The organism is Xanthomonas sp. F14, from assembly GCF_014199865.1.
Map to the genome: position 1 here is coordinate 427,579 of NZ_JACHOM010000001.1, position 219,990 is coordinate 647,568.

194 protein-coding genes, 1 tRNA gene and 3 other RNA genes (1 of these 198 only partly in view) are annotated in these 219,990 nt (G+C 66.3%); 84 read left to right on the plus strand and 114 right to left on the minus strand.

Annotated elements, in window-relative coordinates:
• A protein-coding gene (locus GGR73_RS01870) for a DUF2789 domain-containing protein (RefSeq protein ID WP_016904102.1) crosses the window boundary here: on the minus strand, positions 1-109 show its 5' portion. Its footprint begins 146 nt before the window's first position; the window shows 109 of its 255 coding nt (coding positions 1-109); its start codon is at positions 107-109; its stop codon lies off the left edge, out of view.
• 131 nt (positions 110-240) lie between these two features.
• Here GGR73_RS01870 and GGR73_RS01875 point away from each other — a divergent pair, with 131 nt between their 5' ends.
• Positions 241-507, plus strand: a complete 267-nt coding sequence (locus tag GGR73_RS01875; RefSeq protein WP_024938007.1) for a DksA/TraR family C4-type zinc finger protein — start codon at positions 241-243, stop codon at positions 505-507.
• 157 nt (positions 508-664) lie between these two features.
• Here GGR73_RS01875 and GGR73_RS01880 read toward each other — a convergent pair whose 3' ends face one another.
• The 3 genes from GGR73_RS01880 to GGR73_RS01890 all read right to left on the minus strand — a co-directional run bounded on the left by GGR73_RS01880 (position 665) and on the right by GGR73_RS01890 (position 1,940).
• Positions 665-1,258, minus strand: a complete 594-nt coding sequence (locus tag GGR73_RS01880; protein ID WP_184455403.1) for a mechanosensitive ion channel domain-containing protein — start codon at positions 1,256-1,258, stop codon at positions 665-667.
• A 234-nt stretch (positions 1,259-1,492) separates the two neighbouring features.
• Positions 1,493-1,741 (minus strand): hypothetical protein, encoded by a 249-nt coding sequence (locus GGR73_RS01885; protein WP_184455405.1) that lies wholly within the window; start codon positions 1,739-1,741, stop codon positions 1,493-1,495.
• Between the two features lie 123 nt (positions 1,742-1,864).
• Positions 1,865-1,940, minus strand: a non-coding RNA gene (locus GGR73_RS01890) — sX9 sRNA.
• 130 nt (positions 1,941-2,070) lie between these two features.
• On the opposite strand from GGR73_RS01890, the gene GGR73_RS01895 reads away from it, so the two are divergent.
• The 3 genes from GGR73_RS01895 to GGR73_RS01905 are packed head-to-tail and all read left to right on the plus strand — an operon-like array spanning position 2,071 to position 4,096.
• Positions 2,071-2,658, plus strand: a complete 588-nt coding sequence (locus GGR73_RS01895) for a sigma-70 family RNA polymerase sigma factor (RefSeq protein ID WP_184455407.1) — start codon at positions 2,071-2,073, stop codon at positions 2,656-2,658.
• Positions 2,655-3,200, plus strand: coding sequence for a hypothetical protein (locus GGR73_RS01900; protein WP_184455409.1), 546 nt, complete (start codon positions 2,655-2,657; stop codon positions 3,198-3,200). The genes GGR73_RS01895 and GGR73_RS01900 overlap by 4 nt, the downstream gene beginning before the upstream one ends.
• Positions 3,201-3,211: 11 nt before the next feature.
• Positions 3,212-4,096, plus strand: a complete 885-nt coding sequence (locus GGR73_RS01905; protein ID WP_184455411.1) for a DUF4097 family beta strand repeat-containing protein — start codon at positions 3,212-3,214, stop codon at positions 4,094-4,096.
• Between the two features lie 86 nt (positions 4,097-4,182).
• Here the strand turns inward: GGR73_RS01905 and GGR73_RS01910 are convergent, their stop codons facing one another.
• From GGR73_RS01910 to GGR73_RS01925, 4 genes are all read right to left on the minus strand, one after another.
• The gene (locus GGR73_RS01910) at positions 4,183-4,368 is read right to left on the minus strand and encodes a hypothetical protein (protein ID WP_010366034.1); all 186 of its coding nucleotides are present in this window, start codon (positions 4,366-4,368) and stop codon (positions 4,183-4,185) included.
• 189 nt (positions 4,369-4,557) lie between these two features.
• On the minus strand, positions 4,558-5,934 hold the full coding sequence (locus tag GGR73_RS01915) for an Hsp70 family protein (protein ID WP_184455413.1): 1,377 nt from the start codon (positions 5,932-5,934) through the stop codon (positions 4,558-4,560).
• Positions 5,935-6,058: 124 nt separating this feature from the next.
• A complete protein-coding gene (locus GGR73_RS01920) occupies positions 6,059-6,532 on the minus strand; it encodes an FKBP-type peptidyl-prolyl cis-trans isomerase (protein WP_039511537.1) in 474 nt (157 codons plus the stop codon).
• Positions 6,533-6,813: 281 nt separating this feature from the next.
• Positions 6,814-7,866 (minus strand): cation diffusion facilitator family transporter, encoded by a 1,053-nt coding sequence (locus GGR73_RS01925; RefSeq protein ID WP_104591244.1) that lies wholly within the window; start codon positions 7,864-7,866, stop codon positions 6,814-6,816.
• Between the two features lie 97 nt (positions 7,867-7,963).
• Here GGR73_RS01925 and GGR73_RS01930 point away from each other — a divergent pair, with 97 nt between their 5' ends.
• The gene (locus GGR73_RS01930; RefSeq protein ID WP_039520205.1) at positions 7,964-8,299 is read left to right on the plus strand and encodes a zinc ribbon domain-containing protein YjdM; all 336 of its coding nucleotides are present in this window, start codon (positions 7,964-7,966) and stop codon (positions 8,297-8,299) included.
• Between the two features lie 117 nt (positions 8,300-8,416).
• Here the strand turns inward: GGR73_RS01930 and GGR73_RS01935 are convergent, their stop codons facing one another.
• From GGR73_RS01935 to GGR73_RS01950, 4 genes are all read right to left on the minus strand, one after another.
• Positions 8,417-9,205: a hypothetical protein gene (locus tag GGR73_RS01935; RefSeq protein WP_225874152.1), complete on the minus strand. Its 789-nt coding sequence runs from the start codon at positions 9,203-9,205 to the stop codon at positions 8,417-8,419.
• Between the two features lie 232 nt (positions 9,206-9,437).
• Positions 9,438-10,493: a L,D-transpeptidase gene (locus GGR73_RS01940; protein WP_126965731.1), complete on the minus strand. Its 1,056-nt coding sequence runs from the start codon at positions 10,491-10,493 to the stop codon at positions 9,438-9,440.
• Positions 10,494-10,871: 378 nt separating this feature from the next.
• Positions 10,872-10,947: non-coding RNA, sX9 sRNA (locus GGR73_RS01945), on the minus strand.
• 61 nt (positions 10,948-11,008) lie between these two features.
• Positions 11,009-12,103 carry an alkene reductase gene (locus tag GGR73_RS01950; RefSeq protein WP_054591645.1) on the minus strand — a complete coding sequence of 365 codons (1,095 nt, stop codon included), beginning with the start codon at positions 12,101-12,103 and terminating at the stop codon, positions 11,009-11,011.
• A 246-nt stretch (positions 12,104-12,349) separates the two neighbouring features.
• Between GGR73_RS01950 and GGR73_RS01955 the strand changes: the two genes are divergently transcribed.
• The 6 genes from GGR73_RS01955 to GGR73_RS01980 all read left to right on the plus strand — a co-directional run bounded on the left by GGR73_RS01955 (position 12,350) and on the right by GGR73_RS01980 (position 17,772).
• On the plus strand, positions 12,350-13,558 hold the full coding sequence (locus GGR73_RS01955; RefSeq protein ID WP_184455415.1) for an MFS transporter: 1,209 nt from the start codon (positions 12,350-12,352) through the stop codon (positions 13,556-13,558).
• A 567-nt stretch (positions 13,559-14,125) separates the two neighbouring features.
• Positions 14,126-14,581, plus strand: a complete 456-nt coding sequence (locus tag GGR73_RS01960) for a PA2169 family four-helix-bundle protein (RefSeq protein ID WP_024937995.1) — start codon at positions 14,126-14,128, stop codon at positions 14,579-14,581.
• A 256-nt stretch (positions 14,582-14,837) separates the two neighbouring features.
• Positions 14,838-15,440, plus strand: coding sequence for a 2'-5' RNA ligase family protein (locus GGR73_RS01965; protein ID WP_104552946.1), 603 nt, complete (start codon positions 14,838-14,840; stop codon positions 15,438-15,440).
• A gap of 35 nt (positions 15,441-15,475) precedes the next feature.
• Positions 15,476-16,084 (plus strand): HD domain-containing protein, encoded by a 609-nt coding sequence (locus tag GGR73_RS01970; protein ID WP_024937993.1) that lies wholly within the window; start codon positions 15,476-15,478, stop codon positions 16,082-16,084.
• 62 nt (positions 16,085-16,146) lie between these two features.
• Entirely contained in the window at positions 16,147-16,329 is a 183-nt protein-coding gene (locus GGR73_RS01975) for an oxidoreductase-like domain-containing protein (RefSeq protein WP_016903504.1), read from the plus strand.
• Positions 16,330-16,398: 69 nt separating this feature from the next.
• Positions 16,399-17,772, plus strand: coding sequence for a virulence factor family protein (locus tag GGR73_RS01980; protein WP_184455416.1), 1,374 nt, complete (start codon positions 16,399-16,401; stop codon positions 17,770-17,772).
• A gap of 1,012 nt (positions 17,773-18,784) precedes the next feature.
• Here GGR73_RS01980 and mprF read toward each other — a convergent pair.
• Positions 18,785-21,349, minus strand: a complete 2,565-nt coding sequence (mprF, locus tag GGR73_RS01985; protein WP_065031816.1) for a bifunctional lysylphosphatidylglycerol flippase/synthetase MprF — start codon at positions 21,347-21,349, stop codon at positions 18,785-18,787.
• Between the two features lie 261 nt (positions 21,350-21,610).
• Here mprF and GGR73_RS01990 point away from each other — a divergent pair, with 261 nt between their 5' ends.
• Positions 21,611-22,318, plus strand: a complete 708-nt coding sequence (locus GGR73_RS01990; protein ID WP_184455418.1) for a DUF998 domain-containing protein — start codon at positions 21,611-21,613, stop codon at positions 22,316-22,318.
• An 11-nt stretch (positions 22,319-22,329) separates the two neighbouring features.
• A complete protein-coding gene (locus GGR73_RS01995; RefSeq protein ID WP_016903508.1) occupies positions 22,330-22,677 on the plus strand; it encodes a RidA family protein in 348 nt (115 codons plus the stop codon).
• Between the two features lie 228 nt (positions 22,678-22,905).
• On the opposite strand, the gene GGR73_RS02000 is transcribed toward GGR73_RS01995, so the two are convergent.
• The 18 genes from GGR73_RS02000 to gloA2 all read right to left on the minus strand — a co-directional run bounded on the left by GGR73_RS02000 (position 22,906) and on the right by gloA2 (position 42,006).
• On the minus strand, positions 22,906-23,976 hold the full coding sequence (locus GGR73_RS02000) for an SAM-dependent methyltransferase (protein WP_184455420.1): 1,071 nt from the start codon (positions 23,974-23,976) through the stop codon (positions 22,906-22,908).
• 17 nt (positions 23,977-23,993) lie between these two features.
• Positions 23,994-24,776, minus strand: a complete 783-nt coding sequence (locus GGR73_RS02005; RefSeq protein WP_047124205.1) for a DUF1295 domain-containing protein — start codon at positions 24,774-24,776, stop codon at positions 23,994-23,996.
• Positions 24,773-25,318 (minus strand): DUF2878 domain-containing protein, encoded by a 546-nt coding sequence (locus GGR73_RS02010; RefSeq protein ID WP_126965738.1) that lies wholly within the window; start codon positions 25,316-25,318, stop codon positions 24,773-24,775. Before GGR73_RS02010 ends, GGR73_RS02005 begins: the two co-directional genes overlap by 4 nt.
• Positions 25,315-26,610 carry an SAM-dependent methyltransferase gene (locus GGR73_RS02015; RefSeq protein WP_184455422.1) on the minus strand — a complete coding sequence of 432 codons (1,296 nt, stop codon included), beginning with the start codon at positions 26,608-26,610 and terminating at the stop codon, positions 25,315-25,317. The genes GGR73_RS02010 and GGR73_RS02015 overlap by 4 nt, the downstream gene beginning before the upstream one ends.
• Complete coding sequence (locus GGR73_RS02020; protein ID WP_184456465.1) at positions 26,607-27,512, minus strand: DUF1365 domain-containing protein; 906 nt, start codon at positions 27,510-27,512, stop codon at positions 26,607-26,609. Before GGR73_RS02020 ends, GGR73_RS02015 begins: the two co-directional genes overlap by 4 nt.
• Positions 27,512-28,762 carry an FAD-dependent oxidoreductase gene (locus GGR73_RS02025; protein WP_184455424.1) on the minus strand — a complete coding sequence of 417 codons (1,251 nt, stop codon included), beginning with the start codon at positions 28,760-28,762 and terminating at the stop codon, positions 27,512-27,514. Before GGR73_RS02025 ends, GGR73_RS02020 begins: the two co-directional genes overlap by 1 nt.
• Positions 28,759-29,757 carry a fatty acid desaturase gene (locus tag GGR73_RS02030; protein WP_184455426.1) on the minus strand — a complete coding sequence of 333 codons (999 nt, stop codon included), beginning with the start codon at positions 29,755-29,757 and terminating at the stop codon, positions 28,759-28,761. Before GGR73_RS02030 ends, GGR73_RS02025 begins: the two co-directional genes overlap by 4 nt.
• Positions 29,758-29,980: 223 nt before the next feature.
• Positions 29,981-30,823, minus strand: a complete 843-nt coding sequence (locus GGR73_RS02035; RefSeq protein WP_184455428.1) for an anti-sigma factor domain-containing protein — start codon at positions 30,821-30,823, stop codon at positions 29,981-29,983.
• Positions 30,820-31,383: a sigma-70 family RNA polymerase sigma factor gene (locus GGR73_RS02040; RefSeq protein WP_024940529.1), complete on the minus strand. Its 564-nt coding sequence runs from the start codon at positions 31,381-31,383 to the stop codon at positions 30,820-30,822. Before GGR73_RS02040 ends, GGR73_RS02035 begins: the two co-directional genes overlap by 4 nt.
• 58 nt (positions 31,384-31,441) lie before the next feature.
• Complete coding sequence (locus GGR73_RS02045) at positions 31,442-31,810, minus strand: DUF4345 family protein (protein WP_024940530.1); 369 nt, start codon at positions 31,808-31,810, stop codon at positions 31,442-31,444.
• Between the two features lie 85 nt (positions 31,811-31,895).
• Positions 31,896-32,684 carry a hypothetical protein gene (locus tag GGR73_RS02050; protein WP_054591633.1) on the minus strand — a complete coding sequence of 263 codons (789 nt, stop codon included), beginning with the start codon at positions 32,682-32,684 and terminating at the stop codon, positions 31,896-31,898.
• 195 nt (positions 32,685-32,879) lie between these two features.
• Positions 32,880-33,311: an Rnf electron transport complex subunit RnfB gene (gene rnfB / locus GGR73_RS02055; RefSeq protein ID WP_049818222.1), complete on the minus strand. Its 432-nt coding sequence runs from the start codon at positions 33,309-33,311 to the stop codon at positions 32,880-32,882.
• A 1-nt stretch (position 33,312) separates the two neighbouring features.
• Positions 33,313-33,903, minus strand: coding sequence for an HAD family hydrolase (locus tag GGR73_RS02060; RefSeq protein ID WP_184455430.1), 591 nt, complete (start codon positions 33,901-33,903; stop codon positions 33,313-33,315).
• Between the two features lie 197 nt (positions 33,904-34,100).
• The gene (gene metG / locus GGR73_RS02065) at positions 34,101-36,188 is read right to left on the minus strand and encodes a methionine--tRNA ligase (RefSeq protein WP_184455432.1); all 2,088 of its coding nucleotides are present in this window, start codon (positions 36,186-36,188) and stop codon (positions 34,101-34,103) included.
• Between the two features lie 233 nt (positions 36,189-36,421).
• Positions 36,422-36,871 carry a DUF2147 domain-containing protein gene (locus tag GGR73_RS02070; protein WP_016904108.1) on the minus strand — a complete coding sequence of 150 codons (450 nt, stop codon included), beginning with the start codon at positions 36,869-36,871 and terminating at the stop codon, positions 36,422-36,424.
• Between the two features lie 105 nt (positions 36,872-36,976).
• A complete protein-coding gene (locus GGR73_RS02075; protein WP_184455434.1) occupies positions 36,977-40,567 on the minus strand; it encodes a M1 family aminopeptidase in 3,591 nt (1,196 codons plus the stop codon).
• Positions 40,568-40,579: 12 nt separating this feature from the next.
• Positions 40,580-41,473, minus strand: a complete 894-nt coding sequence (locus tag GGR73_RS02080) for an ABC transporter ATP-binding protein (protein ID WP_184455435.1) — start codon at positions 41,471-41,473, stop codon at positions 40,580-40,582.
• A gap of 143 nt (positions 41,474-41,616) precedes the next feature.
• Positions 41,617-42,006, minus strand: a complete 390-nt coding sequence (gene gloA2 / locus GGR73_RS02085) for an SMU1112c/YaeR family gloxylase I-like metalloprotein (RefSeq protein WP_024940636.1) — start codon at positions 42,004-42,006, stop codon at positions 41,617-41,619.
• 305 nt (positions 42,007-42,311) lie between these two features.
• Between gloA2 and mmuP the strand changes: the two genes are divergently transcribed.
• The gene (gene mmuP / locus GGR73_RS02090; RefSeq protein ID WP_184455437.1) at positions 42,312-43,709 is read left to right on the plus strand and encodes an S-methylmethionine permease; all 1,398 of its coding nucleotides are present in this window, start codon (positions 42,312-42,314) and stop codon (positions 43,707-43,709) included.
• Positions 43,706-44,668, plus strand: a complete 963-nt coding sequence (gene mmuM, locus GGR73_RS02095; RefSeq protein ID WP_184455439.1) for a homocysteine S-methyltransferase — start codon at positions 43,706-43,708, stop codon at positions 44,666-44,668. Before mmuP ends, mmuM begins: the two co-directional genes overlap by 4 nt.
• Before the next feature lie 6 nt (positions 44,669-44,674).
• Here the strand turns inward: mmuM and GGR73_RS02100 are convergent, their stop codons facing one another.
• Positions 44,675-46,615, minus strand: coding sequence for a DUF885 family protein (locus tag GGR73_RS02100; RefSeq protein WP_184455441.1), 1,941 nt, complete (start codon positions 46,613-46,615; stop codon positions 44,675-44,677).
• Between the two features lie 190 nt (positions 46,616-46,805).
• Between GGR73_RS02100 and GGR73_RS02105 the strand changes: the two genes are divergently transcribed.
• On the plus strand, positions 46,806-47,639 hold the full coding sequence (locus GGR73_RS02105) for an AraC family transcriptional regulator (protein WP_054591625.1): 834 nt from the start codon (positions 46,806-46,808) through the stop codon (positions 47,637-47,639).
• Here the strand turns inward: GGR73_RS02105 and GGR73_RS02110 are convergent.
• The 3 genes from GGR73_RS02110 to GGR73_RS02120 form a co-directional block, all read right to left on the minus strand.
• Entirely contained in the window at positions 47,603-48,205 is a 603-nt protein-coding gene (locus GGR73_RS02110; protein WP_065031803.1) for a LysE family translocator, read from the minus strand. The genes GGR73_RS02105 and GGR73_RS02110 overlap by 37 nt on opposite strands.
• 213 nt (positions 48,206-48,418) lie before the next feature.
• Positions 48,419-49,195, minus strand: a complete 777-nt coding sequence (locus GGR73_RS02115; RefSeq protein ID WP_024940642.1) for a queuosine precursor transporter — start codon at positions 49,193-49,195, stop codon at positions 48,419-48,421.
• A 4-nt stretch (positions 49,196-49,199) separates the two neighbouring features.
• A complete protein-coding gene (locus GGR73_RS02120; protein WP_024940643.1) occupies positions 49,200-49,874 on the minus strand; it encodes a DUF502 domain-containing protein in 675 nt (224 codons plus the stop codon).
• Between the two features lie 155 nt (positions 49,875-50,029).
• Here GGR73_RS02120 and GGR73_RS02125 point away from each other — a divergent pair, with 155 nt between their 5' ends.
• The gene (locus GGR73_RS02125) at positions 50,030-51,388 is read left to right on the plus strand and encodes a hypothetical protein (protein WP_184455443.1); all 1,359 of its coding nucleotides are present in this window, start codon (positions 50,030-50,032) and stop codon (positions 51,386-51,388) included.
• Between the two features lie 128 nt (positions 51,389-51,516).
• Here the strand turns inward: GGR73_RS02125 and GGR73_RS02130 are convergent, their stop codons facing one another.
• The gene (locus GGR73_RS02130) at positions 51,517-53,076 is read right to left on the minus strand and encodes an alginate export family protein (protein WP_184455445.1); all 1,560 of its coding nucleotides are present in this window, start codon (positions 53,074-53,076) and stop codon (positions 51,517-51,519) included.
• Between the two features lie 335 nt (positions 53,077-53,411).
• Between GGR73_RS02130 and GGR73_RS02135 the strand changes: the two genes are divergently transcribed.
• On the plus strand, positions 53,412-53,774 hold the full coding sequence (locus GGR73_RS02135) for a PadR family transcriptional regulator (RefSeq protein WP_016904272.1): 363 nt from the start codon (positions 53,412-53,414) through the stop codon (positions 53,772-53,774).
• Positions 53,771-54,682: a sensor domain-containing protein gene (locus GGR73_RS02140; protein ID WP_184455447.1), complete on the plus strand. Its 912-nt coding sequence runs from the start codon at positions 53,771-53,773 to the stop codon at positions 54,680-54,682. Before GGR73_RS02135 ends, GGR73_RS02140 begins: the two co-directional genes overlap by 4 nt.
• Positions 54,683-55,411: 729 nt before the next feature.
• On the opposite strand, the gene GGR73_RS20245 is transcribed toward GGR73_RS02140, so the two are convergent.
• From GGR73_RS20245 to GGR73_RS02150, 3 genes are all read right to left on the minus strand, one after another.
• Positions 55,412-55,534, minus strand: a complete 123-nt coding sequence (locus GGR73_RS20245; RefSeq protein ID WP_289812094.1) for a hypothetical protein — start codon at positions 55,532-55,534, stop codon at positions 55,412-55,414.
• A gap of 21 nt (positions 55,535-55,555) precedes the next feature.
• Entirely contained in the window at positions 55,556-56,863 is a 1,308-nt protein-coding gene (locus GGR73_RS02145) for a polyhydroxyalkanoate depolymerase (protein WP_065050133.1), read from the minus strand.
• Positions 56,864-57,164: 301 nt separating this feature from the next.
• Complete coding sequence (locus GGR73_RS02150) at positions 57,165-57,767, minus strand: methyltransferase (protein ID WP_167704363.1); 603 nt, start codon at positions 57,765-57,767, stop codon at positions 57,165-57,167.
• Positions 57,768-57,841: 74 nt separating this feature from the next.
• On the opposite strand from GGR73_RS02150, the gene GGR73_RS02155 reads away from it, so the two are divergent.
• A complete protein-coding gene (locus GGR73_RS02155; protein WP_016902407.1) occupies positions 57,842-58,288 on the plus strand; it encodes a CopD family protein in 447 nt (148 codons plus the stop codon).
• Between the two features lie 289 nt (positions 58,289-58,577).
• Here GGR73_RS02155 and GGR73_RS02160 read toward each other — a convergent pair whose 3' ends face one another.
• The 8 genes from GGR73_RS02160 to lpxD all read right to left on the minus strand — a co-directional run bounded on the left by GGR73_RS02160 (position 58,578) and on the right by lpxD (position 68,737).
• Positions 58,578-59,333, minus strand: a complete 756-nt coding sequence (locus tag GGR73_RS02160; protein WP_184455449.1) for a tetratricopeptide repeat protein — start codon at positions 59,331-59,333, stop codon at positions 58,578-58,580.
• An 85-nt stretch (positions 59,334-59,418) separates the two neighbouring features.
• Positions 59,419-60,378, minus strand: a complete 960-nt coding sequence (locus tag GGR73_RS02165) for an acetyl-CoA carboxylase carboxyltransferase subunit alpha (RefSeq protein WP_016902405.1) — start codon at positions 60,376-60,378, stop codon at positions 59,419-59,421.
• 181 nt (positions 60,379-60,559) lie between these two features.
• Positions 60,560-64,144, minus strand: coding sequence for a DNA polymerase III subunit alpha (gene dnaE / locus GGR73_RS02170; RefSeq protein WP_102256154.1), 3,585 nt, complete (start codon positions 64,142-64,144; stop codon positions 60,560-60,562).
• 288 nt (positions 64,145-64,432) lie between these two features.
• Positions 64,433-65,155 carry a ribonuclease HII gene (locus tag GGR73_RS02175; RefSeq protein ID WP_456362908.1) on the minus strand — a complete coding sequence of 241 codons (723 nt, stop codon included), beginning with the start codon at positions 65,153-65,155 and terminating at the stop codon, positions 64,433-64,435.
• Positions 65,152-66,423, minus strand: coding sequence for a lipid-A-disaccharide synthase (gene lpxB, locus GGR73_RS02180; RefSeq protein WP_065031796.1), 1,272 nt, complete (start codon positions 66,421-66,423; stop codon positions 65,152-65,154). The genes GGR73_RS02175 and lpxB overlap by 4 nt, the downstream gene beginning before the upstream one ends.
• Before the next feature lie 29 nt (positions 66,424-66,452).
• Positions 66,453-67,244 (minus strand): acyl-ACP--UDP-N-acetylglucosamine O-acyltransferase, encoded by a 792-nt coding sequence (gene lpxA, locus GGR73_RS02185; protein WP_024940381.1) that lies wholly within the window; start codon positions 67,242-67,244, stop codon positions 66,453-66,455.
• Between the two features lie 21 nt (positions 67,245-67,265).
• A complete protein-coding gene (fabZ, locus tag GGR73_RS02190) occupies positions 67,266-67,727 on the minus strand; it encodes a 3-hydroxyacyl-ACP dehydratase FabZ (protein ID WP_184455451.1) in 462 nt (153 codons plus the stop codon).
• The gene (gene lpxD / locus GGR73_RS02195; protein ID WP_046342162.1) at positions 67,724-68,737 is read right to left on the minus strand and encodes a UDP-3-O-(3-hydroxymyristoyl)glucosamine N-acyltransferase; all 1,014 of its coding nucleotides are present in this window, start codon (positions 68,735-68,737) and stop codon (positions 67,724-67,726) included. The genes fabZ and lpxD overlap by 4 nt, the downstream gene beginning before the upstream one ends.
• 128 nt (positions 68,738-68,865) lie before the next feature.
• On the opposite strand from lpxD, the gene GGR73_RS02200 reads away from it, so the two are divergent.
• The gene (locus tag GGR73_RS02200; RefSeq protein WP_046342163.1) at positions 68,866-69,060 is read left to right on the plus strand and encodes a hypothetical protein; all 195 of its coding nucleotides are present in this window, start codon (positions 68,866-68,868) and stop codon (positions 69,058-69,060) included.
• 71 nt (positions 69,061-69,131) lie between these two features.
• Here GGR73_RS02200 and bamA read toward each other — a convergent pair whose 3' ends face one another.
• From bamA to GGR73_RS02280, 16 genes are all read right to left on the minus strand, one after another.
• Positions 69,132-71,537 (minus strand): outer membrane protein assembly factor BamA, encoded by a 2,406-nt coding sequence (gene bamA / locus GGR73_RS02205; protein WP_184455453.1) that lies wholly within the window; start codon positions 71,535-71,537, stop codon positions 69,132-69,134.
• An 83-nt stretch (positions 71,538-71,620) separates the two neighbouring features.
• Positions 71,621-72,967, minus strand: coding sequence for an RIP metalloprotease RseP (gene rseP, locus GGR73_RS02210; RefSeq protein ID WP_039528268.1), 1,347 nt, complete (start codon positions 72,965-72,967; stop codon positions 71,621-71,623).
• Between the two features lie 26 nt (positions 72,968-72,993).
• Complete coding sequence (locus GGR73_RS02215; protein ID WP_184455455.1) at positions 72,994-74,184, minus strand: 1-deoxy-D-xylulose-5-phosphate reductoisomerase; 1,191 nt, start codon at positions 74,182-74,184, stop codon at positions 72,994-72,996.
• Between the two features lie 2 nt (positions 74,185-74,186).
• On the minus strand, positions 74,187-75,014 hold the full coding sequence (locus GGR73_RS02220; RefSeq protein ID WP_054591612.1) for a phosphatidate cytidylyltransferase: 828 nt from the start codon (positions 75,012-75,014) through the stop codon (positions 74,187-74,189).
• Complete coding sequence (gene uppS, locus GGR73_RS02225) at positions 75,011-75,772, minus strand: polyprenyl diphosphate synthase (protein ID WP_184455457.1); 762 nt, start codon at positions 75,770-75,772, stop codon at positions 75,011-75,013. Before uppS ends, GGR73_RS02220 begins: the two co-directional genes overlap by 4 nt.
• Positions 75,773-75,789: 17 nt before the next feature.
• Positions 75,790-76,347, minus strand: a complete 558-nt coding sequence (gene frr, locus GGR73_RS02230) for a ribosome recycling factor (RefSeq protein ID WP_016902392.1) — start codon at positions 76,345-76,347, stop codon at positions 75,790-75,792.
• Between the two features lie 197 nt (positions 76,348-76,544).
• Positions 76,545-77,267 (minus strand): UMP kinase, encoded by a 723-nt coding sequence (gene pyrH, locus GGR73_RS02235; protein WP_024940374.1) that lies wholly within the window; start codon positions 77,265-77,267, stop codon positions 76,545-76,547.
• A 106-nt stretch (positions 77,268-77,373) separates the two neighbouring features.
• Entirely contained in the window at positions 77,374-78,897 is a 1,524-nt protein-coding gene (locus GGR73_RS02240) for a sensor domain-containing diguanylate cyclase (RefSeq protein ID WP_054591610.1), read from the minus strand.
• Positions 78,898-79,180: 283 nt separating this feature from the next.
• On the minus strand, positions 79,181-80,059 hold the full coding sequence (gene tsf, locus GGR73_RS02245; RefSeq protein ID WP_016902389.1) for a translation elongation factor Ts: 879 nt from the start codon (positions 80,057-80,059) through the stop codon (positions 79,181-79,183).
• A 169-nt stretch (positions 80,060-80,228) separates the two neighbouring features.
• Entirely contained in the window at positions 80,229-81,050 is an 822-nt protein-coding gene (rpsB, locus tag GGR73_RS02250) for a 30S ribosomal protein S2 (protein WP_026064294.1), read from the minus strand.
• Positions 81,051-81,556: 506 nt separating this feature from the next.
• Positions 81,557-82,264, minus strand: a complete 708-nt coding sequence (locus GGR73_RS02255; RefSeq protein WP_184455458.1) for a fimbria/pilus periplasmic chaperone — start codon at positions 82,262-82,264, stop codon at positions 81,557-81,559.
• Positions 82,265-82,266: 2 nt separating this feature from the next.
• Positions 82,267-82,599, minus strand: a complete 333-nt coding sequence (locus GGR73_RS02260) for a hypothetical protein (RefSeq protein WP_184455460.1) — start codon at positions 82,597-82,599, stop codon at positions 82,267-82,269.
• Positions 82,600-82,647: 48 nt separating this feature from the next.
• Positions 82,648-83,682 carry a Csu type fimbrial protein gene (locus GGR73_RS02265; protein WP_184455461.1) on the minus strand — a complete coding sequence of 345 codons (1,035 nt, stop codon included), beginning with the start codon at positions 83,680-83,682 and terminating at the stop codon, positions 82,648-82,650.
• Positions 83,679-86,030, minus strand: a complete 2,352-nt coding sequence (locus GGR73_RS02270; RefSeq protein WP_179464814.1) for a fimbria/pilus outer membrane usher protein — start codon at positions 86,028-86,030, stop codon at positions 83,679-83,681. The genes GGR73_RS02265 and GGR73_RS02270 overlap by 4 nt, the downstream gene beginning before the upstream one ends.
• 16 nt (positions 86,031-86,046) lie before the next feature.
• Positions 86,047-86,817, minus strand: a complete 771-nt coding sequence (locus tag GGR73_RS02275; protein WP_184455463.1) for a fimbrial biogenesis chaperone — start codon at positions 86,815-86,817, stop codon at positions 86,047-86,049.
• Between the two features lie 8 nt (positions 86,818-86,825).
• Complete coding sequence (locus GGR73_RS02280) at positions 86,826-87,350, minus strand: Csu type fimbrial protein (RefSeq protein ID WP_039530071.1); 525 nt, start codon at positions 87,348-87,350, stop codon at positions 86,826-86,828.
• Positions 87,351-87,668: 318 nt separating this feature from the next.
• Between GGR73_RS02280 and map the strand changes: the two genes are divergently transcribed.
• The 7 genes from map (at position 87,669) to asnB (GGR73_RS02315) (ending at position 96,297) form a co-directional block, all read left to right on the plus strand.
• Complete coding sequence (gene map, locus GGR73_RS02285; protein ID WP_039520326.1) at positions 87,669-88,445, plus strand: type I methionyl aminopeptidase; 777 nt, start codon at positions 87,669-87,671, stop codon at positions 88,443-88,445.
• A complete protein-coding gene (locus GGR73_RS02290; RefSeq protein WP_184455465.1) occupies positions 88,442-91,051 on the plus strand; it encodes a [protein-PII] uridylyltransferase in 2,610 nt (869 codons plus the stop codon). Before map ends, GGR73_RS02290 begins: the two co-directional genes overlap by 4 nt.
• A gap of 22 nt (positions 91,052-91,073) precedes the next feature.
• Positions 91,074-92,240 (plus strand): 2,3,4,5-tetrahydropyridine-2,6-dicarboxylate N-succinyltransferase, encoded by a 1,167-nt coding sequence (dapD, locus tag GGR73_RS02295; protein WP_184455466.1) that lies wholly within the window; start codon positions 91,074-91,076, stop codon positions 92,238-92,240.
• Positions 92,237-92,710: a hypothetical protein gene (locus tag GGR73_RS02300; RefSeq protein WP_184455468.1), complete on the plus strand. Its 474-nt coding sequence runs from the start codon at positions 92,237-92,239 to the stop codon at positions 92,708-92,710. The genes dapD and GGR73_RS02300 overlap by 4 nt, the downstream gene beginning before the upstream one ends.
• Positions 92,707-93,063 carry an arsenate reductase gene (locus GGR73_RS02305; protein ID WP_184455470.1) on the plus strand — a complete coding sequence of 119 codons (357 nt, stop codon included), beginning with the start codon at positions 92,707-92,709 and terminating at the stop codon, positions 93,061-93,063. The genes GGR73_RS02300 and GGR73_RS02305 overlap by 4 nt, the downstream gene beginning before the upstream one ends.
• 111 nt (positions 93,064-93,174) lie before the next feature.
• Positions 93,175-94,308, plus strand: coding sequence for a succinyl-diaminopimelate desuccinylase (dapE, locus tag GGR73_RS02310; protein ID WP_184455472.1), 1,134 nt, complete (start codon positions 93,175-93,177; stop codon positions 94,306-94,308).
• 294 nt (positions 94,309-94,602) lie between these two features.
• Positions 94,603-96,297: an asparagine synthase B gene (gene asnB, locus GGR73_RS02315; protein ID WP_184455473.1), complete on the plus strand. Its 1,695-nt coding sequence runs from the start codon at positions 94,603-94,605 to the stop codon at positions 96,295-96,297.
• 68 nt (positions 96,298-96,365) lie between these two features.
• On the opposite strand, the gene hpaM is transcribed toward asnB (GGR73_RS02315), so the two are convergent.
• The 3 genes from hpaM to GGR73_RS02330 form a co-directional block, all read right to left on the minus strand.
• Positions 96,366-97,415: a type III secretion-associated outer membrane-bound protein HpaM gene (gene hpaM, locus GGR73_RS02320; protein ID WP_046342179.1), complete on the minus strand. Its 1,050-nt coding sequence runs from the start codon at positions 97,413-97,415 to the stop codon at positions 96,366-96,368.
• A 241-nt stretch (positions 97,416-97,656) separates the two neighbouring features.
• Entirely contained in the window at positions 97,657-99,801 is a 2,145-nt protein-coding gene (locus GGR73_RS02325; RefSeq protein WP_184455475.1) for a TonB-dependent receptor, read from the minus strand.
• 222 nt (positions 99,802-100,023) lie between these two features.
• The gene (locus GGR73_RS02330) at positions 100,024-102,420 is read right to left on the minus strand and encodes a penicillin acylase family protein (protein ID WP_184455477.1); all 2,397 of its coding nucleotides are present in this window, start codon (positions 102,418-102,420) and stop codon (positions 100,024-100,026) included.
• A gap of 146 nt (positions 102,421-102,566) precedes the next feature.
• Here GGR73_RS02330 and bfr point away from each other — a divergent pair, with 146 nt between their 5' ends.
• Positions 102,567-103,052 (plus strand): bacterioferritin, encoded by a 486-nt coding sequence (gene bfr, locus GGR73_RS02335; protein ID WP_024938901.1) that lies wholly within the window; start codon positions 102,567-102,569, stop codon positions 103,050-103,052.
• A gap of 278 nt (positions 103,053-103,330) precedes the next feature.
• On the opposite strand, the gene GGR73_RS02340 is transcribed toward bfr, so the two are convergent.
• From GGR73_RS02340 to GGR73_RS02350, 3 genes are all read right to left on the minus strand, one after another.
• The gene (locus tag GGR73_RS02340) at positions 103,331-103,987 is read right to left on the minus strand and encodes a thiopurine S-methyltransferase (protein WP_184455479.1); all 657 of its coding nucleotides are present in this window, start codon (positions 103,985-103,987) and stop codon (positions 103,331-103,333) included.
• A gap of 603 nt (positions 103,988-104,590) precedes the next feature.
• Entirely contained in the window at positions 104,591-106,834 is a 2,244-nt protein-coding gene (parC, locus tag GGR73_RS02345; RefSeq protein WP_184455481.1) for a DNA topoisomerase IV subunit A, read from the minus strand.
• A 60-nt stretch (positions 106,835-106,894) separates the two neighbouring features.
• Positions 106,895-107,746: an AraC family transcriptional regulator gene (locus tag GGR73_RS02350; protein WP_167708698.1), complete on the minus strand. Its 852-nt coding sequence runs from the start codon at positions 107,744-107,746 to the stop codon at positions 106,895-106,897.
• A gap of 123 nt (positions 107,747-107,869) precedes the next feature.
• Between GGR73_RS02350 and GGR73_RS02355 the strand changes: the two genes are divergently transcribed.
• Genes GGR73_RS02355 through GGR73_RS02370 form a run of 4 tightly spaced genes read left to right on the plus strand, consistent with a single transcriptional unit; the run spans position 107,870 to position 112,612 of the window.
• The gene (locus GGR73_RS02355; protein WP_016904051.1) at positions 107,870-108,310 is read left to right on the plus strand and encodes a MarR family winged helix-turn-helix transcriptional regulator; all 441 of its coding nucleotides are present in this window, start codon (positions 107,870-107,872) and stop codon (positions 108,308-108,310) included.
• A gap of 23 nt (positions 108,311-108,333) precedes the next feature.
• On the plus strand, positions 108,334-109,821 hold the full coding sequence (locus tag GGR73_RS02360) for an AdeC/AdeK/OprM family multidrug efflux complex outer membrane factor (protein ID WP_456362934.1): 1,488 nt from the start codon (positions 108,334-108,336) through the stop codon (positions 109,819-109,821).
• 10 nt (positions 109,822-109,831) lie between these two features.
• On the plus strand, positions 109,832-111,025 hold the full coding sequence (locus tag GGR73_RS02365; RefSeq protein ID WP_024938906.1) for an efflux RND transporter periplasmic adaptor subunit: 1,194 nt from the start codon (positions 109,832-109,834) through the stop codon (positions 111,023-111,025).
• Positions 111,026-111,031: 6 nt separating this feature from the next.
• Positions 111,032-112,612 (plus strand): DHA2 family efflux MFS transporter permease subunit, encoded by a 1,581-nt coding sequence (locus tag GGR73_RS02370; RefSeq protein ID WP_024938907.1) that lies wholly within the window; start codon positions 111,032-111,034, stop codon positions 112,610-112,612.
• 479 nt (positions 112,613-113,091) lie between these two features.
• On the opposite strand, the gene GGR73_RS02375 is transcribed toward GGR73_RS02370, so the two are convergent.
• The 4 genes from GGR73_RS02375 to GGR73_RS02390 all read right to left on the minus strand — a co-directional run bounded on the left by GGR73_RS02375 (position 113,092) and on the right by GGR73_RS02390 (position 118,522).
• On the minus strand, positions 113,092-113,964 hold the full coding sequence (locus GGR73_RS02375; protein WP_184455485.1) for a DUF2884 family protein: 873 nt from the start codon (positions 113,962-113,964) through the stop codon (positions 113,092-113,094).
• Positions 113,965-114,167: 203 nt separating this feature from the next.
• Positions 114,168-114,254, minus strand: a tRNA-Leu gene (locus GGR73_RS02380).
• Between the two features lie 142 nt (positions 114,255-114,396).
• A complete protein-coding gene (locus tag GGR73_RS02385; RefSeq protein WP_184455487.1) occupies positions 114,397-116,631 on the minus strand; it encodes a beta-glucosidase in 2,235 nt (744 codons plus the stop codon).
• A gap of 121 nt (positions 116,632-116,752) precedes the next feature.
• Entirely contained in the window at positions 116,753-118,522 is a 1,770-nt protein-coding gene (locus tag GGR73_RS02390; RefSeq protein WP_184455489.1) for a M14 family metallopeptidase, read from the minus strand.
• Positions 118,523-118,813: 291 nt separating this feature from the next.
• Between GGR73_RS02390 and GGR73_RS02395 the strand changes: the two genes are divergently transcribed.
• Both GGR73_RS02395 and GGR73_RS02400 read left to right on the plus strand, forming a co-directional pair.
• Positions 118,814-120,379 (plus strand): POT-type proton-dependent oligopeptide transporter, encoded by a 1,566-nt coding sequence (locus GGR73_RS02395; RefSeq protein ID WP_184455491.1) that lies wholly within the window; start codon positions 118,814-118,816, stop codon positions 120,377-120,379.
• Between the two features lie 7 nt (positions 120,380-120,386).
• The gene (locus tag GGR73_RS02400; RefSeq protein WP_046342189.1) at positions 120,387-120,995 is read left to right on the plus strand and encodes a rhomboid family intramembrane serine protease; all 609 of its coding nucleotides are present in this window, start codon (positions 120,387-120,389) and stop codon (positions 120,993-120,995) included.
• 143 nt (positions 120,996-121,138) lie between these two features.
• Here GGR73_RS02400 and GGR73_RS02405 read toward each other — a convergent pair whose 3' ends face one another.
• Positions 121,139-121,339, minus strand: coding sequence for a hypothetical protein (locus GGR73_RS02405; protein WP_046342190.1), 201 nt, complete (start codon positions 121,337-121,339; stop codon positions 121,139-121,141).
• Between the two features lie 216 nt (positions 121,340-121,555).
• Here GGR73_RS02405 and GGR73_RS02410 point away from each other — a divergent pair, with 216 nt between their 5' ends.
• The 3 genes from GGR73_RS02410 (at position 121,556) to GGR73_RS02420 (ending at position 123,301) form a co-directional block, all read left to right on the plus strand.
• Positions 121,556-121,840: a GNAT family N-acetyltransferase gene (locus tag GGR73_RS02410; RefSeq protein ID WP_024938914.1), complete on the plus strand. Its 285-nt coding sequence runs from the start codon at positions 121,556-121,558 to the stop codon at positions 121,838-121,840.
• Between the two features lie 48 nt (positions 121,841-121,888).
• Positions 121,889-122,734 carry a DUF3298 and DUF4163 domain-containing protein gene (locus GGR73_RS02415; protein WP_160954880.1) on the plus strand — a complete coding sequence of 282 codons (846 nt, stop codon included), beginning with the start codon at positions 121,889-121,891 and terminating at the stop codon, positions 122,732-122,734.
• 66 nt (positions 122,735-122,800) lie between these two features.
• Entirely contained in the window at positions 122,801-123,301 is a 501-nt protein-coding gene (locus GGR73_RS02420) for a MarR family winged helix-turn-helix transcriptional regulator (RefSeq protein WP_024938916.1), read from the plus strand.
• Positions 123,302-123,398: 97 nt separating this feature from the next.
• On the opposite strand, the gene GGR73_RS02425 is transcribed toward GGR73_RS02420, so the two are convergent.
• Entirely contained in the window at positions 123,399-125,597 is a 2,199-nt protein-coding gene (locus tag GGR73_RS02425; RefSeq protein WP_172837930.1) for a M3 family metallopeptidase, read from the minus strand.
• Positions 125,598-126,027: 430 nt separating this feature from the next.
• Here GGR73_RS02425 and GGR73_RS02430 point away from each other — a divergent pair, with 430 nt between their 5' ends.
• Positions 126,028-126,516 (plus strand): glutathione peroxidase, encoded by a 489-nt coding sequence (locus tag GGR73_RS02430; protein WP_184455493.1) that lies wholly within the window; start codon positions 126,028-126,030, stop codon positions 126,514-126,516.
• 131 nt (positions 126,517-126,647) lie between these two features.
• Here GGR73_RS02430 and GGR73_RS02435 read toward each other — a convergent pair whose 3' ends face one another.
• Complete coding sequence (locus GGR73_RS02435) at positions 126,648-127,427, minus strand: ferredoxin--NADP reductase (RefSeq protein ID WP_024938919.1); 780 nt, start codon at positions 127,425-127,427, stop codon at positions 126,648-126,650.
• A gap of 201 nt (positions 127,428-127,628) precedes the next feature.
• A complete protein-coding gene (locus GGR73_RS02440) occupies positions 127,629-129,509 on the minus strand; it encodes an ABC transporter ATP-binding protein (RefSeq protein ID WP_184379994.1) in 1,881 nt (626 codons plus the stop codon).
• Positions 129,510-129,760: 251 nt separating this feature from the next.
• Between GGR73_RS02440 and GGR73_RS02445 the strand changes: the two genes are divergently transcribed.
• The 3 genes from GGR73_RS02445 (at position 129,761) to GGR73_RS02455 (ending at position 133,002) form a co-directional block, all read left to right on the plus strand.
• A complete protein-coding gene (locus tag GGR73_RS02445; protein ID WP_039809645.1) occupies positions 129,761-131,278 on the plus strand; it encodes a fumarate hydratase in 1,518 nt (505 codons plus the stop codon).
• Between the two features lie 262 nt (positions 131,279-131,540).
• On the plus strand, positions 131,541-132,176 hold the full coding sequence (locus tag GGR73_RS02450; RefSeq protein WP_024938922.1) for a glutathione S-transferase family protein: 636 nt from the start codon (positions 131,541-131,543) through the stop codon (positions 132,174-132,176).
• A 187-nt stretch (positions 132,177-132,363) separates the two neighbouring features.
• The gene (locus GGR73_RS02455; RefSeq protein ID WP_180969661.1) at positions 132,364-133,002 is read left to right on the plus strand and encodes a carbonic anhydrase; all 639 of its coding nucleotides are present in this window, start codon (positions 132,364-132,366) and stop codon (positions 133,000-133,002) included.
• 337 nt (positions 133,003-133,339) lie between these two features.
• On the opposite strand, the gene GGR73_RS02460 is transcribed toward GGR73_RS02455, so the two are convergent.
• Both GGR73_RS02460 and GGR73_RS02465 read right to left on the minus strand, forming a co-directional pair.
• On the minus strand, positions 133,340-134,473 hold the full coding sequence (locus tag GGR73_RS02460; protein ID WP_016902704.1) for a phospholipase A: 1,134 nt from the start codon (positions 134,471-134,473) through the stop codon (positions 133,340-133,342).
• Between the two features lie 206 nt (positions 134,474-134,679).
• Positions 134,680-135,165 (minus strand): DUF456 domain-containing protein, encoded by a 486-nt coding sequence (locus GGR73_RS02465; protein WP_184455495.1) that lies wholly within the window; start codon positions 135,163-135,165, stop codon positions 134,680-134,682.
• A gap of 227 nt (positions 135,166-135,392) precedes the next feature.
• Here GGR73_RS02465 and GGR73_RS02470 point away from each other — a divergent pair, with 227 nt between their 5' ends.
• The gene (locus GGR73_RS02470; protein WP_184455497.1) at positions 135,393-135,608 is read left to right on the plus strand and encodes a cold-shock protein; all 216 of its coding nucleotides are present in this window, start codon (positions 135,393-135,395) and stop codon (positions 135,606-135,608) included.
• Positions 135,609-135,829: 221 nt separating this feature from the next.
• Here the strand turns inward: GGR73_RS02470 and GGR73_RS02475 are convergent, their stop codons facing one another.
• Together GGR73_RS02475 and GGR73_RS02480 are read right to left on the minus strand one after the other, a co-directional pair.
• On the minus strand, positions 135,830-136,312 hold the full coding sequence (locus GGR73_RS02475) for a glycine zipper 2TM domain-containing protein (protein WP_016902706.1): 483 nt from the start codon (positions 136,310-136,312) through the stop codon (positions 135,830-135,832).
• A 167-nt stretch (positions 136,313-136,479) separates the two neighbouring features.
• Positions 136,480-136,908 carry a cytochrome c gene (locus tag GGR73_RS02480; RefSeq protein WP_166771125.1) on the minus strand — a complete coding sequence of 143 codons (429 nt, stop codon included), beginning with the start codon at positions 136,906-136,908 and terminating at the stop codon, positions 136,480-136,482.
• 74 nt (positions 136,909-136,982) lie between these two features.
• Here GGR73_RS02480 and GGR73_RS02485 point away from each other — a divergent pair, with 74 nt between their 5' ends.
• Positions 136,983-137,813, plus strand: a complete 831-nt coding sequence (locus tag GGR73_RS02485; RefSeq protein WP_104570554.1) for a tRNA threonylcarbamoyladenosine dehydratase — start codon at positions 136,983-136,985, stop codon at positions 137,811-137,813.
• 40 nt (positions 137,814-137,853) lie between these two features.
• Here the strand turns inward: GGR73_RS02485 and GGR73_RS02490 are convergent, their stop codons facing one another.
• A complete protein-coding gene (locus tag GGR73_RS02490; protein WP_184455498.1) occupies positions 137,854-138,621 on the minus strand; it encodes a TatD family hydrolase in 768 nt (255 codons plus the stop codon).
• Complete coding sequence (locus GGR73_RS02495) at positions 138,621-138,836, minus strand: DUF6116 family protein (RefSeq protein ID WP_024938927.1); 216 nt, start codon at positions 138,834-138,836, stop codon at positions 138,621-138,623. The genes GGR73_RS02490 and GGR73_RS02495 overlap by 1 nt, the downstream gene beginning before the upstream one ends.
• A 145-nt stretch (positions 138,837-138,981) precedes the next feature.
• Here GGR73_RS02495 and GGR73_RS02500 point away from each other — a divergent pair, with 145 nt between their 5' ends.
• The 9 genes from GGR73_RS02500 to GGR73_RS02540 all read left to right on the plus strand — a co-directional run bounded on the left by GGR73_RS02500 (position 138,982) and on the right by GGR73_RS02540 (position 151,299).
• Complete coding sequence (locus tag GGR73_RS02500; RefSeq protein ID WP_006451921.1) at positions 138,982-139,773, plus strand: glycine zipper 2TM domain-containing protein; 792 nt, start codon at positions 138,982-138,984, stop codon at positions 139,771-139,773.
• Positions 139,774-139,932: 159 nt separating this feature from the next.
• Positions 139,933-141,108 carry an acyl-CoA dehydrogenase family protein gene (locus GGR73_RS02505; protein WP_184455500.1) on the plus strand — a complete coding sequence of 392 codons (1,176 nt, stop codon included), beginning with the start codon at positions 139,933-139,935 and terminating at the stop codon, positions 141,106-141,108.
• A 58-nt stretch (positions 141,109-141,166) separates the two neighbouring features.
• A complete protein-coding gene (locus GGR73_RS02510; RefSeq protein WP_184456467.1) occupies positions 141,167-143,737 on the plus strand; it encodes a DUF3857 domain-containing protein in 2,571 nt (856 codons plus the stop codon).
• A 134-nt stretch (positions 143,738-143,871) separates the two neighbouring features.
• Entirely contained in the window at positions 143,872-144,516 is a 645-nt protein-coding gene (locus tag GGR73_RS02515; protein WP_184455502.1) for a glutathione S-transferase family protein, read from the plus strand.
• Between the two features lie 31 nt (positions 144,517-144,547).
• On the plus strand, positions 144,548-146,488 hold the full coding sequence (asnB, locus tag GGR73_RS02520) for an asparagine synthase (glutamine-hydrolyzing) (protein WP_024938930.1): 1,941 nt from the start codon (positions 144,548-144,550) through the stop codon (positions 146,486-146,488).
• A 76-nt stretch (positions 146,489-146,564) separates the two neighbouring features.
• Positions 146,565-147,119: an NADPH-dependent FMN reductase gene (locus GGR73_RS02525; RefSeq protein WP_054591582.1), complete on the plus strand. Its 555-nt coding sequence runs from the start codon at positions 146,565-146,567 to the stop codon at positions 147,117-147,119.
• A 222-nt stretch (positions 147,120-147,341) separates the two neighbouring features.
• Entirely contained in the window at positions 147,342-148,772 is a 1,431-nt protein-coding gene (locus tag GGR73_RS02530; RefSeq protein WP_047130779.1) for a replicative DNA helicase, read from the plus strand.
• Positions 148,773-148,874: 102 nt separating this feature from the next.
• Entirely contained in the window at positions 148,875-150,293 is a 1,419-nt protein-coding gene (locus GGR73_RS02535; RefSeq protein ID WP_184455504.1) for a cryptochrome/photolyase family protein, read from the plus strand.
• Between the two features lie 280 nt (positions 150,294-150,573).
• Positions 150,574-151,299, plus strand: coding sequence for an OmpA family protein (locus GGR73_RS02540; protein WP_184455506.1), 726 nt, complete (start codon positions 150,574-150,576; stop codon positions 151,297-151,299).
• Positions 151,300-152,203: 904 nt separating this feature from the next.
• Here the strand turns inward: GGR73_RS02540 and GGR73_RS02545 are convergent.
• On the minus strand, positions 152,204-153,238 hold the full coding sequence (locus tag GGR73_RS02545; protein WP_054592674.1) for a LysR family transcriptional regulator: 1,035 nt from the start codon (positions 153,236-153,238) through the stop codon (positions 152,204-152,206).
• A 129-nt stretch (positions 153,239-153,367) separates the two neighbouring features.
• Between GGR73_RS02545 and GGR73_RS02550 the strand changes: the two genes are divergently transcribed.
• The 6 genes from GGR73_RS02550 (at position 153,368) to GGR73_RS02575 (ending at position 161,021) form a co-directional block, all read left to right on the plus strand.
• On the plus strand, positions 153,368-153,595 hold the full coding sequence (locus GGR73_RS02550) for a hypothetical protein (RefSeq protein ID WP_080960786.1): 228 nt from the start codon (positions 153,368-153,370) through the stop codon (positions 153,593-153,595).
• Positions 153,592-154,365 (plus strand): SDR family NAD(P)-dependent oxidoreductase, encoded by a 774-nt coding sequence (locus GGR73_RS02555; protein ID WP_046342206.1) that lies wholly within the window; start codon positions 153,592-153,594, stop codon positions 154,363-154,365. The genes GGR73_RS02550 and GGR73_RS02555 overlap by 4 nt, the downstream gene beginning before the upstream one ends.
• Positions 154,362-155,552, plus strand: coding sequence for an efflux RND transporter periplasmic adaptor subunit (locus GGR73_RS02560; protein WP_184455508.1), 1,191 nt, complete (start codon positions 154,362-154,364; stop codon positions 155,550-155,552). The genes GGR73_RS02555 and GGR73_RS02560 overlap by 4 nt, the downstream gene beginning before the upstream one ends.
• Positions 155,553-155,657: 105 nt before the next feature.
• Entirely contained in the window at positions 155,658-158,828 is a 3,171-nt protein-coding gene (locus GGR73_RS02565; RefSeq protein ID WP_184455510.1) for an efflux RND transporter permease subunit, read from the plus strand.
• 43 nt (positions 158,829-158,871) lie between these two features.
• Positions 158,872-159,603: an SDR family oxidoreductase gene (locus GGR73_RS02570; protein WP_016904913.1), complete on the plus strand. Its 732-nt coding sequence runs from the start codon at positions 158,872-158,874 to the stop codon at positions 159,601-159,603.
• Entirely contained in the window at positions 159,597-161,021 is a 1,425-nt protein-coding gene (locus tag GGR73_RS02575; protein WP_046342208.1) for an efflux transporter outer membrane subunit, read from the plus strand. Before GGR73_RS02570 ends, GGR73_RS02575 begins: the two co-directional genes overlap by 7 nt.
• A 136-nt stretch (positions 161,022-161,157) precedes the next feature.
• On the opposite strand, the gene GGR73_RS02580 is transcribed toward GGR73_RS02575, so the two are convergent.
• Positions 161,158-162,132, minus strand: a complete 975-nt coding sequence (locus tag GGR73_RS02580) for a GGDEF domain-containing protein (protein ID WP_046342209.1) — start codon at positions 162,130-162,132, stop codon at positions 161,158-161,160.
• Between the two features lie 94 nt (positions 162,133-162,226).
• On the opposite strand from GGR73_RS02580, the gene GGR73_RS02585 reads away from it, so the two are divergent.
• Positions 162,227-162,532, plus strand: a complete 306-nt coding sequence (locus tag GGR73_RS02585; RefSeq protein WP_046342210.1) for a hypothetical protein — start codon at positions 162,227-162,229, stop codon at positions 162,530-162,532.
• Between the two features lie 97 nt (positions 162,533-162,629).
• Here the strand turns inward: GGR73_RS02585 and GGR73_RS02590 are convergent, their stop codons facing one another.
• Positions 162,630-164,327: a GGDEF domain-containing protein gene (locus GGR73_RS02590; RefSeq protein ID WP_184455512.1), complete on the minus strand. Its 1,698-nt coding sequence runs from the start codon at positions 164,325-164,327 to the stop codon at positions 162,630-162,632.
• A 155-nt stretch (positions 164,328-164,482) separates the two neighbouring features.
• On the opposite strand from GGR73_RS02590, the gene GGR73_RS02595 reads away from it, so the two are divergent.
• Entirely contained in the window at positions 164,483-164,731 is a 249-nt protein-coding gene (locus GGR73_RS02595) for a hypothetical protein (RefSeq protein WP_065032450.1), read from the plus strand.
• Positions 164,732-164,838: 107 nt separating this feature from the next.
• On the plus strand, positions 164,839-165,009 hold the full coding sequence (locus GGR73_RS02600) for a hypothetical protein (RefSeq protein ID WP_166771132.1): 171 nt from the start codon (positions 164,839-164,841) through the stop codon (positions 165,007-165,009).
• A gap of 187 nt (positions 165,010-165,196) precedes the next feature.
• Here GGR73_RS02600 and ssrA read toward each other — a convergent pair.
• Positions 165,197-165,593: a transfer-messenger RNA gene (gene ssrA, locus GGR73_RS02605) on the minus strand.
• A gap of 133 nt (positions 165,594-165,726) precedes the next feature.
• Here ssrA and GGR73_RS02610 point away from each other — a divergent pair.
• Positions 165,727-168,183, plus strand: a complete 2,457-nt coding sequence (locus GGR73_RS02610; protein ID WP_184455514.1) for a S8 family peptidase — start codon at positions 165,727-165,729, stop codon at positions 168,181-168,183.
• 142 nt (positions 168,184-168,325) lie between these two features.
• Here the strand turns inward: GGR73_RS02610 and smpB are convergent, their stop codons facing one another.
• On the minus strand, positions 168,326-168,829 hold the full coding sequence (gene smpB, locus GGR73_RS02615) for an SsrA-binding protein SmpB (protein WP_006449452.1): 504 nt from the start codon (positions 168,827-168,829) through the stop codon (positions 168,326-168,328).
• Between the two features lie 60 nt (positions 168,830-168,889).
• Between smpB and GGR73_RS02620 the strand changes: the two genes are divergently transcribed.
• Both GGR73_RS02620 and GGR73_RS02625 read left to right on the plus strand, forming a co-directional pair.
• On the plus strand, positions 168,890-169,321 hold the full coding sequence (locus GGR73_RS02620) for a type II toxin-antitoxin system RatA family toxin (RefSeq protein WP_184455516.1): 432 nt from the start codon (positions 168,890-168,892) through the stop codon (positions 169,319-169,321).
• Positions 169,322-169,323: 2 nt separating this feature from the next.
• On the plus strand, positions 169,324-169,599 hold the full coding sequence (locus tag GGR73_RS02625; protein WP_016901566.1) for an RnfH family protein: 276 nt from the start codon (positions 169,324-169,326) through the stop codon (positions 169,597-169,599).
• A gap of 276 nt (positions 169,600-169,875) precedes the next feature.
• Here GGR73_RS02625 and GGR73_RS02630 read toward each other — a convergent pair whose 3' ends face one another.
• Entirely contained in the window at positions 169,876-170,271 is a 396-nt protein-coding gene (locus GGR73_RS02630; protein WP_039528130.1) for an outer membrane protein assembly factor BamE, read from the minus strand.
• 104 nt (positions 170,272-170,375) lie between these two features.
• Between GGR73_RS02630 and fur the strand changes: the two genes are divergently transcribed.
• Complete coding sequence (gene fur / locus GGR73_RS02635) at positions 170,376-170,786, plus strand: ferric iron uptake transcriptional regulator (protein ID WP_016901564.1); 411 nt, start codon at positions 170,376-170,378, stop codon at positions 170,784-170,786.
• Positions 170,787-170,898: 112 nt separating this feature from the next.
• Here fur and recN read toward each other — a convergent pair whose 3' ends face one another.
• Positions 170,899-172,563 (minus strand): DNA repair protein RecN, encoded by a 1,665-nt coding sequence (gene recN / locus GGR73_RS02640; RefSeq protein WP_039528123.1) that lies wholly within the window; start codon positions 172,561-172,563, stop codon positions 170,899-170,901.
• 116 nt (positions 172,564-172,679) lie between these two features.
• Here recN and hrcA point away from each other — a divergent pair, with 116 nt between their 5' ends.
• The 6 genes from hrcA to GGR73_RS02670 all read left to right on the plus strand — a co-directional run bounded on the left by hrcA (position 172,680) and on the right by GGR73_RS02670 (position 180,072).
• Positions 172,680-173,732, plus strand: a complete 1,053-nt coding sequence (hrcA, locus tag GGR73_RS02645) for a heat-inducible transcriptional repressor HrcA (RefSeq protein ID WP_024939315.1) — start codon at positions 172,680-172,682, stop codon at positions 173,730-173,732.
• 99 nt (positions 173,733-173,831) lie between these two features.
• The gene (gene grpE / locus GGR73_RS02650) at positions 173,832-174,350 is read left to right on the plus strand and encodes a nucleotide exchange factor GrpE (protein WP_010366360.1); all 519 of its coding nucleotides are present in this window, start codon (positions 173,832-173,834) and stop codon (positions 174,348-174,350) included.
• Positions 174,351-174,492: 142 nt separating this feature from the next.
• Positions 174,493-176,418, plus strand: a complete 1,926-nt coding sequence (dnaK, locus tag GGR73_RS02655) for a molecular chaperone DnaK (RefSeq protein ID WP_016901561.1) — start codon at positions 174,493-174,495, stop codon at positions 176,416-176,418.
• Between the two features lie 159 nt (positions 176,419-176,577).
• Positions 176,578-177,705 carry a molecular chaperone DnaJ gene (gene dnaJ, locus GGR73_RS02660; RefSeq protein ID WP_024939317.1) on the plus strand — a complete coding sequence of 376 codons (1,128 nt, stop codon included), beginning with the start codon at positions 176,578-176,580 and terminating at the stop codon, positions 177,703-177,705.
• Positions 177,706-178,039: 334 nt separating this feature from the next.
• Positions 178,040-178,948 (plus strand): pyridoxal kinase, encoded by a 909-nt coding sequence (pdxY, locus tag GGR73_RS02665; RefSeq protein WP_102580990.1) that lies wholly within the window; start codon positions 178,040-178,042, stop codon positions 178,946-178,948.
• Complete coding sequence (locus tag GGR73_RS02670) at positions 178,945-180,072, plus strand: prephenate dehydrogenase (protein ID WP_184455518.1); 1,128 nt, start codon at positions 178,945-178,947, stop codon at positions 180,070-180,072. The genes pdxY and GGR73_RS02670 overlap by 4 nt, the downstream gene beginning before the upstream one ends.
• 271 nt (positions 180,073-180,343) lie before the next feature.
• Here the strand turns inward: GGR73_RS02670 and GGR73_RS02675 are convergent, their stop codons facing one another.
• From GGR73_RS02675 to GGR73_RS02750, 16 genes are all read right to left on the minus strand, one after another.
• On the minus strand, positions 180,344-180,556 hold the full coding sequence (locus tag GGR73_RS02675; protein ID WP_184455520.1) for a hypothetical protein: 213 nt from the start codon (positions 180,554-180,556) through the stop codon (positions 180,344-180,346).
• Between the two features lie 152 nt (positions 180,557-180,708).
• The gene (locus GGR73_RS02680; RefSeq protein ID WP_184455522.1) at positions 180,709-182,112 is read right to left on the minus strand and encodes a TolC family protein; all 1,404 of its coding nucleotides are present in this window, start codon (positions 182,110-182,112) and stop codon (positions 180,709-180,711) included.
• Positions 182,109-183,194: an HlyD family secretion protein gene (locus GGR73_RS02685; RefSeq protein WP_024939322.1), complete on the minus strand. Its 1,086-nt coding sequence runs from the start codon at positions 183,192-183,194 to the stop codon at positions 182,109-182,111. The genes GGR73_RS02680 and GGR73_RS02685 overlap by 4 nt, the downstream gene beginning before the upstream one ends.
• Positions 183,178-184,866: an ATP-binding cassette domain-containing protein gene (locus tag GGR73_RS02690; protein WP_104543065.1), complete on the minus strand. Its 1,689-nt coding sequence runs from the start codon at positions 184,864-184,866 to the stop codon at positions 183,178-183,180. The genes GGR73_RS02685 and GGR73_RS02690 overlap by 17 nt, the downstream gene beginning before the upstream one ends.
• Positions 184,867-184,954: 88 nt before the next feature.
• A complete protein-coding gene (locus tag GGR73_RS02695; RefSeq protein WP_024939324.1) occupies positions 184,955-185,854 on the minus strand; it encodes a hydrogen peroxide-inducible genes activator in 900 nt (299 codons plus the stop codon).
• A 101-nt stretch (positions 185,855-185,955) separates the two neighbouring features.
• A complete protein-coding gene (locus GGR73_RS02700) occupies positions 185,956-187,725 on the minus strand; it encodes an ABC transporter transmembrane domain-containing protein (RefSeq protein ID WP_184455524.1) in 1,770 nt (589 codons plus the stop codon).
• Entirely contained in the window at positions 187,722-188,324 is a 603-nt protein-coding gene (locus tag GGR73_RS02705; RefSeq protein ID WP_166771143.1) for an IMPACT family protein, read from the minus strand. Before GGR73_RS02705 ends, GGR73_RS02700 begins: the two co-directional genes overlap by 4 nt.
• 382 nt (positions 188,325-188,706) lie before the next feature.
• Positions 188,707-189,300: an LOG family protein gene (locus tag GGR73_RS02710; RefSeq protein WP_016901548.1), complete on the minus strand. Its 594-nt coding sequence runs from the start codon at positions 189,298-189,300 to the stop codon at positions 188,707-188,709.
• A 216-nt stretch (positions 189,301-189,516) separates the two neighbouring features.
• A complete protein-coding gene (gene lpdA, locus GGR73_RS02715) occupies positions 189,517-190,959 on the minus strand; it encodes a dihydrolipoyl dehydrogenase (protein WP_184455526.1) in 1,443 nt (480 codons plus the stop codon).
• A 111-nt stretch (positions 190,960-191,070) separates the two neighbouring features.
• Positions 191,071-192,285 carry a dihydrolipoyllysine-residue succinyltransferase gene (gene sucB / locus GGR73_RS02720; protein ID WP_184455528.1) on the minus strand — a complete coding sequence of 405 codons (1,215 nt, stop codon included), beginning with the start codon at positions 192,283-192,285 and terminating at the stop codon, positions 191,071-191,073.
• Positions 192,286-192,327: 42 nt separating this feature from the next.
• Complete coding sequence (locus GGR73_RS02725; protein WP_049818127.1) at positions 192,328-195,156, minus strand: 2-oxoglutarate dehydrogenase E1 component; 2,829 nt, start codon at positions 195,154-195,156, stop codon at positions 192,328-192,330.
• A gap of 180 nt (positions 195,157-195,336) precedes the next feature.
• Positions 195,337-196,266, minus strand: coding sequence for a GNAT family N-acetyltransferase (locus GGR73_RS02730; RefSeq protein WP_024939331.1), 930 nt, complete (start codon positions 196,264-196,266; stop codon positions 195,337-195,339).
• Positions 196,263-197,753, minus strand: a complete 1,491-nt coding sequence (locus GGR73_RS02735) for a cupin domain-containing protein (RefSeq protein ID WP_184456469.1) — start codon at positions 197,751-197,753, stop codon at positions 196,263-196,265. Before GGR73_RS02735 ends, GGR73_RS02730 begins: the two co-directional genes overlap by 4 nt.
• Positions 197,754-197,945: 192 nt before the next feature.
• Positions 197,946-198,569: a DUF3060 domain-containing protein gene (locus GGR73_RS02740; protein WP_184455530.1), complete on the minus strand. Its 624-nt coding sequence runs from the start codon at positions 198,567-198,569 to the stop codon at positions 197,946-197,948.
• 58 nt (positions 198,570-198,627) lie between these two features.
• Positions 198,628-199,995 (minus strand): adenylosuccinate lyase, encoded by a 1,368-nt coding sequence (gene purB, locus GGR73_RS02745; RefSeq protein ID WP_184455531.1) that lies wholly within the window; start codon positions 199,993-199,995, stop codon positions 198,628-198,630.
• Between the two features lie 36 nt (positions 199,996-200,031).
• Entirely contained in the window at positions 200,032-201,354 is a 1,323-nt protein-coding gene (locus GGR73_RS02750) for a hemolysin family protein (protein WP_054591704.1), read from the minus strand.
• Between the two features lie 289 nt (positions 201,355-201,643).
• On the opposite strand from GGR73_RS02750, the gene GGR73_RS02755 reads away from it, so the two are divergent.
• On the plus strand, positions 201,644-203,050 hold the full coding sequence (locus GGR73_RS02755; protein WP_184455533.1) for a class II fumarate hydratase: 1,407 nt from the start codon (positions 201,644-201,646) through the stop codon (positions 203,048-203,050).
• A gap of 98 nt (positions 203,051-203,148) precedes the next feature.
• Here GGR73_RS02755 and GGR73_RS02760 read toward each other — a convergent pair whose 3' ends face one another.
• From GGR73_RS02760 to GGR73_RS02790, 7 genes are all read right to left on the minus strand, one after another.
• Positions 203,149-203,571 carry a hypothetical protein gene (locus tag GGR73_RS02760; protein ID WP_016901538.1) on the minus strand — a complete coding sequence of 141 codons (423 nt, stop codon included), beginning with the start codon at positions 203,569-203,571 and terminating at the stop codon, positions 203,149-203,151.
• A gap of 212 nt (positions 203,572-203,783) precedes the next feature.
• On the minus strand, positions 203,784-204,314 hold the full coding sequence (locus GGR73_RS02765) for a DUF2884 family protein (RefSeq protein ID WP_104589070.1): 531 nt from the start codon (positions 204,312-204,314) through the stop codon (positions 203,784-203,786).
• 34 nt (positions 204,315-204,348) lie between these two features.
• Positions 204,349-205,173, minus strand: a complete 825-nt coding sequence (locus GGR73_RS02770) for a DUF4097 family beta strand repeat-containing protein (RefSeq protein WP_039528077.1) — start codon at positions 205,171-205,173, stop codon at positions 204,349-204,351.
• Between the two features lie 10 nt (positions 205,174-205,183).
• On the minus strand, positions 205,184-206,170 hold the full coding sequence (locus GGR73_RS02775; RefSeq protein WP_167762780.1) for an ABC transporter permease: 987 nt from the start codon (positions 206,168-206,170) through the stop codon (positions 205,184-205,186).
• Entirely contained in the window at positions 206,167-207,042 is an 876-nt protein-coding gene (locus tag GGR73_RS02780; RefSeq protein WP_046342254.1) for an ABC transporter ATP-binding protein, read from the minus strand. Before GGR73_RS02780 ends, GGR73_RS02775 begins: the two co-directional genes overlap by 4 nt.
• On the minus strand, positions 207,039-207,401 hold the full coding sequence (locus tag GGR73_RS02785; RefSeq protein ID WP_003483692.1) for a GntR family transcriptional regulator: 363 nt from the start codon (positions 207,399-207,401) through the stop codon (positions 207,039-207,041). Before GGR73_RS02785 ends, GGR73_RS02780 begins: the two co-directional genes overlap by 4 nt.
• A gap of 2 nt (positions 207,402-207,403) precedes the next feature.
• Positions 207,404-207,652 (minus strand): hypothetical protein, encoded by a 249-nt coding sequence (locus GGR73_RS02790; RefSeq protein ID WP_024939341.1) that lies wholly within the window; start codon positions 207,650-207,652, stop codon positions 207,404-207,406.
• 134 nt (positions 207,653-207,786) lie between these two features.
• On the opposite strand from GGR73_RS02790, the gene GGR73_RS02795 reads away from it, so the two are divergent.
• From GGR73_RS02795 to GGR73_RS02820, 6 genes are all read left to right on the plus strand, one after another.
• Entirely contained in the window at positions 207,787-208,344 is a 558-nt protein-coding gene (locus tag GGR73_RS02795) for a glutathione peroxidase (protein WP_184455535.1), read from the plus strand.
• Positions 208,345-208,434: 90 nt separating this feature from the next.
• Complete coding sequence (locus GGR73_RS02800) at positions 208,435-209,406, plus strand: FKBP-type peptidyl-prolyl cis-trans isomerase (protein ID WP_184455537.1); 972 nt, start codon at positions 208,435-208,437, stop codon at positions 209,404-209,406.
• A gap of 24 nt (positions 209,407-209,430) precedes the next feature.
• Complete coding sequence (locus tag GGR73_RS02805; protein WP_024939343.1) at positions 209,431-210,780, plus strand: UDP-glucose dehydrogenase family protein; 1,350 nt, start codon at positions 209,431-209,433, stop codon at positions 210,778-210,780.
• Positions 210,773-211,009 carry a SlyX family protein gene (locus GGR73_RS02810; RefSeq protein ID WP_104562220.1) on the plus strand — a complete coding sequence of 79 codons (237 nt, stop codon included), beginning with the start codon at positions 210,773-210,775 and terminating at the stop codon, positions 211,007-211,009. The genes GGR73_RS02805 and GGR73_RS02810 overlap by 8 nt, the downstream gene beginning before the upstream one ends.
• A gap of 18 nt (positions 211,010-211,027) precedes the next feature.
• Positions 211,028-211,765 carry a DUF2058 domain-containing protein gene (locus GGR73_RS02815; RefSeq protein WP_323808440.1) on the plus strand — a complete coding sequence of 246 codons (738 nt, stop codon included), beginning with the start codon at positions 211,028-211,030 and terminating at the stop codon, positions 211,763-211,765.
• A 227-nt stretch (positions 211,766-211,992) separates the two neighbouring features.
• Positions 211,993-214,086, plus strand: a complete 2,094-nt coding sequence (locus GGR73_RS02820; RefSeq protein WP_184455539.1) for an acyltransferase family protein — start codon at positions 211,993-211,995, stop codon at positions 214,084-214,086.
• A gap of 52 nt (positions 214,087-214,138) precedes the next feature.
• On the opposite strand, the gene GGR73_RS20250 is transcribed toward GGR73_RS02820, so the two are convergent.
• Positions 214,139-214,345 (minus strand): hypothetical protein, encoded by a 207-nt coding sequence (locus tag GGR73_RS20250; RefSeq protein WP_228911720.1) that lies wholly within the window; start codon positions 214,343-214,345, stop codon positions 214,139-214,141.
• On the opposite strand from GGR73_RS20250, the gene GGR73_RS02825 reads away from it, so the two are divergent.
• The 5 genes from GGR73_RS02825 (at position 214,344) to GGR73_RS02845 (ending at position 219,856) form a co-directional block, all read left to right on the plus strand.
• A complete protein-coding gene (locus tag GGR73_RS02825; protein ID WP_228911719.1) occupies positions 214,344-215,066 on the plus strand; it encodes a transporter in 723 nt (240 codons plus the stop codon). The genes GGR73_RS20250 and GGR73_RS02825 overlap by 2 nt on opposite strands.
• A 108-nt stretch (positions 215,067-215,174) precedes the next feature.
• Positions 215,175-216,347: a LacI family DNA-binding transcriptional regulator gene (locus GGR73_RS02830; protein ID WP_184456471.1), complete on the plus strand. Its 1,173-nt coding sequence runs from the start codon at positions 215,175-215,177 to the stop codon at positions 216,345-216,347.
• A 13-nt stretch (positions 216,348-216,360) separates the two neighbouring features.
• Positions 216,361-217,671 carry an L-fucose:H+ symporter permease gene (gene fucP, locus GGR73_RS02835; protein ID WP_039812780.1) on the plus strand — a complete coding sequence of 437 codons (1,311 nt, stop codon included), beginning with the start codon at positions 216,361-216,363 and terminating at the stop codon, positions 217,669-217,671.
• A complete protein-coding gene (locus GGR73_RS02840) occupies positions 217,668-218,654 on the plus strand; it encodes a carbohydrate kinase family protein (RefSeq protein ID WP_065048867.1) in 987 nt (328 codons plus the stop codon). Before fucP ends, GGR73_RS02840 begins: the two co-directional genes overlap by 4 nt.
• The gene (locus GGR73_RS02845) at positions 218,651-219,856 is read left to right on the plus strand and encodes an AGE family epimerase/isomerase (protein WP_184455541.1); all 1,206 of its coding nucleotides are present in this window, start codon (positions 218,651-218,653) and stop codon (positions 219,854-219,856) included. Before GGR73_RS02840 ends, GGR73_RS02845 begins: the two co-directional genes overlap by 4 nt.
• Positions 219,857-219,990 lie beyond the last annotated feature (134 nt).

Here is a 219,990-nt window from a genome sequence, read left to right on the forward strand (position 1 = left end):
CGCCCGGCAGCGGAGAGTGTTCGTCGATGAAGCTGCGGATGCTGACCTCATCCGACGGCAGGCCCAACTGGGCGAATAATTCGGAGAACGGGTGGACGTGTTGTTCCATTGCGACTTCCTCGAAGAGTGCGAATGGGCGGATGCTAAAGCACCTGATTTGAGCGCGCTGTGCACGTCCGGCTTGGATTTGCCCGGGCGCATGCCCATATTTGAGTTCTGAGCAGACAAGCCGAGGCGAACATGGCGACCGGATGGGCAGGTGATGGGGCGGTGCAGGACCAGATCGATGCGACCGTCGAGGATGCGATCAAGCGCGCGCGGAGCCAGCTGCATCAGGGTCCGAGCCTGACTCACTGCGAGGAGTGCGATGCACCCATCCCTGAGGCGCGCCGCAAGGCAGTGCCGGGCGTGCACCTGTGCGTGAACTGTCAGCAGGCGCATGACCAGGAGCAGGCGGCGCAAGGCGGCTACAACCGTCGGGGCAGCAAGGACAGCCAGCTGCGTTGATTGCCACGCGGCTTCAGCGCAACCGGCAAACGACTGCGCTTGCCGCCAGGCGGCTGCGGCCATCGCTCTGGTCTACATGCGACATTCGCACGCCGTGTCCTTGCGACGCCCCGACAGAGTCACCGGATAACGGCTGATGACGTCTTGTCCACCGCGCTCAGTTGGCGTTGAAGTGGCTGGTCTCGCGCCAACGGCGCGTGGTGCGCTGGAAGAACAGGCTGTTGGGAACCTGCAGCACGCTGCCGACGTGGTCGCCGGTTTCTTCCAGGGTCGTGTAAATCACGTTGATGTCGATCACCCGGCCCTTCAGGCCCGGCTTGTCGCCGCCTTCCAGCAGTTCGATGTGGTCGTGCAGACGGAACGGGCGCGTGGTGATGATCAGGAAGGTGCAGAAGATATTGGACAGCACGCTCCACGCCGCGAAGAACGCCACCGCACCGACTGCCGCGAATCCGGTGAACGCGGTCCACAAGGTGCCGCTGGAGACGCCCAGCACGTTCAGTACCGTCAGCACCGCGGTGACGGAGATGACGAAGCTGCCCACGCGACGGATGCCGATCATCATTTCCGCCGGCAGGCTGTAGCGCGTACACAGGCGGCGCAGCACTTGCCGCAGCAGCAACCGAACCAGCGCGGCAACGGCGAGGATCAGCACGATCTGAACCGTCAGCACTGCCACGGTCAGCCACTGCGGATTCCAGTGCGGCAGCAGGCTACGGATCATGGTGGGCAAAGCGTCGGACGCGGACATCGGATCGTGCAGGTTCACAGAGAGCGCCCATTGTAACGGGGGCGTCATTGCGCAGCCGGTGCGCGGGGTGAACGCGCGCTCAGCGGCGGCGGCAGCGAGCTTGAGTCAAGGGTGCTGCGATGGATTGCGGTATCACAGCTGTGTGTGGCCGGGGGCGTTCGCTGCCATGCGCATCGATCAAGGCCAACACGGCGATACAGCAGCGACCGAAATTCATGATGACGCTGCAACCGGTCAACGCGTTGAACTGCGGCCATGCGCGGACAATGCGACAACACGCCGCCACAGCTGCTCGGCGCGGCGTACCGGCAACCAGTGCGCCGGTGAGTTCAGCTCGATGCATGACAGCCGCGTCGACGGCAGGTGCAGCAGGCAGGCCTGCAGGCGCGCAGGCGTCAGCGTGAGCTGCACTGCATCCATCGGCAGCGGGGCCGAGCACTGGGTGGAGCACAGGCTCAGCAGGATTCCGAGAACATGCGGCATGGCGACGTCCGATCAGGGGGCCTGCGCCTGGAGCGGCCAACGGCGGTGCTCCCGGCAAACGATGCGGCGCAGGATTGCGCCATCGCAGGCTTGGATGCGGCGAACGGCGAAAGGGTTTAGAACGGTAAAAAAGGAAGCGAGCAGTCGTCGGGTGGGTAAGGACGGCACGCTCTGAACCGAAGTGGCACGACGGGGCCATGCCGATTCCGACCACCGGCCGCGCCCGCCGGGCGGCGGCGCAGTAGGCTGGTCGGTCGCGACTGGAACCGTGCTCGAAAAAACCTGGGCGCGGTTTAAACCTTTGTGCTGCCCGGCGCATCGAAGTGGATATGCTCGACACCTCCATGCCCATCGATGTCTCAGCTTGTGACGGTCCGGCCGGACGCGATGACGCGGCGCTGGCGCGTGCCGCTGCAGGCGGCGATCGCACCGCCTACGAGGCCATCTACCGCCGTCATGCGCCGCGCCTGTATGCGGTGGTGTGGCGGCTATGCGGGGGTAATGCGGCACGTGCCGACGATGTGCTGCAGGAGACCTTCATTGCCGCGTGGAAGGCCTTGCCGCAATTCCGCTTCCAGAGCGCGCTGGGCACCTGGCTGCACCGGCTGGCCGTCAATATGGCCCTGATGGAGCTGCGTGCGCGTTCGCCTGCGGGCGATCAGATGGTGGACGATGCCGATGGCGAGATCCTCGCTGCCATTCCAGGTGTCGCAGCCTGCCAGGCCACCCAGATGGATCTGGAGCGCGCGCTGGAGACGCTGCCGCCGCGTGCACGCGCGGTACTGGTGTTGCACGACATCGAAGGCTGGAAACATCAGGAAATTGCCGACGAACTGCAGATGGCGGTCGGCAGTTCCAAGGCGCAACTGCATCGCGCGCGCGGCCTGCTGCGCGTGCGGCTGGGAGACATTGCATGAATCACGATCCGCTTGATCCGCACGCAACCGATGACGCCGCGTTGTCCGCGCGTCTGCGTGCGTTGCCGCAACAACGTCAGCCACCGGCACAGCTCTGGGAGCGCATCGCGCCCGCACTGACGCCGCACACCAACGTGGTTGCGCTGCAGCCGCGCCGCCAGCGTGCCTGGGCCTGGCCCGCGTTCGGTGTGGCGCTTGCTGCTGCGCTGGCCGTGGTGGCAATCGTGCCAGGGCTCGATCGCTCGACCCAGGCGCCAGCGCCAGCGTCGGCGCCAGCGTCGGCGCGCCCTGGCCTGGTGGCGCAGGCACAGGCAATGGCCGGGCAATACCAGCAGGCCATCGATGCAGTGCCGGTGCAGCAGGTGCCGGCCGATCTGCGCCCGGCGCTGGCCGAGCTGGACCAGAGTGCGCAGGCCATCCACCACGCCATCGCGCAGAGTCCGCGCTCTGCATTCCTGTTGTCGCAGCTGCAACGCACCTATGCCAAGCGCCTGCAGCTGACCCGTCTTGCCGCGCAGGGCGAGACGTCCTTTCCAAGCTGAGGAGCATGCCCATGCGTTACGCCCATCTATCCGTGTTGTTGCTGCTTGCGTTTTGCCCACTGCCGGCGGCAGCGCAGACCACCGTGAAGCAGAGCCATCCGCTGACGCGCGGCGGGCGCGTGGAGCTGGACAACATCGCCGGGCAGATCCGCGTGCGCGGCTGGGACCGCGACGACGTGGCGCTGACCGGCACCCTGGGCGAAGGGCAGCGCCTGGAGGTGGATGAAAGCCCGGACCGGCTGCAGTTCGAGGTGATCTACCCGCGTAACAACCGCAACAGCAGGGGGGCCCAACTGGAGCTGCGGGTTCCGCGCGCGGCGCTGCTGGAGGTGGAGGCGGTGAGTGCCTCGGTGGATGTCGATCAGGTCGATCTGGCGAGGTTGCAGCTCAAGTCGGTCAGCGGCAACGTGGTCGCAGCCGGACGCGCCAGGGAAGCGCAACTGGAAACCGTCAGCGGCGCACTGCGCAGCACGGTGGCCAGCGCACGGCTGAGCCTGGGCACGGTCAGCGGCCAGATCGATGCGCCGGCCGGCGCCAGCGGCGTAGTGTCGGTCGAGTCCGTTTCCGGCCAGATCCGGGTCGGCGCGGGGCAGGTATCGCAGCTGCGCGCCGAGAGCGTGTCCGGCGCAACGGCGCTGACGGTGACCGGTCTGGCGCCGGGCGGCAGCATCGCTGCGGAGAGCGTCAGTGGCACCATCAGCCTGGGTGTGCCGCGCAACGTGTCGGCAGCGCTGCAGGTGGAGGTGTTCAGCGGCGACATCCGTTCGGTGGCCGGGCAGGTGGAGCGGCCGGAGTACGGCCCGGGCAAGAGCCTGAGAACCCGGCTGGGGGCCGGCAATGGCGACATCAAGCTCGAGTCGCATTCCGGCTCGGTGCGCATCGATTACGGCAACTGAGCGGCTGCGCCAACTGTGGCCGGAAACGAACGTGCCACCTTGCGGTGGCACGTCGGTACAACGCTTCGGCTTGCGGGGGGTGACGCTTAGGCGATCTTGTCGCCATCGTTACGCGCAGGGCCGAAGTTGGTGGTGAGCACTTCGATCCGGCCGCCGGTCTTGCGGAACGCGGCGATGTCGGCAGCGATGCGCTCACGACTGAGCGGCTGCGACTTGCCTTCGCTGCGAGCGATGCTGGGCTGGGATTTCTGCTTGGTCGCGGGACGTGCCATGTGGCCTCCTGTAGCGGGGAAGTGCGATGACACCGCGTGCGGCTAGGGTGGCGCGCGCGGAAGCGGTGTCGAGAGGTGCGGTCGCGTTCGGTGCGCAATCGCGGCGGCACGGCAAGCGTGCCTTGCTGACAAGCCGGCTAAGCGGTATGCAGCAACCGTGCATTGTAACGGATGGGCGCCCGCGTTGCCTTAACCGTCCGACGGACGGGCCTGGCGGGCCGCCGCCCAGGCCAGACCCTGCACCACGCCGAAGGACGGATCGCCCTGCACCAGGCGCGATTGCGGGAACGCGGCAGCCACCGTGTCGCGGATATAGCCGGCACGCGACATGCCGCCGGTGAGGAACAGCGTGGCCGGCGGCGCATCCAGGTCGGCACGGACCTGCGCAAGCAAGTCTTCCAGTTCGCCCAGGTAGCTGGAAGCGGACGCAACCAGCGCGCTGGCCTGCACCTCTACTTCCAGCCCGCGTTCGATGAAGTCCAGCCCGGCCTGGTGCCGGTCGCGCTCGCTGAGCGCGATCTTGCAGGCTTCCACGCCGCGGTACAGGCGCGCGGTGTTGCCGGTGTCCTGCAGCGCCTGCAGGCGCTTGTCGAACGGGGCGGGGACGTCCTGGTACTTGTGCAGGCGGAATTCGCGCTGGCGGGTCATGTCCTGCACCATCGCCGCTTCCACGTAATGGTGGGTGGGCACGCGGGTGATGCCGCGGCCGAACAGCGGCATGTAGGCGGCCAGACTCAGCGCCAGATCGATATCGGTACCGCCGCGCGCGATGCCCCAGGCGCGGTGCACCTGCGGCGCGGCGCTGCCGCCGACGCTGGCATGGGCGATGTCGGTGGTGCCGCCGCCGATGTCCACCACCACGGTGTCGTGACGGCTGTCGTGGCTGACGTGGTAATGCATCGCGGCCGCTGCGGGTTCTTCGAGGAAATCCACGCTGTCGAAGCCGGCCGCGATGGCGGCGGTCTGCAGAATGTCCAGCGCCTGCGCGTTGCCGGCCTCGCCGATGGAACTGCGGAACTGCACTGGGCGGCCCAGCGTGGCGCTGCGGATGTTGATGTCGAACTGGCGCGAGGCGGTGAGCCGGATGTGTTCCAGCACATGCGTGGCGATGCCGGTGATGGTCTGGCGCGCACGCGGATGCAGGTTATAGCCCAGCATCGATTTGGGGCTCTGCACCAGGCTGCCTTCGCCTTCCAGGAAATACGCATCCAGCGCTTCGTCGCCGTAGACCGCGTTCTGCAGCAGGGCGGCGGAACTGCGCGGTTCGCGCACCTGCTCTTCCATCCACTGGCGGCGCACGATGCGGATCGCATCGCGGCGCAGGCTGTCGGTGCTGGACGTGCGGCCGGCCGCGGCGGCGTCGCGACGGCCGGAGTCGATCAGCCGCTCGACCTCGTATTCCAGCGCCGGAGTCAGGCTGAAATCGTCCGGGTCGCGCATGGTCTCGGGGAAATACACCGTGGTGCGGAACTGCAGGGCCTCGCCGAAGCGTACCGGTACCACCTGGCCATCGACGATCGCCGCAGCGGCGGAGTTGCTGGTACCGAAGTCGATGCCGAGTTTCATGCAAGCGGGCCTGTGAGCGGGCCGCGCACTTTACTACTTCTGCTGCCGGCGACGCCCATCGCGCTGCGTTCGGACGTCGCAGCAGCCGAACTGCCGCATGCCCGCAGGCACGCGGCACACCCAATCAGGCCGCGACGCTGGCGACCTGGCCTTCGTTCAGTTCTTCGGTGGTGGCTTCGCGCACCTCGATGACTTCGACCGCGAAATGCAGGGTCTGCCCGGCCAGCGGGTGGTTGCCGTCGACGGTGACCTGCTCCGGGCCCACCTCGGTGACGGTGACCAGCACCGGGCCCTGCTGGGTGCGCGCCTCGAACTGCACACCCGGCACGACCTCGACATCGGTCGGGAATGCCTCACGCGGTACCTGCTGGATCAACTGCTCATGGCGCGGGCCATAGCCCTGTTCGGGCACGACATCGGCAGTGAGTGTCTCGCCGACGCGCTTGCCGTCCAGCGCCTGTTCCAGGCCGGGCACGATGTTGCCGGCACCGTGCAGGTAGCTCAATGGCGCGTCCGGCGTCGAACGGTCCAGGACCTGGCCGCTGTCGTCGGAAAGGGTGTAATGAATGGTCGCAACGCGACCCTGGCTGATTTCCATCGGAAACCTCCATGACTTGTGATCGAGTGGGATGCGCCGGCTGACTCACGACGCCAAGAGGTGGTGCCCGCCTACCGTAGGCAATCGACCCGGATGATGCAACCGCAGCCGGGGCTGCGGTTAGGGCGAGGATCAGCTTGGTGGTGACGATGTCACCGCTGCGATGCAACTGCTTCCTACGCGATGCGTCGGTGCGTCGGTGCGAAGATGAGCCGATCGATGCGCGTCACGTGCGGCGTCTGGCCGCGTGGCGATGCACGCATTCCACGGCCTGCCGTGCACTAATCCTTCTCTGCTCCACGTTCGATCTGGGCGCGGCGCGCGTGCCAGGTTTCCGGCGTCTGCGGCTTGATGAACAGCGCGGTGAGCTCGGGATGCTGACGCTTGGCGGCCGCTTCGATGCGCCCGACGCAGGCTTCGATCTGTGGCGTGGTGCGGCTGTCTTCGAACTCGGCGCTCAACGCGGCGACCACCTGGTTCGGGCCCATCTGCATGGTCAGTACGCCGTTGGCGGCGCGCACATCCGGATCGCTGGCGGCAATGCGCAGTAGCGATTCGGTGACGTGCGCATGCGCGGGTTCGCCGATCAGCAGGCCCTTGGTTTCGCGCGCCAACAGGAAGGCGGTAAAGGCCAGCACGCAGGCGATGCCGATCGAGGCGATGCCATCGAGTTCGGGCATGTCCAGCAGCTGTGCGCCGGCCAGGCCCAGCACCGCCATGAACAGGCCGATCAAGGCGGCGCTGTCTTCGAGCAGCACGGTGAACGTGCTGGGGTCCTTGCTCTGCCGGAATGCCTGGAAATAGCCCATGCGGCCCTTCTTGGCGCGGAATTCGCGCAGCGCCACCACCCAGGAAATGCCTTCGAACACGATCGACACACCGAGCACGATGTAAGCGAGCAGATGGCTCTTGGCCGGCTCGGGATTGCGCAGATGCACGATGCCCTCGTACAGCGACACGCCTGCGCCCATCGCGAATACCAATAGCGCGACGATGAAACTCCAGAAGTACAGCTCACGCCCGTAGCCGAACGGATGGGTCGGCGAGGGGGCCTGCGCGGCGCGGCGCAAGCCGTACAGCAGCAACACTTCGTTGACGGTGTCCACCAGCGAGTGCACGCCTTCGCTGAGCATCGCCGAGCTGCCCGAAATGCCTGCGGCGATGAATTTTGCGATCGCGATGGCAAGGTTGCCGGCCAGCGCGACATAGACGACCAGATGCGAGCCGGTTTTCTTTGCCGCGCCCGGTTCGCCAGCCGTAGGCGCGGTGGATCCTGGCGCAGCGCCGGGGGCTTGGGGAAGCGATGGGTTGGGCACGTGCGACCTGCAGGGCATTCGACAAGCGCTGCACTATCGCGCTGGCGCCGTGCCGGAGACGTGATCGCGCGGCCGGGGCGCTACAATCCACGCCCGTTTTGAACCTAGGAATCGCATGTCTTCCGTTCCCGCCTGCCCGCAATGTGGCCTGGACAATACCTATGCCGATGGCGCGTTGCTGATTTGCGCAGACTGCGGCTTCGAGTGGAGCGCGGGCGAGTCCGCCGCGACTGCGACGGTGGTGCGCGACAGCAACGGCAACCTGCTGCAGGCCGGCGACACGGTGACCGTGATCAAGGACCTGAAGGTCAAGGGCTCGTCGATTCCGCTCAAGCAGGGCACGCTGATCCGCAACATCCGCCTGGTCGAGGACGATGCGGAGCACATCGAAGGCAATTCGGAAAAGATCAAGGGCCTGGTGCTGAAGACCTGTTTCCTGCGCAAGGCGTGAGCCGAGTGCGGAAGCAGCAACACCGCCCGCAGCGTGTGTAGGAGCGCGCTTGCGCGCGATGAGGCATGTTCGATAACGCTTCATCGCGCACAAGCGCGCTCCTGCGTTGCGGGTCGCTCAATCGCGCGGATACACCGCCGCCACCGTGCAACTCTGGCGCATCCGCGCGGCCAGGCCGCCACGCGTGGTGCTGAGGTCGCCCTGCTGGCCGGATCCGGCAGCCACGCCGGCAAGCGCCATTTCGTCGAGCACATCGACCTTGTCGCCGGGATTGCCGCAGATCGCATTCAGGCCCATGCCGGAGACGAAGCGGATCGGCGGCGCGCCGCTGAGTTCTCGGCAGCTGTCCATCAGTTCGACACGGTAGTGGCGATGCGTGCCGGGGTGACGTGGCGAGACTTCCACCACCAGGCCCTGGCCGTCTTCCGACCACGAACGCAGCATGCTGGGATTGAAGCAGTAGCTGGACGAACCGGCGAAATTGCGCCGGCGCGCTTCGCGCACGCTGACCCCATCCAGGGTCGGGATGCCGCTGTCGCGTTGCCGTGCCGCACTGGCGTATTCGCGCGCATTCAACGTGGCGATCTGGCTGACCGCGCAGTGCTGCTGGCCCGAGCGCACGTATGCCGGCGCACCGTTGCAGACCCAGCCGTGCGCCGCCAGCAGGCTCGCATCGGCTTGCGCGGCCAGTTGCGGGCAGTCCTGCGCCAGGCTGATGCGGAACAGCCGCCCGCCCTGTTCGGCCACTGCCAGCGTGCGCGGATCGGCTTGATGCAGCTCCGTCACCTTGCGCGCATCCAGGCACTCGGCGTTCGGTGCGGCAGGGCGCAGCGGCTCGGCCGCTGCGGTGGAGGACGCGTAACCGAATAGCGTGCTGCCGAGCAGAACCGCAGTGAGTAAACGCATCACGCACATCCTTGGCAATGAGGGATGTCCGCATCATCTGCCAAGCAGGTCGCGCTGACAATCGCAGCAACGCGCGTCGGGTCGCGGCGCTCAACAACACCGGGCGGGCCGCCAGCGCTCGGCACCGCCAGCGCATACGAGTGCATGCCGATGCCGGGCTGCACGCATGTGCGCGCGCAACCTCACGCGCGTCTTTCACTTTGCTGCCGCAATAACGCAGCGCAGCCTGCGCTCAGGGCGCCTCGGGCGGATCCGAATCCAGCACCTGCAACTTGCCGCCGGTGGTTTCGGGAAGGATGCGTTGGTCGGTGGCCACCAGCACCACACCAGGCGTCAGCAGCGGCAGCAGGCCGGCCAGGAATGCCGGCGGCACCTGCAGCCGCGCGATGGTGTCGGCATCCAGCGGCTGTCCTGCCGCGGCGCTGCTGCCGGGGATGCCGATGCGCATCCAGTTGGGCATGCGTTGACCGGGCAAGCCGGGCACTTCGCCAGGCAGGAAGCCCTGGCCGACGATGAACGCCTGAGTGCCCAGCGGCGCGGCGCCGGTCTGCGCGCGCAATGCCACTTGCGCGCGTCCGATTTCCACGCCGTTGCGATACACCACCAGTTGCTGATCGCTGCTGCTGACCAGCATCGAGATCGGGCCGGTGGGTGCCAGCGCCGGCTGCCATGCAAAGCTCTGGCCGTTGGGCAGCGGCAGCAATGCCCGCTGCGCACCGGTGGTCGGGTCGATCGGGCTGAGTGCACGGGGATGCACCACCGCGTCCGCATCCACGCCGGCCTGCGCGACCACCACCACCATGCCCATGTTGGAATTGTCGAACAGCAGCCGTGCGAATTCCGACGGCAGATGCACGCAGCCATGCGATTCCGGGTAACCGGGCAGGCCGCCTGCGTGCAGGGCCACGCCGTCCCAGGTCAGGCGTTGCTGATAGGGCATGGGCGCGGCGTTGTAGAGGTTGGAGCGGTGGTCCTTGTCCTTCTGCAGGATGGTGAACACACCGGTCGGTGTCTCGTGCCCGGGCTTGCCGGAGCTGATGGTGGAAACGCCGATCAGGATGCCGTTGCGATACGCATACGCGCGTTGCTCGGTGAGGCTGACGATCACCGCCATTGGCCCCCAGCCCTTGCTGACGCCGCCCCAGATCCATTCGCCCGGCTTGAGGTCGGCCGGCGCCGTTTCGGCAGGGCTGGACTGGCGCGCGCCCCAGAACGGCACCGCAAGCGCTGGCCCGCAGAACAGCAGCGTGCAAAAAACAATGGCAGTGAGCAGGGGCCGCATCGGGATTCCAGAGAGCAGTGTCGGCACGATCCTAGCGGGGCCGGGTGTACGCGTCATGTGGTCGCTACCGGGAGGGTTACGTTGCGAAGGCATCCGCGTTGCGAGGGGGCGTGCGGTGTACGCGTTTGCGTATTCGCCGAGCCTGGGGCGAACACACGCACAAGCGCCTGGCCTTGCGCGCCGGTTCAACGATTGACTTGGCAGATGCACGAGGACCGCCGCATTGCGCGGGCGATCGGGCAAGGGATGCGTATCGCGCTTGCACGAAATACCGGGCCGGCGACGTGCCCAGGTCCAACGTGCGCGTGCGGACCGGTCGATCCGATACGGCAGCTGCGCTCGCTTGATGCCGAGCGCAGCCGCTGTGTCGGCGAGACCTGGAGCGACTGACAAAATCTAACGATCAATCGTCAGGTGAGCGCGGACGGCGCGCAGCAACCGGAATGTACGCGTGGTACATCCCGATTCCGGACATCGGTCGCGCCTGCCTGGCGGTGAGCGCAGGCGTCTTGCAGCCGCGCTCAGTTCGGCAGGGCGGGGTAGTCGGTGTAGCCCTTGGCACCACCGCCGTACAGGGTGGCCTGGTCGAGCTCGGCCAACGGGGCGTTCTCGCGCAGGCGACGCACCAGATCCGGGTTGGCGATGAACGGCCGGCCAAAGGCGATCGCATCGGCGTAACCGCTGTGGATGGCGTGGTCGGACAGCGCCTTGTCGTAGCTGTTGTTGGCGATCCAGGCGCCGTCGAACTTTGCGCGCAGCGCGGCATAGTCGAAGGCGACGTTGTCGCGCGCACCGCCGGTTGCGCCTTCGATCACGTGCACGAAGGCCAGCCCGCCGATCAGGTTGAGACGCTCCACCGCACGTTCGAACAGCGGCTGCGGATCGGAGTCATGCATGCCGTACACCGGCGTGACCGGCGACAGCCGAACACCGGTGCGTTCGGCGCCGATCTCGTCGGCGATCGCCTGCACCACTTCGGTCAGCAGGCGGGTGCGATTTTCGATGTCGCCGCCGTACGCATCGGTGCGCTGGTTGGAGCCGTCACGCAGGAACTGGTCGAGCAGGTAGCCATTGGCCGCATGCACTTCCACGCCGTCGAAGCCGGCATCGATGGCGTTGCGCGCGGCGATGCGGTAGTCCTCGATCAGGGCGGGGATTTCGTCCAGCGCCAGCGCGCGCGGCTCGGAGACATCTTGGAAGCCGTCCTTGGTGTAGGTCTTGCCTTCGGCGCGGATGGCGCTGGGCGCCACCGGCGATTCGCCCGGCGGCAGCACGCTGGTGTGCGAGACGCGGCCCACATGCCACAGCTGCAGCACGATCTTGCCGCCACGGCGATGCACTTCATCGGTGACCGCACGCCAGCCCTGGACCTGCTCGGCGGTGTGAATGCCGGGCGTATCCAGGTAGCCCTGACCCAGCGGGCTGATCTGCGTGCCTTCGGCCACGATCAGGCCGGCACTGGCGCGTTGGCCGTAGTACTCGGCGGCGAGCGGCGAGGGCACCTGCCCGGCGACGGCGCGATTGCGCGTCAGCGGCGCCATGATCACGCGGTTGGCAAGATCCAGTGCGCCCAGGCGCACGGCGGAAAACAAAGGGGACTCGGTGGATTTGGACATCAGCAACCAATTGGGTGTGGATCACGCGCCAGGCGCGACACCGCGCCGATCGCGAGTGCCCCCTAGCGATGGTGGCGAAGCAGCGCCGATTCGAGCGATAGCGATAGGACACTGCGTCTCCTGGCGCGTCGAAAGCGGCCAGACTGTGACGTGCCGGGGCCTGGCGCTGAATCGCAGCAGACGCCGCGCTTCCGTCGATTGCTGCGTTGCACAATAATAAGCCGCCCCGTCATCCTGGAGTCGGGCATGTCCGATACCGATCTTTCAACGCCGCCCGTGTCACGGCGCGACTACGTGCTGATCCTGTTTGCGTTGGCGATGGGCGGCTTTGCGATCGGCATCAGCGAATTCTCCACCATGGGCCTGATGACCCAGATCGCGCAGGGCCTGCAGATCAGCGAGCCGCAGGTTGGCCACGTGATCAGCGCCTATGCGCTGGGTGTGGTGGTCGGTGCGCCGTTGCTGGCGATTATTGGCGCGCGCTGGCCGCGGCGCACCTTGTTGCTGCTGCTGATGGTGTTATACGCGCTGGGCAATCTGGCCAGCGCCTTGGCGCCGAGCTATCACACGATGTTGCTGTGCCGTTTCATCGCCGGCTTGCCGCATGGCGCGTACTTCGGCGTTGCTTCATTGGTGGCCGCGTCGATCAGCCCGCCCAACCAACGCGCCACTGCGGTGGGCCGGGTATTGCTGGGCCTGAGCATTGCCTTGCTGGTCGGCAATCCGTTGGCGACCTGGCTGGGTCAGATCGTGAGTTGGCGGTGGGCCTACGCGGCGGTGTCGGTGCTTGCGCTGTGCACGGTTGCGGCAGTGGCGGCGCGCCTGCCGCCCGCGCCGGACGAGCCGCGGCAACAGCCGCTGCGTGAGCTGCGCGCGTTCAATCAGCCGCAGGTATGGCTGGCCCTGGCGATCGGCGCGGTGGGTTTTTCCGGCATGTTCTGCGTCTTCAGTTATCTGGCGCCCACCCTGACCGCGGTGACCGGCGTGGAGCCGGCGCGGATCCCGCTGGCGATGGTGGCGTTCGGGGTCGGCGGCGTGCTCGGCAGCATCCTGGGCGGCTGGCTGTTCGACCGCATGCAGTTCCGCGCGGTGCCGGTATTGCTGGTGTGGTCGGTGGTGGTGATGCTGACCTTTCCGTTGGCTGCGCAGTCGGGCCTGTGGGTGTTTGTGTCCATCGTGGCGGTCGGCACCATGGGCGCACTGGCACCTGCGCTGCAGACGCGCCTGATGGATGTGGCCGCGGAGGCGCAGACCCTGGCAGCGGCGTCCAACCATGCCGCATTCAATACCGCCAATGCGCTGGGCCCGTGGCTGGGCGGTATGGCGATCACCGCCGGGTGGGGCTGGACCTCAACCGGCTACGTGGGCGCGGCCACTGCGCTGGGCGGCTTGCTGGTGTATGCGCTGGCGGTCTGGCAGGAGCGCCGCCAGCGCGCGTCGCTGGCAAGCTGCTGAGGCGCTGCCGGCCTGCACTGCCTGCTGCAGTTGGAGTGATGAGTGGCAGAGCTGGCAGATGGCGTGCTGGCCGCGACGTTGGTCACTGCAGGACGCAAGGCCATATCCACGGCCAACTCACGAGCGCACGTCGAGACTGCATGCTCCACTGCAAGCGGACCGTACAGCGCCATGACCGAACACACGCCACCGCCCCGGAAGCGCGGCAAGCCCAAGGGTAAATCCGCCTCCACGCCGCTGACCGCAAGCTAAAAAGCCGCTGCCAAGCAGCGCGCCGAGGAGGCCGGTCGCCCCTATCCCAACCTGGTCGACAATATGTGGGCGAGCCGGCAGCCAAGGTAGGTTTGACCTGCTCTTGGCATCGATGAATCGCCATTCATTGCCTGCATGATCGCGTGAGGACAATCACCACATCACTCACATGTCGATTATGTGTGTCCCGCCAAGCTAAGGCCGTACACAACGCCAAGGCATGCAATCAGCACATCGATTGCCTCATCCCCGAAAGCCAGCGCAGACGCATCCACCAACCGCGCAGCGCTGGCCTATCGCAACCAGGAGCGACACATGAGCATTCAGAGCAAGACCGAGCATAGCCTCAACGACCTCATCGCCATTTCCCGCGACGGCAAGGACTTCTACGAAGAAGCGGCTGCCAAGGTGGGCGATGCGGAACTTGCAACGCTGTTCCGCCGCATCGCCGGCGTGAAGTCCGACATCGTCAGCAATCTGAGCAGTGTGGTTGCATCGGTCGGTGGCAAGCCGGAAACCAGCGGCACCATGGTCGGCAGCATGCAGCAGTTCTACGGCAAGGTGCGCGCTACGCTGGGCGATACCAAGTACGGCTACGTTGCCGAGCTGGAAGAGTCCGAAGATCGCCTGTTGAAGGCGTTCGACGAAACCATCGCCGACCAGGATACCCCGGCCGCTGCGCGCGACGCCGCACTGCGTCTGTTGCCGGAAGTGCGCGCATGTCACGACGTGATGCGTAACCGCAAGCATGCGATGAAGAACGCCGCGTAAGCTGCGTGCGTGACCCAGGCGCATCCAGGTGATGCAGCTTGCGGAGTGAACCGATAAAGGCGGAAACGGGCAGCGCAAGCTGCCCGTTTCTTTTTGTGTCGCGAGTGGTCAATGCTGCGCGGTTGTTGTTCCACGCATTGCACGCGTTCCACGTTTTTGCATTGGCATTGAATGCGTGTCACGCATGCATCTGGTCTGCTAGTATCCGCCGCCCTTCTTCCCGGCAGGTCCGCGTACGCGGTCGTGGAATCAGCCCATGCAACAGCAGTTCCTGTACCTGTCCTCGGCCGAGGCGCAGTTGTCGCTCGGCCTCGGTGAGGAGAAGACCACCGAGCGCCTGTTCTTTGCGGTGATGGCCGATGCGGCCACCGGTCAACGCGCTGCGGCGATCGCCGATGGGCTGCTGCACAATGGTCATGTCGATGGCAAGCCGCTGGCGCGCGAGCGCTTGCATGTGACCCTGCATCATCTGGGCGATTACGCTGGCGGCTTGCCGCCTTCGCTGGTGAGCCGCGCCAGTCAGGCAGCCGAGCGCGTGGTGTTGGACGCGTTCGAAGTGGAGTTCGATCGGGTCGGCACCTTCGGCGGCCGGCGCTCGCAGCTGCCATGCGTGCTGCGTGGCGAAGACAAGGTGCGCGGGCTGTACGAACTGCAGGGCGCGCTGGGCCGGCAGCTGGCGCATGCGGGCATTGCCGGCGACGCGCAGTACACGCCGCATATGACGCTGCTGTATTGCAACCAGTCATTGCCGCAACGGCGCTGCGATGCGCTGGCGTGGACGGTGCGCGAGTTCGCGCTGGTGCGCAGCTTCCTGGGCCAGTCGCGTTACCAGATCGAAGGGCAGTGGGCGCTGCGCTGATGTGCAGGCAGATGCGTACGCGGTAGCCTGCGTGCATGGATGCCACCACCACACCACTGCCACTGCAGCCCGAGCACCTGGCCGCGCTCGAACAGGCCTATGCCACGCCACCGCGCGCCTATCACCACTTCGGCCATGTGCGTGCGCTGCTGCAGCACTACGCCGAGGTCGCCGCCGGGCCGGGTTGGCAGCAGCCGGTCGAGGTCTGGCTGGCGGTACTGTTTCACGATGCGGTGTATCAGCCCGGGCGCAGCGACAACGAGGCAGAATCCGCCAACTGGGCGGTGGACTGCATCCCGCGCTGGTGGCCGCAGGCATCGGTGGATCTGCAGCGCGTGCAGCGCCTGATTCTGCTCACCGCACGCCACGGACAACTGCAGCCGGCGGACGTGGACGCCGAAGCGGCGTTGTTCCTGGACTGCGACATGGCGATCCTGGCCGCACCGGCAGCGGTGTTCGATGCGTATGACGAGGGCATTGCCGCCGAATACCGTGGGCATGTCCCCAGCCTGCTGTTCCGGCTCAACCGCAGGCGCTTTCTGGCCGGCCTGCTCGAGCGTCCGCGCATCTTCCTGAGCGACTACTTCCATGCGCGCTGCGACGCTGCGGCGCGGGCCAATCTGCGCCGGCGACTGGGGCGCTGACCTGGCACGCTGCGCGCTGTGGTTCATCCAGGCGCAGCCATGGCGCACGCTACAATGCGCGCATGCACGACCGCGCAGCTTCCGATCACGATCCACGCCCGCAGCCGCCCGAGCCGCCTGCGCCCAACGAGTGCTGCGAAAGCGGTTGCCCGCTGTGCGTGCACGATCTTTACGCGGAAGACCTGGCGCGCTACCGGCAGGCCTTGGCCGCCTGGGAAGCGCGTCAGCGAGCACATGCGCGATAAGCGAAGCGCCGCGCTTCGCGTGGCCGCCTGGAACGATTATCTTTGAACCACTTTTCCCGATGGTGCGACATGCGACGACTTGAGATGTGGAGCGCGCTCTGCGGCGCGGCGGTGTTGACGCTATCGGGCATGGCGGCTGCGCAGACCACGCAGCCAGTGAGCCACGGCCGCTTCGAGCAGGTACCGGTGCTGATGCCCAAGGGCGAGCCGCAGCGCGTGGTGATCTGGCTGACTGGCACCGGCAACAACGTCAAGCGCCAGACCCAGGCAGAAAGCCTGCGCGCCGATGGCGCGATGGTGGCGATGGTGGATACCGCGCATCTTTACGCGGTGCTGCGCAAGGCCGGCGGTACCTGCGCGTTCTCGGTCGGCGATGTGGAAAATTTCTCGCGCTACGTGCAGGCCTTCTACCACATTCCCACCTACCGCCTGCCGCTGCTGGTCGGCGACGGCGAGGGGGCTGCGCTGGCCTATGCGATCGCGGCGCAAGCCAAACCGCATGTGCTGGCCGGCGTGCTGACCGACGGGCTCTGCCCGGCGACGGTGTCCGACCAGGCGATCTGTCAGCCGGGCGTGCGCCCGGGCAGCAGCACGCTGCTGCCGGTGCCGTTGCAGATTCCCTGGGTGCTTGCCGGCAGCCAGGACAAGCGTTGCCCGGCCGCGGCCGAAGACGGCTTCCTCAAGCAGGTGCCGCAGGCACGCACGTTCACGCGTTCGGCGCAGGGCGACATTCTGCCGGGCCTGCGCGCAGCGGCACGTTCGCTGGGCGAGCAGAAGGGCGTGGCACTGCCGCCACCGCCGGGCGGGCTGGAAGACCTGCCGGTGGTGCAGCTGCCGGCCAAGCCCGATGGCGACAGCGACGACGACACCTTCGTGATCTTCGTCTCCGGCGACGGTGGCTGGGCAGGTCTGGACGAAGAGGTGGCCGATGCGTTGGCCGCGCAGGGCATTCCGGTGGTCGGCCTGGATTCGCTGCGTTACTTCTGGACCGAGCGCACACCGCAGGGCTTTGCCACCGATCTGGATCGCATCGCGCGTTTCTATGCGCAGCGCTGGCAACGTCAGCGGGTAGTGCTGATCGGCTTCTCGCAGGGCGCGGACGTGTTGCCGGCCGCAATCAACAAGCTACCGGCGCAGACCAAGCAGAACCTGCGCATGACCGCGCTATTGTCGGTGGGCAAGCTGGCCGATTACGAATTCCATGTCAGCAACTGGCTGGGCTCGGACGATGAAGGCCTGCCGATCGCGCCGGAAGTGCAGCGTCTGCCCGCCGGCACCACCGTGTGCATCTACGGCCAGGACGATCAGGACGCGCTCTGCCCAAGCCTGCCGGCACAGGCCGCCAAGCGGGTCGCGCTGCCGGGTGATCACCACTTCAAGGGCGATTACGCGACCCTGGCCAAAGTGATCATGGAGCAGCTGCACGCGCTGTCGAAGCCGTAAGCGAGCGCGGCATGTCTGACCTGGTTCGGTCCAACTCCAGGCCGAACCAGGTCAACAACCCGGTCGTCACCGTTCGGTTTGGCCCCCCTGCAGCCCAGCAGGCACCTGCATTTCTTTCCGCAACCGACACCAACTGGTGGTGCTTGCGCGCGTGCCGGTGTGGGACCTTGAGCGGCATGGATGCCGCGCCAGAGCCTACACGGACATACTTGCGGCGTGTCCCACACCGGTACGCGTGCAAGCGCCGCAGCAGACCGAAGCATTCGCGCGTAAACGAAAGATGCTCTGCACAGATTGATCGGTGTGCGGAGCTGGTCGGCGGCGCGGCGCCGCATCCGGTGTCGGGACACGCCGTGAATCCATCCATGCAGGCTCGGTGGCGACATCCATGTCGCCACACGGTCCCGCCCCCGGACGCGGCACCACGCTCCCAGCGTTGCCACTGCTGATCGGCAAGCAATGCTTCAAGCACGTGTTGATGCCTGCGGACTTCGTGGCCGATGTAATCGGCAAGCCATCTACCTGCTGTCATGGCGCCAAAAAGTGGTGACGTTCCGAAGGATCTGCAGCGCCAACACGCCCTTCGCATTTCTTTCCGCAACCGACAACAACCGGTGGTGCTTGCGCGGGTGCCGGCGTGGGACCTTGAGCGGCATGGATGCCGCGCCAGAGCCTACATGGACGTACTTGCGGCGTGTCCCACGCCGGTACGCGTGCAAGCGCCCGCAGTAGACCGAAGCATTCGCGTGGGACCCCAGATGTCGTGCGCAAGATTGATCGGTGTGCGAAGTCGGTCGGCGGCGCGGCGCCGCATCCAGTGTCGGGACACGCCGTGAATCCATCCATGCAGGCTCGGTGGCAACATCCATGTCGCCACATGGTCACGCCCCCGGACGCGGCACCACGCGCCCAGCGTTGCCACTGCCGATCGGCAAGCAATGCCTTCAGGCACACGTGCAAGCGCCCGCAGCAGAGCGAGGCATTCGCGTAAAACCGCAGGTATCGAGCGGCCTTACTCCTGCCGGCCCGGATCCGCCGAGATCAATCGGGTGACATCCAGTAGTGCCGCCGGCAGATGCATGCCACCGGGCGCGACCAGATAGCGCGGGCGCCAGGTCGGGGCGAACTTCGACTTGAAGCGGCGCAGGCCGCTGAAGCCATAGAAACGCTCGCCATGACGTGCGACCAGGCTGGCGAAGCGATTCCAGCGGCCGGCCAGGCGATGCTCGGCCAGGCCCGACAGCGGTGCCATGCCCAGCGAGAAGCGCGTATAGCCATTGGCTTGCCCCCACAGGAACAGCTCGATGAACAGGAAATCCATCGTGCCCTTGGGTGCCTGCGCGCTGTGCCGCATCAGGTCCACCGACAGCTCGCCACCGGCCGGCGCCCACCACACATTGGCGAAGGCCACGATTTCGCCTTCCGCCTCGGCCACTGCCACCGGGAAGCGGCGCAGATAATCCGCATCGAAGCTGCCCAGCGAGAAGCCCTTCTCTTCGCCGGACTTTTCTTCCAGCCATTGCTCGGACACTTCGGACAGGCGCGGCAGTACTGCGTCCACCTGTTCGGGCTGCAGCATGCGGAAGGTCAGGCCGCCGCGCTTGCCGCGGTTCCAGGCCTGGCGCAGATCGGCGCGGTCGCGGCCTTCCAGGGTGAAGCCTTCCAGCGGCACGATCGCCTCTTCGCCCAGTTTGACCAGGGTCAGGCCCATGTCGAGATAGGTCTGCCAGTATTTTTCGCCGACCTGGTAGAACACCGGGCGCAGGCCCATATGGTCGGCCTCCTCGCGGAAGCGCCAGATCAGGGCGCGCGCGACCTCCGGTGGGCCGACCGGGTCGCCCATCGAGATCAGCGAGCCACCGTAACGCTGCATCATCACAAACCCGCGGCCCTGCTCGTCGAGCAGGAAGGCCTTGTCGCCGGTCAGCGCCAGACAGGCCTGGGTGTCGGTGCTGATGGCCAGGATCGGCGCCAGCGTCTGCAGGGTCTGCGCATCGGCGGACGGCATCGGGCGGCGGCCGCCACGCAGCAGGCGCGCCATGCCGAACACGATCACGCCCACGCACAGGATCAGCGCCGCGCGCAGCGCACGCGGTGCATTGGCCGAGGTGGCGAATTCCCACCACAGGTCGTTGCTGTATTCGACGTGGCTGTAGACGAAGAACAGCAGCCAGAACGTGGCCACCAGCACCAGGCCGAGGTTGCTCAGCCAGCGCCACGACCAGGCTTCGTCCAGTAGCGCGCCCTGGCGGTAGAACTCGCGGCGTGCCGCCCACAGCGCCACTGCGGCCAGTGCCGCCGACAACGACACCGAGATATGGCTGCCGCGCAACAGCGACAGCGGCGGCAGCAGGATGCACACGCCCAGCGCGAGCACCCAGGCCGCATGGCTGCGGCGTTGCAGGCCCTGGCCGATCAGCAGCAGCACCATGCCGCCCAGGCTGACCAGCAGATGCGAGGTTTCGATCAGCGGCAGCGGCGCCACTTCCTGGCGCGCGCGCGGAGTGGGCAAGGTGCCGTCGATGACCAGCGCGGCGCCCACCGCAAACACCGCCAACGCCAGGATCTGCGGCAACCACGGGCGCAAGGCCTTCCATACCGTGCGTGCGGTGCTGGCGCTGGCACGCACCGGTGCGCCCAGGCCGGAGGCTGCCGCCATCGCCACCGAGATCAGCAGCGGCACGATGTAGTAGGTGACCCGGTAGGCCAGCGCGGCGGCCAGCACCGCGGCGGGGGTGACATGCGGCAGCAGCTTGAGCAGGCTCCACTCGAACACGCCCAGGCCGGCCGGCACCGTGGAGATCAGCCCGGCGACCACCGCCACCAGCCAGATGCCGATAAACCCGAAGTAGCCGGTGCCTGGGTCCGGCGGCAGCAGCACGTAGAACGCGGCGGCCGCCAGGCCCAGCTCGACCACGCTCAGCGCGGTCACGCCCAGCACCGTGGTGCGGTCGGGCAGCCAGAAGCGATGACTGCGGATCCCGAATTCGCGGCCCTGTCTGCCGACCAGCCCCAGCATCGCGACGTAGCCGACCAGCAAGGCGATACCGGCGATGCGGATGCCTTCTGCGGTGATCGGCAAGGCACGTGCAGCCGCTTCCGGTTCCAGCAGCAGCGCCAGGCCAAGCAACACCCAGGCGCCGAAGACGAAGCCCAGCGTGCTCATCAGCACCACCTGGCCGATCTCGGCCAGGGTCAGCCCGACGCTGCCATAGCCGCGCAGGCGGACCGCGCCGCCGGTCAGGGCGGCAAAGCCCAGCGTCTGCCCCACCGCATGCGCCATGAAGGCGGTGATGCCCACGCGCGCCGGATGCAGCCGCTTGCCGGTGCGCTTGAGCCCGACCCAGTCAAAGCCCACCAGGCAGGCGTAGCTGCTCAAGCCCAGCAACAGGGTGAGCGCGATCTGGCCGGCACCCAGGGCGCGGAAGGCCTGGCGGATCTGCCGATAGCCATGGTCGGTGAATTGCCCCGACAGCGCGTGCAGCGCCATTGCCAGGATTGCCAGGCTGATGATCACCGGCAAGGCGCGGCGCCACCCGCTGGCCGGCGCTTGGGAAGACACGGAGGTATCCGTCATGAGGGAAACGGGATCTGCTGAAGGGGAAGAAGGGCACATGCACGGTGCGTGCCGCGCGGGCGGTTGCTCTGCATGGGACGGTCGGTGTCAAGGTACATGCAGGGTGATCGCACGGATGCCGAATGAGGTGAACGCAGGGTTCGGTCGCGCCGACAGGTGTCGGCTCAGGACGGCCGCGCGCATCATAGGGCATCGCCGCGCCCGCGTGCCGCAGGAGACCGACATGGACACGATGACCGTTGCAACACAGACAGGCTGCTGATGGAAGATCAACACAACAGCGGCACTGTGATGCCACCCAGGTCGGCCTGCCCGCCACGCTGGGCCGGGCAGGCCGGCGCAGTCGCCGCCTGCATGGGCCTGGCCTTCATCGCCTTGATCCTGCTGCTGCAATCGCTGCGCGGCGATCTGGACTGGATCGACGCACAGCTGAGCGCGTATCTGCACGGTGCCTACGGCCTGCTGCTGCGCACGGCGTATTGCGTGCTGGCTGCGGCGATGGCGTGGATGGCGCTGGGCCTGCATGCGGCACTTGCACCGCCCGCGCGCAGCCGCGCCGTGGTGGGGCTGTTCTGGGCGGCGGCGGTGGGCCTGTGCATGGTGTCGATCGGCGATAGCTGGATGCCGGAGCTGGCGCCCGACGCGGCCGTGGCAGTGCACCTGCTCTCGGCCGACATGACGTTTCTGTGCGTGATCGCGGCGGTATTGCTGCAGTCCTGGTACTTCCGCCGCGACCGGATGTGGCAACGCCACTTCGCCACCGCGTTCGGCCTGGGGCTGTGCGCATTTGCGGTGTTGCTGTTCCACGTCACGGTCACCGGCGCGCCGCTGGGCATCAGCCAGAAGAGCGCCATCGTGTTGATCGTGGCCTGGATGGTGCGGGTGGGGGCGTGGTTGGCGCAGCACGTGCGCGCCGGGGCTGCACGTTTGCCGCATTCGCGGGACAATGCCCGGGTCAATCAACCGTAGGAAGTCTGAAAATGCTGCAGCGATTCGATGCGGGTCCGCGGATGTCGGAAATGACCGTCCATGGCGGCGTGTGCTACCTGGCAGGCCAGATTGCCGAAGACACCAGCCAAGACATCACCGGGCAGACCCGCCAGGTGCTGGGCGAAATCGACAAGCTGCTCGCGCAGGCGGCCAGCGACAAGACCAAGATCCTGCGTGCGGAAATCTTCCTGGCCGACATCGCCGATTTCGACGGCATGAACAAGGCCTGGGACGAATGGGTGCCGCACGGCTTCACCCCGGCGCGGGCCACGGTCGAAGCCAGACTGGCGCGGCCGGAATGGAAGGTGGAAATCGTGATCACCGCTGCGGCGAGCTGATCGCAGCGCGGCGCGCGGCTCGATCGCGCGCCGACGTCGCGTCATCTGCGCGTATGCGCTCGAACATGCAGCGCAGCGTTGGTGGACGACAGCGGCGAAGAACCGCTCACACGTTTGCTTGGCAGGACCGCCAGCGCGCTTGTCGGCGCACCCCATGAGTGGAACGCCGACATGTCGCGCTTCACTCACGCGGGCCGCCTCGTCGTTTCGATGCGCGCGCGTGCGTAATCAGCGTTTGACGAAGCGGTAATGCGCCACGCTCCATTCGCGGCCCTGGTCGTAACCGAACAGCTCGGCGCAGGCCAGCCAGAACATCCGCCAGCGCTGCCACCAGCGCTGCGCATCGTCGCCATAGGTCTGCCGCAGTAGCGGCATGATCTGCTCGCGGTGGCGGTCCTGGTTTTCCAGCCAGGCGTTGGCGGTTTTTTCGTAATGCTCGCCCGATAGCACCCAGCGCTGTTCGATGACCACGTCCTGCTGGAAATGCAGCAGGGTATCGGCCGCCGGCATCAACCCGCCGGTGAAGAAATGCCGTCCCATCCAGTTGTCTTCGCCGGCCACTTCGAACGGGTAGGCCAGGTCGCGGTGGCAGAAGATATGCACGAACAGCTTGCCACCTGGCGCCAGCCAGCTGCCGACGCGCGCCAGCAGCTCGCGGTAGTTGCGCATGTGTTCGAACATCTCCACCGACACCACGCGGTCGAAGTTGCCCGGCGGCAGCGCCAGCGCGTTGACGTCGGCGGTGATGACTTGCACGTTGCTCAATCCGCGCACCCGGCATTGCTCCAGGATGTGCGCGCGCTGCGGACGCGAGTTGGACACCGCGGTGATGGTGGCGCCGGGATAGCGCTCGGCCATCCACAAGGTCAGCGAGCCCCAACCGCAGCCCAGCTCCAGAATGCGTTGGCCATCGGCCAGTTCGGCGCGCTCGCCGTACAGCGCCAGCATGCGTTCTTCGGCCGCATCCAGATCCGGCGTGGTGGCGTCCCAGTAGCAGCTGCTGTACTTGAGCCGGCGACCCAGGCACAGGGTGAAGAACTGCGGCGGCAATTCGTAGTGCTGGCGATTGGCGGCATCGGTTTCGATCGCGATGGCGCTGGCACGCAGGCTGTCGATGAAGGCGCGTTGGCGCTCGCCGCTGGCGTCGGCACCGCCGGTACGCTCATCGCGCAGACGTTGCGCACACAGCCGGCGGATGCCGTAACGCAGTGCGGCGTCGGGGAGCACGCCGGATTCCGCCAGCCGGGTGGCGAAGGATTCTTCGGGCAGCGAGGAGGGCGGGATGGTGACAGTGGACATACGACTCTCCAGGCTACTCAGGACGAAGGGGGAAGTGGGAAAAACGCGCTGGTGCTGCGCTGGTATTGCGCGTAGTCCTCACCACGCGAGCGCAGCGCCTGCTGCTCGGTGTAGGGAATGCCGGTAAAGCGATACAGGAATACGAACATCACCACCGGCCCGAGCGCAGCCAGGGCAAGCGGCCACGGCCCGGCACCGACGGCCAGCGCCAGATAGGCGAACCAGTGCACGAACTCGAAGAAGTAGTTGGGATGGCGCGAATACCGCCACAACCCGCTGCGGCAGGTGACGCCGCGATTGGCCGGGTTGGCCTTGTGCGCAGACAGCTGGCGGTCGGCCAGGGCTTCGCCACCGACCGCGATCAACCACACCGCAATCGCCAGCGTGCTCCACGCGCTCCAGGCCGGAGTCGGATTGCTGGCAGCGGCCAGAAACGGCACACAAAACAGCACCACGACCACCGCCTGCGCCAGGAAGAAGCCCAGGAATTTGCGTTGGTCGCCGTTCCAGTGCTCGCGCAGGGCGCGATAACGGCCATCTTCGTGCGGGTCGCCGAACACGCGCACGCCCAGATGCAACGCCAGGCGCGCGCCCCAGACACCGCCGAGCACGCCGACCAGCACGCGCGGCAGCAGCGCGCCATCGGACATCCACGCGCAATACGGCGCCGCCACCGCCAGGCACGCGGCCCACAGCACGTCGACCGGGCCGGCATTGCCGCTGCGGCGTTGCCACAGCCAGCCGACCACCATCACCACGCTCGCAAACACGCCCACATGCAGCAGCGGCCAGGCATTCATTGCAGTTCTCCCCTCAGGTGTTCAGGCGATGGTCGCGCGAGGCGGCGTGCATACAGCGACAACAGACCGCAGGCCACGCCCCAGCCGATGCCGACCGCGACCGCCGCATGCAGCTGCGGCGGCTGGAATTGCACCGCCTGCCAGCTGCGTTGCGCCAACCAGTACGAAAACGGCCCGAAGATCGCGCCCAGCAGCACCGCCAGCCACGGCCGCTGCATCACCGACGCCAGCGAATGATTGAGCGTGAGCGCAAAGCCCAGCCACAACGCCAGGATCCAGGCCGGCGCCAGCGAGGTGCCCGGCCACGGTGCGGCATAACGCACCCAGCCTGCGGCGGCCAGCGTGGTGTCCAGCAGCAAGCCCAGCGACAGCGCGGCGACCAGCAATTGCAGATCGCCCGGCGCACGCCGCGACGGCCACAGCTGATACAGCGCGAACAGCGCCAGCACCAGCAGGGTGGGCCAGATGCGCGCGTGCGCAGCGGCGCTGACGGCCACCAGCCACAGCACCTGCAGGCCCAGATAGTTGCCGAGCTGCTTCATGCGTCAACGGGAAGGCCGGGCACGAACTGCGGCGGGCGTGCGCCCGGCTTGCTCAGCCATAGATGCACATCGCCGATCGAGCGTTCCAGGAAACCGGCTTCGCAATAGGCCAGATAGAACTCCCACATGCGGATGAAACGCTCGTCGTAGCCGAGCGCGCGCACCTGCGGCAGCTGCGCCATGAAGCGCTGCCGCCAGGCGCGCAGCGTCAACGCGTAGCTCGGCCCGATGTCTTCCAGGTTGAACAGGCGCAGGTCGCTGGCGCGTGCGATTGCGCCGGTCATCGCCGCCACCGACGGAATGAAGCTGCCGGGGAAGATGTGCCGCTTGATGAAGTCCACCGAGCGCAACGCCTGCGCATAGCGATGGTCTTCGATGGTGATGGCCTGGATCAGCGCCTCGCCATCGTCGGCCAGCAGGCTGCCGACCTTGGCGAAATAGGTGTCCAGATATTGATGGCCGATCGCCTCGATCATCTCGATCGACACCACCCGGTCGTAGCGCCCGTCCAGATCGCGATAGTCGCGCAACAACACGGTGACCCGGTCGCTCAGGCCGGCCGCGGCGATGCGCTGGGTCGCCAGTTCGAACTGCTCGCGCGAGATGGTGGTGGTGGTGACGCGGCAGCCATGCTCGCGTGCGGCGTGCAGCGCAAAGCCACCCCAGCCGGTGCCGATTTCCACCACATGGTGTTGCGGGCCGAGCCGCAGTTTCTGGCAGATGCGTTCCAGCTTGCGCGTGGCTGCGCGCTCCAGTGCGGCCTCGCCCTGGGCTTCTTCGCCCTCGACGAAGATCGCCGAGGAATACATCAGGTTCTCGTCCAGGAACAGGCGGAACAACGGGTTGCCCAGATCGTAATGCGCGGCGATGTTGCGCCGGCTGCCGCTGCGGGTATTGCGTGCGAACGCATGCAGGCTGCGCATCGCCCAGCCGCCCAGCCGCGCGGTACCGGTCTCCATCGCATCCAGACGCTCGCGATTGCGCAGCAGCAGGCGCATCAATGCGACCAGATCGTCGCACTGCCATTGCCCGTCCATGTACGACTCGCCGGCACCGACGCTGCCGTTGAGCGCGGCCTGGCGATAGAAGCCGGGGTCGATGACGCGCAACTGCATCTGCAGCGCATCCGCACCAGTGGCGTTGCCGAGGGTGGTGACGCCATCGGCTTCGTGCAGCTGCAACTGTCCATCGTGCAGCTCGCCGAGCGTGGCCAGCAGGCGCTTGCGCAATAGGCGGTCCGTCCAGGAAGCCGCGCGCGGCGCAGCGGTGTCGGGCAGGGACGTGGCGTTCATCGGGGTTCTCGCACAGGCGGATGAGGGTGATCGTGGACGGGGTTGCCGCGCAGCCACAGGCGCAGGGCCTGCCAGTGGATGGCCAGCACTACCTGCACGCTCATCAAGGGGTAGGCCAGCAGCGTGCGCGCCAGGGTGCGTGCGTTGAGCGGCTGGCGCTGTAGGACCAGGGTGGCATCGAAGCGGCGCGCGCCGCGCTCGCTGCCTGCGCCACCGGCGTCAGGATGAGCGGCCGGCGTATCGCCGCCGGGTGTATCCAGCACCTGCATATGCACGCGCAATTGTGCATCCGGCACGCTGAAACGCCAGTCGTACTGATGCTGCATGCCCATGAACGGCGAGACGTGGAAGCGCTTGTCGAAGCGCCAGGCATGCACGTCGCGATGCGTGCGCGCCTGCGCGACCGGCAGCACGTAGGTGTGGCGCTGCTGCCAGGGCGTATTGGTGATTTCTGCAACGATCCAGCGCAGGCCACCGTGGCGATCGAAGCAGTAGTAGAAGCTGACCGGATTGAACACATGGCCGAAGTAGCGCAGATGCGTGAGCAGGCGGATCGCGCCATCGGGGCGCTCGCCGGTCTGGGTCTGCACGCAATCGCGCACGGCTTGGTCCAGAGGAACGTTTGGATCGCCGAGATAATCGCTGCGCCGGAACTGCGCCAGGTTGGCGCGCCCCACCGACCACAGCCAACGGCGGGCAAACACCGCATCGAGCTCGGACAGGTCCAGGTACATCAGGAACAGCCGGTAGCGGAACGCCAGCGCTCTGGGCGCAAACCGACGGTGCCGCACCCAGCCGGTGTAGATCGCGCTGCGCAGTGTGCCGGCCACGCTGCCGGCACCGCTGTCCTCGCCCGGAGGTAGCGGTACCGCATCGGGGCTGGCTTCGCGCAGCAGCTGCATCACCAGTCCACTCCCAGGCCACGGGCCACTTCCACGCCGCTGCGTAGGCCGTCTTCGTGAAAGCCGAAGCCCCATGCCGCGCCGGCAAACCAGGTGTGCTGCAGGCCCTGGATCTCGGCCTTGCGTGTCTGCGCGGCGAGCGCGGCGGCGTTCTGTACCGGGTGGCGGTAGCGCATGCGCCGCAGCACCTTGTCCGGAGCGATGTCGTGGTCGCGATTGAGACTGACGATGAACGGCTGCGGCGCTTTGATCGACTGCAGGGCGTTCATCCAGTAACTGACCGTGCACGGCGCCTGCGGGTCGGCCGGCACATGCGCATTCCACGCTGCCCAGGCGCGGCGGTCGCGCGGCAGCACGCTGGCGTCGGTGTGCAGGACGGTGTCGTTGTCCTGGTAGGTGATGCCGCCCAGGATCTGCTGCTCGGCCGCTGTGGCATCGCTGAGCAAGGCCAGGGCATCGTCGGCATGGCAGGCCAGCACCACGCTGTCGAAGTGCTCCTCGCCACGCAGGGAGCTGAGCACCACGCCGTTGGGCGCGCGCCGGATCGCATGCACCGGCGTGGACAGGCGCTCGAGCACCTGCCAGCGCCGACGCAGCGCACGGACGTAGCTGTTGGAGCCGCCGCGCACCACCTGCCATTGCGGACGCCCGCTGAGCTGCAGCATGTGGTGATTGGCCATGAAGCCGATCAGCTGGCCCATCGGGAATTCGAGGATGCGTTGCGAGGGCGATGACCACAACGCCGAGGCCATCGGCACCAGATGCTGGTCGCGAAACGCGTCCGAGTACCCATGCCGCTGCAGATACGCGCCCAGCGTGCTGAAGCGCTCCTCGCTGTGCAGCACCGCCGGTGCCTGCCGGTAGAAGCGGCGCAGGTCGGCCAACATGCCCCAGAAGCGCGGGCTGAACAGGTTGCTGCGCTGGCAGAACAGCCCGCCCAGGCTGCCGGCGTTGTATTCGAGCCCGCTGCGCGCATCGTGCACCGAGAAGCTCATGGTGGTCGGCTGCGCGGCCACGTCCAGCTCGGCGAACATGCGCGTGAGCAGCGGATAGTGCTGCGGGTTGAACACGATGAAGCCGCTGTCCACCGCATAGCGCTGGCCGTCCAGCTGGATGTCGTGTGTATGCGTATGCCCGCCCAGATAATCGGCGGCCTCGAACAAGGTGACCTCGTAGCGGCGCGACAACAGCCACGCTGCGCCCAGGCCGGCGATTCCGCTGCCGACCACGGCAATCCTGCCCTCGCTCATCGGCTCACCCGCTCGGCACGTTGGGTGAGCGATTTCGGCATCGGCTTGAGGTCCCACACCAGGCCCACCCACGACATCGCGGTGAGCCCGTACCAGGTGAAGTCGTACTCCCACCAGCGCAGACCCTGGCGCGCGGAGCCGGGAAAGAAGTGGTGGTTGTTGTGCCAGCCTTCGCCGAAGGTGAGCAATGCCAGCAGCCAGTTGTTGCGGCTGTCGTCGCGGGTGTCGAAGCGCCGGCTGCCGAAGCGGTGCGCCAGCGAATTGATGGTGAAGGTGGCATGGAACAAGGCCACGGTGGAGATCACAAAGCCCCACACCAGCAGCTGCGTACCGTTGGTCTTCAACGCGGGCGCGGCAACCGCCAGCCAGTCGCCGAGCAGGTACAGCCCGGTCGCCAGCAGCACCGGCATCACGATGTCGAAGCGGTCCAAAAAGCGCAGCTCGGCAAAGCGACGCAGGTCGGGGATGACCTCCCAATCGGTACGGAAGTTGCGCGGGGTCAGGAACCAGCCGGTGTGGCTCCACCAGAAGCCGTGCTGCGCCGGCGAATGCGGATCGCGGCCGGTGTCGGTATGGCGGTGATGGTTGCGATGATGCGCGGCCCACCACAGCGGCCCGCGCTGCACGCAGGTGGCGCCGATGGCCGCGAACAGGAACTGCAGCACGCGCGAGGTCTTGAACGCGCGGTGCGAGAAATAACGGTGATAGAACCCGGTCAGCGCGAACATGCGTAGCGCGTACAAGGCCACCGCCATGCCGACTGCGAACCAGGACGCACCGACCCAGAACACCGCCAGGCAGGCCAGGTGCAGCGCGATGAAGGGCAGGGCGCGCAGCCAGTCGATGCGGTCTGCGCGTGCCTCGTCCAGCGGCTCGTCGGTTTGCGAATCCACCCAACGACGCAGGCTGCCGGTGCGTGCTGCGAGCCACCCGAAACGGCGGGTGTCGGCAGGCTGCGGCGGCGCGGCATGTGGGTCAAAGCCAGTACTCGGCACGCGTGGTTCTCCGTGTGTAGTCGTGACCCTTTACGGACGCCGCCGGCAAACAGATGCACCAGCCGGTTTGATCGTCGCATGCGTGCGCGCGCTTGGCGTGCCGGTGCGAACGAATCGCGCAATTGCGCACACATTCAACGGCGCACGCCAGGGTTGAGGCGGATGAGGCTGTTGCTCGGAAGCCGCCTGCGACGTGGTCGCAGGCGGCGTCAGGCGCGCCGGATCAGGGCGCCATTGCCAGTGTGCTGATGCCGCCCTTGGCCACCACGGTCCCGGTGGCAATGCCGCCCGGTGCGCCGCCTGGCGGCTCCAGCGTGACGGCCAGGATGGCCTCGTTGCTGAGCATGGGCATCAGCTGATCGGGAATCTGCGCGCGGCGTGCCCGCTGGTCGTCGAAGGTACCCATCGAATGGGCCTTGCCGTCCGGCGTGATCAGCCACAGCTCGGGCACCTTGTCGGCGGTGGCGGTGCGATCCAGCGGCGTCACCGTGATGGTGTGCTTGTCGGCATCCATCAAGGCGACATAGCCCGGGCGGCCGTCTTCGGTGGCCAGCGTGGAGGTCATCGCGATGCCGGTCGCCGGTGCGGTGGTGGTTGCAGGCGGCGTCACCGGTGTCTGTACCACCGGGCCGGTGCCCGGCGGCGGCTGCATCGCTGCCGGCGGCGTGCGCAGGTTCAGCAGCGCCAGCACGCAGACCGCGGCAGTGGCCAGGCCAGCGGCGCTTGCCCAGCGCCAGAACCGCACACTGTTCCACACCGCTGGCTTTGGCGTGCCTGACGGTGGCGTTGCCGACGGGGTGGAGGCCACCGCATGCAACGGCGTATCGAAGCCCAGCGTCTGGCGAATGCGTGCCCAGACCTGGCCGGGCGGCGTCACCGTAGCGATCTCGTCCAGCAACGGCGCCAGATGTTCCTGCCACTGCGTCACCGCCTGGGCGAACTGGCCGTCGGTGGCGACGCGTTGTTCGGCAGCCAGGCGCTGGTCGGCACTGAGCAGGCCCAGCACGTATTCGCCGGCCAGCACGTCGCGCGGCGGTTCCTGGTCAATGGGAAAGGGCGTGCTCATCGTTCCAGACATGCCTTGAGTTTGGCCAGGCCGCGGCGGATCCAGCTCTTGACCGTGCCGATCGGTGTGTCGGTGCGCGCGGCGAGTTCTTCGTAGGTAATGCCATCGAAGAACGCGGTGCGGATCAATTCGCTGCGCGGCGGCTCCAGCTCGGCCAGGCAATGATCGATGCGGCGACGCGTGCTGGCGCGCTCGGTGCGCTCCAGCGGCGAGGCATCGCCGGCGCGCAGTTCGCCGGCATCGTCCAGCGCCACGTTGCGGCGTTGCGGCGCATTGGCGCGCAGATGGTCGATGGCCTTGTTGCGCGCGATCATCGCCAGCCAGGTGAGCCCGCGTGCACGGGCGGGATCGAACTGCCCGGCCTTGTGCCAGATCAGCGTGAACACGTCCTGCAGTACCTCTTCGGCTTCGGCACGTTGCGGGATCATGCGCAGGCAGACCCCGAACAGTTTCGGCGAGGTCTGCCGGTACAGCGCTTCGAAAGCATGCCGGTCGCCGCCCGCGGTTGCGGTCAGCAGTCGTCCGGTTTCATCGTCGTCGTGGCCAGGGATGGCACTCATGCGGTCGGGCGTTGTCTGAGGTGGGGGCGATGCTACCGGACTGTGCTGACGCTGTCCTTCACTTGCGCTGAAACCACAGCAGCACTGCCGCGAGCAGCAGCAGGATCTCGACGCCTGCCAATGCCACCGTGGGTGCGGAGACCGGCCACAGGCGCGCCAGCGAGACGCTGCGGAACAGCACGATCGGCACGTAGAACGCGAGTGCGACCAGCAGGCCGGTGCGCGGTTGATCGATCCAGGCGAAGTAGCCGAACAGGAACGCCATGCCCAGCTGCAGGCCGCCATAGATGACCAGGTATTCCGATTGCCCGGCCGGCGAGAGCTGGGTGTAACCCACGGCATTGGCGGTCTTGGCCGGCGAGAGCGTGCACCAGATTGCCAGGACGACGTAGAGCACTGCGTTGATCCAGAGGTAGGCCTTGGCCATGGCGATGATCCTGTATGGGGAAGAAGTGACCGGGCCGTTGTACGCAACCGCGTGTGGTCGAACGTGAAGATGGCAGGTGTCTGGTTCACGGGGCGCTGCAGCTCTTGGCCAGCGGCTGCTCGCGCGCCTGGCGCAGTTCATCGGCGCCGACGGCACGCGCAGCGGTGTCCGGGAAAACGATGCGTACGTGCGGATAGCGGCCACGCGCGTCGCGCAGGTTGCCCACGCCACGGAACTGCAGCAGACGCTTGTCGGCGATGGCATAACGCACTTCGAGCGAGGGCACCGCCGCGCCGTACCAGGCATCCAGGCTCAAGCGAAACCGCCGCTCGCCGCCGGTATCGCCGATACGCTCGACACGAAACGCCAACTGGCGTTGCAGGCTGGGCAGCACGAAGTCCACGCGTTGCGGCGCGCTGGCGAGCGCCTCCCAGTTGTTGCGCAGGTAGGCATCGAAGCCGGCATCGATCACGCGTGGGCCATCGTCGGCCGGCAGTGGCGTGCGCTGCTCGGCCTTGCCGGGCTCCTGCTGGAACATCTCGCGCACGCCGTTGCGTTGCCGCACGCCCTGGCGATAGCCGTCGCGGCCGTCGATCAGGCTGAAGTCGGGCGAGCTGCCGCCGCCATCGACCTGCTTGCGCGCGAACGGGCGCCCATCCGGGCAGCGATACAGCACCACGCGTCCGCCATCGTCGAGCAGCCAGTGCGACTCGCGATAGCGCAACGCGCCGCTGTCGCCATCGAAGGCATCGCCATCCACGCGAGTGACCGCAGCCGCACTCAGCGGCAGGCCGCCCAGCACCAGCAGCAACAACGGCGGAATCGGTCGGCAGACGGTGGCGAGCGCGGCAACGGCGGCGGCGAGTGGGCGCATCGGCGGATTCCTCGATGGGAGTGCCTACCAATACGAGCGCATCCGCAGCACGGATGCGCCGGACGCGTCAGGACGTTCCCGACAAACAGGGCGTCGTTGGCGGCCGGTGCCGTTGGTCAGGGATCGCGTCGCGGTGCGATGCGCGCAACGCTGGCAGGCGTTGCGTTTGACGCGGCATGCCGCCTCGCCAGCCACTCAGCTGCCTGGGTGCAGCGCGATGCAGTCCACCGGGCAGGCCGGCAGGCACAGCTCGCAACCGGTGCACAGCGCGGCGATCACCGTATGCATGTGCTTGGCGCCGCCGACGATGGCGTCCACCGGGCAGGCCTGGATGCATTTGGTGCAGCCGATGCAGTCGGCCTCCACGATCCAGGCCACCTGCGGCGGCGTGTGGCTGCCACGGCTGCGGTCGTACGGGCGTGCAGGACGCTGCAGCACGTGCGCCAACGCGCGTGCCCCGGCGTCGCCGCCGGGCGGGCAGTGATCGACATCGGCCTGGCCGTTGGCCATGGCGTGCGCATACGGGCGACAGCCGTCGTAGCCGCACTGGCCGCACTGGGTCTGCGGCAGCAGGCGGTCGAGGCGTTCGACCAGATCGGGCGATGAGGCGGGCGTTGCGATGTGCATGTCAGTGCAGCAGGTTGCCGCGATACCAGCGCTGCTGCGCCAGCGTCAGCATCGGCTTGTCCTCGCGGCTGTCGCCGTAGGCATGCACGCATGCGTAGTGCGACAGGTCGTAGCGCAGGCGGATCTGCGCAGCCTTGTGTGGGCCGTAATCGCCGTCTGCATAGCGCCCGCTCAGCACGCCGGCGTGGTGTTCCAGCTTGTTGCAGATCAACGACAGGCCATGCTGGGCGCACCACGGCTGCAGATACAGGTCCAGCGATGCCGACACCAGTACGACTTCATGCCCCTGTGCTTGATGCCAGTCGATGCGTCGCATCATCTCGGCGCGCACCATCCCGGGCAATGCGTTGCGTGCATGGTCAGCCCCATGGGCGGCCATCTCGTCCAGCGAGCGACCACTGAAGACCAGGCGCGTGACGCGCGCACGCAAGGCGTGTGCGGAGACCAGCCCGATCCGATAGCCGAACACCCAGGGACCGGCCTGCCATTTCGCCGTCGCCAGCTGTGCAGGCGTCGCCACCTTACGCAGGAAGCGCGCATAGCTGTCGCAGGTGGTGATGGTGTGGTCGAAGTCGAACAGGGCCAGGTGCATGGGGGCGGGGATTGGGGAGTTGGGAGTGGGGATTGGTTGGAAGCGTGGTGTCTGTTCCTTCTCCCACCGGGAGAAAGTGCCCCGCAGGGGCGGATGAGGGGTCGGGCCAGGCACGCGTGTCAGGTCTTCCTCAACAATCAGCTGTAGCTTCTACGATTCCCGATTCCCGATTCCCGATTCCCGCCCCCAATCCCGCCTCACCGCACCGGCATCCCCGGCTGCGCACCACCATCGGCGTCCAGCAGTGCCAGCGCGCCGCCGTCGAAGCCGGCCGACAGGATCATGCCTTCGCTGATGCCGAAGCGCATCTTGCGCGGGGCCAGGTTGGCGATGAACACCACGCTGCGGCCGACCAGCGCTTCCGGTTCGCTATAGCTGGCGCGGATGCCCGAGAAGATCTGGCGCTTGCCCAGTTCGCCGGCATCCAGTTCGAAGCGCAGCAGCTTGTCCGAGCCTTCCACGAATTCGCACACCAGCACCTTGCCGATGCGCAGGTCGAGCTTGGCGAAATCGTCGATGCCGATGAGGTTGGAAGTGGCGGTCGGGGATTGGGGATTGGCAACGGCCGCCGGCGTCGTCTCGGCCTTGGACGGGGCGGGCTTGGCGGTAGTGACAGCGGGTGCCGCAGGTGCGGCCATGGTGTCTTTTGAAGCGTCGGTCATGGCGTCGATCAGTTTGGGGTCGATACGGGTGAACAGGGCGGTGTAGGGCTGGATCACGTGGGCGGTCAGCGGGCGGGCGACGTCTTCCCAGCTGGTCATCGGTGCCGACAGGAAGGCTTCGGCCTCGGCACAGGTGCGCGGCAGGATCGGCTTGAGCGCGGCCACCAGAATCCGGAACAGGTTCAGGCCCTGCGTGCATACCGATTGCAGTTGCGCATCGGCGCCGTCCTGCTTGGCGATCACCCACGGCTTGGTGTCGTCGATGTACTTGTTGGCCTCGTCGGCCAGCGCCATGGTCTGGCGGATCGCGCTGGCCGCATCGTTGCGCTCGTAGGCCTCGCGGATCGGCGCCAGCGCGGCGACGAAGCGGTCGTATTGCGCCGGGTCGGGCAGGGCGTCGGCCAGCTTGCCGTCGAAGCGCTTGCCGATGAAGCCGGCGCAGCGGCTGGCCAGGTTGACGAACTTGCCGACCAAATCCGCATTCACCCGCGCGATGAAATCGCCCAGGTTGAGGTCCAGGTCGTCCACGCCGCCGGAAGACTTGGCCGCGAAGTAGTAGCGCAGCGCCTCCGGTTCCAGGCCCACGTCCAGGAAGGTCCGCGCCATCACGAAGGTGCCGCGCGACTTGGACATCTTGGCGCCGTCCACGGTGAGATAGCCGTTGACGTGCAGCCGGGTCGGTGCGCGATGGCCGGTGCCGTGCAGCACCGCCGGCCAGAACAGGCCGTGGAAATTGACGATGTCCTTGCCGATGAAGTGATGCAGCTCGGTCTGCGTGCCGGCCACCAGATGCGCATCGAAGTCTTCGCCCATCTGCGCGCACAGCGTCTTGAAGCTGCACAGGTAGCCGATCGGCGCGTCCAGCCACACGTAGAAATACTTGCCCGGCTGGCCGGGAATCTGGAAGCCGAAATACGGCGCATCGCGCGAGATGTCCCAGGCGCGCAGGCCGCCTTCGGTGTCCAGCCATTCCTTGAGCTTGGCCTTGACCCCGGGCAGCGCCACATCGCCGGCCAGCCACTCGCGCAAAAATCCGTCGAAATGGCCCACTTCGAAGAAGAAATGCTCCGAGTCGCGCAGTTCGGGCGTGGCGCCGGAGATCACCGACCTGGGCTCCTTCAGCTCGGTCGGCGCGTAGGTGGCGCCGCAGACCTCGCAGTTGTCGCCGTACTGGTCGGCGCTGCCGCAGTTGGGGCAGATGCCCTTGATGTAGCGATCCGGCAGGAACATGCCCTTGGCCGGGTCGTAGAACTGCGCCACCGAGCGACGGCTGATGTGGCCGGCGGCCTCCAGCTTTGTGTAGAACGCCTCGGTGAGCGCGCGATTGACCGGCGAATTGGTCGAATCGTAATGATCGAAGGTCACCCCGAATGCGGCGAAATCGCGCTCATGGCTGGCCTGAATGTTGGCGATGAAGGCTTCCGGGGTGACCCCGGCCTTCTCGGCGGCGAGCATGATCGGCGTGCCGTGGGTGTCGTCGGCGCAGACGAACCAGGTCTTGTCGCCGCGCAGCCGGCGCGCGCGCACCCAGATGTCGGCCTGGATATAGCCGACCAGATGGCCAAGATGCAGCGGCCCGTTGGCGTAGGGCAGGGCGGTGGTGACGAGTGCGGTGCGGGTCATGGCAGGCGTAATGCGGGGGACAGCCGATTATCGCATTAGTCGGGAGCCGGGATTGGGGCTGGGAATCGGGAATCGGGATTGGGGGATCGGTCAAAGCAGGGTCATGCAGCCGCGTTGTCGAGGCGCGCAGGTGTTTGGCCGCGCATGTAGCGTCAGGATGGACACGCACAAAAAAGGCGCCCTCACGGGCGCCTGCTCTTACCGATTCCCCAATCCCGATTCCCGATTCCCGGCTATTCGCGAATCCAGGTCTGGGTCCGGCCCAACGCCTCGATGCCCACATAGCCGCGCATCTGCAGCTTCTTGCCGCCATCGGTCAGGGTGACCTTGGCCTTGTAGGTCTTGCCCTTGGCCGGGTCGAGCACCGAGCCGCCGCTCCACACCGCGGTGCCGTCCGGCTTGAGGCCCCACAGGATGGTCATGCCCTTGATCGGCTTGCCCTTGAGCGCGCCATCGCACTTGTCGCAGGTCGGGTTGGGCCCGTGGTTGGACTGCAGGATGTCGACCACCTTGCCGCTCAGCGTGCCGTTGCCGAGCTGTTCGATCTGCACCACCGACTTGGGCTTGCCGGTCTCGTCGTCGATGGTCTTCCAGCGGCCCACCGGCGAATCGGCGGCCTGGGCCAGCAGCGAGGCAGCGGCCAGCGGCAGGGCCAGCATCAGGGTCTTGAAGGTCTTGCGCATGTGTCCCCTCCCAGGGATTGCTATGGCCGCCGTCGACGGCCTGACCGGAATGTATACCGTGGAGTATGGTGGCGGAAAGACGCGCTGCGGAATGCGTTCATTCGGCTACTGCAGCGTCACCTGCCTGCGGTTGTCCGCCGGCACGCGGTCGATCAGCTTGTTGTCCGGATCGAAGCCGGCTTCGACCGGCAGGCGGTCCACGGTCATGGTGAAACTGGGCGCGGCGCTGGTGACGTGCTGCCGTTGCAAGGCCAGCACCGGCGCCTGCGCATCCTTGCCGGCCGGAGCGCCGTAGATCGCCACTTCGATCCAGTCGTCCAGCGGCACTGCATGCTCCTTGCCCTTGCCATCGGCCTGCAGCTTGGCCGCCTGCGCTTGCACGGTCACCTCGAAGCGGCCATCGGGGCGTTTGCGTGCCTGCGCGCTGACCACGCGGTTGTCGTAGAAGGTGATCTTCTCGAACAGGTCGGTGATCAGGCCTTGCTGGTCCGGGCGTGCCTCGGCGCGAATGGCCTGCAGCAGCTCTGCCGAGGTGGTGTAGGGCGGTTGTTGAAACGCCTTGGCCGCCAGAAAGCGCTGCAATGCGCGATTGAGCGCCTGCTCACCGATGTCCTCGCGCAGCCGGTAGAACGCCAGCGAGCCCTTGCGGTAGTGGATGTATTGCTGGTCCTCCACCCGATACAGCGGCAACTCCTCGATGGTTTCGCCACCACGGCCTTCCAGGTAGCGATCCAGCTCGTAGCGGAGGAAACGGCGCATATGCGCGCGTCCGTACTCGCGCTCCATCACCATCAACGCCGAATACTGCGCCAGCGATTCGGACAGCAGGGTGGCGCCCTGCACGTTCGCACCGATCACCTGGTGCGCCCACCACTGGTGCGCCACTTCGTGCGCGGTGACATAGAACACGTAGTCGATGTCGTCCTTGTCGCGCAGGTCGGCGATGAAGCCGATCGACTCGGAGTAGGGAATGGTATTGGCGAACGACTGCGCAAACCGCGCGTAGCCGGGGAACTCGATGATGCGCACCTGATGATGCTGATACGGGCTGAAGTTGGCTTCGTAATAGGCCAGCGATTTCTGCACGCTCTCGATCATGCGCTGCACGTTGTACGGATGCTTGGGGTCGTAATAGATCTCGATCGGGATGTTCTTGTAACGCGCCTTGCGCACTTCCCAGCGTGCCGACAGGTAGGCGTAGAAATTGAGCATGGGGCGATCCATCACGTAGCGGAAGCAGCGCCTGCCATTGCGTTGGAATTCCTGTTGCAGATAGCCCGGCGCCAGCGCGATCTGGTCCGGCGCGGTGCAGACGGTGCTGGAGAAAGCGAGCCAGTCGGCATCGTTGCTGACGTAGGTGTTGGCGCGCGCGGCCTGGTCTTCGAGCTTGGGCATGCGGGTGGGTTCGCCCAGGCCGCGCTTGCGGCGCTCGTTGCGGTCGCTGATCTCTGCCTGCGTGTTGTAGCCGAACCAGGGCAGCCGGGTGGTGTTGAAGAAGCTGCCGTTGGCGACCAGTTCGGTTTGCGCCTGCTCGGCGGTGAGGCCGTGCGGATGCTGGTCCACGCGGAAGCGGAACACGCGCTCCTGCCCGGGTTGCAGCGGTGTCTGCAGGCGGTAGATGCGATAGCCGGCCGGGATATCGTGCGTGGTCAGCGTCTGCCCGCCCAGATCCACCTTGACCAGGCTGCGGTCGCCAGTGCGGCCCTGCATGCCGATGTGCACTTCGCTGATCGGTGTGGGGTGGGTGTTGCGCACCGTCCAGGTGGCATCGACCACGACCGACTGGGTTTCCGGATGCAGGTCGACGTGGTTGTCGACGGCGACGATGCGCGGCTGCGGCAGATCCTTGTACTTGCGGTAATCGCGCTCGTAGCGTGCCTGCAGGTCCAGCTGTTGTTCCGGCGACAGGAAGCTGTTGTAGACGTTGGTGTTCCAGTACAGCCAGCCGCCGATCGCCGCGAAGCCGAGCAGGGTGATCGCCAGGGCCGCACCGGTCGGGCTGTGCAGGCGCCGTAACGCCAGCCGCACGCGCTGGTGCAGGCCATGGCCCACGCCGCGCGGCCAGAACGCCGAGGACAGCAGCAGCAGTGCCAGCAGGAACACGCCCCAATAGCCCTGAAACCACAACTGGCCGGGCAGGAAGTGCCCGTAGCCGTTCATGTCCGAATACGGCGCGTTGGGCCAGCCGCCAAAGGTGTAGAGGTTCTGGGCGTAGTCGAGCATTGACAGCACCGATTGCCCGATCAACACCAGCATCAGCAGCGCATAACCGACGAACTTGTTGTTGCTCAGCACCTGCAGCGCCAGCGCCATGCCGCCCATCAGCACGTACAGCACCGAGCCCAGCGCCAGCGTCTTGAGATACAGCAGCGGCTCGATGCTGGTATAGCCACGGCCCAGCTGCAGCGCGATCGAGGTCAACGCACCGGCGGCCTGGAAGCTGGCGATCACCGCCAGCAAGGCGACGAACTTGCCGAGCAGCGGCACCCAATCGGGGACCGGCATCGCGTCGGTGATGCCGTCGATGCGGTTGCTGCGCTCCTTCCACACCAGCTCGCCGGCATAGAACAGCACCACGATGATCAGCAGAAAGCTGTAGCTGTTCTGCAGCGCCTCCAGCATCAACGAGGTCACCGGCAGCACGGCAGTGCCGTAATAGCGCGCTTTGAACAGCGCGGTCGGAATGAAGTTGGCCAGGCCCAGCATCAGCAGCACCACGAACGGCGCGCTGCGCAGCACGCCCAGCGTGTCGAAGCGGATCTGGCGTAGCAGTTGCCGCCATGCTGTGGCCGCGCCGAAGCGCGGGGTGACCGTCAGGCGTGTCGTGCTGACGCGCGCGCTGGCGGGAGGTGCATCAGCGGGCGTAACCGACGCCACACCATGGCGCCGCCGCGTCCCGCTGCGCTCGGTACGGAACAGCGCGAAGGTGGCGGCAAACAACACACCGCTCATGCCCAGCCACACCGCGCGATTGGCGAGCAGGTAGCCGGTCAGCGGCGGTAGCTGGTGGTTGCGCTGCTCCACCGACCAGTAGCGCAGCGTCTGCGATAGCGCGCGAATGCCGAGCGGGTCGGCCAGCGTGGCAATCCACACATTGTCCAGGTCGGCCATCAGCGCACGGCTCACGCCGTACAGCACGAAGAACACGATCACGCCGATGTAGACCCACAGGATGCTGCGCGTGGTCACCGCCAGCACCGACAGCAGCGCGGTGGTGAACAGCAGGTTGGGCAGCACCAGCACCAGCAGCGACCACAGATAGGGCAGCACCGCGACCGGCCCGAGCCGCGCCCGATCGATCCACGGCATGAACTGCGCGGCGAACATGCCCAGCGCGATCACCACATACATCAGCATGCCGGCGATCAGTGCAGCACCGATGCGGCCGAGCAGGTAGTCGCGCCGCCGTATCGGTGTGGAAAACACCAGCTCGGCAGTGCCCAGGTCAAAGTCGCGCAGCAGGGCATTGCTGACGAACAGGGTGATCACCAGCAGGCCAAGCAGGCTGAAAAGCCCCAGCAGCGTGGCGATCACCGTGGGCGCATTGCGCAGCACGTTGCCGATGCCGCCGCCGATCTGTACCGCATCGCTGGACAGCGCGGCAAACGCCAGCAACGCGTACAGCGCGGCCAGCAGCCACAGCAAGGGCGAGCGCAGTTGTTCGCGCAGCTCGAAGCGCAGGAACGCCATGATCATCGCCGCGCCCCGTCAGGCGGCCAGCGCTTGCTTGCGCAGGCGCTGGAAATAGACATCCTCAAGATCGGGAGCGACCTGTTCGAACCCCGGCTCCGGGCAGTCGGCACTGAACACGTGGATCACCGGGTGGCCGGCAATCAGGCGCGTGGACAGCACGGTGAAGCGTGCCTCGTAATCGGGCAATGCCTGCTTGCTGACCTGTTTGCGCCAGACCTGCTGATGCAGCATGTCGATTGCATCGGCGGGCCGCCCACTCAGCAGCACCTGGCCCTTGTTCATGATGGCCATCGTCGGACACAGGTCGGTGACGTCTTCGACGATATGGGTGGACAGGATCACCACCACGTTTTCGCCGATTTCGGCCAGCAGATTGAGAAAACGATTGCGCTCTTCCGGATCCAGCCCGGCGGTGGGCTCGTCGACGATGACCAGTTGCGGATTGCCCAGCAGCGCCTGCGCAATGCCGAAGCGCTGCCGCATGCCGCCGGAATAGGTGCCGAGCTTGCGCTTGCGCGCGTCCCACAGGTTGACCTGCTGCAATAGGCGCTCGACCACCTCCTTGCGTTGGCCGCGATCGGTGAGCCCCTTGAGCACGGCGAAGTGATCGAGCATGTCCAGCGCGCTCACCTTCGGGTACACCCCGAAATCCTGCGGCAGATAGCCCAGCCGGCGTCGCAATGCGTCCTTGTCGGCGAGTACGTCGATGCTGCTGCCATCGGCGTCGGTCAGGCTGACGCTACCCGAGTCGGGTTCCTGCAGCGTGGCCAGCGTGCGCATCAGCGACGACTTGCCGGCGCCGTTTGGCCCCAGCAAGCCGAACATGCCGCGCGGGATGTCGAGCGTGATGCCTCGCAGCGCATGCACGCCATTGGCGTAGGTCTTGGACAGCGCACGGATCTGCAGCATGGACGGTTCCTGTGTCCTGGGTGGCCTGATCTTCACGGCGTGACCGCAGTGCCGCATGCGCCGAAAGTCACAGAGACGATCGACTACGCCTGCTCGACATGACCGTGCGGCGGATGTGACCGAACCCGCAGGGGATGCTGCGCTCAACCCACTTCGTACAACTCCAGCGGCAGGTCATCCGGGTCGGCGAAGAAGGTGAAACGGCGGCCGGTGTACTCGTCGATGCGGATGTCTTCGGTGACCACGCCATGCGCAGTGAGATGCGCCACGGCCGCGTCCAGATCCTCGACACGGAAGGCGAGATGGCGCAGGCCGCGTGCTTCCGGGCGGCTGGGACGCAGCGGTGCGGCGGGAAACGAGAACAGCTCGATCTGGCCGCCATCGGGCAGTGCCAGGTCCAGCTTCCAGGAATCGCGCGCCTGCCGGTAATGCTCATCGAGCACGCGCAGGCCCAGGATGTCGCAGTAGAACCGTTTGGACACCGCGTAGTCGCCGGCGATGATCGCCACATGGTGGATGCCGGCAAGCTTCATGCTGCACCTCGCAAGCGCTGCGCGATCGGCTGCGACGCGCCCAGACTGTCGGCGAGCGCTGGTGCGTTGCGCGCAGCGGCGGTGCTATGCGGTGCGCGTGCGGGCACCACCGCGCTGGTCGAGCGAGACGTCTTCGCATGCATGGGTGGTTGCAGGGCGTGCGGCATGGCGACCTTCCAGGTGAACAGTACGCAAGCATACCCGCGGGCCGTTGCACGCTGGTGCACCGTCACAGCTTGCCATCGCATGGCTGTGCTCGCCTGGCTGCGCATGGCAGGATGCGTTGCCACCGATCAGACACGCCGATGCCCGAGCCGCCGTCCACCGCCGCACCGCAATTCCAGCGCAGCATGCAGGTGCGCCACCTGGTGATGTTGTCGCTGGGGGGCGTGATCGGCACCGGCCTGTTCTTCAATACCGGCTACATCATCGCCAGCACCGGCGCGCTCGGCACGGTGATCGCCTATCTGATCGGCGCGCTGGTGGTGTATCTGGTGATGCAGTGCCTGGGCGAGCTGGCGGTGGCGATGCCGCAGACCGGCGCCTTTCATGTGTATGCCGCGCGTTATATCGGCCCGGCCACCGGGTACGTGGTGGCGTGGTTGTACTGGCTGACCTGGACGGTGGCGCTGGGCTCGAGCCTGACTGCGGCGGCGTTCTGCATGCAGTACTGGTTCCCGCACACACCGGCATGGCCGTGGTGCCTGCTGTTCTGCGCGCTGATCTTCGGCCTGAACACGGTGTCGACGCGCTGGTTTGCCGAGGGCGAATTCTGGTTCTCGCTGATCAAGGTGATCACGATCGCGCTGTTCATCGTGCTTGGCGGCGCGGCGGTGATCGGCGTGCTGCCGTTGGCCGATGGGTCGCCGGCACCCGGATTGCGCCACCTGCGCGCCGACGGCTGGTTTGCGCAAGGCACGCTGCCGATCCTGATGACGATGGTGGCGGTGAACTTCGCCTTTTCCGGCACCGAGTTGATCGGCGTGGCCGCTGGCGAAACCGCGCAGCCGGCGCGTGCGATTCCGCTGGCGATCCGCACCACGCTGGTGCGGCTGGTGGTGTTGTTCGTCGGCACCGTGCTGGTACTGGCCGCGTTGCTGCCGGCCGAGCAGGCGGCGGTGGACACCAGCCCGTTCGTGCGCGCGTTCGAGTTGCTGGGCATCCCGTATGCGGCCGATGTCTTGAATGCGGTGATCCTGACGGCGATCCTGTCGGCGGCCAATTCCGGTCTGTATGCGGCCGCGCGCATGCTGTGGTCGCTGGCCAACGAGGGCACGCTGCCGGCGCGGCTCGCAGGCCTGACCCGGCGCGGCATCCCGTTGCCGGCCCTGGTACTGAGCATGTTGGGCGGCCTGTTGGCGCTGCTCACCGGCGTCTATGCGGCCGACACCGTGTTCGTGGCGATTTCGGCGGTGTCCGGCTTTGCGGTGGTGGTGGTGTGGCTGAGCATCTGCGCCTCGCACTACCGTTTCCGTCGCCAGTTGCTGCGCGATGGCATCGCGCCGGAGAGCCTGGCCTATCGCGCACCGTGGTATCCGTGGACGCCGCTGCTGGGCTTCGCACTCTGTCTGCTGGCCTGCATCGGCCTGGCATTCGATCCGCAGCAGCGCATTGCGCTGTGGTGCGGCATTCCGTTTGTGGCGCTGTGCTATGGCGCCTATGCATTCACCCAATGGCTTGCGAGCAGGAGGCAACCCGCATGACGATTCTTCCGCGCCAGCCGCGTGCCGGTGCGCCTTTCAGCCAGGCGCTGCAGCATGACGGCTATGTGCTGCTGGATGGCGCGCTCGCCACCGAACTGGAGCAGCGCGGTTGCGATCTCAACGATGCGCTGTGGTCGGCGCGCGTGCTGATGGAGCAGCCGGAGCTGATCTATCAGGTGCATCGCGACTATTTCGCTGCCGGCGCGCAGTGCGCCATCACCGCCAGCTACCAGGCCACGCCGCTGGGCTTTGCCGCGCGCGGGCTGGACCTGGCGCAATCGCAGGCGCTGATCGCACGCAGCGTGGCCCTGGCCGCACAGGCGCGTGCCGATCATCTGCAGGCGCAACCGCAGCACGCGCCGTTATGGGTGGCCGGGTCGGTCGGGCCGTACGGCGCCTACCTGGCCGATGGCTCGGAATACCGCGGCGATTACGCCCTGCCGCTGGCGCAACTGATGGACTTCCATCGCCCGCGCATCGTCGCGTTGGCCGAGGCGGGGGTGGATGTGCTGGCTTGCGAGACGCTGCCGTCGGCCAACGAGATCATCGCGCTGCGCCTGCTGCTGGAGGAGTTCCCGCAGCTGCACGCGTGGTTCTCGTTCACCCTGTGCGATGCGGCACATTTGAGCGATGGCACCGCGCTGGCGCAGGTCGTACCCGCGCTGGATGCGTGTGCGCAGGTGATCGCGGTGGGCATCAACTGCATTGCGCTGGAGCAGGTCACCGCCGCGTTGCAGACATTGTCCGCGCTGACGGCGCTGCCGCTGGTGGTGTACCCCAATTCCGGCGAGCACTACGATGCCGGCGCAAAACAGTGGCATGCCGGCAGCACGACCGCCTGCACCCTGGCCGACCAGCATGCGCAGTGGCTGGCGGCCGGTGCGCGGCTGATCGGCGGTTGCTGCCGCACCACACCGCGCGACATCGCCGCGCTGGCGCGTGCGCGGGTGGCGGGCTGAGCTGCCTCAGCCCTTCTGCGTGGCGATCCAGCGCTGGATCTTGTCCTGCAGGATATCCAGCGGCACCGAGCCGTCCTTGAGCACTTCGGTGTGGAAGGCGCGCACATCGAAGCGCGGGCCCAGTTCGCGTTGCGCCTGCTCGCGCAACTGCGCGATCTTCATCTCGCCGACCTTGTAGGCCAGCGCCTGGCCGGGGATGGCCATGTAGCGGTCCACCTCGGCCTCGGCATCGGTCCGGGTCATGGCCGAGTTGTTGAGCATGTAGTCGATCGCCTGGGTGCGGGTCCAGCCCTTGCTGTGCAGGCCGGTGTCGGTGACCAGGCGAATCGCACGCCACAACGCATTCTGCAGATAGCCGTAGTAGTTGTACGGGTCCTGGTACAGGCCCAGTTCGCGGCCCAGCGATTCGGCATACAGCCCCCAGCCCTCGATATAGGCGGTCTCGCCGCCCAGGCGGCGGAACTTGGGCAGGTCGGTCAGCTGCTGCTGCAGCCCGAGCTGGAAATGGTGGCCGGGGATGGCCTCGTGCAGATACAGGCTCTCGGTCTCCCAGGTCCGGCGCGTGTCCAGGTCGGAGGTGTTGACGTAGAACACGCCCGGTGTGCTGCCGTCGCCGCTGGGGCGCATGTACGAGCCGCTGGCGGCCGACTGCGCACGCTGCGGTTCCACCACGCGCACTTCCAGCGCCGGCATGCCCTGCACATTGAACAGGCGCGGCACCGCGGCCTGTACGCGTCCCTGCAGGCCGCGGTAATAGCCCAGCAGTTCGGTCTCGCTGCGGAACGCAAAGCGCCTGTCGGTCTGCATGAACTTGTAGAACTTGGGCAGGTTGCCGCGGAACCTGACCTGCTTGGCCAGCGTGGCGATCTCTGCCTGCAGGCGCGCGACCTCGCCCAGCCCGATCTGATGGATCTGCTCCGGGGTCAGCTCGGAGGTGGTGCTCTGGCGCACATCGTAGGCGTACCAGGCCGCGCCATTGGGCAGCGCGGCCAGGCCGTCGGTGTCGCGGCAGGCCGGCAGGTACTCGGTGGCGATGAAGCCGCGCAGTGCTCGGTACGCCGGCATGATCCGCACTTCGATCAGCCGCTTGTACTCGGCGGTGATGCGCTGCTTGTCGGCCTCGGGCATGTCTGCCGGCAGGTTGCGCACCGGACCCCAGAACAGGCTGTCTTCGGCATTGCGCGCGATGATCGCGTCCAGCTGCGGCAGCACCTTCTGCATCAATACCTTCGGCTGCACCACGCCAGCCTGCATGCCCGCCCGCATGTTGGTGATGGCCTGGTCGAACAGCTCCGGGATGCCCACCGCGCGCCGCGACCAGTTGTCATAGTCCTTGACCGTCTTGAACGGCTGCGCGCCGGTGCCCGAGCCCAGCACCACCGCGATGCTGGCGATGTTGTAGAACTGATTGATCGGCAGCATCCAGCTGGGGAACTGCTCGGCCGCCAGTGCGCTGCGCGCATCGCGCACGAAGATCTGGTAGCTCAGCAGGTCCTGCCCGCTCAGCCCGTCCGGCCCCAGCGCCTCGGCGTTGCCCAGCCACAGCACGGTGAAGTCGTGCGACTGCTGCCGGAACGCCGGCGACAGGAAGTTGGGCAACTGGTCGTTGTAGCGGGTCTCGCCCTGGAAGGTGGCCTGCAGCGGGTTGAGCTTGAGCGAGGCATCCCAGTACTGGTCGTAGAGCAAATTGAGCTGCTGCGCCTTGGTCAGCACCACCGGTGCGGCCACGGCACGCGGCCTGGGCTTGGCGGCTTTGCCACCCCTGGCGGCCTTGGTGGTCTTGGCCGCCGGCTTGGCGGTCTTCTTGCCCTTGCTCGCCTTGGCGCGGGTTTGCGTGGTCTGTGCCTTGCCGGTTTTCTTCTTGGCCGCGTCGGCGGGCGCTGCCACTGACAGGCTCAGCACGGCGGCCAGGGCCAGGGACAGCAGGCGGGAAAAGCTGAGGGGCATTACCGGCTCCGGGAACAAGCGAGCGGGGAGCTTGCCCGATCCGCACCGTTCCGGCCACCCATCCGGCACACGGGGCGCGCCTGGAATTCATGAAGCCCGCTGCGCACGCCTGCAGCACGCAGGCATGTTGCAGTGCGATAGGCTTGCGCATATGCCAAGGGATGAATCGACATGCGGGACGCAGCTGCCCGTGCAGGGCGGGCAGGGCTTCTGGCGCGATCCGGCGTTGCCCTTCGTCGAACTGCGCCAGGTGATCAACAGCCGCAGCCTGTGTTATGCCGCGCATACGCATGAGCAATGGTCGGTGGGCGCGATCGATCGCGGGCTGGCGCGCTATCGCAATGGACGCATGCAAGCGCAGGTGGGTGCGCGGTCGCTGACCCTGATCAACCCTGGCGATGTGCATGCCTGCAATCCGGATCAGCAGCAGGACTGGTCGTTCCGCATGCTGTATCTGGACGTGGCGTGGCTGCGCGAACAACAACGCGCACTCGGCCTGGCCGCCAATGCGGATGTGCACATGCTGGCAGCGCCGCTGTGCCAGACCCCGGCTGCCTATGCCGCGTTCGAGCGCATGCATGCCGTATTGACCGACGGCAACGCCGATGCGCTGGCACGCGAGAGTGCGTTGATCGCGTTCGTGGCGCGGCTGCATCTGCATGTGGAGCCGATCAGTCGTGCGCTCGCGGTCGATACCGGGCCGATGCAGCGGGTGGCCGAGTATCTGCAGACCCATCATGCGCGTGCGGTCTCGCTGCGCGAGCTGTGCACGCTGGCGGGGATGCCGGCGCCGCGCTTGATTCGCGGCTTTCGTCAGGCGCACGGGCTGACCCCGCATGCGTATCTGCTGGATTGCCGTTTCCAGCGTGCGCGCGAGGCCTTGCGGCGCGGCGGTGACATTGCCGAGGTCGCCTACGCGCATGGCTACGCCGACCAGGCGCATCTGCAGCGCAGCTTCAAACGTGCCTGGGCGGTGACGCCAGGGCGTTACCGCAATGCCGTGCCCCATTCGGTCAGCAGATAGACCGCGCTCAGCACCAGCAGCGCCGCCAGCACCCGGTTCAACCGCCGCAGCTGCCTTGGTACCTGCACGTGCCGCCGCAGCACGGCGCCAGCCAGCAACCAGCACCCCAGCGAGGGATAGCAGATCAGCGCATACAACGCCGCAAAACCCGCCAGTTGCGTGGTGCCTGCCGTCGCATACAGGGCAACGCCGGAGGTCGCCGCCAACCAGGCCTTGGGGTTGAGCCATTGCATCGCCGCACCGGTCCAGAACGAGGCCGCCGGGCGCGTCCCGGTGGTCTGGATGACGCCATCGTCGCGCAGCAGGCGCCAGGCCATGTAGAGCAGAAACGCCACCCCGGCCAGATGCAATGCACGGCCGAGCAGCGGCCAGCGCAGCAGCACCTGCTGCAGTCCCATGCCCACCAGCAACAGCAGCGCGACGAAGCCGACGGTGGCGCCGATCACATGGCCGTGCCCGGCACGCGCGCCGGCGCTGGCGCCGGTGCTCAGCGCCACCAGGTTGACCGGCCCGGGCGAAATCGAGCACACCAGCGCGAAGCTGGCCATTGCGACAAGATGGTCCATGGCGCGGAATCCATAGCGGGGCGCAACAGCATGGCCAGCGAGCGCGGCGACGGATTGAACAAAATTTCGATGGGCGGTCGCTGCGGGCGTTGCATGATCGGTAAACGCAGCCAGCGGTCGTCAGGCAGCGACACGTATGACCGACGAGGCGGGGTGCAAGCCACGGGCGCTGGCCGTCGCCTGGCAGTGCTGCGGTCGGCAGGTCTTGCGTTGTCAGCCGGCGGCGGCTTCTTCGCGCAGTTGCTCGGCGCGCTCGGCGCCCAGGTATGCGCCGATGGCGCGGCGCGCCAGATACAGCAGCGGGATCAGTGCGATCGCAAAGCCCATCTTGTAGACGTAGTTGAGCGTGCTCACCGCCAGGAACTGGTCGGTGGACCAATGCTGCGGGCCGAGCACGAAGGCGATGTAGATCACCACGAAGCTGTCCACCAACTGCGACACCGCCGTGGAGCCGGTGGCGCGCAGCCACACGTGCTTTTCGCCGGTGGCACGGCGGATGCGATGGAACACCGACACATCGATCAACTGGCCGAACAGGAAGGCCACCAGCGAGCCGCCGATCGTCCACAGCCCCTGGCCAAACACCGCTGCAAAGGCGGCCTGGTAGTCGGGCACGCCCTGGCTCTGCGCCGCCGTGACCCACCAAGCCGCCGGCGCCAGTGCGATGGCGGCGAACGCAAACACGAAGCCGTAGCCGATCAGCGCCACCGCCACCCACGAGATGAAACGCACCCCGCGGCTGCCGAAGAACTCGTTGATGGTGTCGGTCATGATGAACACCACCGGCCACAGCAAGGTGCCGGCGGTGAAGCTGAGCGAGCCGGTCTGGCCGAACAGGTTCCAGTTCAGCGGCGCGATGCCGAGGGTGTCTTCCAGCGCGAAGATCTTGACCCCGATGAACTCGGCCAATGCCGCGTTGACGCAGAAGAACGCGGCCAGCGCAATGAACAGGCGAACCGCACGATCGTCGAGGGTGCGCACCTGTGTCATGGCTTTAGCGATCCGCGGTACGGGTAAAGGGAACCGATTCGGGCGCCACTGCGCCGCCGGAGATGATGAAGCTCATCGCCTGGTCCACGCTCCAGTCGGTGGGCGTGAGCAGCTCCACCGGCACGATCTCCAGATAGCCGGAGGTCGGGTTGGGCGTGGTCGGCACGTACACCGCCGCCAGCTCGCGGCCGGTGCCCTGTTCCTTGATCACCCGCGTGACGAGACCGACCGACTTCATGTCCCGGTGCGGGAAGTCGATCAGCACCACGCGCTGGGTGCTGCCGGGCTGGGTCTGCAGGATGTCGAGCAATTTGCGCGCGCTGTCGTACACCACGCTCGCCAGCGGGATGCGCCGCATGATCGCCTCGAACCAGCGCAGCAGGCGCTGGCCGATCACCCGCCGGCTCAGGATGCCGACAAACAGGATCGCGCCCACGGTGGCGATCAGCGCGATGGTGTTCTGCACCCACAGTGCCTTGATCCAGCCCAGATAGTCGGGGAACGAGGCGGCGATGCGTTCGGACAACGGCACCACCCATGGGCTGCTGATGCCCGACAACAGCGAGAACACGAACTTCACCACCACCCAGGTCAGCCAGACCGGCAGCAGGGTGAGCAAACCGGTCAGAAAGACGCGTTGCAGGGAAGGGCGGGTGGGCGGAGTGGGGGATTCGGACATACGCGCATTGTAGGCATTCGGCCGCGTCCGGTGCAGGCGCGCAGCGCGCCTTGTTCGCCGGGGAGACGGCAAGTGCGCATTGGTGCCATGCCACTCGCGGCTCTGTCCGGGCCGCTCTAAGATGACACAGCTCATCCACGGACGGTTGCCCCCGCATGCTCGCCAAATTCCTCAAGTCGGCCCTGCTGGGGCTATGCATCCTGATCGCCCTGCTGGTGGCCCTGTACGCGATCTCCGCGCGCTGGCCGATTCCTGACGCGCAGCGCCAGGCGTTGGCGCAGATCGATCAACCACCAGCTGCACCGCCGGCAGGCTCGAATCTATTTGCTGCACTCTGGTTGCTGCCGTATGCCGTGCCGGCTACCGAACAGGACGTCGTGATGGCACGCGATCTGCAGCGGTTTGCGAACACCAGGACTGCGGCCGGTTTTGTCAGCGACGCAGCGCGCTATCCGCGCACGCCGCCGTGGCCAGCCGCCGCACCGCCCAAGTGCAACTGGTCCACTCCAGACTGCCTGGACAAGGTGCGCGCTCAGCCCCAAGCCTATGCCGATGCGCTGATGTCACAGGCACCGCTGTTGCAGCGCGCCGCCACGCTGTCATCGCACGACTATTACCGCAATCTGTTTCCGACCCGTGCCGACACACCGCTGCCGGAGTTGCAGGGGTTGAGTGTGCCGATGACCCAGCACGCGCTGGACTTCGTCCAGGGCCACCAGCAGGCTGCGTTGTCTGGCGTGTGTGCGGACGCACAGGTGGCGCGCGTGCTGTTGCGCGGTCAGGACACACTGATCGCGACGATGATCGGGGCAGCCATGTTGCGCGGTAACGCCGAGCTGTTCACCGACATGCTGAGCGAACTGCCGTCCACCCAGCCGTTACCTGCGCATTGCCAAGCGGCATTTGCGCCGTTGACGATGGATGAGACCAGCCTGTGTGGAGGCCTACGCGGCGAAGCGCGCTTGGTCAGCGCCAATTACCGCGCGGTCGTCGAAGCCGGCGGCGAGCAGCGGCGCTGGTACGACAGGTTGGTACCGCCGCTGCTGGACGTTGAACGAACCCGTGCACTGACCGCGCCGTATTACACCTGGGCCTGCCACACCGACGTGCGCACGCAGCTGGAGCAGGACCGCAAGGTGGCGACCAGTGCCATACCCGCCGCGCCAACAGTGACCTTCGCCTGTATCGCTAACGCAATCGGCTGCCTGTTCGCCGACGTGGAGCATATGGATAGCGCGCAGTATCAATGGCAGTTGCAGGATCTGGCCGCGACAACGCGGCTGACCTCGGCAGTGCTGTGGCTACGTGCGCATCCTGCCGAGCAACAGACGCTGGCGCAGCGCCTGGATCAACTGCCCGCCACGCTGATCCGACCAGGGCGCGACATCACCGCTGTAAAAGATGGAAAGACGCTAGAACTGCCGCGTTACGCGCGCAGCGATCACGCCAACCTGCAGATGCCATTGGCGGCAAGCAAGGTGGCACAGGCAGCAGCGATGCAGGGCAAGCCGTGACACTTGCGGCTGCAGAAGGCGACACCAGGGCAGGCAAGCACGCGTTGCTGATTGCATAACGGGCAACGCCACCCAGGAACGGATCCCGGGTGGCGTTGTCAGGCACTACATCAGCGTGATGCCCCTACTTAGAACCGGAAGTTCAACCAGCCCATCACGAAGGTCGAATCGCCGTAACCGGCCTTTTCGAGCGCAGGCCCGGCCATCAGGTGTTCGGCGCGGAAGGTCACCGACCAGTTCGGGTCGATGTTCCAGGTGGCGTTGATGCGCGGCATGGTGCCGATACGGCGCTCGCCGGTGTTCTGCGTGCGGGCGTAGGCGCGCGCCTGGTTGTTGTAGATCGCATCGCTGGTGGTCTGCCGCCACAGCGTCTCCCATTCCAGGTTCACGGTGATCTTGGAAGTGGGCGAGAAGGTGAACGTGGGCGCAGCGGTGACCAGGTTGACCGGGCCGAAGAACGTCGCCCAGCTGAAGTAGATCGTATTGCCATAGAGGAAGTTGTTGTTGCGCAGCGTGCCGGTGCCGGAGGAGCCACCGCCGCCGGAAGCGATTTCGCTATGGAAGCCCAGTCGCGGCTTCCAGCCCGATTCGCTCAGCGTCCAGGCATTGGAGGTGCTGGCCATGTAGGCACGCAGATCGCGCCCGCCGTAGCTACCGCGCTGCACGGTCACGAACGAGTCGGTGCGCAGCTTGCCCACATTGCCCCACAGGCGCAGGCCGTAATAGTTGCGGTTTTCTTCGGCGGTCTGCCGGCCCCAGACCTGATTGTCGTTGCGGAACTGGTAGAAGAACGGCTCCAGGTACATCGGCTTGGCGGTCGGCATGCGATAGCCGCCGACCACGCCGCGGAAGTGCCGCGAGCGGTCGATGCGATCGTCGCCCAGGCCTTCGGTGCCATCGAGGTTGAAGTTGAAATCGAACAGGTCCACGCGGGTCTTTTCGCCGATCGCCCAGGCGCGCACACCGTTGAAGGTCACGAAGATATCGGTGTTGTCGCGCAATGCCATCAGCGTGGTGGGACCATCGACAAACACCTGACGACCGACTCGCAGGCCGAGGTCGGCATCTTTGACGCGTCCTTTCACATCGAAGAACACCTGCTGCAGGATCGCGTTGTTTTCCTGCGTGCCGGTCTTGGTACCTTCGTTGCGTCCATCCAGGCTGCCGTGCGCCAGTTCCGTATACAGACGGAAATGCTCGCCGACATGGAAGTCGGCACCGAAGAACGCGCGCAACAGATACTGCTGCTGCGAATGGCTGCCGGGAATCAAACCGGGATTGGTGATGGTGTTGCTGCGCACGCGCAATTCATTGCTGAGCGAGACATACACATCGCCCGATTCATTGAGCGGGATGTATTTGAGCGGATCGAACGGACTCTTGCGCTTTGACAGATCCTTCAGATACGACCAGTCTTCGGCCCAACGCACCTGCCACATGTTGCCGCCCTGCTTGGCGCCCCAACCCTGCGCTTCCAGCGGATAACCCTTCGCGGCAGCGGGCGCTGCCGGAGCGGCGGGCGCAGCCTTTGCAGGCTCCGGCTGGGTCTGCTCGGCGTTGACCGGCGCGGTCTGCGCCTGCGCAAACCCCAGTCCCGGCAGTGACAACCCGATCGCCAAGCACAGGCGCCGGGTGGCACCAAAGGAAGTTTCAGCCATGGCCGGCTGTGCCAAGCGTGCTAGTCGCATCGTGTCGCCCTATCGAAAAAGTGAGTCGTCTGAGCGAGTGGTATCGGCTCAGTGGGCACTGACTGTAGTGGAGCGCTGCCGCAAAGGGAGTAACCCAATGGTTCTAAGCACATGAGCGGGGATTGGGGAGTCGGGATTGGGGATTTGCAAAAACAGGCGTGCAAGTGATGCGTCAGTTCTTCTTCAGTCCGCTTGAGTCAACGCAAGGAAATTCTCGGCCGGAATGCTCTGCGAATCCCCAATCCCCAATCCCCAATCCCCGCCTCATGACTACCGGCACATCCACTATACCCAACTTCGCAATAGCATTGCCTTCGACCTAGCGGAGATGGCCGATGAGCGAACCCGATGCCTACCTGCGGAAATTTCAGAAAGAGCTGAGTGCCGGCACGGTGTCGCTGGCGCTGTTAGCAGTGTTGGCGCAGGCCGAGGAGCCGCTGTACGGCTATCTGATCGCCAAGCGCATGGAGCGGCTGGACGGCGTGCTGAGCGGCAAGCAGAGCGCGTTGTATCCAGTGCTGCGCAATCTGGAGGGGGCAGGGTTGCTGCAAAGCCATGTCGAGCCGTCGGCGTCCGGCCCACCGCGGCGCTATTACCGCATCACCCAAACCGGGCGTGATTGCCTGCGCGACTGGACCGCCGCCTGGCGCGCCACCCGCGATTCCGTTGACTCAGTGCTGGAGGGGACCCACTCATGACGACCGTTGCGCAGGCACGCCCGTTGCCGACCACCATTCCCGATTACCTGGCGCAATTGCGCCAGGCCCTGGCCGGCGCGGACCCGGCGATGATCCAAGACGCGCTCTACGACGCCGAAGAGTATCTGCGCGCCGAACTGGCCGAGCAGGCCGGCAAGAGCGAAGCGGAAGTAATCGCCGGCGTGGCAGGCAGCTACGGTGCACCGGATGAAGTGGCCGAGATCTATCGCGAAACCGAAGTGACGGTGACACGTGCACTGCGCGCGCCGCTGCCGCGCAGACGCAGCACATGGTTCGGCAGGTTCTTCGGCGTGGCTGCCGATCCACGCAGCTACGGCGCGCTGTTCTACATGTTGTTGTCGTTGGTCACCGGCGTGTTCTATTTCACTTGGGTGATCACCGGCGCGAGTCTGTCGGCCGGCTTGATGATCCTGATCATCGGCGTGCCGTTGCTGGTGCTGTTCTTCGGATCGGTGCGGGTGCTGTCGCTGGTGGAAGGCCGCGTGGTGGAGACGCTGCTGGGCGTGCGCATGCCGCGTCGTCCCGCCCATCCGGGGGCGCAAGGCGGCTGGCTGCAACGCATCGGCGCGATGTTCACCGATGCGCGTACCTGGAGCACGATGCTGTACTTCCTGCTGATGCTGCCGCTGGGCATCGTCTACTTCAGCGTGTTCACCACCTTGTTGTCGTTGGCGCTGGGCCTGGTCGCTTCACCGCTAGTGCTGCTGTTCGACAACACGGCGGTGCTGACCTGGGATGGCGTGGATGTCACCAGCGCTTGGCTGACGCTGCCGTTGTTCGTCGTGGGCGTGCTGCTGCTGTTCGTCACGCTGCACCTGGCATGCGCCTTCGGCAAGCTGCACGGCATGTTCGCCAAGCACCTGCTGGTCAAGAACGGTGAAGGCTAAGTGCACCGTGTGATTGCCGGTTGTGCGACACGCGGCACGCGGCTGCGATCGCTGCAGTGTCACGTGGTCTGTAGTGAAAGGTCTGAAAGACGCAACGACTTGAAGTCCCGTAGTCGTGTAGGTGGTTGGACAGTGCGGATGGAGCAATTGCAGGGCGGCAGCTCTGTGGCTTGGCAGCAGGGCCCTTGCCCGCCCACCCTCGCAGGACACGCCGCAAGTACGTCCATGTAGGCTCTTACGCGGCATCCATGCCGCGTAAGGTCCCGCGACGGTGGGCGGGCAAGGACCAGTGGAGATGGTCGGTGTGCATGGTTTTAAACAACGCAACCGACCAGCTCTCTGGTGCGGTGTCCTCGCCGGTTGCGGGACCCTCAGCGGCATGGATGCCGCTAAGGAGCCTCCAGGGACGGATTCACGGCGTGTCCCGCGAGCGGCGAGGGCACCGCGCGCTCGAATCACAAGCTTTTGAGTTAAGCATCCGATTGTGGCTAAACGACGCCACCGTTTTAAGTCTCGATTGTTCTAGACGTTGCGTCATGAGGAGTCTGGATAGCGCGGATCAGTTGTGGAGCGGTGGATCTGCGGCTTGGCTGCAGGGCCCTTGCCCGCCCACATCGCAGGACACGCCGCAAGTACGTCCGTGTAGGCTCTTACGCGGCATCCGTGCCGCGTAAGGTCCCGCGACAGTGAGCAGGCAAGGACCATCGAAGATGGTCGGTGTGCATGGTTTTAAACAAAGCAACCAACCAACTCTTTGGTGCGGGCGCCACGCACCTTGCCACGCAGTGCGCTGTCTTTACGCGAACCAAAAATCTGCGCATAAAAAAACGCCCCTTGATCGGTCTCGATCAAGGGGCGTTTTTTGTCGGCCGATCAGGCGCGCTTGCCGCGCTTGCGGATCGGGGTGACGGTGGCGGGGTCGCGGCTGCCAACCGGGTCGGCATCGTAGCGAGCGATGAATTCGCGCACCTGCGGGTACACCACTTCGCGCCAGCGACGGCCGCTGAAGATGCCGTAGTGACCGGCACCTTCCACCACCAGATGACGACGATGCGCCGCGTCGATCCCGGTGCACAGATCGTGCACCGCTTCGGTCTGACCAAGGCCGGCGATATCGTCCAGTTCGCCCTCGATGCTGAGCAGTGCGGTATTGCGGATCGCCGACGGCTTGACCAGCTGGCCATCCACTTTCCACTTGCCCTGCGGCAGCAGGAAGTCCTGGAACACCACGCGGATGGTGTCCAGGTAATACTCGGCCGGCATGTCGAGCACGGCGTTGTATTCGTCGTAGAACTGCCGGTGCGCCTGCGCGTCCTGCAGGTCACCCTTGACCAGATCGGTGTAGAAATCCCAATGCGACATCACATGCCGGTTGGGGTTCATCGACAGGAAGCCGGCATGCTGCAGGAAGCCCGGATACACCTGCCGGCCGTGGCCCGGATACGGGAACGGCACGGTGTGGATCAGGTTGTTTTGGAACCACTCGATGCCATTTTCGGTGGCCAGGTTGTTGACCTGGGTCGGACTGCGGCGCGCATCGATCGGCCCGCCCATCATCACTAGCGAGCGCGGCGTGGGTTCGTCGTTGGAGGCCATCAGCGACACCGCCGCAAGCACCGGCACGGTGGGCTGACACACGCTCACTACATGCAGGCGCTCGGCGCCGATGTGACGGATGAACTCCTGGATGTAGCTGATGTAGTCCTCGAGCCGGAAGGCGCCGGCTTCCAGTGGCACCATGCGCGCATCGACCCAGTCGGTGACATAGACCTTGTGGTTGCGCAGCAGGGTGCGCACGGTGTCGCGCAACAGGGTGGCGTGGTGGCCGGACAACGGCGCCACCACCAGCACGGCCGGCTGCTGCTTCATCGTGCCGATCAGCTCGACATGGTCGCTGAAACGCTTGAAGCGCAGCAGACGGCAGAACGGCTTGCTCAGCACCTCGCGTTCGATGATCGGCAACGAATGGCCGTCGACCTCGACATCGTCGAGCGCCCAGGCCGGCTTTTCGTATTCCTTGCCCAGGCGATGGAACAGCTCATTGCTGGCCGCCATGCGTTCGGCGCCCGGGAGCGAGGCCCACAGACTGTCGGGGTCGGAGAACATCTTGGCGTTCGCCTGGGCCTGGTGCACCCAAGGGGCTAGCAGATTGCGGGTCAGCTCGTGCAGTTGATAAAGCATTCCACCCATCCGTGCGGCTCTTTGCTGCCGCGCAGCATACCCCCTTTGGCGCATTTGCACCTTAATGGGGCTGCGGACGGTAGAGGCTGTCATACGACTTATGGCAGGCGTCAGCGCGTTGATTGGCCGCGATTTTGTTTGCCGCGATTGGTGATCCTTCGGATGGCTGTGCGAGCCGAAAGCGCGCGTTCGTCGCAGAACCCTGCTGCCGTGGACGCGTCTTCTTTCCTGCAGGGCAGGGATGGGTGAGGTGCGCGGCAAAGCCACTCGCCGTGCGTGCCTCAACCGGCCAACGTCCTGCTCAGCCGCGCTCCAGCGCAGCCGCCTCATCGGCCAGCTGCGGCGACAACCAGCAGTGCGAGCCGAGTGCAGCAAACCCCACGCTGGCGAACCGGCGCCGATACCAGCGCGCCGGCCGCGCCTGAAACCCATCGTGGTCGCCTTCGAAGGCATCCTCTTCGGCGAAGGTTTCCAGAAATGCCACGCCCGCGCACATCTCGGCCAACCCCGGCAGGCCCTGGTTGAACTCGCGCGTGGGTACGTAATGCAGCACGTCCGAGCAGATCAGCAGATCCACCGGCGCGCACGGGCGCAGCCAGGCGAAATCGCCGAAGCGGGCAGGGTGGATCTGCCGGCTGCGTCCGTAACGCTGCACCGCGTAGGCGCTGCTGTCGAAGCCCAGATAGCTCAGCTTGGGTCGTAACGCCAGCAATGGCGCGCGCCAGGCCGCCTCGCCGCAGCCGATATCCAGCACGCTGCGGATCGGGCGCTCCAGGTAGTACTCGGCCTGGCTCACCGCCAGTGCGACCTTGCGTCGCAGACGCGCAGGGTCGGCCAGCCCGGCATCCCGGTACCAGCGGCGGAAATAGTGGGCGTCGTACTGCTTGTCGTCGGGTTCGGACATGGACGTCAGGTGCTTTCGCGTCGGAGGATAGGTGAAAATGCGGGCCATCCTACGCCAGCCAGCGAAGCCAGCACATGACCCTGTACCTGTGGATCAAGACCTTCCATCTGTTGTTCGTCACTGCGTGGATGGCGGCGGTGTTCTACCTGCCACGCATCCTGGTCAATATCGCCGAAGCCGGTGCCGAGCCTGCGGTGCGCACGCGCCTGGTGCTGATGGGGCGCCGCCTCTACAAATTCGGCCACAGCATGCTGGGGCTGGCGCTGCTGCTGGGCGCGGTGCTGTGGCAGGGCTATCGGGTGATTCCGGATTTTCCGACGATGGTGGCCGGTGGCTGGCTGCACGCAAAACTGTTTGCGGTGGCCTTGATCCTGGCGCATTACATCGTGGCCGGGCGCTGGCTGAAGGGCGTGGATCAGGGCCGAAGCCTGCCCAGCGGCCGCGCATTGCGGCTGTTCAATGAAGTGCCGGTGGTGTTGCTGGTCGGGGTGATCTGGCTGGTGCTGGCCAAGCCGTTCTGACACAACGCCCGGGCGGTGCATGCGCTCGCCGGATGCATTGGTCGTCGCTGGCGTGTTCGCGCAGCACGGCGGTGATGTGGCGCGGATGGTCGAGGGATTCCGCCAGGGCGCCATTGCGAAACGGCTGCGTCGACGATTGCAGCAGGTGATCGATCCGGGCCTTCAGGCTTGCCGCTATCCCCCATCCTTTCTGGGCATGGCGGCGCCCTCGGTTGCGTACCAGGTCTTCTGGACACACGGTGCGCGCATCCTCTGTGTTTCGCCGCTTGAGTATTGCGTCAGGCGGCGATCACGCCTGGGCGCCGAGCTCGCTCAGCCCCTTGCGCGCCAGGTCGATCCAGGCGCGCTGCTCGCGCTGGTAATGCTTGGGGGAGGCGGCTGCGTGGCGCAGCACCTGCTCGAAGACGGTCCTGGCGTCTTGCGGGCGCGCGGCGCGCAACAACAGCTGCGCATAACGCACGCGTGCCTCTTCGCCCGGATAGCCTTGCGCAAGCGTCTCGTATTCGTGCAGCGCCTCGTCGATGCTGCCGCTGTCTTCGACTGCGCGCGCGTACAGCAGGTGCCCGTCGTGCGAACGGAAATTTGGATTGGCCGCGATCAACGCGTCCAGCGTCTTGCGCGTGTCTGCGGCCTGGCCCAGCCCGTACTGGGCCTTGGCCAGGCCCAGCATCAGGTCCGGATCGTCCTGGTAGATGCCGCGCAGCGCGCCCTGATACAGCTCGGCGGCACGCGCGTAGTCGCCCTGTTCCAGCAGCGTCTGCGCGAGGCGACGGCGATTCTCGGGAGTGTCGGCCACATCCAGCTGGCGCGATGCGTCGCGTTGTTCGCGTTGCGGATCGATGCGCTGACGCACCTTGCGCAGGCCACGGCGCGCCGTCGGGTCGTTGCGCAGGTCCGGGATCACCGCCACGCACACGTAGACCAGGACCGCCAGCAACGAAAACGCCAGCAGGATGAAGATCCAGTACAGCGGGCGGCCGCTGCGCACCACGTGTACGCAGCAGGCGGCCTGCAAGACCAGCGACAGCAGAAGTAGCGGGCTCATATCCGAACAGGTCCTTCCATGGTGGGCAATCGTCTTGCTGGCTGGCAATGCTGCGTGCAGCACCATCGCCCCGGCAGACCTCCGATCAGTTGCCTTCGTAGGCGCCGTAGCTGCGCAGGCGCTCGTAACGACGCTGCAGCAGGCCCTCGACCGGCAGCTTTTCCAGCGCTTCCAGCTCGTTGAGCAGCACCGCCTTGAGGCGCTTGCCCATCTGCTCGGGATTACGATGCGCGCCGCCGGTGGGTTCGCGGATCACCTTGTCGACCAGGCCCAGGCCTTTCAGGCGCTTGGCGGTCAAGCCGAGCTGCTCGGCCGCGTCCTTGGCCTTGGCCGCGTCCTTCCACAGGATCGAGGCGCAGCCTTCGGGCGAAATCACCGAATAGGTGCCGTATTCCAGCATCAAGGTGCGGTCGCCCACGCCGATCGCCAGCGCGCCGCCGGAGCCGCCTTCGCCGATCACGGTGCAGATCACCGGGATCTTCAGTTCGGCCATCTCCAGCAGGTTACGCGCGATCGCTTCGGACTGGCCGCGCTCTTCGGCGCCGATGCCCGGGTAGGCGCCCGGGGTGTCGATGAAGGTCAGCAACGGCAGGCGGAAACGCTCGGCCAGCTTCATCAGACGCAGCGCCTTGCGGTAGCCCTCCGGGCGCGGCATGCCGAAATTGCGGGCGACCTTGCTCTTGGTGTCGCGGCCCTTCTGATGGCCGATGATCACCACCGCGCGGCCATCGATACGGCCCAGGCCACCGACGATCGCCTTGTCGTCGGCATAGGCGCGGTCGCCGGCCAGTTCCTGGAATTCGTCGCAGATGGTGTTGATGTAGTCCAGCGTATACGGGCGCTGCGGATGGCGCGCCAGCTGCGAGACCTGCCAGGCCGACAGGTCGCGGAAGATCTGTGCGGTACGCACGCGCAGCTTGTCGCGCAGCGCACGCACCTCGGTGTCCACGTTGACTGCAGGACCGGTGCTGGCCTTGCGCAGTTCCTGGATCTTTGCTTCCAGATCGGCGATGGGTTGCTCGAAGTCGAGGTAGTTAGGATTCATGCAGTGGTGTCGTCGACGTAAGGCGGGGAGTGTAGCTGAAGCGCTGCCTTCGACCCGTACGGGGCCGTTCGGATGCACGGCAGGGATTCGGGAGTGGGGATTCGGGATTGGCAACAGCGGCGCTGCTGCGTCCGGGTTGCTGTTGCCAACCCCGAATCCCGAATGCCCAATCCCCCGCCCCTCAAGCCCACGGAGGGCTGTACTTGATCTTCAAGGTCCGCACTGCGGGGTCGGCGCGCAGGCTGTCCATCAGCTGCTGGTCGATCCGCACCGAGTGGCTGCCGTTGAGGTCGAGCATGCCGGCCACGCCGCCGGTCGGGGCGCGCAGCAGCAGGTCCAGGCGCAGGGGGGTCTTGCCGGGGCGGTGCTTGGCCAGCAGCGCGTCGATGCGCTTCCAGGCCTGTTTCTCGCGCAGGTCCAGGCGCAGCGACAGGCGTTGTGCGTGGTCGGCGCAGATCTGCTCGTAGTCCCAGCATTGGCGGATGCGCAGGCTGTAGCCGCCGTTGAATTCGTCCTCGCGCAGGCCGCCCTTGACGATCAGGATGCGGTCGCGGGTGAGCAGATGCCCGAACTCGGCCATCGCATCGGAGAACGCGCTGCATTCGACCCGGCCACGGCCGTCTTCGAGCTGCACGAACACCTGGCTGTCGCCCTTGCGCCGCACGCCGATCACCTGGCCGGCCAGGATTGCGCTGACTTCCGGGCGCCAGGCGCGTTTTTCGCCATCGCCGCCACCGCCGCCGCGTTGTTGCGAGGCGAGGATCTTCTCCAGCGCGCCCAGGTCGCAGCCGACCAGTTCGCGCACTTCGTCGCGGTGCGGGTCGAACGGGTGACCGCTGAGATAGAAGCCCAGCGTTTCGCGCTCGCCGGTGAGCAACTGGCCCAGCGGCCATTCCTTGCTTTCGGGCAGGTCCAGACGCAGCGCCGGCGCGCTCGGGTCCGGCCCGCCGAACAGCGAGTTCTGGCCCGAGGCGCGTTCGCGCGCCAACTGCTCGGTGGCCTTGACCACTTCCGGCAGCTGCAGCATCAGCGAGGCGCGGTTCTTGCCCAGCCCGTCCATCGCGCCGGCGTTGATCATCGCTTCCAGCGTGCGCCGGTTGAGCTTGGCGGTGCCTACGCGCGTGCAGAAATCCAGCAGGGTGGTGTAGGGGCCGCCACGCTGACGTTCTTCGACGATGGCCTCGCAGGCGCCCTGGCCGACGCCCTTGATCGCGCCCAGGCCGTACTGGATGGTGTCCGGGCTGGCGGCCTCGAACATGTAGGCCGACTCGTTGACGCGCGGCGGCTTGACGGTCAGGCCAAGATTGCGCACCTCGTCGAGAAAGCCCACCACCTTGTCGGTGTTGTCCATGTCCGAGGACAGCGTCGCGGCCATGAATTCGGCCGGGTAATGCCGTTTCAGCCAGGCGGTCTGGTAGCTGACCAGCGCGTAGGCGGCAGCGTGCGACTTGTTGAAGCCGTAGCCGGCGAACTTCTCCATCAGGTCGAAGATTTCGTCGGCCTTGGCCGCGCTCACTCCGCCCTTGGCCGCGCCTTCGCGGAAGATCTCGCGGTGCTTGGCCATTTCGGCCGGCACCTTCTTGCCCATCGCGCGGCGCAGCAGGTCGGCGCCGCCCAGCGAATAATCGCCGACGATCTGCGCCATCTGCATCACCTGCTCCTGGTACACCATGATGCCGTAGGTGTCCTTGAGGATGACTTCGGTGCGCGGATCCGGGTAGACGATCTCCTGCTGGCCGTGCTTACGCGCGTTGAAGTCCGGGATCAGGTCCATCGGGCCGGGGCGGTACAGCGACACCAGCGCGATCAGGTCTTCGAAACGGTCCGGGCGCGCGTCCTTGAGCAGGCGGCGCATGCCCGAGGATTCGAACTGGAACACCGCGCCGGTATTGCCCGAGGCGAATACGCCCTTGTAGGTGGGGGCATCGTCGAGCGGAATGGCGCTGATGTCGACCGGGTCGATGCCGGCGCGTGCGTGACGCACGTTGATCGCCTTGACCGCCCAGTCGATGATGGTCAGCGTGCGCAGGCCGAGGAAGTCGAACTTGACCAGGCCGACCGCTTCGACGTCGTCCTTGTCGAACTGGGTGACCTGGTTCTTGCCGCGTCCATCCTGGTCGTGTTCGGCGAACAGCGGGCAGAACTCGGAGAGCGGCTCGGGCGCGATCACCACGCCGCCGGCGTGCTTGCCGGCGTTGCGGGTGAGGTCCTCGAGCTGACGGGCCAGATCCATCAGGTCGCGTACGTCGTCTTCGACCTGATAGCGCTGGATCAGGTCCGGCGAGGCCATCTCCGAGTCCTTGCCTTCGCCCATCGCATCCTTGAGCGTGATGCCCAGGATGTTGGGGATCAGCTTGGCGACGCTGTCGACCAGACCATAGCTGAAGCCGAGTACGCGCCCGGCGTCGCGCACCACCGCCTTGGCCGCCATGGTGCCGTAGGTGATGATCTGGCTGACCCGGTCGCGGCCGTACTTGCGCGCCACGTAGTCGATCACCTCGTCGCGGCGATCCATGCAGAAGTCGATGTCGAAGTCGGGCATCGACACGCGTTCCGGGTTGAGGAAGCGCTCGAACAGCAGGTTGTACGGCAGCGGATCCAGATCGGTGATCTGCAGCGCCCAGGCCACCAGCGAGCCGGCACCGGAACCGCGGCCCGGGCCGATCGGAATGCCCTGGTTCTTGCCCCACTGGATGAAGTCGGCCACGATCAGGAAGTAGCCGGGAAAGCCCATCTTGATGATGGTGTCCAGCTCGAATTCCAGCCGGTCGACATAGTCCTGGCGGGTCTTGCCGGGCGCGATCGGGTTCTTTTCCAGGCGTGCGGCCAGGCCCGCGCGCGACTGGCTGCGGATCCAGCTGTCCAGCGTCTCGTCTTCCGGCACCGGGTAGGCGGGCAGGAAGTAGGTACCCAGGCGCATCTCGATGTTGCAGCGCTGTGCCAGCGCCAGCGTGTTGTCGATCGCGTCGGGCACGTCGGCGAACAGCGCGGCCATTTCGTCGCCGGACTTCAGGTATTGCTGGTCGCTGTACTCGCGCGGACGTTTGGGATCGTCGAGCACGCGGCCGGAGGAAATGCACACCCGCGCCTCGTGGGCATTGAAGTCGCTGGCGTACAGGAAGCGCACATCGTTGCTGGCCACCACCGGCAGGCCGCGCACACCGGCCGCATGCAGCGCGAACTGGTTGAAGCGTTCCTCGCCCTCGCGCCCGGTGCGGGTCAGTTCCAGGTGCAGGCCATCGCCGAACACGCGCTGCCAGTCGGCCAGTTGCTGCTCGGCCAGGTCGGCGCGGCCCTCGCCGAACAGGCGCCCGGCCAGGCTGTCGCGCCCGGCCAGGGCGAACAGGTTGGCGTGGCCGCTCTGCAGCCACTCCGGGTGGATCGCCACGCCGCCTTCGGGGCGGTGGCCTTCCATCCAGGCGCGGGTCAGCAGGCGCGACAGGCTCAGGTAGCCTTCGCGGTCCCGGCACAGTAGGGTCATGCGCCATGGCGTCATGTCCGGGGTGGCGATCATCACGTCGGCGCCGGCGATCGGCTTGATGCCCACGCCTTCGGCGGCCTTGTAGAACTTGACCAGCGCGAACAGGTTGTTGAGGTCAGTGACCGCCAGCGCGGGCATGTCGAGTTCGACCGCGCGGCTCAGCAGGTTGGCCTGCTTGGCCTTTTTCGGGTCAGCCTGATCCGGTTTCTCGGGCACACGGATGGTGGAATCCGCCAGCGAGAACTCGGTGTGGACGTGCAGATGGACGAAGCGGGAAGTGGACATGCGAGACCGGAATAATGCGTGGTCAGGGTAGCGAGCGTGGTCGGGTCGAACAAGGCTTGACAGCGCCGGCGCAGGGCCGCGGCCAGCTGCCACGGGGGCTGGGCGGTGCGGCCGATTCAGGCTTTGGCTAGCTGCGCGCAGCGCGACGGTGGCGATTGCGCGGATCGGCAGGCGTGCGGGGCTGCGTGTGCGGGACGCGACGCTCCAGGCCATGGCCGCAGCGGCGGCATGCGCGCCAAGCGATGGAGGACGCCATTACCGTTTCAGGTTCGCCCGGAGGGCGGTCGGTCAGTCGGCCAGCAGCAGGTCATCGGCCGGGGCCGCGCAGGGCACGTCCCACGGCGACTGCGTCGCCTCGATGCCCAACGCACGCCGCACCGGGGCGAAGCTGCGGCGGTGCTGCGGGCAGGGTCCGTGGCTGCGCAGCGCGGCCAGATGCACCGGCGTGGCATAGCCCTTGTGCTGGTCGAAGCGGTATTCCGGATGCTGGGCGTGCAGGGCGTGCATCAGGCGGTCGCGGGTGACCTTGGCCACGATCGAGGCGGCCATGATGGCGCGATCGAGCGCATCGCCGCCGATCAAGGCCTCGGCCGGGCAGGGCAGGCCCTTGGGCACCCGGTTGCCGTCGATGCGCGCAAACCCGGCCACATGCGCCACGCCCTCCACCGCACGCCGCATGCCCAGCATGGTCGCCTGGTAGATGTTGATGCGGTCGATCTCCTCGCTGTCGATCAGCACCACCGACCACGCCAGCGCCCGCTCGACGATGCGCGCATACAACTGCTCGCGCCGCTGCGCGCTCAGCTGCTTGGAATCGTCCAGCCCGTTGATGCGCGGCTTGCTCGGGTCGAACACCACCGCCGCCACCGCCACCGGCCCGGCAAGCGGGCCGCGGCCCGCTTCGTCGACACCGGCAATCAAACGCCGGGATTCGGCATTCGGGATTTGGGATTGGCCGAACAAGGGCGACTGGCCCGCCTCGGCTTGAGCGCCCGCAGCGATGATCTTCACGCTTTTGCTCCTGCCGAATCCCCAATCCCCACTCCCGAATCCCGGCCCTCCAGCAGCCCAGCCACCGCATCGGCTGCGCGTGCCGATGCGTCGCGGCGCAGTTCGGCGTGCAGGGCGAGATAGCGCGGTTGCAGGGCGGCGACCTTTTCCGGGTGCTTGAACCAGTCCAGCAGGGCCACGCACAGCCGTTCCGGGGTGCAGTCGTCCTGCATCAGCTCGGGGGCGAGATCGTCGTTGGCCAGGATGTTGGGTAGCGCGTAGCGGTTGACCTTGAGCAGGCCCAGCGTCTTGACGATGCGGTAGGTGAGCGGGGCGACCTTGTAGCCGACCACCATCGGGCGCTTGACCAGCATCGCCTCCAGCGTGGCGGTGCCCGACGCCAGCAGCACCACGTCGGCGGCCAGCATCGCGGTGCGCGCCTGGCCATCGAGCAGGTGCGAACGCAGCACCGGCAGCGACGACCGCGACAACTGTTCGGCCAGCAGCTGCTTGCAGCCGGGGTTGGCCGCGGGCACCAGCACGTGCAGGTTGGGCAGGTGCTCGGACACCAGCCAGGCCGCCTGGAAGAAGGTATCGCCGAGCTTGCTGATTTCACCATGCCGGCTGCCGGGCAACACCGCCAGCACCGTGCTGGACGCGGACAGGCCCAGCTTGGCGCGTGCGGCTGCGCGATCGGCCTGGTAGGCGATGTCGTCGGCCATCGGGTGGCCGACAAAGCGCGCATCGATGCCGTGCCTGGCATAGATCGGCGGCTCCATCGGAAACAGGCACAGCACCAGGTCGGCGCTGGCGCCGATCTTTTCCGCACGCTTCTCGCGCCAGGCCCAGACCGACGGGCTGACGTAATGCACGGTGCGCACGCCGCGCTGCTTGAGCCAGCGCTCGACCGACAGATTGAAATCGGGTGCGTCGATGCCGATGAACACGTCCGGCTTCCACGCCAGCACCCGCTCGCGGAAGGCGCGGCGCAGCTTCAACAGCCGCGGCAGATGCTGCAGCACTTCGGTCAGCCCCATCACCGCCAGTTCGCTGGCATCGAACCAGGTCTGGCAGCCGGCACCACGCATCGCATCGCCACCGATGCCGACGAATTCAGCGCCCGGATAGCGGCGCCGCAGCTGTTCGATCAGGCCCGCACCCAGGATGTCGCCGGAGGCTTCGCCAGCGATCAGCGCGATGCGTGGAGAGCGGAGATTGGGGATTGGGGATTGGGGATTGGCCAGCGCGTCGTGCACGACTTCGCCCGGTGTGGTGTGGACGCTTTGCATCCCCAATCCCGAATCCCGAATCCCGGCCTTCATCGCAACAACGGCCTTTCCGCCGCCTCGATGAACTCGAGTAGTCCGCGCACGTCTTCGCTGCTCTTGGCCTGTTCGGCCAGTTGCAGCTTGGCTTCGGCCAGCGGCAGGCCGGCGACGTACAGCGTGCGGTAGGCGCGCTTGATCGCAGTGATGCGCTCGGCATCGAAGCCGCGCCGCTTGAGCCCTTCGCTGTTGATGCCGCGCGGGCGGCCCAGCGATTCGCTGCCGACCATGGTGAACGGCGGCACGTCGCCGTTGGTCAGCGCGCCCATGCCCAGGAAGGCGTGCGCGCCGATCCGGCAGAACTGATGCGCGCCGGCAAAGCCGCTGATGATTACGTAGTCGCCCACGGTGACGTGGCCGGCCAGCGTGGTGTTGTTGGAGAACACGCAGTGGTTGCCGACATGGCAGTCGTGCGCCACGTGCGTGTAGGCCAGCATCCAGTTGTCGTCGCCGACCACGGTGATGCCGCCACCGCCGCCAGTGCCGCGATTGATGGTGACGAATTCGCGGATCACGTTGCCGTCGCCGATCACCAGCTCGGTGCGCTCACCGGCGTACTTCTTGTCCTGCGGTTCGCCGCCGATCGCGGCGTGGCCGATGAAGCGGTTGTTGCGGCCGATCCGGGTCGGGCCGTGGATCGAGCAATGCGGCCCCACCTCGGTGCCCGCGTCGATCTGCACATCGGCGCCGATCAGCGAAAACGCGCCCACGCGCACATCGCTGGCCAGTTGCGCCGACGGATCGATGACGGCGGTGGGATGAATCAAGGGTGCTTGATCACGCATCGTGTCTCACCTCCAAAACGGTTATTCCTTGGCGCCGGCGCACATGACTTCGGCACTGGCCACGACTTCGCCGTTGACCTTGGCCTCGCCGTAATAGCATCCCATGTTGCGGATCAGGCGCTTCATCTGCACTTCCAGCATCAGCACGTCGCCCGGCACCACCTGCTTGTTGAAGCGGGCGTTGTCGACCTTGACCATGTAGAACAGCTTGGACAGCGCGTCGCGTCCCAGGCCGAGCTGGGTCATCACGCCGCCGGCCTGCGCCAGTGCCTCGATGATCAGCACGCCGGGCATCACCGGGCGGGTGGGGAAATGGCCCTGAAAAAATGGCTCGTTGATGCTGACGTTCTTCTGCCCGACGATGCGTTTGGAATCCAGGTCGAGCTCGATGACCCGGTCGATCAGCAGGAACGGATAGCGGTGCGGGATCAGCGTCTGGATCTGGTTGACGTCGATCGGCAGCTCGTAAGTGGGGTGACTCATTCTTTCTCCTTGCCCACAGCCAGGATGCGCCTTGCCAGCACATCGAGTTGTTTGAAGCGCGCGGCATTCTTGCGCCACGTGCGATTGTCGGTGAGAGGGGTGCCGGACGAATACTCGCCCGGCTCATGGATGGAATTGCGCACTACCGACTTGCCGGTGATCACCACCTTGTCGCAGATCTCCAGATGCCCGACCACGCCGACATGCCCGCCGAGCAGGCAGTAACGACCGATCTTGGCGCTGCCGGCGATCCCGGTACAGCCGGCGATGGCGCTATGCGCGCCGATGTGGCAGTTGTGCGCGATCTGCACCAGGTTATCCACGCGCACGTCTTCTTCCAGCACGGTGTCTTCCAGTGCGCCGCGGTCGATGCAGGTGTTGGCGCCGATCTCGCAGTCGTCGCCGATCACCACGCCGCCCAGTTGCGGGACCTTGATCCAGTGCCCGGCATCCATCGCCAGGCCGAAGCCGTCGGCACCGATCACCGCACCGGGATGGATACGCACGCGCTTGCCCAGGCGCACCCGGGTGACCAGGGTGACGCGGGCGAGCAGCTCGCTGCCGTCCTCGACCACGCAGTCTTCGCCGATGATGCTGCCGGTGCCGATCACGCAGCCATCGCCCACGCGGCTGCGCGCACCGATGCTGACGAACGGGCCGACGTGGGCGTTCGGCGAAACCTGTGCGCTGGGATCGATCACCGCGGAAGGGTGGATCCCCGGTTCGCGCACCGGCGCCACGTCGAACAAGGCCGCGATCTTGGCAAAGGCGGTATAGGGATCCTTTGCGACCAGCGCGGTGCCGCGTGCATCCGCCGCATCGTCGGCGCGCAGGACCACCACGGCCGCCTGGCTCTGGCCCAGTTGCGGCCGGTAGCGCGGATTGGACAAAAAGCTCAGTTGTCCGGCGCCGGCATGCGCCAGGGTGGCGACGCCACTGACTTCGACGGCGCCATCGCCAACGACGGTCAACCCAAATTGTTCGGCAATTGCACTGGCGGTCAAGCGCATCGGGGTGAACCTCTTGTAAATGTGGGAGCGCCGCTTTAACGGGTAAAAAACACCATTAAACAGTTCCCAACAAAGCCTGCGTATCTAGGGTCCTGTCGCAATCAAGCGGCGAATCCAGGAGCAAGCATATGAAAACCGTTCTTTCCATCCTTGGTGGTCTGGTCATGATGGGCGCGGTCGCGAGTGCATCGGCCCAATCCTTCGATATCGAGCAGGGCAAGGCGATCGGTGAGCAGCAGCTGCAGTGTCTCAGCCTGCCTGCCGGCGACATCGCCAGCTGCTTGTCCAACACCGTGTCCACCTGGTTCGACAGCTGGTTCTGACCGGCCGACACCCCACCTGCGATACACGGGCGGCCCGCACGCGCGGGCCGCCTTTTTGTTGCCGTTGGCTGTTAGAACTGGCCGCCGAAGGTGAACTGCAGACGTTCGATCTCGTCGTTGTCTTCCTTCTTCAGCGGGAACGCGTAGCTGATCGAGATGGGGCCGACCGGTGCGCGCCACAACAGCGCCACGCCGGTGGACGCACGCAGCTCGTTGGCCTTGAAGTTGTCCACGCCGTCGTAGACGTTACCGAAGTCGAAGAAGGCCGATACGCGTGCCGACGGGCTGTCGAACAGCTTGGGGAAATACATTTCCACCGAACCGACGGTCTTGAACGAACCACCCAGCGGCTGGCCGCGTGTGTAACTCGCCGTGCGTTCCGAACGTGGACCCAGCGTGTTGTCTTCGAAGCCGCGTACCGAATTGGTACCGCCGGCGTAGAAGTTCTCGTAGAACGGCAGGCCGGTGGCGGTGATGGTGCGAAGCCGGTTGTTACCGTCGCAAGCCTGTTCCGTGTAAGCGTTATTGGCAACGACGCCACACACGTCGCGTGAGCTGTCGTTGCCATAGCTGTCGCCGTAGCCCAGCTCGAAGCGGGTGTTCAACACGATCGCCGGGATGATCGGCCAGTAATTGGAGATCTGGTAGTTGAACTTGTAGTACTCGATCGTGGAGCCGGGCAGGGTGGTCTCCAGGCCGACGCGCTGGTACATGCCGCGGGTCGGCATGAAGAAGTCGTTGCGAGTGTCGCGTGCCCAGCCCAGCTCGGTGCGCCAGGCATGGAAGGTGCGCGTGCCGACCGCATCGATGTAGTCGATGATCGCCTGCGGGGTTTGGGTCGGGAACGTGTTGATCTGGTTGCTGTCGACGCCGACCATCGCGGAGATGGTGTCGTTCTCGGTGATCGGCACGCCGAACACCACCTGCGCCGAGCCATTCTTGCTGTTGTACTGCGCGGTGTTGAAGTCCGAGTAGTCCAGCGAGCGCCACGACAGGTTGTAGCCCAGCGACACGCCGTCGTCGGTAAAGAACGGGTTGGTATAGGAGAACGCGTAGCGCTGCTGGTAGCTGCTGCGCGAGGCTTCCACCGCCACCCGGTTGCCGCCGCCCAGGAAGTTGTTCTGCGACAACTGCACCGAGGTGGTCACACCGAAGCTCTGCGAATAACCCAGGCCGAACACGAAGCTGCCGGAGGTGGTTTCCTTGACGTTGTAGACCACGTCGACCTGGTCGTTGCTGCCCGGCACCGCCGGCGTTTCCACGTCCACGCTCTCGAAGTAGCCCAGGCGCTGCAGACGGATCTTGGAACGGTCGATCGCCGCCTGCGAGTACCAGGTATTTTCGAACTGGCGCATTTCGCGGCGCAACACCTCATCGGAGGTGCGGCTATTGCCCTTGTACAGGATGCGGCGCACGGTCACGCGCGGGCCCGGCACCACCTGCAGGTTCACCGCAACGGTGCGGTCCTCGCGGTTGGGGGTGGGGATCGGGTTGACCTTGGCGAACGCGTAACCGACGTTGCTCAGCGTGTTGGTGATCGCATCGGAGGTGTACTCCAGCAGCGCACGCGAGAAGATGTCGCCGGCCTTGGGGATGACCAGACGCTCGATGTCCGCCTGCGGCAGCACGGTGTCGCCGGTGACCTTGATCTCGGAAATCTTGTACTGCTCGCCCTCGGTGACGCCGGCGCTGACGAACATGTCGCGCTTGTCGGGGCTGATCGACACCTGGGTGGAGTCGATGCTGAAGTCCACGTAGCCGCGGTCCAGGTACCAGGAGTTGAGCTTCTCCAGGTCGCCGGACATCTTTTCCTTGGAGTACTGGTCGTCGCGGCGGTACCACGAGGCCCAGTTGTGCTCCTTGGACTCCCAGTTCTCCAGGATGTCCTCGTTGGCGAACTTCTCGGTGCCGATCAGGTTGACGTGGCGGATCTTGGCCGCCTTGCCTTCCTTGATCGCGATCGCCACATCCACGCGGTTACGGTCCAGCGGGCTCACCGTCGGGGTGATCTCGACGTTGTACTTGCCGCGGTTGTTGTACTGGCGGGTCAGTTCCTGGGTAACGCGGTCCAGGCTCAGGCGATCGAAGGTGCCGCCTTCGGTCAGGCCGATGTCGCCCAGGCCCTTGAGCAGCTCCTCGGACTTGATGTCCTTGTTGCCGGTCACGGTGAGCTTGTTGATCGCCGGACGCTCCTTCACGGTGATCACCAGGATGTTGCCCTGGCGATCCAGCTGCACGTCCTCGAAGAAGCCGGTGCGGTACAGCGCACGGATCGAGTCGGCGACCTTGGCATCGTCCACGGTGTCGCCGCGGTTCACCGGCAGATAGGTGAACACGGTGCCGGAGGCGATGCGCTGCAGGCCGTCGACGCGGATGTCGCTGGCAACGAACGGCTCTGCGGCCAGGGCAACGACTGGCAGGCTGAGGCCGGCGGCGAGAGCGAGGGCAAGCAGGCGGCGAGTGGGAAGACGCGTCATGTCACATCCGGTTGGAGTCGATTTCGGGTGTTGCTGGATGCCGACGTATGACGACGACAACAGGCGGAAAGAGTGGAGCAGCTTCATCGTGGAACCAGGCCGAGGATGTCGTTGTAGAACGCCAGTCCCATCAGCCCGGCCAGGACCGCCAGGCCGACATATTGCCCGGCAATCATGGCCCGTTCGCTGATCGGGCTGCCCTTGACCAACTCGATAAGGTAATACAGCAGATGCCCACCGTCCAAGATCGGGATCGGCATCAGGTTGATGATCGCCAGGCTGAGCGACAGCAATCCGAGGAAATACAGGAACCAGTCGAGCCCGCGTTCGGCCGAGGCGTTGGCCGCGCGCGCGATCGTGACCGGCCCGGAGATGTTCTTGACCGAGGCCTGGCCGGTCAGCATGCGCTTCATCATGCCCAGCGAATCGGCGGTCATCCGGCCGGTTTCACGGATCGCCGCCGGCACCGCGGCGAACACGCCGTACTGCTGGCGGCTGTCGTAGGCCGGCGCCTGCGCTGCCGCAAATCCCACGCCCAGCAGCCACTGGCCCTGCGGCGACCGGCGCGGGGCGATTTCCAGCGCCAGCCGGTCTTCGCCGCGCGCGACCTCGATCATGCCGGTACCGCCTTGCGCGCCCAGTGCCTGCAGCTGGGCCGGAATCTCGTCGGCCGAGCGGATCGGCTGGCCGTCGATGGCCACGATGCGGTCGCCCGGCTGCAGCAGCCCCTGCGCCGCGGAGCCGGCGACCACCTGGCCCACCACCGGCGGCTGCAGCATGAACTGCCAGCCGATGCCGGCCAGCGAGGCCACGCGGCGCTCGTCAAAGCCGGCCGGCAGCTGCGACAGCCGTAGCGTGTGCTCGCGGTTGCCGGCGCCGTCGGTGGCGGTCAGTACGCGGATATCGCGCTTGTCCATGGCCGCGGTGGTGAGCTGCATGCTGGCATCGCTCCAGCTGCTGACATCGCGTCCATCGATGCGCACGATGCGCTCGCCCGGGGTCAGGCCGGCTTCGGCGGCCAGGCCATCGGCACGGCCGACGGTGGCCGAGTAATCCTGTTTGCCGACCACGAACATCGCCCACAGCATCGCCATGCACAGCAGCAGGTTGGCGATCGGGCCGGCGGCCACGATGGCGATGCGCTGCCACACCGTCTTGCGGTTGAAGGCCTGGTCCTGCTCGGCCGGATGCACGTCGCCTTCGCGCTCGTCGAGCATCCTGACGTAGCCGCCCAGCGGGATGGCCGCCACCACGAACTCGGTGCCATGACGGTCGCGCCGCATCCACAGGGGTTTGCCGAAGCCCACCGAAAAGCGCAGCACCTTGACGCCGCAGCGGCGCGCGACCCAGAAGTGGCCGAATTCGTGGAAGGTCACCAACACGCCCAGGCTGACGATCATCCACCAGACCGAACCGATGAAATCACCCATGGATGCAACTCGTCTGCGTAAATCGATCAGGCATGAAGGCGGTGATGGGCGAGGGCGCGTTCGGTGATCTGCCGCGCTTGCGCATCGGCAGAAAGCAGGGTGTCGAGGGAGTCGGCATTGTGCCGTGGGAGCGTTGTCAGTGTGTGTTCGACCAACGCGGGAATCGCTAGGAAACCCACCTGGCCCTGAAGAAACGCTGAAACAGCCACTTCATTGGCCGCGTTCAGGACCGCAGGCGCGGTTCCACCGGCCTCCAGCGCCTCCCAGGCTAGGCGCAGGCATGGGAATGCGGCGGTGTCCGGCGCCTCGAAATCCAGCCGCCCCTGGGTCAGCAGGTCCAGCCCGGCAACCCCGGACTCGACCCGCTCCGGCCACGCCAGGCCGACCGCCAGCGTGGTGCGCATGTCCGGCAGGCCGAGCTGGGCCAGGGTGGAACCGTCGACGAATTCCACCAGCGAGTGCACCAGGCTCTGCGGGTGCACCAGCACATCGATCTGCGCACCGGGCAGGCCGAACAGGTGATGCGCTTCGATCACTTCCAGGCCCTTGTTCATCAGCGTCGCCGAATCCACCGAGATCTTCGGCCCCATCGACCATTTGGGATGGGCGACCGCCTGCGCGGGGGTGACAGCGCTCAGCGCGGCGCGGTCCCAGCCGCGGAACGGCCCGCCGGACGCGGTCAGGATCACCCGGCGCACGCCGCGACTGGCGTCGCAGGAGCGCAGGCACTGGAAGATCGCGCTGTGTTCGCTGTCGATCGGGATGATCTCGGCGCCGGCCGCCGCCGCGGTGCGGGTCAGCAGCTCGCCGGCCAGTACCAGCGATTCCTTGTTGGCCAGCAGCAGGCGCTTGCCGGCGCGGGCCGCGGCCAGCGTGGAGGGCAGGCCGGCCGCTCCCACGATCGCCGCGACCACGGTGTCGCAGGCATCGCTGGTAGCCAGCGCGTCCAGGGCGTCGGAGCCGGCGTGCGCCTGGGTGGCCAATCCGGCCGCGCGCAGACCGTCGCGCAGTGCCGGATACAGGGATGGGTCGGCGATCACCGCATGCGCAGGGCGATGGGTGACGCAGAGCGCCAGCAGCTCGTTGACCTTGCTGCCGGCCGACAGCACGCTGGCGCGCAGCCGCTGCGGATGACGGGCGATCACATCCAGTGCCGACGCACCGATCGAGCCGGTAGCGCCGAACACGGCGACCTGACGGAGAGGGGAGCCAGCCATGCCTAGAATCCGAGAATTTCCTTGCCGAGTGCGAACACCGGCAGGGCGGCGAGCACGCCGTCGATACGATCCAGCACGCCGCCATGGCCCGGAATCACCGCACCCGAGTCCTTGGCGCCGGCGTGGCGCTTGAGCAGGCTCTCGAACAGATCGCCCAGTACCGAGGCCAGCACCGCCACCGCCGAGACCAGCACCAGCTGCGGCACGTGCGCCAGGGTCAGCCCGGCCAGCCAGCCGAATGCGCAGGCGACCACGATGCCGGCGACCATGCCGCCGAGCAGGCCTTCGATGGTCTTGTTCGGGCTGACCCGCGGCGCCAGCTTGTGCTTGCCGAACGCGCGGCCGGCGAAATAGGCGCCCGAATCGGCTGCCCACACCATGGTCAGCGCGGTCAGCAGCCACAGGTTGCCCTTGTCCGGGTTGGCGTGCAGCAGCACCAGCGCGGCCCAGGCCGGCAGGACCGCCAGGGTGCCGGCGGCGAGCTTGAGCGCGCGCGCCTGGCCGTTGCCGTGATCGGCACCGAAGGTGAAAAAGCGCAGCCATAGCAGCGCCAGCAGCCACCAGGCCACCCCCACCAGGGCGGCGATCTGGAACAGCACCATGGAGCCGGCCGAGGCCCACACCATCAGCACCATCAGCAGCAGATTGAGCATCAGCAGCACGGTACGCGGCAGGCTGTCGTCGATGCCGGAGAGCTTGAGCCACTCCCACAGGCCGGTCAGGAACAGGATCGCCGCCAGCGCCGCCAGCCATTGCGTGGGCAGCAGCACGATCGCGCAGATGGCGAGCGGCGCCATGATCAGCGCGGCAATCACGCGGGTCTTGGTCATGCGGAGGAGCTCTCCGTCGCCTTGTCGGCGATCTGGGCGCTGGTCAGGCCGAAGCGACGTTCGCGCCCGGCATAGTCATCCAGTGCCTGCTGCAGTACGCCGGCATCGAACTCCGGCCACAGGGTTTCGGTGAACCACAGTTCGGTATAAGCCAGCTGCCACAGCAGGAAATTGCTGATGCGGGTGTCGCCGCCGGTGCGGATGAACAGGTCCGGTGCCGGCAGATCGGCCAGCGCGACGCGGCTGGCCAGCAGCGCCTCGTCGATCTGCTGCGGCTGCAGACGGCCGGCGGCCACTTCTTCGGCCAATGCCCGCGCGGCCAGTGCAATGTCCTGGCGGCCGCCATAGCTGGCGGCGATGCTCAGCACCAGCCGCGCATTGGCGGCGGTGACGCGCTCGGCGGCGGCCATGCGCTCGCGCAATGGCGCCGCGAAACGGCTGCGATCGCCGATGAAGCGCACCTGCACGCCGCGCCGCTGCAGTTCGTCGACCTCGCGATCGAGCGCATGCAGGAACAGCTTCATCAGTGCATCGACTTCCTCCTGCGGACGGCCCCAGTTTTCACTGGAAAACGCGAACAGGGTGAGCGCCGAGACGCCTTTTTCCAGGCAGAAATCGATGGTGCGATTGACCGCACGCGCGCCGGCGCGATGACCGATCATGCGCGGACGCCGCCGACGCTGCGCCCAACGCCCGTTGCCATCCATGATGATGGCAATGTGGCGCGGCACGGCGGCAGCGGAAGGTGCTTGATGCATGGCAGGCGATGCCACGATCAGACCGTCATCAGTTCCTGTTCCTTGGCCTTGACGACCTCATCCACATCCTTGATGGCCTTGTCGGTGAGCTTCTGGATGTCGTCTTCGGCGCTGCGTGCCTCGTCTTCGGTGACCGCCTTGTCCTTGAGCAGGTCCTTGACCTGCTGGTTGGCATCGCGACGGATGTTGCGGATGGCCACCTTGCTGTCTTCGCCCTCGCCATGCACGGCCTTGCTGAGCTCCTTGCGGCGCTCCTCGGTCAGCGGCGGCAGGTTCAGACGGATCACGGTGCCGACCACGGTCGGGGTCAGGCCCAGATCCGAGGCGTAGATCGCCTTTTCCACGTCCTTGATCATGCCCTTGTCGAACAGGCTGATGACCAGCGAGCGGCCTTCGGAGACGCTGATGCTGGCGACCTGGTTGAGGGGGGTGTCGGTGCCGTAGGCCTTGACCTTGATGCCGTCCAGCAGCGCCGGAGAGGCGCGGCCGGTGCGCACGGTGGTCAGGGAATGGCGCAGAGCATCGATGCTCTTGGTCATGCGCGTCTGCGCGTCTTGTTTGATCTGGTTGAGCATCGCCGGAATCCGTGTGGAGCTGAATCTGGAGATTATAGCCGGGACTGCGTTTTGAGACTTGCCGGCCGGCAGAGTCCTGCGCAGCCGGTTCACCTGGGGTGCCACTCCACGCCCGGCATCGCCATCGGTCAGGCGTCAGCGCAGTCTCCGGGACCGCGCCTTTGCGATTCCCGAATCCCGATTCCCCACTCCCGGCCTCAACTCCGACCCTGCACCAACGTACCGATCTGCTCGCCATGCAGGATGCGCAGCAGCACCCCGGGCTCGCTCATGCCGAAGATGCGCAGCGGCAGGTCGCTGTCGCGCGCTAGCGCGAAGGCGGCGGTGTCCATCACCTCCAGGCCCTGCAGGATGACCTGGTCGTAGGTCAGGCTGTCGTAACGCACTGCGTCAGAATGCTTCTTCGGATCCTTGTCGTACACGCCGTCGACCTTGGTTGCCTTGAGCAGCAGGTCGGCGCCGATCTCGATCGCGCGCAGCGCCGCGCCCGAGTCGGTGGTGAAGAACGGGTTGCCGGTACCGGCGGCGAAGATCGCGATGCGGCCCTTTTCCAGATGGCGGATCGCGCGGCGGCGGATGAAGTCCTCGCAGACATCGTTGATCTTGATCGCGCTCATCACGCGCACCTTGGCGCCGAGCTTTTCCAGCGCGTCCTGCATCGCCAGCGCGTTGATCACGGTGGCCAGCATGCCCATGTGGTCGCCGGTGACGCGGTCCATGCCGCTGGCGGCCAGGCCGGCGCCGCGGAAGATGTTGCCGCCGCCGATCACCAGGGCGACCTGCGCGCCGGCCTGCTGGGCTTCGATCACTTCATGGGCGAGGCGGTTGATGACCTTGGGATCGATGCCGTAATCCCCGTCCCCCATCAGCGCCTCCCCGGAAAGTTTGAGAAGAATGCGGCGATAGGCAAGTTCAGACATGGGGGAGACCTCGGTGTGGGGGATCGGCAAACGCCGGCAAGTCTAGCGGAAGCCTGTCACCGGGCGTGGTAAAAATTCGGTAGTTGGCGATGCCGTGATGCGTTGCTCAGTGCGCGCGCGGAGGTTGCGGCGTCGGCATGTCGGTCGCATCGTAGGCGGTGACGCGGTTGCGGCCGCGATGTTTGGAGCGATACAGCGTGCTGTCGGCAGCCTGCAGCAGATGCTCGATGCTCTCGAACTGCCGGTCGCCACCGCCGTGGGTGGCCAATCCCGCCGAGAAGGTGATGTGCAGCGGGCCGCCCTGCAGTTGCGCCATCGGCGTGCGTGCGGTCTCGGCCAGGATGCGCTCGACCACCATCAACGCCGCCTCGGCTGCGGTGTTGGGCAAGATCACCAGGAATTCCTCGCCGCCATAGCGGGCGACCAGGTCGCTGGTGCGCACCATGCGCTGCAGCGTCTGCGCGAAGTTGCGCAGCACCTCGTCGCCGACCAGGTGGCCATGCGCATCGTTGACGCGCTTGAAGTCGTCCAGATCGATGAAGGCGATCGACAGCGGCCAGTTCTGGCGCGATGCCAGCTCGAACTCGTGCGCGAGCGCGGTGCCGAGCTGGTGGCGATTGAACACGCCGGTCAATGCATCGCGGCTGGCCTGTTCGGCCAGATGGCGCATGCGGTTTTCCGATTCGTCGGCATGCCGGCGCGCTTCGGCCACGTCCTGCAGCTCGCGCAGGCTGCGCAGCATCGCCAGCTCGCGGGCCTGCTCGAAGATCATCTGGATGTGCTCGGGCTGCGGCACGCGGATGTCGAACAGGGCTTCCAGTTCGGGCAGCGACTCGGCGATGCGTTCGATCACCTTTTCGAAGCGTTCGGCATCCAGTTCCAGCACGTCCTGCGCCTGGCGCTGCGCGTGTTCGGTGGCGGCAACGGCACTGGCCGACAGCCAGATGTCCGCCAGGCGTCCGGACAGCGCGACACAGGCCATGAACGGCTCCAGGCTGGCGGGCTCTTCCTCGCTCTGCGCGATGGCGTTCTGCAGGTACGGCGGCAGTTGCCATTGATGCGCGAGCCAGGCGCCGACTTCGGCATGGGTGGCGCCCAGATGCGCACGTTCGGCCTCGATCAGCGCGGCGTTGTCGGGCGCCTGTTCCAGCAGCGGCGCATACAGCTCGGGTGCGCCCTGCAGCAGGGCGAGCTTGCCGATGTCCTGCAACAGGCCGGCCAGCATGAGTTCTTCGGGTTTGCGGATGCCGTAGGCCTGGCCGAGGATGCGGCTGGCCAGCGCACACAGGCCGGCACGGCGCCAGATGCGCTCATGCAGCGGATGCGCGGTGAAAGTACTGCGCATGCCATGCACCATCGAAAACCCCAGCGCCAGGCTCAGGGTCGCGTTGAGGCCGAGCATGGTCAGTGCCTGGCCGAGGTTGTCGATGCGGCGGCGGCTGGCGTACAGCGGCGAATTGGCCACCCGCAGCATGCGCGCGCTCAGTGCCATGTCCATGCCGATGACGTTGGCGGTGGTGGTCATGTCCACGTCGGGGTCCTGCGCCAGCTCGATGACGCGCAGCGCAACGCCCGGGGGCGATGGCAGGTTGCGGCAGTAGTGCAGGGCGGCCTGTAGATCTGGTTGCATGGGTCATCGCCGACGGTGGGCGCAAGCATACCGCTGCGCTCGTTAATGGGGCACGCCATGCTCCGCCGTCGCCGCGCGGCAACGCGTGCGCGATGGGGGCGGAAAAGCCTGGTCGGCATCCAGTTCTAGCGGCAACCGCCACCACATCTGTAGAGTTGAGGCCGGTCGCGGGCCCGGCGGATGCGTTCGCTTCAGCTTCGCGCTTTCATGGGCCTGCGCGACAGTGTCGGGCCCAAAAAAAAAGCCGCGGCAGGCCGCGGCTTTCTCTATGCAGTGGCGAGGATCAGGCCAGGCCGGCCTGCTTCATCACTTCGGCGGCGTAGTCTTCCACCACCTTCTCGATGCCCTCGCCAACGGCCAGGCGCTGGAAGCCGACCACTTCGGCACCGGCAGCCTTGACGGCCTGCTCGACGGTCTGGTCGGTGTTCAGCACGTACGGCTGGCCGTACAGCGTGACTTCGTTGACGATCTTGCTGATCTTGCCGCTGATGATCTTTTCCAGGATCTCGGCCGGCTTGGCCTTGTCCTTCTCGGACATCTTGGCCAGTTCGATTTCCTTTTCCTTGGCGACGAACTCGGCCGGGACATCGGAGGCCTTGACGTGCGGCGGGTTCATCGCGGCGATGTGCATGGCGATGCCGCGTGCCAGCTCGATGTCGCCACCCTTCAGCTCGACCAGCACGCCGATGCGGCCGCCGTGCACGTAGGCCGCGACGTTGTTGGCGCTGTCGATGCGGACCAGGCGACGCACCTGCAGGTTCTCGCCGACCTTGGCGATGACTGCGGCGCGACGCTCTTCGATGGTCTCGCCGCTGTCGAGCTTGACGCTCTTGAGCGCTTCGGCATCGGCGGCATCCGAGTTCAGCGCGGCGGTGGCCACGGTCTCGGTGAAGGCCAGGAAGTTCTCGTCCTTGGCGACGAAGTCGGTCTCGGAGTTGACTTCGACCAACACGGCCTTGCCGCCGGCCTGTGCGGTGGCGATGCGGCCTTCGGCGGCAACGCGGTCAGCCTTCTTGTCGGCCTTGGCCAGACCCGACTTGCGCAGCCATTCGGCAGCGGCGTCGATGTCGCCTGCGTTTTCGACGAGTGCCTTCTTGCACTCCATCATGCCGGCGCCGGTGCGCTCGCGCAGTTCCTTGACCAGGGAAGCAGTGATTTCCATGGAATTACCTCATATGGACGAATGCGTGCGGCGGAGGGTTCCGCCAGTAGGAGACGGCGCAGCCATGCCGGCCGCCCCCGTAGAAATGTTCAGTGGCCTCGGCGACGGGCCGCGCTGGGCCCGTCGGGGCTGCGGCCGCACAGCATGGTGCGGCCGCATTGCAGGCCGATTACTCGGCAGCCGGAGCGGCAGCGTCGGCCGGTGCGTCAGCCTTCTTGTCGCCCTTCTTGGCCGGAGCGCGACGGCCCTTGCCTTCGTCGGCGGATTCGGCCGAGAACTCTTCTTCGCGGACCGAAGCGGAGTTCGGCGCAGCAGCCTTGCCTTCCAGCACGGCGTCGGCGGCGGCACGTGCATACAGCTGCACGGCACGGATGGCGTCGTCGTTGCCCGGGATGGCGTAGTCGACCAGGGCCGGGTCGTAGTTGGTGTCGACCACTGCGATCACCGGGATGCCGAGCTTCTTGGCTTCCTTGATGGCGATGTCTTCATGGCCGATGTCGATCACGAAGATCGCGTCGGGCAGGCGGTTCATTTCCTTGATGCCGCCCAGCGAGGCGTCCAGCTTCTCGCGCTCGCGACGCAGGCCCAGCACTTCGTGCTTGACCAGCTTGTCGAAGGTGCCGTCGGTCTCGGCCGACTCCAGTTCCTTCAGGCGGGCAACCGACTGCTTGACGGTACGGAAGTTGGTCAGCGTGCCGCCCAGCCAGCGCTGGGTCATGAACGGCATGCCGCAACGCTCGGCTTCTTCCTTGATGGACTCGCGCGCGCTGCGCTTGGTGCCCAGGAACAGCACGGTGCCGCGCTTCTGCGCGATCGAGGAGAGGAAGTTCATCGCGTCATTGAAGAGCGGAACGGTCTTCTCGAGGTTGATGATGTGGATCTTGCCGCGCGCGCCGAAGATGTACGGCGCCATCTTGGGGTTCCAGTAGCGGGTCTGGTGACCGAAATGGACGCCGGCTTCCAGCATCTGACGCATGGTGACTTGGGGCATTGAAGTAACTCCTGATAGCGGAATCTACGTGCGCGGACTGGGCTTTGAAGAGTCCGCACATGGATGTGCGGGCCCTTGCGAAAGGATGCGCACAAACGATTCCGGGGTTGGGCTTCCCTGTCGCCTCCGTGACGAACCCCTTGCGAGGCACCCCGGCACGGATGGCGGCGGCAGGTGTGAATTCGTCGGTGACGTCCGACGTGAACGACGCAATGCGCAAGAGACGCAAAACAGCCGGCGGAGTATAGCCGGCTGAGCGGGCGGGCGCAATTGGCGAATCGGGATTGGGGATTGGGGATTGGGGATTGGGGATTGGGGAATCGGGAATCGGGAATCGGGAATCGGGAATCGGGCAAGCTTAGCTCCGTGCGCGTCCACACGCCCACGAAGGATCAGCTACCGCGATGCGCTGTACCGAATCCCCAATCCCCAATCCCCAATCCCGAATCCCCAATCCCGAATCCCCAATCCCGAATTCCCAATCCCGAATTCCCAATCCCCAGAGCTCACGGCTCCAGCGCCAGCGTCGTCTCGATATCGCTGTTGATCCGCGCCACGAAGCGGCCATTGCCGGCGGCCACGTTGGCGGGCAGCGACCATTGGCGGGTCTGGCCGGGAAGCACATAGCCGGCAAGGTCGTCGCGGATGCGGCGGCGGGTGCCGCCGGCATCGATGTAGGCCAGGTCGGCCAGCCTGGCATGGCCGAGCCCGGCGTTATGGACCTTCAGCGCGCGGCCGCTGCCCTGGCCGGACAGGCTGGCCTGCAGCAGCGGGCGCAGGTCGCCGGGCTGGCTTGGCAGGGCGAACACCGGCGTGGAATAACGCAGCAGTGCGGTGTCGCTACCGGAGGCATGCTGGGTCACTACCAGGCGGTAGCTGTCTTCGCTCTGCACCGGGCTGGGGCCCAGGCGGATCACCCGCAGCAATTGCCGGCCTTGCGGAGGAATTTCGAATTGCGCCGGGCTGACGGTGGCGGCGGTGGCCGGTTCAAGCAGTTCGCGGTCGCCGTCCTGGCGCCAGCGGTAGAGTTTGGCTTCGGCGCGCCATGGCAGGGCCGCCTGGTTGTAGAGCCAGACGGTGGTCTGGTCGCTGTCGGCGGGAATGCGGGCGGTGGTCGGGGCGATGGCGATCTCGGCGGCAACGGCGCTGCCACCGATGGCAAGGCCGGCGAGTGTCAGTGCCAGCAGGCCGCGACAGGAGCGGGACGCGGCCATGGTCAGAACGCGATCGTGGTGATGGGCGCGCTGCCGGCAGGCGTTGGCCCGGCGAGTGCGCTGGCATCCTGCCCGGTGCTGGCGGCGGTTGGGGTGTCGGCGCTGCCGGCCGGCGGGGCGATCGCCATCGGCGTGCCCCTGGAGCAGCTGGCGCGCGGCGGCGCAGTGCGCAGTTCGCAGCCGCTGAGCAGACGCAGGCCGATGTGCAGGGTGAAGTTTTCCGGGCCCGGAGCGGTGGCCGCGTTGGCCGCGGTAGAGCTCGCGCTGCAGACGAGGGCGACCAGCGTCAGGCGCTTCAACAAAGTGACCAGCGTCATGAAGGCAATCGTTTGCATTGGAGACGTAACAAATAGCGACGCCCCCAATGCGAACTTTATTAACTGTCAGTAAGTGATCGAGACGGTCACCGTGTCGTTGTAGGCACCCGCAATGGGCTGTTGCGGTGCCGGCGCGCGGCCATAGACGGTCACCGTCTGCGCGACTCCGTTGCCGGTGCCGCTGAGCGTATCCACACCGATGCTGGTGCCCCAGCGGTTGCCGCGGCCAGCGTCCCGATACAGCTCATAGGCGATGTAGTTGGCACTGCTGGAATGGCGCATGCGCCGGACGCTGCCGGTGGCATTGATGCCATCGCCCAGCCCGATGTTCCAGGCGGTGCGGTTGGTGCATGACAGGCTGATGGTGGAGGTGCGGTCGATGGCGGTATCGATGGTGCCGGCGATGCTGCCGAAATCCAGGTCGGTGGTGACGTAGGTATTGCAGCGTGCCGGCACGTTGGCCGAGGCGGTGAACGGGAACGCGTTGCTGGCGGTCTTGGCACCGCTGCCGCCGGCCGTGCAACTGCTCGGCGCCGGCGGCATACCGATGACGCTTTCGTTGTAGGAGTAGCGCAGCACGGTGTCGGCACCGCCGAAGCTGCTGGTGTGGTTGCCGACCGACAGCGTCTGGTTGGCCGGAATGCGCCCGTACAGCGTAATGCTGGCCGTCTGCGAGCCGCCGGTGACCACCGGAACGCCGTAGGACAGTGTCACCAGGCGCGGCGAGGGTGTCGTCGACCCGGTGGCGCCCCAGACCTGGGTCCGCGTGGCCTCGCTGTAGATCTGGAAGTCCAGGCTGTCGCTAGTGGGGTTGAGCATGCGGCGTGGCGCGTACAGCCCGTTGCTGGCGCTGCCCGGCCCGAGGTCCAGGCACAGACTCACCTGGGCATAGCCGAGCACGCTGAGCGCTGCGGTCGCGCAGGAGACGTTGAGCGTTGCCACCGCATCGGTGGTGCCGTTGGCCGCCACGTTGCCGAACGCCAGCGGGGTACCGAGGGTGACGCTGCAGGTGGTGTCCGCGTGCGCGCGCTGGCAGGGGGCAAGCCACAACGTGGCGATCGCCAGCGCAACGACCAGGCGCCACAGTGTGGGCAGGCTCATGGGGTTTGCTGCTCGAGAACGCAGGGCAGCGGGCCGACCCGCGGAATGCCGCCGGGGTTGGTCGGGTAGGTGAAGCGCGCGCTGCAGCGGCCGTCCGGCAGCTCCACCAGGATGCGGTTGTCGATCTGCAGGTTGTCCAGATAGGTTTCGCCATCGTAGCCGACCACCACGCGTTCGGCGTTGCCCTCGCGTTGCACCACGCTGCCGACCGGCAACGGCACGCCCTGGGCGTCGTGCAGCACGATCATGGCCGCGCGCACCCGGGTGATGCCGAAGCGCACCGCCACCCCGGACTGCTGGCGCGGTGTCACCGCGGTATCGACGCGGTCCACGCGCAGGTCCGCCGGCAGATTCAAGGTGTCGATGGACAGCTGGTTGCGCTGCCACGACTGCAGCGGGGTGACCAGCAGCATCCCGCGCGCATCGGTGACGCCGATCAGGCGATTCTCCAGCCGCACCGGAATGCCGGGCTGGCCGTCGGTGGAGACCACCGCGAAGGCATCCTGGATATCGCGCGCGGCAAAGCCGCGGCCGTTCATCCACACCAGGCTGCCGCTGGCGCTGGCATAGCCGAAGTTGGCGCCATCCTGGTTGGCGACGCCGAGGTTGTAGCGGCCGATGCGGTTCAACCACCCCAGCTCGGCCAGGCCGCCGTTGGCATCGTCGCCGGCACGCCCCTGCAGGCGCCAACCGATCCCGCCCAGGTCGCCGTCGCCGGGCAGCGGCTGGCTCAGATCGGCCACGAATCCGGTGCGGTTGCCGTTGCGCTGCATCGAGGCGCTGGCCTGGCGCAACTCGCCGAACGTGGTCGACAGCGACAGGTACAGGCTACGGTCGCTGCGCACATCCAGGTTCTGGTTGCCGGACAGATTAGCCGCCCAGTTGCGCCCGAAACTGCGCGACCAGAACAGGCTCGCATACCGCGAGGTGTCGCCTTGCGGGTAGCTCAGCCGCACATAGCTGGTGCCCAGCGAGCCGATCGGATTGACGTTGACGCCGAACACCGCGCGGTCGCTGATGCGCGCCGGCAACGCGCCCTGCAGCGCGCCCAGGTCGCGATAGTCGCCGTGGGTGCGCTGGGTGCCGGCGGTGAAGTTGAAACGACGGTTGTTCCAGGCATACCCCAGCACGTACTGCCCGCCGCGCAGCGCATCCATCCGGCTATGCGCGTAGGCCGCGTTGACCACGCCGCCTGCGCCGAGCAGCCACACGCCGCCGGCACCGGCGTTGACCACGCCGCCGCCGGCCTCGGTATGCGCTTCGATGGTGAAGTCATCGCGCAGGCCCTTGCGCAGCGTGGCGCTGGCGACCGTGCGCGACTCGTAGGAAAACGAGCGCACGCCGTAGTCCTGGCGCAGATGGCCGATGCCGGCCGACCATTCGGAAATGCCGCGCGCCAGCAGTTGCGGCGTGCCATAGAACGCGAAGTCCAGCCGGCGCACCTGGCCGAACGCATCGGTCACCACGATCTGCGCCTGCCCGGTGCCGCTGATGCCGGGTTGCGCGGCCAGCTGGAACGGGCCGGCCGGCACCTGGCCGCTGTACTGGCGCAGCCCATCGACGTAGAGCTCCACCGTCGACGGCACCACCGCCTCGCCCAGGAAGCTTGGTGTGGGGGTGAGCACGCGGTACGGCTGCAGGGCGTAATTGCGGCCGATCTGTATCCCGCCCAGGCGGATCGAGCGGCTCCAGTCGACAAAGCCGCTGTAGAAATCGCCGACCGTCAGGCTGGTGGCGCTGTCGGGGAAATCCATCTGCCAGGCGCTGTCCAGGCGCACCGCTTCGCTGCGCCAGCGCTGGTCCTGCGGGCGGTCGTAGGCCAGGAACACCGCGGTGGTGTCGACCATGCCGCGGCCGATGCCGAAGCCGCGCACTTCGGTCGCCAGCGACACGCTGCTGGCCCCGGCATTGCGCGTGGCATAGAGGTCGTAATTGAGCAGCATGCCCGGCGAGGCAGTGGCGCTGGGCGGTGAGACCTGTTCGGCCTTGAGTACCGTGGTGGAGAGCGACAGCTGCGCCAGCGGCACCTGCAACGCAAGCCGTTGCAGCGCAGCGTCGTAGCGCACCTCCACGTCGGGCAGGCGATCCAGATCGACCAGCTCGCTGGCGGGGCGGTCGGCCAGGAGGAAGCCCAGCTTGCGCAGCGTGTCGACGGAGCCGCGCAGGTGGCCGTCCACCAGTTCGAACGGTGCCAGGCCGCGCTCGGCCTGGTTGAGGCTGACATCCAGGTACAGCGTCTGCGGCAGGGCCGCCACGTTCTGCGGCGCCTGATCGGACAGTGGCGCCATGTCGGCCAGATCGCCGGAGGCGGCATGTGCCAGGCAGGTGGCGGTCGCAAGCAGCGTCATCGCCAGCCGGCCCGCATCACGGCGCTGCTGGCGCGGCCAACAAGGTGCGTTCGTCCGCCTCACCATTGATCCTTGCGATGATGGTGCCGCGGCCGAACTGGGCCAGCGGTGCCCCCAGCGACCAGCGCATGGTCTGGCCGGGCAGGACATAACCCACCAGCCCGTTCAATGCCGTCCTGGTCGTGCCATCGACCCGATGCTGCAGGTCGGCGACCTGGGCGTGCCCATTGCCGGTGTTGCTGATCTGGATCTGCGCATTGCCGTCGCTGCCGGCAATCACCTGCGTGCTCAGGGTCGGGGTGGATTCGGTCTTGCCCAGCGGCAGCAGGAAGATCGGCACCGAGTAGCGCAACACGAACTGCATGCCCTTGCGATCCGCATCGGCGTTTGGCAATTCGTCGACGATGATGCGGTAGCAGGCTTCCTCGCCGGTCGGCGCAGGCCCGGCGCGAATCACCCGAATCAGCTGGCGCTCGCCGGCGGCCAGCGTGCGCATCGGCGGGCTGACCAGCAGTTCCTGGGTCGGGTCGAGTTGATCCTTGCCGTCACGCTGGGTCCAGCGATAGGCGCGGGTCTGGACCTGCACCGGAGCGCTGCCGCTGTTGCTCAACCAGAGCCCGTCGGCGGACTGCTGTGCGCTCAGCGTCAGCGAGGTCGGCGCCAGCTGCAGGCTGGCCGCATGGGCCGGCTGCAGCGGCACTGCGCTGCCAAGCGCCAGCGTCAGGCTCAATCCGGCCGCGACCAGCCAGGCCGGCATCCGGTACGACAGGCGGTGGTGCAATGGCATGCGCGCGCTCAGTAGACGATCGTGGCGGTGATGGTGTCTTGGTAGGTACCGGTCGCGGGATTGTTGGCCGACGGGTTGGTCACGCGGCCGTAGACCGGATAGACCTGGTTGATGCCGGTGGCGGTGCGGCTCAGCGTATTGGTGCCGGTGGTGCTGCCCCATACCGTGCTGCGGCCCAGATCCTGGTACAGCTGGTAGGCGATGAAGTTGTTGGTGGTGACCAGCGCATCGGTGTTCTTCATGCGGCGGGTGGTGACGTCGTTGGCGGTGCCGGCATTGCTGCCCGCGCTCAAGGCGATGTTGTACGGGGTCAGCGCGGTGCACTGCGCGGTCACGCTGCCGTTGGCGTCGGCATTGGCGGTGGAGGTGGACAACACCGAGCCGAAGTCGACGTCCGTCGCGGAGGCGGCGGTGATGGTGCAGGCCTTGGTGACGGCGATCTTGACGTTGAATGTGGTGGTATCTGCTGCAGTGGCAACGCCAATGGTCGAGAGTAGGCCGAGGGACAGCAGGACAGGGCGGACAGTACGCATGGACATTTCCTTGACCGGTCTGGTCATTGGTGACGCGACGACTCGTCGCCCTGCCTCCAATGCATCAGCTGTGCCAAAGATTACCCTGAATGATTTGGCTATCTCGCTGTTTATCCTCAGAGTTTTCCCGAAATTGCGATGTCTCTCGGATGACCCCGTTCATTGAGTTTTTGACGCGCGCGGTAGTGCGTCACACATGAATGCGCGGTACCGCCAGATTCCTGCTGCCCGGTCCGTCTGGGCGCTTGATCGGCTGCGGCATGAAAAACAACCGCGCGGGTCGTTCAGATTCAGCCCGAATCGGCGATAATCGCTGCCATGAGCGTCAATCTGAAAACCAAAGAAGAAATCGAACTGATGCGCGTCGCCGGCCGCCTGGCCGCCGAGGTGCTCGATGTCGTGGCGCCGTATGTGCAGGCGGGCGTGACCACGGCCGAGCTGGACCGCATCTGCCACGACCACATCGTCAACGTGCAGGGCACCATTCCTGCCAACGTCGGCTACCGCGGCTTTCCCAAGAGCGTGTGCACCTCGGTCAACAACGTGATCTGTCACGGCATCCCGAGCGCGGCCAAGGTCCTGAAGGACGGCGACATCGTCAATATCGATGTCACCGTCATCAAGGACGGCTGGCATGGCGATACCAGCCGCATGTATTACGTCGGCACGCCGTCGGTGATGGCCAAGCGGCTGGTGGAAACCACCTACGAGGCGATGTGGCGCGGCATCCGTGCGGTCAAGCCGGGTGCAACGCTGGGCGATGTCGGCCACGCGATCCAGAAATTTGCCGAAGCCGAGCGCTTCAGCGTGGTGCGCGACTACTGCGGCCATGGCATCGGCAAGGTCTACCACGACGAGCCGCAGGTGATGCATTACGGCCGCCCCGGCGAAGGCCTGGTGCTCAAGCCCGGCATGACCTTCACCATCGAGCCGATGATCAACGAAGGCACTTACCACCATAAGACCCTGCCGGACGGCTGGACCGTGGTGACCAAGGACCGCAAGTTGTCCGCGCAGTGGGAACACATGGTCGCGGTGACCGAAGACGGCGTGGATGTGCTGACGCTGTCGCCGAACGCTCCCGCTCCGGTATGACGGCCACGCCGGCGGACCGACCCGACCCGGGTGTCGCCGGCGATGCCGAGTGGGCCGCGCAAGCGCGCCCGCTGCTGGTGCATGCCGACATGCGGCTGTGCAAGCGCTTCGACCAGGGCGAGCCGATCGAGCGCCTGGTGGCCTTGCGCGCCCGCGCAGTCGATCAATTGATGCGCAATGCGTGGACGCGCTGCATTCCGGCCGATGCCGGGCTGTCGCTGCATGCCGTGGGTGGCTATGGGCGCGGCGAGCTGTTCCCGCGCTCGGATGTGGATGTGCTGGTGCTGGGTGAGACCGGCATGCAGCAACAGCACGAGCAGGCCCTGGCGCGGCTGTTCGCCTTGTTGTGGGATGTGGGCCTGCCGATCAGCCACGCGGTGCGCTCGCCGGCGCAGTGCACCGCCGCGGCGGCCGATCAGACGGTGCTGACCGCCTTGATCGAGTCGCGCCCGCTGGTGGCCGGCAGCCAGGCGCGCGCCGCGCTGGCGGCAGCGATCTCGCCGCAACAGGTGTGGCCGGCGCGCGAATTCTTTCAGGCCAAGCGCGAAGAGCTGCTGGCGCGGCATCAGCGCTTCGGCGATACAGCCGACAATCTGGAGCCGGACATCAAGGACGGCCCCGGCGGCCTGCGCGATCTGCAGACGCTGGGCTGGATGGCGCTGCGCGCGTTCGGGGTCAAGGATCTGGAGGCCCTGGTCGGGCTCGGCCATGTCGGTTTCGACGAGGCCGTAGCGCTGCGACGCGAGCGCGAGGAGCTGGCGCGCTTGCGCTTCGGCCTGCACCTGGTGGCCAACCGGGCGGAAGAGCGGTTGGGGTTCGATTACCAGAAGACGCTTGCCGAGCGGCTGGGCTTTGCCGACGACCCGGAAAGCCTGGGCGTGGAAAAGATGATGCAGCGCTTCTACCGCAGCGCTGCGTTGATCCGCCGCATCAGCGACCGCTTGCTGCAGCGTTTCGAAGAACAGTTCGACGGCGAGGCGGTGCCGGAGCCGCTCGGGGAGGGCTTCAGTCTGCGCCGCGGCTATCTGGCTGCGGATGCAGAGGACTGGCCGGCCGGCGACGTGCTGCAGGTCTTTGCGCTGTTTGCGCAGTGGGCGGCGCATCGTGAGATACGCGGGCTGCATTCGCTGACCGCGCGCGCGCTGGCCGAGGTGCTGCGCGATTTGCCCGCCTACGACGTCGCCGACGCGACCGCGCGCGACCGCTTCATGGCGCTGCTGCGCGGCCCTCGGGCGGTGGAGTCGCTCAACCGCATGGCGCGTTTGGGCGTGCTGGGCCAGTGGATTCCGGCATTCGCCAGCGTGTCCGGGCGCATGCAGTTCGATCTGTTCCATGTCTACACGGTGGACCAGCACACCTTGATGGTGCTGCGGAACATCTCGCTGTTTGCCGCCGGTCGCGCCGACGAGCGTTTTTCGATCACCCATGAAGTCTGGCCGCGCCTGCGCAAGCCGGAATTGCTGCTGCTGGCCGGCCTGTTTCATGACATCGCCAAGGGCCGCGGCGGCGATCATTCCGAGCTGGGCGCGGTGGATGCGCGCGCGTTCTGCCAGGCGCACCGGCTCAGCGAAGGCGATACCGCGTTGGTGGCCTGGCTGGTCGAACAGCATCTGCGCATGTCGGTGACCGCGCAGAAGCAGGACATCTCCGACCCGGAGGTGATCCACCGTTTCGCCACCCTGGTCGGCACGCGCGAGCGCCTGGATTACCTGTACCTGCTGACCTGCGCCGATATCGCCGGCACCAGCCCCAAGCTGTGGAACGCGTGGAAGGACCGGCTGCTGGCCGACCTGTATTTCGCCGCGCGGCGCGCATTGCGCGAGGGCCTGGAGCATCCGCCGCCGCGCGAAGAGCGCCTGCGCGAAGCGCGCGAGTCCGCCCGCGCGCTGATGCAGGCGCAAGGCCACGACGATGCCACCATCGACCGCCAGTTCGCCGGCATGCCGGATGAAAACTTCCTGCGCTTCCGTCCCGAGCAACTGGCCTGGCAGGCGGTGTCGCTGATCGAGGTGCAGATCGGCCAGACCCTGGTCAAGGCGCGGCGCGCGGTACCGGACAACGACGCGTTGGAAGTGTTCGTGTATTCGCCCGATCGCGATGGTTTGTTCTCCGCGATCGTCGCCACGCTGGATCGCAAGGGGTATGGCATCCATCGCGCCCGCGTGCTGGATGCGCCGCACGATGCGATCTTCGACGTGTTCGAGGTGCTGCCGCAGGACAGTTCCGCCGATGGCGACCCGCAGCGCCTGGCCGCGGCCTTGCGCCAAGTGCTGGCCGGCGACCTGCACAAGGTGCGTCCCTCGCGGCGTGCGGTGCCGCGCCAGCTGCGCCACTTCCGCTTTGCGCCGCGCGTGGAATTCAGCGAAAGCGCCGGTGGCCGCCGCACCCGCATCAGTCTGGTCGCGCCCGATCGCCCCGGCTTGCTGGCCGATGTGGCCAATGTGCTGCGCCTGCAACACCTGCGTGTGCACGATGCGCGCATCGCCACCTTCGGCGAGCGCGCCGAGGACCAGTTCCAGATCACCGACGAGCACGACCGCCCGTTGCCCGAATCCGCCCGGCAGGCGCTGCGCGATGCGCTGTGCGCCTGCCTCGATCCCACCTGAGTAGTCCGTTCGGAGACCCCCCATGGCCACCAGCAAGAAGACCGCGCGCAAGCAGGGCGCGACCCCCACCGGCGCAGCGCCCAAGCGCGCGCCGAGCAAGAGCGGCAAGGCGCCCCAGGCGCCGGTCGTCGACAAGCGCAAGGCCACCGCGGCGGCTGCTAAGCCCGTGGCCGCCAGCAAAAGCGTTACCAAGCAGGTCACCAGGAAAAGCGCGACCAAGCCGGCGACCAGTGCGGGCCCGCGCGTGGCCAAGCAGCCGGCCAGCGTGGTGTCCGCACCGGCCGCCAAGAAGGCTGCAGCCGCGAAGAAACTGCCGATCGCCGAAAAGGCGGTGCGCGGCGCTGCAACGCCGGTGGGTACTGACGAACTCAAGTTCGGCATCGAAAGCGCCTTCGAGCGCCGCGCCAGCCTGACCGTCGACGAGATCGATGGCTCCACCCGTGCCATCGTCACCCGCGTCATCGACGGCCTGGAAAGCGGCGAGTTCCGCGTCGCCGAGCCGGACGGGCAGGGTGGCTGGAGCGTCAACGAGTGGTTGAAGAAAGCCGTACTGCTGTATTTCCGCGTCAACGAGATGGCCGTGATCGACGCGCAGCCGGCACCGTTCTGGGACAAGGTGGAGTCGCGGTTTGCTGGCTTCGGCGAAGCCGAGTTCCGCAAGGCCGGCGTGCGCGTGGTGCCGGGTGCGGTGGCGCGGCGCGGCAGCTACTTCGGCAAGGACGTGGTGCTGATGCCGAGCTTCACCAATATCGGCGCGTATGTGGGCGAAGGCACCATGGTCGATACCTGGGCCACGGTGGGGTCGTGTGCGCAGATCGGCGCGCATTGCCATCTGTCCGGCGGCGCCGGCATCGGCGGCGTGCTCGAACCGCTGCAGGCCAGCCCGACCATCATCGAGGATCATTGCTTCATCGGTGCGCGTTCGGAAGTGGTCGAAGGCGTGGTCATCGGGCACCACAGCGTGATCGGCATGGGCGTGTTCATCGGCCAGAGCACACGCATCTACAACCGCGCCACCGGCGAGATTTCCTACGGCTACGTGCCGCCTTATAGCGTGGTGGTGTCCGGCCAGCTGCCGTCGAAAGATGGCTCGCACTCGCTGTATTGCGCGGTGATCGTCAAGCAGGTGGATGCCAAGACGCGCAGCAAGACCAGCGTCAACGAATTGCTGCGCGGCCTGGCCGATTGAGCACTGCGCAGCCTGCACGCGGCACCATGCTGTCGCGGCCGCTCAGTGGCTGGGTGCGTTGGGGCATCCCGGCCCTGTGGTTGGGATGGGTGGCGCTCTACGTGGCCGGCTCGCTGTTGCGCGATGGCGTGCCGCAGCAGCTGGAGGTCCTGCGTTGGCTGGCGCCTGCGCTGATGGTGCTGATGACCCTGCGTCTGGCATGGGCATCCAGCCGCTGGGCGCAGGTCCGCGATGCGGGCGATGCGCTGGAGATCGTGCAGCAGGGACGATCGCAGCGTGTGGACCTGGCCGAGCTGCGCTCGGTCGATGCCGCATGGCTGATCCCGCCGCGGCGGATGGCGCTGAAATTCCACGGCACACGTGCCGATGTGGTGTTCCTGCCCGCCCATGGGCAGGAACACGATCAACTGGTAACCACCCTGTTGGCGCGTGCAAGCGCGCGCCGCGGAGTCGAAAAGGCGACGACATGACCACGCTCTACGGATTGAAGAACTGCGACACCTGCAAGAAGGCGACCAAGTGGCTGGACCGCTTCGGCGTGGCCTACAGCTTCGTCGACTACCGCGAGCACACGCCCGCGCCGGAGACATTGGTGGATTGGGCCAGCAAGGCCGGCGGATTCGAGGCCTTGATCAACAAGTCCTCGACCACCTGGCGCCAGTTGCCCGACAACAAGAAGACGCCGGGTTCGGACGCCGAATGGAAGCTGCTGCTGCGCGAATACCCGCAATTGATCCGCCGCCCGGTGGTGGTGAGCGACGATGGCGCGCTCAGCCAGGGCTTCTCCGACAACGGGTTCAAGGCACGCTTCAACATCGCCTGATGGCGCCACCGCGTCATCGGTTGGCACAGGCCTGTGCGGGGCGGGCGCGTGGACGGCAGGCGACCTGCCGCTGCTCGCGGCCCAGCTGCATCTTTTATCGGAAGGACGAGCATGACCAGCGACGTACTGCAACTGACCTGTGAGCTGATCGCACGTGCCTCGGTGACACCGGACGACGCCGGCTGCCAGGTGCTGCTCGCGCAACGCCTGGAGGCTGCCGGATTCGCTTGCGAGCATCTGTGCCTGGGCCAGGTCGACAATCTGTGGGCCACGCATGGCAGTGGTGCGCCGGTGCTGGTGCTGCTTGGCCACACCGATGTGGTGCCGCCGGGGCCGCGCGAGGCCTGGACCAGCGATCCGTTCGATCCGCAGATCCGCGATGGTGTGCTGTACGGACGCGGCACGGCCGACATGAAGGGCAGCGTGGCCGCCTTCGCGATCGCTGCCGAACAGTTCGTCGCCGCCCATCCGCAGCATGTCGGCACGCTGGCGGTGTTGCTGACCTCCGATGAAGAAGGCGATGCCATCGACGGCGTGCGGCGCGTGGCCGAGCTGTTCCGTGCGCGCGGGCAGGCGATCGACTGGTGCATCACCGGCGAGCCGTCGTCCACCGAACGGCTGGGCGACCTGCTGCGCGTGGGCCGTCGCGGCAGTCTGTCCGGCACGCTGACGGTGAAAGGCGTGCAGGGGCATGTGGCGTATCCGCACAAGGCGCGCAATCCGATCCATCTGGCCGCGCCGGCCTTGGCCGAGCTGGTGGCGCGGCAGTGGGACGAGGGTTTCGAAAGTTTTCCGCCGACCAGCCTGCAGGTGTCGAACATCCATGCCGGCACCGGCGCCAATAACGTGATTCCGGGCGAGCTGCAGGTGGCCTTCAATCTGCGCTACACCCCGCTGTGGGATGCGCCGCGGCTGGAGGCGGAAATCACCGCATTGCTGGATCGCCACGGGCTGGACTATGCGCTGCGCTGGCATCGCAGCGGCGAGCCGTTCTACACCCCGGAAGGCCGCCTGCGCAGCGTCGCACGCGAGGTGCTGGGCCAGTTCGCCGGCGCACCGCCGGAAGAAAGTACCGGCGGCGGCACCTCCGATGCGCGCTTCATCGCGCCGCTGGGTGCGCAATGCATCGAGGTCGGCCCGGTCAACGCCAGCATCCATCAGGTCGACGAGCATGTGCGCGTGGCCGATCTGGAAGCGCTGCCGGCGTTGTATCGCACGCTGATCGAGCGGCTGCTGGTCGATTGACGGAGCAGTTGCCGCCGTCGTTGCCGCTGAAACAGTTGCGCCATCGAAAACGAACGGTTAGCGTCGGTCACATGGTCTTCCAGCTCGCCAACCTCAATAACGCCAACCGCAACAATCTGCGCGCGAACAATCGTGCGCGGCCGATGCGGGTCTGCGACTAGGCGAAGTAAAACCACACGCCCAGGAATCAGAGAACCCGCATCGGCCGATGCGGGTTTTTTTATGGGTGTCATTCTCGTGCAGCACGCTTGCCACCGGCCGCCAACCCCCGCAGTTTCATCCAGGAGTGTTTCCATGTGTTCCATCTTCGGTATTTTCGGTCTGCAACCCGGTGACGATCTGCAGGCATTGCGCCGGCAGGCGCTGGAATGTTCGCAGCGGCAACGTCACCGTGGCCCGGACTGGAGCGGCGTCTATGTCGACACCGGTGCGATCCTGGTGCACGAGCGGCTGGCCATCGTCGACCCGGCCGGCGGCTCGCAGCCCTTGTTGTCCGAAGATGGCGCGCTTGCGCTCGCGGTGAATGGCGAGATCTACAACCATCGCGAGCTCAAGCAGGAGCTGGTGCAGGCATACGCCTTCCAGACCGGCTCCGATTGCGAGGTGATCAATGCGCTGTACCGCGAGGATGCGCCGGCCTCCTACCTCAACCGCCTCAACGGCATCTTTGCGTTCGCGCTGTGGGACAAGGCGGCCGGGCGGGTGCTCATCGCGCGCGACCCGATCGGCGTGGTGCCGCTGTACTGGGGCCACGATCGCGAAGGCCGCTTGCGGGTGGCTTCCGAACTGAAATCGCTGGTGGACGATTGCGCCGATGCGGCGCAGTTCCCGCCTGGCCACTGGTACGACAGCGCCACCGGTGCACTGAGCCGCTATTACGAGCGCTCCTGGCGCGAATACGCGGAGGTGGAAGGCGTGCAGGTGCAGTTGCAGGAATTGCGCGAGGCCTTCGAGCGCGCGGTGCATCGCCAGTTGATGACCGATGTGCCGTACGGCGTGCTGCTGTCCGGCGGGCTGGATTCGTCGCTGGTCGCCGCCGTTGCCGCGCGCTACGCACGCCATCGCATCGAGGAGAACGACACCACCGAAGCCTGGTGGCCGCGCCTGCATTCGTTCGCGATCGGCTTGAAAGGCTCGCCGGACCTGGCCGCCGCCGAAATCGCCGCCGCCGCGCTGGGCACCGTGCATCACGGCTTCGAGTACAGCTTCGAGGAGGGCCTGGATGCGCTGCCGGAGGTCATCCGCCATATCGAAACCTACGACGTCACCACCATTCGCGCCTCCACGCCGATGTTCCTGCTGGCACGACGCATCAAGGCGATGGGTGTGAAGATGGTGCTGTCGGGCGAAGGCAGCGACGAAATCTTCGGTGGCTACCTGTATTTCCACAAGGCACCCAACGCACGCGAATTCCATGAGGAACTGGTACGCAAACTGGATGCACTCAACAATTACGATTGCCTGCGCGCCAACAAGTCGATGATGGCCTGGGGCGTGGAGCCACGCGTGCCGTTCCTGGATCGCGAGTTCCTGGATGTGGCCATGCGCATGGACGCCAGTTTCAAGATGATCGACAAGACCAGCAGCGGCGCCACGCGGATGGAAAAGGGCGTGTTGCGCGAAGCGTTTGCCGGCTATCTGCCCGAGTCGATCCTGTGGCGGCAGAAGGAGCAGTTCAGCGATGGCGTGGGCTATGGCTGGATCGATGGACTCAAGGCGCACGCCGCCGCGCATGTCAGCGACCGCGAGCTGGCTGCCGCCTCCAGACGCTTTCCGGTCAATCCGCCGCAGACCAAGGAAGCCTATTTCTATCGCACGCTGTTCGAGCAGTTCTTTCCCAGCCAGGCGGCTGCGGAGACGGTGCCGGGAGGCAAGTCGATCGCGTGTTCGTCGCCGACCGCGATCGCCTGGGATGCCAGTTTCGCCGCGATGGCCGACCCGTCCGGCCGTGCGATTGCCGGCGTGCACGAACAGGCCTTGGCGTCGTAACGCTGCTGCATCGAAGTTGAAACTCCAGCGGCCGGCATGCGCTCACGCGCTGCCGGCCGCTGCTGCGATCACTCGTGGCGCACGCAGTATCCGTAGCGTTGCGGCTCGATATCCACGCCAGCCACGTCGGCCTGGTTGTTGCGCCACAGGTTCGGCTTGAAGTCGGCCGCCGTGCAGTTGGCAGCGCGGTCCACACCGATGGTGTAGGTGAACGGCGTATTGGAGAAGCGGTTGTTCTCGAACACGTTGTCCTGGCTCATGCTGTTGTCCCAGCACAGGATTTCCGGTGTGCGATAGCGGATGGCGCAGGCCAGGAACACGCCGGCGACCTTGTTGCCGTCGAACTGATTGTTGCTGAAGCGGTTGCGGCGCGCGTCGGACAGATAGATGCCCTGGCTGCCGTTGCGCTCGAAGCGGTTGTTGCGGATCTCGCTGTCTTCCAGATGCTCGGTGGTCAGGCCTGCAGCCACGTTATCGTGGATGTAGTTGTTGACCATGGTGACCTTGGCGGTGCGGTTGAACGACACGCCGTCCCAGATCGCGCCGGACACATCGTTGTTTTCGATGGTGATCTCGCGGGTGTCGTACTCGCTCAGCAGGCAGGCACTGCGGCACTTGTTGACCTGCAGGCCGGCCAGCCGGATGCCCTGGCCGGAACGCACCACCACCGCGCTATTGCTCAGGTACGGACGCTCGGGCATGAATTCCTTGTCGCCGGTGCTGGCGACGATCTGCATGTCTTCGATGCTGACATTGCGGATCACGCCGGTCGGCTGCTGGTTTTCGTAGTCGCCGACCACCAGCGCCGGTTGCTGCACGCCATCGGCCATGCGCAGCACCGTGGTCGGGCCCTTGCCGCGCAAGACGAGATTGCCGCGGTGGATCGAGACCAGCCCGTTGAGCGGAAATTCGCCTTTTTCCAGGCACAGCACCGCAGGCGCATCGCCTTGCGGGAGCTTGTCGATGGCTTTCTGCAGATCCTGCCCGGGGCGCAGCTTGGCGGTACAGGCGGCGACCGGCGCATCCGGCGGGCCGGATTTGGCGGGCGGCGCTGCCGAGCAGGCAGTGGCAACGAGCAGGGGCAACAGGGCGGAAACGGAGCGGGCAAGCTGAGGCATGCGGATTCCGGTCAGTGGGGGGAGGAGGGCGATCGTGCGCAAACATGTTGCAGATCGCGACGGCCTCTAGTGTGTCCCACCGGACGTTAAAGTCTGGCTGATTCCGGCCTGCCTGATTCGGCGCAGGTTCATTGCACGGCCGTGGTCAGGGCCGCAGCTGCGCGTGCGGCGACCGCTATGGTCGACGAACGTCACAGTTGCAGCATCGCTCAAGGCCTGGGCAGGCGCCCGTTCGCCACGCTTAGAAACTGTAGGCCAGCTGCGCGTAGATACGGCGCGGTTCGCCAGGAAAGTGCCCGGTGCGTTCGGTGAACCCGCTGGCGGCGTAGACCTTGTCGAACAGGTTCTTGACGTTGACCTGCAGTTTCCAGGCATCCCATTGCGTCTGCCAGCTGATGTCGAAGATGGCGTACGGCTTGACGCGCTGGCCTTCCAGGCTGACCCGCTCGCCCACGTAGTCGGCACCGAAGGCAATTGCCGAATTCCAGGCTGGCAGGTCGTAGCGCGTCCACAGACCGAAGGTGTTGCGCGGTGCATTGGCGAAGCGGTCGCCGGACGCATTGGTGATGCCGTTGGTGCCGGCATCGAGCACGCGTGCATCGTTGTAGGCGTACGTCAGGTTGAGCACCCAGCGTTCGGTGAGGTCGGCCAGCAGATCCACTTCCAGGCCCTCGCTGCGCACCAGGCCGAGCGCGGAGAGCTGATTGACGCCATCGACGATACTGCCGTTGGCCTGCACGATATTGCTGCGTTCGATGCGATACAGCGCGGTGTTGAGCGTCAGCCCGCCATCGTTGAGCGCGGTCTTCAGGCCCACTTCCCACTGTGTGCTGCGCTCGGGATCGAACGGCCCGCCGACGCTGCTGTCCTGATTGGCCGCATCCTGCGGCAGGAAGCCGCTGGCATAACTCGCGTACGCGTTGATGCCATCGCGCAGCACGAAGGTGCTGCCCACACGCCAGCTGAGATCGTTGCCGGTGACGCGCGAGCCGTCCAGACGGTTGTCGTCCTCGAAGCCGTCCCAACGCAGTCCGGCCATCGCAAACCAGCGCGGCGTCAGCGTGAGTTCGTCCTGCAGATACGCTCCATAGCGCTGGCTGCGGGTACTGGTGGCGCGCCAGGGCAGGCTGTCCAGGCCGTAGTCGTAGAAGCCGCTGCGGCCATACACCGGGTTGAACAGGTCGATGCCCGGCACCGGCCCACGCACGCGGCCGGTGTCTGCGGTGTTGGCGGTCTGCGCGCGGAAATCCGCATCCAGCCGATAGTAGTCCGCGCCCATCAGCAGCTTGTGCTCGATCGCGCCGATGCGGGTGCGGAACACCGCGTTGACGTTGCTGGAAATCGCATCGTTGTCGCGGAACTGGTTGCGCAGCTGCCGCGTCATCCATTCGGCGGTGCCGTCGCCATCGCGGTCGATCAGGCCCATCGGCTCGTGATAGATCTGATGCTCGTCGTTCTTGAACCAGCGCATCGCCATGTCCACATCCCACGCATCCGACGGCGCAAAACGGTACTGCGCGAACGCCACCTTGGCGCGCATGTCGAGGAAATCGGTGGGCTCGTTGTGGTTCCAGCGACGGTCGGTGAGGAAGTTGCCGTCGTCATCCACTGGCACGCCGCGCAGGCGATTGCCGCCCAGGTTCTGGGTGATGTCGGTGTACTGCAGCGTGAGTTCGCCGGTCTGGCCGATGTCGAACGCCACCGACGCATCGCCGATCTGGCTCTGGCTATCGGTATTGCGGCGAAAGCCATCCTCGCCATCGGCATAGGCGCCGATGCGGTAGCGAATGCGCCCGTCCGCGCGTGCCGGCCCGGTGGCCTCGAACGAGGCCGCCCCGAAGGATTGATTGCCCACCTGCAGCTCGACCCGACGCGCGGCCTGATGGCCGGGCTTGCGGGTGACGTAATTGATGACGCCACCGGGTTCGCCGCCGCCGTACAACGCACCGGCCGGGCCCTTGAGCACTTCCACGCGTTCGATATTGAACAGCTGCGGCACCGAGAAGCCGGCATACGGATCGCCACGCAATCCGTCGTACAGCACGTTCTCCTGGCGGAATCCGCGCAGGGTGACGCCGGCATAGCTGAAGAAACTGATGCCGCTGATGCTGCGATACAGATCGGTGATCTGGCGCGCGGCCTGGTCGTCGATCAGTTCGCGCGGCAGCACCTGCACTGACTGCGGCACCAGCGACAACGGCGTATCGGTGCGTGTGGCCACTGCGGCATCGTCGGATTTGTACAGCGTCTGCGCACGGCCGACGACGTCGACGCCATCGAGGTCGGTGACGGTTGCAGAGGTGCTGGTGTGTTGTTGGGCGAAGGCGCGGGGCGAGGGTAACGCCAAGACAGCGGCGAGCGCGGTGACAAGGAGCGTGGGGCGCATTGGTCACTAATGGGAATGGTTATCAAATGCATCTTAGCATGTTGTGCTCGCTTGATTGGGCAGGTCGGTGGGTGGGCGTGGTTGCGGATACTTGGGTATCCCGATGTGCCAGGTGCAAGGTGCGGGGTGCGATCTGCAGAACGCAGACACCGATTTTGCGTTCGTCCAGCCCCCAACGACTGTCGAAACCTGTGTCGACGCTCGAGACAGCAATGACCCCGCCTATTTCGGCTGCAATTGCAGCGTGTAGCGGGTTGCGGTCGGCAGGAACGGGGTCGGCCGGCCGTGTACCCAATCGTCGTGGCCTGCGCCCCAGAACGGCGACAAGGGGTGTCCGCTCTGGCCGCCCGGCATGTGCACGATGCCGTCCTGTTCGTGGCCGGGCGACACCACCATGCGTTCGGAGGCGCCGAAGGCCGGGCCTTGCACGCGCGGCATGTCGCGATCGCCTGGCAGTTGGTCGGGTGGCATGCACAGCCAGCGCTTGGCGAGCGCAGGCAATGCCCGCGCGATCGGGTGACAGATGGCGGCGGTGTTGCGTTCGCCCCAGGTGCGTTCGCTCAAGGCGCCGTGCTGCGCAGCGAGATCGGTCTGCGCCTTGCGTGCAGCCGCGGCAAGCAGCTGATCCCAGTTTGCATAGGCGGGCGGCAGCAGATGCGCCGGGCGCTGCTGCAGCAACGGCCAGACGATGCCTTCCAGCTGCGCGCGACGCGGCGGCAGGAAGTCCTTGCCAAGCGCGGCTTTTGCCGGCGCCAGCAGGCCGGCTTCCACTGCGTCGATGGTCATGCCGCGAAAGCCGCGCACGATGCGGTAGCTGGTCGAGCGGGTGGATGCGTGCCCGTCCCACTGCCGGGTGGCGGCTTCGATCTGCTGCAAGGCCGGGTCCTTGCTGTGCTCGACCACGCTGCGCAACAACTGCCACCACCGCGTGAGCAGCACGGCGCGATCGTCGAGCTGGATGGCGAGCAGGTCCAGCTCGTTGAAACGTTGCCTGGCAAACAAGTCGTCGCGGATCTGCTGCGCACGCGCGCCCAGGTCGTAGCCGGCATTGCCGAGCGTGGCCAACTGCTGCGCATCGACGACGCGGCTGTTTGCGGTCCAGAGCCGGTGCGAGGGAGGATCGATCAGGGCGGGGGCAGCGTCGCTGCGCACCGGCCAGGGCAGGCAGCCGCCCTGCGCCGATGCCGCCGTTGACGCAGGCGATGCCGCGTCCGCACCCTGCGCCGAGCTTGCCAGTTCGGCGATGCCGCTCGGGCCACAGCCGGCATTGCGTACCGGGCGCGCACCGATCAAGCGCCAGGCGATGCGCCCGCTGCGATCGGCCAGCAACAGGTTCTGTGCCGGAATGCCCGAGCGATCGGCCACTGCAAAGGCGGCCTGCACGTCGGCCGCCGTACTCATCTGCGCAAAGTCCAGCCGGATCGCGCCGGGCAGCTGCGCGGCCCAGCGCAGCGCGAGCAGGCTGCCATCGGCGTTGTCGTGCAGGACCGGGCCCCACGCGCTCTCGCGCACCGCAAAACGCACCGGCGCGGCGCCGGCCACGCGAATGGTCTCGACATGGGTGGTGAGCACTTGCGGATGACCCGGCGTGGCCGGCGCAATCCGCGCAAAGTCGGCGGTGTCGATGTAGCTGTTGGTAAAGGCCCAGGCCACATGCCCGTTGCTGCCGACCACCACCGCCGGCAAGCCGGGCAGGGTGAAACCGGTGACGTCCACCTTGCCGTCGGGCGCACTGGTGTCCGGGTAACGCAGGCGTGCGCGGAACCAGATGTTGGGCGCGCGCAGGCCCAGGTGCATGTCGTCGGCGACGATGGCGCGGCCGTCGCTGGTGAGGCTGCCGTCCACGGCGAAGTTGTTGCTGCCAGGCGTCGGCGACTCGGCGCCGGTGGTGGCGGCTGCATGCGGCAGGCGGCGCAGATCCAGCGTGGCGGCGTCGGGCAGCACGGCATCGCCGTGCGCGGGGCCGAACAGCGGCGCATCCCAGCTGGAGCCTTGATGGTCGAGCAATGCCGCCAGCGCCGCCGGCACCACCGCACGGATGCGGGCGGCTGCCAGTTCGGTCTGGTTGTCGTTGTCCTGCAGGTCGGCATACATCGCCATGCCGGTGAGGATGGAGTCGTCCAGCGTCCACGCGCGCGGTGTCTGCCGCAGCAACAGGTACGGCCAAGGGCGCACGCGCAGTGCAGCCAGCCCGGCATTGACGCCCTCGGTATAGGCCTGCAGCGCGGCGCGCTGGCTGCCGGCGGCGACATCCAGGCTGGCATGCACGCGGGCGCGCAGCCGGTGCACGCGATTGCGTTTGTCCAGGTCCAGCGCTGCGGCGCCGAACAGCTCGGACAACTCGCCGGCCGATGCGCGGCGCATCAGGTCCATCTCGAAGTAGCGCTCCTGCGCGTGCACATAGCCGAGTGCGCGCATGGCATCGACCTGGCTGGACGCATCGATGGTGACCACGCCACGCCGGTCGCGTTGCACGCTGACCGGTGCCGCCAGGCCCTGCAGTGCGCTGTTGCCATCCAGCTGCGGCAGGCTGCCACGTATCAGCAGATACGCGGCCAACAGGGCCGCCACGATCAACACCACGATTGCCAGCAGCAGCCGGCCCAGCCATTTGCGCATTGTCGAGTCCTTGAGTTCGGTCACAGTGTGGCGGCCGGTCATGACCGTGGCGGGTCTGGCCGCAAGCGCAACTGAAAGTGATTCCGATTAGATCATTGCGCCGCGGCTTAGGGCACCATGCGCGCATTGCGTCGCTGGAGCACATCATGAAAGGCCATCCTGAAGTCGTCGAGTACCTCAAACAGCTGCTGCGCGGCGAACTGGCCGCACGCGACCAGTATTTCCTGCACTCGCGCCGTTACGAGGACCAGGGCCTGATGGCGCTGTACGAGCGCATCAATCACGAAATGGAAGAGGAGACCGAGCACGCCGATGCGCTGCTGCGGCGCATCTTGTTCCTGGAAGGCGACCCGGACATGCGGCCGGCCGAGTTTGCGCCAGGCAAGACCGTGGTGGAGATGCTCGAGCGCGACCTGGTCGTGGAATACGAAGTGCGCGCCAATCTCGCCGCCGGCATGAAGCTGTGCGAAGAACACGGCGATTACGTCAGCCGCGACATCCTGCTCAAGCAGCTGCAGGACACCGAAGAAGACCACGCCTGGTGGCTGGAGCAGCAGTTGGGCCTGATCAAGCGGATCGGCCTGGAGCTGTATCAGACCTCGAAGATCGACAAGGGCCACGTCGCCGGCTGAGCCCGGTGACTGGGCACTGCGTAGCCGCTGAGCGTGCGCAGCACAGTTTTGCAATCGGCAGGTGCCGCGCGGGGCATTGCCTTGCTGCGTGGTCTGCGTCAGCTGCCGGCGGTCTGCGGCGGTGTTGCTCGGCGCCTTGCGCTGTTGTGCGAACCATCATTGCGTGGCGCAACGCCGCGCGGTCCTGATCGGCGCGCGCTGCGCTGCCTGTGCAACGCCTGCGTCGCCCGACTGGGGCGTCGGCAGCGATCGCCGATGACAAAGTTCGCCCGCGACCGTCAGTTGCGTTGCAGGCGATAGACGCCGCTCGACAGGGCGGTGACGCCATCGGCACGGAAGCGCGGCTCCTGATCGAGGATGTCGCGGCGTTCCAGTTGCTGCACCCGCCATTGCGTGTCGAACAGTGCGTGCACCGCGGCAGCATCCACCGAAAACGGCGGCCCGGCCTTTTCGGCCTGCGGGTATTCCAGGGTGATCAACAGCCCGCGGCATCCCGCAGGCAGGCGCGCGTAGGTGGTGTGCAGATACTGTTGGCGCAAGCCGGCCGGCAGGGCGATCAATGCGGCGCGGTCGTAGACGGCGCTGCAATCGGCCAGCACGCTTGGCTCCAGTGCAAACGCGTCGCCGCAGATGATTTCGATCGGGCCGGCGATAAAGTGCTCGCCCGCGCGGCTGCTGTGGCGCTGCGGTTGCAGGCCGGCATCAGCGAAGAATTGCGTCACCGCCAGCGGCGATATCTCCACGCCCAGCACGCGATGGCCTTGTGCGGCCAACCAGTGCAGGTCCAGCGTCTTGCCGCATAACGGTACCAGCACGCGGGCAGCCTTCGGCAGCTGCAACGCCGGCCAGTGCTTTTGCAGCAACGGCATCACCTGGTCCTGATGGAAGCCGGTCTGACCGTTCTGCCAACGCTGCAGCCAGAAATCTGTGTCCATGATGTTGTCTTGTTGGTTTGCGTTGACGAGTGCCGTGATGCAGCCAATGGCACTGACACTGCAGATCGAAAGGAGGCGATCACACCGCATCGCCGCGCGACATGCACTGCGCACAACCACGCACGCCGCGCTCGCAACCACCCATACCGACCATCTCGACCGGTCCTTGTCCGCCCACCGTCGCGGGACCTTACGCGGCATGGATGCCGCGTAAGAGCCTACAGGGATGTACTTGCGGCGTGTCCTGCGATGGCGGGCGGACAAGGGCCCTGCAGCAAGGCCGCAGATCTCTCGCTCTACAGCCGACGCATCCGCACCGTTCGATTACCTCTCAAGGCAATGCAGAGCTTGAGCCTCAGCCTCAGCGTAACCTCGCCGTTGCAAGCCAACCTGGCCGAGGGCGCGATGCCGTAACGCCGGCAGCGTCCAGCTGGCGGTAGTTTTGTGGGTCGCTCAAGACCGCACGGCCAGCGCGCCATCGCGCGGCGCGTCAGCGAATCACCGTTACTGCACTCCAGCCCGTCGACCTTCTGCCGCGCCTCAGTAAATCGAGGCAGCGGCAGCGTCGAACGCGCCGCTGCGCGCCACGTCGGTGAACAGCCGTTACTGCACTTCCAGCCCGTCCACCTTTTGCCACCCTCGCGGCAGCAATGCACCGCGACTCGCACGCGCGCCCACATAGCTATCCAGATCCTTGAACGACAGGCTCATGGTGCGTGCGCCGCTGCGCACCAGCAGCGTGTTGCCCGGAGCCACCGCCACCACCGCGACCACGCGCTCGGTGCCGAGCTTGGCCTTGGGGATGTCGATGATCTTGTTGCCTTTGCCCTTGTCCAGCTCGGGCACATCGCTGGCGGTCACCGCCAGCAGATTGCCGGCACTGGTGACAGCGACGATGCGGTCGCTCTGCGGATTGGTCACCTGCGCAGGCGTCAGCACATGCGCGCCGGTGGTCAGGTTGAGCATCGCCTTGCCGGCCTTGTTGCGGCCGGTGAGGTTTTCGAAGCGGGTGACGAAGCCATAGCCGTGCGATGACGCCAGCACGAAGCGGGTGGCGTTGTCGGCGCTGGCCATGACCTGGAACGCCGCGCCCGAGGCCGGCGAGAAACGTCCGGTCAACGGTTCGCCATTGCCGCGTGCCGAGGGCAGGGTATGCACCGCGGTCGAATAGGCGCGGCCTTCCGAATCCAGGAACGCCACCTGATGGGTGCTGCGGCTGCGCACCGCCGCCAGCAGGCTGTCGCCTTCGCGGTAGGACATGCCGGCCGGGTCGACCTCGTGGCCCTTGGCCGCGCGTACCCAGCCCTTCTCCGACAGCACCACGGTCATCGGTTCGCTGGTGACCATCTCGGTTTCGTCGATCGCCTGCGCGGCGCCACGCTGCACCAGCGGCGAGCGACGTGCGTCGCCGAACTTCTTGGCGTCGGCGGTCAGCTCGTCCTTGATCAACTTTTTCAGCTTGGTCTTGCTTTCCAGGATGGCCAGGATCTGCGCGCGTTCCTTGGCCAGTGCTTCCTGCTCGCCGCGGATCTTCATTTCTTCCAGGCGCGCCAGCTGGCGCAGCTTGGTTTCCAGGATGTATTCGGCCTGTTCCTCGCTGAGCGCGAAGCGCGCGATCAACACCGGCTTGGGTTCGTCCTCGCTGCGGACGATGCGGATCACTTCGTCCAGGTTGAGGAAGGCGATCAACAACCCTTCCAACAGGTGCAGGCGGCGCTCGACCTTCTGCAGGCGATGGTTGAGGCGGCGGGTGACGGTGTCGCTGCGGAAGCTCAGCCACTCGCTCAGCAAATGCCTGAGGTTCTTGACCTGCGGGCGGCCATCCAGGCCGATCACGTTGAGATTGACGCGGTAGCTGCGCTCAAGGTCGGTGGTGACGAACAGGTGCCCCATCAGCTGCTCGGCATCGACACGGTTGGAGCGCGGCACCAGCACCACCCGCACCGGGCTGGTGTGGTCGGACTCGTCGCGGATGTCTTCCAGCCATGGCAGCTTCTTGGCGCGCATCTGCTGGGCGATCTGTTCGATCACCTTGGACGGCGAGACCTGGTACGGCAACGCATCGATGACGATGTTGGCGTGTTCTTTCTTGTAGGTGGCGCGTGCGCGCACGCTGCCGTGGCCGGTCTCGTAGATTGCGCGCAGATCGGCCGCCGGGGTGATGATCTCGGCGGTGGTCGGGTAGTCCGGGCCGAGCACGTGTTCGCACAGCTCGGCGACCGTGGCATCGGGGTTGTCGAGCAGGCGCAGCAGCGCGCTGACGATCTCGTTGAGGTTATGCGGCGGCACGTCGGTGGCCATGCCCACCGCGATGCCGGTGGTGCCGTTGAGCAGCAGGTGCGGCAGGCGCGCCGGCAGCCAGGTCGGCTCTTCCAGGGTGCCGTCGAAGTTGGGCGCCCAATCGGTGGTGCCCTGGCCGATTTCGCCTAGCAGTACTTCGGCGATCGGGGTCAGCTTGGATTCGGTGTAGCGCATCGCCGCGAACGACTTGGGGTCGTCGGTGGAGCCGAAGTTGCCCTGGCCCTCGATCAGCGGGTAGCGATAGGAGAACGGCTGCGCCATCAGCACCAGCGCTTCGTAGCAGGCGCTGTCGCCGTGCGGATGGTACTTACCGATCACATCACCCACGGTGCGCGCGGATTTCTTCGGCTTGGCAGCGGCATTCAGGCCCAGCTCGCTCATCGCGAAGATGATGCGCCGCTGCACCGGCTTCAGGCCGTCACCCAGGAACGGCAGGGCGCGGTCGAGCACCACGTACATCGAATAGTCGAGATAGGCGCGTTCGGCGTACTCGCGCAGCGGCAGCTGCTCGAAGCCGTGGAAGGTGGGGCGGGTCAGATCGGTCATGTAAAGCCAGGTCCTACGAAAGAGGAGCCCGCGCCGTGGCGCGAGCTCGAAGAGCGCCGATTATCCGGATGCGGCGGGGGATGCCAAGCTGCGCGCATGCGTGCCGGCCAGATAACGCGTGGGTGGAGCGCCGAAATGGCGGTGGAACACACTGACGAAGGCGCTGGGGCTGCTGTATCCGAGCTGGTCGGCGACCTGGGCGACCGGGCTGCCCTGGCTGAGCCGCCGCAGCGCCTCTGCCAGCCGGGCCTGCTGCCGCCACTGCGCGAAACTCAGCCCGGTCTCGCTGCGGAAATGCCGGCTCAGGCTGCGCGCCGACAGCCCGCCCCAGTCGGCCCAGGCGTCCAGCGGGCGCGGGTCGGCCGGGGTATCGAGCAACTGCCGGGCGATGCGCAGCAGCCGCCGGTCGGCCGGCATCGGCAGGTGCAGGTGGTCGATCTGCACCTGGTGCAGTTCGTCCAGCAGCACCGCGGCCAGGCGTTGCCGGGCGGGGTCGAGCGGCTGGCCCAGCGGCCAGTCGGCCGCACGCATGATCACCTCGCGGGCGAGCCCGGTCAGGCGGATCACCCCGCCTTGCGCGGGCAACGCCGCACAGGCGTCCGGCCGGACCACCACGCCCCAGCCGCGCAGCGGCCCGGCCAGTTCCACGGTGTGCTGCTGGCCGGGCGGCATCCAGCCGGCGCAGCCCGGCGGTAGCGACAGGGTTCCCTGCTCGGTGTGCACCGTCAGCACGCCGTGCTCCACATACATCAGCTGCCCGCGGACATGCGCATGCCGCACCGTCTCCGGCGCCCATACCGCGCGCAGGTCGGCCAGGAACGCGATCACCTCCGGTCCATCGGCCCATTCGAAGCTGTCGCGCACGCCGGGCGGCAGGGCATCGCGTGTGGTTGGCGGATTTTCGACAGTCATTGGCGCAATTGTATTACCAGGCCAGCGCCACAGGCGCGTAAGGTGACGATCCTTGCTGGCGGTTTAATCCCGTTAGAAATATTTGCGTTGACAAATATATTTTTCGGAAGAAAATAGCCCGCCATGAATGACCTCTCCACCGCCTCGCCGTCGTTCGGCCTGCTGTTGCGCCAGGTGCGCGATGCGCTGATGCGTCAGCTCGATGCCGAAATGAAGGGCGAGCTGCCGGACTTCGGCTTCAGCCACTACGTCGGCCTGAAGATCCTGGCGGTGCGCTCGCCCTGCACGGCCAACGAACTGGCGCTGGCGCTGGACCAGACCCCGAGCGCGGTCACCCGCCTGCTCGACAAGCTCGAAGCGCTCGGTGCGGTGCGACGCGAGCCACACGCGCAGGACCGGCGCGCGCTGCAGATCGTCATGACCGAACAGGGCGTGGCGCTGTGGGAGCGCCTGAAGCTGCGCGGCGAGCGCGCCATCGAGCATGGCTTGCGCGATCTGGCCCCGCCCGAGCGCGAGCAACTCACCTCTCTTCTCATCCGTGTCCGCGATGCACTCAACTCATGAACGCTGCTAGTTCCCCGATCCAGATACTGCGCCTGCGGTCCACGCAGCTTGCGCGGCCGCTCGTCCTCACTGCGCTGACGCTGGCGCTGGCCGCCTGCGCCAGCAGCCGCGGGCTTGCCCCGCAGGGCACCATGCTGGAGCCGGGCGCGCTGCATGCCGAGCGCACCCTCGCGCAGGCCAACCTGAGCCCGGCCGCATGGCCGGCCAGCGATTGGTGGCGCACCCTGGGCGATGCGCAATTGAACGCGCTGATCGCCGAAGGCCTGCAGCACAGTCCCAGCCTGGCGGCGGCCGATGCGCGCCTGCGTCAGGCGCAGGCGCGCATCGGTAGCGCGCAGGCCGATCGCGGCCCCAGCCTGTCGGTGTCCGGCGGCTATGCGGGCGTGCAGTTGCCCGAATCGATGGTGGGCGAGGAGCGCGGCGGCAAGTTCGGCGGCAATGGCCAACTGGTGCTGGACTTCCGCTATGGCGTGGACCTGTGGGGCGGCAAGCGCGCCACCTGGGAAGCGGCGGTGGACCAGGCGCATGCGGCCGAGGTGGACGCACAGGCGGCACGCCTGAACCTGTCGGCGGCGATCGCCGAAGCCTATGCGCAGCTCGACTACGCATGGCGCCTGCACGACGTGGCCAACGATGAGTTGACCCGCGTGCAGAAGACCCTGGAGCTCACCCGGCAACGCCGCGGCGCCGGCATCGACAGCGATCTGCAGGTGCGCCAGGCGCAGGCCCGCGTACCGTCGGCGCAGCAGCAACTGCAGTCCGCGCAGCAGCAGATCGACGAGGCCCGCAACGCCCTGGCCGCGCTGGCCGGGCAGGGCCCGGATCGCGGGCTGGAGATCGCGCGCCCGACGCTGGGGGCGGCCATCGCCACGCAGCTGCCGAGCAACCTGCCCGCCGACCTGCTGGGCCGCCGCCCCGATGTGGTCGCCGCGCGCTGGCGCGTGGAGGCCGCCGATCAGGATATCGCCGCTGCCAAGACCCGCTTCTATCCCAGCTTCAACATCACGGCGCTGGGCGGTGTGGTGAATCGCGATGTCGGCCAGTTGCTGGAAAGCGCCTCGGTGTTCGGGGTGGTTGCGCCGGCGCTGAGCCTGCCGATCTTCGATGGCGGCAAGCTGCGCGCCAATCTGGCCGGCAGCGATGCGCAATACGACCTGGCGGTGGCCGATTACAACCAGAAAGTGATCGACGCCCTGCGCGAGGTAGCCGACCAGGTCAACGCCGTGCGTTCGCTGGAGCAGCGTGCGCGCGCGCAGGACGACGCGGTGCAGACCGTAACCGCCGCCTTCGAACTGGCGCAGCAGCGCTACCGCGCCGGCATCGGTAGCTACCTGGAAGTGCTCAGCGTGCAGGAGCAGCTGCTGCTCGCACGCCAGCGCATGGCCAGCCTGCAATCGCAACAACTGTTGGCCTCGGTGAGGTTGCAGCGTGCCCTGGGCGGCGGATTCACGCCGGAACCTGCGCGCGACACCGCACACGCCGCGACCACTTCCGCACAACCGAATTCCTGAGACAGCGACGATGAGCCAGACGACTCCAACTTCTTCCCAACCTGCGCCGGCCGCGCCCAGCAAGCGCCGTGCGGCGCTGCGCATCGTGGCCATTGTGGTGATCCTGGCGATCATCGGTCTTGTGGTGTGGTACTTCCTGGTCGGCCGCTGGCACGAGGACACCGACGACGCCTACGTGCAGGGCAACCAGGTGCAGATCACCCCGATGGTCGGCGGCACCGTGGTCAGCATCGGCGCCGAAGACGGCATGCGCGTGGAGCGCGGCCAGTTGCTGGTGCAGCTGGACCCGGCCGACACCGCAGTCGCATTGCAGCAGGCCGAGGCCAATCTGGCCAAGACCGTGCGCCAGGTGCGTGGTCTGTACCGTAGCGTGGAAGGCGCGCAGGCCGAACTGTCCTCGCGCGAGGTGAGCCTGCGCAGCGCACGTGCCGACTTCGCACGCCGCAAGGATCTGGCCGCCAGCGGCGCGATCTCCAACGAAGAACTGGCGCATGCCCGCGAGGAACTGGCCGCGGCCGAAGCGGCGGTGAGCGGTTCACGCGAGAGCTTCGAACGCAACCGCGCGCTGGTGGACGACAGTGCGGTGGCCAACCAGCCGGACGTGCAGACTGCCGCCGCGCAGCTGCGTCAGGCCTATCTCAACCATGCGCGCACCGGTGTCATCGCGCCGGTGTCCGGCTACGTGGCGCGTCGCTCGGCGCAGCTGGGCCAGCGTGTGCAGCCCGGCAGCGTGCTGATGGCAGTGGTGCCGCTGGAGCAGGTGTGGGTGGAAGCCAACTTCAAGGAAACCCAGCTCAAGCACATGCGCCTGGGCCAGGAAGTGGAACTGCATTCGGATCTGTACGGCGGCGGCGTGGACTACACCGGCCGCATCGAAAGCCTGGGCCTGGGCACCGGCAGCGCGTTCTCGCTGTTGCCGGCGCAAAACGCCAGCGGCAACTGGATCAAGATCGTGCAGCGCGTGCCGGTGCGCATCGCGGTCGATGCCAAGCAACTGGCCGGTAATCCGCTGCGCATCGGTTTGTCGATGAAGGTCGACGTCAACCTGCACGACCAGCAGGGCAGCGTGCTGCCGACCAAGTTCGCCAATGGCGCGGTGTTCTCCACCGACGTGTATGCGCAGCAGTTGCAGGCCGCCGACGCGGACATCCAACGCATCATCCAGGACAACCTGCCTGCGCAGGCTGCGTCCAAGGCGGGCTAAGCCAGCATGTCTTCGCAAGCTCCCACCGCGCCAGGCGGTCCCTCGGCACCTGCACCCGCCGCCGGCTTTCGCCCGGCGAGCGTGGCGCTGTGCACCGTGGGCCTGGCGATGGCCTCGTTCATGCAGGTGCTGGACACCACCATCGCCAACGTCTCGTTGCCGACCATCGCCGGCAATCTCGGCGCCAGCTCGCAGCAGGCCACCTGGGTCATCACCTCGTTCGCGGTCAGCACCGCGATCGCCCTGCCGCTGACCGGCTGGCTGAGCCGCCGCTTCGGCGAGACCAAGTTGTTCGTGTGGTCGACGCTGGCCTTCACCGTGGCCTCGTTGCTGTGCGGCCTGGCCCAGAGCATGGGCATGCTGGTGGTGTCGCGCGCGCTGCAGGGGTTTGTTGCCGGGCCGATGTACCCGATCACCCAGAGCCTGCTGGTGTCGATCTACCCGCGCGAAAAACGCGGGCAGGCGCTCGCCTTGCTGGCGATGATCACCGTGGTGGCGCCGATCGCCGGGCCGATCCTGGGTGGCTGGATCACCGACAACTACAGCTGGGAATGGATCTTCCTGATCAACGTGCCGCTGGGCATCATCGCCAGCAGTATCGTCGGTTCGCAGTTGCGCCATCGCCCCGAGCAGCTGGAAAAGCCGCGCATGGACTACATCGGCCTGATCCTGCTGGTGGTCGGCGTCGGTGCGCTGCAGCTGGTGCTGGACCTGGGCAACGACGAGGACTGGTTCTCTTCCGACAAGATCGTGGTGCTGGCCTGCGTCGCTGCCGTGGCGCTGGTGGTGTTCGTGATCTGGGAACTCACCGACAAAGATCCCATCGTCGATCTCAAGCTGTTCCGGCATCGCAACTTCCGCGCCGGCACGCTGGCGATGGTGGTGGCCTATGCGGCGTTTTTCAGCGTGAGCCTGCTGATTCCGCAATGGCTGCAACGCGACATGGGCTACACGGCGATCTGGGCCGGCCTTGCCACCGCGCCGATCGGCATCCTGCCGGTGCTGATGACGCCATTCGTGGGCAAGTACGCGCTGCGTTTCGACCTGCGCATGCTCGCCACCGTCGCCTTTATCTTCCTGTCGTTCACCAGCTTCCTGCGCTCCAACTTCAACCTGCAGGTGGACTTCAGCCATGTGGCCACCGTGCAGCTGGTGATGGGCGTAGGTGTGGCCTTGTTCTTCATGCCGGTGCTGCAGATTCTGCTCTCGGACCTGGATGGTCGCGAGATCGCGGCAGGTTCCGGCCTGGCCACCTTCCTGCGTACCCTGGGCGGTAGCTTTGCCGCATCGTTGACCACCTATCTGTGGGCACGCCGCACCCAGGTGCACCACGCGCACATCACCGAACACATCTCGGTGTACACCCCGGGCATGCAGGAGCAGGTCACCGCGATGGGGCAGGGCGACCTGCAACGCGGCGCGGCCTCGCTCAACAACATGATCAACCACCAGGCCTCGCAGATGGGATTCAACGACATCTTCTACCTGCTCGGCTGGACGTTCCTGGCGATCATCTTCTTCCTGTGGCTGGCCAAACCACCGTTCGGTGCGGGCGCAGGTGGCGCAGCGGCGGCGGGTGGGCATTAGGCGCGGGTGACAAGGTGCTTGGCCGCTCTAACATCGGCTAAGACCACGACTTCATGCCGGTGGAGTGCAGAGCGCGTGATCTGCGACTTGGCTGCAGGGCCCTTGCCCGCCCATCCTCGCAGGACACGCCGCAAGTACGTTCTTGTAGGCGCTTATGCGGCATCGATGCCGCGTAAGGTCCCGCGACGGTGGGCGGGCAAGAGCCAGTCAATATGGTCGGTGTGCGTAGCGCTTCGCAGAGCAACCAGCAAACCGTTTGGAGCGGTGAGGGCGCTGCAGCCTTGACCGACGCAGATGCGGCGATTCGTGTGTTCGCGCTCAATGTGTTGCTGTTTCCGGCGTCCCGCAATGCGCTGGACAGCCTTGCCGAGGCGTATGAGGCAAGCGGAGATCTCGCCCGTTCGAGCGCCATCCGGCAGGGCATCAAGGACATGCCCGCCCCGCCCGGGAGACAACGATTCGACCGAGGGCGTGAGGCCTCAGCTGTTTGTTGCTGGTTGCAGCCCGACTGCGCGGTTCGGTGGTGCGTCGCCGTTGTCGGATTTCGGTTCGGCATGTTCGGTGTCATGGCGCGGCGTGTCGTCCTGCAGGGGTGCGAGCAGTTGCAGCGGCTTGCCCTGGTAGCGGAACTCGAGCGCGTCCTCTAACTGACGCAGTGCTTGCACCTGGGTGCATAGCGCGTTGGCGCTGGCTTCGATGGTGGATGCCTGGGCGTCCAGCCTTGCATCCAGTTGGCCCTCCATCTGTTGGGCGCGTTTGTCGATTCCGTCCGAACGCCCGGTGACGATCTGCCAGAGCATGTGGCGCGCGATGCTGCCCTTGAATTGCTCGGCTTCGTGTTCGACGTAATTTGCGAAGTTGCCGTCGAAGGCCTTCTGCTCCCAACGCCCCTTGCCCAGGGTGCCGTCGACGTACGCGCGTGCGCGTTTGCGCAGCCGTTCGATCTTGCGGGCGTTGAGCGCACTGCCGGTCATGACCTCGATGACACCGCCGAGTGCGTCGTAACTGAGGTCGATCACCTGATAGGCAATGCCGGCAACCTGCGGCATCAGTGCGCGGGTGCGCTGTTCCATCTCCCCAAGGCGTCGTGCATCGGCCGTGCTGGTCTGCTGCAGCTTGTGGTCAATGCTCAGTTCGCCGCCGTGGAAGAAAATTTCGCGTGGCCAATCGCTGTCGCGGTAAAGCCAGATGCCGCCGCTGTCGGCGAGCACGTTGAACGGCGTGCCCAGACCGCATTGCTGCGAAGACACCTGCGCGCGATGGCGCGGGGCATCGTGTTTGTCGGTCTGCTGTGCCCGTGCATGCGGACTGACAACGGCCGGCAGCAGGGCAAGCCAGAGGAGGATGCGCATGGGGCGTGCTGCCGTCGTGGAGGCGTTGCGCATGGTCGCCACAGCGGCAACAGGTGGTCGCGTGTCGAAAGTCACTGACGCCGCGCCCTTGCGACGCTGCCGATCTGCAGACATCACCGATGCCGCACACCATCGTGCAATCGTATGGCCCAGACGCAAAAAACCCCGCCTGAGCGGGGTTTTTTACGATCTACCGTGAGTCGTGGTGCCCAGGAGAGGACTCGAACCTCCACGAAGTTGCCCCCGCTAGCACCTGAAGCTAGTGCGTCTACCAATTCCGCCACCTGGGCGACTCAGGAGGCGAATTGTGCAAGTTGCGCGCGACGCTGTCAACGCATCCGGCACAAATTTTTCGTGGTGGCCGGTGCCTGCCGGCGACGGGAGAAGACAGCGTGGCGGACATGCGCACTGCATACCCGCCACCACACCGGCTTACGGCAGCTGCGCCGCCTGCAAGCTGACCTCTGCACTCTGCACCGGTTCGCTTGCCGAACGTGCCAGCTGCACGCGATAGGTGCCGGCGGCAATCGTCCAGTGACGCGCCTTGGCATCGAAGTCGGCCAGCGTCTTGGGTTCGGCGATCACTTGCACGGCGCGCTTTTCGCCCGGCTTGAGCGTGAGCTTCTGCCAGCCGATCAGGCGCAGCGGGGTGGCGTGGCCGTCGGGCAGGGTGACGTAGAGCTGCGGCACGGCGGCGCCTTCGCGCTGGCCGATGTTTTCCACCTCGAAGTTCGCCGTGAGCTGGCTGCCGTTGGCTTCCACGCGCAGCCCGCCCATGCGGAACTGCGTGTACGACAGGCCATGGCCGAACGCATAACGCGGGGTCAGCTTGCGTGCGGCGAACCACTTGTAGCCGACGTTGGCGCCTTCGATGGCGTAGTCGATGCTGTCTTCGCCCGGCTTGGCCGGCTTGAAGCCCAGGCCCGGGATCGAGGGACGCGGCAGCTGCGATTCGTCCACCGGCCAGGTCACCGGCAGATGGCCGGAAGGGTTCACCGCGCCGGTCAGCAGGTTGGCGATCGCCTCACCGCCGCCGATGCCCGGATACCACGCCTGCAATACCGCCGGCACGCGCTCGGCCCAGGGCATGCGCACCGGGCCGTTGGTTTCCAGCACCACGGTGGTCTTGGGGTTGGCCTTGGCCACCGCCTCGATCAAGGCATCCTGGTTGTCGGGCAATTGCATGTCCGGCAGGTCCACCGATTCGGCCGACCATTGGGTGGCGAACACGATCGCCACATCGGCGGCCTTGGCCGCGCGTGCCGCGGCAGCGCGGTCCTTGCCGTCGACATAATCGATCTGCACGTTCGGCAACGCGGCGCGCAGCGCCTGCAGCGGCGAGGACGGATGGATGATCACCGGGCCGGGCCAGGTGGTCGGATTGAGGCCGGGTACGGCGTTGCCACCGTTGATGGTGTAGTCCACACGCGAGGAACCGCCGCCGGACATCACGCCCTTGTCGGCATACCCACCGATCACCGCGATGCGGCGCACGTCCTTGGATAGCGGCAAGGTGGCCTGCTCGTTACGCAGCAGCACGCTGCCTTCCTCGGCAACATGCTGCGCGGACAGCTGCCCGGCCTTGCCGTCGATCGGCTGGCGCTGGGTGGGATGATCGAACGCGCCATGCGCGAACAGGCTGCGCAGCACGCGCTTGACCATGTCGTCAAAGCGCGCGCGCGGCACCACGCCGGCCGACACCGCCATGCGCAACGGCGCGTCGAAGAACACCGCCGCGTCGAACACTTCGCCTGCCGATTGCTGATCCAGCCCGGCCAGGGCCGCCTTGGAGCCGCTGTGCACGCCGCCCCAGTCGGACATCACGTAGCCGGGGTATTTCCATTCCTGCTTGAGCACTTGGTTGAGCAGGTAATCGTGCTCGCAACCATAGATGCCGTTGATCTTGTTGTAGGAGCACATCACCGAGGCCGGGTCGCCGATCTTCAACGCGATCTCGAACGCCAGCAGGTCCGATTCGTGCATCGCCTGCTCGCCGATCTCGGCACTGTGGAAATTGCGTCGCGTCTCCATGTCGTTGAGCGCGTAGTGCTTCATCGTCGACAGCACGTGCTCGCTCTGCACGCCGCGGATCGACTCACCGACCATGGTGCCGGCCAGCAGCGGGTCTTCGCCGGCATATTCGAAATTGCGTCCGTTGCGCGGGTCGCGCTGCAGGTTGACGCTGCCGGCCAGCAGCACATTGAAGCCCTGCTGCCAGGATTCGCGGCCCATGGTCTTGCCGCCGGCATAGGCCAGCTGCGGATTCCAGCTCGACGCGGTCGACGGGCCGGACGGCATCGCTGTGGCGAAGTCGCCCTTGCGGATGCCGCCGGGATTGGTCACGCCCACGCCGGCATCGGCCAGTTGCTGCGCCGGGATGCCCAGCCGTGGGATGCCGGGGACATAGCCGGCCGAGCCCAGCGCGCCCTCGGGCTTGGGAATCTTGTCGGTGCCCAGGCCGAAGTAGCTGCGCAGCATCTGGAATTTTTCGTCCTCGCTCATCTGCGCGAGCAGACGGTCGGCGCGCTGGTCCGCGGTCAGCGCGGTGTCCATCCACGGCTGCGTTGCAGCGGTCTGTGCGCCGAGCGGGGCGGCAAACGCGGTGCTGACGCCAAGGGCGATGGCCAGCGCAAGACGGCGTGGACTGGAGGGTGTAAACGGTTTCATATCGAGATGTGGCACGGTGGTCCTTGTGGTGCGGTTGCAATCAGGGAGGGCACCGCGGTGCCCGGGTTCGAAAGGCGCGCGTGCGCGCCGAATCAGGTGCTTGCCGGAAGCGGGCGCCGGCTCAGAACTTGGTCTGTGCCGTGCGTAGCACCGGATACAGGCGGTAGCGCTCGTCCCAGGAGGAGTGCAGGCGCGCGAAGAATTCCAGGCGTGCCTTCGGGTCGGCCGCGAAGGCCGCATCGCTGGCCAGACGCTGTTCGAATTGCGCCTTCACTGCCGGGTCGCGCTCGAGCATGTCGCGCGCGACCTCTTCGGCGACGTAGTCCTCCATGTATTCCTTGCGCTCGAATGCGGTGTTGAACAGGCCCCACTGCAGCAGCGAATCCGGCGCCTGCGGTTCCAGCATCGCCATCACCAGGCGCGACCTGGCCTGGGCGATCGGCACGAACAAGGAGCCGGCCGGCACAGTGCGGGTTTCATCGCGCCATTGCCCGGTGATCTCCAGGTTCTGGTGGCCTTCGTTGGAACGCGCGGCAAACGTTGCCTTGTCGGCACGGAAGCTCTGCACCGGATGGGCGGCAGTGGTGGCGATGGTGTCGAAGGCGATGCCGTGCAGGCGCAGTTTCTCCGCCACCAGCGCCGCTTGCGCGGCAGGCACCAGGTAGCCGCCGCGTGGCGCATCGACCACCACGTCCGGCTTGATCTGATCGCGTAACGGCACCTTCCAGAGTTGTGGCCTGGTCTCGTCGTAGCGCGTCATCAACGCGCCGGAAATCGGCGAGGGCGTACGCGTGTAGGCGTAACCACGGAAGGCCACGGTGCGTGCGGCCGGGCCGGCAGCGAAGCTCAACGGCTCCATCTCGCCGGCCAGCCTGGTGGCGCGCTGATCGGCCGCCAGCGCATCGGCGCGCCAGCGGGCGCCGTTGCGCGCGGCCTGCTGCAGCACCGACACGATGGCGTTGCGGGTGACGCGTACGCGCACCGGGTAGGTCTTCCACGAGTGCGTTTCCACCAACATGCCGAAGCGGTTGCGCAGCAGGAAATAGCCATGCGAAAACCGCGGCGGCGACACGTCGTCGGCAAAGCCCGAGGTCGGGTCGTCCTCGTGCACGAACGAGGGGTAATACGGCAGCGGCAGCGAGCCCTGTCTGGACAGGTCGGCAATCACCGCATCGCGCCAGCGCGTGCCGTCGCGTTGCAGCGTGGCATCGCCGGCGTGCACGGGCTCCACCTGCACCGATACGTCGTGCTCGAACTTGGCACCATCGGTGACGTGCAGGTCCACGTACATCAACGGATCCCACTGCTGCACCAGTCGCAGCATCGCCTGCATTTCCGGCGCGTCGGCCTTGAGGTAGTCGCGATTGAGATTGAGGTTCTGCGCAGTGGTGCGCCAGCCCATCTGCTCGGGGCCGCGCTGATTGGGTCGGTTCCAGGCGCCGAAGCGCTCATGGCCGTCGACGTTGAACACCGGCACGAACACCCAGACCAGTTTGTCGAGCACGCCTTTGCCGGTTTTGCCGTCCAGCAATTCGCGCAGGGCCAGAAAGCCCGCGTCCTTGCCGTCGATCTCGCCGGCATGGATGCCGCCTTGCACCAGCACCACCGGTAACTTGCGCTGCGCAGCGCTGTCGGCATCCAGTGCGCCGCTGGTGGAGACGATCAGCGCCTTCATCGGCCGGCCTTCCGGGGTGGTACCGAATTCGATGCAGCGCACCGCCTTCGGGTAGCGCTGCGCAAAGGCATCGCAGAGCGCGATGACTTCATCGTAGCGTCCGGTTTGCACAAACCCGCTGCGCTCGGCCTGGGTGGTCAGCGGTTCGGCGGCCAGTGCGGCAGGGGCGGTGGTCAGCAGCAACAGGCTCAGGGCCAGGCGGGTGAAGCGGGGCATCCAGCGGTCCAGTGTTCCAGGAAAACGTTTGCAATGTAGCCGAGCCGGCGCAGCAGGCCAATCTGCACTGCGTCATGACTTGCGTGTGATCGGCGTGGTTGCGGCGTACCGACAGGTTTTTTTGGCACGCCTGGGCCGGACGACGTGTCAGGCGCACCGCAACGGCGGCAACGAGCGCAGCGGCGTCGATGCATGCAGCGCGCATCCAAGGCCTTATCCCATGGTCGCGATGGCGGCCAACCGGCGGCCGCCGGTACGATAGCGCGTGTTTTCTGCTCGACCGGACTGCCCTTGACCACTTCCACCTTGCCGGGCCCCACTGCCGGTGCGCGGCTGCCGCGCCAGATACCCTTCATCATCGGCAACGAAGCCTGCGAGCGTTTCAGCTTCTACGGGATGCGCAACATCCTGGTGCAGTTCCTGATCACCTCGCTGCTGTTGCAGGAGGTCAGCGGACCCGGCCGCGAGGCCGAGGCCAAGCACATCCTGCACAGCTTCATGATCGGGGTGTTTTTCTTCCCGTTGCTCGGCGGTTGGCTGGCCGATCGCTTCTTCGGCAAATACAACACCATCCTGTGGTTCAGCCTGGTGTATTGCGCCGGGCATGCCTGCCTGGCGCTGTTCGAAGGCAGCCGCAACGGCTTCTTCCTCGGGCTGGGCCTGATCGCGCTGGGTGCGGGCGGCATCAAGCCGTTGGTGGCCTCGTTCATGGGCGACCAGTTCGACCAGTCCAACAAGCACCTGGCCAAGGTGGTGTTCGACGGCTTCTACTGGATCATCAACTTCGGCTCGTTGTTCGCCTCGTTGTTGATCCCGCTGGCGCTGAAGAACCTGGGCCCGGCGTGGGCATTTGGCATTCCCGGCATCCTGATGTTCGTGGCCACGCTGGTGTTCTGGCTGGGCCGCAGGCGCTATGTGCGGGTGCCGTTGCCGCCGAAGGACCCGCACGGCTTCGGTGCGGTGGTGCGCACCGCACTGCTGACACAGGCGCCGGGGCAGGGCCGCCCGGGGCTGATGCTGGCAGTGCTGTCGGTACTGCTGGCGCTGGCCTGCTTTGCGCTGGTCGACCAGCTCGGCATCGTCATCTGCCTGTGCATGGCGCTGGTGCTGTTGCTGGCCGGCATCGGCGGCGGCACCTGGTGGCAGCTGGAGCGCGCGCGCGGCATCCATCCCGATACCGCGGTCGAAGGCGTGCGCGCGCTGCTGCGGGTGCTGGTGATCTTCGCGCTGGTGACGCCGTTCTTTTCACTGTTCGACCAGAAGGCCTCGACCTGGGTCCTGCAGGGGCGCGAGATGACGATGCCGGCCTGGTTCACCGCCTCGCAGATGCAGGCGCTCAATCCGCTGCTGGTGATGCTGCTGATCCCGTTCAACAATCTGGTGTTGTATCCGCTGCTGCGGCGTGGCGGTTGGGAGCCGACCGCGCTGCGCCGCATGACCTGCGGCATCGCCTTCGGCGGCCTGGCCTGGATCGCGGTCGGCGCCATCCAGATCAGCATGGACGGCGGCGAGCCGATGCATATCGCCTGGCAGATCCTGCCCTATGCGCTGCTGACCTTCGGCGAGGTGCTGGTGTCGGCCACCGGGATCGAGTTCGCCTACAGCCAGGCGCCGCCGTCCATGAAGGGCGTGGTGATGAGCTTCTGGTATCTGACCACCACGGTGGGCAATCTATGGGTGCTGCTGTCGAACGTGGCAGTGCGCAACGCCACGGTGACCTCCCACATCGCCGATACTGGGCTCAGCGAAGCGGCATTTTTGATGTTCTTCTTCGCGGCCTTCGCGTTCCTGGCGGCACTGGCCTTCGGCCTGTACGCGCGCGGGTATCGCATGGTCGACAATTACCGTTCTGCCTGAGGTCCGCATGATTACCCTGATCCTGATCGCCATCACCGGCATCGTCTCGTGGATGGCGTTCAACAACCGCAAGCTGGCCGACCGCCTGATCCTGTGGCCGCCGGCGCTGGACAAGCACAAGCAGTACGACCGCCTGGTCACCTACGGTTTCATCCATGCCGACCTGGGCCACCTGGTCTTCAACATGATCACGCTGTTCTTCTTTGGCCGGGTGATCGAAAACGTGATGACCCAGCTGACCGGCAGCGTGCTGACCTATCCGCTGTTCTATCTGGCGGCGCTGGTGGTCTCGATCCTGCCCAGCTATCTGAAGAACCAGAAGAACCCGAACTATCTCAGCCTGGGCGCCTCCGGCGCGGTGTCGGCGGTGTTGTTCGCCTTCATCCTGCTGCAGCCGTGGACCATCATCCTGGTGCTGTTCATTCCGGCGCCGGCGATCATCTATGCGGTGTTCTATGTCGGCTACAGCCTGTGGATGGACCGCCGCGGCGGCGATCGCATCAACCACAGCGCGCACCTGGCCGGTGCCGCGTTCGGCGTGATGTTCATGCTGATCATGGAGCCGCGCGTGCTGCAGGTATTCCTGGAGCAGCTGTCCCATCCGCGTTTCGGCTGACCGGTTGGCAAACCGAGCGCCAGTCGCCGGTGGCACGCGCGGTTAGGTCAAAGGTGTCGGGATGGGCGGGTCGCCTCGGGCGACCGGACCAGGACCATCGCGGCGAGTGCGCGAGCGGTCCTGGCGAGTGATGCGATGCCGGCTCAGGCCGCGTCGCGGTTCTGGTCGCCAGCGACGCTGCCGGTGGGCACCGACCCGTAGGCCTGCTGCAGGCGCTGGTACACCGTGTCGTTGAGCTGCGCGAAGTCGGGGTTGTGGGTGTCGCCCTTGATGGCGAACTGGAACAGGCCTTCCAGCAGCGAGCTATCGCTGTCTGCGCCGTGTCCTGCCGAATCGTTGTGCATGCGGTGACTCCTCGTAGATAAGGCGAAGGCATCGGCGGTCGCGCCGGCCCGGCTTGCAACGGGCGCCTTCGGCTCAGCTATCGGCGCGGTGCGAGCGAACTTAAGTGCCGGTTCGGCAGGCTGCGCGTGCGGTCACAGCATCGATTCATTTTCACGCAGGCGCGGCGCCGCGCTGGTCACACTGCTCGCCATCGTCACTGCCTCGTGCAGACCACCATGGAGGCAGCGACAGTGCAGGCAGACCACGATTCCACGCAGCAGCGCTTCAGCGTAGACACCGATGGACAGCATGCCGAACTGGCATACCGTCTGGAAGGTGAGCGCATGACCATCACCCATACGCATGTGCCCGACGCGATCGGTGGACGCGGTATTGCCGCAGTGCTGGTGGAGGCTGCCTTGGCACATGCGCGCCAGCAGGGCTACAAGGTCGTGCCTGCCTGCAGTTACGCCGAGGCGTATGTCCGGCGGCACCAACAGTTTCAGGATCTGCTGGCCTGATCGCCGGCAGCGTGTCTTTGCAGATGTATCGATGGGGAGCAGGTGGGAATGGGGCGGTTGTCAGGAGTGAACGCAGTCCGGGGCTTGCTGGTGCTGGCCGTGTTGGCAGGATGTACGCAGCGCGAGCCGACGACGGCCGAATCGGCACAGCCGGCCGCTGACGCCGCCGCCGCCGCGGCACCGCCGGCCGAGCCCGTGCTGGTGCAAAGCGGCCCGCTGGAGGATGTGATCGAGCACGCGCCCGCCTATATGGTGGGTATCAGTTATCCGCGCGGGCTGGACGCGTTTCCCGAGCTGACCGCACTGATCCGCAGCTATGCGCAGGCAGCACGTACCGAGCTCATGGAAGCGGTCTCCGGGCTCGGCAACGACAAGCCGGCCGCACCCTACGAGTTGTCGCTGGCGTTCGAGACCGTGTTGCAGACACCGGACCTGATCGTCGTATCCGCCGACGGCAGCCGCTATACCGGTGGTGCACATGGCGAGCCGTTGGTGGCGCGCTTCGTCTGGCTGGTCAAGGAGCGCAAGCAATTGACCGCGCAGGCCTTGATTCCGGATCCGGCAGGCTGGGAAAGGATCGGGCGCGAGGTGGCCGTGCAATTGCACAACGCCGCCAGCCAGCGCGTGGAGGCCGATCGCGTGCCGGTCGAAGAACAGGCCGAGCAGCTGGCCTCTGCCGATCGCATGATTGCCGAAGGCACTGCCGCGCAGGTCGACAACTTTGCCCAGTTCGTACCGGTGCTCAATCCGGCAGGGCAGATCACCGCGCTTCGGTTCGTGTTTCCGCCATATCAGGTGGGGCCGTATTCGGATGGGACGCAAACGGCCGAGGTCGCTGCCTCGACAGTATTGGCGTCGGTCGCGCCGGAATATGTACATCTCTTCGCACGCTGAGGTGTCACCCCACAGATGATGTGATTGAATGGCTTGGCCATTCAGTAATGTAAGCAAACGGGTGATATGAGTAGTTTCGATCCAACCGCAAGTCGCGTGGACCACACCTGTGTGCGCTATCCGGCGTTTCCGCGTGAACCGGCCGTCCTGGTGCGGCTGATCAAGCACCTCTACAAGCGACTGCATACGCAGGGGTGCGCGCGGTTGAAGCCATACGGCATCAGCCCGCCGGAATACGAGATTCTGATGATGCTCTACGGCACCCCGGAGCAGGCGATCACGCCCACCGAAGTGGCCGAAGCCGCCAGCGAAAAGCCGGCCAACATCACCCGGCTCACCGACCAGTTGTGCGAGAAGGGCCTGATCGCGCGTGGCAGCAGCCCGGACGATCGGCGCAAGATCATGCTGACCTTGCAGCCGGCAGGCCTGGCGTTGATCAACAGCCTGCTTCCCGACGCCTGCACGCTGCTCAATGCAGAGACCTCCAGCATCAGTGATGCCGAGCAGGTGCGGCTGGAAAAGCTGTTGAGGAAATTGCTCGACGGCGTGGATTCGGTCGAGCTCTGAGCACGGCGTCTGCGGCTCGCGCAGCCCGCTTCATCGCGACCATCAAAAACGCCGCCCGGATCGCTCCGGGCGGCGTCTTGGTTTCAACGCAGTGCGATTACGGCTTGGACTGCGGCGCTTCCGGCGTGGCGCCATCGCCACCTTGCGCACTCAGGCCGCGCTTCTCGAGCAGGGGCTCGATCTGCGGCGCATGGCCGGCAAAGTTCTGGAACAGTTCCATCGCATCGACGCTGCCGCCGCGCGAGAGCAGGGTCTGACGGAAGCGATCGCCGTTGGCGCGGCTCAGCCCGCCGTGCTGCTTGAACCACTGCTGGGTGTTGGCGTCGAGCACTTCCGACCAGATGTAGGCGTAATAGCCGGCCGCGTAACCGCCCATGATGTGACTGAAATACGGGGTCTTGTAGCGCGGCGGCACCGGCGCGTAGGCGATGCCGTCCTGCTGCAGGGCCTTGGCTTCGAATGCCATCACGCCTGCTGCGTCGGGCACCTGGCTGGCGCTGATCTGGTGCCAGTTCTGATCGAGCATGGCCGCACCCAGATACTCGGTGGTGGCAAAGCCCTGGTTGAACTTGGAGGCGGCAATCACCTTGTCCAGCAGCGCCTGCGGCATCGGCGTGCCGTTCTGGTAATGCTTGGCGTAGTTCTTCAGGATCGACGGCTCGTCGGCCCACATCTCGTTGACCTGCGAGGGGAACTCGACGAAGTCGCGCGGCACGCTGGTGCCGGAGAAATACGGGTATTTGACGTCCGAGAACATGCCGTGCAGCGCATGGCCGAACTCATGGAACATGGTGGTCACCTCGTCCCAGGTCAGCAGCGTCGGCTGGCCGGCCGGCGGCTTGGGGATGTTGAGGTGATTGGCGACCACCGGCTTGAAACCGGTCAGCGCCGACTGCGACACGTAGGAGTTCATCCAGGCACCGCCGCGCTTGGATTCGCGTGCATACATGTCGGCGATGAAGATCGCCAGCTGCTTGCCGTCGGCGTCGAACACGTCATAGACGGTGATGTCGTCGCGGTAGGTCGGCAGGTCGGTGCGCTGCTTGAAGGTCAGGCCGTATTCCTGATTGGCCGCATAGAACACGCCGTTTTCCAGCACGTTCTTCAGCTCGAAGTACGGCTTGAGCTGGGATTCGTCGAAGTTGTACTTGGCCTGGCGCACCTTCTCGCTGTAGTAGGCCCAGTCCCAGGCTTCGAGCTTGAACGTCGGCTTGCGCGCGGCCTTTTGCTCCTTGTCGATCATCGCCTGCAGATCGGCCGCCTCGCGCTTGGCATTGGCCACCGCCGCCGGCGCCAGCTTGCCCAGCATCGCGTTGACCGCCTCCGGTGTCTTGGCGGTCTGGTTTTCCAGCGAATAGGCAGCGTAGGTCGGGAAGCCGAGCAGCTTGGCCTTGTCGGCACGCAGCTTCATGATGCGCGCCACCAGTGCGGTGTTGTCGTACTGGCCACCGTGGCTGCCACGCGACACCGAGGCGTCGTAGATCTTCTTGCGCAGTTCGCGATTCTTCAGCTGCGTCAGCGGCGGCTGGCCGGTGGTGTTGAGCAGCGCGATCACGTACTTGCCGTCGAGCTTGCGCGCCTTGGCGGCTTCAGCGGCAGCGGCAATCTGCTCTTCGGACAGGCCATCGAGCTGCTTGACGTCATCGACGACAACGGCGGCGGCATTCACTTCCGCCAGCACGTTCTGGCTGAAGGTGGTGCCCAGGTTGGCCAGCTCGGCATTCATCGCCTTGAGCGTGGTCTTGTCGGCATCGGAGAGCTTGGCGCCGTCGCGTACGAAATCGCTGTAGTACTTCTCGACCAGGCGCACGCCCTGGGCGTCCAGGCCCAGCTTGCTGCGTTGGTCGTACAGGGTCTGGATACGCGCGAACAGCTTGCCATTGAGCGAGATCGCATCGCGGTGCGCGGCGAACTTCGCCGAATAGTCGGCCTGCAGTTTCTTGCGCGCGTCGTTGGTGTCGGCACCGACCAGGTTGAAGAACACCGTGGTGGCGCGATCCAGCGTGGCGCCGCTTTTTTCCAGCGCGATGAGGGTGTTGTCGAAGCTCGGCTTGGCCTTCTGGTTGGCGATCTTTTCCACTTCCTTCAACTGCTCGGTCATGCCGGCGTCGAAGGCGGGTGCGAAATCGCTGTCCTTGATCTTGTCGAACTGCGGGTAGTGCAGCGGCAGCGTGCTGTCGGCAAAGAAGGGGTTGGCTTGGGTGGCGGCCTGCGTGGTGGCGGGTGCGGCGATGCTGTAGGACGGCATGGCAAGTCCCAGGGAGGCGGCCAGGGCAAAGGCGAGACGGGTGGTCAAGAGGATGGCTCCAAAGTGCGAACCGCCGAGGCTACCCCAGCCGGGCCGGACAGGCGTGTGACAAAAGGCATGGCTGCACGGTCATTACGATGCCATCAGGCGGGCACGAGCGGTGCTGGTCTTGTGGGCACACGACCGATGACACCATGCGCGTGCCGCCGCCGGGCGGGCGCTGCCTGTCTACGGTGCGGCGTGTTCCACCCGGCTGCATTCCGGCTGCTCGGCGGGCAGCGATGTCTCGATCGGTCTGCCTGACGGATGCTGGCCGGTAGCGCGCCGTGGCAACGGCCGGGACCAGCAGGAAGGGTCAGCTGGCTGCGGCGACGCATCCGTTGAAAACCGCCTCTCCCGGCTGACGCGCTCGGCGACCGCGATGCGACGCTGCCGGCTGCTGGGTTACGCTGCCCACCTCGCATACTTCAGGGCAGCCATGAGCGATATCTCCACGTTCGAATTCACCGACCTGGAAGGCCGGCCCCGCTCGATGCGCGATTACGCCGGCAAGGTGGTGCTGGTGGTCAATGTCGCTTCGAAATGCGGATTTACTCCGCAGTACGCAGGCCTGCAGGCGCTGTGGCAGCGCTATCGCGAGCGTGGTCTGGTGGTGATCGGGTTTCCCTGCGATCAGTTCGGTCATCAGGAGCCGGGCGATGCCGCGCAGATCCGCCAGTTCTGCTCGCTCGATTACGCGGTGGATTTTCCGCTGGCCGAGAAGGTCGAAGTCAATGGCAGCGGCGCGCATCCGCTGTGGCAATGGCTCAAGCGCGAACAGCGCGGCGTGCTGGGATCGGAGGCGATCAAGTGGAATTTCACCAAGTTCCTGATCGGCCGCGATGGCACGGTGCTGGAGCGTTACGCCCCGGCCACCAAACCGGACGCGCTGGCTGCGGACATCGAGCGCGCGCTAGTTGAATCGTAGGAGCGCACCTGGGCGCGATGAAGCCTTCCCGGGAACGCTTCGTCTCGCCCGGGTGCGCTCCTACGACAGTGCATGCCGGCGTCGCGGTCTGCGTAAACGCCGCATCGCGCTGACTTCTCACGCGCGCCGCATCACTTCTCGACGAAGGCGCGCTCGAACACGTAATGCCCCGGCGTGCCGATGCGCGGCGAGGTCTGGAAGCCACGTGCATCCAGCAGGCTGCGCAGGTCGGCCAGCATCTGCGGGCTGCCGCAGATCATGAAGCGGTCGTTGGCCGGATCCAGCGGCGGCAACCCGAGCGTCTGCTGCATGCGGCCGTCGGCCATCAGCTCGGTCAGGCGGCCCTGGTTGGCGAACGCCTCACGCGTCACCGCCGGGTAGTACAACAACTTCTCGCGCAGGATGTCGCCGAGGAATTCGTGCTGCGGCAGCTCGCGCTCGAAGTAGTCGCGATAGGCCAGATCCTGCACGAAGCGTACGCCCTGGGTCAGGATCACCTTGTCGAAACGCTCGTAGGTTTCCGGGTCCTTGATCACCGACAACCACGGCGCCAGACCGGTACCGGTGCCCAGCAGGTACAGGTTGCGGCCTGGGTGCAGGTCGCTGATCAGCAGCGTGCCGGTGGGCTTCTTGCCGACCAGTACCTTGTCGCCCGGCTGGATGTGCTGCAGCCGCGAGGTCAGCGGGCCGTCCGGCACCTTGATGCTGAAGAACTCCAGGTGTTCTTCCCAGTTGGCGCTGGCGATCGAGTACGCACGCAGCAGCGGCCGCGTCTCGGTCTCCAGACCGATCATCACGAACTGCCCGTTCTCGAAGCGGAAACCGGCGTCGCGGGTGGTGGTGAAGCTGAAGTAGGCATCGGTCCAGTGACGGACCTCAAGCACCGTTTCGGCGCCGAAAGCGGAAGACATACCGGTAAGTGTCGTGGGAAGAGTACCCGGCAATTCTACCTCAAGCCGGCCAAATGAGAGGGGCTCTCATTTGGCCGGCTGGGATTCGGGAGTCGGGATTGGGGATTCGCAAGAGCAGATCCTGTGTTCTGGACGCATCGGGCTCGCGGATGAGCCGGCAGCTCTTACCAATCCCCAATCCCGAATGCCCAATCCCCGGCCTCACCGATACCCCGCCGCCTGCAATTCGAACAGCTCCGCATAGCGCCCGCCCTGGGCCATCAGTTCGGCATGGGTGCCGTTGGCCTCGATGCGGCCTGCGGCCAGTACCAGGATGCGGTCGGCCATGCGCACGCTGGAGAAGCGGTGCGAGATCAGCACCGCGGTGCGGTTGTCCGACAGCTCCTTGAAGCGCTGGAACACCTCGAACTCGCTGCGCGCATCCAGGGCGGCGGTGGGTTCGTCCAGGATCATTAGCTGCGCATCGCGCATGTAGGCGCGCGCGATGGCGATCTTCTGCCATTGTCCGCCGGACAGGTCCACGCTGTTCTTGAAACGGCGCCCGACCAGTTGGTCGTAGCCATCGGGCAGGCTATCGATCAGCTCGCCAGCCATCGCACGCTGCGCGGCGGCGCGGATGCGTGGCGCATCGTCCATCGCATCGACCTGGCCGACACCGATGTTCTCGCCCACGCTCAGGTGATAGCGCACGAAGTCCTGAAAGATCACGCCCAGGTTGGCGCGCACATCGTCCAGGTCGTAGTCGCGCAGGTCGCGGCCATCGAGCAGGATACGGCCCTCGTCCGGGTCGTACAGCCGCGCCAGCAGCTTGACCAGTGTGGTCTTGCCGGCGCCGTTTTCGCCGACCAGCGCCAGCACTTCGCCGGCACGCAGTTCGAAATCCAGATGCCGCACCGTCCACTGTTCGGCATCCGGGTAGCGGAAGCCCACGTCCTCGAACACGAAGCCCTGGCGGATCGGTCGCGGCACCGGCAGCGCGTTCGGGCGCGAGCGGATCTCCGGCACGATGTTGAAGAACGAATACAGATCGTCCAGATACAAGGCCTGGCCGGCGACCTGCGAGAACCCGATCAGCAGGCCTTCGAGCAACTGGCGCAGGCGCAGGAAACTGCCGGCCAGGAAAGTTAGATCGCCGATGCTGAAATCGCCGCGCACGGTGCGCCAGGCGATGTAGCCATAGGCCATGTAGTAGCCCAGGGTGCCCAGCGCAGCCAGCAATGCGCCCCACAGCGCACGCTTGCGCGCCAGCGCGCGATTGGCCTGGAAGAACTTGTCGGCCAGACGGCGATAGCGTGCGATCAGGAAGCGGTGCAGGTTGAGGATCTTGACTTCTTTGGCGGTCTCGACGCTCGCGCCGACCTGGCGCAGGTAGTCGAGCTGGCGCCGCTCCGGTGTCCACTGGAAGTTGAGCGAATAGCCCAGCGCATTGAAATGCGCCTCGCCGATGAAGGCCGGGATCAGCGCGATCGCCAGCAGCAGGATCAACCACGGCGCGTACACCACCAGGCCCACCGCCAGGCTGACCACGGTGATGGCGTCCTGCACCTGGCCGAACAGCTGGCTCATCAGGTTCATGCGGTTCATGGTCTGGCGCCGCGCGCGATCCAGCTTGTCCTGCCGGTCGGGGTCTTCGAAGTCCTCCAGATCCAGCTGCGCGGCATGCTCCATCAGGCGCACGCTGGCGGCGTTGTTGAACAGCTCCGACAACAAGGCATCGGCGTAGCCGACCAGCCGGCCCAGCAGGTCCGAGCCGACCGCCAGGGCCAGTTCCAGCGCCAGCAATTCCAGCAGCCGGTTCAGCCGGCCGCTGCCCAGCGCCTGCGTCAGCGAGTCGAAGGCCGGCGGTTGACCGACCAGGTGGATCGCCTCGTCGATGATCAGTTTGCCGATATACAACGAGGCCACCGGCATCAACGCGCGCAGCACGCGCAAGCCGATGCTGCTGGCGCTCAGCCAGCGGCTGGTCTGCCAGATCTGGCGCAGGAAGGGCGGCAGGTTGCGCAGCGCATCCAGGCGCTCGCGCAGGGTGGGGCCGGTACGGGGAGCGGCAGGCGCAGGGGCGCCGGAACGGGAGGCTGACATCGGCTTAGTGTGCAGCGCCACGCGTCGGCGCGGGGTGTTGGAGGTGCGCCGCGCCTACGGCGGAATGGGTGCGCTGCCGACTGCACGCGTGCAAGGCAGTGCGGTCGATGGCCTGCAGCGTGCCCATACTGCGGGGCAGCTACGCGCGCGATCGCAGGCCCGATCAATCGCCTCGATTGACGCGACGCCCGGACACGCCGGGAGTTTCGACTAAAATGGCCGGATTGCCCCCGCCAGCCGTAGAGCCAGCCGTGACCTCGATCAAGCAGGAAGACCTCATCCAGTCCGTCGCCGACGCGTTGCAGTACATCAGCTACTACCACCCGGTCGACTACATCAGGAACCTGTCCGCTGCCTACGAGCGCGAAGAGTCGCCGGCGGCCAAGGACGCCATCGCGCAGATCCTGATCAACTCGCGCATGTGCGCGGAAGGCCATCGCCCGATCTGCCAGGACACCGGCATCGTCACCGTGTTCCTGGAGATCGGCATGCAGGTGCGCTGGGACGACGCCACGATGGGCGTGGAAGACATGGTCAACGAAGGCGTGCGCCGCGCCTACAACCACCCCGACAACAAGCTGCGCGCCAGCGTGCTGGCCGACCCGGCCGGCAAGCGCACCAACACCCGCGACAACACCCCGGCCGTGGTCAACACCAAGATCGTGCCCGGCCACCATGTCGAAGTGATCGTCGCGGCCAAGGGCGGCGGTTCGGAGGCCAAGAGCAAGTTCGCCATGCTCAACCCGTCCGACTCCATCGTCGACTGGGTGCTCAAGACCGTGCCGACCATGGGCGCCGGCTGGTGCCCGCCGGGCATGCTCGGCATCGGCATCGGCGGCACTGCCGAAAAGGCCATGCTGCTGGCCAAGGAAGCGCTGATGGAGCCGATCGACATCGTCGACCTGCAGGCGCGCGGCGCCTCCAATCGCGCCGAAGAGCTGCGGCTGGAACTCTACGAAAAGGTCAACGCGCTCGGCATTGGCGCGCAGGGCCTGGGCGGCCTGACCACGGTGCTGGACATCAAGGTCAAGGATTACCCGACCCACGCCGCCAACCTGCCGGTGGCGCTGATTCCCAACTGCGCGGCCACCCGCCATGCGCACTTCACCCTGGATGGCAGCGGCCCGGTGATGCTGGACCCGCCGTCGCTGGAAGACTGGCCCAAGCTCACCTACAACCCGACCAATGCGCGCCGGGTCAACCTGGACACCATCACCAAGGAAGAGGTCGCCAGTTTCAAGCCGGGCGAGGTGGTGCTGCTCAACGGCAAGCTGCTGACCGGCCGCGACGCAGCGCACAAGCGCATGATCGACATGCTCAACAAGGGCGAAACCTTGCCGGTCGACTTCACCAACCGCTTCATCTACTACGTCGGCCCGGTCGACCCGGTGCGCGATGAAGTGGTCGGCCCGGCCGGCCCGACTACCGCCACGCGAATGGACAAGTTCACCCGCCAGATGCTGGAGCAGACCGGCCTGCTGGGCATGGTCGGCAAGTCCGAGCGCGGCGATGCGGCGATCGAGGCGATCCGCGACAACAAGGCCGTGTATCTGATGGCGGTCGGCGGCTCGGCGTACCTGGTGTCCAAGGCGATCAAGGCCGCACGCGTGCTGGCATTCGAAGACCTGGGCATGGAAGCGATCTACGAATTCGAGGTCAAGGACATGCCGGTCACCGTGGCGGTGGATTCCACCGGCGAATCGGTGCACAAGACCGGCCCGCGGCAATGGCAGTCGCGCATCGGCAAGATTCCGGTGGTGGTGGAATAAGGGCACCAGCCAGCGCGCCCGCAGTGGCGGGCTGTTGCATCGCGCAGTGCAACCAGAGTGCCAGGCAATGCCGCGCCGACCGGGCCGGCGAGCGCAGGTGCAGCGCCGCGGTGGCGCCGCGCTGAAACCGCTGCGACGATGTACGGAATCCGTCGCAGCGGGCCAACTGCCCCCGCCCGGATCTTCGATGGCATCCACCAGGGCGAGGACAATCGCTGTGAACCACGCAAGCTCGCCTGCACCAACCGACTCAGGAATCCGTATGAGCGCCACGCTGTACCACACCCCCAGCACCGCAGCCCTGGTCGTGCATTGGCTGCTGATCGAACTCGACGTACCGCACGTACTGCATCCGCTGGATTTCGAACGTGCCGAACAGAAATCGCCGCAGTATCTGGCGCTCAATCCGGCCGGCGTGGTGCCGACGCTGGTGCTCGACGGACACGTGCTGACCGAGGCGGCCGCGATCGTGCTGCATCTGGCCGACCTGCATCCGCAGGCAGGGCTGGCACCGCCGCTCGGCACTCCCGAGCGTGCGGCGTACTACCAGTGGATGTTCTTCTGCGCCAACACCTTGCAGCCGGCGTACCGGGCCTGGTTCTATCCGGACGAGCCGGCCGGTGCCGCGCACGCCGAAGCCGCGCAATCCCAGGCGCGCGCCAGACTGGAGGCGGCCTGGGCCCGGGTCGATACGCACCTGCAGGCCAACGGCCCGTATCTGCTCGGGCAGACCCTGTCGGCGGCCGATTTCATGCTAACCATGATGATGCGTTGGTCGCGCAACATGCCCCGTCCCAGCGATAGCTGGCCGGCCTTGCAGGCGCATGCGCAGCGAATGAAAGCCCGCCCGGCATTTCAGGAAACCTATCGCCGCGAGGGGCTGACGGACTGGACCTGAACCCGGGGGGGACGGGCTGCGAAATCGTGTCGACATAAGCTCCAGCCACGCCGTGGTGCGGCGCCTGCCGCGGTGTACGATCGCGCCACAACCAGAGAGCAGGGGCTCGTCCATGTCGCATTCCGCATCCCGTCGAAAACTGCTGCAATGTGCCTGTTGTGCGCCGATCGCGGCCGCCGCCGCGTCACTGCCGTTCGCCGCAGGCGCGGCGCCGTCGAAGAAGACCGATCTCAATGCCGAGCAGGCATTGCAGGTGCTGCGTGACGGCAACGCCGCCTTCGTGGAAAACCGCCCCAAGAAGGTCATTTCCGACAGCAAGCGCCGTCTGGAACTGGCGCTGGGGCAGACCCCGTTTGTGATTCTGGTGTCGTGCTCGGATTCGCGCGTGCCGCCGGAGCTGCTGTTCGGGCGCGGCCTGGGCGAGATGTTCATCGTCCGCAATGCCGGCAATACCGTCGACACCACGGCATTGGGCTCGATCGAATACGCGGTCAGCCAGCTTGGCGTGCCGCTGGTGGTGGTGATGGGCCACGAGAGCTGTGGCGCGGTCGCTGCGGCGGTGTCGGTGGTGGAAAAGAACGCATTCTTCCCGGGCGCGATCGGCGCGATGATCGAGCCGATCGTCCCGGCCGTGCTGACCGCCAAGAGTAAGGGCGGCGACGACCTGCTGGCGGCCTCGGTCAAGGCCAACGTCAAGCGCACCGTCGACCGCCTGCGCGGCGCGTCCGAGCCGGCGCTGCTCGAACCGCTGCGCGCGGGCAATGTTCGCGTCGTCGGTGCGTACTACACCTTGAAGGACGGCAAGGTCGATTTCTTCGACGTCTGATCGCTGCCAAAACCGTTTCATGAAGACAGCGCAGGATGATCTCCTGCGCTGTTTTTTTTATATGTGCGGAGGGTGCGGAGCAGCCTATATATATGCGGGGCAGCGTGATCGTCAGCGCTGCAGAACCTGAAGCGGCTATCAAACTGCTGCGCTCATCGCCAGGCAGGCGTGGGCCGCGTCCTGAATCGGCATGCGCTGCAATTCCTGCGCGCCGAGCTGACGACTGCCTGCCACGTCTACCGCTCCAGGCCTGCAATCCGGACGCAAAAAAGCCGGCATGCGCGCATGCCGGCTTTTCAATGGTCTCGACGTTGCTCAGCGCAGCGGTGCGATGTGCTTAGAACCACTCCAGCAACGACACGCCCAGGCCGATGTAGGTGGCCTTGTGGTTGTAGTCGATCAGGCTTTCGCCGTAGCCGTCGAACACCTGCACGTGACCACGCAGCAGGTTGGTGATCGGGAAGCCGTAATCCAGCTGCACCGAGCCATGCGAGCGGTCGCCGCCGCGCAGCGAATGCCGCGCAATCAACGCCACTTCATGCCCGTCCTTGTTGTAGACCAGGGTGGCGTCGCCACGGCCCATGTAATCCTCGATATCGGGATTATTGTCGTCGGCGCGGTCTTCCTTGATGCGGAACCACGGGCGCAGCGTCAGTGCCCAGTTCTCGCGATCCAGCCCGATGTTGAGGATGACCCGGTTCCAGGAGCGCGACAGCGGATCTTCGCGGCCGTTGGACATGTGGTTGATGCTGATGCCGCTCATGCGGCCCTTCCAGCCGAACAGGCTGTAGTTGTTGCGGAACACCAGCATCGCTTCCGGCTCGTAATTGGTTTCGCGGAACGGGCGCGAGGCATCGGTGTTGTAGGCCTGCCAGCGCGAGCTCTGGGTGTAGCCCATCCAGATGTCGCCATTGTCGCCGAACAGATCCTCGACCACCTTGGTCTTGAAGCTGAGCTGGAACTTCAGTTCGGTGCTGTCCAGTTGCTGCGGGGTGGACACCGAGTTGGCCGGGTTCGGCGACTGCGGGGTGCGGTTGGAGTCGCTGGTCCAGAATGCCGGCAGCAGGTAGACCGGCTTGTAGCCGCGCAACTGGAAGGTGCCCAGCTTGGAGTCCTTGGCCAGCTCCCAGCGGCGGTCCAGCAACGAACCGCGGCCAGCGTTGGCGACCGCCTCGGCCTTGGGCTGATCCTGGCCGTCGGCACGGAAGAAGTCGCCAACGCGGCTGATGGCGCGTTCGTCCTGCGGCTTGGACTCTTTTTGCTTGGCGATCTGCGCAGCGGCATCGGCTTCGGCGGTCAGCTGCGGGGTATAGCCCAGCGCCTGGTCATAGCAGGCCAGGCGTGCCGCGTCCGAGGTGACGGAGGTGCAGGCCTGCGGCGAAGCGGGGGTGGGGGCGATTTCCTGTGCGTGCGCCAGTGGCGCCGCCGCCAGGGCAATCAGCATCAAGGGACGGGTGCGGTGCTTGGACATGGGCAGTCTGGCCGAATAAAGGCGCCAGGCAGGCGCGTCAGATGCGAAGCTTAACGGTCGCGCCTGCATACGCGGTGTGTACACGGTGGCATAACATCCGGGCGACGCCTGCAATCGGCAGCTGTCTGCGACCGCGTGGGTGCCTGCGTCGTCAGTGTCCGGGAGACAAGTCGACCCAATCACCGTCTGTGAACGCTGGAAATCCGCTAGAAAAACCAGGCGATGGCGAACACGCCCAGCATGCACAGGCCCAGTGCCAGCTTGGTCGCGGTGCCGAACACGATGCCCAGCCAGGTGCCGAAGCCGACCTTGGTGGCCTGGTCGGATTTGCGGGTCTGCCAATACTCGCCGAGCCACGCGCCGGCGAACGGCCCGACGAACAAGCCGACCGGCATGAAGAAGATGCCGACGACCGAGCCGATCACCGAGCCCCACAGTGCCGCCTTGCTGGCGCCGACCCGCTGGGCGCCATACACGGTGGCAAGGAAGTCGATCGCAAACGACAACGCCGTCATCAGGCCCAGAATCACCAGCGCCACCCAACCGACGTGGGCAAAGCCATCGGCCCAGGCCGCCACCAGCAGTCCCGCGAACACCAGTGGCAGGCCTGGCAGCGCCGGCAGGACGACCCCGGCAAGGCCGATCAGGACCAGCACGCCAGCCAGGATGTAGTAGACGACGGTGATGTCCATGATGTTTAAAAATGTCCTGTTTCAGGCTTGACAAAATTGCGCAAGAGGTGCTTGAAAATTCGTTTGGTGCGGGTTAAGTTGCCAGCGCTGCTGTTTGCAACGGTCACCGTGAATCGTGGCCTGATGCGGTAGATCGTTCGATCCGCTACATCCTTGTACCTCGCTTCCTCCTTGCAATCACAGCCACCACCGTCAGTCCATCACAGTGTCGTAGGGAGTCAGTCGAGATGTCCAATATCGAACGCGAGAATGGTGTCGTGAAGTGGTTCAACGGCGCCAAGGGTTTTGGCTTCATCAGTCGCGAAAACGGCGAGGACGTCTTCGTCCACTTCCGTGCGATCCAGATCCAGGGCTTCAAGAGTCTCAAGGAAGGCCAGAAGGTCAGCTTCACCGTGGTGCAGGGACAGAAGGGCCTGCAGGCCGATGCGGTGCAGGTGGTCTGAGCGCGGCGCAACACCGCGGCCATCGTGCAGACAGCAGAAAGGCCCGTCGCCGGGCCTTTCTGTCATTCGCCAACACTGGTGAATCGAACGTAGCGAGCAGTCGTCAGGCGGGCACGAAGAAATCGAAGTACACGTGGATGCATGTCGATTCCGGGTGCCGACTGCGCGGTCCTAGCGGTGAGCGCAGTGGTTTTACTGGCCGCTACTGGTAAGCGCGCCGATCAGCGCAGCACGACCTTGCCGTTGACCACGCGCACGTAGGCGTTTTCGCGCACGCCAGCCAGGTCGCGCTGGTTCACCACGATCACGCGGCCGTCGTCCATGCGCACCTGCACATCGAAGCTGTCGCTGGTGACGTTGTTCTGGATCGCATTGCCCGCCAGCGCGCCGGCGGCGGCACCGGCCACGGCCGAGACGTTCTTGTTGCCCTTGCTGCCACCGGTCTCCTTGGAGATCTGGCGACCGGCCACCGCGCCGACGATGCCGCCGAGCACCGCACCGGTGCCGGTGGGAGCGCTGCGGGTCGGGCCGACTTCATCGATACGGGTCACGATGCCGCAATCCACGCAGCGTGCCTGCGGCTGCGAGTAGCCCTGGTCGTAGCCGCGGTCGCCGCGGTAGCTGCCGTACTGGGGCTGGGAGGTGGCGCAGCCAACCAGCGTCGCGGTTGCAGCCAGGCCAATGACGAGCAGTCGGGTCTTCATGAGGTCTCTCCGGGGTGGTTCGAAAAAGCGGTCAGGGCCGCGGCGACGTCATCCTGGGTTGGTCAGGGTGAACGGCCTGCCAACTGGATCACTCCAGGCTTAACGAAACCCGAGCGTCCTGTTCACTACCCCCGCCGTGAGCATCGATGCGGCGGTGCGATGGCGGGTCAGCGGAAGTCGCGATGACAGGCCTCGCAGGCGTCATTGATCTGTGGCCTGAGTGCGGCAAGCGCGGCGCAATCCGCTGGCGGCGTGCGCTGTGCCTGGTCCAGGACCGTGCGCAGGGCGCTGGCATGCTCGCCGAAGCGGCGGTCCTCGCCGATGTCCGGAAAGGCCGGCTCCAGTTCGCCGGCAAGCAGGCGCAACGATTGCAGTCGCGCTCGCTGGCGTGTGGAGTTGCAGCCACCATCGGTATCGGCTTGCAGGGCGCGCATTTGGTAAGCCATCACCTGCATCAAGCTGTCCGGCACCGGGTTGCGTCTGGCCTGCAGCACGCGCGCCACCATCACCGTGCACACCAGCCCGATCAGGATGCCCAGCACCAGCAGGAAGGCATAGCGGGACGCGCGCGATTGTTCGGTGGGCGGGGCGGGCATGGACGGAACTCCGGTGGACGCGGGCTTCAATAGGTCGATGGGCGCGCGCTGAGCGGCGCGCGTAAAATAGGCTGATGAAAGCACAATGGCGTGAACGCTTTGCCGGTATCGACCGGCTGTACGGAGTCGGCACGGTGGAGCGGCTGGCCGCCTGCCGCGTGGCGGTGGTGGGGATGGGCGGCGTGGGTTCGTGGGTGGTCGAGGCGCTGGCGCGTACCGGCGTTGGCCATATCCGCCTGATCGATGCCGACGACCTGTGCGTGTCCAACACCAACCGGCAGCTGCCGGCGCTGGCCGGGCAGTACGGACGCAACAAGGCGCGCGCGATGGCCGAACGCTGCGTGGCGATCAACCCGGAAATCGACGCCGATGCGGTGGAGTCGTTCCTCACCGCCGGCAATATCGAACAGCTGCTCGGCGATGCGTTCGACCTGGTGATCGATGCCTGCGACAGCTTCCGGGTGAAGGTGGAAACCATCGCCTGGTGCCGTCGACGCAAGCTGCCGCTTCTCACCGTGGGCGCCGCTGGCGGGCGCACCGATCCCACCCTGGTGCGGGTACGCGATGTCTCGCGCACCGAACACGACGCGATGCTGGCGCTGATCCGCAAGAAGCTGCGCAGCGAGTTCAATTTCCCCAAGAATCCGCAGCGCTATTTCGGCGTGCCGGCGGTGTACTCGCTGGAGAACGTCAAATACCCGCAGGCCGATGGCAGCGTCTGCGGCATTCGCCCGCAACTGGATGCCGACGCCACGCTCAAGCTGGATTGCGGGGCCGGGCTGGGCGCAGCCACGCATATCACCGGCACCTTTGCGTTTGTCGCGGTGGGCAAGGCGCTGGAGATGTTGCTCAAGCCGAAGGTGGCTGCGGCCAGGCCTGTTGCCGAGGCCGCCTCGGCGGGGTGAGTGCGCGTGTTGCCGCGTCATGCGGCAACGGGCAGTGTAATCAGCCCGGCAACCCGAACAACCGCCGCGCGTTGGCGCTGGTCTGCGCGGCGATGTGCTCGGCCGCCTCGCCGCGTAGCTGTGCGATGCAGTCCAGCACCGTGCGCAGGTAGGCCGGCTCGTTGCGTTGGCCGCGGATGCTGGCGTCGGGCTGATCCGGCGCATCGGTTTCCAGCAGTAGCCAGTCCAGCGGCATCGTTGCGGCCAGGCCGCGCAGGCGATTGGCACGCGGGTAGGTCACCGGGCCGCCCAAGCCGATCATGAAATCCAGCTTCCACAATTGCTGCGCCTGTTCGGGGCTGCCGGCAAAGCTGTGCACCACACCACGCAGGCCGCCCACGGCCTTGATGCGGGCGATGACCTCTTCGGTGGCGCGCCGCGCATGCACGATCAGCGGCAGCTCGAAGCGCTTGGCCAGCTGCAGTTGCCCGTCGAAATAATCGCGCTGCATCTGCGCGTCCAGCCCGTCCAGATAGAAGTCCAGCCCGCACTCGCCGATAGCGCAGGGCCGCTCGCGCTCGATCCACTCGGCCAGCAGCTCCAGATGCTCGGGGCGGTGCTGATCGAGAAAGATCGGGTGCAGCCCGTAGGCGGGGTGCAACCCGGGGGCCTGGGTGCAGACGGAGCGCAGCGCCGGCCAGCTGGCGGCGGTGATCGCCGGGATCACCTGCTGTACGACACCGGCTGCCCGCGCGCGCGCGATCACCGCGGCGCGGTCGTGGTCGAACTCGCCGGCATCCAGATGGCAGTGGCTATCGACCAGCTGCATCAATCGCGGCGCACCGGCGCGGGCAGCGGTGCCTTGCGGGTCTTCCAGTTGGCGAGTAACAGCGTGGTCAGGCCGAACAGCAGCTCGTCCAGGAACGGGATCGGGTCCGGGAGCACCAGGTCGACCAGAAACAGCGCCGCCGCCAGCTTGAACAAGGTGGGGTAGCGCAGGGTGCTGGCCCACTCCAGGGCGCGCGAGGTGACGGGATTGCGCATGCGGATGCTCCGGCTGTTAGAAGTGCATGAAATAACCGCTAGCTGAACTTAACTGCGGCGTTCATGAGCGAGGGCGTTTTTGTTCAGGGTTCGCGTGCTGGAATCACGCCGTCAACAACGCGGCGTGTCCGCACGGAGCTGGATCATGAAGAGCAATACGACAACTATACTGGTCGCTGCTGGTGCGTTGCTGGTTGGAGGCGTGGCCACGGCCGCCTTCATGAACAATCGCCCGTCGTCCGGCGATTTCGTTGCCAACGGCGAGCCGGCACCGCGTGGTCTGGAATATGCCGACGTGGTCAAGGTCGCCCCGATCACCGAGCGCGAGCCGCAGTACGCGCAGGTCGTCAACAGCGCTGCCATCCGCGAAACCACCACCAGCTCCTCGCCGCGCGAAGTCTGCCGCGACGTGGTGGTGCAGGAACGTCTGCCCGAGCGCGATGGCAATGTTGGCGGCACCGTCGCCGGTGCGGTGATCGGCGGTCTGCTCGGCAACCAGGTCGGCGGCGGCAACGGCCGCAAGCTGGCCACGGTGGCCGGTGCGGTCGGTGGCGGCATGGTCGGTAATCGCGTGGACCGCAATCATGTCGGCGGCCGCGTGGTGGATCGCACCGAGCGCCAGTGCCATACCGAAAATGCCAATTCGCAGTCCTCGCGCGTGGTCGGCTACGACGTGACCTACCGCAATGCCGACGGCACCACCGGCACCATGCGCATGGACAGCAAGCCGGGCGAGCGCATCTCGCTGGGCGATGCCGACAACGTGGTGGCCTACGACGTGACCTACCGCTACGACGGTTTCGAGAAGACCGTGCGCATGAACGACAAGCCGGCCAGCGATCGCCTGCCAGTGGTCGACGGTCAGCTGGTGACCCAGACCGCTTCGACCGCCGGTGACAGGGGCGTTCGTGTGGATGCGGGCAGCACGCGTCAATAAACCGCTGGCAGCGATCCGCCCAGGATCGCTGGTTGGCAAGAGAGGAGCCGGCATTGCCGGCTCTTTTCGTTTTCAGGCGCTGGTGACGACGTCCGTGCGCTGAACAGGTCGCCGCCATGTTCGGCCGGCAACTGGCTGATAATCGCCACTTCTCCTGGAGTGGAAGCCGACATGCCGGTGCGCCCCGATGATCTGTTCGATGTACGTGCGCTGCTGACCGACGAAGAGCGGGCAGTGCAGGATGCGGTGGCGCGCTTCACCGATACGCGGGTGCTGCCGGCGATCGGCGATGCCTTCGATGCAGGGCGCTTTCCGCGCGAATGGGTACCGGAACTGGCGGAGCTCGGCCTGCTGGGCGCCAGCCTGCCGGTCCGCGATGGCGGCGCGGGCCTGGGCGCGGTGGCGTACGGATTGATCTGCCAGGAACTGGAGCGCGGCGACAGCGGCCTGCGCAGCTTCGTCAGCGTGCAGTCCTCGCTGTGCATGTACCCGATCCATGCCTACGGCAGCGACGAGCAGCGCCAGCGCTGGTTGCCGGAGATGGCAGCCGGCCGCCTGATCGGCTGTTTCGGGCTGAGCGAAGCGCAGGGCGGCTCGGATCCGGCCGCGATGACCACGCGCGCGGTGCGGCAGGGCGACGGCTGGCGCTTGAACGGGGCCAAGATGTGGATCACCAACGGCAGCATTGCCGGCCTGGCGATCATCTGGGCGCATACCGATGACGGCGTGTGCGGCTTTCTGGTGGAGAGCGGCAGCGCCGGCTTCAGTGCACAGGACATCGCGCACAAGATGAGCCTGCGCGCATCGGTGACCTCGGGCTTGTTCCTGGACAACGTCTACGTGCCAGAGCAGATGCGCCTGCCGAACGCGGCCGGTCTGAAGGCGCCGCTGGGGTGCCTCAATCAGGCGCGCTACGGCATCGCCTGGGGCGCGATCGGCGCGGCGGTGGCCTGTCTGCGCGAGGCATTGGCCTACAGCGGGCAGCGCATCCTGTTCGGCCGGCCGCTGGCGGCCACGCAGAGCGCGCAGATCAAGCTGGCCGACATGGCGCGGCGGATTTCCACCGCGCAGCTGCTGGCGCTGCAGCTCGGGCGGCTGAAGCAGGCCGGCCAGCTGCGGCCGGAACAGATCTCGCTGGCAAAGTGGAATAATTGCCGCATGGCCCTGGATGTGGCGCGCGAGTGCCGCGATCTGCTGGGCGCGGCCGGCATCACCACCGAACATGTGGCGATCAGGCATGCGCTGAACCTGGAATCGGTGATCACCTACGAGGGGACCGAGACCGTGCATCAGTTGGTGGTCGGGCGTGCGCTGACGGGACTCAATGCGTTTTGACGAGGAGTGGGTGTTGATCGACAGGGATGGGAGGCGACGCCTGCGTGGCGTGTTCTGGATGAGTTGCGTGCTGGCCGTGGTTGCGAGCGTGATCGCACCGGCACGGGCCAGCGAGGCGCCGCGCATGGCGCCGCCACCGGACTGGGTCATCGCCGATGCGGTGCCCGACAAGGTGCCCGGTGCCAGCGGGCTGCGCTATGAGCTGGTATCCGACCAGGTCGATCTGACCGGCGCGGCGCCGCAGGCGTATCGCCGCCTCAGTTACACCGTGCAGCGTGCGAAAAGTCTGGACGAGGCCGGGCAGATCTCCATCGATTACCAGCCGCAGTACCAGCAGCTGGCGCTCAACAGCCTGGAGGTCTGGCGCGACGGCAAGCGCATCGACATGCGCAAACAGGCGCACTACGCCCGGTTGCGCCGCGAAAGCGGACTGGAAGACGGTCTGATCGATGGCGCGCTGACGCTGTCGATCACCTTGCCGGACCTGCGCGTGGGCGACCGGGTCGATTACGGCGTGACCATCACCGGCAGCAATCCGGTGTTCGGCAAGGGCTATTACGACGTGTTCGATGCGCGCTACGGCGTAGCGCTGGGCGAGCGCCGGGTGCGGGTGCGGCATCCGGCCGGCATGGGATTGCAGTGGCGGGTGACTGCGCCAGGCTTCAGCCGCAACGTCAGCCGCACCGGCGATGTGGCGACACTGGACATCGCCGCACGCGACCTGCCCGCCGTGCAGGAGGAAAAGGACACCCCGGAGGATGTCGATCCGTATGGCCGGATCGAAGTCTCCACTGCCGGCAACTGGGCGGCAGTGGCGGCATGGGCAGCGCAGTTGTATCCGCACGCGTTCAAGGACGCGCGCGTTGCCGACGGGATGGTGCAGAACCTGCAGCTGCGCCGCGACGACCCGCAGGGTGCACTGCTGCGTGCAGTGGCCTTCGTGCAGGGCGAGATCCGCTACGTCGGCCTGGACATGGGCGAGAACTCCCACGCGCCGCATACACCGGAAGTGACGCTGCGCAATCGCTACGGCGACTGCAAGGACAAGGCGACGCTGTTGATCGCGCTGCTGCAGCTGGCCGGCATCCGCGCCGAGCCGGTGCTGGTCAGCAGCGACAAGGGCCACGGGCTGGATCTGCGCTTGCCCAGTCCCTACGCGTTCGACCACGTGGTGGTGCGCGCGCACCTGCCGCAGGGCGAGGTATGGGTGGATGCCACGCGCGACCGCGAAGAGGGCCCGCTGGCGCAACGCCGGCCGTTGCCGTTCGTGCGTGGCCTGCCGGTCGTGGCCGGGCAGCGCGATCTGGTGGCGGTGCCATCGCCGATGCCGACGCTGCCGCAGGTCGAGGTGGACGAGGAGGTCGTGATCTCGCTGCGCAAGCCGCAGCGCGTGGCGACCTTCACCGTGGACACCACGTATCGCCAGGGACGCGGCGAGCGCGTGGCGACCAGCTTCGACGACAACGGTGCGCAGGCGGTCGGCGAGCACTACCTGGAATTCATGCAGCAGTACTACACCGCGCTGACCCAGGTCGGCGTGCCGACCATCGACGCGGCCGATGTGTTGAACGTGCGTACGCACGAGGCCTACCGCCTGGAGTGGCCGACCGACGAGGGCGACGAGCTGGGCTTTCCGCTGTTCCAGCTCGGCGAATGGATGGACGCCCTGCCCACGGCGGCGCGCAAGAGCCCGCTGGCGCTGGGCGGCCCGCGGCTGGCGCGGCAGACGGTGCGGGTGCGGGTCGACCCGGCGGTGCGGGTGGAAGCCGATACGCAGGTGGTCGCCAACCCGTGGTTCCGGTTCTCGCGCACGGTCTCCACGCACGAAGGACGCATCGTCATCGTCGGCGAGTGGCAGCGGCTGTCCGACCGCATTCCCGCCGGCGGCGTGAAGCGCGCAGCTGCCGACATGGAGCGTGCCCGCGACCTGCTGTACTTCAATCACGACCTCAAGCCGCAGCCGCGCAGACAGCCGCTGGAGATGCACGTCTTCGTCTATCCGCTGGCCGCGCTGCTGGCGCTGATCGTGCTGGTGCTGGCATGCCTGGCCTGGTGGCGCGGCGGTGGCTTGGGCGGGATGCTGTTCGATCCGCACGCCGTTGCGCAGCGCCTGCACACGCAGGCCGGCGCGCGCCGGAGCGCGTGGTGCGTGTTCGGCCTGATCGTGGTGCTCTCGAGCTGGATGTGGGTGTCTCCGCAGCCGTTGTGGGTGCACGCCATCGCCGTGGCGATCATGCTGGCCATCGCGCTGGTGGGCTGCGTGCTGTTGCAGTGGATGCTGCGCTGGATGGGCGGCACTGCGGAGTTTGCGGTGTTGCTGCCGGCGCTGCTGGGCAGTGCCTTGCCATGGCTGGTCTGCCTGCTGGCGGCACTGGCCGCGGTTGGCGGCGATATCGTCCTGTTCGGAACCGGTGTGCATGATCCGGCCGGGCTGGCGCAGGTGACCATGGCGGTGCTGATGTTGCTGCTGGGCGGGCTGTGGTGGTCGATCGCTGCGGTCCAGGCGGTTGCCGGTGCGACCGGCTGCGCACGCTCGCGGGCCTTCGGTGCGCTGGCATTGACGTTGTCGGTGCTGGGCATGCTGGTCGCCGTGCTGGGTGTGCCGGTGGCGCTGGTGGTGATGCGCTGAGCCGCGCTGAGCCGCGCTGCCGGCAGCGCACGCAACCGCGGCCACGCCTTGCAGCAGAATCGGTGCAGGGCTTTGCAAAGGCCCCCGGGGCTGTGACACTGCCAGCCCCTCGTTGCTGCCGCGGAGCCAGCTTGATGTCGACCGTGCGTCCCCCGTTGACCGTCCATGGCATGTCCAGTTCCGGCAACTGCTACAAAGTGCGCCTGCTGCTGGAGCAACTGGGCAGCCGCTATCACTGGGTCGAGGTCGACAGCGTCGCCGGCGAAACCCGCACGCCCGCGTATCTGGCCAAGAATCCCAACGGCAAGGTGCCGATGGTGGAGCGCGACGACGGCCGCGTGCTGACCGAATCCAACGCGATCCTGTTCTGGCTGGCCGAAGGCACTCCGTATCTGCCCACCGACGCGTGGCAGCGCGCGCAGGCCTTGAGCTGGATGTTCTTCGAGCAATACAGCCATGAGCCGTACATCGCGGTGGCGCGGTTCATCAGCCTGTGGACGCCGCGCGATGCCGCGCGCCGCGCCGAACTGCCGCAGCTGCGCGCCCGCGGCGAGCAGGCGCTGGCCGTGATGGAGCAGCATCTGCAGCAGCACCGCTGGTTTACCGGCAGCGACTACGGCATCGCCGATATCGCGCTGTTTGCCTACACCCATTGCGCCGAGGACGGCGGCTTCGATCTGGAGCGCTGGCCGGCGATTGGTGCCTGGCTGCAGCGCGTGCAGGCAGTACCCGGTTTTATCGCAATGCCGGCGCCTGCGCCCGGCGCGGTGACGGCATGAGCGGCATGCGCTGCCGGCAGGAGCACTGACGATGTGCGGATTGGCTGGACTGCTGCTGGCCTCGCCACGCATGCATGGCGAACAACTCGATGCGCTGGTGCGGCCGATGGGCGCGGCCTTGCGTCATCGCGGCCCCGACGATGCCGGCACCTGGTGCGATGCGCAGGCCGGCGTGGCGCTGGCGCATCAACGCTTGAGCATCCTGGATCTGTCTCCGCTGGGCCATCAGCCGATGCGCTCGGCCGATGGCCGTTATGTGCTGGCCTACAACGGCGAGATCTACAACTTCGCGCAACTGCGCGCGGCGCTGTCCGCACTCGGGCACCGCTTCCGTGGTCATTCCGATACCGAAGTGCTGTTGGCGGCGGTGGTGGAGTGGGGGCTGGACGACACCCTGACCCGCTGCAACGGCATGTTCGCGCTGGCGTTGTGGGACGAGCGCGACAACTGCCTGTATCTGGCCCGCGACCGCGTCGGCAAGAAGCCGCTGTACTACGGCTGGGCCGGCGACACCCTGGTGTTCGGCTCCGAACTCAAGGCGCTGTGGCAGCATCCGGACTTCGATAACGGGGTCGATCGCAATGCGCTGACCTTGCTGCTGCGGCTGGGCTACATCCCGGCGCCGGCCTGCATCCACGAGCGCACCTTCAAGTTGATGCCCGGGCGGGTGCTGCGGCTGGATGCGCAGATGGTGGCGGCCGGCGCGGCGGCGCATCGGCCGGACCAGGCGCAGCAGCCGTTCTGGAACGCGCGCGAGGCGATGCAGCGCGCGCTGGCGGCGCCGTTCACCGGCAGCGATGCACAGGCCGAGGAACAGCTCGACGCAGTGCTGCGCGATGCGGTGGCGCTGCGCATGGTGGCCGACGTGCCGGTGGGCGTGTTCCTGTCCGGCGGCACCGATTCGTCGATCGTCACCGCGATGATGCAGGCGCAGAGCACCCAGCCGGTGCATACCTTCAGCATCGGCTTCGAAGGTTCGCATCACGACGAAGCGCCGCTGGCGCGCGAAGTGGCCACGCATCTGCACACCGACCACACCGAGCTGTATGTCAGCGGCGCCGACGCGCTGGCGGTGGTGCCGACCCTGCCGGACATGTTCGACGAGCCCTTCGCCGATGCCTCGCAGGTGCCGACCGCGCTGGTCGCACGGCTGGCGCGCGGCGGGGTGACGGTGGCGCTGTCCGGCGATGGCGGCGACGAGTTGTTCTTCGGCTACGGCCGTTACCAGCGTGCGCTGCGCAACTGGCGCATGCATGGGCTGGTGCCGGGGCCGCTGCGGCGGTTGATGGCGCTGGCGGCACGCCGCAACGGCGAGTCTTCGCGCACCGGCGGCCTGGCCGCGTTGGTGGCCGAGGCCGGCGCACGCGGCATCGGCGACATCTATCGCAACCGCATCTCGCGCTGGCGCGATCCGGCCGCGGTGGTGCTGGGCGCGACCGAGCCCGACAGTTTCTACAGCCTGGCCGACCCACTGCACGGTTCCGGCACGCCGGCCGACGCGATGATGCTGGCCGACTTCGCCGCCTATCTGCCCGACGATCTGTTGTGCAAGGTGGACCGCACCACCATGGCAGTGGGGCTGGAAGCGCGCGCACCGTTGCTGGACTGGCGGGTGGCCGAGTTCGCCTGGTCGCTGCCGCTGTCGCTGAAGTACCGCGACGGGGTCAGCAAGTACCTGCTCAAGCGCGTGCTGTGCCGCTATCTGCCCGACCCGATGGTCTACCGCGGCAAGCGCGGGTTCGGCGCGCCGGTCAGTGCCTGGCTGCGTGGCGACCTGCACGGCTGGGCCGACGATCTGCTGGCGCACGCCACGCTCGAGCGCGACGGCGTGTTCGCCGCCGACACCGTGGCCGGGCTGTGGCGGGACTTCAACGGCGGCGAGCGCAAATGGCATACGCACCTGTGGACGGTGCTGATGTTCCAGGCCTGGCAGGTGCATTGGCGCGCCCAACGCGCCGCGATCGGCCGCTGAGGCAGGCGCGCTTCACCGGGTCTGAGCGCCAGGCTCACTAGAGTCGGGCGCTGATTCCCCCAATGGAGCGTTCCCCATGAGCAAGATCACCATCGCCGTGCTGGTCGGCAGCCTGCGTGCCGCGTCCTACAACCGCCAACTGGCGCATGCGCTGGAGCATCTGGCCGGCGACAAGGCCGTGTTCGAGTATGTGGAGATCGGCGACATCCCGCTGTACAACCAGGACCATGATGGCGATTACCCGGCTGAGGGCACGCGGCTGAAGCAACAGATCCGGTCGGCTGACGCGGTGCTGTTCGTCACCCCGGAGTACAACCGCTCGATTCCCGGCGTGCTCAAGAACGCCCTCGATACCGGCTCGCGCCCCTACGGCGACAGCGCGTTTGCGGGCAAGCCGGCCGCCGTGGTCGGCATCTCGGTCGGGGCGATCGGCACCGCCACAGCGCAGCAGCACCTGCGTAATGTGCTGTCGTATCTGGACATGCGGGTGCTTGGCCAGCCGGAAGTCTTCCTGCAGTACAAGGACGGCCTGTTCGGCGCCGACGACCAGGTCGCCAACGCCGACAGCCGCAAGTTCCTGCAGGGCTTCGTCGACGCCTTCCTGGGCCTGGTCGAACAGTCCAAGCGTTGAGTTGACCACAGCGGCGTTGGGCCTGGAGACAGCCGCCAACCGGCACCGGTGACGCGGTGCAAACCCCGGCGCAGCAAGCGTCTCGGCGGTTGCGACAGCCGCCGCGTAGAACGGTGATGCACCGGCTGTCCACCAGTTATCCACAGAGTTGTGCATGGTCGTCGGCGCCGCCGATGACTATGCTTCCTGCCCTCGTCTCCCTCGCGTCAGGTCTGTTTGTCCATGTCCGCTCGTCCTGGTTTCCGTTCCAAGCGCAATCGCGATCGCGACGACGACGATTACGATCGTCCCGAGCCGCGACTTGACCAGTTGCGGGTACCGCCGCATTCGGTCGAGGCCGAGCAGGCCGTGCTCGGCGGGTTGATGCTGGCGCCGGATGCGTTCGACCGGGTCAATGACCAGCTGACCGAAAACGACTTTTACCGCCGCGATCACCGGCTGATCTACCGTGCGATTCGCGAACTGAACGAGAAGGACCGCCCCTTCGATGCGGTGACCCTGGGCGAGTGGTTCGAATCGCAGGGCAAGCTGGAGCAGGTCGGCGATGGCGCGTACCTGATCGAGCTGGCCAGCACCACGCCTTCGGCAGCCAATATCGCCGCATACGCGGAGATCGTACGTGACAAGGCGGTGTTGCGGCAGCTGATCGAAGTGGGCACCACCATCGTCAACGACGGCTTCCAACCGGAGGGGCGCGACAGCGTGGAGTTGCTGTCGTCGGCGGAAAAGGCGGTGTTCAAGATCGCCGAGGCCGGCGCGCGCGGGCGCACCGACTTCGTGGCGATGCCGGGCGCGCTGAAGGACGCCTTTGAGGAATTGCGCAGCCGTTTCGAAAACGGCGGCAACATCACCGGCCTGCCGACCGGCTACAACGATTTCGACGCGATGACCTCCGGCCTGCAGCCGACCGACCTGATCATCCTGGCCGCGCGTCCGGCGATGGGCAAGACCACGTTCGCGCTGAATATCGCCGAATATGCCGCGATCAAATCCAAGAAGGGCGTGGCGGTATTCTCGATGGAAATGTCGGCATCGCAGCTGGCGATGCGCCTGATCTCGTCCAATGGCCGCATCAATGCGCAACGCTTGCGCACCGGCGCACTGGAAGACGAGGACTGGGCGCGCGTGACCGGCGCGATCAAGATGCTGAAGGAAACCAAGATCTTCATCGACGACACGCCGGGCGTGTCGCCGGAAGTGCTGCGCTCCAAGTGCCGCCGACTCAAGCGCGAGCACGACCTGGGCCTGATCGTCATCGACTACCTGCAGCTGATGTCGGTACCGGGTAACAGCGAAAACCGCGCGACCGAAATTTCGGAAATCTCGCGTTCGCTCAAGGGCCTTGCCAAGGAGCTCAACGTGCCGGTGATTGCGTTGTCGCAGCTCAACCGCTCGCTGGAAACACGTACCGACAAGCGCCCGGTGATGGCCGACTTGCGCGAATCCGGCGCGATCGAGCAGGACGCGGACATGATCGTGTTCATCTATCGCGACGACTACTACAACAAGGAAAATTCGCCGGACAAGGGCCTGGCCGAGATCATCATCGGCAAGCACCGCGGTGGACCGACCGGGTCGTGCAAGCTCAAGTTCTTCGGCGAATACACCCGGTTCGACAATCTGGCCCACGATTCGGTGGGCAGTTTCGAATAAATCTCCTGCGTGATGCCGGGCGACAATCCGTCGCTGCGGCATCGCGCCATCCTTGCATCTGCTGGCTTATGCTGCGCGCCTCATCGCCTCTGCCGAGCTTGTATGTCCTACGCCATCGTCTGGTTCCGTCGCGATCTGCGCCTGCAGGACAACCCGGCCTTGCAGGCTGCGCTGGATGCAGGGCACCAGCCGATTCCGCTGTATATCGATGCGCCGCACGAAGAGGGCGAGTGGACGCCGGGCGCCGCCTCGCGGAGCTGGCGGCATCGCTCGCTTGCGGCGCTGGATGCGGCCCTGCGCGCGCTCGGCAGCGGTCTGGTGATGCGCGCCGGTGACAGTGCGCAGGTGCTGGATGAGGTGATCGCGCAGACCAAGGCGGTGGCGGTGTACTGGAACCGCAAGTACGAGCCGGCCACGCAGCCGCGCGATGCGCAGATCAAGCGCAGCCTGCGCGAGCGCGGGATCGAAGTGCAGAGCTGCAACTCCGCACTGATGGTCGAACCATGGCAGTTGACGACGCAGCAGGGCGGCCCCTACAAGGTGTTCACCCCGTTCTGGCGCAATGCGCTTACGCAGCTGCAATTGCCGGCTGCCGTGCCGGCACCGCGCAGCCTGCCGCCGTTGCCTGCGCACTTGAAGAGCGCTGCGCTGGACACGCTGGGGCTGCTGCCGGCGCTGGACTGGGACCGAGGCTTCTGGGAACACTGGCAGCCCGGCGAGGCCGGCGCGTACGAGATGCTGGAAATCTTCATCGACGGCGCGCTGTCCGGGTATCGCGAAAACCGCGACCGGCCCGACCGGGTCGGCACCTCGCAGTTGTCGCCGCATCTGCATTTCGGCGAGATTGCGCCGTGGCGGATCGCCAGCACGCTGGAAGCCAATCGCAATGCACGCAACGGTGCCGAGATCGACGGCTATATCCGCCAACTGGGCTGGCGCGATTTTGCGTATCACCTGCTGCACCATTTTCCCGACACCACAAACCAGAATCTCAACCCGCGTTTCGAAGGCTTTGACTGGGCCAAGGTAGACCCGGTCGCATTGCAGGCCTGGCAGCGGGGCCGCACTGGCATTCCGATCGTCGATGCCGGCATGCGCCAGCTCTGGCACACCGGCTGGATGCACAACCGCGTGCGCATGATCGTGGCGAGCCTGTTGTGCAAGCATCTGCGCGTGCACTGGATCGAAGGCGCGCGCTGGTTCTGGGACACGCTGGTGGATGCGGACCTGGCCAACAACACCCTGGGTTGGCAATGGGTGGCCGGTACCGGCGCCGATGCAGCGCCGTATTTCCGTGTGTTCAATCCGGTCACGCAGGCGGAAAAGTTCGATCCGCAGGCCGCCTACATCACGCGCTGGGTACCTGAGCTCGGCAAGCTTGCGGTGAAGGAGCGCTTCGCACCGTGGCTGCATCCGTTGTCGCTGGCGCGTCTGGCACCGAAGTATCCGCGCACGCCGATCATCGGCCTGGCCGAAGGCCGCGATGCGGCGCTGGCGGCGTATGCAAAAACGCGCGGCTAAGCGCGAGCGACATCCTGATTGCGTGGTCAGCTGATGCTCGCTTCTGCGTGTTCTCTTGTGCAAGGCTGCGGCGTTGCATGCGTGTGCTGCGACGCTTGTTTCGTACATCAGCGAATACGTGACGCGGATACATGGTGCTGTCCACGCAGAAAACGGTTTCCTGAATGCAGCACTAGCTACGCGCGATTGGAGGTCGGTTTCATCATGCGCCAGTCGCGTTGGCCTGTTTATCCTCGCCGACACGATTGAGTGCCGGATGGTCCGGCCACAGGAGAACACCATGTCCCCAGCAGCCATAAAGAGCCTTGCCGTTGCCCTGGCCAGCGCCATTGCGTTGTCCGCCTGCGCAACCGGCGGCTCGTATGTGCAGCGCGACCAGTACGGCGAGCAGACCCAACAGCAGAACCGCACCGGCCGCAATGCGCTGATTGGCACAGCGATCGGCGTGGCCGCTGGTCTGCTGACCGGCGACAGCGCCACCGAGCGTCGCCAGCATGCGATGGTCGGCGCCGGCATCGGCGCGCTCAGCGGCGCGGCGGTTGGCCAGTATCAGGATCGTCAGGAGCGCGCACTGCGTGAGCGCACCGCCAACACCGGCATCGAAGTGCAGCGCCAGGGCGACAACATCACCCTGAACCTGCCCGACGGCATCACCTTCGACTTCGGCAAGTCTGCATTGAAGCCGCAGTTCTACAGCGCGCTCAATGGCGTGGCGTCCACACTGCGCGAGTACAACCAGACCATGGTGGAAGTGGTCGGTCACACCGACAGCGTCGGCAGCGACGCGGTCAACCAGCGTCTGTCCGAAGAACGCGCCGGCGCGGTCGCGCAATATCTGACCGCACAAGGCGTGCAGCGTGAGCGCATGGAAACCATGGGCGCCGGCAAGCGTTACCCGATCGCCGACAACAGCACCGATGCCGGCCGCGCACAGAACCGCCGCGTCGAAATCCGCCTGATCCCGCTGCGCTCGGAGGGTGCCGGGAACAACACGGGCATGCGTTGAGTTTGCCGCACTGAATCGTGGCGAGTCGATCGACGAGCCGCGATGGGTAAGCAAGACAGGCCGCGAAAGCGGCCTGTTTTTTTTGCGCTGCGAATTTTCTGATCAGGCGCATCAGGTGCAAAGCTGCCGATCTGAGGGTTTTCTGCAGGGCCCTTGCCCGCCCACCATCGCGGGACACGCCGCAAGTACGTCCGTGTAGGCTCTTACGCGGCATCCATGCCGCGTAAGGTCCCGCGACGGTGGGCGGGCAAGGACCTGTCGGGATGGTCGGTGTGCGTGGTTGCAAGCAAGGCAAGCCGTAGGTTGCTCGGAGCACTAAGTGTTCGATCAACCTCTCGCCATTTTCCCATCGCAAACCGAGCAACAAACGGACTTTCAACACGCAAGCTACAAACGTCGCATCTGCTATCGCAAGCCGAGCAACAATCTTTAAAAAAGCAGCCGACCAACTCTCTGGTGCGGTGTCCTTGCCGGTTGCGGGACCCTCGGCGGCATGGATGCCGCCGAGGAGCCTCCACGGACGGATTCACGGCGTGTCCCGCAAGCGGTGAGGGCACCGCGCACTCGACCGACTGATCTTTTGACTTGCAGCTAGACGTTATCGCTAGGCATTGACCAACGCAGCTTCGGATCTCCAGACCACGCTAAAGCGCGCGCGCGCGGTCGCTTCAAGATTGCATCGGTCGACAGCGGTATGGTGACTTCGCCACGACCAAAAGTGCCGGCGCTTGATGGACTCGACACTGCTGCAGAAATTCGGGATTCGGGATTCGGGATTCGGGATTCGAGATTTGTAGCAGCCGGGAAGTTTTCGCTTGTACGGGCAAGGCCTCCTCATCCGCCATTCGGACACCTTCTCCCGAGGGGAGAAGGGTGCTCCGTTAGGCGACTATTCGAGTACGAACTACGCCGTGACGTTTTCCAGGATGCGCTTGCCTTCTGCACGCAGTTCCGCGTCTGCGCCGACCTCGATCTTTGCATCGTTGTCGGCCTTTTGCGCGGCCAGACGCGCGGGGCACTGCGCCATCATGTAGTCCGCGTCGAAGTTCATCCGCGTCACCAGGAAATCCACGAAGGCGCGCACTTTCGGCGAGACCAGGCGGCCGCCGGCGAACACCGCGTTGAAGTCCACCTCCGGCCCGGTCCAACCCGCGAGCACCCGGCGCACCAGACCCGATTGCACGAACGGCTTGGCCATCACATCGCCGGTCAACAGCAAGCCTTCGCCGCATAACACCGCGCCATTGAGCGCAGCCGGATCGTTGGCCACCATCAACGGATTGACCGGGAAATCGCGCACATCGCTGCCGTCGCTGAGCGACCAGAAAAAGCGGTTGTTGTGCACGTTGCGGTTCTTGCGCAGCGCCAGCGTGCGATGGAACTGCAGCTCGTCCGGATGCAGCGGCTCGCCATAGCGCTCGATGTAGGACGGGCTGGCGAAGACCTGCGTGCGCAGGCTGCCGAGCTTGCGCGCCACCAGATTGGAATCGGGCAGCGCGCCGACGCGCAGTGCCAGATCGGCTTCGCCGCCGATCAGGTCCAGCTTCTCGTTGCCCAGATGCATGTCCAGCTGGATTTCCGGGTATTGCGCATGGAACTCGCCCAGCAACGGCGCGATCCAGGTGATGCCCAGCGAGTAGGGCACGGTGAAGCGCAGCCAGCCGCGCGGACCAGACTGCAATTGCCCGACGGCGCTCTCGGCCTCTTCCAGTTCGCGTGCGATGCGTTGGCAATGTTCGTGATAGACCGAGCCGGCTTCGGTCAGGCCGATGCGGCGCGTGGTCCGGTGCAGCAGGCGGGCACCCAGGCGGGTTTCCAGTTCCTGCACCTTGCGGCTGACGGTGGTCTTGGGCAGGCCAAGCGCGTTGGCGGCGGCGATGAAGCTGCCTTGTTCGACCACCTTGACGAAGATCAGGGTGTCGTTGAGATCGTGAGTCATGGGACTGCCTTCCGGGGGTCAGGAGGGATTAGACCGCTTACGGGACGATTATTCCCCTAAATCCGGACTAATCAAGTGCTGGTTTGGGGCCTAACTTATGCGGCATCCCCTCCATGCAGGAGCACGGCCATGTGGTTGTGCAATGTTTTCGGCTTGTCGTCGACATCGCGTAGCGCCATCGAAGGTGCCTTCGATCCAGTGGTTTCCACAGCGAGAGGCCCGCGTGCCGGCGTTTCGCGCACTTTCTCGGCATCGCCCCGGCGTCAGGCCGGCGGCGCGCCGACACAGCGGACTGGACTGTCGGCGCGTCTGGCGCAGCGCGGAATTGTCCCGATGTCGGGAGTGAAAGTCCCATGACCGGGATGGTCCAATCCGAGACGGCCGTCATTGGCGGCGCGGGCAATGTCGGCGCCGGTATCGTCGCCGCCTTGCTCGATGCCCGGATGCCGGTGCTGGTGATTGGACGCGACGCCGCCAAGCTCGACGCGCTGCGCGCGCAGCATGGCAATACACCGCTGCTGGAAACCTTGCAGGGCTCGGTCGCCGACGACGCTTCGGCGCAGGCGCTGGCCGGCGAGCTGGCCCAGCGCCCGCGTCCGCTGGCGGCGGTGATCGCCAGCGTGGGCAGCCCGCTCAAGGCCGGCCGCCTGCTGGACCGCCCGGTCACTGCGCTGCGTCGCCGCATCGAGCGCGACGTGCTGCCGCACCTGGCGGCCGCGCGGCATCTGCTGCCGCTGCTGGCCGAGGCCGAGGGCGGCGGCCGCTATCTGCTGCTGGGTAGCCCCTGCGCGCTGCGCGCCTGGGCCGCGCACGGCGATACCTCGATCGCCGCTGCCGCCACCCGCATGCTCGCCCAGGTCCTGCACGAGGAAGCCAAGCCGCTCGGCGTCCGCGTGCACCTGCTGTCGGTCGAGCAGCCGGTGTGTACGCCGGGCCGTGCCAAGGATGCGTGTCCGGAATGGATCCGCGCCGTGGATGTCGGCCGCGCGGCGGTCTCGCTGATCGCCGGGCCTGGCCAGCCCGGGCAAGCCATCGTGACCGTCAGCCGTCGCCTGCACGCCGCTCCATCGGCCGACCGGCTCGCCGGTCTGCATTTTCCCATCCCCACCCGAGAGATTTCCCCATGACCCCGAACGCCACCCCGTTCCGTTTTCCCTTGCGTACTGTGTTGACGGGCGCCGTACTCGCGGTTGTGCTGGCCGGTTGCGGCAGCAAGGCTGCCGAGACCGGCGCGCCGCCGCCGCCCAGCGTCAGCGTCGCCCCGGTGTTGCTGAAGGAGATCAGCCAGTGGGACGAATTCAGCGGCCGCATCGAGCCGGTGGAAAGCGTCGAGCTGCGCCCGCGCGTGTCCGGCTACATCGACAAGGTCAACTACGTCGAAGGCGCCGAAGTGAAGAAGGGCGATGTGCTCTTCAGCATCGACGACCGCAGCTACCGTGCCGAATTCGCGCGCGCCAACGCGGCGCTGGTGCGTGCACGCACGCAGTCCACGCTGGCCCGCAGCGAAGCGGCACGCGCCCGCAAATTGTCCGACCAGCAGGCCATTTCGACCGAGACTTGGGAGCAGCGCCGCGCTGCCGCCGATCAGGCCGACGCCGATCTGCTGGCCGCACAGGCCGCGCTGGATACCGCCAAGCTCAACCTGGACTGGACCCGCGTGCGTGCGCCGATCGATGGCCGCGCCGGGCGTGCGATGGTCACCGCCGGCAATCTGGTCACCGCCAGCGACAGCGCCAGCGTGCTGACCACGCTGGTGTCGCTGGACAAGGTGTTCGTGTACTTCGATGCCGACGAAGGCACCTTCCTGCGTTATTCGCAGATGGCGCGCAACGGCGAGCGTCCGGATGCGCGCGGCGGCGAGTTGCCGGTGCGCATCGGCCTGGTCGGCGAACAGGGCTTCCCGCACACCGGGCGTGTGGATTTCCTGGATAACCAGGTGACCCGCAGCACCGGCACCATCCGCGTGCGCGCGGTGCTGGACAACGCGCAGCGCCAGTTCACGCCGGGCCTGTATGCACACGTGCAGTTGCTGGGCAGCGGCCAGTTCAAGGCCATGCTGGTCGACGAAAAGGCCGTGCTGACCGATCAGGACCGCAAGTACGTGTACGTGGTCGACAAGGACGGCAAGGCGCAACGGCGCGACATCGAGCTGGGCCGCAGTGCCGACGGCCTGCGCATCGTGCGCAAGGGACTGGTCGCCGGCGACCGCGTGGTGGTCGATGGCGTGCAGAAGATCTTCATGCCCGGCATGCCGGTCGATGCCAAGACCGTGGCCATGGCCACCGCACCGGACAAGCGCACCGCCTCGAACTGATTCATCGCTGCATCGCACCCGTGACCACCGGCCTTGAAACAAGGCCGGTCCGGGGCCGCTGTGCCGCGCCGCCACCCGGCGGCAACCTCTTTCAGGACCACCCCAATGGACTTTTCCCGTTTTTTCATCGACCGGCCGATCTTTGCCGCGGTGCTGTCGATCATCATCTTCGCTGCCGGCCTGATCGCCATGCCGCTGCTGCCCATCAGCGAGTACCCGGAAGTGGTACCGCCGAGCGTGCAGGTGCGTGCGGTGTATCCGGGCGCCAACCCCAAGGTCATCGCCGAGACCGTCGCCACGCCGCTTGAGGAAGCCATCAACGGCGTGGAAGACATGATGTACATGAAGTCGGTCGCCGGCTCCGATGGCGTGCTGGTGGTCACCGTGACCTTCAAGCCGGGCACCGATCCGGACCAGGCGCAGGTGCAGGTGCAGAACCGCGTCAGTCAGGCGCAGGCGCGTCTGCCCGAGGACGTACGGCGCCAGGGCGTGACCACGCAGAAGCAGTCGCCGACGCTGACCATGGTCGTGCATCTGACCTCGCCCAAGGGCAAGTACGACTCGCTGTACCTGAGCAACTACGCCACCTTGAAGGTCAAGGACGAACTGTCGCGCCTGCCGGGCGTGGGCCAGATCCAGATCTTCGGTGCCGGCGATTACGCCATGCGCATCTGGCTGGATCCGGACAAGGTCGCCGCGCGCGGGCTGACCGCCAGCGACGTTGTGGCGGCCATCCGCGAGCAGAACGTGCAGGTTTCTGCCGGCCAGCTCGGTGCCGAGCCGATGCCCAACAAGAGCGACTTCCTGCTGTCGATCAATGCGCAGGGCCGCCTGACCACCGAAGAAGAGTTCGGCAACATCGTGATCCGCAGCGGCAACAGCGGCGAGATCGTGCGCCTGTCGGATGTGGCGCGTCTGGAACTGGGTGCGGGCAACTACACCCTGCGCTCGCAGCTGGACAACAAGAACGCGGTGGGCATGGGCGTGTTCCAGTCGCCGGGTGCCAACGCGATCGAATTGTCCGATGCGGTGCGCGCCAAGATGGCGGAGCTGGAAAAGCAGTTCCCGCAGGACATGGCGTGGTCGGCTGCGTACGACCCGACCGTGTTCGTGCGCGACTCGATCAGCGCGGTGGTGCACACGCTGCTGGAAGCGGTGCTGCTGGTGGTGCTGGTGGTGATCCTGTTCCTGCAGACCTGGCGCGCCTCGATCATTCCGTTGCTGGCAGTGCCGGTGTCGGTGGTCGGTACGTTCGCCGCGCTCTACCTGCTGGGTTTTTCGATCAACACGCTGAGCCTGTTCGGCCTGGTGCTGGCGATCGGCATCGTGGTCGACGATGCGATCGTGGTGGTGGAAAACGTCGAGCGCAACATCGAAGAAGGGCTGGCCCCATTGGCTGCTGCGCATCAGGCGATGCGCGAGGTGTCCGGGCCGATCATCGCCATCGCGCTGGTACTGTGCGCGGTGTTCGTGCCGATGGCGTTCCTGTCGGGCGTGACCGGCCAGTTCTACAAGCAGTTCGCGGTGACCATCGCCATTTCCACGGTGATTTCGGCGATCAATTCGCTGACCCTGTCGCCGGCACTGGCCGCCATGCTGCTCAAGCCGCATGACGCACCGAAGGATGGCCCGTCGCGGTTGATCGATCGCTTGTTCGGCTGGTTGTTCCGTCCGTTCAATCGCTTCTTCAACAGCAGTTCGCACAAGTACCAGGGCGCGGTCTCGCGCACCCTGGGCAAGCGTGGCGCGGTGTTCGCGGTGTATGTGCTGCTGCTGGTGGTCACCGGTTTCATGTTCAAGGTGGTGCCGGGCGGCTTCATTCCGACCCAGGACAAGCTGTACCTGATTGCCGGTACCAAGTTGCCGGAAGGCGCCTCGCTGGAACGCACCAACGAAGTGATCCGTCAGATCACCCAGATCGCGCTGCAGACCGAAGGCGTGGACCACGCGATTGCGTTCCCGGGCCTAAACCCGCTGCAGTTCACCAACACGCCCAATACCGGCACGGTGTTCCTGACGCTCAAGCCGTTCAGCCAGCGCAGCCGCACTGCGGCGCAGATCAATGCGGAGATCAACGCCCGCATCAGCCAGATCCAGCAGGGTTTTGCGTTTGCGTTCATGCCGCCGCCGATCCTGGGCCTGGGGCAGGGCTCGGGCTACTCGCTGTACATCCAGGACCGCGCCGGTCTGGGCTATGGCCAGTTGCAGAGTGCGGTCAATGCGATGTCCGGTGCGATCTCGCAGACGCCGGGCATGCAGTTCCCGATCGGCACGTATCAGGCCAATGTGCCGCAGCTCGATGCCAAGGTCGATCGCGACAAGGCCAAGGCGCAGGGCGTGCCGCTGACCAACCTGTTCGACACCTTGCAGACCTATCTGGGTTCGTCCTACATCAACGACTTCAATCGCTTCGGTCGCACCTATCAGGTGATCGCCCAGGCCGACGGACAGTTCCGCGACAGCGTCGAAGACATCGCCAACCTGCGCACCCGCAACGATCGCGGGCAGATGGTGCCGATCGGCAGCATGGTCACGCTGGGCCAGACCTACGGCCCGGATCCGGTGATCCGCTACAACGGCTACCCGGCGGCCGACCTGATCGGTGAAGCGGACCCGCGCGTGCTCTCCTCCGCCCAGGCGATGCAGACGCTGGCCGGCATGGCGCCGAAGGTGTTGCCCAACGGCATGAACATCGAGTGGACCGATCTGAGCTATCAGCAGTCCACCCAGGGCAACTCGGCGTTGATCGTGTTCCCGATGGCGGTGTTGCTGGCGTTCCTGGTGCTGGCCGCGTTGTACGAGAGCTGGACGCTGCCGCTGGCGGTGATCCTGATCGTGCCGATGACCTTGCTGTCGGCCTTGTTTGGTGTGTGGCTCACCGGCGGCGACAACAACGTGTTCGTGCAGGTGGGGTTGGTGGTGCTGATGGGCCTCGCGTGCAAGAACGCGATCCTGATCGTGGAGTTCGCCCGCGAACTCGAAATGCACGGCAAGGGCATCGTCGAGGCCGCGCTCGAAGCCTGCCGCCTGCGTCTGCGTCCGATCGTGATGACCTCCATCGCCTTCATCGCCGGCACCGTGCCGCTGGTGTTCGGGCATGGCGCCGGCGCCGAAGTGCGCTCGGTCACCGGTATCACCGTGTTCGCCGGCATGCTCGGTGTGACCTTGTTCGGCCTGTTCCTGACCCCGGTGTTCTACGTGGCACTGCGCAAGTGGGTCACCCGTCGCGAACCCGCTGCACCGGCCACCGTTGCGCACGATCACGTCAAGGCGTGAGTGCGTCGTCCCCAATCCCCATTCGCAGTACAAGGACATTGAAATGAGCAACCACAAGATCGCATTGGTCACCGGCGCCACCCGCGGCATCGGCCTGGAAACCGTTCGGCAACTGGCCCAGGCCGGCGTGCATACGCTGCTGGCCGGGCGCAAGCGCGACGATGCCGTCGCCGCCGCACTCAAGCTGCAGGCCGAAGGCCTGCCGGTGGAAGCCATCCAGCTCGACGTCAACGACGACATCAGCATCGCTGCGGCAGTCGGCACGGTGGAGCAGCGTCACGGCCACCTGGACATCCTGATCAACAACGCCGGCATCATGATCGAGGACATGCAGCGCACGCCGTCGCAGCAGAGCCTGGAGGTGTGGAAGCGCACCTTCGACACCAACCTGTTCGCGGTCGTCAGCGTCACCAAGGCGTTCCTGCCGCTGCTGCGTCGCTCGCTGGCCGGGCGCATCGTCAATGTGTCCAGCATGCTCGGCTCGCTGACCCTGCACACCCAGCCCGGTTCGCCGATCTACGACTTCAAGATTCCCGCCTACGACGCCTCCAAGAGCGCGGTCAACAGCTGGACGGTGCACCTGGCCCATGAGCTGCGCGACACCGCCATCAAGGTCAACACCGTGCATCCGGGCTACGTCAAAACCGACATGAACGGTGGCGGCGGCGAGATCGAGGTGGAGCAGGGCGCGCACAGCAGCGTGCAAATGGCATTGCTCGACGCGCACGGCGCCACCGGCAGCTTTACGCATCTGGGAGAAGTATTGCCATGGTAAGAACCTTTCTGAGCGTGGCACTGGCTGCGCTGGTGCTCAGCGGCTGCGCGGTGGGGCCGGATTACCGGCCCGACCCGCCGGCCGCGGTGACCTTGCAGGGCGCGCAGGATGCGGCCTTCAGCGGCGAATCACCGGTCGGTAATTGGTGGTCGCAGTTCGACGACCCGGTGCTGGAACAACTGGTGCGCGATGCCTTGTTCGCCAACCACGATCTGCGCATCGCCGTGTCGCGCGTCAAGCAGGCACGCGCGGTGTTCGTCGAGCGTCGCCTCGACCAGGCCCCGCACATCACTGCGCAGGGCAGCTTCGATCGACGCGAACAACAGCAGGTGGTTGCCGGCAACCAGCGCTTCCTCACCGAGCAGACCACCCTGGGTCTGGATGCGGCCTGGGAGCTGGACCTGTTCGGCCGCCAGCGGCGCGCCTCGGAAGCGGCGCGTGCGGATCTGGAAGCCGAGCAGGCCGGCCTGCTCGACGTGCAGGTCACCGTCGCTGCCGAAGTGGCGCGCAACTACTTCGAGTTGCGCGGCACGCAAAAGCAGTTGGAGGTGTCCAAGCGCACGCTGACCAACCTGCACGACACCCAGCGGCTTACGCAGACGCGTTGGGACCTGGGCGCCGGCAGCGAACTGGATGTGCAGAGCAGCCTGGCGCGCCTGAAGGCGATCGAGGCGGACATTCCGTTGCTGGAAACCGCCGAGGCGCAGTACCGCCATCGCCTGGCGGTGCTGCTCGGCCAGGCGCCCAACGCCCTGGACGCCACCCTGGTAGCGCGCACCACGCCCGCGTTCGCACGTGCGTTGCCCTTGGGCGATACCGCCGGCTTGCTGCGTCAGCGCCCGGACGTGCGCAGCGCCGAACGCCGCCTGGCAGCGGCCACCGCGCAAGTCGGCGTGGCCACCGCGGATCTGTTCCCGCGCATCAGCGTCAGCGGCTTTGTCGGCTTCCTGTCCGGCGACGCGGCCAGGCTGACCGAGGGCAGCGGCAAGGCCTGGTCGATCACCCCGTCGATCAGCTGGGCGGCATTCGACTTTGGCACCGTGCGTGCCCGCCTGCGTGCCAGCAAGGCGCAGGCCGACGGTGCCTTGGCGCAATACCAGCAGACCGTGTTGCTGGCGCTGGAAGACACCGAGAACGCCTTGATCGGCTACGGTCGCCAGCAGGCGCGCCTGGCGATCGTGGTGGAGCAGGCCAATGCGGCGCGACGTGCCGAACAACTGGCGCAGATCCGCTACCGCGAGGGCTCGGAAGACTTCCTGACCCTGCTGGACGCGCAACGCACCCAGCTGGCCGCCGACGATGCGTTGGCGCAGGCCGAGGCCGCGGTGAATGTCGGCGTGGTCGGGGTGTACAAGGCGCTGGGCGGCTGGAAGCAGGGCGAAGCGCCTGCAGCACCGGTGGCCGTGCTCAATCGGTGAGGCAGGCCTGCAGGGCGACCGTCAGGTCGCCCTGCAGGGACCCGGCTGCGCCAACGCCTCGTCGGCCGATACGGCGGCTGGATTCCGGGCGACCGTCGGCATGCCTGCCGACCGGCCGATCACACGAGGGCTGCGCTCAGTCGGCCACCCGCACGCTGTCGCGGCCGCCGTTCTTGGCCAGATACAGCGCCGCATCGGCACGCGAAAACCAGTCCTGCCAATGCGTTTCGCCATCGTGGCGCGCCGCGCCCAGCGACACCGTGATCCGCCCACCCGGGCCACGCAGCCCGTTGCGGATCACCTTGCGCAGGCGCTCGGTGGCCGCTTCCAGTTCCTGCAGGGAGCCGGCACGCAACAGCACCACGAATTCTTCGCCGCCGAAGCGGAACACCTGGTGTGGCTCACGCACTTCGAAGCGCAGGATGGTGGCCAGATCCGACAACGCGGCGTCGCCTGCGGCGTGCCCGTAGAGATCATTGACCTCCTTGAAATGGTCCAGATCCAGGATGATCAGGCTGTTGAGCCGTTCATGCGGCTGGCGTCGGTCGATCTGATGGGTGAGCGCACGCTCCAGCATGCGCCGGTTGGGCAGGCCGGTCAGCGCATCCAGCGAGGCCAGCTCTTCCAGATGCACGCGGTCATCCTGCATGCGCAGCGAGAACGCATACCCCACCGCCAGCGTCACCAGCGTCACCACGACCGTCGACACGCCCTGGCCGGGGCTGACGATCAGGCCCGGCAACAGCAGCAGCGCCGCCAGCAGCGGCAGGCTCAGCAGCACGGCGCGTTGCGGGCCGCACAGGAAGTAATTGGTGGCCAGCACCGGAAACAGCCAGGGCAGGGCGCCATCGCCGCCGGTCCAGCAGGCCACCAGACAGCCGCCCACATTGATCGAGGCCAGCCACACGCCGCCAGCGCCGGTGCGCTCTGCATCGCGCATCTTCCAGCCACGCCATATCGCAAGCACACCGAGCGATGCAGTGATCAGGCAGGCCAGCGCCTGACCGGTAATGGCCAGGTACACCGCATAGAGGCAAAGCAACAGCGCGGTGATCGGCCCCAGCATCTTGACGATGCCGAGGCGGAAATCCCGCCGCAGGTGGAGGATCACAGGGAAGGTTCTATAGGAGTCGGCATCATTATCGGCGGAGCCTTGCGAAAGTTGAGCGTGCACGCGCCGCGGCAGCGGGTCGGAAAATGAAGCGTTGCCGGGTCGGGCTTCGCACATCCTTGACGGCCGTGCCGCAACCGTAGCGTCTTTGCCGTCGGAGTCTGCCATGCCCACACGCGAAGAACTCGACATGCGCCTGGACGCGCTGCAGGACGAACTGCCGCAGCTATCGGCCGATGAAGACGCGGATTTCGACTATCTCGATTTTCAGGCGCGTGCCCAGGCCGTGCTCAGCAGTGCCGCGGCCGAGGACGCGGCCTATGTGCGGACCCGCGTCGACAACATGCTGGCGGGTGCCGGCCTGATTCCAACCGATGCGGACGGGCGCAGTTGCGCTTGATGCCCGCTGTGCGCGGTCAGTGCAGTTCCTGCATTGCGGGCGCGCGTGGCGCGTCGGTATGCCCGCAGACGCAGGTCCAATCTGATAACGGCATGTCTCAGCCTGCGGCTGCGGTGCCCGCACTCACTACCTGATTGCGTCCGGCCTGCTTGGCGCGGTACAGCGCCTCGTCCGCGCGACGCAGCAACTGCGCCATATTGCCCGCATGTTGGGGAAAGCTGGCCGCACCGAACGAGGCGCTGACCTTCGGCAACGACACGCCATCGGCCATCACCTGCAGCGTTTCGATGCCGGCACGCAGCTTCTCGGCCATCCTGCAGGCGGTCGCCAGATCCACTTCCGGCAGGATGATCGTCAACTCCTCGCCGCCATAGCGGCAGCAGATGTCTTCGCCGCGCGTCTGCGCCAGCAGGAATTCGCCGATCGCCGCCAGCACGCGGTCGCCGCCGCTGTGGCCGTGCAGATCGTTGAACTGCTTGAAGTGGTCCACGTCCAGCATCAGCACCGACAAAGGGAGGGCCCGCCGCGTGCAGCGCGCCAGTTCGTGATTGAGCGCTTCTTCGAGATAACGGCGGTTGTACAGACCGGTTAACGGATCGCGAATGGATTGCTGGCGCAGCGTCTCGCGCAGGCGCAGGTTGTGCAACGCCAGCGATAGTTGTTCGGCTGCGGCCTCGGCCACGGTCAACGAGGCCAGATCGCGCGGATCCTCGCTGCGTAGCGCCAGCATCCCCAGTTGCGTGCCTTGAGCCGATAGCGGGATGCAGGCGGTGCTCGCATGCGCCGGAAGATTGGCGCCGATGTGTTGGCAGAGCATGCCCTGGTTGGCGTCTTCCACCACATGCGTGCGGTCGCGGCGCAAGGCCCAGCACGTATCCGGGGCGATGCTGGCGTTGTCGTCGTCGGCCATCGTGCCCCAGGCCACCACCTGTTCGGCACGATCGCGCGAGGCGCGCAGCAAATAGACCGCGCCGGCCGCGCCCGGGATCAGCGGAGCGATCGTGCGGGCGGTGATTTCCAGCGCTTCCTCGGCATTGCGGCAGTTCTGCAGTAGGCCCGAGTAACGTGCCAGCGCCTCCAGCCCGGCCGACGTGCGTTCGAGCGTGGCGAACGATTCGATCAGGCGTTCGCTGGTCGTGCTGGCCGCGTCTTCGGCGAGCACGCGCCGTTCCAGTTCGCGCGACAGCAACCGGTAGGCCAGCAACATCACCAGCAAGCCGCTGAAAATCCCGACCACCGTGACCCACAGCACCCACTGCGCGCTGCGCGCATTGGTGTCGGTACGCTTCACCAGTTGCTGGCGTTCCAGTTCCGTCATGGTCTGCACCTGGCGGCGCAGCGACGACGAAGTCTGGAACACGCCGCGTGCGATCGAGGCGCGCGCGCCATCCAGGCCCTGCTTGCGATAGCTGTGCAACAGGTCATTGATCTGGACCAGGCGCATGTCCACCAGGCGTCCGAGCGCCACGACGTTGCGCCGCTGCACCGGGTTGTCCTGCACCAGGGCATCCAGCCGCACGATGCGCTCGGGAAGCCGCCCGATCGCATCGGCGTACACCCCGAGAAACGCTTCGTTGTCGGTCAGGACATAGCCACGCACCGACGACTCTGCCGACAGCATACCGGCCTGGATCTCGTCGATGCTGGCGATCACTTCCTGCGTATGCGTCACCCAGCCGGCATCGGCCAGCGAGCGCTGCGTGGTGAAATAACCGCCCACGCCGATCAGGACGAAGATCACCCCGCCAAGCAACAAGGCGCCGGCGGCGTGACGTTTTGCGTTCCTGGTTAACACCGTGTTCCCCTGACATCGATTGTCTGGTTGAGGCTGATGCAAGTCGCGTGCCCATGCTCCACTTCGCTTGTCAGTCAGCTGCGGGACGGGCTTGAGGTCGCTCCGGCGCCGGCACGACGGTATCCTTCATTCTCGTCACCGAGCCGGGCAACAGAGTGGTCATTTTCCTTGGTAGCTATCGATTGACCTGTCGCGCTGCCCGGGGCGATGGCCCCAGCCGCGGCTGGGTCGCCGACTGGCAGATCGCCCAGATTGGGGCCGGCAGCGCCGGCGACCTGGCGGGCAGCGCCCTGTCTGCCACGTTTCCCGACCACCGCAGCGCCATGGCCGCCGCCCGGGTTGCCGGCATGGTGACGCTGGAAGCGATGCATGCCGAAGCGCAGCGGCAGCTCGAGTCCGCGTGAGCGGCATGCGTGCCCGGTCGCATCGACCACGCCGGCACCGCACCAGCTGGCATACGGTTTGCTTCCAGCCCTGAGCAACGCTGGGGAGCGTCTTGGACGGAAGCGACATGCAAGAGCCCAACAAAAGTGCCCTGGCCCTGCTGCAGCAGGAAGCCACCGAACTGCTCGCGCTATTCGATCAACTGCGTGGCGATGCAGTGCCGGCGCATGACGCGGACAGCGTCGTCGCAACCGCATCCACCGAATGCACCGAACAGACCGCCCACGTCACTAATTGACTCAGCAGGTAAGCCCGCCGCCGTCTGCGATGCAGGGGCTGTCAGGCGAGACGCGATGCGCCATTCTGTCAGCGCCATGTCGCTGCCGAGCGTGCGTCACCACGGCAGGGTATCGCCCATGAAAAAGGCCGGAAGCCCTCTGCATCGAGGAGTCCCGGCCTTAGTCGGTCGTCTTAGGACCGTTGTTTGGTGGAGGTGGGCGGAATCGAACCGCCGTCCGGAAGCACTCCATCCCCAGCACTACATGCTTAGCCCTCCGTTAGATCTCATTCCCAGGCAGCACGGTTGGCAAAGCGCACCTGGAAACCAGCCTGCTTTATCTAACCGGTAGCTGACAGGCAGCCACTACCGATGGTTCCGTGATAATGACCCTACACCTACGAGCACGGGCACAAGTAGGTTCGGGGGTTCGCCTTAGGCGGCTGTAGAACTACAACTAAAGCCAATTAAGCGGCGATAGCGAAGTCCGAACCGTAGTTGTCATCGTTGGCAACTAAAAGTTTGCTGCTGGATTAACGAGGAAAGCTGCCCCCTCGGCATGCGCCAAGCGACTTCGCGACCCCCGTCGAAACCAGTGCACCCCCGGGGAAAGCATCAAAACGCTGACCTGATCAGTGTAGGGATCGGAGCGCCCTGTCACAAGTGGTGAGACGTGCAGCGCTTACAGTGGCTTCAGTCCTATCGGACGGAAAAGTCTGGTAATCAAGGAGCCAAACGATGGCGACAGGCAAGCCCCCAGGTCCGCGGCAGGCACGCAGCACGCCCCGCAAACGCGCACCGGGCGTCGACGCCCCCAGGCCTCGACGCGCAGCCAAGGCTGCGCAGCAGCAGGCGCAGGACACCGTACTGACGCGCGTGCAGGGCAAGGCGCGCACCGTGATCTACATCCATGGCATCGGCAACAAGCCGCCGGCCGAGGTGCTGCGCTGTCAGTGGGACAAGGCCTTGTTCGGGCGGCCGATGGGCGAGCGCACGCGCCTGGCGTACTGGGTCAATCGCGAGCGCTATCCGGTTGCCGAACCCGGTAACTGCGACGCACGCGATGTCGGCCCGGCGCTCAATCAGAGCGTGCAGCGCGCCCTGAGCACGCTTGGGCTGGTGCCAGGCGAGCAGGATCTGCATCTGCTTGCCGATGCGTTGGCGCAGAGCGAGCAAGAGCGTGTCGATCTGCACCGCTTGCTGGACGAACTGGATGCCGCGCCCGCGATGCCGGCGGCGGGCCAGGTGCAGGCCAAAGGTCCGATCGATGCGATCAACCGCGTGCTGCTGCGGCTGATCTCCGCCGCGCTGCTGCAGGACGTGCACGATTTGTTCTTCGTGCCCGAGCGTGCGGCGCTGATGCGCGAGAGCCTGACGCAGCGGTTGCGTTCGGGTGGCGGGCCGTTTGTGGTGGTGGCGCACAGCCAGGGATCGATGATCGCCTTTGACGTGTTGCGTCAGCTCCAGGCGGAAGAGTGCGAGGTCAGCCTGTTCCTGACCCTGGGCTCGCCCTTGGGCCTGCCGCAGGTGCGCAGCATGTTCAAGCGCTGGACCGGCACACGCAAGCTGCCGTTTCCCGCGTGCGTACGGCGCTGGATCAACGTGGCCGACACGCGCGACCCGATCGCGCTGGATCCGGATCTCGGCGACGACATCGCCAATGCCAAGGGGCGCTTCGAAAACCTCGCGGGCGCGCGCCTGAATCCGGACTGGCAGCACAACGCGCATTCGGGCTCGGGCTATCTGTCGATTCCGCAGGTGCGCGCGGCGGTGCGCGAAGCGGTGGGCCTCGGCTTCGACCAACCGGTCTCCAATGCGGTGCTGATCAAGGATCTCAGCGAGCAGCTGGAAGCGCATGGCGCCGAGTACCGGCATGAGGTGCTGATCGAGCTGGATCGCCGGTTGCTGGGCGACGACCCGGCCGCCACCCGTGCGCTGCTGTTGGCGCAGTTGCGCCAGACCGCTGCAGCGACCACCGGCTTGAGCGGCGATGCGCTGGACGAGGCGATCGAGCTGGAAGATGGCTTGCAGCGGTTCGTGTCGGCGCGGCTGACGCGGTTCGAGATCGAATCGCTGCAGGACCGCTACCGCGCGCTGGGATTCCGGCGCGTGTGGCGCGATGCCGGCAAGCGCGCGTTGATCAACGTGTCCGGCAACGTCCTGCATGCCGATGCGGCGCGCACCGCGTATCGCGCGCGCGGGCAACAGATCGGCTGGGCGGTGCTGGACACCGGTATCGCAGCCAGTCACCCGCATTTCTTCGCAAAGGGAGAGCGCGACACGGTGGTCGCGCAATGGGATTGCACGCGGCGGGGTGCAGCCAGGCGATTGACGCGCGCCGACGGCGATGCCTTCGCTCGGCTGGATCGTCACGGGCACGGCACGCATATCGCCGGGATCATCGCCGGCCATAGCCGCGCGGTGATTCCCGACGCGCAGGGCAACCCGGGCAAACCGCTGGAGTTTGCCGGCATGGCGCCGGACACCCAGCTGTACGGGTTCAAGGTGCTGGACGATGCCGGCAACGGCCGTGATTCCTGGATGATCAAGGCGGTGCAGCAGGTGGCAGCGATCAACGAGCGCGCCGGCGAGCTGGTCATCCACGGCGTCAATCTGAGCCTGGGCGGTTACTTCGATCCGGAGAGCTACGGCTGCGGTTTTACGCCGCTGTGCAACGAGTTGCGGCGGCTATGGCGGCAAGGCGTGCTGGTGGTGGTGGCCGCCGGCAACGAAGGTCTGGCCTGGTTGATGCGCAACGATGGCGATGCGTATCCGGCCAACATGGATCTGTCGATCAGCGACCCGGGCAATCTGGAAGACGCCATCGTGGTCGGCTCGGTGCACAAGAGCAGCCCGCACAATTACGGCGTGTCGTATTTTTCGTCGCGCGGACCGACCGCCGATGGGCGCGGCAAGCCGGATGTCGTGGCGCCGGGTGAAAAGATCCTGTCGGCCTATTACGATTTCGACCCGAAAGATCCGGCCAGCCTGATGGTGGAGATGAGCGGCACCAGCATGGCCGCACCGCACGTCTCCGGCGTGCTGGCCGGCTTCCTCTCCGCCCGCCGCGAGTTCATCGGCTTCCCGGATCGGGTCAAGCAGCTGATGCTGGACACCAGCACCGACCTGCAACGCGATCGCTATGTGCAGGGCAGGGGAGTGCCGAATTTGATGCGGATGCTTGGAGCGACGTGATTCGGGATTAGGAATTGGGGATTCGCAAGAGCATGGATTCTACGCGCTGCGTTGCTCGCCGGGGCCTAGAGCCATGCAAACGCCGGCTGCGAATGGCTTTGCCTTTACCAATCCCCAATGCCGAATCCCCAAACCCGGCTACTCACGCATCCCGGTTATGCCGCCGCATCACGCGCTGCTTGTCGCGTTGCCAGTCACGGTCCTTGGCGGCGTCGCGCTTGTCGTGGTTCTGCTTGCCCTTGGCCAGCGCGATTTCCAGCTTGACCTTGTTGTTGCTCCAGTACAGCGCTGTCGGCACCAGGGTGTAGCCGTCGCGTTCGACGCTGCTCAGCACCTTGTCGATTTCCCGGCGGTGCAGCAGCAGCTTGCGATCGCGGCGTTCCACCGGCACGGTGTGGCTGGAGGCCTGGATCAGCGGGGTGATCTGCGCGCCGATCAGGAAGATCTCGCCGGAGCGCACATAGGCGTAGCCATCGATGATGTTGGCGCGGCCGGCGCGGATCGCCTTGACCTCCCAGCCCTGCAGGGCCAAGCCGGCTTCGTAGCGCTCTTCCAGGTGGTATTCATGGCGCGCACGCTTGTTCAGCGCGATGGTTTTCGTGGCCGTCGCGCCGTTTGCTTTATCCTTGGCTGGTTTCTTGCTCATGCCGCCATTGTCGCCGATTCGGCGTCATCAAACGATCTTCTGTCTTTCACAAGTTAGCGAATGCCTACCATCCGTCGCAGCGCCCTGGTCGAACACAGCGCCACCCGCATGTTCGATCTGGTCAATGATGTTGCCGCCTATCCGCGCCGTTTCGGCTGGTGCGATGCTGCGCAGGTGCTTGAACAGGACCAGGCGCATATCGTGGCGCGGCTGGATCTGGGGTTGGGGTCGTTCCGCACCTGGTTCACCACCGAAAACGTGCTCGAACGTCCGCAGCGCATCGTCATGCATCTGCGCGACGGGCCGTTCAAGCGCCTGGAAGGCCTGTGGGATTTTCAGTCGCTGGGCGAGAACGCCTGCAAGGTCAGCCTGACCCTGGAGGTGGAAACCAGCTCGCGGCTGTTGGGTCCGGCGCTGGCGCTGGGCTTTCAAGGCCTGGCCGACCGCATGGTCAACGATTTCGTGCGGGTCGCCGATCGCGGCGACGTCTGAGCATGCGGGTCGACGTCGTGCTGGCCTGGCCGGACCGCTGCAGTTCGGTATCGCTGGAGCTGGCCGAGGGCGCCACCGTGGCCGAGGCGATTGCCGCCTCCGGTCTGGCACCGGATCGACCGCCTGCCGCGCAGGCCATCCATGGGCTCATCGCACGCGCGGATCAGGTGCTGCGCGACGGCGACCGGGTGGAATTGCTCAGACCGCTGCTGCTGGATCCGAAGGAGGCACGGCGTCGCCGTGCCGGACCGAGCAAAAAGGCCGGTCCCAACGGATAGCTGTTGGCCGGCACTGCGATGCATGTGCGCTGTGCGCAACAGCGAGCTCTTCTGTTGAGCGATCTGGACAAGCGAGCGCAGCCGGTGGCTTGAACAGGCGCATGTCGCCGCAAGACGGCTGACAGAAAGCCGCAGAGGTCGATATCTGGATCAGCGCTGCAGTTCCTGACCCAACACGTCTCTGCGACCAGGCAAATAAAAAACGCATCCGTTCAAACGGATGCGTTTTCTGGTGCGGCGACACCCAGGCGATCGCGCAGTGCGCGACCAAGCGCATCAACGGCCGCGCTGCTTTTTCTTGTCGCGGGCCAGATTGCGACCGAACTGCTTGGGTGCCGACTTGGCCAGCTGCTCGTCCTGCGAGGGGAAGTAATCGCCTTCCCAGCGAACGACCTGCTCGTTCTCGAAGAACACGGTGAAGTTCTTGATCTCGGTGCGCGCCAGACGGTCCACGCGCTGGGTGGAGGTGTAGTCCCAGCGCTGCGAATGGAATGGATCGGGGATCGAGGGGGTACCCAGCAACGCGCTGACCTGCTGCTTGCTCTGGCCTACCTGCAGTTGCTCCACGGCATTCTGTTTGATCAGATTGCCCTGGTAGATCGGCTGCTTGTAGATGATGCCGCAGCCAGCGGTGGAAAGAGCAACGGCGGCGACCAGCAGGAGATTACGCATCGGGGATTAAGTGCTGAGGAAATCACGCCGATGATACACTCCCGCCGGTCGCCGCGACCCGTTTGATGGCAGCTGGCGCTAAATCGCCAATGAACGGAGAACATATGGAAACCCACGACCTGCGCAAAGTCGGGCTCAAGGTGACCCATCCGCGGATGCGGATCCTGGAGTTGCTCGAGCAGAAGAGCAACCAGCACCACCTCAGCGCAGAAGACATCTATCGGCAGCTGCTCGATCATGGCGACGAAATCGGTCTGGCAACGGTGTATCGGGTGCTGACCCAGTTCGAGGCCGCCGGTCTGGTGCTGAAGCACAATTTCGAAGGCGGCCAGGCGGTCTATGAGCTGGATCGTGGCGGCCATCACGACCATATGGTCGACGTGGATACAGGTCACGTGATCGAGTTCGAGAGCGAAGAGATCGAGGCCTTGCAGCGCCAGATCGCCGCCCAGCATGGCTACGAGCTGGAAGAGCACTCGCTGGTGCTGTACGTGCGCAAGAAGCGTCCGCGCTGACAACAATCTGGTGGCATCGCGGTAACGACAAGGCGGCTTCGGCCGCCTTGTGCGTTTGCCGCCATCGGCTGCCTGGGCAACCCCGATGGCGGCCGAGACAGCGCCCGGCGGCTCAGGCGCTCTGCAGCAGCTTGCGTGCCGCCGCGCGGGCTTCCTTGCTGACTTCCACCCCGCCCAGCATGCGCGCCAGTTCTTCCTGGCGCGCCTGCGGGCCGAGCAGTTCGACCGCGCTCTGGGTCATGCCGTCCACCGGCGCCTTGCTGACCCGATAGTGCGCGTGGCCCTTGGCGGCCACCTGTGGCAAGTGGGTCACGCACAGCACCTGGCGCTCTTCGCCCAGGGCGCGCAGCTTTTGCCCGACGATGTCGGCCACCGCGCCGCCGATGCCGGAATCCACTTCGTCGAAGACCATGGTCGGCACGCTGTCCAGCCCGAGCGCAGCGACCTCGATCGCCAGCGAAATCCGTGACAGCTCGCCGCCGGAGGCGACCTTGCGCAATGCGCGCGGTGGCTGCCCGGCGTTGGCGGCGACCAGGAATTCCACCCGCTCGGCGCCGTTGGGGTCAGGGCGCAGGGTGTCCTGCGGCTGCAGCTGGATAAGGAACTGCCCGCCGCCCATGCCCAGCTCGCCGATCAGCGTGGTGGTGGCGGCCGACAAGGCCTCGGCAGCGGTGGTGCGGCTGGCGCTGAGGCTGCTGGCCGCGCTGCGCCAGACGCCGATCGCCGCCTCGATATGCTTGTCCAGCTGCTGCAGGCGCTCGTCGGCGCCGCGCAGGCTCTCCACTTCCAGGCTCATGCGGTCGCGCTGGGCGGCCAGTTCGTCCGGGGTGACGCGGTGCTTGCGGGCCAGATCGTGCAGGCGGCCGAGCCGGCGCTCCATCGCCTCGAACTGGGCCGGGTCGGCCTCCAGGTCGTCGCGTACGCGGTCGAGCAGGGCCAGCGCCTCCTCGATCTGGATGACCGCGCTGTCCAGCAGTGCATCGACCTCGCCCAGGCGTGGCTCGTGCTCGGCCACGCGCGCCAGGTCATGGCGGCTGTCCTGCAGCAGGCCCAGCGCGGAGGCGCCGTCGTCGCCGTTGAGCTGCAGGGCCACGCTGTCGCAGGCGCCGATCAATGCGGTGGCGTGCGCCTGGCGGCGGTGATTGACGTCCAGCGCGGCGATCGCGGCCGGGTCCAGGTCCTCGCGTTCCAGTTCGCCGAGCTGGTGTTCCAGAAAGCCGATGCGGTCGGAGACATCGCCCTGCGCGGACAGCGCATCGCGTTCGTCCAGCAGGGCCTGCCAGCGCTGGCTGGCCTGGCGCACCTGCTCGCGCTGCGCGCCGTTGCGGGCGTAGGCGTCGAGCAGGGCGAGCTGGCTGTGGCGGGCCATCAGGGCCTGGTGTTCGTGCTGGCCGTGGATCTCCACCAGCCGCGAGGCCAGCTCCGCCAGTTGCGAAGAGGTCACCGGGCGGCCGTTGATCCAGGCACGCGAGCCGCCATCGGCACGGATGATCCGGCGCAGCTGGCATTGCGCGTCGTCGTCGAGTTCGTTGTCCGACAGCCAGGTCAGGCCCGGGTGCTGGGCCGGCAGCTGGAATTCGGCCGACAGTTCGGCGCGGTCGGCACCGTGGCGGACCACGCCGCTGTCGGCGCGCAGCCCGGACAGGAAGCCTAGCGCGTCCACCATCAGCGACTTGCCGGCGCCGGTTTCGCCGGAAACCACGGTCATGCCTGGCCCGAATTCCAGTTCGGTGGCGCGGACGACGGCGAAATCCTTGATGGAGAGGTGTCTGAGCATGGGATCGAGTGTGAACGCTTTGGGGAAGCTTAGGGTGGGAGCGGCGGGCAGGGAATAAGACGCTTGCCAACCGCAGGGCCAGACATTATCTATGCCCAGTCTCACCGGATGATCCCATGCGCGCGTCACAGTCCCCAACGCTCGATCCCCGCGCACGCCAATTGCTGCGGACGCTGATTGCCCGCTACATCCGCGATGGCGAGCCGGTCGGCTCCAAGACGCTGGCCCAGCACGCCGGGCTGGACGTCAGCCCAGCCACCATCCGCAACATCCTGGCCGACCTGGAGGATGTGGGGCTGCTCAGCTCTCCGCATACCTCGGCCGGGCGGGTGCCCACCGCGCACGGTTACCGGGTGTTCGTCGACAGCCTGGTGCAGATGCAGCCGCCCGGCGAGGAAGAAGTGCGCCGCCTGCGCGCGGAGCTTGCCAGCGGCAACGGCACCCAGTCGCTGCTGGGCAGCGCCTCGCAGATGCTGTCGGCGATGAGCCATTTCGTCGGCGTGGTCAGTGCGCCGCGGCGCGAGCAGTTTGCGTTCCGGCATATCGACTTCGTGGCGCTGGACGCGCGCCGGGTGCTGGCGATCCTGGTGTTTGCCGACAACGAGGTGCAGAACCGGGTGATCGAGCCGCGCCGGGCCTACGAACCGGCCGAGCTGGAGCGGGTGGCCAATTACCTCAATGCGCAATTTGCCGGGCGCGCGCTGTCGGACATCCGCGCCTCGCTGCTGCGCGAGCTGCGCATGGCCAAGAACGAGATGGAGCAGCTGCTGGCGCACAGCGTGGATCTGGCCAGCGAGGCGCTGGTGCCGGCCGACGCCGACGACATGGTGATGGCCGGGCAGACCCGCCTGATGGGCGTGCAGGACCTGTCGGACCTGGACCGGCTGCGCGAGCTGTTCGAGGCCTTCGCCAGCAAGCGCGAGATCCTGCAGCTGCTCGAACGCACCATCCAGGCGCCGGGCGTGCGCATCTTCATCGGCGAAGAGACCGGCATGCTGTCGCTGGACGATGTCTCGCTGGTCACCGCGCCGTATGCCGCCAATGGCCAGGTGCTGGGCGTGCTGGGCGTGATCGGGCCCAAACGCATGGCCTACGACCGGGTGATTCCGCTGGTGCAGACCGCCGCCCAGGTGCTGGGCGCGGCCATGGAACCGCCCGGCACGCGATAAGCGGCAGCGATCGATACGATCGTTTTGCTTGAAACGCGCGCGCGCGCCCACATACGGGGTGACGTTGGGGCGGGCGTTCCGCTTGCCCGGGAACTGCACATGAACCAAGACCACCCCGAATTCGACTCCGAAGACCTGTCCCAGAACCCACCCGAGACCGATCCGCTCAAGGCCGAGATCGAGTCGCTGCGCAGCGAGATCGCGCTGGTCAAGGCCGATGCCCTGCGCGAGCGGGCCGATCTGGAAAATCAGCGCAAGCGCATCGCCCGCGACGTCGAGAACGCACGCAAGTTCGCCAACGAGAAGCTGCTGGGCGAGCTGCTGCCGGTGTTCGACAGCCTGGACGCCGGCCTGACCGCGGCCGGCACCGAACCCAGCCCGCTGCGCGATGGCCTGGACATGACCTACAAGCAGTTGCTCAAGGTTGCGGCCGACAACGGCCTGACCCTGCTCGACCCGGTCGGCCAGCCGTTCAACCCGGACCAGCACCAGGCGATCAGCCAGGGCGAGGCCGAGGGCATCGCCCCGGGCCACGTGGTGCAGGTGTTCCAGAAAGGCTATCTGCTCAACGAGCGTCTGCTGCGCCCGGCCCTGGTGGTCGTGGCCAAGCACGACTGAGCCGCAGCGCCCGGCTGAACTGCCGGGCGCCTGCGCGAAACGCAGATTCGTGCAGGTGGCTTGAACACCTGCGCACCACCCCCACATCTCAGCCAGACCCGGCGTCGCCGGACACAGCTACAGAATCATCAGGAGCGTATCCATGGGCAAGATCATTGGTATTGACCTCGGCACCACGAACTCGTGCGTGTCGATCATGGACGGCGGCAAGGCCCGCGTCATCGAAAATTCCGAGGGCGACCGCACCACGCCTTCGATCGTCGCCTACACCAAGGACGGCGAAGTGCTGGTCGGCGCCTCGGCCAAGCGCCAGGCGGTGACCAACCCGAAGAACACCTTCTACGCGGTGAAGCGCCTGATCGGCCGCAAGTTCACCGACGCCGAAGTGCAGAAGGACATCTCGCACGTGCCGTACGGCATCCTTGCCCACGACAACGGCGATGCCTGGGTGCAGACCAGCGATGGCAAGCGCATGGCGCCGCAGGAAATCTCTGCGCGCGTGCTGGAAAAGATGAAGAAGACCGCCGAGGACTTCCTGGGCGAGAAGGTCACCGAGGCGGTGATCACGGTGCCGGCGTACTTCAACGACAGCCAGCGTCAGGCCACCAAGGACGCCGGCCGCATCGCCGGTCTGGACGTCAAGCGCATCATCAACGAGCCGACCGCGGCCGCCCTGGCCTATGGCCTGGACAAGAACGGCGGGGACCGCAAGATCGCCGTGTACGACCTGGGCGGCGGCACCTTCGACGTGTCGATCATCGAAATTGCTGAAGTCGATGGCGAGAAGCAGTTCGAAGTGCTGGCCACCAACGGTGACACCTTCCTGGGCGGCGAAGACTTCGACAACCGTGTCATCGAGTACCTGGTCGACGAATTCAACAAGGATCAGGGCATCGATCTGCGCAAGGATCCGTTGGCACTGCAGCGCCTGAAGGACGCCGCAGAGCGCGCCAAGATCGAGCTGTCGACCAGCCAGCAGACCGAAGTGAACCTGCCGTACGTCACCGCCGATGCCTCGGGCCCGAAGCACCTCAACATCAAGCTGACCCGTGCCAAGCTCGAAGCGCTGGTGGAAGACCTGGTCAAGAAGTCGATCGAGCCGTGCCGCACCGCGTTGAACGATGCCGGCCTGCGCGCCAGCGACATCAACGAAGTGATCCTGGTCGGCGGTCAGACCCGCATGCCGAAGGTGCAGCAGGCGGTTGCCGATTTCTTCGGCAAGGAACCGCGCAAGGACGTCAACCCGGACGAAGCCGTGGCCGTGGGCGCTGCGATCCAGGGCGGCGTGCTGGCCGGCGACGTCAAGGACGTGCTGCTGCTGGACGTGACCCCGCTGTCGCTGGGTATCGAAACCATGGGCGGCGTGTTCACCAAGATCATCGAAAAGAACACCACCATCCCGACCAAGGCCTCGCAGACCTTCTCCACCGCCGAGGACAACCAGTCGGCCGTGACCGTGCACGTGCTGCAGGGTGAGCGCGAGCAGGCCCGCTTCAACAAGTCGCTGGCCAAGTTCGACCTGTCCGGCATCGAGCCGGCGCCGCGCGGCATGCCGCAGGTGGAAGTGTCCTTCGACATCGACGCCAACGGCATCCTGCACGTGTCGGCCAAGGACAAGAAGACCAACAAGGAACAGAAGGTCGAGATCAAGGCCGGTTCGGGTCTGTCGGACGAAGAGATCCAGCGCATGGTCGCCGACGCGGAAGCCAACCGCGAGGAAGACAAGAAGTTCCAGGAACTGGTGCAGGCCCGTAACCAGGCCGATGGCCTGATCCACGCCACCCGCACCGCGATCACCGAGCATGGCAGCAAGGTCGGTGGCGATGTGATCGGCAAGGTGGAAGCGGCGCTGTCGGATCTGGAAACCGCCATGAAGAGCGACGACAAGGCGCAGATCGAGGCCCGCAGCAAGACCCTGGAAGAAGCCGGCCAGTCGCTGTACGCCGCCGCCGCCGCGGCAGAGCAGGGCGGCAACGCCGATGCGGCCAGCGGCAACGCGCAGGCCTCCAAGGCCGCCGACGACGTGGTGGACGCCGAGTTCACCGAGGTCAAGGACGACAAGAAGTAAGCCGTGATTTGGGAGTCGGGAGTGGGGATTGGCAGCCGCTAAAGGTGCCGATCCCCATCCCGATATCCTTTACGCGTCGCGTCGCCAAGGCGGACCAGCGCATGCTGTCCGCTTTTGCGTTTCAACGAATCTCAAATCACGAATCCCCAATACCGGCTTATGAGCAAACGCGATTACTACGAAGTGCTGGGCGTTGCCCGTGGCGCCAGCGACGAGGAGCTGAAGAAGGCGTATCGGCGCTGTGCGATGAAGCACCACCCGGACCGCAATCCAGGCGACGCTGCTGCCGAGGCGATGTTCAAGGAGTGCAAGGAAGCCTATGAAGTGTTGTCGGACGGCAACAAGCGTCGTGCCTACGATGCGCATGGCCACGCTGCGTTCGAGCACGGCATGGGCGGTGGTGGTGGGCCGGGTGGCCCGGACATGGGAGATATCTTTGGCGATATCTTCGGAAATATTTTCGGCGGTGGCGCCGCCGGTCCGCGCGCTGCGCGACGTGGCGCCGACGTCGGTTACGTGTTGGAACTGGATCTGGAAGAAGCCGTCGCCGGCATCGAGCGCCGCATCGAGATCCCGACCCTGATCGAGTGCGAGCCCTGCCACGGCAGCGGTTCGGAAGACGGCAAGGTGGAAGTGTGCGGGACCTGCCACGGACGCGGCCAGGTACGCATCCAGCGCGGCATCTTCGCCATGCAGCAGAGTTGCCCGCATTGCGACGGGCGCGGCACGTTGATCCAGAATCCGTGCAAGACCTGCCACGGCGCCGGTCGCGTGGAAGAAGACAAGGTGCTGTCGATCAAGGTGCCTGCCGGCGTGGATACCGGCGACCGCATCCGGCTGGCAGGCGAGGGCGAGGCCGGTCCGGCTGGCACGCCGCCAGGCGATCTGTATGTGGAGGTGCGCGTGCGCGAGCATGCGATCTTCCAGCGCGACGGCGACGACCTGCATTGCGAAGTGCCGATCCGCATCTCGCAGGCGGCGCTCGGCGACACCGTGCGTGTGGCGACCCTGGGCGGCGAGGCGGAAATCCGCATTCCGGCCGAAACCCAGACCGGCAAGCTGTTCCGGTTGCGCGGCAAGGGCGTGCGCTCGGTGCGTAGCCGTACCGAAGGCGACCTGTATTGCCGCGTGGTGGTCGAAACGCCGGTGAATCTGACCGCCGACCAGCGCGCGTTGCTGCAGCAGTTCGAGGCCACGTTCACCGGTGAGGATGCCCGCAAGCATTCGCCCAAGTCGGCCACGTTCATCGATGGCGTCAAGGGCTTCTGGGATCGGATGACGTCCTGAGGCCGGGAGTCGGGAATCGGGATTGGGGAATCGTAAGGGCGGTGTGGCCCGGCCTGCCGGGGTAGTGCGCCAGTGTGGCGATTCTGGATTCGTGGGAGCGGATGCCCGCTTCCGAATGCCCGGAGAGTTGCACGGCTGAGCGAAGTTCTCCCTACGAATGCCGGCCTCAGGGGCCGGCATTTGCGTTTTTGCGGCGGGAGCCCGCAGAGGTAAGAGCAATAGCGACTGCTGCCGGCGCACAGACCGGCCTGGTGGCGGCGCGTGCAGCGGCGAGCGGACGGTGGGCGCATCGATCGACGCCGGGCGCGCGGTGGCGCTGGCGTAAAATGCGGCGATGAACAATGCCCCCGACAGTCACCTCGTCCACGGTCGCCGCCAGCGCCCGGATGGTCCTTCGCCGATCGATGTGATCTCGGTGCAATCGCAACTGGTCTACGGCCATGCCGGCAACAGCGCGGCGGTGCCGCCGTTGCGTGCGCTGGGCCTGCGGGTGGCGGAAGTGCCCACCACGCTGCTGAGCAACGCGCCGTTCTACGCCACCTTGCGCGGCCGCATCCTGCCGGCCGACTGGTTGGCTGACCTGTTGCTGGGTGCCACCGAGCGCGGCCTGCCGCAGCGTGCGCGCATGCTGGTCTCCGGCTACTTCGGCAGCCTGGCCAATGGCGAAGCATTCGCCGACTGGCTCGAGCAGACCTTGCCGCAGGCGCCGCAGCTGCGGTATTGCCTGGACCCGGTGATCGGTGACACGCACACCGGCCCGTATGTCGAGCCTGGACTGGAGCGCGTCTTCGCCGAGCGGCTGTTGCCGCATGCCTGGCTGGTGACACCGAATGCGTTCGAGCTCGGGCGCCTGACCGGTTTGCCGAGTCTGCAGCAGGACGATGCCATCGTCGCCGCGCGCGCATTGCTGGCGCGCGGCCCGCAATGGGTGCTTGCGCACAGCGTGGCCGGTGCGACCGGCGAACTGGTGACGTTGGCGGTCAGCAACGCGGCAGTGTATCGATGGGCCACGCCGCATCTGCCGGTGGATGTGGCCGGCACCGGCGATGTGCTGATGGCCTTGCTGATCGGTTTGCTGCTGCGCGAGGTGCCGTTCGAGCAGGCGGTGGGGCACGCGCTCAGCGGCGTGCACAGCGCGCTGGAAGCGACCCTGGCTGCAGGCTTCGAAGAGTTCGATGTGCTGGCCGCCGCGCCGGCCGCACTCGCGGCCGCACCGCGCTTTGCCGTCGAGCGGTTGGCATGATGGCGCAGCCGGTGGTCGGCATCGTCGGCATCGCCGGCGCTTACGGACGCTGGCTGGCGCAGTTCCTGCGCACGCGCATGCGGCTGGAGGTGATCGGCTTCGATCCGGCAGCTGACGGCGACATCGACGAAGCCACATTGGCGCAGCGAGCGGACGTGCTGATTTTCTCTGCACCGATCCGCCACACCGCCGGCTTGATCGAGCGCTATGTGGCGCTTGCCGGCCCGCGTGCCGCGTCGCAGTTGTGGATGGATGTCACCTCGATCAAGCAGGCACCGGTGGCCGCGATGCTGGCCTCGCCGGCCGAGGTCGTCGGTCTGCATCCGATGACCGCACCGCCCAAATCGCCCACTTTGAAAGGGCGGGTGATGGTGGTCTGCCAGGCACGCCTGCAGCACTGGTCCACGTGGGTACAGGCGCTGTGCACCGCGTTGCAGGCCGAGTGCGTGTACGCCACGCCCGAGCACCACGACCGCGTGATGGCGCTGGTACAGGCAATGGTGCACGCCACCCATCTGGCGCAGGCCGGCACCTTGCGCGACTACGCGCCGCTGCTCGGCGAGCTGCGCGCGCTGATGCCGTATCGCTCGGCCTCGTTCGAGCTGGATACCGCGGTGATCGCACGCATCCTCTCGCTCAATCCGGCAATCTACGAAGACATCCAGTTCGGCAACCCCTATGTCGGCGAGATGCTCGATCGGCTGTTGCTGCAACTGCAGGAGCTGCGCGCCCTGGTCGCGCAGGGCGACGATGCGGCGCGCGCGCAGTTTCGCGCCCGGTTCCTGGACGACAACGCGCAGGCGCTGCAGGGCGAATCGCTCGCGGCCGGCAACTACACCTATGAGCGCGTGGGCTACCTGCTGGCCGACCTCACCGAACCGCTGACCTTGAGCGTGTATCTGCCGGAAGACCAGCCCGGGTCGTTGCGTGCGTTGCTGCATGTGTTCGAGCAGCATGGGGTGAACCTGTCGTCGATCCATTCCTCGCGCACGCCGGTGGGCGAGCTGCATTTCCGCATCGGGTTCGAGCCGGGCAGCGATCGCGCCGCGCTGGCGCAGGCGGCCAGCGAAATCGACCGCAGCGGCATCGGACGGGTGCTGGAGCGTTCCGACCGCAACGGGTAGCAGCAGTGCGGGGCGACCGTGGGCTTGCCCGCTGTCGATGGCCGCATCAGGGTGCAGATGTCAGGCACCGATCATGTGCTTGCCGAGTGACACCGCATGCGATGCCGCCAAGGGCGAGGGTGATTGTCGTTGGGCGCAATGCCGGATAAGGCAGACCGGTTTCATCCACACAGGGTGTGGATGAAACCTGCACAAGCATGTGGATAACTGCGCGCAGCCTTTGCGCTGCAACAACTACAGACAGGTTGGTCAAAAAATGACCAGTGCTATTTCAGGGCGTCGACAGGCGCAGCTCGCCACCAGCGGTGATGAAGCGCTGGCCCTGCCGTTGCAGGCGGCGGCCATCGGGCAGTTCGTAGCGTGGCGCCGTATGCGCTTGCATGCGGCCTTGCTGCCCGTTGCGGGATTCGAGCTCGTCGCGGAATTCGATGATGACGTAGGACTCGCCATCTGCACCGATTGCGGGAAATTGCCGGAAAGACATACGCACCTCCGAAGGATTTCAGGGTCGCAGTGCGAGCCGCCAGGGACCGCACGCCCGGCGCCGGGCCGGTGCAGGCGAGCATGCGCAGGCAGGTGTTACCCGGGCGTCATTGCGCACTGCGGCACCGTTTGGCGAGCCGGCCAGAAGCCTGCTCAACGGCTCAGCTGCAACGCGTCCCGGTCGGCCGTTGCCGCTGCCAGCTCGGCACGCGCCGAGGCAATGCGCGCCTGCGCATCGATCAGGCGCACGCGGGCATCGTTGGCGGTTTCTTCGCGCTGATTGACCAGGAAGAAATCGCCCGACCCCAGTTCGAAGCGTCGGCGCTCGGCCACGGCCAGGCGGTCGGCCAGGCTGCGTTCTTCGTCGGCGATCTTGGCCAGCCGCTCGGCAGCGGTGAGCGAAATGACGATCGACTCGACCTCCACCGTGATCTGGTCGCGCAGGTAGCGGCTGCGCTGATCCAGCGCCTCGATCTCGGCGCGTGCTTCGGCGACCTTGCCCTTGGCGGTGCGGTTTTCCAGCGGCACGCTGAAGCGGAAGCCGATGATCGCATCGGTCGGCGAGCGGTTCGGGCCACCCACACCCGGCGCCCCCAGGTCCTTGCTGACCTCGAAGCTGACATCCAGGCGTGGTTTGAGATCGTTCTGCGCCAGCATCAGCCGCGCGGTGGCCTGGTCGATCCGGGTCAGCACCGCACGGTAATCGGGGCGCTCCACCGGCGCGGTGATCCTGCTGGCACCGGCCAGACCTTCCAGCGCCGATGTATCGGCCGGCAGGCGCTCGGTGGAGACGATCAACGGCATGCCGGCATCGTCGCGCAGGTACAGCGACAAGGCATTGGCGGCGTTGGCGAAGTCCTGCTCCGAGCGCACCACCAGGGCACGCCGGCGGACCAGGTTCTGGTCGTTCTCGGTCAGCAGGATGGTGGGCCGCGCGCCCAGCGTCACCTGCCGGGAAATCGCATTGCGGCGCTGCTCGGCCAGCTGCAGCAGGTCGTTGTACGCGCGCAGCTTCAGGCCGGCCGCGACCCAGCTCTGGTAGGCATCCACCGCGCGGCGTTGCACACCGATGGCGACCATTTGCGCTTCGTACTGGGCGACATCGATATCGCCACCGGCAACGCTGCGGCGGGTGCGGCGTTCGTCGACCACGCGGTCGCGCAGCAACGCATACAGCGCGCCGACTTTCACTTCGCCGCCGCGGTCGGTGTAGGATTTGTCTTCGTAGACCGGGAACGCGCCGCGCGAGGAGCGGTAACCGCCGTAGTAGTAGCCGCCGTTGTCATCGAAGGGACGCTTGACGGTGCTTTCGATCGTGCTGCCGTCGTAGTAGCCGGCCTCGCGCGAACGGCCGTCGAGATCGAACACGGTATCGAACGCACCATCGGCCGAGATGCCCTTGCCCTCGGCCTGGCGGACCTTGGCCAGCGCTTCGACGATCTGCGGGGAAGCGCGTGCAGAGGAGCGCAGCACTTCGTCCAGCGTCAGCGGGGTGGTCTGGGCGGCGACCACGCCCGGTACGAGCGCGATCAGCAAGGCGACAAGACGGCGGATCATTTCTTGCCGGTCTCGTCGTCTTCGGCCTTGGGCGCCGCCTTGGCCTTGCCCTCATCCTGCGTCGTCGTCGCTGCCGGACGGCGGCCAAACTCCAGCGGGAAATTGTTGAGCTGGCGCCACAGTTCGTAGCCCACCTTCACCGTTTCGCCCTGCACCCAGCCGCGCACCTTGCCGCCCTGGCGGGCGAATTCCTGCGCCGGCCAGGCCGGCTTGCCCGGCTGCGGTTCGACCAGGATGCGGAACAGGCCGTCGGGCGCGGCATTGGGGTCGATGGCGCGCACGCGGCCATCGAACATGCCGTGCGCCACCGACGGCCAGCCGCTGAACTGGATCGCCGGCCAGCCTTCGAACTCCAGCCGCACCGGGCGGCCGGGGCGGATCAGCGGCACGTCGCGGCCGTCGATATACAGCTCGACCGCGCGCTCCACCCGCTCCGGCGCGATCACCGCCAGCACCGTGCCGGGCGAGACCATCGCACTGCCGCTGGCGGCGTTGAGCTGCTGCACGCGGCCATCGCGCGGTGCGCGCACCAACTGCGCCGACTGGCGGTTCAACTGGATGTCGATGCGGGTCAGCTTGGCGCGCGATTCGGCCAGCTTGGCATCGGCCTCGGCGACCTTGATCTGGGTCAGCTCGAAGTCGCGGCGGCCGGCCAGCCCCTCGGCGAGCAATTGCCTGCTGCGTGCCACATCGATGCTGGCAACCGCGCGCGATTGCTGGATCGCGGTGATTTCCGCCTGCACCTGGGCCCGCTCGCTGGCCAGGCGGGCGAGCAGATCCGGGTCCAGGTCGCCGACACGCGCGATCGGATCGCCGCGCGAGACATGCTGGCCGTCGTGCACATACCAGCGCTCGACCCGGCCGGGCACGAAGGCGGTGACCTGCTGCTGGCGGTCGCCCGGATCCAGCGCCACCACCTGGCCCTTGCCGCTGGCGGTCTGCACCCACGGCGCCAGCGCCAGGATCGCGCTGGCAATGACAATGCCGATCAGCAGCATCCAGGCCAGCGCCTTGGCAATGCTCGGTGGGCGCATCGCCGCCAGGGTGGGGAAGTGCGCGTTGCGATCAGTAGCGTGCTGCATCGTTTGCCTCCTGCGTGGAGGCGACCAGTTCGGTGCGGGTGGCAAAGCGCTGCTGTCGCTCGGGCTGCAGGTGGAACCAGCCATCCAGGGTGATGTCTTCCGGCCGCCCGGTGCACAGCAGCACCGTGGTGCCGGCCGCCTTCAGGCGTCGCAGCACGCCGGCCAGGCGGTCGGCGGGAATCAGGTCGTACAGCTGCGACAGCATCAGCACGCGCGGGCGCACCAGCAGCGCATTGGCCAGCTTCAAGGCCATCACTTCACCGATCCACAGCGGGTAGCCGGAGGCGGCCAGCCGCGTGTCCAGGCCCTGCGGCAGCGCGGCGATACGGGTGCGCAAGCCCACCGCATCGATCGCCTCCAGCATCGCTTCGGAGTTCACATCGGCCGACGCCAGCGCCAGATATTCGCGGATGGTGACCTCGACAATGGTCGGCCGGTCGAGCACCGTCACTTCCGAGCGCAGCAGATACATGTCGAAGGTGGCCAGGTCCGCACCGCCCACCATGACCAGCCCGCGATCGGGGACCACGTGGCGCTTGAGGATCATCGCCAGCAGCCGCTCCGCGCCGCCATCGGCGATCGTCACCAACTGCTCGCCGGCAGCCAGCGAAAAATCGAAACGCGCGCCGTCGATCACCACCCCGTCCAGGCGCACCGCGCTGTTGCCGGGCGTCTTGCCGGGTGCCACGACCGCGCGTTCCTGCGGGATGGCGAACAGCAGCGACAGTTCCTCGGAGCTGGCCACCAGGTCGTAGAACGCGTCCAGGTACGCACCGAGTTGCGAGATGCCGTAAAAGACCGCGCTGAGGATCAGCTCGGCTGCCACCAGCTGGCCGATCGACAGCTCGCCCCGCAGGATCAGGTTGCCGCCCAGCGCCAGCAGCGCCGCGCTGGCGATCGCGTAGACCAGCAGGAACGCCACCGTCTGGGTGAAGCTGTAACGGAAGTGGCGCCGATGCCGGTCGACATAGGCGGCGGTGACGGACTCGGAGCGGTCCATCGCGAAGTTGAGGTGGCGGCTGGATTTATAGAAGCCGTTGGAGCCGCCGACACTTTCCAGCCAGCGCGCGGCCTCGTGCTTGGCATGGCTCAGGTCGACCGCGGTGCGGATCGACCCGCGCGACCAGATCATCCAGATGCCGAAGATGACCAGCAGCAGCAAGGCATTGAAGCCCAGGAAGAACGGGTGGTAGAAGCTGGTGAGTATCAGCCCGACCGCCGATTGCAGCACGATGGTGAAGGCGCCGATGGCCAGGCTCGGCACCGCTTTCTGCACCACCACCAGATCGAAGTAGCGGTTGAACATGTCGCCGCGGTTCTGGTCGGCGAAGAACGGATTCTGCGCATGCACCGCGCGCACGGTGATTTCCGACACCACGCGTGCGAACAGCCGGCGCTCGAACAGCGCCATGATCCACACCCGCATCGCGCTCAGGCCGGCGACCAGCAGCAACAGGCCCAGCAACAGGCTCGACAGGGTCCACAGCGGCGCCGCCAGCGCGGTATTGGCCACGCTGTTGATCAGCAACTGCACCGAGATCGGCGTGGCCAGCGACAGCAGGCTGATCGCGACTCCGTACACCATGGCCAGGCGCACATAGGGCATGTCCGGCCCGACGATTTCCGCCAGCCAGGCTCCCGCTTCCCGCCATCCGATCTGCTTGCCCGCCATTCGATTTCCGTTGATGAGTTCAATGAAGCATTGACGAGTTGCAGCTGGCGAACAAGGCCGCAGCACTTATTCGAGGCATAGGATTTTCCTATGCGGCCACCGCACGCAGAAGATCGGCGATCAGGCCGAAGGCCGGCGCGCGTCCTGCGCCCTGCCGCCACAACAGCCCGATCTCCCTATAGTAGCGTCCGCCTTTGATCGGCCGGACCACGACATCGTCGCCCTCGCGGATTTCCTGGCGCACATACAGGTCTGGCAGCAGTGCAAGACCCATGCCCATCCCGGCCATCTGGCGGATCGCATCCAGGCTGGTGCCTTCGTAATCGCGCAGCACATTGGCGCCGACGTCCATGGCGATCGCCGCCACCTGTTCGGCCAGGCGGTACTCGGGCATCAAGGTGAGCAGGTTGGCGCCGCGCAGATCGGCCGGCGTGATGCAGGTCTTGGCCCGCAAGGGATGATCGGCGGCCATGGTCACGTGCAGCGGTTCGCGGAACAGCCGCTCGCTGTGCAGGCCGCGCCCGGCCACCGGCAATTGCGCCAGGATCAGGTCGTGCACGCCGCTGGCCAGGCCGCTGGCGAGCGCGGTCGGCAGGCCTTCGCGCACGTGTACGCGCAGTGCCGGATGTTCGCGGTGCAGGCGCGCCACCAGGCTCGGCATCAGGTAGGCGCCCAGCGTGGGCGACACGCCCAGCCGGATGGTGCCGATCAAGGTGTCGGCCGAGGTGGCGCGGACCTCTTCCAGATCGGCGACGTCCAGCAGGATGCTGCGCGCGCGCTCGAGCAGGTCGCGCCCCAACGGCGTCAGGATGGCCGGCACGCCACGTTCGAACAGCGCGGCGCCGACGATGGTTTCCAGCGCACGGATCTGCTGCGACAGCGAGGGTTGCGACACGCCCATCTGCTCGGCGGCGCGGGTGAAGCTGCCGGTGTCGGCGAGCGCGACGAAATAACTGAGTTGGCGAATGGTGGTTCTGGGGCGGGGCATGCGTGACGTCGTCAGGTGGGGGCGCGTGGGGGCGCAGGATCGGCCCGGGCTGCTGCCGCAGACACGCTGGCATGACAGCACACGCCGGTGTCACCCAGGCGTCATTGATCGATGAACTGCAGCCGCGCCAGCTCCGCGTACAGGCCGCCTTCGGCGATCAACTGCGCGTGCGTGCCCTGCGCGACGATGCGGCCGGCATCCATCACCACGATGCGGTCGGCCTTGAGCACGGTGGCCAGGCGATGGGCGATGACCAGCGTGGTGCGGCCTTCCATCAGCCGGTCCAGCGCCTGCTGCACGGCGCGTTCGCTCTGCGCATCCAGCGCGCTGGTGGCCTCGTCCAGCAGCAGGATCGGCGCGTCCTTGAGCAAGGCGCGCGCGATCGCCACCCGTTGCTGCTGGCCGCCGGACAGGCGCGTGCCGCGCTCGCCGAGTTCGCTGGCGTAGCCCTGCGGCAGCGCGCGGATGAAACTGTCGGCCTCGGCGGCCGCGGCGGCGGCTTGCACCTCCGCATCGCTGGCATCCAGGCGCCCATAGCGGATGTTGTCGGCGGCGCTGGCGGCAAACAGCGTGGGTTGCTGCGGCACCAGGGCGATGCGTTCGCGCAGCAGTACCGGGTCGGTATCGCGCAGGTCCACCTCGTCGATACGCAGCCTGCCGCTGACCGGGTCGTGGAAGCGCAGCAACATCGCCAGCACCGTGCTCTTGCCGGCGCCGGAGGGCCCGACCAGCGCCACGGTTTCGCCCGGATGGACATGCAGGTCGAAGCCATCCAGCGCCGGGGCATCGGGGCGCTGCGGATAATGGAACACCACCTGATCGAAATGGATCGCGCCGCGCAGCGGCTGCGGCAAGGGTTGCGGCGTGGCCGGCGCGACGATCGCCGGCTGCTCGTCGAGCAGTTCGCCGACCCGGCCCATGCCGCCGGCCGCGCGCTGCAACTCGTTCCAGACCTCGGCCAAGGCACCGACCGAGCCGCCGCCGATCAGCGCGTACAACACGAACTGTCCCAGCGTGCCGGGGGTCATGCGTCCGGCGATGACATCGTGCGCGCCCAGCCACAGCACACCGACGATGGCGCCGAAGATCAGCATGATCGCCACCGCCGTCACGGTGGCCTGGGTGCGGATGCGCAGCCGTGCGGTATCGATCGCGGCGAACAGGGCCTGGCTGAACCGCTGGCTCTCGTAGCGCTCGCGCGCATGCGCCTGCACGGTGCGCACCGCGCCCAGCGTTTCGGCTGCCAGCGTGTTGGCATCGGCGACGCGGTCCTGGCTGGCGCGCGAGATCTTCTGCAGGCGGCGTGCGCCCAGCACGATCGGCAGCACCGCCAGCGGAATGCCGATCAGGGTGAAGCCGGCCAGCCGCGGGCTGGTCACGAACAACATCACCATGCTGCCGATGACCGTCACCGAGCTGCGCAACGCCACCGACATGGTGGTGCCGATCACCCCGCGCAGCAGCTCGCTGTCGGCCGACAGGCGCGACACCAGCTCGCCACTGCGGCTGCGATCATGGAAGCCGGCGTCCAGCCCGATCAGATGCGCATACAGGCGGCCGCGCAGGTCGGCCACCACTTTTTCGCCCAGCAACGCGACGAAATAGAAGCGCGCGGCCGTTGCCACTGCCAGTACCGCCGCCACCGCTAACAACAGCGCGAAGGCGTGGTTGATCTGCGAGCCGCCGGAGAAACCATGGTCGATCATCTGCTTGACCGCCGCCGGCAGGCTCAATGTGGCGGCCGAGGAAATGGCCAGTGCGATCAGCCAGGCGGCGAACAGGCCACGCTGGCGCTGCACGAACGGCCACAAGGTGCGCAGGCTGCCAAGCTTCCGCAACGGGTTGGGCCTGGCGGCGGCTGGCTGGTTCATGCGGCTTCCGGTGATGAGAGATGGACACGGTTGCGAGTGGCGTCGCACAGGCGCGTTTTCAAGCCGGCCAGCTGATCGGCCGGCAGTTGCACGCGTAGTGCCGCGCCCTGCGCGTCGAAGTGCTCGTCCAGCTTGTCGGCGTGGAAGGCGCTCAAGGCAGCATGCACCAGGCCCAGGTCGTCGAACCGGCATTGCAGGTCGAGCAGCGACAACGCAATCAATGGCTGTCGCGCCGCCAGTCGCAGGCATTCGGCCGCAGCGCCGCCGTAGGCACGCACCAGCCCACCGGCACCGAGCTTGATGCCGCCATACCAGCGTGTGACCACCACCACCACGCGGTCGTAGCCCTGGCCATCGATGGCCGCGAGAATTGGCCGCCCGGCGGTGCCGCTGGGCTCGCCATCGTCGCTGGAACGGTAGTCCTGCCCGAATCGGTAGGCCCAGCAGTTGTGGGTGGCGTCGGCAACGGACACGCGCTGCACGATCTCCAGCGCCTGCGCGGGAGAGTCCAGTGCCGCAGCATTGGCCAGAAAGCGACTGTGCTTGATGTCCAGGCTGTGGTGCGCGTCAGCGGCGAGGGTATCGAGCATCGTCGCCATTCTATGCGAGCCGGTCGCGCCGGACGCCGCAGCCATCGTGACTGCCGTTGCAAGCTTGCAGATCGGCAGGGGGGAGGGGGCAGCGCGTTGCGACCGGACGGATGCGCAATGAGCGCGCGCGCTCCCGGGCGGTTGCGCCAGGGCGCTGTCGTTACTCTGTCGACCTGGCGAGCAACGTGACGCGGTGCGTGACACGGCAGCGCCGCCGGGTGCGGCATCGCGCCGGAGCGATGCCCGCATAAGTGAGACATGGCCCGGTGCGTGGCTACTTCCACGCAGCTGACGTATGACTACAGCGCCGCTGCGCGCTTGCTGTTGCGCATGCCTGACCATGACGCCAGGCATGGCCCGCGATAGGGCAGGGAGCGGGCGTCGCCCCGCATCACACCAGCGTGGAGCGGCGCTTCTCGTCGATCCACTTGGAGGCCTGCGCCGGCGTGTAGTGCTGCATCCACTCCAGCATCTGTTCGATATCGGCGCCGTACCACAGGTCGCTGCGCTGGTCCGGATGCAGGAAGCGCTCTTCCACCATGCGATCGATCATGCCGATCAGCGGTGCGTAGAAGCCTTCGATATCCAGGAACGCACAGGGCTTGTTGCCGATGCCGAGCTGGCGCCAGGTCAGCATCTCGAAGATCTCTTCCATGGTGCCGAAGCCGCCGGGCAGGGCGACGAAGGCATCGGACAGCTCGAACATGCGCATCTTGCGCTCATGCATGGAGCCAACGATTTCCAGCGTGGTCAGCCCACGGTGCGCCACTTCCCAATCGGCCAGCTGCTGCGGAATCACCCCGGTCACCTCGCCACCAGCCGCCAGCACCGCATTGGCCACGGTGCCCATCAGCCCGACATTGCCGCCGCCATACACCAGCCGCAGGCCCTGCTCGGCGATGCGCTGGCCCAGCGCAGTGGCGCGCTCGGCGTAGGCGGGTTTGTTGCCGGCATTGGAGCCGCAGTAGACGCAGATGCTTTTCATGGGATTCGGGAGTTGGGATTGGGGATTGGTAAAAGCGAGGCAGCGCTGCTGGTTGCAGGTGATGCCATCGGCAGGGGGCGCGCTGAATTGTTTGAGTTATTGCCTGGCTTGAAAAACATAACGCCGGGTTTTCACCCGGCGCCATGTCATTGCCGGAGAGGGCCGGGACGGAGAGCCGCAGTTGCGAATCCCCAATCCCGAATCCACCAATCCCGGTCAGTTGGCCTTATGAATCGCGCGCTTGCTCACTGCCATCGCGGCATCGTGGATCGCTTCGGACAGCGTCGGGTGGGCGTGGCAGATGCGCGCCAGGTCGTCGGCCGAGCCGTTGAATTCCATCGTCAGCACGCCTTCGTGGACCAGCTCGGAGACGCCCACACCGACCAGGTGCATACCCAGCACGCGGTCGGTTTCGGCATCGGCGATGACCTTGACGAAGCCGGCCGGCTCGCCCATGGCCACGGCACGGCCGATCGCCGCGAACGGGAAGCTGCCGGCCTTGTAGGTGACGCCTTCGGCCTTCAACTGCTGCTCGGTCTTGCCGACCCAGGCAATCTCCGGCTCGGTGTAGATGACCCACGGAATGGTGTCGAAGTTGACGTGGCCGGGCAGGCCGGCAATCAGCTCGGCGACCGCGATGCCTTCCTCGAAGCCCTTGTGCGCCAGCATCGGGCCGCGCACGCAGTCGCCGATGGCCCACACGCCGTCGACGCCGGTATGGCAATGGCCATCGACCTCGATCTGGCCGCGGTCGGTCACCTTGACGCCGGTGCCGTCAGCCAGCAGGTTCTTGGTGGCGGCCTTGCGGCCCACGGCCACCAGCAGCTTGTCCACGGTCAGGGTCTGCTCGCCGGCGCTGTCGGTGTAGCTGAGCACCACCTGCTTGGCATCGCCGCTGCCGGTGATCTCGGTCTTGCTGACCTTGGCGCCCAGCTTGATGTCCAGGCCCTGCTTCTTGAATTCCTTCAGCGCGGTCTTGGCCACTTCGGCATCGGCCAGCGCCAGGAAATCCGGCAGCGCTTCGAGGATGGTGACCTCGGCGCCCAGGCGCTTCCACACGCTGCCCAGTTCCAGGCCGATCACGCCGGCGCCGATCACGGCCAGGCGCTTGGGCACGGCGGTGAAGTCCAGGCCGCCGACGTTGTCGACGATGGTGTCGCCGTCGAACTTGGCGAACGGCAGCTCGATCGATTCCGAGCCGGCCGCAAGGATCACGTTGGTGCCCTTGAGTTCGATCTCGCCGCCTTCGTGCTGTGCGACCTTGACGATGTTGCCCGGCAGCAGCTGGCCGAAGCCGTAGTAAGGGGTGATCTTGTTCGCCTTGAACAGCATTGCGATGCCGCCGGTGAACTGCTTCACGATCTTGTCCTTGCGGCCGATCATGGTGGGCACGTCCATCTTGGCGTCGTTGAAGCTGATGCCGTGGTCGCCGAACAGGTGGCCCATGTTCCAGAACTGGCGCGAGGAATCCAGCAGCGCCTTGGACGGAATGCAGCCCACGCGCAGGCAGGTACCGCCCAGCGCCGGCTTGCCATCCTTACCGATAGCCGCGTCGATGCAGGCGACCTTCATGCCCAGCTGGGCCGCGCGAATCGCAGCGTGATAACCAGCCGGACCGGCACCGATGACGACGACGTCGAATTGTTCTTGTTCGCTCATTCTTCGCTCACGAGATTGGGAATTGGGGATTGGGGATTCGTAAAAGCGGGATGCTCGGGAAAGGGCGGCTCTCGCCAATCCCCAATCCCGAATCCCCAATCCCGGCTTTCATCACAGACCGAACAACATCCGGCCCGGGTTTTCCAGCTGATTCTTGATGTCGACCAGGAACTGCACCGAGTCCTTGCCGTCGATGATGCGGTGGTCGTAGGACAGCGCCAGATACATCATCGGGGCGATCACGACCTGGCCGTTCTCGGCGATCGGGCGCTCCTTGATCGCGTGCATGCCCAGGATGGCGCTCTGCGGCGGGTTGATGATCGGGGTCGACAGCAGCGAGCCGAAGGTGCCGCCGTTGGTGATGGTGAAGGTGCCACCCTGCAGATCGTCCAGGCCCAGCTTGCCGGCGCGGGCCTTGGCGGCGTAGTCGGCAATGCCCTGTTCGACGTCGGCAAACGACTGGCGCTCGACGTTACGCAGCACCGGCGTGACCAGGCCCTTGTCGGTGGACACGGCGATGGAGATGTCGCTGTAGCCGTGATAGATGATGTCGTCGCCGTCGATCGAGGCGTTGACCAGCGGGAAGCGCTGCAGCGCGTTGGCGGCGGCCTTGACGAAGAAGCTCATGAAACCGAGCTTGATGCCGTGCGCCTTCTGGAACTCGTCCTGCAGTTCCTTGCGTGCGGCCGAGACCTTGGCCAGGTTGACCTCGTTGAAGGTGGTCAGCATCGCGGTGGAGTTCTTGGACTCCATCAGGCGCTTGGCGATGGTCTTGCGCACGCGGGTCATCGGCACGCGCTCTTCCGGACGGGCGCCGGACGCCTTGCCCACGCCGCCGGCCTTGGCGAAGTTGACGATGTCTTCCTTGGTCACCGCGCCACGACGGCCGGTGCCTTCGACCTGGGCCGGATCCACACCCTGGGTGATCGCGGAAAAACGCGCACCCGGCGGCAGCGCATCGGCAGCGGACTTGGATGCAGCCGCAGGCGCAGCGGCAGCAGCCGGGGCCGGCGCGGCGGCCGGGGCAGCAGCGGCAGGCGCCAGTGCCTCGGCCTTCTTCTCGTCGGCCGGTGCGGCCGCAGCCACGGCGCCTTCTTCGATGATCGCCAGGATCTGGTTGCTGGTGACGGTGCTGCCGGCTTCGAACTTGATTTCCTTCAGCACGCCGTCGACCGGCGAAGGAACTTCCAACACGACCTTGTCGGTTTCCAGGTCGACCAGATTCTCGTCGCGCTTGACCGCTTCACCGGCCTTCTTGTGCCAGCTGGCGATGGTGGCGTCGGAAACGGATTCGGGCAGTACCGGAACTTTGACTTCGGTGGCCATTCGGGGAGCGTCCTAGGGTTTTCGTTCTTTGGGGAAGGTGAGTTATTCAGCGACTTGGTCGTTGAACGGATTGAGGAGCGCATCGGCGACCAGCTTCTGCTGTTCGACGATGTGGTCGGCCATATGGCCGGCGGCAGGCGAGGGCGAACGGGCACGGCCGGCGTAATGCAGGCTCTGGCCGCTGGCCAGGCAGAAGTTCAGGTGGTGGCGGATCTGGTACCACGCACCCTGGTTCTGCGGTTCTTCCTGGCACCACACCACGTCGGTGGCGTTGGCATAGGCCTTGAGCTCGGCGGCCAGCTGCGCACGCGGGAACGGATACAGCTGCTCCACGCGCAGGATGGCGACGTCGTCCTGACCACGCTTGGTCTGGTCTTCGAGCAGGTCGTAATAGACCTTGCCCGAGCACAGCACCACGCGCTTGACCTTGCCGGCATCGGCCTTGGCGTCGGGAATCAGATGCTGGAACTCGCCCTCGGCCAGTTCTTCCAGGCTCGACACCGCCAGCTTGTGGCGCAGCAACGACTTGGGCGTCATCACCACCAGCGGCTTGCGGGTGGTCATGCGCATCTGGCGGCGGATCATGTGGAAGCACTGCGCCGGCGTGGTCGGCACGCAGACCAGCATGTTCTCCAGCGCGCACAACTGCAGGAAGCGCTCCAGACGCGCGGAGCTGTGCTCCGGACCCTGGCCTTCGTAGCCGTGCGGCAGGAACAGCGACAGGCCCGCGATGCGGCCCCACTTGGCTTCGCCGGCGGCTATGAACTGGTCGATCACCACCTGCGCGCCATTGGCGAAGTCGCCGAACTGCGCTTCCCAGATGCACAGCGCATTCGGGTCGGTGGTGGAGTAGCCGTATTCGAAGCCCATCACCGCTTCTTCGCTGAGCAGCGAGTCGATGATGGTGGCGTCTTCGGGGTTCTGCACCAGCTGGCGCAGCGGCAGGTGATAGCTGTCGGTCTTCTGGTCATGCAGGATCGCGTGACGGTGGAAGAACGTGCCGCGACCGGCGTCCTGGCCGACCAGGCGCAGCTTGTGGCCTTCGGCCAGCAAGGTGGCATAGGCCAGGTTTTCGGCAAAGCCCCAGTCGCCGGCCTGCTCGCCGGCGGCCATCTTGACGCGGTCGTCGTAGATCTTGCCGACGCGCGCATGCAGCTCGACGCCTTCCGGAATCGTAGTGATCAGCTTGGCCAGACGGTCCAGCTGCTCGCGCTTGACGCGGGTGTCGACCGGATCGGCAGCGGTGCCGACCAGATACTTGGACCAGTCGATGGCGAATTCGTCCGGCTTGCGCGTCGCCAGTTCGGTGGTGTATTCGCCCGAATCGAGCTTGTTGCGGTAACCATCGACCAGCGCCTTGGCCTCGTCGGCGCTCAGCACGCCGTCGCTTTCCAGCTTGGCGGCGTACAGCTCGCGGGTGGTCTTGTGCTTGCGGATGGTCTGGTACATCACCGGCTGGGTCGCTGCCGGTTCGTCGGCCTCGTTATGGCCCCAACGGCGGTAGCAGACCAGGTCGATGACCACGTCCTTCTTGAACTGCTGGCGGAATTCGTAGGCCAGCTTGGACACGAACATCACCGCATCCGGGTCGTCGCCGTTCACGTGGAAGACCGGCGCGCCGATCATCTTGGCCACGTCGGTGCAGTACAGCGTGGAACGGGCGTCGTCGCGGGCGCTGGTGGTGAAGCCGATCTGGTTGTTGACCACGATGTGCACGGTGCCACCGACGGCGAAACCGCGCGCCTGCGACATCTGGAACAGTTCCATCACCACGCCCTGGCCGGCGAATGCGGCATCGCCGTGGATCAGGATCGGCAGCACGGTCTTGCGCTCGGCATCGCCGAAGCGTTCCTGACGCGAACGCACGCTGCCGACCACGACCGGGTCGACGATTTCCAGGTGCGAGGGGTTGAAGGCCAGCGCCAGATGCACCTGCTTGTCGCCACCGACCGCAATGTCGGCCGAGAAGCCCATGTGGTACTTCACGTCGCCGGTGTGGGCGCGGTCGTCGTGGGCGTGCTCGAACTTGCCTTCGAACTCGTCGAACAGCTTGCGCGGGTTCTTGCCCAACGTATTGACCAGCACGTTGAGGCGGCCGCGGTGGGCCATGCCGATCACGATGTCCTTGACCTGATCGTTGCCGGACTGGCGAATGATCTCGTCCATCATCGGAATCAGCGCGTCGCCGCCTTCCAGCGAGAAGCGCTTCTGGCCGACGTACTTGGTGTGCAGGTAGCGCTCCAGGCCTTCGGCGGCGGTGAGCCGCTCCAGCGTGCGCTTGCGGCTGGCCGCGTCGCCGGCGATCTTGCCGCCGGCATCTTCCAGGCGCTTGTAGATCCACTGGCGCTGGTCGAATTCCTGGATGTGCATGAACTCTGCGCCGATGGTGCTGGCGTAGGTCGCCTTCAGGCGGGCCAGCAGGTCCTTCAGCTTCATGCGCGGCTGGCCGCCGACGCCGCCGGTGCTGAACTCGCTGTCCAGATCCGCCTGCGACAGGCTGTGGAACGGCAGGTCCAGATCGGGCGGGTTGACCGGCGGGGTCAGGCCGAGCGGGTCGAGCTGCGCGCCGAGGTGGCCACGCGCACGGTAGGCGGTGATCAGGCGGCCGACGTTGCGCTCGCGCTCGTCACTGGCCGCGGCGCCGGTGCCGGCGTTGGCAGCCTGCTTGGAGGCGGTGAGGATGTGGGCAATGGCCGCCGAGTGCGGCACATCACCGGCATCGTGACCCTTGAAGCCATCGAAATAGCTCTTCCACTTCGGGTCAACACTGTCCGGGGCGACGAGGTACTGCTCGTACAGATCCTCGATATAGGCGGCGTTGCCGCCGGCGAGCTGCGATGACTGTGCGAACTGCTTTAGGAGATTATCCACGATGGTAAGTCGGGTCTGCTGTGGGGATGATTGTGCGGAAGCGGCGGGGCGAGATGCCCTGTCGGTCGGTCTCAAATCTCGAAAAATTATACCCCCTTGCGCTAGTGAGGGGGCGTCTGCCAGCTGACCGGACGGGTAGGTGCAAGCGCCTGGCGCCTACGTGCGAAGGGCGCTGCGGTCTCAGATGCCGAGTGCGCGTGGTTCGTTCCAAAGCGCGCTGCGCTCCCATATCTGCGCGAATTCGCGCTCCAGCTGGCGGCTGCGCGCCGCGCCCGACAGCCAGGTTTCGCCATCGTCGAAGCGATGGCCTGTTGGACGAAAGTAGTAGGCGTCATCGCCCACCACATAGGCCGACGCGTAGCTGGCATCGACCGGATCGCTGACCGCACGGAACCGGAACACGCTGGGCAGGCGCTGGGCCAGCCGCAGCATCGCGCTGCTGTTGGCGCCCGCGACGGCGGTGTCCTGCACCAGCACCTGCACGCGCTTGTCGTGGCGGGCGGTGGCAAAGCGGCGCAGCGCATCGAGCACTGCGGGGTTGTCGAACAGCGGCGGATCCAGTGCCCGCGTATAGATCAGCACCTGGCGGCGTGCGGCGCACAGCAGGCCGGTGGTGGCGGCTAGGGCCGCGCGCAGGTCGTCCACCGCCATCGGGCCGTCGAGACGGCGGTGCAGGGGCCTGCCCGGGCGATCGCCCGCCGTTGCCGCGCTAGCGGGGTGCCGGTCGGAAGACGTGTCCGGCAGGAAGCCCAGGCGTGCAAACACGGCCTCGGCGTCTGTGTTCACGCGGGTTTGCAGGCCGGGCCAGCCGCGTTGTTGTGCGGTGGCGACGGCGGCTGCGAGCAACCGGTCGGCCAGGCCGCGGCGGCGCCAGCCCGGCAGCACGCCGAGCCGGTCGATGCGCCGATCCGCCGTCAGCCGCACCGAGCCGATCAACTGGCCGTCCTCGCTGCGCAGCGCCAGGTGCAGGCTGAGCGGGTCCAGGGCGTCCCAGTCGGCAGCGCTGTCCTCGGTGCTGCCGGTGCCGCAGGCCAGGCGCAGCGCACGCAGGGCTGCGGCGTCGGACGCCGCCTCCAGCGAAACGATCTGCAGCCCGGCCTGGGAACTCATGCGCGCTGGTCGGACCCGTCGTCGTCGCCAGCGTCCGATGCCGCGTCGTCGTCGGCCAGCCCGCTGTCGTCGTCCTGGTCGGCATCCTCGCCTTGTTCGGCCTCCTCAGCCTGGGCCGGACCGTCCGCGGCATCGGCGACCTGCTCGACGTCGGCCTCGGCGTCGATCTCATCGTCCGCGTCCGGTGTGTCGGCCCCTTCGTCGGCATCGTCTTGGTCGGCCGACAGGCTCAGGACGTGGGCCTGGTCGTCGTCGATGTCCTCGATGTCGTCTTCCGCCTCCTCGTGGGCGCGCTGGTAATGGCCCTGCGCCAGCAGCTCCAGCACCACCTCGCGGCCACGGTTGGACAGCTGCGCATACAGCGCACCGTCGATCTCTTCGGCCGCGGCCAGCCGTGCGGCATCCTTGGCCGACAGCGCGAATTCCAGGCCGCTGCAGAACAGGGTGGCGCCACGCTTGGCGCGCCGCCAGGCCAGCCGCGACCAGGGGTGACGGTGCAGCAGCACGCCCTCTTCCAGCGCCTGCTCGACGGCCTCGCGGGGAATCGGTTCGGGTGCCGGCACCACGTCGCCGGAGGCGCGGTAGGTGGTCATGAAGCGGCCGAACCAGTCGCCCAGGCGATCCGGGTCGTTCATGCGCAGCGCGTTGAGCGCTTCGACCACGCGGTTCATCGCGGTGACGTCGATCTCGTACGGATCGGCCGGCACCTTGAGGTCTTCGTCGTGATAGCGCACGGCCTCGTCGGCATCGGCGATCAAGGTGTCCAGATAGTCGCCGATCAGCTCGGCCGAGGACGGCGCGCGGGTGCCGATGGAGAAGGTCAGGCAGGCGTCTTCGGCCACGCCGTGGTGCGGTACCAGCGGCGGCAGGTACAGCATGTCGCCCGGGCCCAGCACCCAGTCGTGGGTGGGCTTGAAGTCGCGCAGCAGCTTGAGCTCGACATCGTCGCGGAACGCCAGCGGCGCGGCCTTGCGGCCCTGCTGCGCGCGTGCGTCGATCTGCCAGCGGCGGTGGCCCTGGCCCTGCAGCAGGAACACGTCGTAATGGTCGACGTGTGCGCCGACCGAGCCGCCGGTGGCGGCGAAGCTGATCATGATGTCGTCGATGCGCCAGCGCGGCAGGAAGCGGAACTGTTCCAGCAGTGCGCGGACGTCGGCGTCCCACTTGTCCACGTCCTGCACCAGCAGGGTCCAGTCATGGTCGGGCAGGCCGGGGAAGTCGGTTTCCTGGAACGGGCCGGTGCGCACGTTCCAGTCGTCGGTGGCGCGGTCGTGGCTGATCAGGCGTGCCAGCACGCCGTCTTCGCAGGCCAGGCCGGCCAGGTCTTCGGGCTGCAGCGGGGACTGGAAGTCCGCAAACGCGTTGCGGATCAGCAACGGGTGCTTGTGCCAGTAGTTGCGCAGGAAGCGCTCGACCGGCATGCCCAGCGGCTGGTCGCGGGTGGCATGGATCTCGAAGGGCAGTGGCGCGCCTTTCCTGGCGGCGATCTTTTTTGCGGGGGTCTTTTTCATGGTGTCACGGGTCCGACTGGAGGGCCGGCGCGGTGCGGCCGGCGAGGTGGCTTATTGTCGCCCAGCCCGCCATGCGCTGCCTTGCATGCGGGTGTCGCGGTGAGGTTGCGGTGCGCGTCCGGGCCATGCACGGCCGGGGATGCAGCTGGGTGTCTCGGTGTCAGCAGATCAGCGGGTGGAGATCTGGTTGTTGCTGCCGTAGTCGTTGACCATCGCAGTGCCGGATTGCTGGGTGATGCGGTTGCCGCGGCCGTGCAGCGTGGCGGAGGCGATCGCCTGCGCCTGTACCTGGTTGTCGTCGCCCGGCACCAGCAGCGTGCCGATGCGGCCGGCCTTGAGTGTGGAGGTGCGGCTGAACAGTTCGATGGTGCTGGCATCGCCGGCGAGGTTGACCTGGGCATCGTTGCCGACCATGCGCACTGCCTCGGCGCGCTCGATCTGCACGATCGCATGCTGGCCCAGCACTGCGATCGTGCCGCAGTCACCCTTGAGGACCAGATTGGCGTTCTGGCCGGTCAGATCGACGTTATGGCCGTCGCAGCTGACCGTGCCGCTGGTCGAGGTGACCATCAGTGTCGGCCGCTCGCCATTGCTGGCGACCTGGGTGGCGCCGTCCATGCTCGGAACAGACGGAACAGACGGAACCGGTGCGGCCGTCACGCCGGCCGGCGCGTGCGGCACGGCAGCGGCGGAGTCGGGCTGCGAGTCGGGAGTGGCCTGCTTCCCGCAGGCCAGCAATCCGCAGGCCACCGACGCAAGCAGGGAGACAGACAGCAGCGCGCGCAATGCCATGGCAATACTCCTGACAGCTGGATACAAGGGCGTGATACCGGTGGATGGATACCGCTGCTTAGATCGCGCGCGCCAGCTGTTCGGCCAGCCCGGTGTAGGCACCCGGTGTCAGCGCCCGCAGCCGCTGCTTGTCCTGCTCCGGCAACTGCAGGCTCTCGACAAAGGCCTGCATGGACGCGGCAGTGATGCCCTGGCCGCGGGTCAGTGCCTTGAGCTGCTCGTAGGGGTTGGGCAGGCCGTGGCGACGCATCACCGTCTGCACGGCTTCGGCCAGTACTTCCCAGGCCGCATCCAGATCGGCATCCAGGCGCTGCGGATTGACGGTCAGCTTGCCCAGGCCCTTGGCCAGCGAATCCAGCGCGACCTTGGTATGGCCGAACGCGGTGCCGAGCGCGCGCAGCACGGTGGAGTCGGTGAGGTCGCGCTGCCAGCGGCTGATCGGCAGCTTGGCGGAAAAATGCTCGAACAGCGCATTGGCGATGCCGAAGTTGCCTTCGGCATTTTCGAAGTCGATCGGGTTGACCTTGTGCGGCATGGTCGAGGAGCCGACTTCGCCCTCCTTGAGCTTCTGCTTGAAGTAGCCCAGCGAGATGTAGCCCCAGATGTCGCGCGACAGGTCGATCAGGATGGTGTTGACGCGGCGGCTGGCGTCGCCGATTTCGGCCACGTTGTCGTGCGGCTCGATCTGGGTGGTGTAGGGGTTGAACACCAGGCCCAGGCTTTCGACGAAGCGCTGCGCGAACGCGGCCCAGTCCAGCTCCGGGTACGACACCAGGTGCGCGTTGTAGTTGCCGACCGCGCCGTTGATCTTGCCGGTCAGTTCGACCGCGGCGATCTGCTTGCGCTGCCGCTCCAGGCGCGCGACCACGTTGGCGATTTCCTTGCCCAGCGTGGTGGGCGAGGCGGTCTGGCCATGCGTGCGCGACAGCATCGGCTGGCCGGCCTGGGCATGGGCGAGGGCGCGCAGGCTGGCGGTGATGCCGTCCAGCGTGGGCAGCAGCACCTCGCGGCGCGCCTGCTCCAGCATCAGGCCGTAGCTGAGGTTGTTGATGTCCTCGCTGGTGCAGGCGAAATGCACGAATTCCAGCGCCGGGCCCAGCTCGGCATCGTCCTTGAGCTGTTCCTTGATGAAGTACTCCACCGCCTTGACGTCGTGGTTGGTGGTGCGCTCGATCTGCTTGACCCGCGCGGCATCGCCGACGCTGAAGTCGTCGGCAAGGCGGCGCAGGGTCTGGGTGGCGGCCGCGGAGAACGGCGCCAGCTCGGCGATGCCCGGTTCGGCGGCCAATGCCAGCAGCCATTCGATCTCGACCTTGACCCGCGCCTTGATCAGGCCGTATTCGGAGAAGATCGGGCGCAGCGCATCCACTTTGGAAGCGTAGCGGCCGTCGAGCGGGGACAGGGCGAGCAGGGCGGAATCCGACATGGGCAGGGCACTGGGAGGCTGGCGGGGGTGCGTATTCTACGCCGCCCCGGCGCCGGCTTCGCCGATCGGTCGCACCGTGATGGCCTGGATCCGGTGCCCGGCCATGCGCCGCACCGTCAGTGCGTGGCCGTCCAGCTCCAGGGTTTCGCCTTCTTCGGGCAGCCGCTGCAATTGGTGCACGATCAGCCCGCCGACCGAATTGACGTGGTCCGGCGCGCTCAGGTCCTGGCCCAGCAGACGTTCCAGGCGGAAGATCGAGGTGCTGCCGGCCACCAGCAGCGAGCCGTCCTGGCTGCGGATCGGGGCATCGCGCACCACGTGGCGGTGCTCGTCCTCGATCTCGCCGACCACCACTTCCAGCAGGTCTTCCAGGGTGAAAAAGCCCAGGATGCGGCCCTCCTCCTCCACGCACAGCGCCAGATGGGTGGTGCCGGTGCGGAACTGCTCCAGCGCGCTGGGGATCGGGGTTTCCAGGGTCAGCAGGGTGGGCGGGCGTAGCAACGGGCGCAGATCGTCCAGGTCCTGGCTGCGTGCCATCGCCACCAGCAGATCCTTGGTATGCAGGATGCCCAGCACCTGCTCGCCATCGGCGTCGAACCACGGGTAGCGGCTGTAGCGCGACTCGCTGAACTCGGCCAGCACCGATTCCAGCGTCATGCCTTCGCGCAGGCTGCGCAGGTGCTCGCGCGGGCGCATCAGGTCGCCGGCGACCAGGTCGGGCAGTTCCAGGGCGTGGCTCATCAGGGCCAGCCCGTGATCGGGCGTGGCGGCGTTGGGATCCTGGCGGCCGACGATCAGCATCAGCTCCTCGCGCGAATAGCGATGCGACTGGTGCTCCACATCGCCCCAGCCCAGCACCCGCAGCAGGCGGTTGGCGCTGGTGTTGAGCACCCAGATCGCCGGGTACATCAGCCAATAGAACACGTAGAGCGGCGCGGCGGTCCACAGCGACATCCGCTCCGGGCGGCGGATTGCCATGGTCTTGGGCGCCAGTTCGCCCAGCACGATGTGCAGGAACGAAATCAGGCTGAAGGCGATCGCCAGTGCGGTGAACTGTGCCGCTTCCGGCGACAGGCCGGCGGTATCGAACAACGGCTGCAGCAGATGCGCGAAGGCCGGCTCGCCGACCCAGCCCAGGCCGAGCGAGGCCAGGGTGATGCCGAGCTGGCACGCCGACAGGTAGGCATCCAGATGCGCATGTACCCCGAGCAACAACCGCCCACGCCAACCGTTGTTCTGCGCCAGGCCCACCGCCTGCGTGTGGCGCAGCTTGACCAGCGCGAACTCGGCGGCGACGAAGAAGCCGTTCAACAGCACCAGCAGCAATGCGACGAACAACAGCAGCACGTTACCCAACATGGCGTCCGCCTCCATGGCGCGTAGCGGCAGTGACGCGGTATGTCAGCGGCTGCGCGTCGGTGCCGGGGCGGTGTGCAAGCAAGCAAGACGCAAACGATGCGTTTCTACAGTCAGGGTCGTCGCCCATGGCGGCGTGGTACCTCGTATGGATCATTGGGCAGTCTAGCCCAGGGCTTGCGACGACATGGTCGCAACGCTGCGAGCGAGTATCGTAGGCAGCCTCGCCAGCGTGGGCACGCCCGCTGCCAGCCATCCATCACCACAAACCAACCATGTGCGGAGAGTGCAGATGAGCGAACGTTTCAGGACCGAACACGACAGCATGGGCGAATTGCAGGTGCCCGCCGATGCCTTGTGGGGCGCGCAGACCCAGCGTGCCGTGCAGAATTTTCCGGTGTCCGGCCAGCCGATGCCGCGTGGCTTCATCCGCGCGCTGGGGCTGATCAAGGCCGCTGCGGCCGGCGTCAATGCCGAGCTCGGCCTGCTGCCCAAGTCGATCGGCAAGGCCGTACAGGAGGCGGCGCTGCAGGTCGCCGACGGCACGTATGACGCGCAGTTCCCGATCGACGTCTACCAGACCGGCTCGGGCACCTCGTCCAACATGAATGCCAACGAGGTGATCGCCACACTGGCCACGCGCGCCGGCAAGGACGCGGTGCATCCCAACGATCACGTCAATCTCGGGCAGAGTTCCAACGACGTGGTGCCCACCGCGATCCGGGTGTCGGCGTTGCTAGCGGTGCAGGAACACCTGCAGCCGGCGCTCAAGCATCTGCGCAAGACCATCGACAAGCGCGGCAAGGGGCTGGACAAGGTGGTCAAGACCGGGCGCACGCATCTGATGGATGCGATGCCGCTGACCTTCGGCCAGGAATTCGGTGCATGGTCGGCGCAGCTGAGTTCGGCGCAGGAGCGCATCGACGATGCCCTCAAGCGCTTGCGGCGGCTGCCGCTGGGCGGCACCGCAATCGGCACCGGCATCAATGCCGATCCGCGTTTTGGCGGCAAGGTGGCCAAGGCCTTGTCGGGCTTGAGCAAGTTCAAGTTCGAGAGTGCGGACAACAAGTTCGAAGGCCTGGCTGCGCAGGACGATGCAGTGGAATTGTCCGGTCAGCTCAATGCGCTGGCGGTGGCATTGATCAAGATCGCCAACGACCTGCGCTGGATGAATGCCGGCCCCCTGGCCGGGCTGGGCGAGATCGAGTTGCCGGCGCTGCAGCCGGGCAGTTCGATCATGCCGGGCAAGGTCAACCCGGTGATTCCCGAAGCCACCGTAATGGCCTGCGCGCAGGTGATCGGCCACCACACCGCGATCACGGTGGCCGGGCAGACCGGCAACTTCCAGTTGAACGTGACGCTGCCGTTGATCGCCTACAACCTGCTGGATTCGATCAACTTGCTGGGCAATGTGGCGCGGCTGCTGGCCGATAGCGCGATTGCCGGGCTGAAGGTGCGCCAGGAGCGCGTGCGCGAGGCGCTGGACCGCAATCCGATCCTGGTCACCGCGCTCAACCCGATCATCGGCTACGAGAAGGCCGCGGCGATCGCCAAGCGTGCCTACAAGGAACAGCGCCCGGTGCTGGACGTGGCGCTTGAAGACAGCGGGCTCAGCGAGGCGGATCTGCGCCGTTTGCTGGATCCGGCTGCGCTGACCCGCGGTGGCATCCAGGCCGGCAGCACTGGCGGCGGTGGCTGACCACCGCAGTGGGCGCGACGGGGCTTTATCGACAACGCCCCGTCGCGCCCAGGTGCGCTCCTACATGGGTTTGCGCGAATCCGCGGCGTCGCCGGGACTCAGTGCCGCTCGGCCTGCACGTTGCCGAAGCTCTCGCGATACGGCTGCAGCGACGGGATTTCATCCAGCAATTCGCCGCTGAGCTTCTGGATCTCCGGCGTGGCGGTCAGCTTGATCGACTTGTATTCCGGGTCCGCGCCAGCCTCGTTGACGGCCTGCTGGCGCAGCATCTGCAGGTGCCCGAACAGCAGCTGCAACTTGGCGCGCGTCGGTTCTTTCTGCGGCAGCGCGATATCGTCGATCTTCAGCGTGCCGTCCGGGGTGATTTCCGCATTTGCGGCCGGTGGGCGGCGGATCATCACCGACTGGGTGGTGATGGCAACGCGCGGCTTGCCGCGTTCGGCGCGCCGCGACGACTGGTCGCCGCAGGCGGTCAGGGCGCATAGCAGGAGCGCCATGCAGAGCATCACCAACTTGTTCATGGGGTCGCCGGATTCAGGGGAGCGCACTAGTGTAATCCCGCTCCGGCCAGCCGATCGGTGCCTGCGGCACATGGCGCGGCTGACAAGATGTCGCGGGCCGATGTTGGGTGCCTGGCGTGCGCGCAGCAATCGGCGTGACGATCCATCCGATTCTTCCGGTCAGCCGCTGCGCCCGCCGTCGATGCGGGCGCAGCGGCGATCAAAGGCCGCGCTTACTTGCGGCAGTCGTCGATATCGTGCTGGGTGAGGGTCGAGTACGGCGCGAATGCCGGCACCAGTTGCGCGGCGGCGTCCTGCGCGTTGCGCAGCTTGGCCAGCTGATCGCAGATCTGCATCGCAGTGTGTTTGAAGGTTTCCGCCTGCGCTTCGATCTTGTCGCCGATCTGGTCGGTGTTGCCGCTGAGCACACCCTTGAGCGCTTCGCCGGCGGCATGCGCACCGAAGGCCGCGCCCTGCGTGCCGATGTCGATGCCTTTATCGGCGACGCCCTGGATCTGCACGTAGAACCCGCGCATCGCCTGCCGCTGCGCATCGTTCAGGCTCACCGGCTTGCCGGCGATGCTGAGCGCGCCATCCACGCCGATGGTGGCCGCAGGCAGGCCGTCGCGGTGGAGCGTCAGGCTCTTGCCGTTGAAGATCACCCCGTTCGCGTTGGTCTTGCCCGACACCACGACCGTGGGTTCGGACTTGCCGCAACCCACCAGCAGCGCACCCACCAATACCGCAGAAATCAACAGTTTCATCAGCCGTCCCCCTCTTGAATGGTCAATGCAGCGGTCAGTTGTCGGTCGGCACGCGGGTGGTGCCGGCCACATCGCTGACGTCGATATCGCCACTGCCCTTGCGCGCGACGCTGACATCGCCGCGCACCTTGTGCACGCTGAGTGCGCCGGAGTTGACCGCTTCCACGCCGACATCGCCTTGCACATCGTCGATGTCGACATCGCCGGAGCCGATCGTGCCGAACTTGACGTTGCCCGCCACGCCGCGCAGCTTGACGTCGCCCGAACCGACCTTGCCGACCTCCGCCGCGCCATGCACCTGCCTGGCCTTGAGATCGCCCGAGCCGACCGCCAGCACGCGCAGCGACCCCATCTCTTCCAGTTCGATATCGCCGGAACCGACCTTGGCGGTGACCCGGCCCCTGGTGCGGCGGATGGCCATGTCGCCGGAACCGACATCGGCACTCACGGCCGCAGCGCCGCTGATCTCGGCGTCACCGGAGCCCACGTCGAACTGCACCAGCAGCGTGTCCGGCACGCTGCCGCGCAGGTCCAGGTACGAATAGCTGTCGCCGATGGAGATGCGCAGCGGGCGGTCATCGGCCAGCGTCACCACCAGCTTGTCGCCGACCCGCTTCTGGGTGACGGTCAGGCCCTTGAGCAGCTCGGCCCTGGCCGCGCAGGCGCGGCCGCCCAAACGCCCGCCGTTGCCCGGCGCAGCGTCCAGATGCAGGTCGTTGGAGCCGACCTCGAACAGCACCGACTTCACTCCGCTCAGTTTCAACTCCAGGCTGCGCGGTTCGGAGAACTTGCATTGCTCCTCGGCGAACGCAGCGCCGGGCACGGCGAACAGGATGGCCAGACTCAGCAGACGACGCATGGGATGTCCTTCAGGCTTCGGAGCGCCGACGGCGCAGGTAGATGGAGGCGGCGATCAGGGCAACGCCGATTGCAGCGCCGATCCAGATGTCCGGATTGCCGTAGACCCGTGCGCTGTCGGTGTGCTGCAGCGCCCACTGCACCAGATCGCTGGGGTTCTGCATCGCGCTGCTGTCGAGGTTGCCGCTGACCGCGCGCGGCGACCAGGTGCCGGGCAGGGCGCTGAGCAGGCCGCGGTAGCCGACGATGTACCAGATCCAGCCGATCGGCAGCGAGATACCCGGCATCGCCGAGAGGATGCTCAGCATCACGCAGGCCAGCAGCGGGAACAGCACCGCCCACAGGAACGGCTTGCTGGTGGCCCAGGCCGAGCAGAACATCAGCCAGCCCACTGTCGGCAACGCCCACAGCAGACTCATCGGCACGGTCTTCAGCAACAGCCACAGCAACGCGAACGGGTGCGAATGGGTCGCCAGGGCCCAGGGGCTGGGGACGCCAGCGATCGAGGCGCCCACGATGGCGATCAGCCAAAGTGCCAGGCCGACCAGCACGCCGATCACGATGGCGACCAGCGGCGCCAGCAGCAGCGCCCAGGCGGCCTTGGACAGCACCGTCTGCACATCGGACACCGGCAGCGATTTCCAGAACAGCACGCTGCGGTCGCGGCGGTCGTCGTACAGGCTGCCCAGCGAATAGAAGAACACCACGAACGCCAGGACCACCGAGGCGATGCCGATGCCGCCGAGCAGCAGGCCGTCGCCGACCTGGCCCAGGGTGCGCGTGTACTCGGCCAGATCGTCCATCGTGATGCTGTCGCCGATCATGTTGCGACGCGCGCTGATCGCGCCGATCACCGCGCCCAGCAGCGCGAAGAACACCGCGATGCCGCCGGTGATGATCTGTGCCCAGACGAAACCGCCACGGTGTTCCCAGTACTCGCGTTTGAGCAGCCAGCCGAACGTGCGTGCGGGAGAAGCTTGGTGGGTGAGTGCATTCATGCGTAGGTCCCCTTCATGACCGCAACGAACAGGTCGGCAAGGCCGGGATTGCGGGTTTCGCCAAAACGGGCGAGCTGCGCTTTCGGCACGCCATCGAACAGCATCACGGTCTTGCCAAACGGGAGGCTGCGCTCGTCGATCGGCTGCAGGCCTCTGGCGGCGTCGAGATGCTCGGCACCCACCAGCACTTCGGTGTATCGCTCGGCCACGTTTTCCATGTCGGCGGTCAGCACGATGCGGCCGTCGCGGATGAACATCACATCGGTGAGGATGTGTTCGATCTCTTCGACCTGGTGGGTGGTGACGATGATGGTCTTCTGCTCGTCGAAGTAGTCTTCCAGCAGGCGCTGGTAGAACTGCTTGCGATACAGGATGTCCAGGCCCAGGGTCGGCTCGTCCAGCACCAGGATGCGGGCATCGATGGCCATCACCAGCGCCAGATGCAGCTGCACGATCATGCCCTTGGACAACTCGCGCACCCGCGACTTGCGGTTGAGCTGCGTATTGGCCAGGAAGCGCTCGCACTTGGCGCGATCGAAGCGCGGGTGCACGCCGGCGACGAAGTCGATCGCCTCGCCAACCCGCAGCCAGCGCGGCAGTACCGCCACGTCGGCGATGAAGCAGACCTCGTTCATCAGTGCGTTGCGCTGGGTGCGCGGATCCATGCCGAGCACGCTCAGGTCGCCATCGAAATCGGTCAGCCCCAGCACCGCCTTGAGCGCAGTGGTCTTGCCGGCGCCGTTGGGGCCGATCAGGCCGACGATACGCCCGGCGGCGATGGTGAAGCTGGTGTTGTCCAGCGCGAGCCGATGCTTGTAAGCCTTGCGCAGGCCACGTGCGTCGACCACATGGTCGGAGGAGACGGCGGTCATGGTGTTTTTCCCTGTGGCAACAGATCGTCGATGGACAGTCCCAGGCGCTGGATGCGTTCCAGCACTGCGGGCCATTCTTCATTCAGGAAACGCTCGCGCTCGCTGCCGCGCAATTTCTGTGCGGCCTCCGGGGTCATGAACATGCCCAGGCCGCGGCGTTTCTCCACCAGGTTCTCGTCGGCCAGTTCCTGGTAGGCGCGCGAGACGGTGATGGGATTGAGTTGGTAGTCGGCCGCCACCTGCCGTACCGAGGGCAGGGCGTCGCCAGGCTTGAGGATTCCATCGAGCATCATGGCAATCACCCGTTCCTTGAGTTGGCGGTAGATGGGAGCGCCGTCGCTCCATTGGATGTCGTTCATGGTCAGCTCCGTGGGCGCAGAACCTGCGCGAAGGAGAAATAGGGCATCGACAGCGAAGCGCGCAGGTGCCGGCTGGGCCGGGTGCGCGCCTCGGGGGGAGTTGTCGCGTTTTCCGTAACCGCCTCCGACACGCCATAATCGGCGCCGGATTCCGTGACCTGACTGGAAGCGGCTCCCAGGCAACCAATGGCGAACAGGGCGCTGCCGAACAGCAGCAATGGAGCTGGTCGCGTGAAGCGTGTGCTGTTCATGCTTTCCCCTGCGTTGGATGACTGGTGTTGTATTCAACTATAACACCGACACGCAGGCAGTCAACTGCCTGTCATACCCAACTGATGGCACCCCGCGTCGGCGGGTGGCCCGGACCTATCGAAAGGGATCGCTCATGTTGCTCAAGCGTCTGCTGGTCGTTGTATTCGCTGGCTTTTTCTCCGCCTCGGCGCTGGCCGCCGGCGCGCCGGTGCTGGATCTGGACTACCGGCCGCTGGCCGGCAAGGCGCCAATCAACCTGAACCGTACCTACGGCGGCAAGGTGCTGATGGTGGTCAATACCGCCAGCAAGTGCGGCTACACGCCGCAGTACGAAGGGCTGGAGGCGCTCAACCAGCGCTTCGGCAGCCGCGGTTTTTCGGTGCTGGGCTTTCCGTCCAACGATTTCCAGGGGCAGGAACCCGGATCTGAGAAGCAGATCCAGGAATTCTGCACGCTGACCTATGGCGTCAAGTTCCCGATGTTTGAGAAGGTGCATGTGCTGGGTGTACAGGCCACGCCGCTTTATCAGCGCCTGACCCAGGCCACGGGTGTGGCGCCGGGCTGGAACTTCCACAAGTATCTGATCGGGCGCAATGGACGGGTGGTGGCGCAGTTCCCCAGCAAGATCAAACCGGACGATCCGAGCGTGCTGGCGGCAATCGAACGCGAGCTCAACGCGCCGTCGCGCTGAGCACGGCGCTCGCAAGGCCACGCGCACATGCGACAATGCGCATTCAGCGCCGGCGTCGGCGTGTCTTTTCACTTTCGGGAAGTGCATCGAATGAAGATGGGAAAGCGCGGCGCGGCGGCGTCGCTACTGATGGTGGCACTGTCGGCATCGATGCCGGCGATGTCGCAGCAATCGGCCGCAGCGGCCACCAAGGAGAAGCCAGTTTTGAATGCATCGTCTGAGAAGAGCACGCGCGACAACGTCAGCTACGCCATCGGTATGGACGTGGCACGTTCGTTCGAGCCGATTGCCCAGGACATCGATGTGAGCGCACTGCAACGCGCCATCGAGAATGCATTCAAGGGCGGCAAGCCGCTGTTGTCCGACGAGCAGACCCAGGCTACCGACACCGCACTGCGCACCGCGCTGGCGGCGCGTAACGGCCAGCAGGTTCCGGGCATGGCGCCGGGTAGCGCGCCGGCCGCGCCGTCCAAGGAAAATGTCGGCCTGATGCTCGGCGATCGCGCGGTCGGTCCGTCGCTGGCCGGCATCAAGGACGAGATCGACCTGTCGATCCTGATGGAAGCGGTGCGCACCGTGTTCGCCAAGGGCACCACGCGTCTGACCCAGCAGGAAGCCGCTGCCACCATGCAGGCGTTCGCCTCTGCCAAGCAGGGCGCCGCCGGTGCCAAGAATCGCGAGGAAGGCAATGCCTTCCTGGCCAAGAACAAGACCGAGAAGGGCGTGATCACCACCGCGTCGGGCCTGCAGTACATGGTACTGCGCCAGGGCAGCGGCGAGCGTCCGATGCCCACCAACACGGTGCGCGTGAACTATGAAGGCAAGCTGCTCAACGGGCAGGTGTTCGACAGCTCCTACCAGCGCGGCCAGCCGGCCGAATTCGGTCTGAATCAAGTCATTGCAGGTTGGACCGAGGGCGTCGCGTTGATGCCGGTCGGTTCGAAATATCGTTTCTGGATTCCATCCAACTTGGCCTATGGCCCGAACGGCACGCAGGGGGGGCCGATCGGACCAGACGCAACGTTGACGTTCGATGTCGAACTGATGGGTATCCTTCCCTGATCCCCCACAGGAGTACCCCCACCCATGCGAGTTGCGATCTTTGGTACCGGCTATGTTGGTCTTGTCACCGGTACCTGTCTGGCGGAAGTAGGTCATCACGTTATCTGCGTGGATATCGACCAGGCGAAAGTTGATGGTCTCAATCGTGGGGTGATTCCCATCTATGAACCTGGCCTGGAGCCGATGGTGAAAGCCAACCACGCCTCTGGCCGGTTGCGCTTCACCACCGATGCGGCCGAGGCGATTGCGCACGGCGAAATCACCTTCATCGCCGTGGGCACGCCGCCGGACGAGGATGGCAGTGCCGACCTGCAGTACGTGCTGGCGGTTGCGCGTACCGTCGGTCGCCATATCGATGGCCCCTCGGTGGTCGTCAACAAGTCCACCGTGCCGGTCGGGACCGCCGACAAGGTGCGCGTTGCGATCCAGGAAGAGCTGGACGCACGCGGCGTGGACCATGAGTTCGATGTGGTCTCCAACCCCGAGTTCCTCAAGGAAGGCGACGCCGTGGCCGACTGCATGCGTCCGGATCGCATCGTGATCGGCGCCAAGAAGCCGGCGGCTATTGCCCGCATGCGTCGTCTGTATGCACCGTTCAACCGCAACCGCGACCGCATCGTGGAGATGGACGTGCGTTCGGCCGAGCTGACCAAGTACGCGGCCAATGCAATGCTGGCGACCAAGATCAGTTTCATGAACGAGATCGCCAATATTGCCGAGCGCGTCGGTGCGGACGTCGAGCACGTGCGTAACGGGATCGGCTCGGATCCGCGCATCGGCTGGCACTTCATCTATCCCGGCGCCGGTTATGGCGGCTCGTGCTTCCCGAAGGATGTGCAGGCACTGGCCAAGACCGCCGAGCAGTACGGCATGGAGCCGACCCTGCTCAACGCGGTGGAAAGCGTCAACAATGCGCAGAAGGGGCACCTGTTCGAACTGGTGCAGCGGCATTACGGCGCCGAAGGCACCGGCAGCATTGCCGGCAAGACCTTCGCGGTGTGGGGCCTGGCGTTCAAGCCCAATACCGACGACATGCGTGCCGCGTCCAGCCGCCGTCTGATGGAGCAGTTGTGGGAAGCCGGTGCCACCGTGCGTGCCTACGACCCGGAAGCGACCCATGAAGCCAAGCGCATCTTCGGCGAGCGCGACGATCTGACCTTCTGCGACGAGGCATTTGCCGCACTGGAAGGCGCCGACGCCCTGGTCGTGGTCACCGAGTGGAAGCAGTTCCGCAGCCCGGATTTCGGCAAGATCAAGCAGGCCTTGAAGGACGACGTGGTGTTCGACGGCCGCAACCTTTACGACCCGCAGGAAATCGAAGCCGCAGGTCTGGCCTACTACGCCATCGGACGAGGCCGTTCGTTGCATGCATGAGCAACTCTCGCCGCGCGACCAGGAACTGGAAGCGCGGTTGGTTGAACTGGAAACGCGCCTGTCCTTTCAGGAGCAGGCGCTCAATGAACTGAGTGAAGCACTTGCGGACGCCCGTTTGACGGGCGCCCGCAATGCCGAACTGATCCGCCACCTGCTCGAGGATCTGGGCAAGGTGCGCTCCACGTTGTTTGCCGACGCAGCGGATGAACCGCCGCCTCCGCATTATTGATTGCAGATTGCCACCGCCATGAGCGATACCTTACGTGACCAGTTGCTTGGGTTGGGCTTCAAGTCCGCACCCAAGCCCGAACGCAAACCCGACGCACGGCCTGCCGCGCGTCAACATGGCAACGGTGGCAGGCCTGCGCCCGGCGGCAACAAGCCGGGTGGCCAGGGCAGGGGACCGCAGCGGCCGCATGCCGCTGCGGCGACCGACGGCAAGGGCGAGCGCAAACACGACGGCAGGCCGGAGCGTCGCAACGATGGCAAGCCGGCAGGATCGCAGCGTCCGCCGCAGTCCACGGCCGACCGCCGCGGACCCAGGCCGGCACGCACGCGTGAGGACATCGACCTGGCCAAGGCCTATGCGATCCGCGCGCAACGCGAGAAGGACGAGCGCATCGAAGCCGAGCGGCTGAAACAGGAAGAAGCACGCCTGCGTCGCGAAGCCAAGGCCAAGCTCGAAGAGCTGCTCAAGGACAAGGGGCTCAATCATGCCGATGCGGATATCGCCCGGCATTTCCCCTATGGCGGCAAGATCAAGCGTATCTACGTGACTGCCGATCAGCTCAAGGCACTCAACGCCGGCGAGCTCGGCGTGCTGCAGCTCAACGGTCGTTATCTATTGGTGACTGCCGAAGTACTGGCCGACGCCGAAGCGGTATTCGCACCGTCGGTGGCATTGAAGGTGGACCCGAATGCGCCGGCAGGCGAAGACCCGTATGCCGATCCCCAGTACCAGGTGCCCGACGACCTGGTCTGGTAAGGCTGCGTAGATAGGTTTGTGTTGGCACATGGGCACCTGATGGGTGCCCATCTGTTGAGTGGTGGTCAACCCGATTGCGTGGCCGCCAAGTGGATGCGGTCGATGCGTCAAGGCGGAGATCTAGTTTTCCTGCATGGCGGCCCGTATGCGTTTTAGAGTGCGCCGGTCGGCCGTTCGCGATGAGGGGCGGCCGCTTGTGTGCAAGTGACGAAACTTCGAGGATCAGGATGACGCGCTCGGCGACAGGGACTTACTTCGCGCATATCGACGGATTGCGTGCATTGGCGGTGCTGTCGGTCATCGCCTATCACCTGGACGCCAGTTGGTTGCCCGGTGGCTTCACCGGCGTCGATATATTTTTCGTTATCTCGGGGTTTGTGGTCAGTGCGTCGGTCGATCGATTGCCGCGCATTGTGGTGGCCGCCGAGTTGGCGCGGTTTTATGCGCGCCGCTTGCGGCGTATCGCACCGGCCTTGCTGGTCTGCGTGCTGGTTACCGCGCTGTTTTCGACCTTGTTCATTCCCGAGTCGTGGCTGAGCGAAGCCAGCACCAAGACCGGACGCATGGCCTTGTTCGGGCTGAGCAACTGGGTGTTGGCCAGCGTCGGCCAGGATTATTTCTCGCCGCGTGCCGAGTTCAATCCGTATACGCAGACCTGGTCGCTGGGCGTGGAGGAGCAGTTCTATCTGCTGTTTCCGTGGATGTTCCTGGCCTGGATGCGTGGCGGTGCCGGACGTGCCTGGTCGCTGGGCCTGTTCGCGCTCGCCAGCGCGGCCTCGCTGGGCTATGCCTGGCAGCGCACGCAGGTGCCGGGACACGAGGTCACTTCCTTCTATCTGACCACCGCACGCTTTTGGCAACTGGGTGCCGGCGTGGTGTTGTTTCAGCTGATGGCACTGCTGCGCCGCCGCGACGGGCAGCGTGTGTTCGCAGCAGGCATCGGCCTGCCTGCACCGTTGCGCGCAGTGCTGTTGCTGTTGGCCTTGGCAGCCATCGGCAACGGACTGTGGAATGCGCGGCCTGGGCATTCGCCCTGGAGCGATGGCTTGTGGCCGGTGGTTGGCACGCTGGTGGTGTTGGCGTTGCTGCATCGGCACAGCGAGGGCTGGATCGGGCGCGTGTTGTCCGCCAGGCCGGTGGTGACGATCGGGCGCATCTCGTATTCGTTGTATCTGTGGCACTGGCCGGTGCTGGTGCTGCTGCGCTGGACGATCGGGCTGGATGCGGTGGCTGCCAAGCTGCTGGCGCTGGTGCTGACGGTTGTTTGCGCGGCGGCGTCGTATCGCTGGGTGGAACTGCCCTGGCGCAATCGGCGTATGGGTGGCTGGTCGAACGTGCGCGTGGTGATGGCCGGCCTCGCTGCGTTGGTGCTGGCCTTCGGCGTGCAATCGGCAGTGATCAAGTCGACGCCGTATACCTCGTTGAGTGTGGTCAGCCGCCACCCGCTGGATTGGTATGCGTATGCGCGCGGCTTGCGCAAGGAGCTGCCGGACTGCCGCCTGATCGCCAGCAACGCATCGGTGGGCGGGCAGCCGGTGCGCATCTTCGCGCGCGGGCAGTGTTCGCGTCCTGCGGCCAGTCAGCGCCAGGTCTTTGTGATCGGCGATTCGCATGCGCTGGCCTACAACGAAATGCTGCGGCGTTTTCCGTTGCTGGAAGGCGGCAGCGTGCGCATGTATGGCGTGGCCGGGTGTGCGGTCGCATCGATGCAGCCGGGTGGTCAGGGCGCAGGTTGCGACGCGTTCCTGCGACCGGCGCTGGAGGACGTGGCGGGCAGGGCGCGTGCGGGCGATGTGCTATTCCTGCCTGGTTTGCGGGTGCCGCGGCTGGCCGAGCAGGACGTGTTGTTCGACCTGCACGGCAATATCGCCACGCTGCAGAGCGCGCCGGCACAGCGCGAGCGCGATGCGACGGTGGCGGCGACGATCGCATTGCTGGCACCGGTGCAGGCGCGGGGCGTTCTGGTTGTGTTCGAAGCGCCCAAACCGGTGCTCAGGGCACCGCCTTACCGATGTTCGGACTGGTTCAATCGTGGCAATGCGATCTGCGCCAACGGCATGCAGATCGAGCGCAAGGCGATGGAAGACTATCGCGCGCCGGCACTTGATGGATTGCGTCGCATCGCATCCGGGCTAGGGGGCGCCAGCATCTGGGACCCGCTGCCGTCGCTGTGCGATGCGCAGGTGTGCGCGCCGACACAGCAGGGCCGGCCGCTGTTCTTCGATGCCGACCACTTGAGCGGGTATGGCAACCGTGTGCTGCTGCCGGGTTTCGCGGCGCATCTGCGTGGCTTGCCGGCGTCGGCACCGGTGGCTCAATAAAGGACCGGCTGCTCAGGAAAGGTTGACGTGCCGCTGGCGATACACGGGCCGGTCACGGCGCGCGCGGCACCATCGCCGCGTTATTGTCGACGCAGCCGGGCATGGTGCCCACTGCGTCGCTGCCACTCCTGCCGATGGTGCCGCGTATGTCTATGTTGTCGAACGTGTTGAAGTCCCGTGCCGTTGCGTCGGTTGCCTCCACCGCGCGTGGCGCTTCGGGTTTGCAGGCGACGCGCGCCACGGTATTGGCCGCTGCCATGCTTGCGTTATGCGGGATGAGTGGGCAGGCCGCTGCACAGACGGAGGATGCCCCTGCGTTCGACCGTCCCGGCATTCCGTTTGCCGCCGAAGTGCTGCAGCCCGGCGTGTTCGCCTGGGAGCAGGGTCTGCCGGATGCGAGTACCGATCGCAGCGACGGGCAGCGAATCACCCAGTACACCGCCGATACAGTGCTGCGCCTGGGCCTGTTCCAGAACGTGGAACTGCAGGTGGGCAGCGACAGCTACAACTGGCAGCACGGTGGCGGTGCGCATGTGCGTGGCGGAGGCGATAGCCATATCGGCCTGAAGGTGGCATTGCCGTCGCAGTCGGATAGCTTTCATTGGGCCGCGCTCGGCAGCTACAGCGTGCCGACCGGCAGCGCTGCCTTCAGCGATGGCTACGCGCGCGAACTGGGCGTGACCGCGTCCTGGGATCTGGCCCAGCAGCGCGCACTGGCGCTATACGTCAACTATGCGCGCGACAGCGACGGGCATACCTGGACCTTCTCGCCCAACTACACGTTCTTTTCCGGCGAGCGTTTCAGCAGTTATGTCGAGGCAGGCTTCGATACCGGCAGCGAGCATTCGCGCGTGGCCGGCGCCGGCGGTGCCTGGCAGTTGCCGCATGCGATGCAGCTGGATGTCTCGGTGCTGCGCGGGCTGACCTCGGAGAGCCCGGACTGGCAGGGCGGGATCGGCCTGTCGATTGCCTTTCAGTGATGGCATGATGGAAGGCGGCGGCAGCGTCGCGGCCGCTGTCCATGTTGCACTGCCGCATGCATTGAGTGCCCGGAAAAGGCCTAATTGGATCGATCCAATCGACGCCAGATGCATGCGCACTTCTCCCATTGCAAGGTCGGCAACGTGACGCGTGCCAAACCGGCGCCCTCCGCTTCGGAGGACGGCGACGCGCGTCGTAACGGACGCGGGGCGGTGACCCTGCGCGATATCGCCAGTGCCATCGGCGTATCGCGCGCGACGGTGTCGTTAGTGCTGCGCGGCAGCCCGCTGGTGCATGCGAGCACGCGCGCGCGCGTGGAGGCCGAACTGGATCGGCAGCACTACGTCTACAACCGTGCTGCGGCCAATCTGCGCTGCCGCACCTCATCCAGCATCGCGCTGGTCATCAACGATCTGTCCAATCCGTTCTTTGCCGAATTCGCCGCAGGCGTGGACGAAGCGCTGGGCGCGGCGGGTTATGTGACCCTGCTCGGTAGCACCGGCGAATCGACGCAGCGCCAGCAGGCGGTGCTGACCTCGTTGATGGAGCACACCCCTGCCGGCATCATCCTGTCGCCGGCCGAAGGCAGCCAGGCACAGGCGCTGACCCAGGTGCTGGGGCGACAACACAACGTGGTGTTGTTCAACCGCGAAGTGGAGGGCGCGGGCTGGGATCTGCTGGCGCTGGACAACGAGCAGGGCGCGTTGCTTGCCTGCGCGCATCTGATCGCGCAAGGCCACCGGCGCATCGTGTTCTTCGGTGGCCATGCCGAATCCAGTTCCTGCCGGCAACGCCGTGCCGGTTACGCGCGCGCGATGGCCGACGCCGGTCTGGCCGTGCATTACGTTGAATCCGCACCGAATCGACAGGATGCTGCGCTGTGCGCCGGTCGCATGTTGGACAGCGCCGAGCACGATCGCGCAACTGCGGCGGTCTGCTACAACGATAGCGTCGCGTTGGGCCTGATGGCGGCGCTGGCGATGCATGGCATCGTGCCGGGGCGCGACTTCGCGGTGACCGGCTTCGACGATATCGCCGAAGCCGCGTTGTTCACGCCCGCGCTGACCACGCTGGCCGCAGATCCGCGTGCGCGTGGCCGCCAGGCTGCGCAATTGGTGTTGCAGCGTATCGGGAGTCCCGCCCTTGCATCGCAGCGCCTGACCGCCGCAGTCGAATTGAAGATCCGCGCCAGCAGCGCCAGCGCGTTGAGCTCCGTGATTCCGCTTCACTCCCCCAGCGATTCCCCCGCCCATTCCCCCACCAAGGCCTCAGGCCGCTGACCAGGCAATTCCTATGGTTTCCCTTTCCACGCAGTCCACAGTGCCTAGCGGCAACAAGGCGCCCGTCAACAACGGCGTTGCGTTGTCGGTCGTTACCACGATCTTCTTCATGTGGGGCTTTCTCACCTGCCTCAACGACATCCTGATTCCGCACCTGAAGGCGGTGTTCGAGCTCAACTTCGCGCAGGCGATGCTGGTGCAGTTCACCTTCTTCGGCGCGTACTTCCTGATGTCGCTGCCGGCCGGTTGGCTGGTGGCCAGGCTTGGCTACAAGCAAGGCATCGTGGCCGGGCTGGCGGTTGCCGCGGTCGGTGCGCTGGGCTTCTGGCCTGCGGCGGAATTGCGCGTCTATGGCGCATTTCTCGGCGCGTTGTTCGTGCTGGCCACCGGCATCACCATCCTGCAGGTGGCGGCCAACCCGTATGTCGCGCTGCTGGGCCCGGAGCGCAGTGCGTCCAGCCGCTTGACCCTGGCGCAGGCGCTCAATTCGCTGGGGACCGCGATCGCGCCGCTGTTCGGTGGCTGGCTGATCCTGTCCAACACCGTCATGAGCGGCGACCAGCTCAAGGTGCTGCCGGAAGCCGAGCAACTGGCCTATCGCGTGCAGGAAGCGCAAGCCGTGCAGGGGCCGTACATCGGTCTGGGCATCGTGCTGTTTCTGCTGGCGATCTTCGTGTTCCTGTTCCGTCTGCCGGCCCTGACCGATGCGGGCGCGCAGAAGGATGAAAGCAGGCATTCGCTGCTGGATGCGCTGGCGCATCCGCATGTGCGCTTTGGTGTGTTGGCGATCTTTTTCTATGTCGGTGCGGAAGTGGCGATCGGCAGCCTGATGGTCAACTATTTCTCGTTGCCGCAGATCGGCGGGTTCACCGAACGCGAAGCGACCCACTACGTGTCGGCATACTGGACGCTGGCGATGATCGGCCGCTTCATCGGTTCGGCCTTGCTGGCCAAGTTGTCGCCGCGCGTGCTGTTGTCGGTGTTCGCCGGGATCAACGCACTGCTGCTGGGCCTGACCATGGCCAGCGGCGGCATGCTGGCGGTGTATGCGCTGGTGGCGATCGGTCTGTTCAATTCGATCATGTTCCCGACCATCTTTACGCTGGGCATCGAGCGGCTTGGCCCGCTGACCGGCCGCGCCTCGAGCCTGTTGATCATGGCCATTGTCGGCGGCGCCATCGTGCCGTATCTGCAGGGCCTGCTGGCCGACAGCATCGGTCTGCACGAGTCGTTCGTGTTGCCGCTGGTGTGCTACCTGTACATCGTGTTCTACGGCATCTGGGGCTCGCGTCTGCGCGGCGCACTGGCGGAGGCACGCGCATGAATGCCTTGAAGAACCGGGTGGTATGTTTTGGCGAGGCCTTGATCGACATGCTGGCACTGCCGCAGGCCGGTCCGGATGAGGCGCGCACGTTTGCGCAATACGCCGGCGGTGCGCCGGCCAATGTCGCGGTCGCGGTGGCGCGCCTGGGTGGCGCAGCGCATTTCGTCGGCATGCTGGGGCGCGACATGTTCGGCGATTTTCTGCTGCAGAGCCTGCAGCAGGCCGGTGTCGCCACCGATGGCATCGTGCGCACCGATGAGGCCAAGACCGCGCTGGCGTTCGTGGCGTTGGATGAAGCCGGCGAACGCAGTTTCAGTTTCTATCGTCCGCCTGCGGCGGATCTGCTGTTCCGGCCGGAGCATTTCGCCGCGGACGGCTTCACGCAGGCTGCCGTGCTGCATGTGTGTTCCAACAGCATGACCGAGCCTGCGATCGCGCAATGCACGCTGGACGGCATGCGCCGCGCACGCGCCGATGGCGCCATCGTCAGCCTGGATCTCAACCTGCGCCCGATGCTGTGGCCGCAGGATGTGGACCCGGCTGCACTGCTGTGGGAGGCGTTGGCGCTTGCCGATGTGGTCAAGCTCTCGCGCGAAGAACTCGATTACCTGGCCGGCACGCTCGATGGCGACGCCAGCGCGGTCACCCGCAAGCTCTGGCAGGGCCAGGCCAGCTGGTTGCTGGTCACCGACGGTGGTGGCCCGGTGCACTGGCAGACACGCACCGATTCGGGTCAGGTACCGGCCTTCCGCGTACAGGTGCGCGACAGCACGGCAGCGGGCGATGCGTTCGTCGGTGGCTTGCTGTTTCAGCTGGCGACGCGTGCATCCACGCTGGAGCAGCTGTCCGGCGATGCCGCTGCGATCACCGAGGTGATCCGCTTTGCCGCGGCGGTCGGTGCGCTGGCGGTGACGCGCAAGGGCGCGTTTGCGGCCATGCCGAGCGTCGATGAAGTCCATTCCCTGATCCAGGAACAATCATGAGCCGTTTGCCTGCGAGCCCCGCACCCGATTTCCGTTCGGCCGATGTGCTGCGTCAGCATATCGCCGACACCATGGCGTTCTACCACCCGCGCGCGATCGACCCGGCGGGCGGGTTTTTCCAGTATTTCCGCGACGATGGTTCGATCTACGATGCCGGGCATCGGCATCTGGTCAGCAGCACGCGCTTCGTCTTCAACTATGCGATGGCGTATCGCGAATTCGGCGATGCGCAGTACCTGCAGGCGGTGCGTCACGGCCTGGACTATCTGCGCAACGTGCATCGCAATCCGGCCACCGGCGGTTACGCATGGACCTTGCGTGACGGCGTGGTCGAAGACGACATGAATCACTGCTACGGCGTGGCCTTCGTGCTACTGGCGTATTCGTGCGGCCTGAAGGCGGGTGTCGAGGAGGCGCGCGCATGGATGGACGAGACCTGGCAGCTGCTGGAAAAGCACTTCTGGGAGCCGGAATTCGGCCTATACCGCGACGAGGCCGATGCGCAATTCAACTTCACCAGCTACCGCGGCCAGAACGCCAACATGCACATGTGCGAGGCGATGATCGCCGCGTACGAAGCCAGTGGCGAGCAACGCTACCTGGACCGTGCGCTGTCGCTGGCCGACACCATGACCCGGCGCCAGGCGGCCAAGGCCGACGGTCTGGTGTGGGAACACTACGATCTGCAATGGAACATCGACTGGGACTACAACCGCGACAATCCCAAGCACCTGTTCCGCCCCTGGGGTTTCCAGCCGGGCCATCAGACCGAATGGGCCAAGCTGCTGATGCTGCTGGATCGCTACGCACCGACCGACTGGTTGTTGCCGACCGCGCAACACCTGTTCGATGTGGCGGTGGAGCGCTCCTGGGATGCGCAGCGTGGCGGGCTGTATTACGGCTTCGCCCCGGACGGCAAGGTCTGCGACGACGACAAGTATTTCTGGGTGCAGGCCGAATCGTTGGCGGCGGCGGCGTTGCTGGCGCAGCGCAGCGGCGAGCCGCGCTATTGGCAGTGGTACGACAAGCTTTGGGCGTATTCCTGGGAGCACATGATCGACCATCGCTATGGTGCGTGGTACCGCATTCTGGACGCGGACAACCGCAAGTACAGCGACGAAAAGAGCCCCGCCGGCAAGACCGATTACCACACCATGGGCGCCTGCTACGAGGTCTTGAACGTGTTGCGGCCGGCTGCTTGATGCTGGCGTGATCAAGGGCGCCGCCTCGCAATGCGTCGGCGCCACGTAGGAGCGCACCCGGGCGCGCTTGGGGGGTTACCGGGAAGCCCCCCAGCCCCCCGGGGGGCGCCGACCGAGGGGGTGGGAAGCGGCGG

What these genes read in the sequence shown, in the direction of transcription:
- GGR73_RS01875 (WP_024938007.1), top strand. Translation starts at nt 241, where the DNA reads ATGGCGACCGGATGGGCAGGTGATGGGGCGGTGCAGGACCAGATCGAT.
- GGR73_RS01880 (WP_184455403.1), bottom strand. Translation starts at nt 1,258, where the DNA reads ATGTCCGCGTCCGACGCTTTGCCCACCATGATCCGTAGCCTGCTGCCG.
- GGR73_RS01885 (WP_184455405.1), bottom strand. Translation starts at nt 1,741, where the DNA reads ATGCCGCATGTTCTCGGAATCCTGCTGAGCCTGTGCTCCACCCAGTGC.
- GGR73_RS01895 (WP_184455407.1), top strand. Translation starts at nt 2,071, where the DNA reads ATGCTCGACACCTCCATGCCCATCGATGTCTCAGCTTGTGACGGTCCG.
- GGR73_RS01900 (WP_184455409.1), top strand. Translation starts at nt 2,655, where the DNA reads ATGAATCACGATCCGCTTGATCCGCACGCAACCGATGACGCCGCGTTG.
- GGR73_RS01905 (WP_184455411.1), top strand. Translation starts at nt 3,212, where the DNA reads ATGCGTTACGCCCATCTATCCGTGTTGTTGCTGCTTGCGTTTTGCCCA.
- GGR73_RS01910 (WP_010366034.1), bottom strand. Translation starts at nt 4,368, where the DNA reads ATGGCACGTCCCGCGACCAAGCAGAAATCCCAGCCCAGCATCGCTCGC.
- GGR73_RS01915 (WP_184455413.1), bottom strand. Translation starts at nt 5,934, where the DNA reads ATGAAACTCGGCATCGACTTCGGTACCAGCAACTCCGCCGCTGCGGCG.
- GGR73_RS01920 (WP_039511537.1), bottom strand. Translation starts at nt 6,532, where the DNA reads ATGGAAATCAGCCAGGGTCGCGTTGCGACCATTCATTACACCCTTTCC.
- GGR73_RS01925 (WP_104591244.1), bottom strand. Translation starts at nt 7,866, where the DNA reads ATGCCCTGCAGGTCGCACGTGCCCAACCCATCGCTTCCCCAAGCCCCC.
- GGR73_RS01930 (WP_039520205.1), top strand. Translation starts at nt 7,964, where the DNA reads ATGTCTTCCGTTCCCGCCTGCCCGCAATGTGGCCTGGACAATACCTAT.
- GGR73_RS01935 (WP_225874152.1), bottom strand. Translation starts at nt 9,205, where the DNA reads ATGCGTTTACTCACTGCGGTTCTGCTCGGCAGCACGCTATTCGGTTAC.
- GGR73_RS01950 (WP_054591645.1), bottom strand. Translation starts at nt 12,103, where the DNA reads ATGTCCAAATCCACCGAGTCCCCTTTGTTTTCCGCCGTGCGCCTGGGC.
- GGR73_RS01955 (WP_184455415.1), top strand. Translation starts at nt 12,350, where the DNA reads ATGTCCGATACCGATCTTTCAACGCCGCCCGTGTCACGGCGCGACTAC.
- GGR73_RS01960 (WP_024937995.1), top strand. Translation starts at nt 14,126, where the DNA reads ATGAGCATTCAGAGCAAGACCGAGCATAGCCTCAACGACCTCATCGCC.
- GGR73_RS01965 (WP_104552946.1), top strand. Translation starts at nt 14,838, where the DNA reads ATGCAACAGCAGTTCCTGTACCTGTCCTCGGCCGAGGCGCAGTTGTCG.
- GGR73_RS01970 (WP_024937993.1), top strand. Translation starts at nt 15,476, where the DNA reads ATGGATGCCACCACCACACCACTGCCACTGCAGCCCGAGCACCTGGCC.
- GGR73_RS01975 (WP_016903504.1), top strand. Translation starts at nt 16,147, where the DNA reads ATGCACGACCGCGCAGCTTCCGATCACGATCCACGCCCGCAGCCGCCC.
- GGR73_RS01980 (WP_184455416.1), top strand. Translation starts at nt 16,399, where the DNA reads ATGCGACGACTTGAGATGTGGAGCGCGCTCTGCGGCGCGGCGGTGTTG.
- mprF (WP_065031816.1), bottom strand. Translation starts at nt 21,349, where the DNA reads ATGACGGATACCTCCGTGTCTTCCCAAGCGCCGGCCAGCGGGTGGCGC.
- GGR73_RS01990 (WP_184455418.1), top strand. Translation starts at nt 21,611, where the DNA reads ATGGAAGATCAACACAACAGCGGCACTGTGATGCCACCCAGGTCGGCC.
- GGR73_RS01995 (WP_016903508.1), top strand. Translation starts at nt 22,330, where the DNA reads ATGCTGCAGCGATTCGATGCGGGTCCGCGGATGTCGGAAATGACCGTC.
- GGR73_RS02000 (WP_184455420.1), bottom strand. Translation starts at nt 23,976, where the DNA reads ATGTCCACTGTCACCATCCCGCCCTCCTCGCTGCCCGAAGAATCCTTC.
- GGR73_RS02005 (WP_047124205.1), bottom strand. Translation starts at nt 24,776, where the DNA reads ATGAATGCCTGGCCGCTGCTGCATGTGGGCGTGTTTGCGAGCGTGGTG.
- GGR73_RS02010 (WP_126965738.1), bottom strand. Translation starts at nt 25,318, where the DNA reads ATGAAGCAGCTCGGCAACTATCTGGGCCTGCAGGTGCTGTGGCTGGTG.
- GGR73_RS02015 (WP_184455422.1), bottom strand. Translation starts at nt 26,610, where the DNA reads ATGAACGCCACGTCCCTGCCCGACACCGCTGCGCCGCGCGCGGCTTCC.
- GGR73_RS02020 (WP_184456465.1), bottom strand. Translation starts at nt 27,512, where the DNA reads ATGCAGCTGCTGCGCGAAGCCAGCCCCGATGCGGTACCGCTACCTCCG.
- GGR73_RS02025 (WP_184455424.1), bottom strand. Translation starts at nt 28,762, where the DNA reads ATGAGCGAGGGCAGGATTGCCGTGGTCGGCAGCGGAATCGCCGGCCTG.
- GGR73_RS02035 (WP_184455428.1), bottom strand. Translation starts at nt 30,823, where the DNA reads ATGAGCACGCCCTTTCCCATTGACCAGGAACCGCCGCGCGACGTGCTG.
- GGR73_RS02040 (WP_024940529.1), bottom strand. Translation starts at nt 31,383, where the DNA reads ATGAGTGCCATCCCTGGCCACGACGACGATGAAACCGGACGACTGCTG.
- GGR73_RS02045 (WP_024940530.1), bottom strand. Translation starts at nt 31,810, where the DNA reads ATGGCCAAGGCCTACCTCTGGATCAACGCAGTGCTCTACGTCGTCCTG.
- GGR73_RS02050 (WP_054591633.1), bottom strand. Translation starts at nt 32,684, where the DNA reads ATGCGCCCACTCGCCGCCGCCGTTGCCGCGCTCGCCACCGTCTGCCGA.
- rnfB (WP_049818222.1), bottom strand. Translation starts at nt 33,311, where the DNA reads ATGCACATCGCAACGCCCGCCTCATCGCCCGATCTGGTCGAACGCCTC.
- GGR73_RS02060 (WP_184455430.1), bottom strand. Translation starts at nt 33,903, where the DNA reads ATGCACCTGGCCCTGTTCGACTTCGACCACACCATCACCACCTGCGAC.
- metG (WP_184455432.1), bottom strand. Translation starts at nt 36,188, where the DNA reads ATGACCCGCACCGCACTCGTCACCACCGCCCTGCCCTACGCCAACGGG.
- GGR73_RS02070 (WP_016904108.1), bottom strand. Translation starts at nt 36,871, where the DNA reads ATGCGCAAGACCTTCAAGACCCTGATGCTGGCCCTGCCGCTGGCCGCT.
- GGR73_RS02075 (WP_184455434.1), bottom strand. Translation starts at nt 40,567, where the DNA reads ATGATCATGGCGTTCCTGCGCTTCGAGCTGCGCGAACAACTGCGCTCG.
- GGR73_RS02080 (WP_184455435.1), bottom strand. Translation starts at nt 41,473, where the DNA reads ATGCTGCAGATCCGTGCGCTGTCCAAGACCTACGCCAATGGCGTGCAT.
- gloA2 (WP_024940636.1), bottom strand. Translation starts at nt 42,006, where the DNA reads ATGAAGCTTGCCGGCATCCACCATGTGGCGATCATCGCCGGCGACTAC.
- mmuP (WP_184455437.1), top strand. Translation starts at nt 42,312, where the DNA reads ATGCCCGAGCCGCCGTCCACCGCCGCACCGCAATTCCAGCGCAGCATG.
- mmuM (WP_184455439.1), top strand. Translation starts at nt 43,706, where the DNA reads ATGACGATTCTTCCGCGCCAGCCGCGTGCCGGTGCGCCTTTCAGCCAG.
- GGR73_RS02100 (WP_184455441.1), bottom strand. Translation starts at nt 46,615, where the DNA reads ATGCCCCTCAGCTTTTCCCGCCTGCTGTCCCTGGCCCTGGCCGCCGTG.
- GGR73_RS02110 (WP_065031803.1), bottom strand. Translation starts at nt 48,205, where the DNA reads ATGGACCATCTTGTCGCAATGGCCAGCTTCGCGCTGGTGTGCTCGATT.
- GGR73_RS02115 (WP_024940642.1), bottom strand. Translation starts at nt 49,195, where the DNA reads ATGACACAGGTGCGCACCCTCGACGATCGTGCGGTTCGCCTGTTCATT.
- GGR73_RS02120 (WP_024940643.1), bottom strand. Translation starts at nt 49,874, where the DNA reads ATGTCCGAATCCCCCACTCCGCCCACCCGCCCTTCCCTGCAACGCGTC.
- GGR73_RS02125 (WP_184455443.1), top strand. Translation starts at nt 50,030, where the DNA reads ATGCTCGCCAAATTCCTCAAGTCGGCCCTGCTGGGGCTATGCATCCTG.
- GGR73_RS02130 (WP_184455445.1), bottom strand. Translation starts at nt 53,076, where the DNA reads ATGCGACTAGCACGCTTGGCACAGCCGGCCATGGCTGAAACTTCCTTT.
- GGR73_RS02135 (WP_016904272.1), top strand. Translation starts at nt 53,412, where the DNA reads ATGAGCGAACCCGATGCCTACCTGCGGAAATTTCAGAAAGAGCTGAGT.
- GGR73_RS02140 (WP_184455447.1), top strand. Translation starts at nt 53,771, where the DNA reads ATGACGACCGTTGCGCAGGCACGCCCGTTGCCGACCACCATTCCCGAT.
- GGR73_RS02145 (WP_065050133.1), bottom strand. Translation starts at nt 56,863, where the DNA reads ATGCTTTATCAACTGCACGAGCTGACCCGCAATCTGCTAGCCCCTTGG.
- GGR73_RS02150 (WP_167704363.1), bottom strand. Translation starts at nt 57,767, where the DNA reads ATGTCCGAACCCGACGACAAGCAGTACGACGCCCACTATTTCCGCCGC.
- GGR73_RS02155 (WP_016902407.1), top strand. Translation starts at nt 57,842, where the DNA reads ATGACCCTGTACCTGTGGATCAAGACCTTCCATCTGTTGTTCGTCACT.
- GGR73_RS02160 (WP_184455449.1), bottom strand. Translation starts at nt 59,333, where the DNA reads ATGAGCCCGCTACTTCTGCTGTCGCTGGTCTTGCAGGCCGCCTGCTGC.
- GGR73_RS02165 (WP_016902405.1), bottom strand. Translation starts at nt 60,378, where the DNA reads ATGAATCCTAACTACCTCGACTTCGAGCAACCCATCGCCGATCTGGAA.
- dnaE (WP_102256154.1), bottom strand. Translation starts at nt 64,144, where the DNA reads ATGTCCACTTCCCGCTTCGTCCATCTGCACGTCCACACCGAGTTCTCG.
- lpxB (WP_065031796.1), bottom strand. Translation starts at nt 66,423, where the DNA reads ATGCAAAGCGTCCACACCACACCGGGCGAAGTCGTGCACGACGCGCTG.
- lpxA (WP_024940381.1), bottom strand. Translation starts at nt 67,244, where the DNA reads ATGCGTGATCAAGCACCCTTGATTCATCCCACCGCCGTCATCGATCCG.
- fabZ (WP_184455451.1), bottom strand. Translation starts at nt 67,727, where the DNA reads ATGAGTCACCCCACTTACGAGCTGCCGATCGACGTCAACCAGATCCAG.
- lpxD (WP_046342162.1), bottom strand. Translation starts at nt 68,737, where the DNA reads ATGCGCTTGACCGCCAGTGCAATTGCCGAACAATTTGGGTTGACCGTC.
- GGR73_RS02200 (WP_046342163.1), top strand. Translation starts at nt 68,866, where the DNA reads ATGAAAACCGTTCTTTCCATCCTTGGTGGTCTGGTCATGATGGGCGCG.
- bamA (WP_184455453.1), bottom strand. Translation starts at nt 71,537, where the DNA reads ATGACGCGTCTTCCCACTCGCCGCCTGCTTGCCCTCGCTCTCGCCGCC.
- rseP (WP_039528268.1), bottom strand. Translation starts at nt 72,967, where the DNA reads ATGGGTGATTTCATCGGTTCGGTCTGGTGGATGATCGTCAGCCTGGGC.
- GGR73_RS02215 (WP_184455455.1), bottom strand. Translation starts at nt 74,184, where the DNA reads ATGGCTGGCTCCCCTCTCCGTCAGGTCGCCGTGTTCGGCGCTACCGGC.
- GGR73_RS02220 (WP_054591612.1), bottom strand. Translation starts at nt 75,014, where the DNA reads ATGACCAAGACCCGCGTGATTGCCGCGCTGATCATGGCGCCGCTCGCC.
- uppS (WP_184455457.1), bottom strand. Translation starts at nt 75,772, where the DNA reads ATGCATCAAGCACCTTCCGCTGCCGCCGTGCCGCGCCACATTGCCATC.
- frr (WP_016902392.1), bottom strand. Translation starts at nt 76,347, where the DNA reads ATGCTCAACCAGATCAAACAAGACGCGCAGACGCGCATGACCAAGAGC.
- pyrH (WP_024940374.1), bottom strand. Translation starts at nt 77,267, where the DNA reads ATGTCTGAACTTGCCTATCGCCGCATTCTTCTCAAACTTTCCGGGGAG.
- GGR73_RS02240 (WP_054591610.1), bottom strand. Translation starts at nt 78,897, where the DNA reads ATGCAACCAGATCTACAGGCCGCCCTGCACTACTGCCGCAACCTGCCA.
- tsf (WP_016902389.1), bottom strand. Translation starts at nt 80,059, where the DNA reads ATGGAAATCACTGCTTCCCTGGTCAAGGAACTGCGCGAGCGCACCGGC.
- rpsB (WP_026064294.1), bottom strand. Translation starts at nt 81,050, where the DNA reads ATGCCCCAAGTCACCATGCGTCAGATGCTGGAAGCCGGCGTCCATTTC.
- GGR73_RS02255 (WP_184455458.1), bottom strand. Translation starts at nt 82,264, where the DNA reads ATGGCCGCGTCCCGCTCCTGTCGCGGCCTGCTGGCACTGACACTCGCC.
- GGR73_RS02260 (WP_184455460.1), bottom strand. Translation starts at nt 82,599, where the DNA reads ATGCAAACGATTGCCTTCATGACGCTGGTCACTTTGTTGAAGCGCCTG.
- GGR73_RS02265 (WP_184455461.1), bottom strand. Translation starts at nt 83,682, where the DNA reads ATGAGCCTGCCCACACTGTGGCGCCTGGTCGTTGCGCTGGCGATCGCC.
- GGR73_RS02270 (WP_179464814.1), bottom strand. Translation starts at nt 86,030, where the DNA reads ATGACGCTGCTTGCGACCGCCACCTGCCTGGCACATGCCGCCTCCGGC.
- GGR73_RS02275 (WP_184455463.1), bottom strand. Translation starts at nt 86,817, where the DNA reads ATGCCATTGCACCACCGCCTGTCGTACCGGATGCCGGCCTGGCTGGTC.
- GGR73_RS02280 (WP_039530071.1), bottom strand. Translation starts at nt 87,350, where the DNA reads ATGCGTACTGTCCGCCCTGTCCTGCTGTCCCTCGGCCTACTCTCGACC.
- map (WP_039520326.1), top strand. Translation starts at nt 87,669, where the DNA reads ATGAGCGTCAATCTGAAAACCAAAGAAGAAATCGAACTGATGCGCGTC.
- GGR73_RS02290 (WP_184455465.1), top strand. Translation starts at nt 88,442, where the DNA reads ATGACGGCCACGCCGGCGGACCGACCCGACCCGGGTGTCGCCGGCGAT.
- dapD (WP_184455466.1), top strand. Translation starts at nt 91,074, where the DNA reads ATGGCCACCAGCAAGAAGACCGCGCGCAAGCAGGGCGCGACCCCCACC.
- GGR73_RS02305 (WP_184455470.1), top strand. Translation starts at nt 92,707, where the DNA reads ATGACCACGCTCTACGGATTGAAGAACTGCGACACCTGCAAGAAGGCG.
- dapE (WP_184455472.1), top strand. Translation starts at nt 93,175, where the DNA reads ATGACCAGCGACGTACTGCAACTGACCTGTGAGCTGATCGCACGTGCC.
- asnB (WP_184455473.1), top strand. Translation starts at nt 94,603, where the DNA reads ATGTGTTCCATCTTCGGTATTTTCGGTCTGCAACCCGGTGACGATCTG.
- hpaM (WP_046342179.1), bottom strand. Translation starts at nt 97,415, where the DNA reads ATGCCTCAGCTTGCCCGCTCCGTTTCCGCCCTGTTGCCCCTGCTCGTT.
- GGR73_RS02325 (WP_184455475.1), bottom strand. Translation starts at nt 99,801, where the DNA reads ATGCGCCCCACGCTCCTTGTCACCGCGCTCGCCGCTGTCTTGGCGTTA.
- GGR73_RS02330 (WP_184455477.1), bottom strand. Translation starts at nt 102,420, where the DNA reads ATGCGCAAATGGCTGGGCCGGCTGCTGCTGGCAATCGTGGTGTTGATC.
- bfr (WP_024938901.1), top strand. Translation starts at nt 102,567, where the DNA reads ATGAAAGGCCATCCTGAAGTCGTCGAGTACCTCAAACAGCTGCTGCGC.
- GGR73_RS02340 (WP_184455479.1), bottom strand. Translation starts at nt 103,987, where the DNA reads ATGGACACAGATTTCTGGCTGCAGCGTTGGCAGAACGGTCAGACCGGC.
- parC (WP_184455481.1), bottom strand. Translation starts at nt 106,834, where the DNA reads ATGACCGATCTGACCCGCCCCACCTTCCACGGCTTCGAGCAGCTGCCG.
- GGR73_RS02350 (WP_167708698.1), bottom strand. Translation starts at nt 107,746, where the DNA reads ATGACTGTCGAAAATCCGCCAACCACACGCGATGCCCTGCCGCCCGGC.
- GGR73_RS02355 (WP_016904051.1), top strand. Translation starts at nt 107,870, where the DNA reads ATGAATGACCTCTCCACCGCCTCGCCGTCGTTCGGCCTGCTGTTGCGC.
- GGR73_RS02365 (WP_024938906.1), top strand. Translation starts at nt 109,832, where the DNA reads ATGAGCCAGACGACTCCAACTTCTTCCCAACCTGCGCCGGCCGCGCCC.
- GGR73_RS02370 (WP_024938907.1), top strand. Translation starts at nt 111,032, where the DNA reads ATGTCTTCGCAAGCTCCCACCGCGCCAGGCGGTCCCTCGGCACCTGCA.
- GGR73_RS02375 (WP_184455485.1), bottom strand. Translation starts at nt 113,964, where the DNA reads ATGCGCATCCTCCTCTGGCTTGCCCTGCTGCCGGCCGTTGTCAGTCCG.
- GGR73_RS02385 (WP_184455487.1), bottom strand. Translation starts at nt 116,631, where the DNA reads ATGAAACCGTTTACACCCTCCAGTCCACGCCGTCTTGCGCTGGCCATC.
- GGR73_RS02390 (WP_184455489.1), bottom strand. Translation starts at nt 118,522, where the DNA reads ATGCCCCGCTTCACCCGCCTGGCCCTGAGCCTGTTGCTGCTGACCACC.
- GGR73_RS02400 (WP_046342189.1), top strand. Translation starts at nt 120,387, where the DNA reads ATGATTACCCTGATCCTGATCGCCATCACCGGCATCGTCTCGTGGATG.
- GGR73_RS02405 (WP_046342190.1), bottom strand. Translation starts at nt 121,339, where the DNA reads ATGCACAACGATTCGGCAGGACACGGCGCAGACAGCGATAGCTCGCTG.
- GGR73_RS02410 (WP_024938914.1), top strand. Translation starts at nt 121,556, where the DNA reads ATGGAGGCAGCGACAGTGCAGGCAGACCACGATTCCACGCAGCAGCGC.
- GGR73_RS02415 (WP_160954880.1), top strand. Translation starts at nt 121,889, where the DNA reads ATGGGGCGGTTGTCAGGAGTGAACGCAGTCCGGGGCTTGCTGGTGCTG.
- GGR73_RS02420 (WP_024938916.1), top strand. Translation starts at nt 122,801, where the DNA reads ATGAGTAGTTTCGATCCAACCGCAAGTCGCGTGGACCACACCTGTGTG.
- GGR73_RS02430 (WP_184455493.1), top strand. Translation starts at nt 126,028, where the DNA reads ATGAGCGATATCTCCACGTTCGAATTCACCGACCTGGAAGGCCGGCCC.
- GGR73_RS02435 (WP_024938919.1), bottom strand. Translation starts at nt 127,427, where the DNA reads ATGTCTTCCGCTTTCGGCGCCGAAACGGTGCTTGAGGTCCGTCACTGG.
- GGR73_RS02440 (WP_184379994.1), bottom strand. Translation starts at nt 129,509, where the DNA reads ATGTCAGCCTCCCGTTCCGGCGCCCCTGCGCCTGCCGCTCCCCGTACC.
- GGR73_RS02450 (WP_024938922.1), top strand. Translation starts at nt 131,541, where the DNA reads ATGAGCGCCACGCTGTACCACACCCCCAGCACCGCAGCCCTGGTCGTG.
- GGR73_RS02460 (WP_016902704.1), bottom strand. Translation starts at nt 134,473, where the DNA reads ATGTCCAAGCACCGCACCCGTCCCTTGATGCTGATTGCCCTGGCGGCG.
- GGR73_RS02465 (WP_184455495.1), bottom strand. Translation starts at nt 135,165, where the DNA reads ATGGACATCACCGTCGTCTACTACATCCTGGCTGGCGTGCTGGTCCTG.
- GGR73_RS02470 (WP_184455497.1), top strand. Translation starts at nt 135,393, where the DNA reads ATGTCCAATATCGAACGCGAGAATGGTGTCGTGAAGTGGTTCAACGGC.
- GGR73_RS02475 (WP_016902706.1), bottom strand. Translation starts at nt 136,312, where the DNA reads ATGAAGACCCGACTGCTCGTCATTGGCCTGGCTGCAACCGCGACGCTG.
- GGR73_RS02480 (WP_166771125.1), bottom strand. Translation starts at nt 136,908, where the DNA reads ATGCCCGCCCCGCCCACCGAACAATCGCGCGCGTCCCGCTATGCCTTC.
- GGR73_RS02485 (WP_104570554.1), top strand. Translation starts at nt 136,983, where the DNA reads ATGAAAGCACAATGGCGTGAACGCTTTGCCGGTATCGACCGGCTGTAC.
- GGR73_RS02490 (WP_184455498.1), bottom strand. Translation starts at nt 138,621, where the DNA reads ATGCAGCTGGTCGATAGCCACTGCCATCTGGATGCCGGCGAGTTCGAC.
- GGR73_RS02495 (WP_024938927.1), bottom strand. Translation starts at nt 138,836, where the DNA reads ATGCGCAATCCCGTCACCTCGCGCGCCCTGGAGTGGGCCAGCACCCTG.
- GGR73_RS02500 (WP_006451921.1), top strand. Translation starts at nt 138,982, where the DNA reads ATGAAGAGCAATACGACAACTATACTGGTCGCTGCTGGTGCGTTGCTG.
- GGR73_RS02510 (WP_184456467.1), top strand. Translation starts at nt 141,167, where the DNA reads ATGAGTTGCGTGCTGGCCGTGGTTGCGAGCGTGATCGCACCGGCACGG.
- GGR73_RS02515 (WP_184455502.1), top strand. Translation starts at nt 143,872, where the DNA reads ATGTCGACCGTGCGTCCCCCGTTGACCGTCCATGGCATGTCCAGTTCC.
- asnB (WP_024938930.1), top strand. Translation starts at nt 144,548, where the DNA reads ATGTGCGGATTGGCTGGACTGCTGCTGGCCTCGCCACGCATGCATGGC.
- GGR73_RS02525 (WP_054591582.1), top strand. Translation starts at nt 146,565, where the DNA reads ATGAGCAAGATCACCATCGCCGTGCTGGTCGGCAGCCTGCGTGCCGCG.
- GGR73_RS02530 (WP_047130779.1), top strand. Translation starts at nt 147,342, where the DNA reads ATGTCCGCTCGTCCTGGTTTCCGTTCCAAGCGCAATCGCGATCGCGAC.
- GGR73_RS02535 (WP_184455504.1), top strand. Translation starts at nt 148,875, where the DNA reads ATGTCCTACGCCATCGTCTGGTTCCGTCGCGATCTGCGCCTGCAGGAC.
- GGR73_RS02540 (WP_184455506.1), top strand. Translation starts at nt 150,574, where the DNA reads ATGTCCCCAGCAGCCATAAAGAGCCTTGCCGTTGCCCTGGCCAGCGCC.
- GGR73_RS02545 (WP_054592674.1), bottom strand. Translation starts at nt 153,238, where the DNA reads ATGACTCACGATCTCAACGACACCCTGATCTTCGTCAAGGTGGTCGAA.
- GGR73_RS02550 (WP_080960786.1), top strand. Translation starts at nt 153,368, where the DNA reads ATGTGGTTGTGCAATGTTTTCGGCTTGTCGTCGACATCGCGTAGCGCC.
- GGR73_RS02555 (WP_046342206.1), top strand. Translation starts at nt 153,592, where the DNA reads ATGACCGGGATGGTCCAATCCGAGACGGCCGTCATTGGCGGCGCGGGC.
- GGR73_RS02560 (WP_184455508.1), top strand. Translation starts at nt 154,362, where the DNA reads ATGACCCCGAACGCCACCCCGTTCCGTTTTCCCTTGCGTACTGTGTTG.
- GGR73_RS02565 (WP_184455510.1), top strand. Translation starts at nt 155,658, where the DNA reads ATGGACTTTTCCCGTTTTTTCATCGACCGGCCGATCTTTGCCGCGGTG.
- GGR73_RS02570 (WP_016904913.1), top strand. Translation starts at nt 158,872, where the DNA reads ATGAGCAACCACAAGATCGCATTGGTCACCGGCGCCACCCGCGGCATC.
- GGR73_RS02575 (WP_046342208.1), top strand. Translation starts at nt 159,597, where the DNA reads ATGGTAAGAACCTTTCTGAGCGTGGCACTGGCTGCGCTGGTGCTCAGC.
- GGR73_RS02600 (WP_166771132.1), top strand. Translation starts at nt 164,839, where the DNA reads ATGCAAGAGCCCAACAAAAGTGCCCTGGCCCTGCTGCAGCAGGAAGCC.
- GGR73_RS02610 (WP_184455514.1), top strand. Translation starts at nt 165,727, where the DNA reads ATGGCGACAGGCAAGCCCCCAGGTCCGCGGCAGGCACGCAGCACGCCC.
- smpB (WP_006449452.1), bottom strand. Translation starts at nt 168,829, where the DNA reads ATGAGCAAGAAACCAGCCAAGGATAAAGCAAACGGCGCGACGGCCACG.
- GGR73_RS02620 (WP_184455516.1), top strand. Translation starts at nt 168,890, where the DNA reads ATGCCTACCATCCGTCGCAGCGCCCTGGTCGAACACAGCGCCACCCGC.
- GGR73_RS02625 (WP_016901566.1), top strand. Translation starts at nt 169,324, where the DNA reads ATGCGGGTCGACGTCGTGCTGGCCTGGCCGGACCGCTGCAGTTCGGTA.
- GGR73_RS02630 (WP_039528130.1), bottom strand. Translation starts at nt 170,271, where the DNA reads ATGCGTAATCTCCTGCTGGTCGCCGCCGTTGCTCTTTCCACCGCTGGC.
- fur (WP_016901564.1), top strand. Translation starts at nt 170,376, where the DNA reads ATGGAAACCCACGACCTGCGCAAAGTCGGGCTCAAGGTGACCCATCCG.
- recN (WP_039528123.1), bottom strand. Translation starts at nt 172,563, where the DNA reads ATGCTCAGACACCTCTCCATCAAGGATTTCGCCGTCGTCCGCGCCACC.
- hrcA (WP_024939315.1), top strand. Translation starts at nt 172,680, where the DNA reads ATGCGCGCGTCACAGTCCCCAACGCTCGATCCCCGCGCACGCCAATTG.
- grpE (WP_010366360.1), top strand. Translation starts at nt 173,832, where the DNA reads ATGAACCAAGACCACCCCGAATTCGACTCCGAAGACCTGTCCCAGAAC.
- dnaK (WP_016901561.1), top strand. Translation starts at nt 174,493, where the DNA reads ATGGGCAAGATCATTGGTATTGACCTCGGCACCACGAACTCGTGCGTG.
- dnaJ (WP_024939317.1), top strand. Translation starts at nt 176,578, where the DNA reads ATGAGCAAACGCGATTACTACGAAGTGCTGGGCGTTGCCCGTGGCGCC.
- pdxY (WP_102580990.1), top strand. Translation starts at nt 178,040, where the DNA reads ATGAACAATGCCCCCGACAGTCACCTCGTCCACGGTCGCCGCCAGCGC.
- GGR73_RS02670 (WP_184455518.1), top strand. Translation starts at nt 178,945, where the DNA reads ATGATGGCGCAGCCGGTGGTCGGCATCGTCGGCATCGCCGGCGCTTAC.
- GGR73_RS02675 (WP_184455520.1), bottom strand. Translation starts at nt 180,556, where the DNA reads ATGTCTTTCCGGCAATTTCCCGCAATCGGTGCAGATGGCGAGTCCTAC.
- GGR73_RS02680 (WP_184455522.1), bottom strand. Translation starts at nt 182,112, where the DNA reads ATGATCCGCCGTCTTGTCGCCTTGCTGATCGCGCTCGTACCGGGCGTG.
- GGR73_RS02685 (WP_024939322.1), bottom strand. Translation starts at nt 183,194, where the DNA reads ATGCAGCACGCTACTGATCGCAACGCGCACTTCCCCACCCTGGCGGCG.
- GGR73_RS02690 (WP_104543065.1), bottom strand. Translation starts at nt 184,866, where the DNA reads ATGGCGGGCAAGCAGATCGGATGGCGGGAAGCGGGAGCCTGGCTGGCG.
- GGR73_RS02695 (WP_024939324.1), bottom strand. Translation starts at nt 185,854, where the DNA reads ATGCCCCGCCCCAGAACCACCATTCGCCAACTCAGTTATTTCGTCGCG.
- GGR73_RS02700 (WP_184455524.1), bottom strand. Translation starts at nt 187,725, where the DNA reads ATGAACCAGCCAGCCGCCGCCAGGCCCAACCCGTTGCGGAAGCTTGGC.
- GGR73_RS02705 (WP_166771143.1), bottom strand. Translation starts at nt 188,324, where the DNA reads ATGGCGACGATGCTCGATACCCTCGCCGCTGACGCGCACCACAGCCTG.
- GGR73_RS02710 (WP_016901548.1), bottom strand. Translation starts at nt 189,300, where the DNA reads ATGAAAAGCATCTGCGTCTACTGCGGCTCCAATGCCGGCAACAAACCC.
- lpdA (WP_184455526.1), bottom strand. Translation starts at nt 190,959, where the DNA reads ATGAGCGAACAAGAACAATTCGACGTCGTCGTCATCGGTGCCGGTCCG.
- sucB (WP_184455528.1), bottom strand. Translation starts at nt 192,285, where the DNA reads ATGGCCACCGAAGTCAAAGTTCCGGTACTGCCCGAATCCGTTTCCGAC.
- GGR73_RS02730 (WP_024939331.1), bottom strand. Translation starts at nt 196,266, where the DNA reads ATGAGTTCCCAGGCCGGGCTGCAGATCGTTTCGCTGGAGGCGGCGTCC.
- GGR73_RS02740 (WP_184455530.1), bottom strand. Translation starts at nt 198,569, where the DNA reads ATGGCATTGCGCGCGCTGCTGTCTGTCTCCCTGCTTGCGTCGGTGGCC.
- purB (WP_184455531.1), bottom strand. Translation starts at nt 199,995, where the DNA reads ATGTCGGATTCCGCCCTGCTCGCCCTGTCCCCGCTCGACGGCCGCTAC.
- GGR73_RS02750 (WP_054591704.1), bottom strand. Translation starts at nt 201,354, where the DNA reads ATGTTGGGTAACGTGCTGCTGTTGTTCGTCGCATTGCTGCTGGTGCTG.
- GGR73_RS02755 (WP_184455533.1), top strand. Translation starts at nt 201,644, where the DNA reads ATGAGCGAACGTTTCAGGACCGAACACGACAGCATGGGCGAATTGCAG.
- GGR73_RS02760 (WP_016901538.1), bottom strand. Translation starts at nt 203,571, where the DNA reads ATGAACAAGTTGGTGATGCTCTGCATGGCGCTCCTGCTATGCGCCCTG.
- GGR73_RS02765 (WP_104589070.1), bottom strand. Translation starts at nt 204,314, where the DNA reads ATGAAACTGTTGATTTCTGCGGTATTGGTGGGTGCGCTGCTGGTGGGT.
- GGR73_RS02770 (WP_039528077.1), bottom strand. Translation starts at nt 205,173, where the DNA reads ATGCGTCGTCTGCTGAGTCTGGCCATCCTGTTCGCCGTGCCCGGCGCT.
- GGR73_RS02775 (WP_167762780.1), bottom strand. Translation starts at nt 206,170, where the DNA reads ATGAATGCACTCACCCACCAAGCTTCTCCCGCACGCACGTTCGGCTGG.
- GGR73_RS02780 (WP_046342254.1), bottom strand. Translation starts at nt 207,042, where the DNA reads ATGACCGCCGTCTCCTCCGACCATGTGGTCGACGCACGTGGCCTGCGC.
- GGR73_RS02785 (WP_003483692.1), bottom strand. Translation starts at nt 207,401, where the DNA reads ATGAACGACATCCAATGGAGCGACGGCGCTCCCATCTACCGCCAACTC.
- GGR73_RS02790 (WP_024939341.1), bottom strand. Translation starts at nt 207,652, where the DNA reads ATGAACAGCACACGCTTCACGCGACCAGCTCCATTGCTGCTGTTCGGC.
- GGR73_RS02795 (WP_184455535.1), top strand. Translation starts at nt 207,787, where the DNA reads ATGTTGCTCAAGCGTCTGCTGGTCGTTGTATTCGCTGGCTTTTTCTCC.
- GGR73_RS02800 (WP_184455537.1), top strand. Translation starts at nt 208,435, where the DNA reads ATGAAGATGGGAAAGCGCGGCGCGGCGGCGTCGCTACTGATGGTGGCA.
- GGR73_RS02805 (WP_024939343.1), top strand. Translation starts at nt 209,431, where the DNA reads ATGCGAGTTGCGATCTTTGGTACCGGCTATGTTGGTCTTGTCACCGGT.
- GGR73_RS02810 (WP_104562220.1), top strand. Translation starts at nt 210,773, where the DNA reads ATGCATGAGCAACTCTCGCCGCGCGACCAGGAACTGGAAGCGCGGTTG.
- GGR73_RS02815 (WP_323808440.1), top strand. Translation starts at nt 211,028, where the DNA reads ATGAGCGATACCTTACGTGACCAGTTGCTTGGGTTGGGCTTCAAGTCC.
- GGR73_RS02820 (WP_184455539.1), top strand. Translation starts at nt 211,993, where the DNA reads ATGACGCGCTCGGCGACAGGGACTTACTTCGCGCATATCGACGGATTG.
- GGR73_RS02825 (WP_228911719.1), top strand. Translation starts at nt 214,344, where the DNA reads ATGCTTGCGTTATGCGGGATGAGTGGGCAGGCCGCTGCACAGACGGAG.
- GGR73_RS20250 (WP_228911720.1), bottom strand. Translation starts at nt 214,345, where the DNA reads ATGGCAGCGGCCAATACCGTGGCGCGCGTCGCCTGCAAACCCGAAGCG.
- GGR73_RS02830 (WP_184456471.1), top strand. Translation starts at nt 215,175, where the DNA reads ATGCATGCGCACTTCTCCCATTGCAAGGTCGGCAACGTGACGCGTGCC.
- fucP (WP_039812780.1), top strand. Translation starts at nt 216,361, where the DNA reads ATGGTTTCCCTTTCCACGCAGTCCACAGTGCCTAGCGGCAACAAGGCG.
- GGR73_RS02840 (WP_065048867.1), top strand. Translation starts at nt 217,668, where the DNA reads ATGAATGCCTTGAAGAACCGGGTGGTATGTTTTGGCGAGGCCTTGATC.
- GGR73_RS02845 (WP_184455541.1), top strand. Translation starts at nt 218,651, where the DNA reads ATGAGCCGTTTGCCTGCGAGCCCCGCACCCGATTTCCGTTCGGCCGAT.